Genomic DNA, 230686 nt, shown 5'->3' with positions numbered 1-230686 from the left:
TTTAGATATAATTTCACAAGGATATGAAGGAGAAGGAATTGCAAAAGTAGATGGATACCCAATTTTCATAGAAGGAGCAATAACTGGAGAAAAAGTTAGGGCTTTAATTGTTAAAGTTAAAAAGAACTTTGCATATGGTAAATTATTAGAGGTTTTAGAAACTTCTAATGACAGAGTTAAACCAAAATGCAATTATTATAAAAGGTGTGGTGGTTGCTCTGTTCAACATATGGATTATACAAGACAATTAGACTTTAAATGGGATAGAGTTAAAGATTGTGTACATAAAATAGGGGGATTATCTAAGGAATTAGTTAAATATCCATTAGGAATGGAAAATCCTATAAGATATAGAAATAAAGTTCAACTGCCAATTGGCTTAGTTAATGGAAAACTTTCTATAGGATTTTATGCTCCAAGAAGCCATAATATAATAGATTTAGAAACTTGTCTAATTCAAGATGAAATAGCAGATAAAGTTGTAGATTTAACTAGAAAATGGATAGAAGATTATGAAATATCTCCTGCTACTATAGATGGTAAATTTAATCCAAAAGGATTACTTAGACATATAATGATTCGAAGAGGTTTTAAAACCAATGAAGTAATGGTTGTTTTAGTCACTTTAAAAGATAAGGTTCCATATATTAATGAATTTGTAAAATTAATAAGTGAAAATATAAATGGAATAAAGAGTATAGTTCAAAACGTTAATCCAAAAGAAACTAATGTTATACTAGGGGAAAAGTGTGTAACATTATGGGGAAATGATGTAATTACAGATTATATAGGAGATTTTAAGTTTAATATATCACCATTATCATTCTTTCAAGTTAACCCTGTTCAAACAGAAGTACTATATGGAAAAGCTTTAGAATATGCAGGTTTAACAGGTGATGAAATAGTATTTGATGCATATTGTGGTACAGGTACAATAACATTATTTTTATCTCAAAAGGCTAAAAAAGTATATGGAGTTGAAATTGTAGAACCAGCAATAGTAAATGCTAGAGAAAATGCTAAGCTTAACTCAGTAGGAAATGCTGAATTCTTTGTAGGTAAGTCAGAAGAAGTAATTCCAGAACTTATATCAAAAGGAATAAAACCAGAAGTAATAGTAGTAGATCCCCCAAGAAAAGGTTGCGATATAAAATTACTAGAAGCTATAGGGAAAGCAAAACCACAAAGAATGGTATACGTATCATGTGATCCAAGTACATTAGCAAGGGATTTAAAAATACTAGAAGAACAAGGTTTTAAAACAGAATTTGTTCAGCCAGTAGATATGTTCCCACATACAAGTCATGTGGAATGTGTGTGCGTACTAACTAGATAAATGATATATTTACTTAATGTTAATTAAATATAGATTAATTATTGTAGTATAACAAAAAGTCTACGCTCATCTATTAATTATATGACTCCAAATAAATGTGAATTATTAGCTGAAAATACAACATAAAAAGTTTGATTTTTTATGTCCAAGATATTGATATAAGACTAAAATCGTAGTTTAGCAATAGAAATATTATGTTAAAAACATAAGTATTATAGATACAATAAAATAAAAAATATATAAAAATAGACATTAAATTTATAATTTTAATGTCTATTTTTTCAGTTTGTTGAAAAACCTCTGTTAAAAAACAGAGGGTTTTTCTATTATTAATTATGAATAAAACTTATATTTAAAATATCATCCAAAATAATACGAATAAAATCTAAAAGTAGCAAAGATAGTCTTGTTGCTATCTTTTTCATATTCTGCACTGCTGCAGTTAGTAGGCATTGCTCGGATACTTTTTCGCGTCCGCGGAAGCGAGCATAGCGAAGCCCATGCAAATTTTTTGAATCTGCGAAGCTTCGCTCAACTGTTTCTTTTCTTCTATTGTAAATTCCCTTTCCTTTTTCAGTTTTAAGAAAGTTCTTATTATCATCTTTATGATTTTCCCAAACATGTCGTCTAATTGTTTTATATTTAGCTTTTTCTCCAAGACACTTATCTTTATGAGGGCAATACATACAAATTTCTTCAAAACATCTATATTCTCTATAGCCTTCGCGAGTCGTAGTTTTATATATTAACGCAACATTATTGGGGCAAATATAGATATCTTTATCATAGTCATAAATATATTTATTCTTAGTATACATTCCTTTTTTATGAGGAGAACGTCTATATGCAACTACTGGTGTTATATCTCTATCTACAATCCCCTTGAAAATAGGATTACTTGAATATCCTGCATCTAAACCAAGATATTTTGGCTTTATACTAAATACTTCTTTAATTCTATCTATTCTATTTAGTATTGGCTCGCTATCGCTGACATTACCAGGGGTAACATGTACATCCATAATAATATTATTTTTACTATCTACAGTTCTATGATCTAAATAAAAGAATCCTTCTGGTTTATTATCTCTCATCATATATCCACTATCAGGATCTGTAGTACTTTTCTTAATTTGCTTTGTTTCTTCTTTTTCTTTTCTTGGTTTTAAAGGTTTTTTATTATGATTTTCTCTATCTAAATTCACATCAATATCTAGTTGTTCTATATACTCTTTAGGTGTTACTTGTACTTCAATTTTTTCAAACTTACGCTTATTAGCATTAGCTTTTATATGTGTTGAATCAGAGTAAAGAATCTTACCACCAACTAATCCTTTTTCCATAGCTTGAAGAACTATATTATCAAATATTTTTTGTGGAATATCAGTACCTTTAAATCTTCTAATTCTATTTTGACTTATTGTAGATGAATCTGGAATTTTTTCAGTAATTGAATAACCTAAAAACCATCTATATGCTAAGTTTACTTCTATGTCTTTAACTAGTTGCCTTTCGGAGCGGATGCCATAAAGATATCCTATAAATAACATTTTAAATAGTACTACTGGATCAACAGCTGGTCGACCATTTGTATGGCAATACAAATCATTAGTTAACTCTCTAATAAATGAAAAATCTATGTATTTATCAATTTTTCTTAATAAATGGTCTTTCGGAACTAATTGTTCTAGCATAACCACTTCCATTTCATTTTGCGCTTGTCTTCTTTCGTTTATCATCACCAAAACCCCTATGTAATAAATTAATATATTTTAAATTATATTACATATTTGTATAAAATTAAAGACTGCTGACACTTTGTCAGCAGTCTGATAAAAATAGACATTAAATTTATAATTTTAATGTCTATTTTTTTTATTCATAATTTTAAATATTGATATTAAAAATATTTATAAAACCTTAATATGGAAAAACTAAGTTTATGTGAAAAAAATATGAAATTTATATGAAAAAAATTTTGAAATTTAAATCAAAATAATGTATAATTTATTAATAATATTTAAAATATACAAAAAATAGAAAATATTAAATTTTTTAACATGATAAAACTGGGTTAATTTTATTAGTTTAAGAGTTTAGGGGGGCAACTAAATATATCTTAAGTTAATAAATTTATATAATAAAAACTTAAATTAAAGGAATTATATTTTAATTTAAGTGGTGAAAATAAGAAGATGGTAATAAAGGGGGAATTTTTAATGAAAAAAATAGGAAAACAAAGTAGAAGATACTTATCATCCACTTTGAGTGCTTTAGTTATTTTAACAGTTATGATGCCCAATAATTCTTATAATACTGTACTAGCGGATGAGCTTGAAAAAAGCTTAAACAAAGTAACCATTAAAAATTTAGATAAGGTTGCAAGGGATGATCTTTATTTTAAGTATGAGAATCCTTATGAGGTGGTTAGAGTTATAGTAGAACTTGAAGAACCAGCAGCAATAGAGAAAGCTAAAGAACAGGGGGAAAAAAGACCATCAAAAGAGAATGTTCAAGAAGTTAAAGAAAATCAGAAGGATGTTAAAAAAGAAGCAGAGGAAATTACGGGTGAACAAGTTAATGAGAGTTTTGGTACATTAATAAATGGTTTTAGTATTGACACAAAGATGAAAGACATAGAAGAATTAAAGAAACTTGATGGTGTAAAAAGAGTAAAGGTTGTTAAGAAATATTACCCAGCTATGACATCAGCAAAGGAATTAACACAAGCAAAAAATGTTTGGAGTGATTTAGGATTAAAAGGAGAGGGAATGGTTGTTTCAATAATAGACTCTGGAATAGATCCTAATCACAAAGATATGAAAATATCAGATCATTCAAATATTAAACTAAAAGAGGAAAATGTTAAAGAAGGACCAGGCAAATATTATACAGAAAAGATACCCTATGGATATAATTTTGCTGATGATAATGACAATATAATAGATACCCATCCTAAAGTTAGTATGCATGGAATGCATGTTGCTGGAATTGTAGCAGCTAATGGAAATGATGAGGAAGTTGATAAGAATGAAGCAATAAAAGGGGTAGCACCAGAAGCTCAGTTATTAGCTATGAAAGTTTTTTCAAATAATCCAAATAGAAATGGGGCTTCAGAAGACGATATAGTGGCAGCTATTGAAGAGTCTGTCAATCAAGGTGCAGATATTATTAATATGAGCTTAGGCTCTTCAGCAGGATTTCAACAAGAAAATGATCCAGAGCAGATAGCTGTTAAGAAGGCTGTAGATGCAGGGATTGTAGTTGTTGTTGCAGCTGGGAATTCTCAATATTCAACAGCACCATATAAAGTTCCAGATATTAAAGATACTGGATTAGTTGGAGCGCCAGGTACAGCTAAGGATGCACTTACAGTAGCGAATTATCAAAATAATAAAATGCCATTAACATCAATAAAAATTACAAGTAAAGATGAAACTTATAATATTCCTTTTATGATATCAGATGAGAAAAATAACGTTAATACATCAGAAGAATATGAAATAGTTGATTGTGGACTAGGGAATGAAAATGATTTTAGCGGAAAAGATTTAAAAGGAAAGATAGCTTTAATAAAAAGAGGGAGTATTTCTTTTGTAGATAAGACCATAAATGCACAATCAGCAGGGGCATCAGGGGTTATAATATACAATGAAGATGGACAAGAAGGTTTTGTAAGTATGTCTACTAGTCCTATGGTGAAAATACCATCAGTATTTATAAGAAATTCAGATGGTAAAAGATTAATGAAATTAATTAATAAAGATATAAAAGCAAATTTTACAAATAATAAAATTCTAGTTGAAAGTAGTGAGGCTGGTGATTTTGTTGAATCTTCATCATGGGGACCAACTCCTAGTTTAGATTTTAAACCACAAATATCAGCTCCAGGAGGAAATATATATTCAACATTAAATGATAGCAGATATGGAATAAAAACAGGAACATCAATGGCATCACCTCATGTTGCTGGTGGTGAAGCTTTAATAGTTGAAGGACTTAAAAAAGAAAATCCAAATCTTAAGGGAAGAGATTTAGTAGAATTAGCTAAAAATACATCAATAAGTACTTCGCAAATAATAATGGACAAGTACAATGATGAAATACCTTATTCACCAAGAAGACAAGGTGCTGGAGTAATGCAAATAGAGGAAGCTCTAAAAAATAAAGTGGTTGTAACGGATGAACATAATAATCCTACCGTTGCATTAAAGCAAATAGGAAATGAAAAAGAATTTACTTTAAAATTAAGAAATTACGATAATGAGCCAATAGAATACAAGGTTGAAAATTTTGGTGGAGTTTTAACAGAAACAAGTGAGGATTTAAGAACAATGTCTCATGATATAAAGATAGAAGGTGCCAAGGTTACTTTTGATAAAAATAATATTGTGGTACCTGCAAATGGGGAGACAAGTGTTAAGGTTAATTTGACAATACCTAAGTCTGTTTCTGAAGATAGATTTATAGAAGGATTTATAAAATTTACAAGCAAGGATAAACCTTCTTTATCTGTACCTTTCATAGGATACTATGGTGAATGGGGAAAGGAACAAATAATAGAGGCTATGGATTGGGATAAAGATAATCAAAAATTTATAGTACCATCTGGAGTATTAACAAACTTAAATGGTAAGATTGGATATAAGCTTGGATTAAGTGAGAGGGATTCAAATGGAAAACTACAAATTAATCCTGAAAATATAGCAATATCACCTAATGATGATGGAAATGGAGATATTATAGCACCATATTTATACTATCTAAGAAATTCAAGAGTAACAGAGGTTGATTTATTAGATGAAAACAAGAAATCACTTGGAGTAATCGGACGTGAAAATTATACAAGAAAGGAAGAGTATAGTGAACCAAGTGGAAGTGGAAAAACACCAAATTTATTTAATAATTTAAGTTGGGATGGAAAGCTATATAATCCAGCTACAGGCAAAAAAGAGGCTGTTAAAGAGGGACAATATTATTTAAATATAAAGTCAAAAGTTGATTATGATAATGCACAATATCAGAGTTTGATTGTACCAGTAAAGGTAGATGTTACAGCTCCAACAATTAATTTACTTTCAGAAGAGAAGATATTAACAAATGACGATTTAAAGGAAGTAGATTATAAGCTACAGTGGGAAGTTTCTGATAATGTAGCTATTATTCCAGGAATAGTAAATATAAATATTAACGGTAAAGATGTACAAGCTGATGTTGAAGAAAATGATGGAATATATAGTTGTAATGTGAAGTTAAAAGCTAACTTTGTAAACAATATTAAAGTGGCTATGAATGATACAGCTTTTAATGTAGGGGAAGCATCAAAAAATGTAAAAGTAGAATCTTCTAAGGCTAGAATAAATTTTGAAGATAACTTTGAAAAAAGTTCATTAGAAATTAGTAATGTAAAAGAATATGTAGTAAAAGGAACAGTTTTAGGTACAGTAAAGGAATTTAAATTAAATGGAGAAAAAGTACAGATAAATGAAGATGGAACTTTTGCACATAAAATTAATTTAAATGAAGGATATAATAAGATAAATATTTATGCTAAAGATGATAACGGAAATGAGTTATATAATTATGCTACAAAGATATTTTGTGATGTAACATCCCCTAATATTAATTTGTCATCACCAGAAATAGAATCAGATGGTATTGTTATAACTAATCAGGATAGTATTTTAGTAAAAGGTACTGTAGAAGATAATACAATAGGATATAAGTTTTATAAAAATGATGTTATGGAAATAGATGTTATAAATGGCGAAGAGATAGGAAATGATAATACAAGAAGAGAGTTTAATTATGAAATACCAGTAAAAGATGGAGAATTTATATCATTAAAGGCAGTTGATTTATTAGGACATGAAACTATTAAAAAATTTAAGGTTAAGGTAGATAAAGATCTACCTAAAATAGTTGTGGATGGAATAACAGATGATGGATTATATAATAAAGATATACTTCCGAAAGTAACCTCTGATAAGGATGTTAAAGTAACTTACTTATTAGATGGAGAAGAATATAATGGGAAATCACCTATTTCAAGTGAAGGAAAGCATACACTAAAAATAAATATTTTAGATAAAGCAGGAAATAAGTTAGAGAAGGAAGTTAATTTTGAAATAGATAAAACACCATTAAATATAATATTTACTAATTTAGAGAATGATAAATTATATAACAAAGAATTAAAACCAGAAATAAATAGTAGTGAAGAAGTAGCAACAATAAAATATACTTTAAATGGTAAGGATTATGATGGAGAAACTCCTATAAAAGAAGAAGGAACCTATAATTTAAAAGTGTTAGCTACAGATAAGGCTGGTAATATTTCTGAAAGTGAAATTAACTTTGGAATAGATATAACTCCAGTAGAGTTTTTAGTAAGTGGGGTTGAAGATGGAAAAGTCTATAATCAGTCAGTTAATCCAGTAATAGATGTTGATGATAAAGTTGCAATAGTAAACTATATTTTAAATGGAGAAAAATATGATGGAATATCTGCAATAGATAAAGATGGTGAGTATAACTTGATATTAACAGCTGTAGATAAAGCTGGAAACCATTCAGAAAAGAATATAAACTTCACAATTACCAGATTAAGTAAAAATGAATTAGATTCAGAAAATAAAAATAATAATAAATATAATGAGCCAACTGAAATGGTAGTTAATAAGATAAAAACTTTATCAGATACACCAGAAGAAATAAAAGCAAATAATAAAAAAGAAAAACTCAAAGGAGAAAAAATTAAGGCTCAAAAAAATAAGTTATTCTTACCTAATACAGGTAGAGTAATAGGGTCTTCAGTGTTAGGTTTATTAGGTATAATTATAACTAGTGCAGGAGTTAAATTATCGAAAAGAAAAAATAAAGATAATTAACAGATATTAAATAGACTGTTATAATAATTAGCCATATTTTAAGTTAATAAATCTATTGAAAATATCTATTGAGTTTATAAATAAAAAATCACTTACTTTATATTATATAGTAAGTGATTTTTTTATATTTTTATTTATTTGAGTAGGTTCTGATGGCTATTATTTCATAACAAGATTTTTCAATGAAGAAATATAGAAAGGTAATGAAAAAGCTAAAGAAAATATTATTAAGTAATAAAAATGACAGTATTGTAATGTGCTTGTAATTACATTGTAAAATCTTATAAAAAACCTTAGTGTTATAATTTATTTGTGGATAATGTTGTAATTAATTTATAGTTAGAATAAAGGGGATTTTATATATAGACTAAATTTATTATAAAGGTGTGATTAGAAGGCTGGGATTAGAAGATGATTAGAAAATTAAATAGGAATGGAATAAAAATTATATATACGATGATATTTTTAATAAGTATATTTTTAATAATTAAAGGTTACATAAGTTATAAAAATATAGCTAGAGAGGAAAATTTAAAACAAATAGAAGAGGTAGTAAAATTCATTAAAGAGCTTGAATCTAAGGATGTAATAGAAGTTGAAAATAAAATAAATAGCATTGATGAAATTAAGGACGTAAAAGATAAAGATTTTAAAAAAGTATTTGAAAATTATGTGATAATGGGAGATTTAAGGGCAGAGGTTTTAGTAGAGTATGGCATATTAAATAAATCTTCAGTTATAGCATATAAAGGTAGAAATACAGATATTGCAATTAATGATATAGATATATTAGAGAACCTACACCCAAGAAAAATATTTATGACTTATGGAATGAATGATATGGAGTACTTTGGAGGTAACGTTTATAGTTTTATACAAAACTATGAAAAATTAATAGAAAATTTAAAAGTGAAATCTCCTAAAAGTAAAATATATGTAAGTGATATTTTGCCGGTTCAGCAGAAGGTTATATAGAAAAAGAGTGTATATAGTAAAGTAGAGGAATTTAATGATGCATTAAAAGAAATGTGTAATAGATTAGGGCTAACTTTTATAGAAACTAGGGACATAGTAATTGAAAATTCAAAATTTTATGAGCCAGATGGAATTCATCTAATACAAGATTTTTATCCATTATGGTTAAAAGAACTGTCAGATAAATCAAATTGATAGAATTAGTTGGGGGAAATAATAGAATGAGGAAAAGTAGTAAGAAGACACTTATAGTTGTATTAGTTAATAGTATAGTTTTTACTATAGGATGTGTTAAAAAGGTAGATGTATCTGTAGAGGATATTGAATCTAGTATAATAAATAATTTGAATATAGTGAGTTGCCTATACCATTAGGTATATCATTTTATACATTTCAGACATTATCGTATGTTATAGATGTGTATTTGGGTAAGATTAAGGAGCAGAAAAGTTTAAATTCATTTGCACTATATGTAACTATGTTTCCACAATTAGTTGCAGGACCTATTGTAAGATACAAAGATATAAAAAATCAGATTAATAATAGACATGAATGTGTTTATAAATTTGGTCTGGGAGTGGAAAGGTTTACAAAAGGACTGTGTAAGAAGGTTTTGCTAGCTAATAATATAGGGGGAACATGGGTAGCTATTCAATCTATAAATATAGATAAGTTATCAGTATTGACTTCTTGGATAGGAATAATAGCCTACACATTTCAGATATATTTTGATTTTAGTGGATATTCTGATATGGCTATAGGCCTTGGGAAAATGTTTGGATTTGATTTTATAGAAAATTTTAATTATCCATATATATCATCTAGTGTATCTGAGTTTTGGAGACGTTGGCATATATCTTTAGGTTCATGGTTTAGAGAATATGTCTACATACCATTAGGAGGAAATAGGGTAAGCAAATTAAAATGCATAAGAAATATATTTGTAGTTTGGATGTTAACAGGATTATGGCATGGTGCAAGTTGGAATTTTATAGTTTGGGGTATATATTATGGAGCAATACAGCGATATATATATAATGAATGAAATTGTAGTGGTAAGTTTGGGGTATATATTATGGAGTAATACTACTAATAGAAAAGAATATATTAAAAGAATTTTTGAAAAGGGCTCCAAGAATTGTAAGATATATTTATACCATGGTTTTAGTTATGACTGGTTGGGTTCTTTTTGGAAGTGAAAATTTAAGACAAGCATTAAAATATATAAGTGTAATGTTTGGTATGTCAGGAAATCCAGTAATAGATACAACAGGATTATACTATTTATATACAAATTTAATTTTATTTATAATATTATGTTTATGTTCAACACCTATAATAAGTAGAATTTTTAATAATATAGTAAAAAGAGGACAAACTAAAGGATTAATAACAGCTGTGTTTATTGATTTTGTAGTAATAATAGTATCAGTAGCATATTTAATAAGTCAAAGCTATAATCATTTCTTATACTTTAGATTTTAAAGGAGTTGAAGGAGAGAAATGTATGGCTATTAATAAGAAATATAAAAATAAACTATACTACTACTTAATGCTTATCTTAGTTTTTAATTGTTATAGTAGTTTTAAATATATTAAAGGGAGATGCAAAAATTTCAGAATCTGAAAATAGAGTATTATCTAAAAAACCTAAATTTACAATTGAAAGATTAGTAAATGGAAGTTTTTCTAAAAAATATGAAAGGTATAAGACAGATCAATTTATAAATAGAGATTTATGGATAAGTATAAAAACAAATTCTGATAGAATATTAGGAAGAAACAAATTTAAAGGAGTTTACTTAGGCAAAGATAATTATCTACTTGAGGAGTTTGAAGAACCTAATCATAATAGGGTAGAAAGAACTCTTAACTCTATAAATAAATTTTCTAGAAAATATGAAAGTATTAATCAATATATAACTATAGTACCAAATGCTATAGAGATATTAAATGATAAAATTCCTGTATTTGCGCCTAAAATAAGTGAAAGAAATTATATTGATGATTTTAAAAATAAGTTAAACGAAAAAATGAATTTTATAGATTCCTATAAGACACTAGAAAATCATAAAGATAAGTACATATATTACAAAACAGATCATCATTGGACAACATTAGGAGCTTACTATGCTTTTTTAGAAGTAGCAAAAAACATGGATTTTCAGGAAAGAAACCAAAGAATAATGTTGTCCAACTAAAACCTATTTTACATTCTTTTACAACACCATTATTATGTAAAGTGGAAATAGGTATAATTATGAAAAGTAAGTAATTTTAAACGTTAATTTATATATTTTTTTAAGTAATAAAATTAAAGTGGATTTTATAAATTGATTTAAATTTTACTTATATAAATACAGATTTAAATAATTAGGATTAATATTTGCTATAATATGTATTTATTAAGAAATCTTTATATTAAATAAATATAAAGACTTGTCAATAAATGTTATAATAATTATGCTATAGAAGAAAGGATGATAAATATGGCTTATACTATATTGATTGCAGAAGATGATCCTGATATTGTCGAATTATTGAGACTTTATCTATCAGGTGAAGGATATAATGTTGTATCTGTTGATAACGGTATAGATGCACTTGAGATTACAGAAAATCAAAAAATTGATTTAGCTGTCATTGATGTAATGATGCCTGGTATGAATGGGTATAATGTAACTGAAGAAATTAGAAAGCATAGTAATATTCCTATAATTATTTTATCTGCAAAAAATCAGGAATATGATAAAATTCTTGGGCTTAATATAGGGGCAGATGATTATATGACAAAGCCATTCAGTCCAATAGAAATAATTGCACGAATAAATTCTAATTTACGTCGTTTTTATCAGCTTGGAAGCAATAATTTAGATATAAAGAAAAATTCTAAGGTTTCATTAGGTGAAATCTGCATAGATATTGAGTCATTTAAGGTCGAAAAGAATGGACATCCAGTCAATCTTGCTCCAATGGAATTTAAAATTCTTGTTAAATTAATGAAATCACCAGGGAGAGTTTTTACGAAGACACAAATTTATCAAAGTGTTTGTGGAGAATTTTTTGAAAGTGATGACAATACGATGATGGTGCATATATCAAAGTTACGAGAGAAATTAGAGGATGATCCAAAAAATCCTAGGTATATTAAGACTATAAGAGGCTTGGGATATAAATTTGAGAATCCGTAATAAAAAACGAAAAACTGGTAGTTTTTTTTCGCTACTTGCTAAAAATCAAATTATATTTATAGTAGCATTTTTAGCTGTAGCAGCCTTGCTTTATGGTATGACCACATTGTACACTACGAATTTATATTATGAACCTAAATTTATGAAATTAACAAAGGAAATTAAAAATTTCCAAAAGGAGCATTATAATAATATTCCACTTTACAAATATCTTGGAAAAAACTTTGAAATGACTGTATTTAATGAAAAAGGAAAGAAAATATATTCTACTGCTAAAAATAAGTTTTTTACTTTTTCATTAGATGAATTAGATTGTATTCGAAATATAGAAGATGAACATTTTTATTCTGTATCTCAATATCAAACTGCAGGAGGAATAAAGAGATTAATCATGCGTTTTGATGATGTTGTACCTAGAGATTCCTATTCTAATGCTTATGGAGTGATTGATGAAAATTTATATGTAACAGAGGGGAATTTATTTCCACGTGGAAAAATATTTACAGAAAAAAAATTACAAATTTATATGGGGAAATATAATAATTTTGATGTTAGGAAGATGAAGTTTAGAACTGAGTCAGGAGAGTTACGTTATGCAGTTTTTATGGTGAAATCAATGGATTATAAAAAATATGATCAGCTTATTTTAATTTGGGCAAGCAGTTGGATATCATTTATTCTTGCATATATTTTGATGATAATATTGTCTATGATTTGGTTAAGTAAAAGAACAAAAGGTTTATTAGATCCTCTTAATACAGCAATTCTTGAATATATGAATAAAAAAAACACGTATCTTCAAGATTATTCAGGTCCAAATGAGTTTGTGGAGATAGCAGATAATTTTAGTGCTCTTGCTGAAAGACTTGATGAAAGTGAAACAGAAAGAGAGAGGCTTGATAAATGTAGACAAAAGATGCTTGCAGATATATCTCATGATTTAAAAACACCAATTACTGTTATTCAAGGATACTCAAGAGCTGTTAGAGATGGGCTAGTACCAGAAAATGAACGTGAAAGATATTTAAACACTATATGTAAAAAGGCAGAGACACTTTCAGAGTTAATAGATACTTTTAGCGAATACAGTAAGCTAGAACATCCTGATTTTTCATTAAAGATTCAGGAAGAGGATATCTGTGAATTTTGCAAAGAGCTGTTAGCTGATAAATATCAAGAGCTTGAATTTGCTGGATATATTCTTGAGGTAGATATTCCTGATAATTCAATATATTATAAATTTGACCCATCACATATGAAACGAGTAATAGATAATATTATAGGAAATTCAATAAAATATAATCCACCAGGAACGTCCTTATATTTTTCTCTATGCAATGAGGTAAATAATGTTCAAATTATGTTAGGTGATAATGGATTTGGAATAAGTGAGGAAATTGCTAAAACATTGTTTAATCCATTTGTTATTGGAGATGAATCAAGGTCAAGTAAACAAGGTACTGGATTAGGACTTGCAATTGCAAGAGAAATAGTAGAAAAGCATGGTGGTAAGATTTGTCTTGTTCAGAATCCAATTTTACCATATAAGACACAATTTCTTATTACTCTTCCTAAAATTTAATAAAAAGGTTAAAAGAACTTATTCAGATTAAAGAGAGAGGATGTTTTCTTTACGAATCTTAAGGTTAAATAAAGGATAAAGTCGATTTCTTTACAAATCTTAAGGTTTAATAAAGAATAAGGTAAGTTTATATTGATATTATAAACTATATTAAATTAATAGTTTACTCAATATAAATTAAGTACTTTTAGATGAATTTTACTAATGATGTACAATGAAATTTTTATCTAGTAAACAATATATCCTCTCAGTACATAGCTAGAAAGGAGAACAATAATGAAAAATGTATTAGAATATCTAGAATGTTCAGCTGAAAAGTATCCTGATAAGATTGCCGTAAAGGATGCTGAAAGTAGCTGTTCATATATTAAATTACTTGAGAATGCTAAACATATTGGAAGTGCATTATTAGAATACCAACTTCCAAGAAAACCAGTTATTGTATTTATGCATAAAAGTGTTGAGGCATTAAATGCATTTATGGGTATAATATCTGCTGGATGCTTCTATGTTTTTATTAATCCTGATCAACCAGAACCCCGTATTAAGCAAATTTTAGAAATAACAAAAGCAAAATATATTATAACTCATAATGAATTTATTGATACTATTAAAAAGGTAGAATTTTCTGGTAAGTTACTTGAGTATAATAAAATTATAGAAACTGAAATAAATGAAGAAAAACTTAGAAATATAAGAGAATCAGCATTAGATATAGATCCTCTTTATTGTAATTTTACTTCAGGATCTACTGGAGTTCCAAAGGGAGTTTTAGTAAGCCATAGAAGTGTAATAGATTTTATGGAGTATTTTCCGGATATGTTCCAAATCACACATGATGATATAATCGGAAATCAGGCACCATTTGATTTTGATGTATCAGTAAAGGATATATATTCAACACTAAAGGTTGGAGCTACAATGGTAATAATACCTAAACAATTTTTCTCAGTTATTACTAAATTGCTTGACTATATATGTGATGAAAAAGTTACAACAATGATATGGGCAGTATCTGCATTATGTTTGATAACTCAGTTAAGAGGATTAACATATAAAATTCCAACAAGTGTAAACAAAATATTATTTAGTGGTGAAGTAATGCCAATAAAACATTTAAAACTTTGGCGAGAAGCATTACCAAAAGCAAATTTTGTTAATTTATATGGTCCAACTGAAATAACTTGTAATTGCACATATTATCGTGTTGATAGGGATTTTGAACCTAATGAAATATTGCCAATAGGAAAAGCATTTCCAAATGAAAAAGTATTTTTAATTAGTGAAAACAATGAAGAAATAACTGAAAAGGAAAAAATTGGAGAAATATGTGTGTCTGGTACAGCAGTTGCCTTAGGATATTACAATAATGAAGCGCAAACTAGTAAGGCCTTTGTACAAAATCCGTTGAACACAGAATATATGGAAATTATATATAGAACAGGGGATCTTGCAGTTTATAATAATGATGGAGATCTTTGTTTTGCTGGGCGTAAAGATTTTCAGATAAAATATATGGGACATCGTATTGAGTTAGAGGAAATAGAAGCAACATTAAATGGGTATCCTGATATTGATAGAGCATGTTGTATTTTTGATAGTGATAAAAATAAAATTATTGCCTTTTATGTAGGAAGTATGGAAAAAAAAGAAATACAGAAGAAAATGCGTGAATCTTTACCGATTCACATGATACCAAAAACATTTTATTCAATGGAGGAGCTTCCTATGACTCAAAATGGTAAGATAGATAGAAAAAAACTTAGGGATTATGGGAGGTTAAAGTAAGAGATGTGTAACAATTTTTTAAAGGATGCTATATCTGAATATAAGACACCTTTTTATGTTTTTGATACAGATGTTTTAGTTGATAGAATTAAAAAAATAAAATCTGTATTGGGTTCAGATGTTGAATTATGCTATGCAATGAAAGCAAATCCTTTTTTGATTAAGTCTATGGAAAAGGTAATTGATAGTTTTGAGGTTTGCTCTCCAGGTGAATTTCATATTTGTGAAAGAGCAGATGTACCTATGGATAAGGTAATTATGTCTGGTGTATATAAAAATGCTGAAGATGTTGAATATGCTCTTTTAAACTATGGTAATAAAGTTATTTATACTGTTGAGTCATTACTACAATGGAAAATAATTAAAGAATATGTTCAAAAGCATAATTTATCTGTTCGAGCTTTACTTCGTTTAACTATTGGTAATCAGTTTGGAATGGATGAAGAAGATATTCGTCAAATTATTTCAGATAGAGATTCATATCCGTATATAGAAATTGAAGGAATACAGTTTTTCTCAGGTACACAGAAAAAATCAGCTGCTAAAATGGAGAAAGAGCTTAGTATGCTAGATGATTTTTGTAGTGTTTTAGAAAATTGTTATGGATTTTCAGCTAAAAGATTAGAATATGGTCCTGGTCTTCCAGTTTATTACTTCCAAGAAGAAGAAAACTGTGAGGAAGAAATCCTTAATGCTCTTGCTAATAAAATTAGTAGTATGAATTTTAGTGGAAAAATTGTGTTAGAAGTTGGAAGATTTATTGCAGCTTCTTGTGGTACTTATGTTACAAGTATAGTTGATATGAAATCAAATAAGAAGCAGAACTATTGTATAGTTGATGGAGGAATTCATCACATTAATTATTTTGGTCAAATGTTAGCAATGAAAAAACCTCCTATAATTCATTGGAGTGAGCAAAAAGATGGAGATACAAAAGAATGGACTATTTGTGGTTCTCTTTGCACAATGAATGATGTGCTTGTAAAGAAATATCCATTTGTTAATCTTCAACTGGGGGACAAGCTAATATTCAAAATGGTAGGTGCGTATTCTGTATCTGAAGGTATATCTTTATTTCTAAGCCGTGAGCTTCCACAAGTATTTTTGTACTCTAAAAACAGTGGACTTAGTTTGGCAAGAAATAATTTTCCTACTGATACATTAAATTATATACAATATAAAAATAATTAAGAAAGAGTGGTATGTTATATGAAAGAATTACTTGAAATTTTAGAGAATATTGATCCAGATATTAATTATGAGACAGAAGATAAACTTATTGACAATGGATGTCTTGATTCATTATCTATTTTATCTTTAGTCACAGAGTTAGAGGATGCTTTTGAAATTGAAATAAAACCTGTAGATTTAATTCCTACAAATTTTAATTCAGCAAAAGCAATGTGGAGTATGATTCAAAGATTACAAAAGGAAGATTAAAAAATGAATTACGTTTCGCTTATGTACCTTATTGTTTTTTTGCCACTTGTTTTACTAGCATATAGTATTATGCCAAAGCGTTATAGATGGACAGTTTTATTACTTGCAAGTTATGCTTTTTTCATTTTGATGAGTAGAAAACTTATAGTGTATTTGATAATATCTACACTTTCCATTTATGGTATTGGTCTTTGGCTTTCGTGGTGTAAAAGAAATTATTCCAAAAAAGAAAAGAGTGCAGATAATGTTGCAACATTAAAAAAATCATATAAAAAGAGACAACGTATGATTTTATTGTTTGGTATATTATTTAATATTGGTATATTAGTATTTTTAAAATATTCCAATTTTATGATTAGTAATATAAATCCAATTCTTAAGGCATTATCAGCACCAAGATTATTACCTGAGTGGAAGTTTGCTTTACCACTTGGAATTTCATTTTATACATTACAAGCTGTATCTTATATAGTAGATGTTTATCAAGATAAAATTCAAGCAGATAGAAACTTGCCTAGGTTGGCATTATTTATGTCATTTTTTCCAATAATAATGGAAGGTTCAATTTGTAGATATTCTGATACAGCAGAAGATTTATACCGTGGAGAATCACTTAAATATAAAAATGTAACTTTTGGAATTCAGAGAGTTGTATGGGGAGTATTTAAAAATATTGTTATAGCAGATAGACTGAATATACTTGTAAAAACTGTATTTGATAATTATAACCAATATGGAGGTATTATAGTAATACTTGCAGCAATATGTTATACATTTCAGTTGTACATGAACTTTTCTGGAACTATTGATATGACAATTGGTGTTGGAGAAATGTTTGGAGTAAAAATTCCTGAAAATTTCCGTCAACCATTTTTCTCAAAAACAGCTGCTGAATTTTGGCAGCGTTGGCATATAACTCTTGGAACATGGTTTAAGGATTATATATTTTATCCAATATCACTAACTAAATTTATTAAAAAACTTGGAAAAAAAACAAGGAAGAAATTTGGAAAGCATATTGGACAGATTATTCCTACAATGATTCCATTATTTACAGTATGGCTTTGCAATGGACTATGGCATGGAGATAGATGGAGTTATATTTTCTTTGGTATGTATTATTTTGTACTGATTTTACTTGGTAAAGTAGCAGAACCATTAAATAAGAAAATTATTTCATCTTTAAAAATAAGTAAAGATAATATTTTTTATAGATGTTTGCAATCGGTGAAAATGCTTGCCATTATTTTTACTGGAGAGCTATTTTTTAGAGCTAATGGAATAAAAGCGGGTTTAGTAATGTTTGGATCTATTTTTACTAAATTTTCATTGAATACTTTAGTAGATGGATCAATATTAAATTTAGGAATTTCATATAAAGATTTTATTGTAGTTCTGCTTGCATTTATTGCTGTACTTGCTGTGGGAATTCTTAATGAAAAGGGAATCTCAATTCGTGAAAAAATAGCTAGTTGGAATATTTTCTTCCGTTGGAGTTTTTACTATACTGTTTTATTAATAGTAATTGTTTTTGGAGCTTACGGTGAAGGATATCTTCCAGCAGAATTAATTTATGCAGGATTTTAGGAGGTATAGCATATGCGCTTTAATAAAATCATAAAACCGATTGCATTTATAGGTATATTTCTTATTATATTAAGTGTTTTTTCAGCTTTTTTTGTAAAAAAAACTACTAAAGAAGGTATTGGGATTGAGGAAAAAAACACTATCGATTATTTAGTTATTGGAGATAGTGAAGCTTATACAAGCGTTTCTCCAATAGAAATATGGAATAAACATGGATTTACAGGTTATAACTTGGGAGTACCAGGACAAACTATGCAAGAAGTATACTATTCATTAGAAAAAGCTCTGGAAAATCAGATTCCAAAGGTAGTTTTACTTGAAACTAATGCTGCCTACACAACTTTTGGGATGTATGTAGAGGCAAATAGGATATTTGAAAATATTGTGAAAAATAACTTTGAAATATACAATTATCACAACAGATGGAAGGATATTAGCTTTATTAATCAAGAAAATGATGATAAGAAGCTAAAGAAACCAGATGGAAATATATTGAAAGGATCTAATTATAGTATAAAAGTAAATGCATATGTAAAAGGTCCTTATATAAAAGAAACAGATTCTGTTGAAAAAATTAAAAAAGTACCAATGTACTATTTAAATAAAATCGTTGAACTTTGTAATGAAAAAAATATTCAATTGATTTTATATACTTCTCCTACACCTGTAAATTGGACTTATGAGAAGCATAATAGTATTGAGGCTTTTTCAAAAGAGAATAAATTACCTTTAATAGATTTGAACTTAAAAAATGATAAGCTTGGAATAGATTGGTCAAAAGATACATATGATACTGGAGATCACTTGAATTTCTTTGGAGCTAAAAAGGTAACTAATTATATTGGTGACTATTTATCAAAAAATACTAATTTAATTGATCATCGTAAGGATGAAAAGTATTCATCTTGGCATGAGACATGGGATGAATATTTAAAGTTACAAATCAGAATTTCAAATAAATAGAATTTTTATGTATTTATAGTAATTTTGACAGATATAACAGCTTATAAAAAAGAGGGATTGTTTAATTACAATAATATTGAATTTTATTATAAGATACTATAACCCTAGATATAAAGTAGATTTTGAAAAGTGAGTTTGTTAGCAAACTCATTTTTTTATTATTTAAGAAATTATATATATGGTATGGATTATTTTGTTATTCTTTTTATTCTAAAACTTCAAAAGGGTAAATTATATGATTTATTCATATATGGCTTTATTTTTGTTATGTATTATATTTTACGTATATACAAATATGCTAAAGAAATGAATAAAGGAAAATTGAAATTACGATAATTTGAATTAAGCTTTAAACATAAGTAAAATTAATATTTTCAATTAAAGTAGCTTTACAAATAATATAGATATATATTCTTGGTAAAGCTACTTTTACTTCTATGAGATTACAAAGATTGGCTCATCTTAAAGGTAAGTTGATATATTTAATAGAAACGTTATAGTAAATTGAAAAGTTTACTATAACGTTTTTTATTTTTGAAACATAGAATTTAGATTCAAATAACTACTAGTATAACTAATTAGTCATATAATAATGTGGATATAATTAATAATTTATGAAAAAACTAATTTAGAAATTTAAATACTTTATTATTTCTAATGATTACATGTTGTGTGAATTTAATGTTAAGTAATTGTTAAAAAAATATTAAGGATTATTAAGATTAAAGTAAGTATTATTTAAATTTTTTATTGTAGACTTTAAACAAGATAAGTAGAAGGAGGATAAAAAATGAATATTTTAATTCTTACTGGAAAGTTTGGAATGGGTCATAATTCAGTAGCTAAAGCAATTGCCGAAGAATTTGAAGATATAGATAAAAATAATAAAGTAGTTATTGTAGATTTGTTAGAATATTTATTTCCTATTGCACATCATTTTTTATATAAAGGATTTGAGATGATGATAAACAAGTGCCATGGTATATATAATATGATATATAGATTTTCTGAACAGGTTGAAGTAGATGTTACACCATTAGGAAATAAGATACATGAAGATGTAAATAATCTTATTTTAGAAAATAAACCTAACTTTATAATATGTACTTTACCTTTATGTGCCAAAATTATTTCTGAATACAAGGAAAAAACAAGCTCTTCTATACCATTAATTACTTGTATTACGGATATTAGTACACATAAGGAATGGCAATCTTCTTATGTTGACAATTATTTTGTACCAACAAGTGATATAAAAGAACATTTGTTGAGAAACGGAATAAATAAATCAAATATTTTTGTAACAGGTATCCCAGTTAGAAGAGATTTTAAAAACATAGGAGATAAATTAGTTATAAATAATAATAAAAAAGTATTAATAATGGGAGGAGGACTTGGATTACTACCTGATATAGATAGATTCATTGGTAAATTAAGTAGTATATCTAATGTTGAAATAACAATTATCACAGGAAAGAATAAAAAAGCCTTCAAATATTTAAAAGAAAATTTTAGATCAATAAATGTTGTAGGATACACTGAAAAGGTAAATGAATATATGAAAGAAGCCGATTTAATTATAACTAAAGCTGGAGGAATTACTTTATTTGAAGCTATTCATAGCCAAACCCCACTATTTGTTATTAATCCTTTTTTAGAGCAAGAGAAGAAAAATGCAGCTTTTATTGAAGAAAAAGAAATTGGTAAAATAGCATGGGGAAATTCAGAAGATTATTTGAGAGAGCTTGAAAATTTATTAACTACAGAGGAAACTTTAAATAAAATGTCAATCAATATATCTAAAGCAAAAAAAGAAATTATTGAAGTAGATACTTCAATAATAGTTAAGGAACTATACAAAGGGGTGATGGCTTAATATGCATTTGATACTTATTCTAATAATTATAATTATTAGTTATAGTATTTTACCTACTATGATTTTAAAAATTTATTGGTATATAAAGTCATATAAAATGGGAAAAGAAAAGGTAGTTTTCTTAACTTTTGATGATGGACCTAGTAGTGAATATACGCCGGAATTATTAGATTTATTAAAAGAATTCAATATTAAAGCAAGTTTTTTTGTAGTAACGGATTTTGCAAAAGAAAATATTAATTTAATAAAACGAATGAAACTAGAAGGGCACGATATTGGAGTACATTCTTGTAGTCATGAAAATTCAATTTATAGAGGATGGAAGTACACTTCTAGAGATTTATCTGAATCTGTTAAGGTTATGGAAGAAATGAATGTTAGGATTTTAGGATATAGACCACCTTGGGGGCATTTAAATATTTTTACATTATATATGATTAAAAAATTGAAATTAAAATTAATTTTATGGGGAGCAATGGCACAAGATTGGAAGGCTAATACTACAGTTGAGGAAATAAGCAGAAAAATTATTAATAAAATAGATAAAGGGAATTTAATACTTTGTTTGCATGATGGTAGAGGAGAAAAAAAAGCACCAGAAAGAACTATTGAGGCATTAAGAAAAACAATTCCTATTTTAATTAAGAAAGGTTATAAGTTTAAAAGCTTAGGTGAGTACTATGAGTCAATATATAAATAAAAAGAAGACATCATTATATTTGCTTGTACTCATTGTTATAACTTTTTTTATTTATTTAACTATATTTAAGAATCAGGATTTTAGTAAAATCGCTGAAGTTATAGCTTCGGCAAATCCAATTATTATAATATGTGCAACTTCGCTAATAATTTTATTTATATTTTGTGAAGCATTTAATATTAATTTGCTTTTAAATTCAATGAATTATAATATATCTTTCCTTAATTCTATTAAATATGCTATTACAGGATTTTTTTATAGTTCAATAACACCATCTTCTACAGGTGGTCAACCAATGCAGCTTTATAAGATGAAAAGGGATGGAATAAATTTATCTCATGGTACTCTTGTTTTATTAGTAGAGTTAGCATGTTTTCAAACAGTTACATTAATACTTGGAGGCACTTCTCTCATATGGGCTAGTATGACTAATATACAAATTACTAGTTTTATAAAATTTCTTGCAGTTTTAGGGTTCTTCATTAATATTTTAATAGTTATAAGTATATGGATAAGTATTTTTTCGAAGAGTTTTTCAGAAAAGGTGTACGGTTTTATATGCTTTTTAGTAAATAAACTCTTTTTTATTAGTGAAATTAAAAAAGAAAAAATTATTTATTCTTTAAAATCTAGTTTAAAGAAATATAATGAATGTGCTGAGTTTTTAAAGAAACAGCCAATTTTATTTTTAAAGTGTTTATCTATTACAACTATACAAGTAGTTGGATTATTTAGTATTCCATATGTGGTATATTTAGCATTAAATGAAAAAGGTACATCTTTTATAAGTATGTTTATTATACAAAGTATTGTGTATTTAGCATCCTCTTTTATTCCCATGCCAGGAGCAGCAGGAATAAGTGAAAATAATTATATAAGTCTTTTTTCTAAAATTTATCCTATAGGAGTATTAAATAGTGCAGTATTACTTACTAGAGTTGTTAATTTTTATCTTCCCCTTATAATAACATTTATAGCACTTTTAGGTATAGAAATAGCATCTAAAAAAAGATAAGTTTAAAGAATATATAATAAAAATGGATTAGTGAGTTTACTAATCCATTTTTATTAATTTCAATACTTAAATTAGGTTTATAGTCTAATATTTTATTAAAAATTAAGCCAAACATTATGATAATATTACATTTTTATTAGGATAAAGTCATAATATTTTTTATAAACACATATACAAAATTGAATATAATTATTGGTAATAGCAAGTTGAGTAAATAATTTTATATATATTATTAAATAAAACTATAAAAATAATGTTTTTATAAAAAAGGAAAGAAATTTAATTGCAAGATTTAAGGAAAATATTGACAAAAAGCTAATTCCTTTATAAAATGTGGTTATAAAGACAAGGAAAGGTGTAAATATGCTTAATTTAATTAATAGACGGAAAACTCCTAATAAAATAAGAGGTTTTAATAGTAAAAACAAGGATATTAGAGGATTAATAGTAGTAGTATCATTAGTTATAATACTTAATTTTTGTATAAATTTAGCATATCTTATTGCTAAAGCTAATCATGAATGTAATCATGATAGATGTGATATATGCTTACAAATAAAGCATATTGTAAAAGCAATGGATCAAACTAAAAATCCCATTGATATAGTTTCACCTATAATGTTTTTATGTTTATTAATTTTATTTTTATGTAATCTTAAAGTTAAGCAAATTATAATACAACCAACATTAGTTTCCTTAAAAGTCCGGCTAGATAGGTAAATCGCTTTTAAATTGTATTTTGATATTAATAAAAAACAATTTAAAAGGAGTTAAAGTAATGATAAAAATAAAAGCTGTTTATAAGAATTTTGGAAATGAAATTATAAGTTTTAATGATATAGTATTTGAAGATAATAAATCATATATAATATTAGGGCCTTCAGGTTGCGGTAAATCAACATTACTAAATTTGTTAAGTGGAAATATAAAAGCTGACAATGGAAGTATTCAAGTTAATACTAAAAATTATAGTTATAAATTAGAAGATTTATCTTATGAAAAATTACAAGAGTATAGAAGGAATAATATTAGTTATGTATCTCAAGAATTTAATTTATTTGATAACTTTACAGTCTATGATAACTTAAATATTATTAATGAAATTAAACCTACAAAAATAGCAATAGAAAAAGCTATAAAACTTGTTGGATTAACAAATAAATTAAAACAAAAAGTACGTACTCTATCAGGAGGAGAAAAACAAAGAGTATGTATTGCAAGAGCATTATTGCAAGGGGGAGACATAATTTTATGTGATGAACCAACTGCTTCACTAAATCAAGGATTAGCTAATGATATTATTAAGCTTATTATTGAATTACAAAAGAAAACTAAAAGCAGTTTATTAGTGGTAACTCATGATGAGCGCTTAATAGAAAATTTTGATGAAGTTATTTATTATGAAGACTTTATTAAAGTAGATCTAGGAGGTGCTAAGTAATGATTAGGTATTCTATAAAATCTTTAACTAATAAGAAAACAATAAGTATTTTGTTTAGTATAGCGGTATGTATAGCAGTGTCTATAAGTAAGTTAGCTATTAATATTAGCTCTCAGATAGAAGAGGGATTTTATCAAGCAGATAAAAAATATGACATAATAATAGGGGCTAAGGGTAGTAAAACTCAATTAATAATGTCTAGTTTATTTTTCTCAGATGATCCTCTTGGACAAATAGATAAAGATTATTTAGATGAAATATCTAAAAAATATAAAGTAAATAAAATAGTACCTTTAGCAATGGCTGACTCTTATAAAGGTAATAGAGTAATTGGGACAACAATAGATTTATTAGATAATTATAATTTTGAAAAAGGAAATATATTTTCAAAGGATTTTGATATTGTTATAGGAAGTAATATTGCAGAAAGATATAATCTTTCAATAGGAGATAAGTTAATAACATCACATGGCACAAGTGAAATGGCAGAGGAGCATCATAATTCACCTTATACAGTTACTGGAATACTGAAAAAAACTAATACATCATATGATAATACATGTTTTACAACAGTAGGAAGTGTTTGGAATGCTCATAAAGATCATCATCATGAAGAGGAAGATAAGGATGAGCATCAAGATGAACATGATGACGAACATGAACACATAGATGGAGAGAAACATGAACATCATATGGGATACACAGCTCTCTTAATAAAAACAGGAAATTTAGCCATAGCAAATGATATAGAAATTAGTTTGAAAGAAGATTTGAAGGTACAAGCTATAAATACAACTAAAGTATTAAGGAGTTTAGTTGGTAATATAGATATGAGTAAGCAAGTTGCTTTGTTATTATGTGGCATAATAGTAGTATTAGCTGTAATTTTAACTTGTGTAATGAGTTTTTTCATGCTAGTTAATTCTAAAAAGGATATAGAAATACTTAAATTTCTAGGAATGAAAAAAGGCAAGATATTTACTTATATAATTTCTCAAATAGTTATGTTAATAGTTATAAGTATAGGAATCTCTGTAATAATAAATAGTTGGGTGTTAAGTATTGCAAATAATATATCATCTAAGCTAGGAATTATCCTAGATGTATCTAAAAAGTATCCTCAAGAGTTTTATATAACATTAGTATATATAATTATAATAATAGTTTCCACTTTAATATATACTTATGTTTTAACTAAAGGGGAGGATAATAAATAATGAAAAAACTTATTTTGCTAATAGTAAGTGCACTTATTTTATTAGTTGGATGTTCTAAGATGACATTAAAAGATTTCAGCAATGAAAGTTCAAGTGATATAAAAAGAATAAGATTTAAAGACACAGTTGAAATCAAAGATTTACGTAAGTTAGATGGGAAAAAAATAAAGATAATAGGATTTATGGCAAATAGTTCACCATTAGATAAATCTATGATATATTTAATGAATTTACCTTATCATAATTGCGTTTATTGTGTACCTAATACAAATAAACTGATTAATACAATGGCTGTTTATCCTAAACAAGGAGAGAATATAGAGTTTACAGAAGTACCAATAGAAGTAGTTGGTACATTAAAGTTTGAAAATATAACTGATGAAACTGGTTATTCATATGAATATAGATTAGTTGATTCAGAAATAAAACCGGCAGATATAAAGTCTATGGATGAATCAGTTAAAATATATACTGATTTAGTTAATAAAGGTTTTGTAACGAAGATTAATAAAATAATTTCAGAGGCAAATAGTATTATTTATTATGACAAGCAATGGGGAAGTTTAGCAGATGTTGAGCCTATTCCAGAAGAATATATAAAAGAATTGGAAAATATGTTTGAAGTGGTAGATAAAGCTAAATATCAAGATATTATAAGTGTAGTTGAGAAATTAAAAAAATTAGTTAAAAATATAAATGATATTTTGAAATCTAAAGAATATTATAAAATGGAACAACTTGAAAATAGAGATTATGAGATATTTTATAAAGTAAATGATTGGTTAATGAAAGTAGAGATGTAAAAGCAATTAGTATTTATAGCCCTGAGTTTTATCAGGGCTATTTTTATTCTTTATAAAATTATATAATTATACCTCATTACAATAAAGAATCCAACGATAATAAAAATTTTTAAATGATTTGCCTAATTTAACTCGATATAATGTATTTTCTAAATAAAAGGATATAGGAGTTTTTCTACTTGTAAATTCAAAATATTGGTTTTGCTTATTACAATATTTTGATATATATTCACAAATCTCTTGAGAGTTATTTGGTTTCTCATTTAAATTTATAACAAAGCATTTTTTCATAATAGATACCTCTTTAAATTTATTTCTAAATAAATTTCTTTACTTTAATATACTTTTTAAACAAATTATTTATTACATTATACCATAATTTAACAGAAATAAAAATTATATATAGCCACTAAAGGTAAATATATAATTATGTACTTTGTTGTAATAAAAATATTTCTGTATTAATAAAAAATAAGGTTAATAAAAATTACGAGCTAATAAGTAAAATAATATATAATTTTATAATATTTACAAAAAACAATATTGTTATAAAGTTTAACAATATAGCTAAAGATAGAGAATGAATTTTTAATTATAATTAAAGTTAATACCCATATTTAATTATAAAAAGAATTTGTTAAGTAGTTATGAAAAAATAGCTTGATTTTTCATAGAATTACTTGGTCTTTGAAAATTATATAAGTTTGAATGTTTTATTGTATGGCAAATAAGCCTACAATAGCATTGATTTTTTGCAGGTTAATCAAAGGTATTAAATTTAATTAAGATGCTGAAAACCAAGAGTTTTTAGCAAAGCTATCGCTGGCGAAGCCGGCAACTTCTGCTGGAGTACAGTTATTTAATGATCCATGTGGTCTAATAAAGTTATAGTGAAAGATAAATAAATATATAAGGTTATTAGCTTTCTGAAAAGAGTTGAATCCTTTCTTGGTTTTATACCAGGCTTTAAATGTTTTATTAAATGATTCAATTAAATTATTATTTATATCACTAGACATTGGAGCTACAGGAATATGAGTTGTATTGGGCAATAGCGTAGCCACGGCTTCATTATATGAAGGTAATCTATCAGTTATAAAACTAACTGGTTCACCAAATTTTTTAGCTTCATTTACCAATATGTACGCTGAATCAGAACTTCTGGATTTAGTTAAATGAAATGCTAAAATAAATCTAGTTTCTGAATCAATAGCTAACCAAAGGTAGTATCTTTCACTATTAATAAATACTACTGTTTCATCAGCGTGCCAATCGTCAGATTGTAGGTTTAAACTAGCTTTAAATTTATCAGCCTTTTGTTTAAAGAAAGGTGCAAATTTATTAGTCCAACTCGCTATCGTAACATGAGATACCTTAATTCCAGAGTTAATCATCAATAATTGAGAAATAGCCCTTGTTGATGAATTATTTAAAAAATATAGTGTTAATGCAGTTAATATTACATGTAGTGGAAAACGCATTCCTTTCATAGAAAGGGAGCCCGTAATCAATTCATTAGAGGCTATATCAATATTTGTAGTATGATGTTTAACTATTATGTGATTACATTTCTTATTACCACATTTATAGCGATTGTAGTGCTTATATTCATGATGAAGGAATGTAGCTTTATTACATTTAGGACATCTAGGGTATTTAGATTTTATCGGATTGCTGACGGAGTCAGGAGCAAATTGACGTTTACACTTTTTACATTGATATTTTTGATTAGCCTGCTTATCTAAACCAAATTTATATAGTTTATTAGAATGGCAGCCAGGACATTTTATATTAGCTTTGTTCATTGTTCTTTTCTCCTTTTCTAGGGGAATATTATTTAGTATTGCAAACCTATTGTATTTCCTTGGGTTGAGAAGAGCAATGTTCATATAACTTAACAGATCGATAAAAAGATTCTGATTATAATATATTAGCTAAAAAAGATGAAACAAATAGTGATGAAAATATAGAATTTACTACACCTAAAAATGGAAAGTATATAATTAGAGTTGCTGGTAAAAATGCAAGTGGTAAATTTGACGTAGAAATAGATGCAGCAGATGCTATAGAAGTTATTAACAAAGAGTTTTTTGATTAAATGATAAAAAATCTCCTAGACTTAATAAGGTTTAGGGGATTTTATTTTGAATTTAAGAGAATAATATTATTACATTTCAATTTCAAGGAGTAAGTAAAATGAATATTAAGGAGTTTGTTTTATTTAAGAAAAGGGAATTATTACAGTTTTGCATTTATAGATTAATTTTTGGAATTAGTTATAGCTTTATGATACCTGCAATACCTTTATTTTTTAATTCCATAGGTATAGCGACTACTATGATAGGTGTAGTTATGTCTTTATATGGAGTTAGTAAGGCATTAGCTCAGATTCCTTTTGGATTTGTGTCAGACAAAATAGGAGATAAATTATTACTTATAATAGCTGTAGGATTAATGGCGTTTATACCTATGGGATATGTATTTTTTAATACTCAATTATTAGTTAGTGGGGTATATGTATTACAAGGAGCTATTTTAGGAATGGCAGCACCAGCTACTGTTTCTATATTGGCAAGGTCTTTAGATGAAAGTAAAAGAGGAGAGTGTACTGGATTTGCATCGGCAGTTTTTACTCTTGGTGGAGGAATTGGAGCTGCTATAGCAGGTTTTATCATATCTAAGTTTGGTAATTATAATACAGTCTTTTACATAACATCTATTGGTATATTATTAACATTCCTGTTTATAATTTTTAGAATTAAAAAATCTAATATTTCAGGTAGTAATAAAAAGAGCAATAAAAAAGGAATTAAATTAATAATTAATGATATAAAAAAATATAAACTTGGCTACAAAATTGTATTATTAAGCTTTATTGCTATGCTTGGGGATTTTATATATGGATGTGTAGTTTCCATATTCCCTTTCTATGGAAAAGAGGTGTTGGGAGCATCAGTTGGGTATATTTCAATAATAATTTCTCTTTACTTATTTATTTTTGGCTTTGGGGCACCTTTAGCAGGGTGGGTTAGCGATAAGATAGGAAATAAAAAGCAATTATATTTATCTTTTATAGTTATGAATTTAACTTTATTTACTTTATATTTAATAAGAACTAAGATTTTATTTGCAGCTATTATTATAGTTTATTTTTTAGGAGCAACTTTTTTAAATGCATCTCTTCAAAGTTTACTTTCAGAATTTGGAGAAAATGAAAATATAAAAGGTATAGTATTTGGTGTGGTAGGAGCATCAGAATCTATAGGATATGCTATAGGGCCAATTGCATCCGCATACATATATGAATTAAATAAAAATTGGTTATTTTTAGGACTATTGATTGTTTCAATATTAGTTTTAGGAATATATCACTTCCTACATAAAAAAGCGCAAATAAATTAATTTTTGGAAAATAAATCCTGGATTATCTTTTTAATATGAGAAAATAACATTATAATAAATATTATAATGTTATTTTTTTATATATTAATTTAAAAAAATAATATTATTTAAAATGGGAAAGCTAATGAAAAAGTAAATTTATAAAGAAAATAATAATATACATATTAAAAATAAATAGGATGCAAAAGGAGGTAATTAGTGAATATTATTTTTGAGGTTTTTAATTTATATAAAGAGAGGTTTGACTTTTTTTTAGAACTATTAATTCAACATATAGTTTTGTCTTTTATAGCTATAATTATTATTACCATACTTGGTATGGCTATAGGTATTTATATAACTAAAAGTAAAAAAATAGCGGATATTGTATTAGGTACAGTTAATTTCTTATATACAATACCGTCTATTGCTTTATTTGGTTTTTTAGTTGCAATAAGTGGAATTGGAAATGTAACAGCATTAATTGCTCTTGTTATATACGGATTAATGCCTATTATAAAAAATACTTATGCAGGTATTAATGAAGTAGATGCTCAAATAGTAGAATCAGCAATTGCAATGGGAAGTACTAAAAGTCAGTTATTATGGAAGGTAAAAGTTCCATTGGCTCTTCCGGTAATTATTACAGGATTTAGGACTATGGTAGTAATGACTATAGCTCTTGGAGGAATAGCTTCATTTATAGGGGCAGGAGGACTTGGCGTTGCAATATGGAGAGGGATTACTACTAATAATCCAGCTATGACTATAGCAGGGAGTTTGCTTGTAGCTATACTTTCTGTATTATCAGATTTTCTTATTGGAAAATTAGATATTAAGGTTAGTAATAGAGTCAATGGAATTAGAGATAAGAATAAAGTTAGTAAAAAGAATTTAATAATTGGAACAGCTATATTTGCTAGTATATGCATAATAATTGGAATACTAGAATTTACAACTACAGGTAGTAAGGTTGTTGTTGCATCTAAACCGCAAACAGAAGGTTATATTTTAGCGGAGATGATAAGTCAGTTAATAGAAGAAAATACAGATATTAATGTTGAAAGAAAGTTTGGTATAGGTGGAGGAACATCTAATATTCATCCAGCAATGCTTAAAGGAGAAATAGATATTTATCCAGAATATACGGGAACAGCAAGATTATTTGTTTTAAAGAAAGATATAATTGAAGATAAAGATGAGTTATATAAGTCAGTTAAAGAAGATTATATGAAAGAATATAATATAAATTGGCTTGGAACTTATGGATTTAATAATACATTTACACTTGCTTTGAAGAAGGAGCTAGCAAAAAAGCTTGAAGTAGAGAGTTTTTCAGATTTAGCCAATATAAGTAGCGAGTTAGCTATAGGTTCTGAATATGACTTTTATGAAAGAGAAGACGGATATAAAGGTTTAGAAAAAATTTATGGATTTAAATTTAAAAATAAAAAGGACATTGATATAGGTTTAAAATATGAAGCTATAAGTAAGGATAAAGTTGATGTTATAAATGCATTTTCAACAGATGCTCTTATAAAGGAGTATGATCTTAAATTATTACATGATGATAAAGGATTTTTCCCATCATATTATGGGGCTACTTTAATAAGACAAGAAATTTTAGATAAATATCCTGAATTGGAATCTATTCTTAGAAAACTAGATAATGAAATAAATAATGAAGAAATGATTGATTTAAATTATGAAGTTGATAAAGAAGGAAAAGAACCTAAAGCTGTGGCTAGAGAATTCTTAAAGAGAAAGGGACTATTATAAGTAAAAGGTGGTGCCAGTATGGAAGTCATAAGGTTTAAAAATATAAAGAAGTCATATGAAAAAGGCAGAGTAATAATAGATGATTTAAGTTTTACTATAGAAAGTGGTGAGTTTGTCACTTTAGTAGGAAAATCTGGCTGCGGAAAAACTACTTTGCTTAAACTAATTAATGGAATTATAAAAGCTGATGAAGGAAATGTAATAGTTGAGGGAAAGGAAATAAGTCAATGGGATATTATAGAATTAAGAAGAAACATAGGATATGTAATTCAACAAATAGGACTGTTTCCACATATGAGTATAGGGGATAATATAGCTTATGTATTAAATATAAAGAAGACATCAAAAGAAGAGGTAGACAAGAGGGTTAGAGAATTAATAAATATAGTAGGAATTAGTGAGGATTATTTGAAAAAATATCCAAGAGAGCTAAGTGGTGGGCAAAAGCAAAGAATAGGTGTAGCTAGAGCTCTTGCATCTAATCCTGATATTATTCTTATGGACGAACCTTTTGGTGCTGTAGACGAAATAACAAGAAAAAGCTTACAAGAAGAAATTAAAAAAATTCATAAGGAATTAAAGAAAACAATAATATTTGTAACTCATGATATAGAAGAGGCATTAAAACTTGGAACAAAAGTAGTAGTTTTGGATAAAGGTAAAATAGTTCAATATGGCACAGCAAAGGATATGGTGTTCAATGTTAAAAATGAATTTGTTAAGGATTTGTTTGGAATAAAAAACTTTTCATCATATCTAAGTTTTACAAAGTTATCTGAAGTAGTACAACCGATATCAGATGATAGAAAAGAATATTATGAAAAGATGTATAGGGATAAAGAACTACCGATACTAATAGATGATTATACAGTAATGGAAGCAATAAAGGTGCTTTTTGAAAATAAATATGATAAAGCATTAGTAAAAAATAAGCAAAATGTAGTTGTTGGGCAATTTTCCATAGGTGAAAATTATTTTTAATATATAGGATTTAGTAGATATTAAAAGGGGAATGGTTTATTGATATTTGCACAGAATTTTAAGGAATAAAATAATATACTATATGGAAACTTATTAAGAGCTGACTATATATTAATAAATAATATTAGGAGGATTTAAAATGAGTAAATTAAAAGGAAAAGTTGCAATTGTAACTGGTGGAGGAAAAGGAATTGGATATGGAGTAGCATCTGCTTTTGCAAATGAAGGTGCAAACATAGTTATAACAGGGAGAACTTTATCTACATTAGAAGAGGCAAAGGGAAAATTAGAAAAGCAGTATAATATAAAAGTTTTACCTGTAGTTGGGGATGGATCGGATGAAGAAGCTGTAAAAAATGTTGTAAATGAAACAATAAAAACCTTCGGTAAATTAGATATATTAGTAAATAATGCACAAGTATCAAAATCAGGAGTATTACTAGTAGATCATAGTAAAGAAGATTTTGATCTTGCAATTTATTCGGGGTTATATGCTACATTTAACTATATGAAATATTCATTTCCATATCTAAAAGAAGGTCCAGGGAAAGTAATAAATTTTGCATCAGGCGCAGGAATCTCAGGAAGACCAGGACAATCTTCTTATGCAGCCGCAAAGGAAGGAATTAGAGGTTTATCTAGAGTTGCAGCAACAGAGTGGGGGGAATATGGAATAAATGTAAATGTAGTTTGTCCATTAGCCATGACACCAGGACTAGAAAAATGGAAACAAGAATATCCAGAAATGTATGCTGCAAATGTTAAAAGTATTCCATTAGGAAGGTTTGGAGATGCCACTAAAGATATAGGAAGGGTATGTGTATTTTTAGCAAGTGATGATTCTAGCTATATTACAGGTGAAACTATATCAGTTCAAGGTGGATCAGGAATGAGACCATAAATTATATTATCATTACTTTGTATAAGCATATTATTATATGGATTAGGTATAATTATTTTGTCAAAAAGAGACTTACCTTTATGATAATATAAGTTAGAACTTATTAAAAATATAATTATTAGTTTGGAGTATAAAAAATACCGTAATTTAATAGTTAAATTACGGTATTTTACGTATAGTATATTTTATAATAGAATTTTGAATTGTTTAAAAGATTTAAATACGTATATTGAATTATTTAAATCTCATTGAAAAATAAATTACTAGTATTATATTGAACTGACGGAACAAGTTCGTAATATGAAGAATTTATAAATCTATGAAATTCATTTAAAAAATTTATAAATTCATAATCATAATTAGATTCAAAAGTATTTTCATTTAAAATATTTAATGGTTTAACTTCTGAGTTTATTTCAGGTTCAACAGAAGAATTAACCATAGTATTAAATTCTGAGAGAGTGTAAAATAGTCTGTGTAAACTTCAGAAAATGATATAATAAATTATCAATTATGGAGGGAACACAGACTATGTCATTTTCAAAGAAAGAATTAATAAAAATATTAGCAAAGGATCCAAATATTAAAACAGCTGAAGATATTCAAAATGTTTTAAAAGACTTATTTGGAGGAATGCTTCAGCAAATGCTGGAAGCCGAATTAGATAATCATCTTGGATATGAGAAACATGATTACCAAAATAAAAACACAACTAATAGCCGTAATGGCAAGAGCCGAAAAACTATGAAATCCAATCTTGGCTACTTCGACTTAGATGTTCCAAGAGATAGAGAAGGTTCTTTTGAGCCTGAAATAGTAAAAAAACATCAAACTGATGTTTCACATTTAGAAAGCTCAATAATTGGGATGTATGCTAAGGGAATGACTACAAGAGATATAGCATCACAAGTAAATGAAATATACGGAATGGACATATCACCAACATTAGTTTCTAATATAACAGATAAAGTAATTCCAATGATTAGAGAATGGCAAAGCCGTCCGTTGGAAACAGTATATCCTATAGTATTTATGGATGCTATTCACTTTAAAGTGAGAAAAGATAACACCGTTGTTTCGAAAGCAGCCTACGCTGCGATTGGAGTAAATATTGAAGGAAAAAAAGATGTTCTTGGTATATGGATAGGAGCATCAGAGTCATCAAAATATTGGTTGCTTGTTCTGAATGAGTTAAAAAATAGAGGCGTAAAAGATATACTAATTGCTTCAGTTGATGGGTTAGTAGGGTTTAACGAAGCCATTAGAGCTGTTTATCCGAACACTGAAATTCAAAGATGTATTATTCATCAAATAAGAAATTCAAGTAAATACTTATCTTATAAGGATTTAAAAGCTTTCAATGCAGATTTAAAACTAGTTTACACCGCTTCTACTGAGGAGGTCGCATTAGCGGAATTAGATAGATTAGAAGAAAAATGGGGAGAAAAATACTTAATAGCAGTAAGGTCTTGGAGAAATAACTGGAATGAGTTATCAACATTCTTTAAATATCCACCAGAGATTAGAAAAATAATATATACAACTAATGCAATGGAAAGTTATAATCGTCAACTGAGAAAAGTTACTAAAACTAAATCTATATTTCCGAATGATGAATCATTAATGAAGATTTTATACCTTGCTACCGTTGATATAACAAAGAAATGGACCCAATCAATACGAGGATGGGCTCAAATTTTAGCTCAACTATCAATCTTCTTCGAAGGTCGTTTAGACGACCAGTTGTTCTAAAAAATATTTAGTCTAACTCTTATTAAAGTGCAGATTATTATGTAAAATTTATCAATTAAAGAAAAATAAAGGTTGGATGTTGTATTAACCTTTCCAACCTTTAAAATAAAACTAAATTTTCTAAAGTTTACACAAAAATATTGACAGACTCAATTCTGAAGTGCTTGTATCTATAGTATAGTTATTTTCATTAAAATCCGGATTAATAGTAGTTTCTTCATTATTTTCTGAATTAACTTTTTCAACATAAAAATTATCATTTATACAAGTTAGATACTCGCTAACTTTAGGGTCTTTTATTTGAGGTTTTATTGTGTAAGTAAATTGGTCGTTAGTTTCAAAACCAGATAAAATTTCACCTTGGTAATTATTATAAATGCTTTGAGTCATATTTCTAGCAACAGCTATTCTTCTAGATGTTATTTTATATTGATTTATTCCAAAACGATTATCTAAGGCTTTTTGTGCTAAATATTGTAGTTGTTTTGAGTCAAGTTTTGAATCGGTAGTAAATCCTTCTAAATCCTCTTCATGGAAGAAACTTAACCTTTTATAACCACCATCTTCTAATTTTTCATAGAAAAAAGCTGAATATACCACTTTAATGTCATATTCTAAATCAGATGGAATCTCAAGCTTAGGATATTCAGAAATTATTACATCGCCATTTATTGCATAAACCTCATCATTGTTTAATCCATCAATTTTAGGTAAATGAATATCTTCATTATTTTTTAATTTTATGTACGTTTCACTAAAGCCTTCTCTTAACTCAACATTATCTGAAAATCCTTCAACCTTAAATTTATTATACCCAGCTATTTCATTTACGGATTCTTGAATAATTTCTATAACTCTAGAATATTTTAATGTACCGCCTGGTTGTACACTTAAATCCACAAAAGGTATAAATAGAATTTCCTTATTTGTTTTAGAATCAACCCCATTTACGGAAATTGATAGAAGTGTGGTTTGCTCTTTGTTACCTGAAGAAACTTTAAAATCTTCTGCATTAGTAATGTTTCCTTTAAAAAATAATAAAAATAAGCTAAACATTAATACAAATATTGGTTTTTGTAATTTTAACATTATTATCCCCCTTTTATTATAATAATTAATATAATTATATAATAAAAAATGGTAAAAAATCAATATTTAAATATAAATTTAATTTAACTAAAAAAAACTACAAATTAATTCAAAATTATTACTGAAAAATTGTTTATTTTATAGTAAAAGTTTAATATTAATAAAAAATATTGAAAAATATCCGTGAGTAATAGGACTTAGTGTTATATCTGAATAATAGATTTTTAATATACTGAAAACCCTCTGTTAAAAAACAGAGGGTTTTTATAGAATCTATATATAATATTTAAAAGTTGTAATTAGAACTAAATATAAATGATTTATCAAAATATAGAAAAATCTTTTTGTTTAGATGGAACTGGTATAGTTAATGTAACCATGAATGTATTATTTATAGCATCATAGTCCCAAATCATAGTTCCAAAATATTTTTTTAAAGATTTTTCAATATTTTTAATACCATATCCGTGGTGATCGATTCCTTCTTTTATAGTAGCTAATTTATTATTTATTATAATAGGTTTTTTATCACAACTATTAGTAACTTTCATAACAATAAAGTTTTCATTAAAACAGTGGATCTTTAGAAATATATCTTTATTTTTACTATTTATACAACTTTCTATAGAATTATCTAACAAATTACCTATTATAGTACATATATCTTTGTTTTGGATAAAATCTAAATTAAAAGGTTGAACTTCATATTTAAAATTAATATTGTGTTTTTTTATTAAATAAATTTTTTCATTTAAAATAATATCTATTATTTTATTATTTGTTATTACAATATTAGATAATTTTCCTATATCATTATTAATACTTTCTATGTATTCTACCACTTTTGAAATATTATCAAGTTCAGCTAATGCTTTTATAGAACTCATATGATTTTTCATATCATGAATAATTTCATTAGTTTTATCATACTTACGTTCTAATATATTATAATGCTGATTTGTAATATCATTTTTTTGTTTCATTAGTGCAAACTCATGTATATTTATTAAATTTAATAATAAAAAGCCTATTATTCCAGAGGTAATAAAGCATAGGATACCTACAAGAATTGTTATACTTATTTGTAAAATCATATCTTTTTTAAATTTCACGGTTTCTTTATTTATTAAATCTTCTAAGTCATCTAGATAATCTCCAGAGCATATAATCCAATTATATTTAGGATATAACTTACCATATGATAATTTATGAGAAATACAAGTACAATTTTTTTTCTTAAAATAATAGTCATGAAATACTTCGCCATTAGCTTTTATACCTTCTAATTCTGTTAAATAAGGTAGGTTATTTTTTATATCTGGAGTATTAGTAGATAACATTTCGCCTTCAGTTTCAATAAGGTTAGGATGTACTAATCTTATTGCATAATTGTCTCCACCTTCATAATTAAGTATTTTATTAATCCATATATAAGAATTATTATTTAAATCTATCTTACGAATTCTATCTTTTATTATTTCTTGCACCTTTTCTTCTATAGACTTATCGGAAATACAAAATGCTATGATTTTACTATCATTTATTAATTTATATCTATTTAGCTTATAGGTATTTATATAAGTTAAAAAATCATTTTCTGTTAAAATTGTATCAGTATTTAGTTTAGAGTCAGAAGTATATATTAATTTATTAGAAATGTTGTCCCAAATAAATATATTCATTTCAGGATTAACTTTAAGAATTTTAGAAGTTACTAAAGTTATATTATCAAAATTTAATAAATTTTCATCAATACTTATACTATCTAATATTTTAATACTATCTTTTATAATATAATCTCGTTCAATATCTATTTCTTGAACTGTTTTATTGACTATTTCTTTTAGGCTATTTTTTTTGAATTCAATTGATGTAGAGGCTAATTCTTTTAAATTATTTTTATAAATTGATTTTATTGTAGTTATATATCTAAATGATAGAAATATTATAATTAACATACATATTAAAATGAGAGAAAAGTATTTTATTTTTAACTTTTTTTGTATCATAGTAGTGTTACTTTAAAAGAATATAAATAGTGTAACAATTATTTATAACCTTGATAAGAAGTTCATAAAGTCTTTCTTAAAACTTTTAAATTTTCTTTGAGAAGCATATATAGTATCACCATTACAAAGTACCACATTATTTTTATTTAGTTCCTTAACATAATTTAAATTAACTAAAAAACTATTATGTGGGTTAGAAAAGCCTAATGGAGAAAGCATATCATTCCAATATTTTAATTTATTAGTACTTGTATATATATCAGAGTTAGTATGAATAAGCACTTTTCTATCTAAAATCTCTAAATATAGAATATCAGATATTGATATTTTTTTTATAGTACCATTTGAGTCTATAGGAATGAAAATTTTACTTTTATTTAATTCATTTATTAATTCTTTTATTTCATTATAAAATGAATCAGCATTTAAAGGCTTTAATATATATCTGAAAGCATTTACTGTATATCCATCTGACCAATGACTTTCTAATGCAGTTAAAAATATAATTTTTATTGATTTATTTACTTCTCTAATTATTTTTGCAACTTCTATACCAGTTAAGTTTCCCATTTTAATATCTAAAATTATAATATCATAACTATTAAAACCATGTTCCAATAGGTCTTCACCCGTAGAAAACATATCAATATTAATCTTAATATTTTCATCAATTGAAAATTTTTTTAGTATATTGTTTAAAGAATCTAATTGAATTGAATTATCTTCACAAATAGCTATGCTATACATAGTAGATACTCCTTGTTAATAAATATTAATTATAATTTATTTTATGTTTTTAATTATATTATATATTTAAACATTACTTTTGCAATTACTTTGTATAATATATGCCTAAATATACATTATCGACAAAAAAAAGGAACTTTAATAATCATTTTTGTAGAAAAAAATATCATTTTCGTATAAATTATTGATAATATAAATCAAATGGTGTATTAAATTAGTGTAGGGATAAGGTATCTAAAGCTATTAAAAGTAGTAATATTTATATCTGAAAAAAATAAATATAAAAAACAGATAGCTTAGATAAGATGTTAGAATTTCTAGTTTATTTCTTATGCTAATTTGATTGTATTATTAATTTCATTTTTTGGGGAACAGAGAACTTTATAAAGCTAATGAAAATGCTTTGAAGGATAAAATTAATGTATTGTAATTAAATTGTAGATATCTTAGAACTTTAAATTAAGGGAACTTTACAAAAAAGAAGTTGAAAAATATTTAAAGCAAAATGCTAAATAAAAAGGGGGATAACAATAGATCAAGGGGGCTAAATAAAATTATAAATAACATTGCTATATAAAAAGGATTATTTTTTAATGTGCGGATTTAAAGAAAAAATAATAAAAGTAAGCTGTTGTGGAATACTAAAGTTTATTAGTAGATACAAGAGGTGAGATATTTGGCTTACATAAACTTCAAAGAAGAGAGGGTTGCAACAAAGAAACAGTTGCATAAAAGACTTAAAAATAATAGCAAGTTATTTAAAAAAATGAGGGAAAGTAAAACTATATCTAATACATATACTCCTGACAAGGAATATAGTTATAAAGATTTTGATGATAAAATTTTTGGGGAACATCACATAAAGGGTGAGGAAAATTTTAAGGAAATATCAAATAAGGATATAGTTTGTTCTACTTTTAAAAACTGCATATTTGAGAACATAAAATTTAAAGACTGTAGATTTATAGGTTGTTATTTTATAAAATGTGAATTTAGCAGTGGTGGGGTAGCTTTTGAAAATTGTAGTTTTTTTAAGGAAGAAAGTGATAGTATTCCATCATTAAATAAAAATGATAATTTTTCATGTGATTTTAAGGATTGTAATATATATGGAAAATTTCTTAATTGTATAATGAGTTTTTCAATATTTGAAAATTGTAAAATTACTAATTCAAATTTTAATTTAAGTGATATGACAAGTTCTATAATTATAAATTCTGAATTTAAAATGACTATAATGGCAGATGTTGATTTAACAGGTGCCAAAATAATGAATACTTATATAGAGGATTTAGAGTTTAGAGATAAATATAAAAGTAAAATGGATGAAAAGACATTTATTGATAGTATAAAGCCTAGGAAAAAAGATAGAAGTGAATATGAAGGTCTTTATATGGTTTATGAAACTTTAGCCAACAAGTTTAAGGAGAATCAACTAAAAAATAATTTCGGAGAGTATTATTTTTTAGCACAAAGAATGCAATTTAAAACCTTAAAGCCTATACCTAAAATAATTTCATTTTTATCTTGGGTTACTTGTGGATATGGAGAAAGACCTTTATATGCAGTATACTCATCATTAGTAATAATTTTAATTTTTGCAGTTATTTATTTAATTCTTGGAATTGATATAGATGGACAATTAGTGAATTTTTATACTATAACTAATAATTTTAATTTATCAGAGCTTGTTGAATATTTAAATGAAGCTATTAATTTAAGTGTTGGAATGTTTGCGGGAGTCGGATTTAATAATGCGCAACCTACACCTAGTAATTTTATGACTACTAATATAGAAATGTTAGTAGGGGTTGCAATGATGGGGATTGGAATAGGTGCTATAACTAAAAAATTAATTAGATAATAATAGTAATTATAAGCTTATAAAAGCAATACAATTTATGGAAGAAAATTTACTAAAATGAAAATAATTGAGAAAAAAGAGTATTAAAGGAATTAAAACGTTTAATTAGTAGTTATATATAGCTTTATAGCTATTAATACAAAAATACACCACTTGTATTTCTTAATTTAAAGTCTTAAAATTAGAATGCATTTTAATGGACTAATATGCAAAAAATTAAAGAAAGTGTTAAATTAAAGAAATGGAGTGACACAATGTTAAAAGATTATAAAAATGACCTTGTTAATGAATTTAAAGGCTATAATCTTGTTAGTTTAAAGCGTGATTTAATGGCTGGAATAACTGTTACAGCAGTAGCATTACCTCTAGCATTAGCCTTTGGTGTTAGTTGTGGTGCTACAGCTGCAGCAGGACTTATTACAGCAATAATAGGTGGTTTAGTTATAGGCGCCTTATCAGGGGCATCTTTCCAAATATCTGGACCAACAGGAGCAATGAGTGCTATTTTACTTTTGCTTTTTCAAAAATATGGATTAAATGGTGTATGGATTGCAGGAGCTATAGCAGGAATTATATTGATTATAGCAGGTATATTTAAATTTGGAAAAATAGTTTCGTACATACCATCACCAGTTGTTACTGGATTTACATCAGGTATTGCTTTAATAATAGCAATAGGACAATTGGATAATTTTTTTGGAGTATCTACTAAGGGTGCAGAGTCAGCGGCAGGAAAAGTAATAGGCTTTTTGCAAGGACCTTTAACCCCAAACTGGTATGCAGTTTTACTTGGTGGATTAGTAGTAATAACTATGATAGTATGGCCTAAAAAGTGGAATGCTATAGTGCCTTCGTCATTGGTTGGATTAATAATTGCATTAGGTATAAATCTTATTTTTAAATTTCCAGTAGAAGTTATTGGTAATATTCCAAAGACATTATTTCTTGATGATAGATTAACTATAGGAGCTATAAATTTAGAAACTATAAAGGGATTAATAGTTCCATCAATAAGTATAGCAGCCCTTGCAATGATAGAAAGCTTACTTTGTGGAGAAGTAGGTAAAAAAATGAAGGGAGAAAAATTTGATTCTAATAGAGAATTAATTGCACAAGGTGTAGGAAATCTAATAATTCCTTTCTTTGGTGGAGTGCCTGCAACAGCAGCAATTGCTCGTACAAGCGTTGCAATTAAATCAGGTGGAAAAACTAGATTAGTTAGTGTATTCCATGCTATGTTCCTTTTAGTATCAATGTTTATACTTGCGCCAATAATGTCCCAAATACCATTGGCAGGTTTAGCTGGAGTTTTAATGGTTACCGCTTGGAGAATGAATGAATGGGAAAATATTAAATATATGTTCTCAAAGAAATTTAAAAGTGCTATTTCTAAGTTTTTAATAACAATGATAGCTACAGTAATATTTGACTTAACTCAAGCTATTTTAATAGGCGTAATATTCTCAAGCTTATTATTCATAGTTAAAATTTCAAATATGGATATTTCTATAAATGAAGTTGATGAAGATAGATTAAGTGATGATATAGATTTAAATAAAAATTTAAGTAATATAAAAGTTGCATATTTTACAGGTCCATTATTTTTTGCAACAGTAGAAAAATTTAAAACAGAGCTTTCAGAAATAAAAGATAATACAGTATTAATTTTATCAATGAGAGGGGTTCCATTAATTGATACATCAGGTGTACAAGCTTTAGAGGAACTTCGTTATGATTTAGAAGAAAGAAATTGTACTCTTATGTTATGTGGTCTTCAACCACAAGTTAAGAAGACTATGTCTAGATCTGGAATTTATGATAAAATAGGAAAAAATATGATTTTCTGGAGTGCAGATCAAGCTATAATTGCTGCAGATAAATTTAAAACAGCTTAATAAATTTATTAACAAAAAAAGTCTTTTAGTATATTTACTAAAGGACTTTTTTTATTGAAAAATGGACATGAAAATTTAATTTTCATAATATTGACAATGAAAAAATTCAATGATAAACTAATTATAGTTAGTATATATTAACTTTAAGTTTATATATACTAAACTTTTAAATAAAAAATAGGAGGTTACATGAGTGAGGCATTTTTGTTAGTTAAGTATTTATCTATTGGATGGAATTAGAAATTTATATTTATGGAGGGATTTTTTTATGAAAATTGAACAATTAGGTAGACACATTTTAGTGGAGTATTACAACTGTGATAAGGAGATCTTAAAAGATCATGCAATTATTGAGGAATATATGAAGCAGGCAGCTATTGAAGCAAATGCTACAATAGTAACAAGTTGTTTTCACAAATTTAATCCCTGGGGAGTCAGCGGTGCTGTAATAATCCAGGAATCACATCTTACTATTCATACATGGCCTGAATATGGTTATGCATCAGTAGATTTATTTACTTGTGGAGATTCTGTTAATCCATGGTTTGGATTTAGATATCTTGAGGAAGTTTTAAAAGCAGAAAGAAGCGAATCAACAGAAGTAGCTAGAGGGCTAGTAGATAAAGTAAAGACATTTGCAAATGGTGCTTATGATCATATTGAAATTGACTATAAGATGGAGGTTTAATATATGAATATGGAATTATGGTACACTGAAAACCAAACAGAAAATGTAAATTTTTCAATGAAAGTTAAAAGGCACTTGTATTCAAATCAAAGTCCATTTCAAAAAATAGATGTTTTAGACACTTATGAATTTGGTAGAGTACTTGTAATTGATAACTGGACAATGGTTACTGAAAAAGATGAATTTATTTATCATGAAATGATAACTCACGTAGCAATGGCTACTAATCCAGAAATAAAAAATGTATTAGTTATTGGTGCTGGAGATGGTGGTACAGTAAGAGAATTAACTAGATATGAAACTATAGAAAATATAGATATGGTTGAAATAGATGAAGATGTTGTAAAGGCATCAAAAGAATTTTTACCATTTACAGCTAATAAATTAGATGATAAAAGAGTAAATTTATTATTTAAAGATGGGATAAAATTTATAAAGGATAAAGAAAATTTATATGATTTAATAATAGTAGATTCAACTGATCCAATAGGACCAGGAGAAGGGTTGTTTACAACTGAATTTTATAGTGATTGCTTTAAAGCATTAACTGAAAAGGGGATTTTAATAAATCAATGCGAAAGTCCTTATTATCCTAATAATCAAAGAGAAATGATAAGATCATTTAATAAATTAAAATCTTTATTTAATATATGCGAAGCATACCAATATCACATGCCGACTTACCCATCTGGGCACTGGATGTTCTGTTTTGCATCTAAAGAATTACATCCTATAAAGGACTTTGATGCAGAAAGGTGGACTAGTTTAGGGCTTGAGACAAAGTATTATAATACTGATTTACATGTAGGTTCATTTATGTTACCTAATTATGTTAAAGAGTTATTAAATAAATAATATTAATTAAAATATCAAATACTACTAAGGAAATACTTAGTAGAGGTGATATAGATGAAGAAGTTATTATATATAACTGTAAATTCAAAACCAGAAGAAATTTCAGTAAGTAGAACAGTAGGTAGAGAATTTGTAAATAAATTTTTAGAAAAGTATAGTGATTTTAAGCTTGAAGAGCTAAATCTCTATGATTGTCATATACCAAGACTTGAATATGAATATTTTGAAAAAAGAAATTGCATGATTAAAAAGGAAGATTTTAATAAGCTAAATAAAGAACAACAAGAGGAAGTACATAAAATTGTAAAATTAACAGATCAGTTTAAAGAAGCTGACATGTATGTTATAGCAGCTCCTATGTGGAGTCTATCTTTTCCTGCTCCATTAAAGGAGTATATTGACTGTATAGTTATGGATGGAAAAACAATAAGTATAAAAGAAAATAAAATAGAGGGCTTATTAAATGATAAACCTAGAGGAATGGTATATATTCAATCTTCAGGAGCACATATTCCTTGGATGCTAAGAATCGTAATGAATAAGGGACTAAATTACATCGAAGATATAGCTAAAGCTATGGGAATAAAAAGATTTGAAGAATTATTAGTAGATGGAACTGGTTTTACAGAAGAAGAAAAACTTCAAGCTATAGAAAGAGCAAAAGAAAAGATAGATGGAATAATAGATGAGGTTTGGAGATAATGAGAAATACTGGGCTTATTTTTATAAGCTCAGTATTTTTTTATAAATTTCCACTATTAAAAGTAGTAAATCTTTGTTATTCTATTAATTGTGATTTAACTTTGGATTAGATTAGTATTAATGGAGATACACTTATTAATTATTAGGAGAGTGTTACAAATGAATAAGGAAAGATTTTTAAAAGAATTAAAAGACTATGGAATAATAACTTTTGGAGTTATATTAGTTGCAATAGCACTTGTGTATTTTTATGCTCCAAATAATTTAGCTGCAGGAGGATTATCAGGAATAGCTTTAATAATTAATCACTTCGTTCCAACCATGTCTATAGGTGGTATGTTATTTGTAGGAAATGCTGTTTTGTATATAATAGCTTTTTTAGTAATTGGACCAGAGTTTGGGATAAAAACTATATATGCTAGTTTTGGATTATCAGCAATAATATGGTTTATGGAGAAGTTTGGGAATCCACATCCTATAACAGAGGATTTAATGTTAGCATCAATTTTTGGTACTATTTTAGTAGCAATAGGTATGGCAATAGTATTTAATGCAAATGCCTCTACAGGTGGTACTGATATCATTGCAAAGATATTAAACAAATATACAACTTTTAATATTGGTATTTCATTACTAATGGTAGATTTTTTGGTAACATTAGTTGCAGGTTTAACTTTTGGATCAGATACAGGTTTCTATGCATTATTATGTGTATTAGTTAATGGACCTATGATAGACAAGCTTATAGCTATGTTTAATGCTAAAAAGCAAATAACTATAGTAAGTGATAAGAATGACGAAATATCAAATTACATAATGAATACATTAAAAAGAGGATGTACTCGCTTAAGAGGTGCAGGAGCATTTACAGGAGAAGATAGAGATATTATATATACAGTACTTGAAAAGAAGGATTTAGCAACTTTAAAAGAGTTCATTGATACAGTAGATAATGAAGCTTTTATAACAATTGGGCATATTGAAGAGGTTAAAGGAAAGGGATTTCCACAGCTTGATTATTAAAATTTTGAATTAAAGATTAATTATTGGATAAAATAACACTATAACTTATAGGAGGTGTTATTTATGAATAATCAAAATGATGGAATGATGGGTGGACTACCAATTAACATCAATAAAGAAGTTCCAACACCAAATAGTGATGCTAAATCAATAACAGCTTTAATAAAACATTCAGGAGAAGTTATAGGATATGAACTTTCTAATGGAGAAAGAATTTCTAAAGAAGAAGGTGTACAAATGGCTAAGTCTGGTAATATACAAGGTGTAGCTATTGGAGTATCTAAAAAAGGTGAAGAATATTTAAGAAGTTTACCAGATCAGGATGAATCAAATAATTTAAGTGCTTTACCAACAATAAGTGAATAATATAATTAATAGAAGATCTAATCTTATTTGATTAGGTCTTTTTTATTAAATATTTATAAAAAATTCAAAATTTAAATGAATATTAGTTCTTGAAAAACGTAAGTATTTTATGTAGAATTTAATTAAGCAGAAAAATAACTTTTATAAAAAGTTAAAAAGGAGAATAATATGAATAGTATAGTTTTTATATTAGTAATAGCATCGGCGGTTTTTGTATCATTTAAAATGGCAGAAGAAAAAGGTCAGTCTAAATATATATGGTCATTAGCAACAGCTATGATAGGTCCTTTTGTAATAATAGTTCAATATATAACTCATTATTTTAGAAATAAAAATAAACTTTCAACAAGATAATAAATAGAAATTTAATATTTGAATATACGAAAGGCTATAAATCTTAAAGATTTATAGCCTTTTTTTTAATTATAGATCTTAAAATTTCCACTAACGGTTTTTACATTAATTTTATTAGTACCATTACCAGTAGAGAAATCAGTGCTTCCTTGAACCTTTGTAGGAATATCTAAATAAGATCCATTAGGATTATTTAACTCAGATAAAAATTCACCATTCATTGTTGAATAATTAAAACTAAAATCACCTTCATCAGGAATATTTAAGTTAACATATCCTGATGTAGTATTAATATCAAGATTAGTAAGATAAGAAGTTATAGTTGAATGTATATTTCCATTTACAGTAGTTAACTTAACTTCACCTGATAATGGTGAAAAGTATAAATTTCCATTTACAGTGCTAGCAATAAGGTTTTTACTAGAAAAAGAATCACCATGTATATTTCCATTTGTTAATGAAATATTAGCACTTTCACAAGAAACACTATTTAAATTTATAGTAGAGTTAATTGCTTTTAAATTCATATTGGAAAGTTTTAAATTATCTAATTTCATTTCTCCAGATGAAGAATTTATACTAAGACCCTTATTATATGAATATGGTATTTTTATCATAAATTCATAGTGAGAAGCGAGCTCTGTTAATATATTAGTATTAGGTTTTACTGTTAATTTATTTCCCTCACGAGAAATAGAAAATGGTGATTCAACTGTATTAGAAGAAGTTGCATTACGAGAATTTGAACTTCTATTAAAATTATCATATAGATACAAATCCAGAGTATTACCTTCATAAGTTTCAAAATATACATTGTATCCATTAAAATCTATAGATAAATTTTCTATTTCGTTTAAGTCTTGATTAGTTAAATAGCTTTCATGTCCTTGAAGTCTACTAGAATTTGAAAAGAAATTTAAATTCCAATCATTCACGTCGAAATAATTAGCTAAAGTAAAGTCACTATTGTATAAGAGAACTCCTGCTGCTGAAAAAGAAATAATTGAACCAGCAAAAAGACATAGCATGAAAACTTTCATTTTAGTACTTATTAGTTTTTGCTTAGCCATTAGTTTTCCCCCTTTACTTTTGAAGTTATCAACTCTATAAGTTTAGATAATAATCTAAAGCACCATTTAATTAAATAATAAGCTATTAAAATCAATAATATAAATGATAAGATACAGCCTATAACCATTAAAATTAAAACAGAATTAGGAAAATCTAATATAAAAGAAGGAAATACTATTATTCCTATAGTATTTGAAACAACCTTACCAAATAAAATTCCTATACCAGCAAGACTTAAAGCAAAACTGCCTGCAAGCATTCCTACAAGTGCTCCTAAGCCACCAAGTGTTAATCCTAAAAATAAAGGTCCGAAGAATATTCCACCTAAAAGTAAGATAATTAAAGTTATTATGATATTATTTGAATTTCTACCATTAGATTTACTTTTAGTTTGTGAATTAGATTCATCAGAATAACTAGTTGTATCTTCAGTATTAAAAGTTTGTGTATTTTCATAATTTAAATTATCATAATGAGTATTTTCAGTAGAACTTGAATATTCCGCATCTATAAAATCATGGTTTTCATAATTATTAGAAGAATCTTTAATAGGATTATATTCTTTTAAGTGCCCTTTTCTATATTTGTCAATTATATCGTAAGGACTACCTAGTTCAGAAATTATTTCTTCTTCAGTTTTCCCATCTGCTATTCCAACATCAAAGTAGTCTTTGTATTCATATAAGATATCTCCAAGAACACCTGTTGGAAAATCACTTAAACCTGTTCGTAAGATATCTAAAAACATTTTTTTATTCATTAGTAATATCACCCCCAAAAAAATAAAATATTTTAAATAAATTTATAATGAATCCTCTATGTTATTAGTATATGGAAGTAGTTAAATTATTACAAGAGACTAAATAATTGTTTAAGGAAATAATAAAATACCTTAAGAAAAAATTAAGAAGTCTATTAGTTATCCACAATATATATTGTTTTTATAAAAAAAAGATGAAATATGGAGAAAAATATGTTGAGAATGTTAAAAGTTATCCACAAAATGTGGACAACTTCGAAAAACTGTTGACAACTTTTAAAAAAGGTATTGACACAACATATAAGGGGGGAATGTGTGTTTGTAACTACATAGTGACTTTTGACGAAATATATAGATATATGTAGTGGTATAATTTTGAAAAGAGTACAAGTTGTGTATAACTTATTTAAGTTATACACAAAATACACAATAATGTGGATAAAATCTGTGGATAATGTTAAGATATTAATGGTAATATAGATAAAACAAGGTAGTAATGCATTTTGTCTGTGGATAACTTTATGTAGAAAAAAAGTGGGACATGCAATAATTAATAGATAATGTGGAAAACTAAGAAAAAATGACAAGCTAAAGGAGAGAAGTATGAAATATAATAAAAATATATATGAAGCAATTTTTGTAAAGAGACCTAATAGGTTTAATGCAGAAGTTATCTTAAATGGAGAACATATAACGGTACATGTTCCTAACACAGGTAGATGTAGAGAATTATTAATTGAAGGTGCTACTGTATTTTTAAGAGAAGAATTGAATCCTAATAGAAAAACTAAATATGATTTAGTTGCTGTTATTAAAGGAAATAATTTAATAAGTATAGATTCACAAATACCTAATAAAGTTGTTTTCGAGGCTTTATCTGAAGGGAAAATAGAAAAGCTTAAAAAGTATTGTAATATATTAAAAGAAAAAACTTTTGGCAAAAGTAGATTTGATTTTAAGTTATCTACAGAGGATCAGGAAGAAGAATATTTTTTAGAAGTAAAAGGTGTTACTTTGGAGGAGGATGGATATGCAAGGTTTCCAGATGCACCAACGGAAAGAGGAGCTAGACATATATTAGAATTAATAGAAGCTAAAAGAGAAGGATATAAAGCTGGGATATTGTTTTTAATACAGTTAGAAAATGTAAATAAGTTTTCACCAAATGATATGACGGATCCTGATTTCGGGGAAGCATTAAGGCTAGCAGATAAAAATGGCGTAGATATTTTTGCTTATAATTGTAAAGTTCATAAAGATGGGATAATAATAAACAATATTGTTGAAATTGTATTATAATAGAGTAAAGATTAATATTAAAGATATAAAAATAAGAAACGAAACTTGGGGTGAATAAATGAGATTTAAATTTTGTCCTTTATGTGGAAGAGAATTAGAAGAAAAGTATAGCTTTGATGAAGGTGGAGTACCATATTGTAAATATGATGATATTATGTTTTTTGATACTCCAAAACCTTGCATAATGGTTGCGGTAATAAAGAATGATGAAATATTACTTTTAAAGCAAAGTTATATATTTAAAAATTCAAAGGTATTATTATCTGGATATGTTTCACATAATGAGACAGTAGAAGAAACAGTTTATAGAGAAGTAAAAGAAGAATCAGGTTTAGATATATCTAACATCCAATATTTGGGTTCTGATTTTGTTAAAGATAAAGAAATTCTAATGTTAACTTTTATGGCTAAGTACGAATCAGGAGATATTATTAAATCTACAGAGGTAGAGGCAATGGCTTGGTGTAAATTAGAAACAGCATTAGATGAGATGAAGGAAGATAAGATAGGAAGTAAGGTTGTAAGTAAGGTATTAAATAATATAAATTATTAATAAAAAATAGTAGAAGGAGAGACAGTAGATAGTTTTGTGTAAAAACAAAACTATCTACTGTTTTTTTGTATTAACAGTTGGAAGTTTTGGAATAATATACTATATAAATTAGGAGGAATTATTATGACAAGAAAAATTGATACCAACTTTGATTACAACGAGGAAATTAAAAGATGTAAAACAATCGATGATGTGATGGGTAAAAACGGATTAATACAAAGATTAGTTAAAGATGTTCTTGAAAATATATTAGAAGGTGAAATGGAAGAACATCTAGGAAGAAATAAATATGAACGTGTAGAAGCAGTTGATCAAACTAAGAAGAACTACAGGAATGGTTATAGTCGCAAAAATTTAAGAAGTTCCTTCGGTGACGTCGACCTAGACGTACCCCGTGATAGAAATGCTGAATTTGAGCCACAAATTATAAAAAAATATGAAACTGTGTGTACTGAGTTAGATAAAAAGATTATATCTTTATATGCTAAAGGTATGTCAACATCTGATATTCAGGCTGAAATTGAAGACTTATATGGAATAACTATATCACCATCGATGGTATCTAAAATAACTGATAAAGTGCTTGCTAGCGCCGCCGAATGGCAAAATAGAGCATTAGATAAAATATATCCAATAGTTTATTTAGATGCTATGTACTTTAAAGTTAGAAGTAATGGAAAGATAGTTAACAAGGCTGTCTATATATGCTTAGGATACACTATGGAAGGATATAAAGATATTTTAGGTATATGGGTTGATGAAGCTGAAGGTGCTAAATTCTGGTTAGGAATTTGCAATGATTTAAAAAATAGAGGTGTAAAAGAAATTTTAATTGCTTGTATGGATGGATTAAAAGGGCTTCCACAAGCTATAAAAACAGTATTTCCATCAGTAAATATTCAAACATGTATTGTTCATCAAATAAGAAATTCAATAAAATACATAGCTTCAAAAGATAAAAAAGCATTTATGAAAGATTTGAAGGAGGTTTATAAGGCTACAACAGAGGAACTTGCGTTAGCACAGCTAGATAATTTAAAGGAGAGATGGGGAGATAAATATGGAATAGTAATAGATTCCTGGTATAATAATTGGAGTAACCTTTCAACATTTTTCGACTTCTCTCCAACTATAAGAAAGATGATTTATACTACAAATATCTTAGAAGGTTTTAATCGTCAAATACGTAAATTCACTAAAGTTAGAGTCATATTCCCAACTGATGAATCTTTAAATAAGTGTGTTTACTTAGCAACGATGGAGATACTAGAAAAATGGACTCAGCCTATACATAATTGGGGTGCTACGTTAGCAGAGCTATCAATAATATTTGAAGATCAATTAAAAGATGAATTAGCTTAAAAGCTTGTACTTTTTATAAATTATATGCATACTATTAGATTTTTTTGAAATACTAAAAAAGGTAATAAGAAACATTATTAGTATTTCTTAAATATAAAAAAATATTACTGGAAATGAAAATTTCCAGTAATATTAAAATAATAAAAATGATAATTACACAGAATTATCTATTCTCTCTAGAAGGATTTAAATCTCTCTACTATTTTTTTTGTAATTTTAGTTAACTTTCTTTACGTAAGATTTTTAAAGTTAAAATATTATTCTCATAAGTTATAATAACATCATCAACCATCATTCCAATCAAGGATAATTCACAATCTAATTCGCTTTCGCCACCTAAATTCCAATAATAATGTTCAATTTCATGTTGCCTTTGAGTATTTAAAATTAAATTTAAATTATTGAGTTCTTCTTGGGGAAGATTTAAAACTTCTCCTGATATGTAAAAATAAGATTTATCATCCTCAGATTTTATATCTAAGTGAACATCATCAGTACCTAATTTATGAAAATAGGTTATAAGTTCACTTACTATTCTCAAGTTTTTTTCTAATTTAAACTTCATTCTATTATTTTTCCTCCTTGAATGTTGTAATTAATGGTATTAATATCATTGCTACGAATCCAGCTGCCAATCCATTATTATATAAATTTAAACCACCATGAAGATAGCCTATATTAGTAACTATATTTAAGTGTAAAAATCCTGCAAGTATTCCAAATTTCCAACCGAATTTACCTGATATAGGAGCAAGTGCAGTTGAAAATAATATTGATAATATTAAGTTTGGTGAATTTATAGGTGAAATATGTAATAAAGAAGCAATAGATGCTCCAATTATAATTGGTGTAATATTTCTTAAGTGTTTACCAAAACATCCAAAGCCCATTATAGTAAAAATAGCAGCCATTGTAGGTCCATTTAAATCACCCTTTATTAAAAGAACAAATACTGTAGAAGCTATACCTAAAATTCCCATATTAATATAAGAAGTTTCACCAAAAAGAATATAAAAATCACTAATTAATCTACCAGGTTGTTTACTAATTGAAATTAATTTATTTTTATTATTATTACCATAGATTAATCCTACAATAATTAAATATATAGAAATTATAAATAAAAATATAGAGAAAATTTTATTAGAGCCAGTATGCCATATAAGTCTAGTGTCAAAATTTATTCCAATGCTTCTTAAAATTGACATTAAAAGAGTGGCTAAAAGTCCACCAGCAAAACCTATATTATATAAATTATATCCATTATGAGATTTTATACAGTGAGAAGCAATAGGCGAAAGTATAAATCCTGTAAAAATTCCTAAGCCATAGCCAAGGAGTATTCCACCAAATTGAGAAAAATGTCCTGTAAAGCTTAATTGACTCACTGTTGGAGCTAAAGTAGTTGCAAGTAAAGCAACAAGGGTATAGTTTAAGAAAGGTTCCTTTTGATATTTAGAAAATAAATAAACACCAATCATAATTGGCCAAATATTTAGTATATTTTTCCCGAAGAATGAGAATCCAGTCATAAGATATAAAGCCATAATAGTAGAACCATTAGGTTTTATACCTATGAGAACTAAAATTGCTATAGAAGCTAAGCTTGTAAGCGCTGCATTTACAAATGTTGCCCCTATACCACCGATTTCAATGTAATCTGTTATTAAAATATCTGGTGTAAATAAAATATTTTTTAATCCAGATAAAATTTCTTTTGGAGAGTTAACTGCAAAAGCAAAAATAATAAAGAAAACATACATTATTATTAATACAGTATAGGGGGGATAAAGTTTTTTCTTTATTGACATTACTAAAATCACCTCGAAACTATGTATTATTAATTAAAGTTTACGTAATATAATTATATAGTAGAATTAAGGTAAAAGTCACAAAAATATAGTGTAAACAATAAAAAAATTTTTACTCCTTTAAATTTAAATATAAAAGAGTATAATATAATAAAATAAAAAATTAACGAAAAGATAAATGTGAGAATATATAATAAAAAATTAATAGGAGGAATAAAAAAAGTGGGGGTTAAAAAGGTAAAACTAGTTCCAGAAATAAAAGGTACTTTACGAAGTCATGTTATTGAAGTTCCAACTTGTATTAGAGAATGTAGTGGCATAAAGATATTTGGTAAAAGAATAAAATCTTTATTATTTACTACAGATGTTGCAATAATAAGAAACACAAATGCAGATGCAATAATTGCTGTTTATCCATTTACTCCTCAGCCACTTATAACTCAAGCTTTAGTTATGGCTGCCGATGTACCAATATTTTGTGGAGTTGGTGGAGGAATAACTCAAGGGAAGAGGGTTGTAAACCTTGCATTAGATGCAGAATTTAAAGGTGCAATGGGGGTAGTTGTAAATGCACCTACAGCAAATAGTATAGTTAAGAAAATAAGAGAAACTATAGATATACCTGTTATAGTAACAGTAGTTTCAGAGTGTGAAAATATAAGGGAAAGAATAGAATCAGGGGCTACTATTCTTAATGTATCAGGAGGAAAGAATACAGCTAGGATAGTTAGGGAGATAAGAGCTGAATTTCCGGATTTTCCAATAATAGCTACAGGAGGACCTACAGAAGAAACTATAATGGAAACTATAGAGGCAGGTGCAAATGCAATAACATATACTCCACCAGTTACAGGAGATATAATGAGTAATCTTATGGATAAATATAGAGGATAAATCAAATTAAAAGTAAATTTAAAAAATTCTGAAAAATATATGGCATAATCTCATAAAATGTGTATAATAATATTAATGAACTTTATATATGTTTAATTAATTAATAATTTAATTGAGAATATATAAATTAAGGTTTTTTATAGTTGAATTAAGATTATTAGGTAGAGGAGCTGTTAATAATAGTAATTATGAAGAGTTGGCAAACGAAGAAGCATAATGAAAGGGTTAATAGCCGAAGAAATAAATAAAAGCAAGAATTTATTTCTGGGGATGTATAAAATATATGCATCACTGTCACGTAAGTGGAGAGCTACAAAAGGCATTAGTTTGCAAGATTATGATTAGATTAAAGGAAATTACTACCATAATTTAATAGCTACCATTTATATTATGAAAATCTACCATCACTAAAGAAGTGATGGTTTTTTATTTTATTAAAACATGGAGGTAAAGTATGAAATTATTTGGGGCAATGGAAATTAAAGAAAATGAATTATGTATAGGTGGTATGAAAGCTAGTGAGTTAGTTAAAAATTATGGTACGCCATTGTATGTAATAGATGAAAAACTTATAAGGGATAATTGCAGAGAATATATTAAAAGTTTTAAATGTAAGGAAAATGGAAATAGGGTAGCATATGCTGGAAAAGCTTTTTTAACAGTAGAAATGTGTAAATTAATAAATGAAGAAGGACTTTACTTAGATGTAGTATCAGGTGGAGAACTATATACAGCATATAAAGCAGAGTATCCATTAGATAATATTTATTTTCATGGTAACAATAAAACATTAGAAGAAATAGAAATGGGAGTTAAATTAGGAGCAGGAAGATTTATTATTGATAACTTATGGGAGTTAGAGAAGGTAAATGAAATAGCAGAAAAATATAAAAAAATACAAAAGGTGTATTTAAGATTAACTCCAGGAATTGAAGCACATACACATGATTATATAAAGACGGGTCAGATAGATTCAAAGTTTGGTTTTGCACCTATTGGAGATAATATATTAAATGCTGTAAAGTCAGCTTTAGCCTTTGATAATATAGCATTAGTTGGGTTACATTGTCATATAGGATCTCAGATATTTGATACAGAACCTTTTGGTGATGCAGCAGAAATAATGCTTAAATTTATAGATAATATAAGACAAGAAACAGGACATATAATTTCAGAATTAGATTTAGGTGGAGGCTTTGGAATATATTATTCAGAAGGGGATAAGCCTAAAAAAACAAGTGAATACTGCAAGGTAATATTAGATAGGGTAGATAAAGTATGTAATGAATTAAATTTAGATAAACCTATTTTAACAATAGAACCAGGTAGATCAATAGTTGCTAATGCAGGAACTACATTATATACAATAGGTTCAATAAAAGAAGTTCCTGGGATAAGAAAGTATGTAGCTGTAGACGGAGGTATGACTGATAATATAAGACCTGCCTTATATCAAGCTAAATACGAAGCTGTTTTAGCAAATAAAATAACAGAATCAGATGAAGAAGTAGTAACTATAGCAGGAAAATGCTGTGAGTCAGGAGATATTTTGATAAAGGATATTAAGCTTCCTTTTGTTTATAGTGGAGATATATTAGGAATAATGTCAACAGGAGCTTATGGTTTTTCTATGTCAAATAATTATAATAAAAATTTAAGACCAGCAGTAGTATTTGTAAAAGACGGAGAAGGAAGAATAGTATCAAAAAGACAAAGCTATAAAGATTTAATAGATTCTGAAATTTAACTTTAAAAGATATATTGCTAGATACTATGTGTAAAATAGATACACATAGTATCTATTTTTTTTAGTATAATAATAATTACATTAAACAAGATAGCTATATCTTAAATAAATTTTAATAAATATAGCTATTTATATTGGTCAATAATTAGGGTAATTATGTTATACTATAAGATAAGAAATTAATAGAGAGGTGATAGACAGTTAATGTCAAGAGAGTATGGATAGTTTCATTATAGATAGAATAGAAGAAAATTACGTAGTTTTAGAAACAGAAGCTGAAAATATAATAAATATAAATAAAGACTTAGTTAAAGGAAACTTTAATGAAGGTGACGTATTAATAAAAAAAGGGGATATATATATTGTAGATCCTATTTTAACAAAGAATAGAAGAGATAAAATTAAAAATATGATGAAAGGTATGTGGGACGAATAATGGAAAATAGTAGTGATAAAAATAAAAGTAGAGGTTTTTTCTATGAATGGGGAATACCTATAATTGTAGCAGTTATATTAGCATTAGCTATAAATAAATATGTTGTATTTAAGGCTTATATACCTTCAGAATCAATGGTGCCAACATTAAATGTAGACGATAGACTATTTGTAACAAGAGTGTATAATTTAGATAAGTTAAAAAGAGGAGATATTGTAGTTTTTCACTCTGAAGAATTGCAAGAAGATTTAATAAAAAGACTAATAGGACTTCCAGGAGATGAAGTTAAAATAGTTGAAGGTGAAGTTTTTGTTAATGGGGAAAAATTATCAGAAGATTATATAGGAGCACATGATAAATTTAATGGAGAGTATAAAGTTCCAGAGGGTAAGTATTTCTTTTTAGGAGATAATAGACTTTGGTCAAAAGACTCAAGATACTGGATTAATCCTTATATAGATGGAAGTGAAATAAAAGGTAAAGCTCAATTAAAAGTATATCCATTTGATCAAATAGGTAGAGTTAAATAAGTTTATTTAAGAAAGGAAAAAAAACTTGTAATGCTTGAAAAATTCCAAGAACTTTTAAAATCAAAATCAAAAGAAAAGTCAGAAAAAGGAAAAAAATCAAGTAATTTAACAGATTATTTTAAGATAATTGGGTTATCATTAATAGTAGCACTATTAATAAATAAGTTTTTAATATTTAAAGCTCAAATACCCACCTCATCTATGGTCCCAACATTAAATGTAGGAGATGTTTTATTAGTTAATAAGTTATACAATCTAGATTCTTTAAAGCGGGGAGACATAGTAGTATTTTTTTCAAATGAAAATAATGAGTATATGGTAAAAAGGTTAATAGGATTACCTGGAGATTATGTGTCAATAAACAATGGAAAAGTATATGTAAATGGAGAGTATTTAGAAGAGAACTATGTAAAGTTTGAAGATGAATATATTGGAAGCTATACAGTTCCAGAAGATAAATATTTCTTTTTAGGAGATAATCGACCTATATCATTAGATTCAAGAAGGTGGAAAGAAACTTGTATAGATAAGAAAGATATAGTAGGTTTAGTAAACTTTAGATTATATCCAATTAAAGATATAGGTAATATAAAGTAAATGGAGAATAAGTGTTATGAATAAAAATACAGATGATAATAAAGATAAAAAAAGGCAACAGACTATTTGGTATGTAGTTGCAGCATTCTTATTTATATATGCATTTAGTTCAACTAAGAATATGATGACAACAGAGGAGATAAGTTATAATAAATTTTTAACTATGATTGAAAATAAAGAAGTTCAAGAAGTAGTTTTATCCTCAAGTGAAATTCAAATAATTCCCAAAGAAAATGAAGGCAAAAAATTCGGAAAAAAAATATTATATACAGGAAATGTTAATGATCCAGAGCTTGTTAAGACTCTTAATGATGCAGGAGTGGATTTTAGGTCAAAGCCGGTAGAGAATAATTTTATTGTAGATTTTATTATGATTTATATACTTCCAACCCTTTTTCTATTTTTCCTATTTAAATTTGTAATGGGAAAAATGAGTAAAAAAATGGGTATGGGTGGTCCTATGATGGGACTTGGAAAAAGTAATGCGAAAATTTATAGAGAAAATGATATTAAAATAACTTTTAATGATGTGGCAGGTCAAGATGAGGCAAAAGAATCATTGAAAGAAATTATTGATTACTTAAACCATGCAGAAAAGTATAAGGAAATTGGAGCAAAATTGCCTAAGGGAGCCTTACTTGTTGGTCCTCCAGGAACAGGTAAAACATTACTTGCAAAGGCTGTAGCAGGAGAAGCTCATGTACCTTTCTTCTCAATATCAGGTTCAAACTTTGTAGAAATGTTTGCTGGAATGGGAGCTGCAAAGGTAAGGGATTTATTCCAAGAAGCAGAAAAAAATGCTCCTTGTATAATATTTATAGATGAAATTGATTCTATAGGAAAAAGTAGAGATTCACAACTTCAATCTAATGATGAAAGAGAGCAAACATTAAATCAATTATTAACTCAAATGGATGGATTTGATTCATCTAAAGGTATAGTTATTTTAGCGGCAACTAATAGACCAGAAATATTAGATAAAGCTCTTTTAAGACCAGGTAGATTTGATAGAAGAGTTATAGTTGATAGACCAGATTTAAAGGGGAGAATAGCTATATTAGATGTTCACTCTAAAGATGTAAAGCTTGATGAAAGTGTAAACTTAGAAGAAATAGCAAAGGGAACTCCAGGAGCAGTAGGAGCAGATCTTGCTAATATGGTAAACGAAGCAGCGTTAAGAGCAGTTAAACAAGGTAGAGATACTGTGCTTCAAGAAGATTTACAAGAAGCTGTAGAAGTTATAATTGCAGGTAAAGAAAAGAAGGATAGAATACTTTCACCTCTTGAAAAGAGAATTGTGGCATTCCATGAAGTTGGTCACGCTTTAGTTGCAGCTATGCTAGAAGGAACAGATCCTGTTCATAAAATAACAATAGTTCCAAGAACAATGGGTGCACTAGGATATACTATGCAATTACCAGAAGAGGAGAAATACTTAGTTTCTAGAGATGAACTTATAAATCAAATAACAGTAATGTTAGGTGGTAGAGCTGCTGAGGAAGAGGTATTTAATTTAATTTCAACAGGGGCATCAAATGATATAGAGAGAGCTACTAAAACAGCTAAGAGTATAGTTACTATATACGGTATGAGTGAGAGATTTGATATGATGGCTTTAGAGTCAGTACAAAATAGATACCTAGATGGTAGAGCTGTAAGAGAATGTAGTGATCAAACTTCTACTTTAATAGATGAAGAGATTTTGAGTATAATAAGAAATTGCCATAAAAATGCAAGAAAATTATTAAATGATAATAGAGATTTATTAGATGAGATCTCAGAATATCTACTAGAAAAAGAAACTATATTTGGTGATGAATTTATGGAATTTGTATTTGGAAAATATCCAGAACTTAGAGCTACTAAAGGTAAAAAGGAAGAAGATTCAGATTTAGGAAATGTGATTGATGTAGTTTTAGATATGGATAAGGAATAGAAATTGCAAAAGAGTAATAAAGAGATATAGAATAATAATAGTAAATTAAAGATAAATGGACAATGGAGGTTAAAGACAGCCATTGTCTATTGTTTATTAAAAATTTATTTGTAAAAAGGAGAAATATCTATTGGATAGAATAGAATTTTTAAAAGAAGAACAAAATTTAGAAGAAACTTTAGAAGTTTTAAATGCTGAAATATTAAATTATATTGATAAAAGAAAGGGTATAGTTGATTATATTCTTGATTATAGAAAGAAGTTTGTTGAAGAATATAAAGATGATGAAGATAAGTTAATAGAGTATTTTGATCATGAAAGATATGTTAAAGAAGAAGCATATAGGACTATAGATAGAAAATTATCAGAGTTTACAAAGCTTAAAGAGTCACCTTACTTTGGAAAAATTATATTTACAGATGAAGGTGTAGCAGAGACAGCTTATATAGGAAGATATGGATTAACACCAGAAGGAAGTTACGAACCTAAAATAGTTGACTGGAGAGCTCCAGTGGCATCATTATTCTATAAAGGAATGTTAGGTAAAACAAGTTATAAATCACCTGTAGGAGAAATATCTGTTGATATATTAGGAAGAAGACAACTTATGGTTAAAAAAGCAAAGTTAGAAGGATATTTTGACTCTGATGTAAATGTTCAAGATGAAATTTTGCAAATGGTACTTTCTTCAAACTCAGGGGAAAAGCTTAGAGATATAGTTATGACTATACAAAAGGAGCAAGATGAAATAATAAGAGCTGAAAGAAACAAAATTGTTGTTGTAAATGGTGTAGCAGGTTCAGGTAAAACTACTATAGCATTACATAGAATAGCATATCTTCTATATAATTATAGAGAACAGCTTACAGATAAGGTACTTATATTAGGACCAAATGATATATTTATGGATTATATATCAGAAGTGTTACCAACTCTTGGAGAAACAGCAGTTAGGAATGAAACATTTTTATCATTTGCATATAAAGAAATAGGATTAGAAGAACCAGTTGTAGGATTAACTGCATATTTAGAAGAAGTGCTTAAAAATAATGAAGAAGCTATAGAAGAGATAAAATATAAATCTTCAAAAGAGTTTATAGAATTCTTAGATTTTAATATTGGAATTTTTGAAAATCAATATTTTAAACCAGAAGCAGTTAAATTTTTTGGAGAAGAAATAGTTGGATTAGAAGAAATTGAAGAGTTATTTAATAAACATTATAAATATATGCCTTTATTTAGAAGAGGACAAAAGATAAAGAGGATTTTAATTTCTAAAATAAAAGATAAGAGAGATGAAAAGGTAAGGGAGATAAATAAAGATGCTAAAGAAAAGTTAGCAAGTTTAACTCCAGAACAGTTACTTATAGAAGAAAATAACATAGAGTTCCAAAGAAGAATAGCTATAAGAGAAGTAGTTAGAGAAGTTATGAATGCTAGGCTAAGATTAGATGCATGGATAGAAAATGATAGTATAGTAGACATCTATAAAGAACTTGTAAATAAAAATGTTTTATCATATTTAGATTTACCAGCTATATTATATTTAATGGTTAAGCTTGATGGTAAAAAGGTTAGAAATGAGATAAAACATATAGTTGTGGATGAAGCTCAAGATTATAATTATTTACAGTTCCTAGTGCTTAAAGAGTTAACAGGATGTAAGAGTTATACTATAGTTGGAGATGCTAATCAAAGACTTATAAAGGCAGAAGAAGTTCCAGCAATGCTTAGATTAAAAGATTTATTTGGAGGTTTTGTTAATCTTTTTGAATTAAATAAGAGTTATAGATCAACATTCCAAATAATGGACTATGCTAATAAAATTTTAGATGAAAATGCAATTGTTCCATTTGTTAGAAAAGGTGAATTTGATGTTTTAGAAACTTCAGTACCAGCAGAAGATAAAGAAGGTTTAATAGATGTTCTATTAAATTTATTAGAGGATTATCAAGAAGAGAATTTTGATAATGTTGCTGTAATAACTAAGGATAAAGAAGAATTAAACAAAATAGCAAAGGATTTAAAATCTAAAATAAATATTCTTGCTTTTGATAGCGAAGACGTAGTATATAGAGGGGGAAAGGTAATTGTTCCTTCATATTTTGCTAAAGGTCTTGAATTTGATGGAGTTATAGTAGTAGACTTTGATGAAAACACAAATGATTTAATAAAATATATTATGTGTACAAGAGCTTTACATAGATTATCTGTAGTTAAAGTTAAAAATAAATAAAATTTATTTAATAATTTAAAAAGTATTATTTCATGTTTAGTAATGTGAAATAATACTTTTTTATTCTATTTAATAATATATTTTTATGAATTATAAGGTTTAAGTTTTATTTCTTGTACTCCTGCCAAAGATCCTACTTTATTTGTTATTAAAGCACAATATTTTTCATTATTAACTTGGAAAACAGGAATTGAGGATTTAGAGATAACTTTACAATTAACACTTTGTTTTTTTTAGAAATTTAGAACAGTAGAAATTATATCTTCTGTACTAGTTATTTTAGAGTCAAGTTTAATAGTTATGTTTTTCGTAGTAAACTTCCTTGAAGAAACTGTTAGGAAATTGAAGTGAAATTTAAACAATTATGAAATTATATAATTGTTCAACAGGTTATATGAACTAAAGTTAAATAGTTATAATAGTAGTGGAAATAATGGGAATAATTCATTCTTATCAAATACAGATGGACAAAATCCAGCATTAGCCTTAGTAATAGAATCATTACTATCAATGACTGGAGCAGTAACTATAAAAAGAAAATAAGTTAATATATTAAGGTAATATAGAGTGTATAAATAATTTTATATAAGGTTAAGAAAAGAATTTATGTAGTAAGGTTGGATGGCAATAGCCAATCCAACCTTATTTTTATATGTATTGATAAATATTATGTATAATTATTTACTTAAACAATATGTTCTTTTAAATCATTTATTAAATGTATTATTGTGCTGGAAATACCTGTCATATTATTTAAATGAGTATAACAGCCATCAATATTTTTTTGTCTATAACATTTAACTGCATTACTAGCTTCTTTATGTAATTCTATATGTACACCTTCCAATTTTCTAAAGGAAAAAGTTTTAGTTATGTTAGGATCTGTTTCGTTATAAAACCATTTACCAAGGGCACAGTCTTTATAATTAGATGCATTATTTTCATTTATGTCTTCCAATCCTAAAATCATATTATATATTTTCCATCTCCAAAGAAGATGATCAACTACATAAGTATCTAATTTTTCTGATAAAGTTAAATTATTACTATCAATTTGTTTCATTCTAATATTATTAGAGTAATCACTAGTTTTATTAATTTTATCTGCTACATCTTTACACATATTATCTAAAGTAATTTGGAATTCAGCAATATTAGTTAATTTATCTGCTATCATACTTGTAGTTGCACTTTGTTCTTCAGATATTGCAGATATATTACAAAATTCTTCATCAATTTCTTTTATAGATTCAATTATGTTATTCATATATATAGGTATTGATTCCATTTTGTTAATTCCAGAATTAAGATCTTCTATAGTAACGTTTGTATGTCCTAAAGTTTCGTTGGTGCTATTACTTAACTCTAAAATATCATCTGATATTGTTTCTACTGATTTTTTTGTGTATTCAGCTAAATTTTTAATTTCATTTGCTACAACAGTAAAGCCTTTACCACTTTTTCCAGCTCTAGCAGCTTCAATTGATGCATTTAGAGAAAGTAAAGAAGTTTGATTAGCTATTTGTTTTATTATTCTAACTATTTCATTTATATCATTAACTTTTTTTGCAACTAAATTAATATTTTCTTTTATTTTAAAAACATTTGATGAAGAGTTTATTATATAGTCAATTATATTATTAATTGATTCCATACTATCTATAGCTTCATTTTTAACATCAGTGGAATGTTGTGAGACATTTTCAATAGATAATGCTACATGTTCAGTAGTAGATGCAAGTTCTTCGCTGCTTGCTACAATAGATTGAATTATATCTTTTTGACTAGAGGAATTAGATAACATATTATCTATAGAATCAATTTCCATTATATTTTTTACTATATCATTAATGCACATAACAGAGGTATTATCATAATATGAATTTAATAAAATATTTAATGTTTCAATCAAACTTTTATCATAAAAATCATCACAGGATAAAAGTTTTCTTTCACTAATTTTTTCGAGTAAAATTTTATTTAAATTATAATTAGATGCTGATATTTCTATGTTCTTTTTTCTTTTAAAAATCATTTTTTAATCTCCTTTGTCGAATAAAATTAAAATACTTATACATAATATAATTAAATTAAAAAGAATTCAATAAAAAATAAAAGAATTTTAAAAAAATCTGGTTATAATTAAATAATTTGTAATACTTAATAAGCTTATTATTTCTATTTATAAATAATAAGCTTATTAAGTATGATTAATTATTCATATTTTTCAATTTTTGAAATTACATTATCATAAATAGTATTACAAACGTCGAAATCTATAGCATCAATATAGAATTTTTCTAAATCATCATGAAGAGCATGAGCTTCAGTTAAATAAGATAAACCTTTTTTTATTAAGTCATAGAAAACCTTACTATCGTATTCTATATCTGATTTATTTTTAGCTAAAACATTTGCTTTGCAGAAGTCTTCTATATTATATACTTTACCAGAGAAAGCAGTTTGACTAATTTCATTTTCTGTAAGAATACAAGTTGATAATTCAGGAATAAAAACATGTTCGATTCTATCAGGAATGAATGGATCATGTAGATACTCTACAAAATAACCCTTTTTTTGAGCAGTCTTACCTATTGCCTTAAGAATATGACTCTTACCAAATCCAGGACCACCTTTTAAAACAAACTTATTATTAAATTCAGATGAAAGATCTTTTACAAAAGTAATGATTCCGTTAGGAGTAAAGGAAGTTCCAAATATATGCCTTTCATCACCATACCCAGTTTTTTGATTTATAAAAATCTCTTCTTTTAAACTTTCGGTTATTGTGTCTATTTTATATGAGTCCATAGCTTCAGCATTTAACTTACACCAGTCTTCATGTATAGATTTTGCAGCTGCAAAAAAACTATAAGCTCTTTTAAATTTGCTGCTTATTATTTTACTAAGTTCAATTATTTCTTGTTTATTTTTAGAAATAATATCTTGATTCATTGCATCACCCATGTTTAAAACTTCATCAATAGCTATAGGATAAACAGGATCTACTATATGAGGTGCTGTACCGTCCATTAAAGCTATTTTTAAATCTTTTATAACTACAGCATCTAAAGAAGCATCATCTGAAGAACAATGATGATATTCAATTGTATATCCTTTATTTTGAAAGTATTTACCTATTTCTTTCATTAAGTGGGATTTACCAGTTCCAGGACCACCCTTTATACAAAAAACTCTATTTGCAGTTTCTTTATTTATTATATAGTCGAAACATGAATAAAAGCCTCTAGAGGTATTAGCCCCAGGAAAAAGATGTCTTTCTTTTAAGTTACTCAATATTACCACTCCTAATACATTTTATATTCAATAAACAGTATATGATTAAAGTTAAAAAAAGTAGCCTATGTATGAAAAAATACATTAATTTCAGAAAATATGCAATGTGCATAATTATATGTCAATGCATAATTATAAATATATATACATTTTTAATGAATATTAATTAGTATGGAGTTTTTAAAGGGAATATTAAATGTTTCAATAAAAACTAGCAATATATTATGTTAAATCAGATTATTATAGAGATGTTTATTTAATATAAGTATCAAGAGATTATAATTTAAAAATGAATATTAAGTTGTAAATATAAAAAATAGAAAAAATTTTTTATAAAAAAGTATTGCATAAATATAAAGATATAATGTATAATTATGCTACAGTAATTGAAAGAAGTTAATTTTATATAGAACTATTAAGAGGGGGATATTAAAAATGAAAAAAGGAATATTAAAGAAAATATTAGGAGCTGCAATGGTAAGTGTTATGGCTGTAGGATTAATAGGATGTGGAAATAAAGGAGATTCTAATAAAGCTGAAAAGGACATGCTTGATGTCATAAAGGAAAATGGAAAACTTGTAGTTGGTTTAAGTGCAGATTATGCACCTTATGAATTCCATGCAATGATAGATGGAAAGGATACTGTAGTTGGTTTTGATATTGACTTAGCAAAAGAAATAGCAAAGGATATTGGAGTTAAATTAGAAATAAAGGAAATGGAATTTGATTCTTTAGTTACAGCCCTTCCAGCAGATAAAATAGATATGGTTATTTCAGGAATGAATCCTGATGAAGAAAGAAAAAAGGTTATAGATTTTTCAGATATATACTATACTTCACATCATGGAGTAGTCGTTAGAGGAGAGGACAAGAACAAGTATAAGAAAATAGAAGATTTAGAAGGAAAAAAAATAGGTGCTCAATTGGGTTCTACACAATCTAAATTAGCACAAGACAAAATTAAAAATGTTGATCTTAAACAACTTTCAAATGTAAATAACTTAATATTAGAGCTTAAAACAGGAAAGGTTGATGCGTTAATTGTTGAGGTTCCAGTAGCTGAGATGGCTATAAAATCAAATTCAGACTTAGTTCTTGGAGATATTAAATTTGAAGAAGAAAGTGGTGGAAATGCAGTAGGAATTAAAAAAGGTTCTCCTAAGTTAGTTGAATCAGTAAACAACACTATAAAGAGACTTACAGATAGTGGAGAATTAGATAAATTTATTATAGATGCAAATAATTTATCAGCAGAACAGGCAGAAAAAAATTAACCTATGAGTTAGAATACGTTAGGTATTTTTAAATAAAAAAAGGGGGTTACAATTTTGAATTTAGATTTTAGTTTTGTATCTAAATATTTACCAGTATTTATAGATGGTGCAAAGATAACGTTAGTAATATCATTTATAACAGTTTTATTCGGAGTTTTATTTGGATCAGTTTTATTCTTTATGAAGAGCTCAAATATTCATATTGGAAAATTTAAGCCTTTAAAAATAATAGCATCTATTTATATAGAAATAGTAAGGGGTACTCCTATGCTATTACAAATTCTTATGGTTTATTCAGGATCAAAAATGATTTTTGATATAGATATAAGTGCCTTTGCATCAGCAATAATTGCAATTTCATTAAATTCAGCTGCATATGTTTCAGAAATAGTAAGAGCTGGTATAGAGGCTGTGGATAAGGGACAATTAGAAGCAGCAAGAAGTTTAGGTATGACACAAGCTATGGCTATGAGATTAGTTGTTATCCCTCAAGCAATTAGAAATATTTTACCTGCAATAGGTAATGAGTTTGTTACTATAATTAAGGAATCCTCAATGGCATCTGTTATTGGAGTTGGAGAGCTTATGTTCTCAGCAAAGGTTGTAACAGGAGCTACTTATTTGGGATTTGAGCCACTTATAATAGCAGCAGTATTTTATTTTATTATGACTTTCTCATTAGGAAGATTAATGAGTTATATAGAAAGGAGGTTGAAGGTAAGTGATTCACGTTAATGATTTACACAAGAGTTTTGGAAAAAATGAAGTTTTAAAAGGTGTTAGTGAGCATATTAAAAAAGGTGAAGTTGTTGTTGTAATTGGGCCTTCAGGCTCTGGAAAAAGTACATTTTTAAGATGCTTAAATCTATTAGAACAACCTACTGATGGTGAAATTATATTTGAAGAAAAGAGTATTACAAATAAGAAAGCTAATATAAATAAAATAAGAGAAAAAATGGGCATGGTATTTCAACAATTTAATTTATTTCCTCATAAAACAGTATTAGAAAATTTAACTATGGCTCCACTAAAGGTTAAGAAATCTTCAAAGGTAGATGCAGAAAAAAAAGCATATGATCTTTTGGAAAGAGTTGGACTATCTAGTAAAGCTACTGCTTACCCAGCATCATTATCAGGAGGACAAAAGCAAAGAATAGCAATAGCAAGAGCTTTAGCAATGGAACCAGATGTTATGTTGTTTGATGAACCTACTTCAGCTTTAGATCCTGAAATGGTTGGAGAAGTTTTAAATGTTATGAAGGGTTTAGCTAAAGAGGGAATGACTATGGTAGTTGTAACTCATGAAATGGGATTTGCAAAGGAAGTTGGAGATAGAATTTTATTTATGGATGGAGGAGTTATAGTTGAAGAAGGAACTCCAGAAGAAATATTTAATAATCCTAAAAATTCTAGAACTATAGATTTTTTATCAAAGGTACTTTAGAAATATAAAAGCTATGAATTTATTCTTTAAAATTCATAGCTTTTATATTTTATTTAATATTTTAGAAAGTTATTTAAAAATTTAATAAAATTTACAGAAAATAACAGGTAAATATTTAGTAATAACATGATATAATTTTTTATATATAACAGGAATGTGAGAGGGGTAAAGGATATAATTATATGAGTAAAAAAATATTAGGTTTAATTATAATAGGGTTACTAAGTTTAAATATTGTAGGGTGTGGGATAAAAAAAGAAGTATCAGAAACAGAACAAGGGATAAATTATAATAGCTATATTCCTAAGGCTGGAGAATCTTTAGAAAATAAAATTATTTTACCTAAAGATATAAATATTGATAATAATTATGAAATAGTTGATTTAGAAGGAAGAAATAATGCAATTTCAAAAAACTACTTAGAAGGTTTGAAAGTAGTTAAAGCATTTTCTAGCGAGAATTCTATAGATTTAAAAAATACAAAATTTATAAATGATGTATTAACTGAGAGCTCAGAAAATGAAGAGATAAAAAAATTGTTAAGTAGATTAGATAATGTTGAAGCTATGCAATATTTTAGTGAAAATGAAGGTATTAATGTTGATTTAAGCATTAATATTCAACCAGCACGTTTAAAGGAATATTCATCAGTAGGAGCTTTTACTTTTGCAGATGTTACGTATAAAGCTTCTATTGAAAATATAGATAAAAATTTTAAATTTAAAGGTTCTAAACTAGATGATTTTAGGGGAAAAATACTTAAATCAAGAAGTGAAGCTTATGTAGATAATTTAGATTATGATACTATAGATAAATATGTAAGTGGTTATTTTCATGGTAAATATGATAAATATATAATTTTCTTTAACAGACTAGATGAAAATAGTTATGAAAGGATTAAAATTGACAATAACAATATTTATTATAAATTTATATATGATCCTAAATTTTAAAAATATAATAAAAGAGAATTGTGTTAATTTTATTTGATATGTTAAAATGGAATTAAAATTTTATTAATATATATTAATAATTATTTACAAATTATAAAAAATGAAAATTTTTAGGAACAAAGGGGAATGTTATGAGCTGTATATTTAAGATAAAAGAGGGATTTAATAGTTTTACTAATACTGAAAAAAAATTGGCTGAGTATATATTAAATAATAGTAAAAAAGTAGTAAGTTTATCAGCTCAAGAGTTAGCAAAGAATGCAAATATATCTCCAGCAGCTGTAGTTAGATTTTCTAAGAGTTTAGGGTATAAGGGATTTACAGCTTTAAAGGTAGATTTAGCTAGAAATAGTGGAGAAAATGAAAAAGAAATAGATATTACAATAGAGCCAGATGAATCAACAGAGGCCATAGTAAAAAAAATAGGAAAATCTAATACTAACACTATAAAAGAAACTTTAAATTTAATAAATATAGAAAAAATAAGTAGTGCTATAGATATTTTATGTAATGCAAAAAATATATATTTATTTGGAATAGGTGCATCAGGATTAGTGGCTATAGATTTTCAATACAAACTTTTAAGAATAAATAAACAAGTTGTATATCAAAATGATCCACATATTCAATTAGCATCATCAGTACACATAGGATCAGGTGATGTTGCTTTAGGAATAAGCTATGGTGGGGAGTCTAAAGAAGTTAATTTAGGTATAAAAAAAGCAAAGGAAAATGGGGCTAAAACAATTGCAATAACAAAGTATAATAAAAATACTTTATCTAAGCTTGGAGATATAGTTTTATATTTACCAAATGAAGAAAAAGAATTGAGATTAGGCGCTATATCATCAAGAATAGCTGCTTTAACATTAACAGATATATTATTCTTAGGTATTGCTAGAGAAGATTTCTATACTATGGAAGAACATCTTATAGATACAAGGGAAATGATTCAACAATTGAAATAATATTTTATTTATAAAGGGATATGTATCAAAATTAAGTTGGTACATATCCTATTTTTTATTTTCTATATATATTATTGTGTATGAAACATCTAAGTTAGCCTAAATTTTCATTAAAAAATACCGAAGTTTATAGAACCTGGAGAAAACAATTAGAAAATGCAACACCAGAACAAAGACGTGGGATGTTAAGATTAAGTTTTGCTTATGAGGAGTTTATGAATCCTGAAGAATATGGTTTAAGTGGTAAAGGATATTCTAAAGCAAGTATGCCTAATAGTTTAAGTGGATATTTAGATTTTATGAAAGATATTAAAAGATATATAGAAAAGTATAATATTCCTTCTATGGATGGAGGTTTATATGAAAGTATGAGGAATACAGCAGATGACTTTGAGTCAGAATTAAAAAAATACATATAGAGATATTTATATATAAGAATTAATTTAATATTAGTTAAAAAAGAGGATTCAAAAATTTGAATCCTCTTTTTGTATTATTATCAAAAATTATTTTTATGTAGTCTAATATATTTTAAAAATTAAATATATATTAGATTAATTGTAAATACTTTTATAAGGTAGAAGAAAATCATGTTACTGTTTACAGAAATAAAGTTACAAATAAAATAAAAAAATATTGAAATAAAATTCAAAAAGTGTATAATAAAATTATAAATTGAATCTGTTAAGTTGATATGAAAAAATAGCTTGATTTTTCATAGAATTACTTGCTCTTTGAAAATTATATAAGTTTGAATGTTTTATTGTATGGCAAATAAGCCTACAATAGCATTGATTTTTTGCAGGTTAATCAAAGGTATTAAATTTAATTAAGATGCTGAAAACCAAGAGTTTTTAGCAAAGCTATCGCTGGCGAAGCCGGCAACTTCTGCTGGAGTACAGTTATTTAATGATCCATGTGGTCTAATAAAGTTATAGTGAAAGATAAATAAATATATAAGGTTATTAGCTTTTTGAAAAGAGTTGAATCCTTTCTTGGTTTTATACCAGGCTTTAAATGTTTTATTAAATGATTCAATTAAATTATTATTTGTATCACTAGACATTGGAGCTACAGGAATATGAGTTGTATTGGGCAATAGCGTAGCCACGGCTTCATTATATGAAGGTAATCTATCAGTTATAAAATTAGCTGGTTCACCAAATTTTTTAGCTTCATTTACCAATGCGTATGCTGAATCAGAACTTCTAGATTTAGTTAAATGAAATGCTAAAATAAATCTAGTTTCTGAATCAATAGCTAACCAAAGGTAGTATCTTTCACCATTAATAAATACTACTGTTTCATCAGCGTGCCAATCGTCAGATTGTAAGTTTAAACTAGCTTTAAATTTATCAGCCTTTTGTTTAAAGAAAGGTGCAAATTTATTAGTCCAACTGGCTATCGTGACATGAGATACTTTAATTCCAGAGTTAATCATCAAGAATTGAGAAATGGCTCTTGTTGATGAATTATTTAAAAAATATAGTGTTAATGCAGTTAGTATTACATGTAGCGGAAAACGCATTCCTTTCATTGAAAGGGAACCACTAACTAATTCACTAGAAGCTGTATCAATATTGGTGGTGTGATGTTTTACTATTATGTGATTACACTTCTTGTTATTGCACTTATAGCGATTGTAATGTTTATATGCATGATGTAAGTAAGTTCCCTTACCGCATCTAGGACATTTAGGATTATTTAGTTTAGGACGTCCGTCACCGTCGCCTAGGACGAATTGGCGCTTACACTGCTTACATTGATACTTTTGTTTAGCCTGCTTATTCATACCAAACTTATATAGTTTATCAGAATTACAGCGTGGGCATTTTATATTAGTTTTGCTCATTGTTCTTCTCTCCTTTTCGAAGGGGGTATTATTTAGTCTTGCAAACCTATTGTATTTCCTTGGGTTGAGAAGAGCAATGTTCATATAACTTAACAGATCGTATAAATTAGGTGGGAGGTACAGCATGAAAATCAATTTAACTAGATTAGATACTGAAAAAATTAATGATAATAGCAAAAATATAGATAAGCTTAGTACAATAGACATGCTGAAAGTTATAAATGAAGAAGATAAGAAGGTAGCTATAGCAGTAGAAAAAGTATTACCTAATATTGCTTTAATTGTAGATGAAACTTATAAGAGAATAAAAAATGGAGGAAGGCTAATTTATATAGGTGCAGGAACTTCAGGAAGACTCGGAGTTTTAGATGCATCTGAATGTCCACCTACTTACGGGGTAGATTTTGAATTAGTTCAAGGAATAATGGCTGGGGGACAAAGTGCTATATTTAAAGCAAAAGAAGGGGCGGAAGATTCAAAGGAACTTGCTGTTGATGATTTAAAAGATATAAATTTAAATGAAAATGATATTGTAATAGGACTAGCTGCTTCAGGTAGAACTCCTTATGTTATAGGTGGCTTGGAATATGCAAATGAAATTGGAGCAGGGACAGGATCTATATGTTGCGTACAAAATGCAGAAATATCAAAGGTTGCTAAATTACCAGTAGAGGTTATTGTAGGAGCTGAAGTTGTAACAGGATCTACCAGAATGAAATCAGGAACAGCACAAAAATTAATATTAAATATGATATCAACTGGAACAATGATAAAACTTGGGAAAGTTTATGGAAATCTTATGATAGATGTAAGACCTACAAATGAAAAATTAGTTGAAAGAAGTAAAAATATAATTATTAATTGTACAGGAGTTAGTAGAGAAATTGCTACAGAAATTTTTGAAAAAAGTGGTAGGGATGTTAGAGTGGCAATATTTATGGCTTTAACAAATTTAAATAGAGAAGAAAGTATAAAATTACTAGAAGAGAATGAAAATAATATATCTAAAGCACTAGAAAAGATAAATTAAATTTTTATTTAAAGAATTTAGGAGGAATTAATCATGAAAGAAAATATGGAAATGATAATATTTGAAATAATAAATCATGGAGGAACAGCAAAGGGATTAGCTTATGAAGCTTTAATGGCAGCCGAAAAGGGAGAATTTGATAAAGCGGAAGAGTTATTAAAGGAAGCAGATGTTTCATTAGCAGAAGCACATAAGGTACAAACTGATATAATACAAGCAGAAGCAAGAGGAGAAAAAACAGAGGTTTCAGTATTATTTGTACATGCACAAGACCATTTAATGACAGCAATAGAAGCTAAAACTTTAATTGAGCATATAATTAAATTACACAAAAAAATAGCTAGTATGTAATAATATTTAAAACACCACTAAAAGTTAATATACTTAGTGGTGTTTTATGTAATATATTAAGAGGAGGGGCTTATGTATAGTGTAGGATTAATGTCTGGAACTTCATTAGATGGAGTAGATGCAGCTTTAGTTGAAATAATAGATTATGGAATAGATACAAAAATAAAATTAATGGAATTTATTACACTTGATATTCCAAGAGATATTAAAGAAGAAATAAAATTATCATGTCACGAAGAAAAATCTAGTGTTGATTTAATATGTAGTTTAAATTTCAAGTTAGGATATTTATTTAGTAATGCAGTTAAGGAAGTATGTAAGAAGGCTAAATTTTCTTTAGAAAACTTAGATTTTATAGCGACTCATGGACAAACTATATATCATATACCCAAAAAAAGAGGAAGTTTAATTCCTTCAACAATGCAAATAGGAGAGCCAGCAATAATAGCTTATGAAACAGGGGTTAAGGTAATTTCTAATTTTAGAGTTATGGATATGGCAGCAGGAGGAGAAGGAGCTCCTTTAGTTCCTTTTAGTGAGTTTGTTTTATATGGAAGTAGAGAAGAAAGCATAGCACTTCAAAATATAGGTGGTATAGGCAATGTAACCGTTATCCCTAACACAGGTAACATTAATGATGTATTTGCATTTGATACAGGTCCTGGAAATATGATTATAGATGATGTATGCCAAAGATTATTTGGGGCAAGCTATGATGAGGATGGGAAATTCGCTTCAAAGGGAATGGTGAATAACACTATGTTAATAGATTTAATGAGTCATCCATATATTTTATCTAAACCTCCCAAAAGTACAGGCAGAGAGGAATTCGGGCAAAAATACGTTGATGAGATTTTAGAAAAATATAAAATGTTAAAATCAGAAGATATTTTAGCTACAGTAACTATGTTTACAGCAAAATCAATAAGCGAAAATTATAAAAAGTTTATATTATCAAAAGTTAATTTAAAAAAAATAGTTATAGGAGGTGGAGGAGCTCATAATAAAACACTTTTAAAATATATAAAGGAAGAATTACCTAATATTAAAATAGTAACACAGGATGAACTGGGTTTTTCCTCAGACGCCAAGGAAGCTATAGCCTTTGTTATCTTAGGTAATGAAACATTAAATGAAAGTTTTTCTAATGTACCATCAGCAACTGGAGCTACAAATAAAGTTATATTAGGAAATATTACACCTAGTCCAATTAGGAGGTAAGTTTATGAGTAAAAAAAATAAAGCTAGAAAAAACAATAATGGATCAAGTATTGCTAACAAAAATGTATATAAGTCACCTGTAAGTGAATTAAGTGCAAGAAAAACAGATTATGACATACCTACTTTTGGATTTAAAAGTGCATTACTTTTAGTTGCAGCAGCTGTTTTAGGATCTATAATAGTGCCATTTATATTATCATTATTTGGAATTAGTAAAGAGTTAGGAGTTGTATTAGGTAATGCAACAATAACAAGTTTTGCAGTTCCATATTCTAGATTTTTTATAGAAACTAAGAGAGGGTTTTGTAAAAAGTTTTGGATGACTTATGGTATATTTGCTTTATCATTTGGAGTTATAAGTTATTTTTGGATGTATCTAGGAACATATATGTAAAAGTGTTTGAAATTTTATTTCAAAAAAATAATGATAAAATTGAAAAAATATATTGATTTTTAGAGCGATAACACTTATAATTAGTATATAAAGTGAAAATGATTACAAAAGGTTGAATTTTTATTAAATAAGTTATTAATTTAGGAGGATTTAAATTATGAAAGTATTATTTGTATGCTCACAAGGAATGTCAAGTGCAATAGCTGTAAATGCTTTAAAAAAAGAAGCAGAAAAAAACGGAATAGACATGGAAGTATTAGCAGTAAGTACTCAAGAGTTTGAAGAAGAAGTTAAAAATGGATATGATGTTGCAATGGTAGCACCTCAAGTTAGACATCGATTTGATTATTTAAAAGAATTCGCAGAAAATGCAAATGTACCATGCGCATTAATTCAACCACAAGCATATAGTCCATTAGGTGGACCAAAATTACTTAAACAAGTTAAAGAACTAGCTGGAATGTAATAAAATTACAAGAAAGCAGTTTGCAATTATACAAATTATTTTATAAATAAGTAAACAAGAGGGGATGAATAAGAATGATGGAAAAATTCGCTAACTTCCTTGATACGAAGTTATCTACTCCAATGGCAAAACTAGCAGAGCAACGTCATTTACGTGCTGTGCGTGATGGAATTATTGCAACATTACCTTTAATTATTGTAGGATCTCTATTTATAATAATAGGAATACCACCACTACCACAAGATTGGGCTTTAACTCAGTTTTTAAAATCTAATGCAGGAACAATAATGCTACCATATCGTATGACAATGTATATAATGACTTTATATGCAACTTGGGGAATTGGGTATAGTTTAGCTAAATCATATAAATTAGATGGAGTTACAGGAGGTATCCTTGCAGCTATATCTTTCTTATTAACAATAGTACCTCAAAGTGTTGAAGGAGCAGGTTGGATGATGCCAATGGCTAACCTTGGCGGAGGAGGTATGTTTGTTGGTATATTAACAGCAATCTTTGCCGTAGAAGTACTAAGGTTTACAACTGTTAAGAATTTTAGAATTAAAATGCCAGAACAAGTTCCAGCTTCAGTTGCAAGATCATTTGAAGCATTAACACCAACAGCAATAGTAGTTATCGTTATGGCATCAATTTCTTACTATGCAAGTTTTGATTGGCATGGATTTATAGGTAAAATAATATCACCATTATTATCAGCTACAGATACATTACCAAGTGTTTGGATATTAATAATATTAGTTACTTTCTTCTGGTCATTTGGTATTCATGGTGTATCAATAGTTGGATCAATAGCAAGACCATTATGGTTACAATTATTAGATCAAAATACAGCAGCTGCAGCATCAGGAGAAACTATATTACCAGCAATAGCAGCAGAACCTTTCTTCCAATGGTTTATATGGGTTGGTGGATCAGGTGCTACTATAGGACTAGTTATATGTTTAGCTTTATTTGCTAAATCAGCTTATGGTAAGCAATTAGGAAGAGCAGCTTTAATTCCAGGAATATTTAATATAAATGAACCAATTATATTTGGTGCTCCAATAGTATTAAATCCAACATTAATAATACCATTTATAATTACTCCATTAGTAACAGGAACTTTAGCTTGGTTTGCAATGAGTATGAACTTGGTATCAAGGGTTGTAGTTACTGCACCTTGGACATTGCCTGGACCAGTAGGAGCATTCCTTGCAACAGGTGGAGATTGGAGAGCATCAGTATTAAACATATTATGCATAGTAATAGCAGTAGTTATATACTATCCATTTGTTAAGATGTATGATAAAAAATTAAAAATAGAAGAAACTGCAGAAGCTTAAAATATTAAATAACAAAGTGGTGAATAATTTCACCACTTTGTTTATAAACAAAACTATTAGTTAGAGGTGAAGGAAATGAGGAAACTAGGAATATCAATTTATCCAGAAAAAACTAGTGAAAAAGAAATATATGATTATATAGATAAAGCAAGCAAATATGGGTTTAGTAGAATTTTCTCATGTTTACTTTCAGTTAATGATACAAAAGAAAATATAATTAAAAAATTTAAAGGAATAAATGAATATGCAAAAACAAAGGGATTTGAAATAATTGTAGATGTAAGTCCAAGAGTTTTTGATGAATTAGGTGTTAGTTATAAGGATTTAACTTTTTTTAAAGAGATTGGTGCAGATGGGCTAAGGTTAGATGCAGGATATACAGGTTCAGAAGAGTCTTTAATGACTTATAATGATGAAGGTTTAAAAATAGAAATTAATATGAGTAATAACACAAACTATATAGATACAATAATGGATTATAAGCCAAATAAGGAAAATTTAATAGCGTGTCATAATTTTTATCCACATAGATATAGTGGATTAAATTTTAATCATTTTATTAAATGTACAGAAAGATTTAAAAAATATGGCTTACGTACAGCTGCATTTGTAACAAGTCAAAATGAAGAAACATTTGGACCTTGGCCAGTAACGGATGGATTACCGACTTTAGAAATTCATAGAAATTTACCAATAGATGTTCAGGCTAAACATTTGATAGCATTAGGAAACATAGATGATATTATAATATCAAATTGTTATCCAACAGAGGCTGAATTAAAAAGTTTAGCATCTATAAGAAGAGATATGGTAACATTTGATATAATTTTAAATGAAAAGACTCCAGAAGTAGAGAAAAAAATTTTATTTGAAGAAAAACACTTTAATAGAGGAGATTTCTCAGATAATCTAATTAGATCAACACAAAGCAGAGTAAAATATAAGGGTCATAAATTTGAATTATTTAATGCTCCTGAAATAATTAAAAAGGGTGATGTAGTTATTGAAAGTAGTGAATATGGTCATTATGCAGGAGAATTACAAATAGCTTTAAAAGATATGGTTAATAGTGGTAAGTCTAATGTGGTTGCCCATATAAAAGAAGATGAATTATTTATTTTAGATTTTATTGAACCATGGCAAAAGTTTAATTTTAAGCTATATGAATAGTATGGAGTATAAAACTATGTATTTTTTAGGTATAGATGGAGGAGGAACAAAAACCTCTTTTACTTTAATTAATGAAAAAGGTAATGTTATACATAAGACTACAATGGGAACTTGCCACTATAACCAAATAGGTTTTGAAAAATTAGAAATTCTTTTAAAAGAAGGGTTAGAGAAAGTTCTAAAAGTAGCTAACATATCTAAAGGTGATATAGCTCAAAGTTTTATAGGATTAGCAGGTTATGGAAGGGTAGAAGAAGTTCGTATAAAAATAGAGGAAGTAGTTAAAAAAGCTTTTGAAGGTGTAAATTATATTTTAGGAAATGATGTACAAGTAGCAATTGCAGGGGCACTTAAAGGACAAGATGGAATAAATATAGTATCAGGAACAGGATCAATAGCATTAGCATTAAAAGATAAAGAGTTAATAAGAGTAGGTGGCTTTGGACCAGCTATTGGAGATGAAGGTTCAGCTTATTGGATAGGAAAAAAAGCATTACAATTATTTAGTAAAGAAGTCGATGGAAGAGCTAAAAAAGGATGTTTGTACAATATATTTATAAAAGAGCTTTCTTTAAAAGATGATTATGAAATAATTTCATATGTAAATGATAGAATTAAATGTGATAGAGGAGAAATAGCAAAGCTTTCCAAACTTTGTTCTCTAGCTGCTTTAGAAGGAGATGAAGAAGCCAGTTTAATATTTAAAGAAGCTGGAAAAGAGCTTGCTGAAATGGTTAAGGTTTTACTAAAAAACTATGGAGATGAAAAAGTTCTTGTATCATATACAGGAGGAGTATTTAAATCTGGAAAACTTATTTTAGAACCAATAAGAGAAAATTTAATGAAATATAATGTTAAATTAATAGATCCTATTTTGTCACCTGATTTGGGAGCATGTCTATTAGCGTATATGGACCTTGGTTATGAAGTTAGTAATGAGTTAATAGAAAATATGAATAAATAATACTTTGAAATAGCTTTATTAATTAGACTTTGGAAATTAAATCTAAAGTTTAATTAATAGAGCATTTTTTTATAATTATAAAGATAATTAAGGTATAGTTTTTATTGTATTAATAATATCAAAATTTTAATAATACAATAGTATTAATCTTAGAAATCCAATTAGTGAGGGGAGAATGAGATATAGATTAGACTATGGCTTTTTAAAACTAGAATTCAGAGAGTTATATACAAAAATTCAAGAAATTGAAGAGGAAGAGGATCTAGAAAAATCATATAAAAAGATAATAAGCTTATTACAAGACATTTTAACTATAATCTGTGTAAAAAATAGTTTGTTTTATCATAGAGATGCTTATATTTCAGATAGCATTAAAGTTCTTGCAAATGATGAGATAATTCCTTATGAGGTTATGTGTACTTTATCAAATTTTATTGATGATATTAGCTACCTTAAAGATATAAATTCAAAGTTGAAAAAATCATCTCAGAATATAAGTTTAGAGGATAAATTCCCTACTTTATATGAAGTATTAGTTTGGTTAGTTATAAATTGTGGAGAAGAAGATTATTCTCTCTTTTATGATAAATTAAATGAAGGAGAGAAAGCAGTTTTTAATAAGTATTTATATAAGAAGATTTTTAGTAAAGAGGAAGAAATAGAAGATGAAATTATATATAGTATGGACAGTGATGAATTTGACCTTAATTTAGATATTGATCTTGATGATGTAGAGTTAGAGGAAACATTTCAAGAAGAATTATCTGAAGAAGATGAGCCAGGAAGTGCTTATTTACTAGAAGGTGAGATTCATTATTTAGGTAAAGGTGTAGAAAAGAATTATTTTAAAGCAAGGGAATTTTTTGAAAAATCTGCTGAAGAGGGAAATGAAGATGCACAAGCTTATTTAGCTTTATTTTATGAAAAAGGATTAGGTGGAGCAAGAGATGTAGATAGAGCAATATATTGGTATAAAAAATCTGCTTTAAAAGGAAATTCCTTTTCTCAATATTCTTTAGGGTATATATATTTTTCAGGTGAAAATGTAGAGAAAAATTTAGAGTATGCATTTCAATGGTATAAAACTGCTGCTGAGAATGGATTTGCACCAGCTCAATATGCTTTATCTTATTTATATAAAAATGGTGAAGGTTGTGGAAAAAATATTTTCAAGGCATATTACTGGTTAGAAGAATCAGCAGAAAATGACTTTGAGGATTCTTATTATGTTTTAGGTCAATCTTATTTAGAAGGAAGTTATGTTGAAACTGATTATAAAAAGGCATTCTTTTATTTATCTAAGGGAGCTAATAAAGGAGATAAAAACTGTATTGAAAGTTTAGGGGATATGTATTACTGGGGTTTTGAAGTAGATGAAGATAAAGAAAAAGCTTTTAAATTATATAATAAAAGTATAGAAAAAGGAAATACAAATCTTTATTATAAGCTTGGAAAAATGATTGAGGATGAAGGTAATAGAGAAAAAGCTATGGAGTATTTCTTAAAGGGACATGACAGTGGTGATCTAAGAGCTACTCAAAAATTAGGTATAGTTTACTATAATGGTGATGGAGTAAAAAAAGATATAGATAAAGCTTTAGAATATATGAAAATTGCAGCTAGTACAGGAGAACATCATGCCCTTTATGTACTTGGAGTTGCAAATTTAGAAAAAGATAGGTTATTAGGGATTGATTATTTAAAAAATGCATATAAAAATGGTTCAGCACTTGCAGCAGAAGCTTTAGCTAGTGAATATTTAGTAGATGTATTTAATGAAAAGGAGATCAATGAAAAGGAACTTTTAGAATATATAGATATAGCTATGGAGAATGATATAGGGGAAGCTTTTTATTATTATGGATTAATCTACAATAATGGTATAGGAGTTAAAAAAAGTAATGAAGAGGCTTTTAAATATTTTAAGATAGCTGCTGAAAGAGGCTGTGAAAAGGCTATGATAAAACTCGGAAATTGGTATAAGCATGGGATATATGTTAATGCCAGTGCTAAAGATGCTATTAAGTGGTATAAGAGGGCTGCAGAGGAATATAATACTGAAGCTATTTTAAATATAATAGAAATATATGAAAAAGGTATTGGAATAAAGAGAGATTTTGATAAAGCTTTTAAAGCTGCAAAGCTTCTTAGAGAAGCAAATGTTGTAGAAGGTAATTTAAAACTTGCTTATTATTATATGGTTGGAATAGGGACAGAAATTGATTTAGAGAAAACAACTATTTATATACAAGATACTATGGAGTTAGATGAAAGAAAAACTTTAAATTTTTTAGGAGAAATAGCAGAAAGACACATGTTAGGATTCTCAGATGAAGATGCAATAGAGTTCTATTTGAGATCAGTTCAGTTAGGTTACGTAAAAGCTTATGCTAATTTAGAGTATATTTTGTATAAGGGTAATAAAGATATAAATATATATTCAGAGTACTTTGAAGCTATAAAGAATAAGAGAAATAATATAGAGCAAGGCAAAAGCATATATGTAAAAGGAAAAAAGCTTGTGGAAAAGGGTAAATTTAGATTGGATAATAATCTTATAGAAATAGGAATAAGAGAAATTGAAAAAAGCATAGCATTAGGATTTTATCCAGGTATAATAGATATTTTAAGTTATTATGAATCTCTAGAGAAAACATCTGATAATTTAATACACCTATATAAAACTAAGCAAAAATTAATATATTATAATTTAATTTAATAGATCCCCAATATCATTAAGTGTAAGCTTATTTTTGATATGGGGATTTTATATTTTAAAATAGTTAATTTAATAACAATAATAAGAAAGAAATTTAGTGGTTTAATAAATAAATACAGTACATAAAGTAGACATAATACTAAAAAAATGTTAAAAAAATATCTTAATTGACATATCTATCCATAGATGTAATAATAAAGTCATGCAACGGGTTAAATGTTTTCATAAGTTGCTATTAATAAATTAAAAAAATCACTAATAATATAAATTTAATATTAATTTCTACAACAGAAAAGAAATATAAGGGAGATATAAAATTTTAATTAATCGATAGCGACTTTAAGATTAATAAATGTATATCTAAGTATTTCGAATATTGACTTTTAATGATTAGCAAATAATTTGAGGGGTGTATGTAGAATGAAAAAATATATTGTAGCCTTAGATCAAGGAACAACAAGTTCAAGAGCAATTATTTTCGATAATGAACAAAATATATTAGGGGTAAGTCAAAAGGAAATAACACAAATCTATCCAAAAGAAGGTTGGGTAGAACATAACCCAATGGAAATTTGGGCAAGCCAATATGGAGTTCTTCAAGAGGTAATGGCAAAAACTAATATAGATCAGGAAGAGATTGCAGCTATTGGTATTACAAATCAAAGAGAAACTACTATTGTGTGGGACAAAAATACAGGTGAACCAATATATAATGCAATTGTTTGGCAATGTAGAAGAACTGCTGAAATTTGTGATAAATTAAAAGAAGAAAATGGGTTAAGTGAATATGTAAATGAAGCTACAGGGCTTATAATAGATGCTTACTTTTCAGGAACTAAAATTAAATGGATTTTAGATAATGTTGAAGGGGCAAGAGAAAAAGCTGAAAGAGGAGATCTTCTTTTTGGTACAGTAGATACATGGCTTGTTTGGAAGCTTACAGGTGGAAAGGTTCATATAACTGACTATACGAATGCTTCGAGAACAATGCTTTATAATATAAATAAACTAGAATGGGATGAAAAAATATTAAAAACTTTAGATATTCCAAAATCAATGCTACCAGAAGTAAGAAATTGTTCAGAAATATATGGATACACTAACCTAGGAGGTAAGGGTGGATATAGAGTACCAATAGCAGGTATTGCTGGAGACCAACAAGCAGCTTTATTTGGACAAGCTTGCTTTGAAAAGGGATCAGCTAAAAATACTTATGGTACAGGCTGCTTCTTGCTTATGAATACAGGAGAAGAAAAGGTTACAAGTAAAAATGGTCTTTTAACAACAATTGCAATAGGTCTTAGTGGAAAAGTTCAATATGCATTAGAAGGATCAGTATTTGTTGGTGGAGCAGTAATTCAATGGGTTAGAGATGAGCTTATGCTAGTTAATGATGCTCAAGATACTGAATATTTTGCAAAGAAAGTTAATAATAATGGTGGTGTATATATAGTTCCTGCTTTTGTTGGATTAGGGGCACCACATTGGGACATGTATGCTAGAGGAGCTATATTTGGATTAACGAGGGGATCTAATAGGAATCATATAATAAGAGCAGCACTTGAATCTATTGCTTATCAATCAAAGGATGTTTTACATGCAATGGAAGAAGATGCTGGATATAGAATTGAAAGTTTAAAGGTTGATGGTGGAGCAAGTAAGAATGAATTCTTAATGCAATTCCAATCAGATATTATAAATACAGAGGTTACAAGACCTATAATTACAGAAACAACTGCACTTGGAGCTGCATATTTAGCTGGCTTAGCAGTTGGATATTGGAAAGATAAAGAAGAAATAGCTAAGTCTTGGTATGTAAGTCAAAAGTTTGAGCCAAATATAGATGCAAAAGAAAGAGAAAGACTTTATACTGGATGGAAAAAAGCAGTTTCAAGAGTTAAGAATTGGGAAAAATAATCAAAATTTCCTGAAAACGATTGACAAGGTTAATTATTTGTGTTAGTATTTATTTATAAAATAAAATATTAAGTGTTAAGAGAAGTAGAGTCAAGCACAAAATTTAAGGGTTTTTAATCCTTAGTTTGAGCTTGGCTTTTTTATTATTTAATTTAGAAAGTCGCTATCGTAAGTTAAAGGCAAAATTCTAGGAGGTTTTAGTATGTATGATGTTGCAATAATAGGAGCAGGGGTAATAGGAGCTTCAATTTTTAGAGAGCTTACTAAATATAATTTAAAGGCAATAGTTCTAGAAAAGGAAAATGATGTTTCAATGGGAACTACAAAGGCAAATTCAGCTATTATTCATGCTGGATATGATCCAAAGATTGGGACCTTAATGGCAAAGTATAATGTAAAAGGAAATGAAATGTTTGAGAGTCTTTGTAAAGAGTTAGATGTGCCATTTAAAAGAAATGGATCATTAGTAGTAGCTTTTTCAGAAGAAGAAATGAAGACAGTTCAAGAGCTTTATGAAAATGGAAATAAAATTGGAGTTAAAGGTTTAAAGATTTTAAACAAAGAAGAGCTTTTAGAAAAAGAGCCTAATCTTAGCCAAGAAGTAGTGGGAGCTTTATATGCACCAACAGGAGGAATTGTTGGACCATTTGAATATACAATAGCTTTAATGGAAAATGCAGTTACAAACGGTGGAGAACTAATGTTAAGAGCAGAAGTTAATAAGATAGAGAAATTAAAGGATATATTTAAGTTAACTACTAAAGATGGAAGAATAGTAGAAGCTAAATATGTTATTAATGCTTCAGGAATTCATGCTGATGATATTCATAACTTAATTTGTAAGGAAGCTTTTAAAATAATACCAAGAAAAGGTGAATACTTTGTGATGGACAAGACTCAAGGTTCTTTAGTAAGTAGTACTATATTCCAATGTCCTTCAAAGCTTGGTAAAGGGATTTTAGTCACTCCAACAATTCATGGAAATCTTTTAGTAGGACCAGATGCTGAAGATATTGATGATAAAGATGATACTAAAACTGAGGGAGACAGATTAGATTATATTAGGGAAACATCCATGAAGACAACGAAGAAAATAAATTTTAGGGAATCAATTAGAAATTTTGCAGGACTTAGAGCAAATCCAAGTACAGGAGATTTTATAATACAAGAGGCAGAAGATGTTAAGAATTTTATTGATGTTGCTGGAATTAAATCACCAGGGCTTTCATCAGCACCAGCTATAGCAGAAGGTGTTGTTGAAATTCTAAAAAATTGTGGATTAACACTTACAAAGAATGAAAAGTTTAATCCAATAAGAAAAGAAATAAGATTCATGGAATTATCAGCAGAAGAGAAAGCTGATGTTATAAAGAAGGATCCTAGATATGGAAAAATAATTTGCAGATGTGAAAGTATAACAGAAGGTGAAATAGTTGCTGCTATTGAGAGATGCTTTGGAGAAAATATGACACTAGATGGTGTAAAGAGAAGATGTAGACCAGGAATGGGAAGATGCCAAGGCGGTTTCTGTGGACCAAAGGTACAAGAAATTATAGCAAGAGAATTAAGTATTAAAATGGAAGATATAAATCTTGAAAAAGATGGTTCATATATATTAGTAGGAAAGACAAAGTAGGAGGGGTAGTTATGTACGATTTAATAGTAGTTGGAGGAGGCCCTGCAGGACTTGCAGCAGCTTATGAAGCTTATAATGAAGGAATAAGAAATATATTAATTATAGAAAGAGATAATGAATTAGGTGGTATATTAAATCAATGCATTCATAATGGTTTTGGACTTCATACTTTTAAAGAAGAACTAACAGGACCTGAATATGCTCAAAGATTTATTGATATGTTAAAAGATACAGAAGTTAAGGTAATGCTTAACACTATGGTATTAGATATAGATAAAGATAAAAATGTACATGCTATTAATCCAGAAGAAGGATATGTAGTTTTAAATTCAAAAGCTATTATTCTTTCAATGGGATGTAGAGAAAGAACTAGAGGAGCTATTAATATTCCAGGAGATAGACCAGCAGGAGTATTTACAGCAGGAGCAGCTCAAAGATATATAAATATGGAAGGATACATGCCTGGTAAAAAAGTTCTTATATTAGGTTCAGGAGATATAGGGCTAATAATGGCAAGAAGAATGACTCTTGAAGGAGCTAAAGTTGAAGGTGTTGTTGAACTTATGCCATATTCAAATGGATTAAATAGAAATATAGTTCAATGTCTTCAAGATTACGATATTCCATTATATCTTTCACATACAGTAATAGATATTGTTGGTAAAGAAAGACTAGAAAAAGTAGTAATATCTGAAGTTGATGAAAAGAGAAAGCCAATAAAAGGTACTGAAAAAGAATTTGATGTAGATACATTACTTCTTTCAGTTGGATTAATTCCTGAAAATGAACTATCAAGTAAAGCTGGTATAGAAAAAGATATGAGAACAAATGGACTTATTGTTTCAGAAAGTATGGAAACATCAGTGGATGGAATATTTGCTTGTGGTAATGTTGTACATGTTCATGATTTAGTGGACTTTGTTACACAAGAATCAAAACATGCTGGGAAATCAGCTGCTAAATATATAAAAGATAAACTTAAAAAAGGTGAATCAATTAGAATAATTAATGGACAAAACGTAAATTACACTGTTCCTCAGAAAGTTACAGTTGACGCAATAGATGGAAACATGACAGTATTCATGAGAGTCAATAATATCTACCATAACAAGGTTTTAGTTGTTAGAGAAGGAGAGAAAGAAATAGCTTCATTTAAGAGAGCGCATCTTGCTCCATCTGAAATGGAAAAGATAATATTACCTAAAAAACTATTAGAAGGAGTTAAGGGTGATATAACAATTTCATTAGAATAGCTGAATTTAAAGTAGTAGATTTATATAAATATTTAGTAGGACGGTGAATAATAAATGATTAAAGAGTTAATTTGTATAAGTTGTCCAATGGGATGTCACTTAAAAGTAGATACAGAAAAGAAAACAGTAGAAGGAAACACTTGTAAAAGGGGAGAAGTATATGGGTTAAATGAGGTAACAAATCCTGTTAGAGTTGTAACTTCAACTGTTAAGGTAGAAGGTGGTGAGCTTCCAGTAATGCCTGTAAAGACTAGTGGAGCAATACCTAAGAATTTAAATTTTGAATGTATGAAGGCTATAAATTCAATTATTGTAAAGGCTCCAGTTAAAATGGGAGATATAATAATAGAAAATGTATTGGGAACAGGAATTGATGTTATTGCTAGTAGGAATATTTCAAGTAAATAATTAAATAGAATGGTTCAGATAGAATATCTGAACCATTCTATTTCAGTTTGTTGAAAAACCTCTGTTAAAAAACAGAGGGTTTTTCTATTATTAATTATGAATAAAACTTATATTTAAAATATCATCCAAAATAATACGAATAAAATCTAAAAGTAGCAAAGATAGTCTTGTTGCTATCTTTTTCATATTCTGCACTGCTGCAGTTAGTAGGCATTGCTCGGATACTTTTTCGCGTCCGCGGAAGCGAGCATAGCGAAGCCCATGCAAATTTTTTGAATCTGCGAAGCTTCGCTCAACTGTTTCTTTTCTTCTATTGTAAATTCCCTTTCCTTTTTCAGTTTTAAGAAAGTTCTTATTATCATCTTTATGATTTTCCCAAACATGTCGTCTAATTGTTTTATATTTAGCTTTTTCTCCAAGACACTTATCTTTATGAGGGCAATACATACAAATTTCTTCAAAACATCTATATTCTCTATAGCCTTCGCGAGTCGTAGTTTTATATATTAACGCAACATTATTGGGGCAAATATAGATATCTTTATCATAGTCATAAATATATTTATTCTTAGTATACATTCCTTTTTTATGAGGAGAACGTCTATATGCAACTACTGGTGTTATATCTCTATCTACAATCCCCTTGAAAATAGGATTACTTGAATATCCTGCATCTAAACCAAGATATTTTGGCTTTATACTAAATACTTCTTTAATTCTATCTATTCTATTTAGTATTGGCTCGCTATCGCTGACATTACCAGGGGTAACATGTACATCCATAATAATATTATTTTTACTATCTACAGTTCTATGATCTAAATAAAAGAATCCTTCTGGTTTATTATCTCTCATCATATATCCACTATCAGGATCTGTAGTACTTTTCTTAATTTGCTTTGTTTCTTCTTTTTCTTTTCTTGGTTTTAAAGGTTTTTTATTATGATTTTCTCTATCTAAATTCACATCAATATCTAGTTGTTCTATATACTCTTTAGGTGTTACTTGTACTTCAATTTTTTCAAACTTACGCTTATTAGCATTAGCTTTTATATGTGTTGAATCAGAGTAAAGAATCTTACCACCAACTAATCCTTTTTCCATAGCTTGAAGAACTATATTATCAAATATTTTTTGTGGAATATCAGTACCTTTAAATCTTCTAATTCTATTTTGACTTATTGTAGATGAATCTGGAATTTTTTCAGTAATTGAATAACCTAAAAACCATCTATATGCTAAGTTTACTTCTATGTCTTTAACTAGTTGCCTTTCGGAGCGGATGCCATAAAGATATCCTATAAATAACATTTTAAATAGTACTACTGGATCAACAGCTGGTCGACCATTTGTATGGCAATACAAATCATTAGTTAACTCTCTAATAAATGAAAAATCTATGTATTTATCAATTTTTCTTAATAAATGGTCTTTCGGAACTAATTGTTCTAGCATAACCACTTCCATTTCATTTTGCGCTTGTCTTCTTTCGTTTATCATCACCAAAACCCCTATGTAATAAATTAATATATTTTAAATTATATTACATATTTGTATAAAATTAAAGACTGCTGACACTTTGTCAGCAGTCTGAAATAGAATGGTTCAGATAGAATATCTGAACCATTCTATTTATAAAATATAAAGTATTAATAAGATAATATATGATTTCCATATTGTTAATGTTTTAACTATATTTATATAATTTTATTAAAAAACAGCTTTAAAACAAACTTAACATAACAGAAAAATATAGGGATAATTGACATATAGAAACTGATATGGTAATATTATACTATAACCTTTGGAAATGATTACATTTAACGTAAGAGGGTATTTTGTGCTATGAAATTTTACAGTTGAGCATAAAAAGAGAAGATTTCTTTTTATGTTTAACTTTTTTTTAGACTTAAATATTCTAAAAATTATGAAAATAAGACGGGATTTGAATTTCGAGGAGGTATTTTATAATGAGTTTTCTAGCTGAATTAATTGGGACAATGATTCTTGTGTACTTAGGAGATGCTGTTGTTGCAAATGTTGTTTTAAAAAAAACAAAAGGTAATAATAGTGGTTGGATAGTAATAACAACAGGTTGGGCTTTTGCAGTAGCTATACCAGCCCTTATATTTGGAGCAACAAGTGGAGCACATTTTAACCCAGCATTAACAATAGCTTTAGCAGCTATAGGCAAATTTGCATGGTGTGAAGTGCCAATGTATTTACTAGCACAAATGCTTGGTGGCTTTATTGGTGCAGTATTGGTATTTATTCAATATTATAATCATTTTGAAGAGACAGAGGATAAAGACGGAAAGCTAGGAGTATTTTGTACAGGCCCTGCAATAAGGAATGGCAAGTTTAATTTTATAAGCGAGTTTATTGCAACTGCACTTTTAGTATTTGGAATATTAGGTTTAGGACAAGTTGATATGGCAAACGGATTAAATACTATTGCAGTAGGTTTATTAATTTGGGCATTAGGTTTAAGTTCAGGGGGAACTACAGGATATGCTATGAACCCAGCTAGAGATTTAGCCCCAAGAATAGCTCATGCTATTTTGCCAGTACCAGGTAAGAGAGATTCTGATTGGAAATATGCATGGATTCCAGTTATAGCTCCTATAGTTGGGGGACTTATTGGAGCATTAGCATTTACATGGGTATTTTAATTTAATAACTATTAAAACTATGGATTAGACATTTTCAAAGGGGAGATATAATTTTATAATTTAAAGGTGGCTGTATCAAAAATTATTTTGATGCAGCTTTTTTATAAAAAATTTTTATATTTAAGAAAGGATTATTTTAAACGATTAATATGTATAATTTGTCAATAAAACAAGTGAGATATAATTTAATATCTCACTTGTAGATAGATTATTTTTTTGTAATAATTCCATTATCAATTAGAAAAATTTCATCACATAAGCTTTCTATATCTTCTTTATTATGACTAGAAATTAAAATAATTGTATTATTTTTTAGTGAATTTAGAAGTTCCCTTGTTTTAATTACGCTTTTTTCATCTAATGCATTCATAGGCTCATCTAATATAAGTATATTAGGTTCTTCCATAAAGGCTTGTATTAGGCCTAACTTTTGTTTCATACCAAGAGAAAAGTTTTTTACCTTTTTCTTAGAGTTAAATTCTAAGTCGTAAAAATCCATCCATTTTTTTATTTCACTATCAGATATAGTACGGTTTATATCAGCTAAAAGTTTTAAGTTTTTATAAGCTGAAAATCTATCTATAAATCCAGGGGATTCTATTAGTATTCCACATTTTTCAGGAAAATCTATATCCTTTCCTATTTGTTTATTATTAATTAATATTTTACCGGAAGATGGGGCAATAAAACCACATATCATTTTAAATAATACAGTTTTTCCTGAACCATTTTTTCCTTCAAAACCATAAATTTTATTTTTCTCTAGATTTATATTAATATTTTTTAATATTTCAGTATCTCCAAATTTTTTGTTTACATTATTTAAAGTTATCATAACCCAGTTCTCCTAACTAATAGTTTTATACACCTAACTAAAGAAATATAAATGATAAATGAAAATAATAAATGAAAAGTTAAGGTGCTAATTGGATTTATATTAAAATTATAATTAATGGTATAGTGTTTAGAAAGCATAAGGGGATTGATAATATCATATTTTCCTAATGCTGTTAGTATTAAAATGGTTACTATTACAACAATAAAACTTTTATTAATATTTTTTAGTACTAAACTTAATAAAAGGTTTATTAATGTTAATAATATAGTTGAAAATATACTTAAAAAATATTGATATATTAGCAACTGAAAGAAATTAGTATTAGTCATGTATCTATTTAAATAATAAAAGGTGTCTGTAAAGCCTGACACATTTTTGGTGTAAATTGAAGAAATTATTATAAGATTAATATAATAATATGTATAAAATAAAATTATTAATAAGGTCATTTTAAATAGATATGTTTTTATCCAAGATGAATAACTTTTATATCTAATAATATTTAAATAAATAGTATTAGATTCAAGTATATCTGATAAATATGAGTTTATAAAACCAATACATAAGATAAAAGGAATAGAAAATCTTATTATATCTATTAAGTTAACTCTAGAAGAAGAAGTCAAACCATATAACATATATATAACTATATCTTGCATTGAGATATTATTAAACTTACTAGATAAAGTACTTAAAAACAAATTAATGTCTATAACATTAATGAAAGATATAAAGGTTAATGTTATAAATAAAAAAATAATACTTATATTTTTTTTCATACTTTTAAATTCCTTTTTAAATAAAATCTTTTTATAAAATATAATAAAATAAAAATAAGAGAAAATATTACTGTAAGTAATATTGGAATGAAAATCCCTTCTTTAATTGTAAAATAGTTATTAGAATTTAAATATAAATAGTAACATCTACAATTTAAATCAGTATATTTATCAAAGGAAAAATATTTTAAATTAACTGTTTTATCTGCCATAAAATAAAGTATAAATAAGAAAATCACAATGAATTTATTTTTTAACTTTGTCATTAAATAACCAACAATTTCAGAAAGAAAAGTTATAAAAAAACTATAAGTAACTATATTAAAAATAACTATTTTAATAGGACTATAAAAAGCTTTATAAGAGGTTGAATTATGTATATTAACTCCTCCCCAGATGTTACCAAATCCCCAAAATAACCATCCAATTAATAAAATTATTATTGTTGCTATTGTTATAGCTATAATATTTAGTAAAAATATACTTATTATTTTAGAAAAAAACCATAGTAATGAATTGCCGCTTCGTATTTTCAAAAAAAGACTATCTTTTTCACTTTGAAAACAATGAAATAAGAGAAATAAGTTGTAAAAGAATAGTAAGGCGGATACTAGTGGTCCACCTGTAAACATAACAGAATAAAAATTCCACATATTAAATTCTTTAATCTGTGTAGAGTCATATGTTAATGCTACATATATAGATGTAGTAGAAAGTAAAAATAAAAAGAACAATGTAATATTCAGCTTCATAGTTTTAAAATTAAATAAGCATAATGATAAAAATTTTTTATTCATAAATTTTACTCCAATAAGTTTTTTTCAAAAAAATTAGTAAGCTTAAAGAAAATAATATCAGTAGTTGCATAACAATATAACTAAACTTACAACTTTGATACCTATAAAAATATGTTATTAAATTAGGTATTAGTGGTGTAATTTCCAAAATTGACATAATATAAGTGCCAGTATAATATAAGAAAAACGGAGATATAAAAGCAACAAATATTTTATCTGAAAAAGTTGATATAGCTAATCCGATAAGAGCATAAGTTCCTCCCATAAATGAAGATATAACTCCATATATAAGTGCAAAAGTATTAAAATTATTTGTACTCAAATCTGATAATAGGGTATTGTAATAAAATATACTTCTAAATTCGTCTCCTGAATTAAATATGTTTATAAATATAAGTGTTATTATAGAAATTATAAATAAAGGAACAAAACCAGATATAAATGTTGTAATTATTTTAGATCTTATATAGGATTTATAATTACTTCTAATTATCAAATATTTATTAAAGCCATTTTTTTTATCTTTTAAATATTCAGTAGTAAAAGGAATACAACATATTAAGGGAATTAAATTTGAATAAAAATAGTTCCCAAAGTTCCATAGTGTTACTTTGTTTAAAGAGTTACCTATTAATTGTTTTTTTATTTCTATATCTAAGTCTTTAGAAGTAGAAAAATAAGTATTAAATGCACTTCTAATAGGCTCAAAAATAATAGCTAATAAGATTAAAAGTAACCCTAAAATTATTGAGAGCAACATTTCTTTACTAATTAAGGCTCTTTTAAGATCAGTTCTTAATATTTTCATGTATAATTCTCCTAAACTTAAAAAATTATAATTTATATGCATATAATGTAATATATTACACTAAATAGTTAATTTAATCAATAAAAATTAATTAAATTAAACAATTAATTAAAAATAATGAGTTAAAAAGGTATAAAAGTATTTATATTTAAATTTATGTAATAATATGAAGCTTTCTGAAGAGGTATTATTAAGAAAATGAAAAGCCCTTACTAGTAAATAAATTTATTTATTAGTAAGGACTTTTTTTAGTTTAGGTATTTTTAAACAAAATCATAATCTGTTGTTATAACACAATTGTATTGAGGATGTTCTTCTTTTATACTTTTTTTAATTTCCTCAACCATAATATCTATTTTAGTTTGACTTGTTTTATCAGAGGGGCTAAGTACTATGTCAAAAATAAGATTTTTAATATTTCCTTCACCTACAACTCTAAAATCATGCATTGATTTTATTTCAGGATATTTTCTAAGTGTTTTTGCAACATAATCCCAAGCTTCTTGAACTTCATCTGTAATAACGCAAATAGGATCCATATGAATTACTAAATGAAGATCTAGTTCTTTAGAAACTTCTCTTTCAGCTTTATCTATTACATTGTGAATTTCCATAATATCTACATCAGATGGAATTTCAGCATGTATAGATGCAATAACTCTTCCAGGTCCATAGTTATGAACTATTAAATCATGTACACCTGTAATATTTTCATAAGATAAAACCATTTCACAAATGCTATTAACAAGTTCAGGATCAGGAGCTTCTCCAAGTAACGGATTAAGAGTTTCTTTAACAAGACTAAATCCAGCATAAAGGATTGCAAGAGCAACTAAAATACCTATATAACCATCTATAGGGAAACTTGTAAATTTAGCTATTAAAAATGATATAGCTACAGTACTTGATGTAAAAACATCTCCAAGGGCATCTGTAGCAGCTGCTTTTAATGCAGATGAATTAATTTTGTTTCCAAGAAATTTATTAAAAGTTGATAACCAAATTTTAAATCCAATTGATACTATAAGCAGTATGAAAGGAATTGATTCAAAGACTATAGGTTGAGGATTTAAAATTCTTTCTATAGAAGATTTTATAAATTGAATACCTACAAGCATAACCATAAAAGCTACTATTAAAGCTGATAAATATTCAATTCTGCCATGCCCAAATGGGTGCTCTGCATCAGCAGGTTTATTTGCCATTTTAAAACCTATTATTGTTATGATAGAAGATGCTGCATCTGATAAGTTATTAAATGCATCAGCAGAAACTGCAATTGATCCAACTAATGTACCAATAGAAAATTTAATTAAAAATAATAGAGAATTTATTATAATACCGATAACTCCTCCTAAAGTTCCATAAGAATTTCTAACTTTAGGATTTCTAGTATTTTCATTATCTTTTACAAAAGTTTTTACTAAAAAATTTGAAATCATTAAATCACTTCCAATCTATAAAAATATTTTTTTCATAAAGATAACTTTATATACAAAGACTAACTTATATAAGTATGTTTGTCTAGAAAATATTGAAAATAATTACCTTAATTAGGACTATATTTTATTATATGGTATAATATGAAGTGAAAAATTTTATTAAGGAAGGACGTTTAAAAATGGAGAGACAATTGGCTTTAGATCTAATAGATTTTTTATATGAAAGTCCATCAGCATTTCATAGTGTGGTTACTGTAAAAAATGTGTTAGATAAAAATGGTTTTAAAGAAGTAAAAGAAAGTGAAAGATGGAACTTACAAAAAGAAGGTAAGTACTATGTAAGAAAGAATGATTCAGCTATTATAGCTTTTGTTATTGGTAATGGCGATTTATGTGATAATGGATTTAGACTTATAGGGGCACATACTGATGCACCAGGATTTAGAATTAAGCCAAATCCAGAAATGACAGCAGAAGGTAAATACTTAAAATTAAACACAGAAGTATATGGAGGTCCAATCCTATATACTTGGTTTGATAGACCGTTAGGTATTGCTGGTAAGGTAACAGTAAAAGGAGAAAATCCGCTTAAACCTGAAATTAAGCTAGTTAAAATAGCTAAACCATTACTTATAATACCAAGTTTAGCAATTCATATGAACAGAGCTGTTAATGAAGGATTTAATATAAATAGACAAAAAGATACTCTTCCTTTATTAGGATTAATAAATGAAAAATTTGAAAAAGATAATTACTTATTAAAATTATTAGCAGAAGAACTAAAAGTAAATATAGAAGATATAATTGGATTTGACTTAGGTTTATTTGAAGTTGAAAAAGGCTGTATAATGGGAATGAATGAAGAACTTATATCAACAGGAAGACTTGATGATATGTGGATGGTTTATGCAGGAGTAAAAGCTTTAGTAGATAGTAAAGTAAATTCAGCAACTAAGGTTATGGTTTGCATAGATAATGAAGAAATAGGTAATTTAACTGCTCAAGGTGCAAGTTCAATATTATTAATTAATGTATTAGAAAGAATTGCATTAGCATTAGGAAAAGATAGAGAAGATTTCCACAGAACTTTATCAAACTCTGTTATGATATCTGCTGATTTAGCTCATGCAGTACATCCAAATTCAGGAGAAAAGCATGATCCAACAAATAGACCAGTATTAGAAGGTGGTCCGGTATTAAAGATAGCAGCAGCAGGAAGTTATAGTACAGATAGTTATAGTGCAGCAGTTTTTGAAGGTGTATGTAAGGCTGCTAATGTACCATACCAAAAATTTGTTAATAGATCAGATGTAAAGGGTGGAACAACAATAGGTCCTGTAACAGCAGCAGGATTAGCAATTCCTGTTATAGATATGGGAGCTCCAGTTCTTTCAATGCATTCAATAAAAGAACTTACAAGTGTTAAGGATAACTATTATACAATTAAAGCATTTACAGAATTCTTTAATTTATAAAAATATATAAAAAATTAGTTTCTAAGAATTTTATTTAAGATATTAATATATTTGTATAAAATAAAATTATATCTTAGATTATGGTAAAAAGGAGCATCAATTATTTGATGCTCCTTTTAAGTTAAATAAAAATGTAATATATTTTCTTCAAAGTTACTTTTGTCGAAGAAAAAAATTATTTACTTGCAAAAAACGACAAGAAAGTTATTAAAATTATGTTAACATAATAAAGCAAAAAAGATAGTAAAAGTAGAACTATGGGGAAAATATTATTGATATAAGTAATATTAATGTACATGTTTAAATGGATTATTACAGTAATAACTCATGTAAGTTAAAGTTATAGCTTGGATAAATATACAATAGTAAAATATTATCATTAAGTTTAAAAGGGGTGTGTTAATTTTTAGCATACCCTTTTATATATTAAATAAACAAGGAGATAAAAAGATTATGAATAGAATTTCCATATTAATAGAAGCAGCGATTTTAGGAATTAATGTGACTTTAGTAAAATTTAAAAATAATTAGGGGGGAAGTAATATGTATTTGGGATATATAAAATCTTCCATAAGAAATAAGAAATTATTTACATTATTATCAATAGTACAAATTACAATCACTATGGTATTAGTAATAGATGTATTGATAAATTTAAGTACTATTAATTATAAAGAAAGAGAATTTAAAAATAATTTAAATGTAGATTTAAATAATACATATGAGTTTATTATATATGGTAATGATGCAGGTAGCTCAGATTTAAAAAAGAAGTTAAGTAGTTATTTTGATATAGGTAGTTATGAGTATTATCATTCTAATATTGAAGAATTTAAGAATAATGAAAAGTTTATAGAAAAGTTTAAGTTAGATAAGGAATCAAATAATAATGAAGTTCAAATTTTAAAAATTGATAAAAACTTATTTAATATATTGGATATTAATATAATAGATGGAAGAAGTTTAAATGAAGAGGATTTTAATTTAGATAATGATAATATACCTATTATCTTTTCAGAAGAGTATAAGGATATAGTAAATATTGGAGATGTAGTTACTTATGAAGGGATATTGACACAAAGGTATAAAGTAGTAGGATTTTATAATAAAAATATAAAATGGTTTCCATCTAATGATATTCAATTTTTTGCCTTAGAAGATCTAGGAAAAATGGGTATAACAATTCCGTCTAAAAAAGAGAAAGAAGTAAATTTTTATGGATTGGCAATAAATAATTCTACATATATTACAAGCGATAAATTAAATAAGAGCGAAATACAAAATATAGTAGATGATGTTAATAAAGATTATGGATTAAATATAGAAATTCTAAGTATTAAAGATATATTAAATAGATTTAAACAGGGAATTTATCCTTTTATACTTCAAAAAGTATTCTTTAGTATATTTATGTTAGTGTCTTCCTGTTTAGGACTAGCAAGTAATATGTCATTTACTATAATAAATAGAAAAAAAGAATTTGGTATAAGATTAGCAAATGGATTTAGAAAAAAGGATATTAAATTATTAGTAATAAGTGAAATGTTACTTTTATCATTAATATCTACAATAATTGCCATGATATTTAAGTTTACGGAGTTTTATAAAAATAGGCAATTTAGTATTGCAGAAAAGATAATAGTACCTCAATTTAGTATTATTGATTTTGTTGTTGCAATAGTATTAGTAGTCATAATAATAGTAATATCATCAATTATTCCTTTAAGAAATATTGATAAATTACAACCAAAAGAAATGATAGGGACAATTGAGTAGTAGAATTAATTAAATAAGGAGACAAAATATGATAAATACACTAGTAAAGTTAATTAAAAAATATAAACGCAATCCTGTGAAAACAATGCTTTTTTTTACAAGTATTTTTGTTGCTATTATTACTGTATCTGTTGGAATTAGTAGTATAGAACAACTTAAAATATTAGCATATGAAAAAAATGATGGGGTACCAGATAATACAAGAGTGGTAGATATAAATTTAAATAAAACTGTAGATCATGAACAAATTAAAGCAATTTTTAAAGAGGTACCAGAATATTGTAACGTTAATATTATAAAAAGATTTACTTATATAGATAAGGCTTCTAAATATATTGGATATCCACTAATTATTCATGTAAGAGGGGATAATACTACAAATCCAATTCCTATACTTAAAGGAAGTTATTTTAAGAATAATAAAAAAGGAAATAAAGATATCTTAATTGGTTATGAACTAGAAGAATTTACTGAGGGAGATAATGAAAATAAGAAAATTAGAATTTATGGTGAAGAATATAATGTTATTGGAACTTTAGGTTATAAAAATAGAGCAACAAATTGGGAAAATAGAATTATATTAGATTTAGAAGATATTACAAAAAATAATTTAGATGAATTAAAAAATGGTAGTTTTATGGTACAGATAGAAAGTGATAAAGGAGATATAGTTAAAGTTTGTGAAAATTTCAAAAAAGATTTAGAGAGTTCAGGAGAAAATGTACTTGTTAATATTTCAGAAATAGGTAATAAAGATCAAGTTTATTCAACTTTATTATCACATAGTAAATCATTTTTTAAGATGATTATTATAGTATATTTAATTAGTATAATAAATTTAATATTTATATCTACTGGATGGGTTAATACAATACATAATGAAATAGGAATAATGAAAGTTTGTGGTATGAGTAATTTCTTTATTATTAGAAGAATATTTATGGAGTTTTTTGTTATATCATTATCAGCAACTATAGGAGCAATTATTTTTCAATATATTTTAAGTAGTATAATAAGTAGGATAGATTTATTATATTTCTATATTTCTCCAAATAATATTTTACTTGGAATTGGAGTTGCTGCTATAACTACAACTATTACATTAATAGTACCAATAATTCAACTGATTAAAATGACTCCAGTAAAATTTTTGAGGAATTAGGAGGAATCACAATATGTATTTAGGATATATAAAATCTTCTATAAGAAATAAAAAGTTATTTACATTATTATCAATAGTACAAATTACAATTACTATGGTATTAGTAATAGATGTATTGATAAATTTAAGTACTATTAATTATAAAGAAAGAGAATTTAAAAATAATTTAAATGTGAATTTAAATAATACATATAAATTCTCTGTATATGGTAATGGTTCAGGTAAAGTAGATTTGAAGAAGAAGTTAAGTAATTATTTTGATATAGGTAGTTATAAATATGAGTCACTTGGAAATATGTATTATACAGAAGTACAAGAACCTACTAATAGAGTTAATATTTTAAAAGCAGATAAAAATATATTTAATTTATTAGATATTAATATAACAGATGGAAGAAATTTAAATGAAGATGATTTTAATTTAGATAAAGATAAGATACCTATTATTTTCTCAGAAGAGTATAAAGGTAGATTAAATATTGGGGATACAATAACTAATAAAGTATTAACAAAAGAAAATTATGAAGTAGTAGGTTTTTATAATAAAGATATAAAATGGTTTCCGCGTAATGATATTCAATTTTTTGCCTTAGAAGATCTAGGGAAAATGGGTATAACAATTCCTTCTAAAAAAGAAAGAGAATTACTTTTTTATGAAATGGAAATAAATAGTGCTACATATATTACAAGCGATAAATTAAATAAGAGCGAAATACAAAATATAATAGATGATGTTAATAAAGAGTATGGTTTAAACGTAGAAATATTAAGTATTAAAGATATATTAAATAGATTTAAACAGGGAATTTATCCCTTTATACTTCAAACTGTATTCTTTAGTATATTTATGTTAGTGTCTTCTTGTTTGGGACTAGCAAGTAATATGTCATTTACTATAATAAATAGAAAAAAAGAATTTGGTATAAGATTAGCAAATGGATTTAGAAAAAAGGATATTAAATTATTAGTAATAAGTGAAATGTTATTTTTATCATTAATATCTACAATAATTGCCATGATATTTAAGTTTACGGAGCTTTATAAAAATAGGCAATTTAGTATTGCAGAGAAGATAATAGTACCTCAATTTAGTATTATTGATTTTGTTGTTGCAATAGTATTAGTAGTCATAATAATAGTAATATCATCAATTATTCCTTTAAGAAACATTGATAAATTACAACCAAAAGAAATGATAGGAGGAATTGAGTAATGGAGTTAATTAAATTGAAGGGGCTAAGCAAAAAATACGGAGAAAATTTTTATGCATTAAAAGATGTTAATTTAGATATAATGGAAAAGGATTTTGTATCTATAATGGGACCATCAGGATCAGGAAAATCAACTTTATTAAATATTATTGGATGTATGGATAGTGTTACAAGTGGTGAATATTATTTAGATGGCAAGTTAGTTAATAAACTAAATGGTAATAAATTAAGTTTAATTAGAAATAAAGATATAAGTTTTGTTTTTCAACACTTTGCAATAATGAAAGATTATAATGTTTATGATAATGTTGAATTACCATTGTTAAGGAGAAAACTTAGTAAAAAAGAAAGAAAAAGCAAGATAAAAGAGATACTTAAAAGGCTAGATATAGAAGATCAAATAAAAAAGATGCCTAATGAATTATCAGGAGGTCAACAGCAAAGGGTTGCTATTGCTAGAGCTTTAGTTAGTGAAGCAAAAATAATTTTAGCAGATGAGCCAACAGGAGCATTAGATAAAAAAACAGGTGAAGATATAATGAATTTACTTAAAGAATTAAATGATGAAGGAAAAACTATAGTGCTTATAACTCATGATGAAAAAGTAGATTCATATGCTAAAAGACATATTAAAATTGAAGATGGAAAATTATATGAAGTAGTATAATAACATAAAAGAGTTTTAAAGCTTAAAATTATAAAAGTAATTTAAAGTTGATAAGATAAATTGCTAATAATAGATTTAATAAAACATTTATTATATTAAATAATACAATAATATCACTTAGTAGAATATTTAATTTTACTAGGTGATTTTTTTGTTTGGAAAATCTCAATAATAATTAGAAAAACACCCTAAGTATAGGAGTAATATATATAAACTTGGGAATAATAACCGTATTACGAGTTTAAATAAGGAGAGGTGTATTTATGAGAGATAAAGATTCGTTAAGCTGCAGAAAGGCTGTAATAACAGAACTAAATCAGGCTTTCAAGGGAATAGTACATAACCATAAATACCTAAATAAGCAGTTTAAGGAGGGGGAAGAGATTATTGGCTCAGGTGAATGGCTATTAGATAATATTTACCTGATAGAAAAAGAATATAAAGCTATAAAATTTAATCTCCCAGCAAGTTATTTTGATAATTTACCTTATGAAGCAAATAGCGGTTCTGGGTGTCCAAGAATATATGAATTAGCTAAAAGCTATGTAAAGATAAACCAAGGAATAATAAAAGAAGATGAGATAATAAAATTTATAAATGAACAAGAAATAGATTTTACAATGGGAGAATTATGGGCATTCCCACTTATGATAAGAATAGCTTTAATAATAAATTTAGCTAAAGTAACTAATGATATGATTATTGTCCAAAAGCAAAGATCAGGTGCTAGAAAATTAGCTAATACAGTATTAGATTCATATAATCAAGGAAAAATTGATTCTCTTTTAACAAAGTTAAATCAAGAATATCCTTTAAATAAAGTTATAGAAAAACAAGAAGATATTGAAGAATATATGGGGGATTCTGAAAATCTGCATGATGGTTTATTTTCAGCTGAATTTATAGAAATTTTCTTTAGGGTATTAAAAGATAATTCAGTAGAAGATGAGAGGATTTTTAAGTTTATAACAGAAAGAAGCGGTGGGAAAAATAATAATTTAAGCCAAGAAATAATCAAAGAAGGTGTTATAGAAACATCTATTGGAAGCATTATAAGTTCATTAAGGCTTATAGATGCAGTTGATTGGAAAAATTATTTTAATAGTACATCAAAAGTAGAAGAAGTACTACGTCTAGATCCAGCTGGAACATACGTAAACATGGACTTTAAGACAAAAGATAATTATAGACATAGAGTAGAAGAATTAGCTAGAGTATTAAATATTTATGAATTAAATTTAGCAAAAAAGGTATTAGAATTATCACAAAAGGCAATAAATGAAAATAGGGAGTTATTTAAAACCCATGTTGGATATTATCTAATAGATGATGGAGTTAAGGAGGTATTAGAATCATTTAATGAAAAGGGTAAAGTAAACTATAAAATGTCTTCTAAAAAGTATTTATTACTAATATTATTAGTAAGTTTACTTGTAAATTTTGGGGTATTAACTCTTACTTATTTAACTGGAGTTAAATTAACTGTCCTAGAGTATATAGTTGCTTTTCTAATAATGATAATACCATCCAGTGAAATAACAATAGCTTTATTTAATTGGAATATAGCAAAGATAGTACCGCCAACATATATACCAAAGATGGACTTTAAAGATGGCATACCAGAGGAAGCTAAAACAGTAGTAGTAATTCCTAGTCTTTTAACATCAAAAAACAGAACTAAGGAGTTATTAGAACAACTAGAAGTTTATTATTTAGCAAATAGAGATAAGAATATTTACTATGCCTTACTTGGAGATTTCAAAGACGCCATTACAGAAGAAGATAACATGGATAAGGAAATAAATAGTATAGGTATAGAAGAAGCAAAGAGATTAAATGATAAATATTTTAAAGATGATGAAAAACACTTTTTCTTTTTAAACAGAAAAAGGGTATTTAATGATAAGGAAAAGGTCTATATGGGCTATGAAAGAAAAAGAGGAAAACTTATGGAATTCATAGCTTTACTAAAAAATGATAAAAAAACAACATATAATGTAATAAGTAGTAATATAGATACTTTAAAAAAAGCTAAGTACATAATAACGCTAGATGCAGATACAATACTTCCAATGGGAGCTGCAAAGAGCTTAATAGAAGCAATGAGCCATGTGTTAAATACTCCATATATAGCAGGAGGAAGAGTTACTAGAGGATATGGAATAATGCAACCTAAAGTTTCAGTAACATTAGAGAGCAAAAATAAAACATATTTCTCTAAGATATTTGCTGGAGAAGCAGGGGTAGATGGATACTCTACAGCTGCTTCCGATACTTATCAAGACATATTTGGAGAAGGGATTTTCACAGGCAAAGGTATTATAAACATAGATGCATTTTATAATACTTTAAAAAATGAGATACCAGAGAATAAAGTTCTATCTCATGATTTATTAGAAGGTTCATATGCTAGATGTGGTTTAGTAACAGATGTAGAAGTTGTAGATGGATATCCAGCTTACTATTTATCTAGTTGCTTGAGACTACATAGATGGGTTAGAGGAGATTGGCAGCTTTTAAGGTGGTTATTTTCATCAAAACTTAACTTACTTTCAAAGTGGAAAATATTCGATAACTTAAGGAGAAGTTTACTTGCACCAAGTCTATTAATAGGTTTAATACTAGCATTAATTTTATTTAATGGAGCAGGACAAATTTCAATATTATTATTCTTAGCAATAATAATACCATTAGTATTTACAGTTACAGATTTTGTAGTAACTCCTAAAAATAAACTTATGGGAACATTTAAAAATTTAAAACAAATAGTTTTGATTTTAAGTTTTATTCCATATCAAACTTATCTAATGTTAGATGCTATAATAAGAACTTTATTTAGATTAACTATATCAAAAAAGAACTTATTACAATGGCAAACAGCAGAAGATGCAGAGGCATCTGTAGTTAATACATTAGGAAATTACTATAAAAAAATGTGGATATCACCAGCAGTTGCAATATTAATTTTAGTTCTATCCTTAAAAACTACACCAGTATTAGGATTAACTAATTTAATATTGGTAATACTTTGGGGGGTATCACCAGCATTAGCATACAATATATCAAAGGTTAGATGTGTAGAGGATGAAGAGTTAGAGATAGAAAATGAGGAATTCTTAAGAGAAGTAAGCAGGAGTATTTGGGCTTATTATGAAGACTTTGTAAATGAAGAAAATAATTATTTAGCTCCTGATAATTATCAAGAAAAGCCTTTTAAAGGTATAGCCCATAGAACATCTCCAACCAATATAGGAATGGGATTAATAACAAATCTTATAGCTTATGATTTAGCTTATTTACCACTTGGTGGAGTAATAAGTAGACTTGAGATGGTTTTAGATGGAATGAGAGGGTTAGAAAAATTCCATGGACATTATTTAAACTGGTATGACACAAAGACAAAAGCTCCCTTATGGCCTAGATATGTATCTACAGTAGATAGTGGGAATCTTTTAGGATATTTATGGATAATAAGTGAAACTTTAAAGGATTTAAAAGATAAACCATTAATAAGAAAAGAAGAAATTTTATCAATAAGAGATACATTTAGGTTAATAAGAGAAGAGGAAAAAATAGAAGTTTTTGATACTTTGCCAGATGAAGTTGAGTTTAAAGACTATAAAGAAACTCTAAAAGAAGAACTAGACTTAATAAATAATACATTAAAAAGTATAGAATTAAGTGAAAAAGATATTAAAGTAGAAAAAGAACATTATTGGATTAAAAAGCTAAAGGGTGAAATTGAATTTAAATTAGATTTTTATGACTATATTTTTGAAGGAATAGAAAAGCTATTTATAGATAAATTTATAGAGGAAAAAGTTCCTTCTTTAATAGAAATAATAGAGTTATTAAAAGATATAAAGAATTCTTCAGGAAAAGAGTATAAAAATATTTTATCTAAAAAGATAGAGGATCTAGAAGAATTTAATGATAGAATAGATAGAGTAATTTCAGAAATCCAAAGCATAATGGAAGATATGGATTTCAAGGTAGTATTTAATAAAGAAAGAGGATTATTTGCAATAGGATATAATTTAGAAGAAAATTCATTAGGAAACTCATACTATGATTTGATGGCATCAGAAGCAAGGGCAGCTTCATTTTTAGCAATAGCTAGAGGGGAAGTGCCAAAAGATCATTGGTATAACCTAAGTAGAAATATGACTAAAGCTTTTGGAAATAAGAGTTTAGTATCTTGGAGTGGAACTATGTTTGAATATTTTATGCCATTCCAAATAATGAAGAATTTTGAAAATACACTTTGGGATTTAACATATTCATCAGTAATAAAAGCACAAAAGATTTATGCTGAAAAAAAGGGTATTCCATTTGGAATTTCAGAGTCAGCATTTTATGAGTTTGATGTAGCACAAAATTATCAATATAAAGCTTTTGGGGTTCCTGGAATAGGTTTAAAGAGAGGTCTAGAAGATGAGTTAGTTGTATCACCTTATTCAACAATAATGACATTACCTTATGAAAAGCATGGAGCCATTGAGAATTTAAAGGCTCTAAAAGAAATAGGTGCTTTAGGTAGATATGGTTATATAGAAGCAATAGATTATACAAAGCAAAGAGTAGGTAATGGAGAAGGAAACAAAGAAGTAAGATGTTATATGGTACATCATTTAGGTATGTCCTTAATGGCCCTAGATAATCTTTTAAATAAAAACATACTGCAAGATAGATTTCATAGGATACCAGAAATAAAAGCAGTTGAATTACTGCTAAAGGAAAAAATACCTCAAAATGTAACATTTGAAAGAGAAGTTGATATACATACTCCAGACATAACTATACAAAAAGAAAATTTCGTTCCAAGAATTATTAAAGGAGCTAAAAAGGAAAATCCAGAAGTACTTATATTGTCCAATGGTAGCTACTCAACTATGGTTACGCAAACTGGTAGTGGATACTCTAAGAAAGATGATATGACAGTATATAGATGGAAAGGCGATAGTACAACAGACTCTAGTGGTATGTTCTTTTATATAAAGAATTTAAATTCAAATGATTATTGGAGCGCAACTTATGAACCATGTAAGGAAGTATCAGAGGATTCTAGTATAGAATTTACAGTAGATAAAGCAAGATTTGAGAGAAAAGATGGAAATATAGAAACTAAATATGAAGTAGCTCTTTCACCAGAGGATGATATAGAAATAAGAAAAATAATTCTTAAAAATACAGGAGAAAAGGGAAGGACTATAGAGATAACAAGTTATCTTGAGGTTACTCTGCAATCTTTTGAGGGAGATGCAGTACATCCAAGTTTTTCAAATCTATTTATAAGTACTGAATACGATGAAGAAACCAATAGCTTAATAGGAAATAGACGTCCTAGGGCTAAAGGTGCAAAGGTACCATATATTATTCATACTATAGCAGGTGATGAAAATACTGAAGGGGCAATAACTTATGAAACATCAAGAATTAATTTCATAGGAAGGAATAGAGATTTAAAGTCACCTAAAGCAATGGATAATGATTCACCACTTCAAAATACTACAGGAATAGTTTTAGACCCAATAATGAGTATAAGGGCTAGATTAAGATTAGAAGGTGGAGAGGAAAAAGAAATTTACTACTTAACAGCTGTAGGAGATTCAAAAGAACAAGTATTATCATTAGTCAATAAGTATAAATCTACTAAGAAGTTAGAAAAAGAAATATCAGCAGCAAATTACTCAAACCAATTAGAATTAAAATATATGGGTATAAAATCAGCACAGGCTAATATATATCAAAGTTTAGCTTCTTATATATTGTTTTTACATAGTGGTAGAAAGAATAGAGAAGAATATATTAAAAATATAAACATGAACCAAGAAAACTTATGGGCATATGGAATATCAGGAGATTTGCCAATAGTTATGCTTTTAGTTAAAGATGAGAATGATATGAGTCTTGTAAGGCAAGTAGTAAATATGCATTATTATTGGAAAACTAAAGGACTAAAAGTAGATTTAGTAATCTATAATGAAGAAGAAATATCTTACGAAGAACCACTGCAAAAAAATATTGCTGATATAATAAGAAACTCTAAAGAAAGAGATAATTTAAATAAGGCGGCAGGTATTTTTATACATAATAAATCAACTATGGGAGAAGATATTAAGAACTTTATAGTTGGAATAGCTAAATTATATATAGATTCAAGTAATGGTAGTTTAATAGAACAAATAAATGATTTAAAAGAAAATACACCTAAGAGTTATATTAGACATAAAGAATTGTATAAGGAAAAGAATAAATTAGATGTTAATGTTATTGAAGAAGACGTAACAAATTATAGAGATTTAAATACAATATCTAAAAGTAAAAATTACTTGAATGAATCTGAAGATTTTAAAACAAATAAAAATGAAAAGTATAATTTTGATGAAAGAAATTTAGATTTCTTTAATGGTTATGGAGGTTTTAATAAGAAGTATAACAGTTATGTAATAAGACTTAAGAACTATGAAAATACTCCAGCGCCATGGATTAATGTTATTTCAAATGAGGATTTTGGCTTTCATATTTCCGAGGTGGGGGCTGCATATACCTGGTGTGGAAACAGTAGGGAAAATAAAATAACACCTTGGAGTAACGATTGGGTAGTAGATCCATTAGGAGAAGCCTTATATATAAGAGATGATAAAACAGGTGCGTATTTTAGCGTAACTCCAAAACCTATAAGGGATGGAGGAGAATACTTTATAGAGCACAGTTTTGGTTACTCTACTTTCAAACATACTGCATATAATATAAGTGGAGAATTAAAAGCATTCTGTCCAAAAGGAGAGAAGTTAAAGCTTTATAAAGTAACTGTTGAAAATCTATCAAATCATGATAAAGAGCTTACTTTATTCTATTACGCACAACTAGTACTTGGAGTATATAATTATGGAAGTGCTAAAAATATAAGTACAGATGTCCAAGGAGATTATATATGGGGTCAAAATCCGTACTCAAAATACTTTGGTAAGCTAAAAGCTTACTTATCAATGCAAGGTGGAGAAAATCAAAGCTTTACTGGAGATAGAAAAGAATTTATAGGAATCGGTGAAGATTTAAGCATGCCATTAGCATTAAGTAAAGAAAATTTATCTAACTCAGCTGGGGCAATTTTCGATCCATGTTTGGCATCAGCTATAAAGGTTAAGCTAAAGTCTGGAGAGAAAAAAGAAATTGTTGTAATGTTAGGTGAAGAAGAAAGTTTAGATTTGATACAAGAAAAAATAGATAAATATAAAAATATAAAGGAAGTTGACAATGCTTTAGACAATGTAAAAGATTATTGGTCAAATTTCCTAGGAAATATACAGGTAAAGACACCAGATCCTTCTATGGATTATCTTTTAAATGGATGGCTTATGTATCAAACTTTAAGTTGTAGATATTTATCAAGAACAGCTTTCTATCAATCAGGAGGAGCATATGGATTTAGAGACCAATTACAGGATTCTATGTCTATAGGAATATTAAATCCTAAAATTACAAGGGATCAAATATTAAGAAGTGCTTCAAGGCAGTATGTAGAAGGAGATGTTCAGCACTGGTGGCATCCAGTAGTTAATTCAGGAATAAGAACAAGATTTTCTGATGACTTATTATGGTTACCATATGTTACCATAGAGTATATAAAAACTACAGGAGATTATGATATCTTATACGAAAAAGCTCCATATTTAGAAGATGAACCACTAAGAGATGGTGAAGATGAAAGATATACTATAGTAAATCAATCTACAAAAGAAGGGACTATTTACGAACATTGTTTAAGAGCTATTGATAGAGGTTTAAATTTTGGGGCACATAATATACCTCTTATGGGTAGTGGTGACTGGAATGATGGAATGAGTACAGTTGGAAATGAAGGTAAAGGGGAAAGTGTATGGCTTGGATGGTTCTTATATAAGATATTGGATGGATTTAAAGATATCTGTGAACATATGAAGGATAATGATAAGAAACAACAATATATAGCTTTCCAAGATTTCATAAGAGAAAATCAAGAAAAGAATGCTTGGGATGGTGGATGGTATAGAAGAGCATACTTTGATGATGGTACACCATTAGGATCTATTCAAAATGATGAATGTAAAATTGATTCTCTTGCTCAAAGCTGGTCTATAATTTCAGGAGCTGGTAAACGAGAAAGAGTTGAGGAAGCAATGGAAGCAGTAGATAGATATTTAGTAAGTAAGGATAAAGGACTAATAATGCTACTAGCACCACCTTTTGATAAGTCAAATTTAGAGCCAGGATATATTAAAGGATATGTTGCTGGAGTTCGTGAAAATGGAGGTCAATATACTCATGCTGCCGTTTGGGTAATTCTAGCATTAACAAAACTAGGATTAGGAGATAAGGCTTGCAAGTATTATAATATGATTAATCCAATTAATCATTCAAATACAGAATTACAAGCAAGAAATTATAAGGTAGAACCTTATGTAATGGCAGCTGATGTTTATATCAAGGAACCTCATGGCGGAAGAGGAGGATGGAGCTGGTACACAGGAGCTTCAGGATGGATGTATAAAGTAGGTTTAGAAGATATACTTGGGGTTAAAAAAGTAGAGGGAAAAGGGTATAAAATTAAACCTTGTATTCCTGATACTTGGAATGAATATGAAGTAAGCATAAAAGACGAAGAGGGGCAATATCATATAACAATAAAACGTGGAAATGAAAAAGGTATAACTATTGATGGAAAAACTTTAAATGAGGATTTAATTCCTAAATTAAAAGGAAATCATAAAATTACAGTAGTTATATAAAATCAAAACAACTAAGAAATAAAGAGTAAATATTTTACTATGTTAAAGTAAAGTATTTACTCTTTTAATTTATAATATTATAAGTTTTTATTTTAATATAAGTAACTAGAATTAGTTTTCATTAAAATACTTTTCCCATTGGTTTCTTTCTAAACTAAAAGAAAATAAATCTACAGTTTTTGCTCCCATATTAATATCTTTTCCATTATAAGTAGTCAGTCTAGCTCGTCCGTTAGAATCTTTAACAACCTTATAGTATCTCATTCCATAAAGAACTCCTTTTGATATTTCATCATCTTTATCATCAGAGTCAGTTGTATAAATTCCAATAATGTTTCCATCTTCATCGAAGCTAGCTCCCCAAAGGGTAATAATATGATCATATACAGCTATAGTCTTATGAGAAATACCTAATGCTACATCTTTTTTTAGCCATTCTAAAAGTCTATTGTTAAGTAAGTCGTATGTTCCTACGTAAGATCTATCAGTTAAACCAGGTTTTTTAAAGATATCTTTAAAAAATCCTCCCCTGTAATCAAAATGTGGTGAATCGTACTGTGGTATTGTTGGAAAATTCATATTAAACCCATTAATATACCATAGAAGAGCTCTATCAGTCCATATTGGACCAGCCCCAAACATTCTCTTAATTATATTAAAAATATCACTATTTGTTTGATTATGGAAAGTTGATGACGTACGAACATCTAAGGTTTTCTTAGAGTTTTTACCATTGTCAGGACTTTGTTGTAAATATTTATCTATGTAATCTTTATTTTGATCTAACCACCAGTGTAACATATTGGCTGCAACAGCTCCGCTACATAAAAGATTATCAGATCCATCTAGTAGCTTATTAATGTCATACCAGCCTTGTCCAGGTTTCCATGGAGCAACATTCATATTACAGTTAAATCCTAAATCAAGATTAGTAAAGTCACTTTCAGCTGGAGGGGTAATTCCTTTTACCCATACATTATATATTGATTTACCAGCTTCATCTTTTGTAATAGTTACATTATTATTTGAAGCTAATAGATTTTGAAGGGCTAAAGCCTTTTCAGATGGCTTTTTCACATATGAAGTACCTTCAAGTTTAGATATTTTAATAATATCAAATATATCAATGATACCATCATTATTAAAATCAAATTTACTATTCCAATTTGGATCATCTTTTTCAGTGTTATAATACTTAGAAATTTCATCTATATCAAGTTCATTGATAATAGAGTCATTATTAAGATCATATTTAGAGTCGTAGTTTAGTGCAGATGAATCTGCGTAAGTAGTTAAAGTTTTTGGAATGATTAGTGACAATATACCTGCAAGTAAAATTGCACTAATTATTTTAGAGTCTTTTAGCATTTATTCACCTCTTTCTAGCACGTGTTTAGGACATATATTTATATATGTGTTTTATTAATTAAATTATATCAGCTTATATAATTTAATTATTTATATAGGCTGATATAAATTCTATGTAAAATTAATATTTAGTTTTCATTAAAATACTTTTTCCATTGGTCTTTTTCTAAACTTAAATAATATAAATCTAATACTCTTGCACCAATATCATTGTTATTTCCATTATAGTTAGTCATTCTAGCTATTCCACTAGAATCTTTAACGATTTTATTATATCTCATTCCGTAAAGAACATCTTTTGATATTTTATGCTTTTCATCATCAGAGTCACATGTATAAATTCCAATAATATTTCCATCTTCATCGAAGCTAGCCCCCCAAAGTGTTATAATATGACTATCAAGAAAAGGGGATTTATGAGAGATTCCTAATGCTCGATCTTCTTTTAAACATCGTATAAGTCCTCTGTTAAAAGCATCGTATGTTCTAGCAAAGAATCTTTCAGTTAATCCATACTCTTTAAAAACATCTCTGAATACTCCACCACGACGGTCAATATGTGAGGAAATATATGGTGATTCTATTGGTGCTGGAAAATTAACATCAAATCCATTTGTATACCATAAAACAGCTCTATCAGCCCATATTGGACCGCGTCCAAGCCTGTTCTTAATAGTATTAAAAATATCACTATTTTGTTGATTATGGAATTCGGGTATTTTATGAATATCTAAAGTTCCATTATAGCTTTTCCCATTATTAGGATTTTGCTTTAAGTATCTATCTATATATTCTTTATTTTGGTCAAACCACCAATGTAACATATTAGTAGCAACAGCTCCACTACATAAAAGATCATCAGATCCATCTTTAAATTTATTGATATCATACCAACCTTGTCCGGATTTCCATGGAGCAACTTTCAGAGCATAATTGTTTCCTAAATCAATATTAGTAAAATCATCTTCGGTTGGAGGAGTAATTCCTTTTACCCATACATTGTAAATTTTTTTACCAGCTGCATCTTTAGTAGTAGTTACATTTTTATTAGCGGCTAATAGATTTTGAAATTCTAAAGCATTTTCAGATGATTTTTTTATAGTTTTTTTTATAGTTCTTTTTATAGTTCTTTTTATACCATTACGTTTTGAAATTTTAATGATATCAAATATATCGATGATCCCATCATTATTAAAATCGAATTCTTCAGTCCAATCAGCAGAATCTTTTTGATTGTTATAATGTTTAGAAATTTTATCAATATCAAGCTCGTTGATAATAGAATCATTGTTAAGATCATATTTGGAATCATAGTTTAATGTAGTTAAATCTGCATAAGTAGTTAAAGTTTTTGAAAAGTTTAGTGACAATATACCTGAAAGTAAAATTGCACTAATTATTTTAGTTTTTTTTAGCATTTATTCACCCCATTTAATTATTATCTTTATTAAAGTATTCTTCCCATTGGTCTTTTCCTAAATTGAAAGAATATAAAACTGAAAGTTTTGCGCCCCTATTATTTTCTTTTCCATTATAAGTAGTTATTCTAGCTCTTCCATTAGGATCTTTAACGGTTCTATAATATTTCATTCCATAAAGAACATCCTTTGATATTTTAGATTTTTCATCATCAGAATCAGTTACATAGATTCCAAGAAGATTTCCAGCTTCATCAAAGTTAGCTCCCCAAAGTGTAATAATGTGATTATAATTGACACCTGCATTTTCATAAGAAATTCCTAACACCTTATCCTCTTGTAACCACTCTAAAAGTCTAATGTTCAATAGGTCGTACGGTCCTATATAACATACATCAATTAAATCTTCTTGTTTAAATATCCCACTAATAAATCCTGCTCTAGTATCAATATATGGAGAAGTTGGCAAGCCTATACTAGATCCATTTATATACCATAATAATGTTTTAACACTAGATAGTACATTGTTACGGAAATACTTCTTTACTAGATTAAAAATATCACTATTTTTTTGATCGTGGAAGGTTGATGATGTACGAATATCAAGGGATTTATCTAAATTTTTACCGTTTTCTGGATTTTGAGCTAGATATCTATCTATATACTCTTTATTTTGGTCTAACCACCAATGTAGCATATTGGTAGCAACAGCTCCACTACAAAAAAGGTTATCTCCTGATTCACCTCTTACTTTATTGATATCATACCAACCTTGTCCAGGTTTCCATGGAGCAACATTTATGCTATAGTTAGCTCCTAAATTAAGAGTAGTAAAGTCACTTTCAGTTGGAGGAGTAATTCCTTTTACCCAGACATTATATATTGTTTTACCAGCTTCATCTTCAGTAGTAGTTACATTTTTATTAGCAGCTAGTAGGTTTTGAAGTTCTAAAGCATTTTTAGATAAATTTTTTTCTGGTTTTTTTATACCATTACGTTTTGAAATTTTAATGATATCAAATATATCGATGATTCCATCATTATTAAAATCGAATTCTTCAGCCCAATCAGCAGAATCTTTTTGATTGTTATAATGTTTAGAAATTTCATCAATATCAAGCTCGTTGATAATAGAATCATTGTTAAGATCATATTTGGAATCATAGTTTAATGTAGTTAAATCTGCATAAGTAGTTAAAGTTTTTGAAAAGTTTAGTGACAATATACTTGAAAGTAAAATCGCACTAATTATTTTATTTTTTTTTATCATTCGGTTACCCCCTTTTTAGCACGTATTTATATATGTGTTTTATTAATTAAATCATATCAGTGTAGATAATTCACTTACTTATATAAGCTGATATAAATTCTATGTAAAATTAATATTTACTTTTCATTAAAGTATTTTTCCCATTGGTCTTTTTCTAAACTTAAAGAATATAAATCTACAAGTTTAGCACCAATATTATTATCTTTCCCAGTATATGTAGTCATTCTAGCTACTCCGTTAGAATCTTTAATAATTCTAAAATATTTCATTCCATAAAGAACATTATTTGATATTTCATAATTTTCATCATCAGAATCTGTTACATAGATTCCAATAATATTTCCATTTTCATCAAAGCTAGCTCCCCAAAGGGTAATAATATGATCATAACTAGCTAGAGTTCTGTGAACAATTCCTAGTGCCTTATCTTCTTGTAGCCACTCTAAAAGTCTAATATTAAACAAATCATATGATCCTATATAAGATACATCAGTTAGTCCTCTTTCTTTAAATATATCTCTAAGAAATCCTACTCTAGCATCAAAATGTGGTGAAGTATATTGTGGGCCTATTGGAAAATCCATACTAAATCCATTTATGTACCATACTAATGTGCTATTAGCCCATAAAGATTTGTTACGGAAACAATTCTTTATTAAATTAAAAATATCACTATTTTTTTGATCGTGGAAGGTTGATGATGTACGAATATCAAGGGTTTTATTTAAATTTTTCCCGTTTTCTGGATTTTGAGCTAAATATCTATCTACATACTCTTTGTTTTGGTCTAACCACCAGTGCAACATATTAGCAGCCACAGCTCCACTACATAAAAAATCATCACCAGATCCATTTTTAGTTTTATTTATATCATACCAACCTTGTCCAGGTTTCCATGGAGCAACTTTCAGAGTATAATTACTTCCTAAATCAAGATTAGTAAAATCATCTTCGGTTGGAGGGGTAATTCCTTTTACCCATACATTGTAAATTTTTTTACCAGCTGCATCTTCAGTAGTAGTTATATTTTTATTAGCAGCTAGTAGATTTTGAAGTTCTAAAGCATTTTTAGATAATTTTTTTTCAGGTTTTTTTATACCATTACATTTTGAAATTTTAATGATATCAAATATATCAATGATTCCATCATTATTAAAATCAAATTTTTCAGTCCAATCAGCAGAATCTTTTTGGTTATTATAATGTTTAGAAATTTCATCAATATCAAGCTCGTTGATAATAGAATCATTGTTAAGATCATATTTAAAGTCGTAGTTTAGTGCAGATGAATCTGCGTAAGTAGTTAAAGTTTTTGGAATGATTAGTGACAAGATACCTGCAAGTAAAATTGCACTAATTATTTTAGTTTTTTTTATCATTCGGTTCCCCCTTTCTAATAATTGTTTATATAATCTTATACAAATAATATTTTAAATTAATATTTATTTATAATTAAAATTTTTTCTTTTAACTATTATAAAATTCTAGCATTAAGCACCTCAAATTTTATTAAAATAGATATACCTATTAAGTTATCTTGGCTAAATAAATTATAGAAAAATTTAGAATAATATTTTAATGAAGTTTAATCTATACCGGTAGTTAAAACTTAGTACTAATATACTAACTAGTAAAATTATACCAATTATTTTATTTTTTTTCAACATTTATCAACCTATTTCGAGTAAATTATTTATAATTTTTAAAATAAATTTATAATATTACTATATTTAATAATAAGTAGAGATGATAAAATATTATATTTTTATATAAGTAGAGTCAATTGAGAAAAAACATATTACTTTTTCTTTTTATAAAAATATTTTCGTGGTAATATATAAAATATATAAGATAATTAATTTGGGTATGGGGGTATTTTAATGTTTAATCAAGTTAAAAATACTAAAGTTTATGAACAAATTGTTGATCAGATAAAAGCAATGGTAGAAGATGGAACTCTTAAAAAGGGAGATAAGTTGCCAACAGAAAGAGTTATGGCAGAAGATCTTGGCGTAAGTAGGGCATCAGTAAGAGAAGCCTTAAGAGCTTTAGAAGTTGTTGGACTTATTGAAAGTAGACAGGGAGCAGGAAATTATATAAAAGAAAACTTTGGAGGATTATTATCAGAACCACTAGCAATAATGTTTATGTTGCAAGAAAGTAATCCCCTTGATATATATGAACTAAGAGAAGTTATAGAGCTAGAAACTGTAATATTAGCAACTAGAAAAAGATCAGATGAACATTTAGAAAAGATAAAAAATATTTTAGATGAATTAAAAGAAAATGTAGATGAAGATAACAATGTAGTTCTAGATAAAGAATTTCACTATACTATTGCAGCAGCATCAGGAAATAAATTGATAATAGATGTTTTAGAAGTTTTATCTCAATTAATAGATAAATTTATAAAGGTTTCAAGAAAAAATATATTATCAGATGCTGAAAACAAATGGGATCTTCTATCATTACATGAAAAGTTATATGAAGCAATAAGAGATAGAAATGAAGTAAGTGCTCATGCAATTATGAAGGATCATTTTGAATTGATTAAAAGATACATAGAATAATTTAAGTATAAATTTAGGTTACATAATAAAAAGTTAAATAAATAACAAAGACTTCAAGAATAAGTAAAAAAATCAAAAAATATAAAAATTTTCAAAATAGGAATATAGGCTATATGTCTATATTTTTTTTATGATTATTTTAATGTTATGAATGTTAAGTAAATAACAATTATAGAAAATATAGGAAATGTGGTATATAATAGTAGTCAGAAATTGGTCATACCATTTTACCAATGTAAAGTATGGTCCAATTTATGAAGTTTTATTCGCAGATTTATTAATAAAACTTAAACTTTATAAATTTTTGTTAATAAATTTTTACTTTCTTTTGGTATTGGTGTGAGCTGAGATTTTAAGCGTATATCCATATTCAAAGAGGGGTGAAGGGAATGAACGAATATTTAATGTTTTTTATTGCTTTGTTACCGATAGTACTACTAATTGTGTCCCTTGGAGTTTTTAAAATACCAGGTCACAAGATTTGTCCTATAGCTTTAGTTCTAACTATAGTTTTATCAATAATAGGTTGGAAAATGCCTTTAGGTGTATCTTTATCAGCTGCATTAGAAGGTATAGTACTTGCTTTATGGCCTATAATGCTTGTAATTATAGCAGCAGTATTTACTTACAACTTATCAGTTCATACTAAGGGTATGGAAACTATAAAGAAAATACTAACAAGTGTAACAACAGACAAGCGTATTTTAGTATTAATATTAGCCTGGGGCTTTGGTGGCTTTCTTGAATCAGTTGCTGGTTTTGGTACAGCAGTTGCTATACCAGCTAGTATATTAATTGTATTAGGATTTGATCCTATATTTGCAGCAATTATTTGCTTAGTTGCAAATACAACTCCAACAGCTTTTGGAGCAATAGGTTTACCTATAAATACATTATCTGAGCTTGCTAATTTAACACCAACACAACTTAGTAATGATGTTTCAATACAGTTATTTTTATTTGTTGTATTCATACCTATGGCATTAGTTATGATAACAGGTAAAAGCTTTAAATCAGTAAAGGGAGTGCTTGGAATAACTTTAGTTTCAGGAATAGCCTTTGCAATTCCGCAAGCTATATTTGCTAAATATTTAGGTGCAGAACTTCCAGCAGTTTTAGGATCGGTAGCATCATTAGCTGTAACTATATGGATGGCTAAAACTTTCCATAAAGATAAGCAAGCTAAAAACATTGATGAAAGGGTTTCTTTTAAAAGTGGAGTTATTGCATGGTCACCATTTATATTGATATTAGTTTTAATACTTTTATCAAGTCCTTTATTCCCAAGTATAAACGCAGCTTTATCTTCAATTAAAACTTCAGTGCACATTTACCAAGGACAAGATTCTATACCTTATACATTTACATGGATTGGAACACCAGGAGTTTTGATTTTAATATCAGGTTTTATAGGTGGAGCAATTCAAGGTGCTAACTTTAAAGAAATGTTAGGTGTATTGGGAAGAACAGTAAAACAAATGAGTAAATCAGGTATAACAATCTTATCAATAATAGCCTTAGCAAAGGTGATGGGATATAGTGGAATGATTAAATCTATAGCTGTAATTTTAGTTATGATTACAGGTAGGTTTTATCCTGTAATTGCTCCATTAATAGGTGCTTTGGGAACATTTATAACAGGTAGTGCAACTTCATCTAATGTTCTATTTGGGGGACTTCAAGTTGAAGCGGCAAAATCTTTAGCAATTGATCCATGTTGGTTAGCAGCAGCTAATACAGCAGGTGCAACAGCTGGGAAAATAATATCACCACAAAGTATAGCAGTAGCTACAGCAGCTACAGGAATTGCAGGAGAAGAAGGGAAAATTTTAAACTCAACACTTAAATTTTTCTTAGCTTATGTAATCATACAAGGAATAATTACATTCTTTGGTGCAGTAATATTTTAAAAAAATGGGTAGAATGGAGGAGAACTGTAATGAATATAGTAGTTTGTATTAAACAAGTTCCAGGGACTTCAAAAGTAGAAGTAGATGAAAAAACAGGAGTATTAAAAAGAGATGGTATAGATTCAAAAATGAATCCATATGATTTATATGCTCTAGAAACAGCTCTACAAATAAAGAATAAAGTTGGGGGGACTATAAAAGTAATTAGTATGGGACCACCACAAGCTATGGATGTTATAAAAGAGGCTTTCGCAATGGGAGCAGATGAGGGAACTTTAGTATCAGATAGAAAATTTGCAGGAGCAGATGTTCTTGCAACTTCATATACATTATCACAAGGTGTAAGAAAAGTAGGAGATATGGATCTTATAATTTGTGGAAAACAAACAACAGATGGAGATACAGCACAAGTTGGACCAGAAATGGCAGAGTATCTAGGTATTCCACATGTAGCAAATGTTAGACAAATTTTAGGACTTAATGAAAAGTCAATTACAGTAGAAATGGATATGCCAGATACTGTAGAGGTTTCAGAAGTTAAATTTCCTTGTTTAATAACAGTTGAAAAAGATATTTTTCAACCAAGACTTCCTTCTTATAAGAGAATGTTAGAAACTAAGGGAAGAAAGATAGATATGATTGCATTGAAAGATTTCGAAGATAAGGATGAGAAGAAATATGGTCTAAATGGATCACCTACTCAAGTTGAAAGAATATTCCCACCAGCATCAAATGATGCACATGAAATGTGGAATGGTCAATCAGAAGAATTAACTGAAAAAATGTCATCTAAGTTAAAAGAGTTAAAATTCATTTAGGGGGGATACGTAATGGCAAAGCTTGTTATAAATCAAGATAAGGTAGGAGATATAAACGAATTAATAAAAATATGTCCATTTGGGGCATTAGAAAATAATAATGGTAAATTAGAAATAAATGCAAGTTGTAAAATGTGTAAGTTATGTGTAAGAAAAGGTCCTAAAGGAGCTGTAGAATACGTAGAAGAAGAAGTTAAGAAAATAGATAAGAGTAAATGGAATGGTATTGCAGTTTATGTAGATCATGTAGATGGAGAAATTCATCCAGTTACTTTTGAACTTATAGGAAAGGCTAGAGAATTAGCTAAAAAAATAAATCATAAGGTTTATTGTGTATTTATTGGTACAAATATAAAACATAAGGCAGAAGAATTACTTCATTATGGAGTAGATGAAGTTTTTGTTTATGATAAGCCGCAATTGAAGTATTTTACAATTGAACCATATACTGTAGCGTTTGCAGAATTTATAAATAGTGTTAAGCCATCATCTATTCTTGTAGGTGCTACAACAGTTGGTAGATCACTTGCTCCAAGAGTAGCAGCAAGATTTAGGACAGGTTTAACAGCTGACTGTACAATTTTAGATATTAAAGAAAACACAGACTTAGTTCAAATAAGACCAGCATTTGGTGGTAATATAATGGCTCAAATAGTTACTCCAAATTCAAGACCTCAAATGGCGACAGTAAGATACAAAGTTATGTCTGCACCAGAAAGAGAAGATGAAATTAGAGGAAAAGTAACTATTTGCAATGTAGATGATTCAAAATTAAATTCTAATATAGAAGTTAAAAAGGTTACAAAGAAAGAAAAAGAACACAGTATTTCAGAAGCAGAAGTAATTGTTGTTGCAGGAAGAGGAGTTAAGAGTGAAAAAGACCTTAAGATGATAGAAGAATTAGCAGATCTTTTAGGTGGGGAAGTAGCTTGTACAAGACCTTTAATAGAATCTGGATGGTTTGATGCGAAGAAACAAGTTGGCTTAAGTGGTAGAACAGTAAGACCTAAGTTAATAATAGCCTGTGGTGTATCAGGTGCTGTACAATTTACAGCAGGTATGAATAATTCAGATTATATTTTTGCAATAAATAAGGATGAAAAGGCACCTATATTTGAAGCTGCTCACTATGGCGTAATTGGAGATATATATGAAGTAGTGCCACAATTGATTGAAAAAATCAAAATGGAGAGGGGAGAATAGTTATGAGTTACAAAAAGGTTGATAAACATGATATAGAATACATTAATTCAATTATAAATGATAGTGAAAGAGTTTTAGTTGGTGAAGATATAAGTGAAGATTATAGCCATGATGAACTTGGAGCTATAAAACAAATGCCTGAAATAGTAGTTCAAGTTTTAGAAACAGAAGAAGTTTCTAGAATTATGAAGTATGCTTATGAAAAAAATATCCCAGTAACTCCAAGAGGATCAGGAACAGGATTAGTTGGTTCAGCAGTACCACTACATGGTGGAATAATTATAGACTTAAGTAAGATGAATAAAATTTTAGAATTAGACGAAGAAAATCTTACTTTAACTTTAGAGCCAGGTGTTCTACTTATGGAAATTGCTAAATATGTAGAGGAGCATGACTTATTCTACCCACCAGATCCAGGTGAAAAAACAGCTACTATTGGTGGGAATATAAGTACTAATGCAGGTGGTATGAGAGCTGTTAAATATGGTGTTACAAGGGATTATGTAAGAGGGCTTGAAGTCGTACTTCCAAATGGAGATGTAGTGAACTTTGGTGGAAAAGTAGTTAAAAATAGTTCAGGATATAGTTTAAAAGATTTAATGGTTGGAGCAGAAGGAACTTTAGGAATAGTTACTAAAGCTATATTAAAACTATTACCATTACCTAAAAAAGCTATTAGTTTATTAGTACCTTTTAAAGATTTAGATACTGCAATTGAAACAGTTCCTAAAATTATAAAATCAAAGGCTATTCCAACAGCTATAGAATTTATGGAAAGAGATGCAATTGTATCAGCAGAAGAATTCTTAGGAAAGAAATTCCCAGATAATTCTTCAGATGCATATCTATTATTAACTTTTGATGGAAATTCAAAAGAAGATGTAGAAAAAGATTATGAAAAGGTAGCTGACATTTGCTTAAAAGAAGGTGCATTAGATGTATTTATTTCAGATACAGATGAAAGACAAGAATCAATTTGGTCAGCTAGAGGTGCATTCCTAGAAGCAATTAAGGCATCAACTACTGAAATGGATGAAGTTGACGTTGTTGTACCAAGAAATAAGGTTGCAGAATTTGTTAAGTTTACTAAGGAAGTTGAAAAACAATTTAGTATTAGAATTAGAAGTTTCGGACATGCTGGAGATGGTAACCTTCACGTCTATATTTTAAAAGATAACTTAAAGGAAAAAGAATGGCATGATAAATTAAATGATGTTATGGAAGCTATGTACCATAGATCAAAAGAGTTAAATGGAAAAGTGTCAGGAGAACATGGTATAGGATTTGCTAAAAAAGGATATTTACATGAAGCGATAGGTGATGAAATGATAAATATAATGGACGGGATAAAGAAAGCATTTGATCCTAAAAACTTATTAAACCCAGGAAAAGTATGTCAATAGTGTTAAAAAATAAATAACCTCCGAAAATAGTTTTCAATAGAGTCTTGTAAGCTAATTGTAATAATATTACAGTTAGACATTTACAAGGCTCTTTTAATTTAAGGTTTATTAAATTAAATTAAAAAAAATTAAGGGATAGTAGTAAACTTTAGTAAAAATTTGATAATATATATATATAACATTATAGTATGATACCTTTACTAATCTTTAGATTAATCATATGGAAGAAGATTTAATTGTGAAAAAAATTTTCAATGCTAAAAAACTAATAGAAAAAATAAATATGCTTTAGTTAAATTAATTTTAAGGACACTATATAAAGAATTATAGCAATTTTTTGAAATAAAGCATTTAGATATAAGTACAAATGGTATTATAAAAAGTTGAAAGGAAAAGAGGTTGATAAAATAGTTAAATTTAATATTTCATTTATATTATAAGTAAGCTTTTAATATAGTAGAAGTTAGATTAAACAACAAAGTATAGATTGAGATTCATCTATTAAAGAAGAAAATATACAATACGATAGTTTAAAAGTGTAGAAAGAAAAGAACAATAGAAGAATATTGGGGATTTAAGGTAGAATACTACTTACGCCATAGAAGTAGTATTTAATGAGTTTTTATAATTAGTAAAATAAAATTTATGAGAGAATTTAATTATAATGTACTGAGTTATAAAATTAACTAAGATACTGAAAATATAGAAACTCACATTAGAAAATTAAAGAAGAATGTGTTATTTTTAAAAATTTAAAATGGTATGGAGGGTAGGCTTATAGCCTTAAAATAGAGAAATGAAAAAGATTACTAAAAAAATGATAAAATGTATGTTTCTAATAAATTTAGTATCAATTTTGTTAGGAATTATACTTATTTGGGAACTGTTACCTTTGGTATATAATAATAATGAATTTAAAGAGCTTGAAAAAGTAAGTAAATATGTAGAAGAAGCTATAAAAAATAATGAAAATGTAGTTTTAGATAATACAATAGTAGCTTTATTAAGAGATGGACAAGTAATAAATATAGGAAAAAATGTTGATAGCCAAATGAAAAGTGATGATTTCGAAAGTTTAGGTGGAAGAAAGATTTATACTACAAAGAGTGGAAATAAATATGTTACATATAAAAGATCAATAGCTTATGGAGATTTAATAGTATATAAAAGCTATGAAGTTACAGAACAATTAATAAAAAGTGTTAATGTAATAATGATAGGTATATGTTGTTTATCACTTATATTTTCAACTTTATTAGCTATATATATAGGTAATAGATTCACAAAGCCTATAATAATTATACAAAATAGAGCTAAAGATATATCAAAAGGAATATATACTGGTAATTACCAAATAGATTCTAATGATGAAATTTCAGATTTATCTGATAGTATCGAGGAAATGGCTCTTGAACTTAAAGCAAAAGATAATATTCAAAGAAACTTTATTGCTAATGTAAGTTATGATTTTAAAACTCCATTAAGTATAATTAGAGCCAATAGCCAAGAAATAAAAAATGATTCTATAACAGGAGAAAATTTAGTAGAATGTAGCGATAAAATAATTCATGAAGTAGATATGTTAAATAGTTTAGTAGAAGAAATATTATTACTTACAAAACTAAAAGAAAATAATAAATTTTTAAAGTTAAAGGAGCAATCTTTAAAGATTTTTTTGTATGAATCTTTTAGAAGGATTTTAACATCTAAATCAGAATATAAATGTGGTTTTAAAAATGTAAAGTATAAAATAGATACTAGAGTAGAACACTTAGAAAAGTTTAATGTAAAAATAGATGAAAAGTATTTGTTTATGGTAATATCTAATATATTTAATAACGCTTTAGATTATTCAGAGTGTAGTGAAATAGCTTTGATTGTAGAAAACACAATTTATGGAATAAAAGTTGGAATTAGAGATAATGGATTAGGAATCAAAGAGGAAAACTTAAAATATATTTGGGATAAATACTCTACAGGAGATAAAAATAATGGAATGAGATTAGGACTAGCTATTTCTAAGGAGATAATTTTGGCTCATGAATTTAATTACGGTGTAAAGAGCAAAATAAATAAAGGGACAGAATTTTATTTTGTAATTCCACATAATTTAATAAAAATAAATTAACTTTTATATATTTTAGAAATTTTAAAATTAAATATTAAAAGTTTATTTTAAATATAAAAAACAAGGTACAAAAATTGTGCCTTGTTTTTTATATAATAAAATTTAATTTTAATATTTTCTTGATTTAAGAAAACTATGATTTTCTTTTCCATCATTAAAATAAGAAGAACCAACATAATTTAAATTAGTTCTATCAGGATACAATTCATTAGAAGAATATCCAAAAGATTTAAATTTAGTTTTATCTTTTTTAGAAAAACTTAACATTAAGATAGCACCTCCTAAAATTTAAAAACATTTAATTAAAATATCTTTAAATTTAAAATTAAAGTGTACTAATAAAGTTGATTAGTTTTACTTTTTCTTGCTATCTGGCTTTTAGATGGATATTTATAAAATGAAGTAGCTATATTGGTAGAATTAACAGGATCAGCAAACTCTTGTCCTACTGAAGGCGTAGTTCCTTTAGTTCTACTTTTTTTATTGTTAGACATATAAATCACTCCTTAGAATTTAAATATAAGGGGTTGAATTTAGTAAAAATAATTTAAGCAACTTTTTATAAATGTTTTATGTTTTAGAGTTAAAGTAGTTATCAATAATTAAGGATTTACATTTAGATCTTTATCTACATCTACATGTTCAGTGTAATCAAATTCCATATTAGCTATATTATTAACTACTATAGGATCTTCAACATTACTTGGAAGTTTTGTGACACCGCTAGTTTTTCCATGACTTTCTAAAGCGTGTTTAGGTGGTTTATAATTAGTTCTTTCTGTAGGTAAATAAGTAGTATATTTCTTATCCATATTAAATCACTCCTTTCAATACTTATTATTTGATTTGTAACGTTTTTAATGCCTAGTATTATCTTCTAAAAATAGAATTAAAACTTTAAATTACATAAATAAAAGTTAAAATGTAGATATAACATATAATTTGTCTCATATAAAATTAATTAATGATAATTTTATAAATGATATTAAATTTCCTCTAAAAGAGGAAATAATATAACTATGAATAGGTTTTCAAACTATTTATAATGAAGTCAAGGTGATATAAATGATAAATAATTTAAGACTCGAAAAAATTTTAAAAATATTACTAGATAGCAATAAAGTAGTTACAGGAGATCAACTTTGTAACACTGTTGGTGTATCATCTAGAACTATAAGGAGTGATGTAAAAGAGTTAAATAATATATTAGAAAGCGAAGGAGCTGTTATTTTATCAGAAAAAGGAAAAGGTTATATATTAAATATTTTAATAGAAGATAAATTTAAAAGTTTCTTGAAAAAGATTCAAGATGAAAATAGTTATATTAACTTAACAGCTGAAGGTAGAGCAGAATATATAATAATGAAACTCTTATTAAATGACCTTAAAGGAATTGAAGGAATTACACAAATAGATTTAGCCGATGAATTATTCATAAGTTTATCATCTTTAAAAAACGATATAAAGCTTGCAAAAACTAATTTAGATTTATTCTCTTTAGATATAGAGAAGTGTGGAAATAAAGGAATTAAAATTAGTGGAAACGAAGAATCTATAAGAGATTGTATAAATAGAAACTTAGCAAGTAACAATAAGTTCTTAAGAAAAAATTTTGAAAAAATTTTAAAAAAATCTTTTAAGGAAAAAAGCTTTATAGTTAGAGAAATCTTAAAAGACAATATAGAAAAATTTAATTTAAGATTAACAGATATAGCTTTTACTCATTTACTTACTTATTTATCAATAATGCTTGTTAGAAATGACATTGGAAAAAATGTTAGTTATGAAAGAAAAGAAATAGATAATCTAAATAAAGAACCTAAAATAGCAATAGCTAAAAGTATAGAAAATAGCATTAAAGATAAGTTAGATATAAAGCTTAATGAAAATGAAGTTTATTACATTACTAAGCACATAATTGCAAGTAGTTTAATAACAACAGATAAAGAGGTTAAAGTATCAAGTATTTATGATTCAGATAAAAATAATAATATTTTAACTGAAACTATACTAAAGTCTATAAAAGATACTTTTAATGTAGATTTTACTTTAGATAATATTTTAAAAGAATTTTTATCAGCACATTTAAAGGCGGCTATAAATAGAGCAAAGTATGGAATTAAAATGGAAAATAATATGCTTGGAATTATAAAAAATAATTATCCATTTGCTTTTGAACTTGGAGTATTAGCAAATAATATAATCAAAAAAGAACAAGGTGTTCACTTAAGTGAAGATGATATTGGATTTTTATCATTACACTTTGCAGCATCTCTCGAAAGATTAAAAGTACATAAAATAGAAAATGTAAAAAAGGTAATTATAGTATGTACAACAGGTGTTGGAACTTCACTACTTCTAAAAGTAAAGCTTGAACAATATTTCAAAGGAAGACTAAGTATAGTTGATACAATGCCTTGGTATGAGTTTAAGGAAGGGCAGTTAGAAGATATAGATTTTATAATAACAACAGTTCCATTAGAAATAAAATCTAAAAAGGTTGTATATATAAAAAATCTTTTAGATAAAGATGAAATAAAAAAAATAGAAGATAATTTAGAAAATATAGAGTATAAGGAAAATGCACTTATAAATAAATTTAAAGAGGAAATTTTCTTTAAAGATTTAGAAGCTAACACAAAAGAAGAAGTATTAGAGATGATTACAAATAATTTAATAGCTAATGGATATATAACGGAAGCTGTTAAAAGGGAAATTTTCTCAAGGGAAGAGTTAGCTAGTACTGAAATAGGTAATTTAGTAGCTATACCACATACAATGCATGATGATATAAAGAAATCAGTTATATCAGTAGCAATATTAAAAAAAGGTATAACCTGGGATAAAGAAAATGTACAAGTGGTTTTACTTATATGTATGGCTAAGGAAGATAAATATGAATGGAAATCAAACTTAGAACAATTATATAAAAGTATTATAGATATAGAGATAGTACTAGAAATTATTAAAAGTAATGATTTCAATGATTTTAAAAAAGTTATATATAAATTCTAAAAAAATAAGGGGGAAAAACAAATGAAATTATTAGCAATAACATCATGTCCAGTAGGAATTGCACATACTTACATAGCAGCTGAAAAGTTGAATAAGATGGCAAAGAAAATGGGCGTAGAGATAAAAGTAGAAACTCAAGGATCAACAGGGGCTGAAAATGTTATAACAGAGCAAGATATAAAAGAAGCTGATGGAATAATAATTGCAGCAGATAAAGCAGTAAGTTTAGAAAGATTTGAAGGTATGGCAATGATTGAATGTCCAATCAGTAGAGCTATAAAAGAACCAGATGTATTAATTCAAATGTTTTTAGACGGAAAAGTAGAAAAGAAAAAGACAAGTAAAATTAAATCAGTAAATGAAGCTAAAAAAGAAATGAAGTCAAAGCAACCAGCATTCTACAAACACTTAATGGGTGGAGTTTCATATATGATTCCAGTTGTAGTTGTTGCAGGGTTATTAATAGCAATTGCTTTAGCATTTGGAGGTCAACCAACTGAAGCAGGACTTGTAATACCAGATGGTTCATTCTGGAAAAAGATAGAACAAATAGGTGGAGCAGGATTTACATTCATGGTACCAGTTCTTTCAGGATTTATAGCTTATTCAATAGCCGATAGACCAGGTTTAGTACCAGGATTAATTGGTGGATATATAGCATCTAATGGTTACTTCTATGGATCACAAGCAAATGCTGGATTCCTAGGTGGTATAGTAACTGGATTCTTAGCTGGTTATGTAGCTAAGGGATTAAAATCAATAAAAGTTCCAGATATTATTAGACCAATAATGCCAATAATAATAATACCAATAATATCAACACTAGTAACAGGATTAGCATTTATATTTATATTAGGTGGACCAATAACATCAGTATTTGAAGGATTAACTAATTTCCTAGCAGGATTGTCAGGAACAAGTTCAGTTGTATTAGCTACTATTTTAGGTGCAATGGTTGCATTTGATATGGGTGGTCCAGTAAATAAAGTTGCATTTTTATTCGGTGTTTCAATGATAACAGCAGGTCATCCAGAAGTAATGGGACCAATAGCTGCATCAGTAGCAATTCCTCCAATTGGAATGGGGATTGCAACATTCCTAAGAAAGAAATTCTATAGCAAAGAAGAATTAGATGCAGGTAAAGCAGCATTTGCAATGGGACTTTGTGGAATAACAGAAGGAGCAATACCATTTGCATCAGTTGATCCACTAAGAGTTATACCATCATTAATGGTAGGTTCAATAGTTGGAGCTAATATTGCAATGTTAGGTAAAGTTACAGATATAGTTCCTCATGGTGGACCAATAGTTGCTTTAATGGGAGGAATTGAAGGTGTACTAATGTTCTTAGTAGCAATAATAGCAGGTTCAATGGTATCAGCTTTAATGGTAAATTATTTAAAAGGAATGAAATTTAGAAAAGAAGCTAAATAATATTAATAATTATTAATTTGAAATAATAAAAGATTGATTTGAAAAGAGGTAATTGGAATGAACAACAAATTATTTGACGTAAAATATATGGATTTAAACTTAGAAACAAAAGAGAAGTTCGCTACAATAAAACACTTAGCAAGCTTAATTGAAGATAGACTTGTAGATGTTGATAATTATGTAGAAGATGTAAAAAAGAGAGAAGCAATATCAACAACAGGTATAGGTGATGGCGTTGCTATACCTCATGCAAAATCATCTTGGGTAAAAGTACCAACAGTTGTAGTTGGAAAAAGCTCAAAGGGAATAGAATGGGAAAGCTTAGATGATGAACCAGTAAATATGGTATTTTTAATAGCAGTTCCAGAAGGTGAAGGAAATGAACATCTAAAGATTCTTCAAGTTTTAGCAGTAAGCTTAATGGATGATGATTTTAAAGCAGAAATTGAAAATGCAACTGATAAGAAAGTAATTGAAGAATTATTATTAGAAAAGACAAAATAATTCAATATAATTTAAAAGCTAGAAAATCTTATGGTTTTCTAGCTTTTTAAAGTTAATGAATATTCATTATTTATATGTAAAATATATTATATAATAATTCAAATTGTATTGAGAGGAGTTTTAAGGTGAAAAAATTATTAGCAACTGATTTAGATGGAACTTTAATAAACAATAATAGAATAAGTGATAATAATAAACAGGCTATAAATAATCTTAAAAATAATAATCATATTTTAGTTGTTTCAACTGGAAGACCTTATAATGGAATAACTTTTTTAAAGGAAGAAGATAATGTAGTTGCGGATTACTATGTGCTATTAAACGGAGCATTAATAATAGATAAGGAAGGTAAAACTGTTAAACATGAAGTAATAAAATATAATGATATAGTAAGTATATTAAAAAACTTTCAAAAAGAAAATATGGCTATCTCAGTAGAGACAGGATATACTACTTATGTATTAACAAAATGGGACAACCTCCCTTATGCAGACAAGACTAATTTAAATAGCATAGAAGAATTAAAAGATAAAGAAATAAGTTTAATATCAATGTATTGTAAAGATATAGATAAAGTAGTAATAGAAGAAATGAAAAATGAAATAAATAAAAAGTATGGAGACAAGATAATTGCATATAGAAATGATGTTTATATAGATATAGTTCCAGTAGGATGTTCAAAGGGACACGGTGTAGAATATGTGGCAAAAGTAGAAAATCTAGATAAGAAGTCAATATATACAATAGGTGATTCTTGGAATGATTTAACTATGTTTAATATAACAGATAACTCTTTTACATTTAATAATGTAGAGGAAGAACTAAAAAAGTATGTTAACAATTTAGTAGATTCAGTAGCTGAATGTATAATTGAATACATATTATAAAATTAAAATCTAAATGAAAATAAAAAGCAACTAATAAGATTAAAAGTTCTTATTAGTTGTTTTTAGATATAATTAACTTTTAATATAGTAAAATCTAGATTTTCATGGACTATATATTTAGATATAATACATTTAATTAATACAGTTAGAAAGCTAACTATAAATATTTACTTAAAACATCCTTTATATATTGAGGAAAAAACAAAGTTAAATCTGAATGATTTTTATAATTATGAATGTCAAATGAGTGATCTAAATTTAGCTCTTTAATTTTATTTATTAAAGGCTCTATTTCAGGCTCAAATGTTTCCTCTTCTGTAGAATAATGAAGATAAATTTTATTTTTGTTATTACAAGTAGAGTTTAATTTATCTTCTAATAATTTATTAAGATAATCTATTGAATACTCTTTAGTATCTCCCATAATATATTGAAGAATTTCTTCATGACCAGGTAAACTAAGATAATTACCTAATCTATATTGAGGAGCTCCGGATATAATTATACTATTGGTTCTATTTAACCCAAAGTATAATGCAGCATAGCCTCCTTTACTAGAGCCTATAAAAACTTCTTTTTTTATATTTAAATCATTAGATACTGAGTCTATTAAAGAAGATACATCTAATTGAATTTTAAAGTCTTTATCTTTGCCTAAATAATAAGCACCTCTACCATCAAAGCCAAAATCATCTAGTATAAATAGTTTATTAACTTTGAAGTTTTCAAGAGTTCTTATATAGTTATATCTAGCCTTTTGACCTTTTTTAGTACATGAGGTAAATACAACTAATAAAATATCCGAAGATTTATTTTTATCTAATAAATAATTTATAGTGTATTTTTTTCCTTTAAAAGATTTTTGCTTAAATTTCATATAATATTTAGTTTTCATTAAGTCTAAAAGTTTATAAAATTTATTAATACTCATTTGTCACCTCAAGCCGTAATGTTATGTTTATTATGTAAATGTTTTATTTCTATTTTTTATATAGAAATAAATATAATTTAATTATTAATATGAGTTAAATTTAAAATATCATTTTTAATAGAAATTTTAAATTTAATGTCTTCATCATATGAAATAACTCCAACCCCATCTTTATAAAAAGAGGAATCAAAAGATATGTAATAACCGATTTCATCTGGATAACCATATAAGTAAGAAACTACTTCTCCATTTTTTAAAAAGACCAAATGATTCATACCTTCACTTATAGATTCATTTATTGAATTACATTGAGATCCAATAGTTTCATAAATAGTTTCCTTAGTTGTATATGGGGAAAAAGAATATGCTTTGTCCCATTTAAATGAAGTTATATCAGATAATTTTATTATATCAGACTTTTCAGCTAAAGATAATAACTGTTTTTCTAATATTAAAGAGTTTGCGCTACAAGGATTAGCTTCAAAATAATTAAGAAAAAAAGAAAATATTAAAATGAATAATACTAAGATTATATAAAGAGAAATTGTTCTAAATATTAATGATGGTTTTATGAATAACATAAAAAACTCCTTTGATTGAAAATTTAACCAATTAAAATAATTATACTGATAAATTAATAATATATCAATTAATTTATTTATAATTTATTATTAATAAGTAGTAAACAATGGGGATTTATATGGAAAAATAGTAATTTTATGATATATTTAATTTAAAGTATATAGTAAAATATGAATTAGATAAAATTGATGATTTAAATAATTATAGTTATTCTTAAAATTTTATTAATTCTTAAAATTTTAAATTTCATTTATAGAAAGTAATATAATAATGTGTTATTATAATAAAAAATTAAAAAAAACCTTATATTATTAAATTTGGGGATTTAAAATGATATATTGGGATATTAAATATATTAGATGTTTATATACTAAAAATATAAGAGATTGTTAATATAACCGACTAAAATATTTTAGTTTATTTTAGTCGGGTTTTTTAAATCTTATTTTAAAAGAGGTGACTTTTTTATGATTAGTAGAATAGAAAAGCATGGATCTAAAAAAAATAAACAATCAACTAGTATTAGACAACATAGAATGAAAAGGTTAGAAAGAAATAAACTAAAAAAAGAAAAAAGAAGTAATAAAATTAGAAATATGTTACTAATACTATCTATAATAATAATAGGGGTACTAATTTATTACATAACAAATAGATAAATTTATGAAAATGACTATTTTACAAAATAAGAGAAGGTCTTATTGCCATTATAAGCAATAAGACCTATATATAATAAAAAAAAGAAGACTATAGAATTTTTTCATATATGAAGTAAGCAAATAAAGAATTTGACCAAGCAAACCAATCTCTTGTAAATTCCTTTGGATTATTACAATAAAAGCCTTCATGCATGAATCTAGTATCACCATCTGTATTTATTAATGTATTTAATAAAGATAAAATTTCGTCTTTATTATTAGTAGTAAGTCCAGCCATTGATAATGCTATATGCCATATATATTCAGGGGGAGTGTGAGGACTTCCTATCCCACTAGCTGCAGTTCCTTCATAATAAAATGGATTATTTTTGCTTAATATAAATTTTCTAGTATTTTGATAAATTTCATCATCAATATTTCTAAACTCAATATAAGGTATTGATAATAAGCTTGGTACATTAGCGTCATCCATGAAATTATAATTTCCTAATCCATCTGTTTCATAAGCATATATTTTACCAAACTCTTCATTTTCTATAATTCCATATTTTTCAATTCCATTTTCAATTTCATTTCTTAAATTTAATGCTTTTTCTTTAAGAGAATAATCATTATATATAGTTTCAGCAATTTCTTCTATATATTTTAATACAACTGATGCAAACATATTAGCAGGTATTAAATAACCATATTTACAAGCATCATCACTAGGTCTAAATCCTGACCATGTCATTCCAGTATATGAAACAGGGTTACCAAGTCCTTTATTGCATAAAGTATCTGTTTCAGAACAATTTAATCTTTGAAATGAATAATCAGATTTACCAAAGTGGTCTTGTTCAGTTGTCCATAAATCAATGATTATATTAAATACATTTTTAATTTCATCATTAAAAAATGATGTATCTCCTGATCCTTTCCAATATTTATAAATTAATCTTACAGGATAGCAAAGAGAATCTATTTCATATTTTCTTTCCCAAACCCAAGGACTATCCTTAGTTATATCGTTATCCCACTTTTGACCATTTGCTTCTTTATTAAAAGCATTGGCATATGGATCTATAAGAATACATTTCATTTGTCTATTTATTAATCCTGTAAAAAGGTCTTTTAAATTTTCATTTTCCTTTACAAAAGGTAGATAATGTTCAACTTGCGAAGTGGAGTCTCTAAGCCACATTGCAGGAATATCACCAGTTATTACAAAAGTATCCTTATCTTCAACGGTAACAGTAGTTTCTATAGTATTTATAAAACAGTTATAAAATAATGATTTTAATTTTTCATCTTTTATAGAATTAGACAGATCTTGTCCAATTTTAATTAATGTTTCTTTAATATTTTCTAGTTTTGTAGTAGTTGTCGAATTCATAGTATCCTCCTAAAGTTATATTTAAAATCTTATTTTGAATAACCTATCTCAAGTTCTTTTAATAAGGCCTTATTAGAGAATGCAAGTAAAAATGTAAATATACTAGAAATAAACAAAACAGTTGTACCTGGAGTTATTTCAAAGAATATAAGTGTAATAGCCGCAATTAAAACATTACAAATAGTAAGTATAGGTCTAGTAAATGTAAGAATAAGTGAGGCTTTAATAAGATCAAGATTTTTCATAGAAAATCTACTAAGTAATATATATATATAGGGAGTTGCTAAAAGCATAAATATTAACAATCCAGAAAATATACAAGTAAGTAGTAAATTATATTTTATAGTTGAGAAAAATCTAATATTAAAATGCAAAATAAATATTAAAACTAACTCACAGCACCATAATATAGTACTTTGTTTAAAATTCATCTTAAATCCACGAATAAAGTCTTTTACGATACTTAAATCTTTATCTCTCACTATTTTCCCCATACAAAATAATAATGTAGTAAAAGCTGCACCTGTAGGAATTAAAGTTACTAAAAATAGAGGAAAGTATGTGAAAATATTACTTATCCCTACAAATAAAAAGAATAGTATAAAAGGAATATTTAATATCATGAAAAAGATATTAAGTAAGAAAAACCAAAAAACGTAATTAAAAAAGTCAAATATTTTTTGCATATTAAAAGCATCATGCATAAAATTAACCACTCCTTTTGTAATTGTTTACTCAAGATGATTATAGTATAATTTATACAATGTCAGAATTCAAAGTTTTATATGACAATTCAGAATAATTCTATAAAAATTTCATTAAATCAATAAAATGACATCTATTAAAAATTAGATAAAAGTATTAGTATAAACTGATTTCAAAAAAGGTATAGAAGGATGAGGATAGAATGAGTATTAAACATTCATTAATATATAGAAGATTATTTATTATTTATACAATAGTAATAATTTTTTTGTTAGGTAGTTTAGATTTTTATTTTATAAAAAAATCTGCTAGGGATGTTAAAGAAAATAATCTTTATATAAATGAAAAAATTGTATATGGAGTAAATGAAGAAATACATAAAATAAGTAACTCTGCGAATATAATAATAAATAACATGTATAAAGATCAATATATAATAAATGATGTATTGAAATTTTTATCTACAGACATGTTATCCTATCTAAAATGGAAGTTAGATAGATTTGCAGAAAGTAAGGAATATTATTATAAGGGTGTAGAATATTTTACAGAATCAACTTTTAATGCAAACGAATACTTAGAAAGTATTACTTTTATTAGTTATGATGTAGAAACAATAACTAAATTTAATAGAATGAACCAAACAAGTATTCAAGATATTAAAGACTTAAATTTAAAACATGAGGAATCTTATAGTCATTCAGATATTATTTGCAATGAAAAGTCAATAAGCTATCTTAGAGAAATAAGAGAACCAGTAACTCTTAAACCTAAAGGAGCAATAGTACTTACATATGATTTATCATATATTAAAAAAATACTAAGTAATTATGAAGATAAATATGAGCTTATGTTAATAGATAGCAAAGGGTTTGTTACTTATGATTCAACTGAAAAGTATAAATATGAGTATTATCCATATTTTGAAAAACTGGTAGCTGGAAAAACACAAGCATATTTAGATGAATCTTATGAAGTTAATATGTTGTTAGATACAGATTCTGGAATACTGACTTTAGGTAAAATAAAAAGTAATAAAATAAATAAGCTACCAAGTAGTTTTTATAATTCTTTAATTTTTATAGATATATTACTTTTCATTATAGTTGAATGTTTACTTTATATTAAATTTGAGAAGCTAACAGAGAGAATGGATAATATCTTAGTTGTTATGGAAAAAGTAAAAGAAGGGAAAACTGATGTTTCAATACCAATAAGTAATGAAAAGGATGAATTAAATTTTATTTCTCAAAGTTTTAATGATATGTGTGAGAAATTAGATCAGCATATTAAAAAGAGTTATTTAGCAGAAATAAACCAAAAGGAAGCAGAGCTAAATCAAAAAAAGGCTGAAATGGTAGCTCTTCAAAATCAAATAGATCCTCATTTTTTATATAATACTTTAGAGTCCATAAGAATGAAAGCTATATGTAATGGGGATAAAGAAGTAGGGAAGATGCTTTATATATTAGCATTTTTATTTAGGAACCAACTCAAAGAAAAAAATATTATAACAATTAAAAGTGAACTTGATTATTGTGAAAAATATATAGAAATATTTAAATTTAGATATGAAGATAAGTTTAAGTTCAATATAGAATGTGATGATGAATTACTAGATAAACAAATAATAAAATTTACATTGCAGCCATTAATAGAAAACTATTTTGTTCATGGTATAAGGCTAGAAGATAATGATAATAAGCTTAATATAAAAATATCAAAAGAAGGAGAAGATATAATAATAGTTATTAAAGAAAATGGTAGAGGAATACCTGAAGAAAAGCTAGAAGTTTTAACTAGAATGATAAACAATAGAGAAGAGCTTGGTAAATCTATTGGAATTTTAAATGCACATAAAAGAATTGTAATGAACTATGGAGAAGGTTATGGAATAAAAATAGAAAATGACATATGCAAGGGAACTATTATTTCAGTAAAATTACCATGCAGAGAGGTGGATGAATAAAATGTATAAGGTTATGTTGGTTGATGATGAAAAATTAATATTACAAGGATTATTAAATATAATTGAGTGGGACAAGTTGGATTTAGAAGTTATACATTTAGCAGAAGATGGTATGGAGGCTTTGGAAAAATTCAAAGATAATCCTGTGGATATTATTGTTACAGATATCAATATGCCTAGATTAACAGGGCTTGAGCTTCTAAAAGAAATTAAAGCATTAGATAGTAATGTTAAGTTTATTATTTTAAGTGGATATGATGAATTTAGTTATGCTAGAACAGCTATAAAATTAGGAGTAGAAAATTATATATTAAAACCTATAGATGAGGAAGAATTAGAATCTTCTTTAAAAAAGCTTAAGAAAAAAATTGAAGAAGAAAAGTCAAAGGATATAAAGGTTTTAGAAAAAAATAGGCTATTAATAGAATTTATAAATGGAAAAATAAATAAAGATGATCTAGATTATATAAGAGATGTAATAAATTTAGATTTTAAAGAAAAAAGCTATACTGTAAGTAGTATAAAAATTAGTAATAAGGATGTTAATGAGAATAATAATATATGTGAAATTATTAAAGGTATAACAAATGAAAAATTTGAAGTTTTGTATAAGTTTGATGGTCATATAGTACTTATTAATTCATGGAATGAAAATATTAGCAAAGAAGAGATTTTAAATTATTATAACAATGTAAATAAAAAACTTGCTAAAGATTTTAATGCCGATGTATTTATTGCTATAGGAGATAGAGTAGATTCTATAGAAAATCTAAAAGAAAGTTATAGGGTTTCAAATCATTTAAAGAAATATATATTAACAGAAGGATCTAATATATGTTTGTGTAAGGATGATGTTGAAAAGTTAGAAAAAGATAATAGAAGTTTCAATATGGAAATAGAAAATATAAATAAGCTTATTATAGAAAAAAATAAGAGTGAATTAGAAAAATATATTTTAAACATATTTGAAGAACATTTAACACCAAGAAATATATATGATTTATCTATAAAAACAATATTACTTATAGATAAGGTTTCAGATGAATTTAAACTAGAACTAAAATATCGTAGAGATAGCTTAAGAGATACATTGGTAGAACTTTGTAATGAAAGTGCGATAGATAATATAAAATCATTTATTTTAGGTGAAATAGATGAACTAATGGAGCTTATGACTTCCAATACTATAAAATACAGTCCTGTAGTACAGCAAGTTGTAAATAATGTTAACGAAAAGTATTATGAGGAGCTAAGCTTAAAAACCTTAGCACAACAGTACAATATAAATAGCTCATATTTAGGTCAAATATTTACTAAAGAGGTTGGAGCATCATTTTCAGATTACTTAAATAAAGTAAAAAATATGAAAGCAAAAGAACTTATATTAAATACAAATATGAAAATAAATGATATTGCAAAAGCTGTAGGATATTTTGATACAAGCTATTTCTATAGAAAATTTAAGAAGTATTATGGTGTTTGCCCATCAACATTAAGGGAAATGAAAAATTACTAGCCGAAATTAAATAGTAATATAAATAAGATAGAACCTGTAAATAATTTATTGTAAAAATAATTATTTATAGGTTTCTTTTTATTTGAAACATTAATTAAGTTATCGTTTTTTTTAGAGTTTATTTTGAGTTTAATTATTAATAAATAGACAAAAATATACTAATAATGGTAGAATTGAAATGTTGAAATTTAATATATAATTTTATATAAATAAAATTTAGTGTATTAAATAGGGAATTATATCAGACTGAGTATAAAAAGATAAAGTTTATCTTAAAGGAGTGAGATTTTAGGCGTGAGAAAATTAAGAAATTTTTTAATAATAATGCTATGTTTAGTAATATTATTACCAAGTTTAGAAGCTTTGGCTGAAGATAAAAGTGAAAAAAACTTAGAAGTAGCTTTAGATTATGGTGATGGGAATTATAAATCTGTATATAAAATAATAGACCCAGAAGAAGCTATTAAAGAGGCTATTAAATTAGAAGAAGATACTAAAAAAAAGGGATCAATAATACCTGTTGTAATAATTGAAGATGGAAAGGTTATTTATTCTACGAACTTTATGGCAAAAATATGGAAACATATTAAAGGAAAACCTCAGGGGATATTAACATGCAAAGTTAATATTTATTCTGACTCAGCATTAACTAAAAAGTTTGCAAATATGAATCAAGGTTATATAGAAGATGTACCTATTATAGAAGATATAGGCACAGCAGCTAAGGTACAAATAAATGGATATAACGGATGGATTAATAAAAACAAGAACTCAGATGACTATGATTTGGTTAAAATACCCATAACAGAAGCAACTAATCCTAGCTATTATTTTAGTAGAAATGGTATATTGTATCATTTTATTTCGTATGATCTTTCAGATAAAGAGGAAGCAGGCTATTCTATAAAAATAGGAAAAGCGCCATCTTATTTTGAAGAAGGGATACACTATTATAGCTATGATGGAATTTATTTCTATAAGGGTAATACTGTATTGCAAGGACTTAGTAAACTTATAACTGATTTAAGAAATAATACTAAAAACCATTCAATAAATGCAAAAACACCATACTATTCATATTTTCAGTATTTGCCATTTAGAACTAAGACAAGCTATACTGCAGAAGAATTGAATTTATATATAACTAATAATACTATAGAAAAAAGTAAATTAAGAGGAATAGGAAAAGTATTAATAGAGTGTCAAAATAAGTATGGTGTAAACCCATTGTTAATTTTAGGAATTGCAATGAATGAGTCGTACCTAGGAACTTCATATATGGCAATAAATAAAAATAACCTATTTAATATACAATCAAATGAATTTGGAGTAACAGGAGATAAGGATTCATTTAGTAATATTGAAGAGTGTGTAAGAGAGTTTGCTAAAAACTATATTTCAAGAGGATATATAGATCCTGCTGATAAAAGGTATTTTGGTGGATATTTAGGGAATAAAGCTTTGGGAATGAATGCAAAATACTCTCTAGATCCATTCTTTGGAGAAAAGGTAGCCGAAAATATATTTAATATAGATAGAACACTTTCAAATGGAAAATTTAGAGACTATGATGGATATCAATTAGCATTATATAAAGGAAGTAATAATATGTTAAACTCCAAAGGAGAACTTTTATATAAAATAAATTCATCAGTTAATGAATTAGGAGGAAAAGTTGGAAATATAGTTGCTTTAACATATAGAGAATTAAACGAAAAATCTAAATATGAAGTTTTTCCAGAGCGAACAACACCAATATATTATGCTGGAAAAAGCAAACAATATAGTGGTAATTATAATTGGAAGGATAGAGGATTTTTAAATGCTCAAAATATTGAGTTTATAAATACACCTAGTACACCATTTATACCAGGATATAAAAAAACTGATGTTAATAAAGATGGGGAAGTTGATATAGAGGATTTAGCTAGAGTTTCATTACAATATAATAAGTCCAGCTCTGATAAAGCATTTAAAAAATACTTAGATTTAAATAGAGATGGAATTATAGACATTTTCGACTTAATTCAAGTATCAAAAAATATGTAAAATAGAATTAAAATATACTGAACTATGTGAAGCTTTTTGTGAAATATTTAATAAAATAGACACCTTATAATCTTTAATTTATAAGGTGTCTTATTATTTGATAGTAGATATTTAAAATACAGACTTTTTTATAGTATAAATAAATAAATTATATAAAATTAACAAAATATTTACAAGAATTTCATTTAAATATATAATTTAATTGAAAAGGGGATGAAAAGATGCGGTTTGAAGGAAAAAAGTGTAAGATAATAGCGATTATAATAACAATTATTATGATAGTTATTATAAGTGATAATTCGTTATTTAATTTGGCTAAAAGATTACAAGTAAAAAACATTTATATTGAAACTAATAGGGATAAGTTACCTGTAAATACAGAAATAAATCTATCAACGATAGTTGAATATAAAGATGGAAGTACAGAAATTGCTAAAAATGTACAATATTTATCTAGTGATAATAATGTAATATCTGTAAAAGACGGAGTAATAAAATCAGAGAATGAAGGAGAAGTAATTCTAAGTACTAATTATTTGGGAAAAGAAGCAAGTAGAACTTTAAAAGTTACTTCAACTGAAGATTTAAAAAAAGATTTAAATAGAAATTATAATGTAACTTTTGAGTGGATTAAAGAAGATAATAAAGTTAGATTTTGGTGGAGTGGAGCTCCAGAACTTAAAAGATATACAGTTCTAAAAAAATCAGGAGATGAAGATTTTAAAGAGGTAGTAAGCAAAAGAGAAGGAACAGAGTATATAGATGAAATTAAAGATTCATCTATAAATTATACTTATAAAATATTTTTAACAAGTGAATTTGGATTATCATATCAACTTAAAGAGGTAACAGTAACTTCAGAAGATGACAGTAATTTATCAGGGCCTAGTGAATATAAGCCAATAGATATAGAAAATAATGATTCACAATATGAAGATTATTCAATAAAAAAAGAAGGAGAAGTTAAAAAAAGAAAAGACTTTTCAAATGGTATGGTAGTTAACTTAAATGAGGAGTTTTCTATAAAAAATAATCAAATAAATATACCATTAAAATTAAAGTATTCTTATGAAGAAGAGAATAATGTAAATGAAGATAATATAAGAATATTTATGAAGGATGAAGAAGGAAAATTAATAATATCAAATAGCAAAGTAAATATAGATAAAGAAAATAAAACTATTGAGTTTCAAGTAGAAAGTCAAGGGATATATGTAATAAAAGATATAAAAGATGATAATAAAAAAATTAGAGAAATAAAGGCAGAAAAGTCAGAAGAGGAAACTGCAAAAGAATATTTGGCTAAAAGAGATACTAGCTTTATTTATTGCATTGTTGATGGTGTATTTGAAGTAAAAGAAGATTATATAAAAAATACTAATGGACAAGCTAAAATAGAGTACACTATAGAAGATAAAAATACTAATGAAAAAGATTTAGAAGTTTTTAGAGTATTAGAAGATAAAAAGCTTTTATTACAAGAAAAAACTAATGTAGATATTAATAAAAAAGAAATAGATTTAGAAATTAAAAGTGCTGGATTATATGTAATAAGAGAGAAATCTAAAGTAAAAGATCAAATATTTAAAATTAATAATAATAATAATAAAGAGAAGAAGAAAGTTGAAATTAGCAATTATGATATAGCTTTAAGTGGAATTTTTGGATATGATGATACAGAAATAACAGAAGAAGATGTTGAGAAATATAAAAAGAATATACCTGATGGACAAGGAATATTTATATTAGAAAAAGATAGAGATAATTTATTAAAGCTTATAAATGAATCAACAAATTGTAAATATGATGTAGATGAAAAAGGATTTTTAAAAAAGATAGACAAAGAAAATTTAAATAAAGATAAATCTGAAACATATTCAAAAATTATAGATGATCTAATAAATAGTAATAAAAAAATTATTGTTTCTTTAGATAATTCATGGTTATTCTATAATAAGGAAAGTGAAAAATTACAAAAATCCAATGTAATACAAAATAAAGGATTAAATATAAGAAAAAATAATGAAGAACAACTTATAATATTAGGTAAAGAGTCAAACAATGAAGAAGATAATAAAGCTATAGTTTTATTTCATGAACTTTTTCATGCAACTAGAACTATAAGTGAGGAAAGTAGAGATTCAGAAGAAAAGTTAGCTATAGATAATGAAAATATAGTAAGGAAAGAGTTAAAACTAAAAGAAAGAAATAATAACTATGAAGATTCTGAAGATATTGTAAATTTATATAATATAATTTTTACCTATGATCAAGATATTGAAGTTGGGGCAAGTGGTCCTGAAGTTGTAGAATTACAAAGAAATCTAATCAAATTAGGATTTACATTAGGTGGATATGGTGCAACTGGAGTTTACGGACCATATACTGTAGCTGCTATAAATGCGATTCAAGAATCCATGGGATATGATGTCGTTGGAAGATATGGGCCTAAAACTAGAAAGCTTGTAAATTATATGATAGTTAACATGAGTTATGATGGTAATTACTTTCAAAAAGCAAAGTTTTTAGTAACATATAAAAAATATATTTTACAATCTAACAGCATAACATCAATAGAAGATCTTGATGAAGGAAATACAGGGGATAGAGTAATAAAGCTTCAAGAAAAATTATTAACTTTAGGTTTTGATTTAGGTGGATATGGAGCAACAGGATATTTTGGGACATGTACTAAAAATGCATTAGAAGCTATACAAAAATATAAAGGGTATGATATAGTTGGAAGATATGGGCCTAAAACTAGAGCAACTATAGAAGAATTATTAAAAGAAGTCAATAAATATGGTTATTATTATGGAAAATCAGAAATAATGAATAGCTATATGGAAATCATAACAAATAAAGAGTTGGATCCAGGTGACTCTGGTGAACCTGTAAGACAATTACAGTTAAAATTAATTAGTTTAGGTTTCGATTTAGGTGGATATGGAGCAACAGGATATTTTGGAACTTACACAGTAGTGGCACTTAAAGCAATACAAAAGCATTCCGGTCTTGATACAGTAGGCAGATTCGGTCCAGGTACTAGAGAGGCATTAAAAAAATTAATAGCTTCTAAAAGTATGAGGCAGTGTTTAGAATTGCAAAGATTAAATAAAGAGATGTTTTTAGAAGTAGAATTAGATCCAGGAGAAGAGGGGCCTTGTGTTATAGCATTACAAGAAGCTTTGGTGAAATTAGGATTTGACCTTGGTGGATGGGGAGCTACAGGATATTTTGGCGAATATACATCAGCAGCATTAAATGCTATTCAAGAACATTATGGTTTAGGAGTAGTTGGAAGATATGGACCTAAAACTAGAGTGAAATTAAAAGAACTTTTAAATAAATTAGATTCACATAATAATTATTCAGATAAAGGAAAATTATTAGAAAGATATAATAAATATAAAAAGATAGTTGATGGATATGATGAAACTATTAATGTTAATGGAAAATATAATGGAAGAATATCATATTATGATCAAGAAGATAGCAGATGGAGATATATTCCTTACGGTAGTGATGGTGATAATATAGGAAATGCCGGTTGTGGAGTTACTGCAATGGCAATAGTAGAATCAACTATGAAAAGAAATGGTGTAAACCCTATTGAATTAGCAAATTATTCATTAAATAATGGGTTCTGTTATAATGGCACTTCAAGAAATTTCTTTGTAAATGTAAGTACAGAAGATAAGTACTCATTAAATTGTATGAGGTTACAACCTTCTGAGATTCAAACAGTAAAAAGCCTATTAAGTGATGGAAGACATATGGCTATTGCTATAATGGGACCAGGACATTTCACAAAATGTGGACATTATATAGTATTATCAGGAATTGAAACTATTGATGGGAAAAATTATTTTGATGTAGTAGATCCTCATAGAGTAAACTCAAATTATTCAAATGATAAAAATATGATTGATTCAAATAAGAACGATGGTTTTGTTAAAGCAGCAGCAAATATTTTTACAAGAGAATGTCAAGAATATTGGGTGTTTAGTTTAGATGGAGCAGCTACTCATAAGAATTCAATTACTAATGAAAAAGACCAATTAATAGAAAATAAAATAAATTTAGAAAGATTAGGATACGGAAGACTTAGAAACTCTAAGGGAGAAATAACATCAGAGTGGGATAAACAATTTAATGATGCAGTAAATCAATTTATAGCTGATTTTGGATTGAAAGAGAAGTATGATGAATTAGGTGGAAATAAAAAGACACAAATTTATGTTTGGATAAGTCAAGCAGTAAATGGACAAATAAGTAAAATACAAGCAGATACAGGTTCACAAGGAACAAACAATAAAACACATAAAGAAGTAATAACATTAGAGAGTATTAGAAAAAACTATTATTTAGGAATAGGAGATGCACTTGTAGGAGCAACAAAAGATATTTTTGAATTTGTAAGCCATCCAATAGATGGTGTAGTAGGAGCAGCAAAAGGAATTTTATTTCTAAATAAAGTAAGAAGCAATCCAAGTTGTGAGGAAGCTCTAATATTAGATAAAATTATTGTAGATGCAGTAGAGAACTTTATAGATTCAAATTTAAATGAAAAAGCTAGATTATTAGGAAGAGTAGTAGGGGAGATAGTAATAATAGTAGCAACAGATGGAGTAGCAAAATCTATAATGGGGTATCTTCCAGAAATAGCAAATAAAATAAAAAATGGAGAAAGAGTTGAAAAAATAGTAGATTCTATTAGAGGAGCTAAGGGAGCGGCAGAAGCTGTTTCTAAAATAAGAACTTGCATTAAAACTAAAATGGAGTCAATATTTGAGTATGTAAGAGAAACGTCCGATTTAGGTGATGTTATACGTTGTAAAACTGTAGATGGTTTTGAAGTAAATCTAGCTAAAAGTGAATTGACAGACGTGGAGAGAAAATGTCTTACAGATGGTTGCTTTACTGGTGATACACTTGTAATGACCAAAGCAGGTCTAAAAAGAATTGACTCAATACAGGACGGCGAATTAGTTTTATCAAAAGATACTAAAACTGGACAAGTTGATTATAAGTCAGTACTTTATGTATATAGAAAGAGTACAACGAATTTTATAAACTTAACAGTAGCAGGAAAGCTAATAGAAACAACACCAACACATCTATTTATGTTAGAAGATGGCAACTGGAGGTCTGCTGAAAATCTTAAGGCTGGAGATAGAATTGTAACAGCTAATGGAGAGATTAAAACAGTAGATTCAGTTGAAGAAAAACACTACAATGAAGCTAGACGTATATTCAATTTAAATGTAGATAAGTTCCATACTTATTTTGTTGGTAGTGATAAGCTTTTAGTGCATAATGATTGTAGTGAGGAAATATCCAGTGTAGTTAATGGAACATTAAAATTCACAAATAATTCATGGCAATCGACGGCAGGATTAATATATGAACTTGGCTCTAGAGAAGGAAATAGAGTATTACATGTGTTAGAACATATAAAGGTAAACCCCAATAAACCACTGCATACTGTATTTAATGTAGGCAAAGATAAGGTACTAGGAATTATTGATGAAGCTTGGTCAATGAGAGCAAAAGTAACACCTGTGTTACAAAACAATGGAAATCAAGTGTTTGACATTCCAATGGGAAAAGTAATAGGAACTGATGGAGAAACAACAATTAGAATTGTAGTAGAAAATGGTACTTCAAAAATAGTAACATCATTTCCTGTTAAATAATAAAGGAGGAAAAAAGTATGGTATATTGTCCATTTTGTGATGGTCAAGGAGTAATATATAAAGCAAAAATTAAAGAAACACAAATAGAAATATATATTTGTGATGAGTGTGATACAGTATGGAGAGATAGAAATATAAAAGAGGATAATTGTGAGCGATTTAAGGATATTATGAATAAAATAGGCTATAAAGGGTTATGGTCAGAACTAACAGATGAGGAAATGATATGATGTGTATCTTTTGCAATGTAGCTGCATAATATTATAAAAATTGAATGCAAAATTATATAATCAATAAATAAGGGGGTATAAAGGATATATAATTTAATGATTGTAAAGAATTTAATATAGGTAAACCTTACCGCGTAATATTAATAATGCAGTTAATCAAGTAAAAAGCCCATAAAGCCCTAAAAATAAAAGTACAAGATAGATTAAACTTTAAATAGTTGAATAAATAATCTAATACATTTTAAAACATGGGATTTAAGGGCAATAAGAAAATTTAAAAAGGTTAATGTTTCAGTAATTGAAGCATTAATCTTTTTTCATGTAGTAAAATAGATTTAAAAAGTAAAGATAACAAGTCTTGTAAAGATATCATATATGATGCTAATGATGTTAGTATAAAGTAGTGGACACAGCAAGTCGAACTAACTAAAATTATATTTAGTTAAGAAAGGATTATTTGAATTTGTAAGTCATCCAATAGATGGAGTAATAGGAGTTGCAATAGGACGAATAGTAGGAGAGATACTAATAATAGTAGCGACAGATGGAATAGCAGAATCTATAATGGAGCATTTACCCCAAATAGCAAACCAAGTAAAAAATGGTGGGAAAGTTGAGAAAATAGTAGAGTCCATTAAGGCATCTAAGGGAGCGGCAGAAGCTGTTTCTAAACTTAAGTACACTTTAAAATATTCAATTGATGAATTAGCATTCCAAATAAAGAAAGTTGTTTCACTAGGAGATAATCCTGTAGTTGTATTAGATGGAGGATTCCAGTATGCTATAAATACAGCTGAGGATGTGCCTGCACATTTTAGACCTCAATTTAAAGAAGTAGTAGAGAATATATGGAAATATTCGGGTAAAACAGCAGATGAAATAATAGCAACAGGAAAGAAGATTGTACCTAATAAAGGATATAATACATTTAAAGAGTTAAAAGAAGCTTTAGGTTTACCAGGAGATGATAGTCAATGGCATCATATTGTTGAGCAATCTCAAATAAAACCTACTAGAGCAGGATTTGCACCAGCAGATATTAATAACTTAGATAATATAATATCTATGCCATCTGGTTCAGATAGTATTCATTCTAAGATTAGTGGCTATTATTCATCTAAACCACCATTTACAAATGGATTAACGGTACGTGATTGGCTTTCAACAAAAAGTTTTGATGAGCAATTTAAGTATGGTATAGAAATGCTACAACAATACGGGAATGTTATTCCAACATCAAAAGGTTGGGTATTCAACCCATTTTAAAGGAGGAAGAGTATGGAACAAGTTCAAAGGCTAATTGAAGAGTTTATAACCGCTTGTATGAGATTACAAGAAAGTGAAGAAGCTGGAGACTATAAAACAACTAACTTACAATATGACAAGTTGAAAAAGATTAGAGCCAATCTTAGAACTATAGGAAAACATGCATTTGAAGAAATTATTCCACTAATAAGTAATGAAAATATATATGTAAGATATAATGCTGCTTTCAGTATAATACCAATTGAACCTGAAAAGGCAAGGAATACATTAAATGAAATAGCTAATTCAAGAGGTATAATAGCATTTACTAGTAAAATGACTTTGCAAGAGTGGGATAATGGTAACTTAAAATTTGATTGACTAACTACAGTTTTTTAAAATAACTTACTTCATAATTTAGAAGAATAATATATTAAATTTTAACTTAGATAGTTAATATACTTGATTAAGTTAATACTAAAAAAGTTAACTGCATAATCTAAATAATGCAGTGACCTAGGGGGCAAAGGGGGATGGGTGGCAGATAATTTTAAAAAGTTAATTTTAATTTATGAAACTAAAAATACTTTCTAAAATCTTTACCACCTTATCCCCCTTTCAACCTAAAGTAAAAGAAAATACAGTTAAAAGTGAAATATCGATACTTCAATAGTGTCGATATTTTTTTACATTGAATTAGTGTGATAGTAGGTGATGTAGAAAATACTACTGAAATAATGCCAATACGTTTAAAACCAATAGAACTAGGAGTAAATAATACTACAAGCTGATAAGCTAGGAAAACCTAGGCTCAATAATTACACTTAAAAGTTAATGGAATTGTTAACATAATATATGTAGTAGAAATATATATAGGAAACACACTACTCATATGCATTCGTAGCTGTAAGTTCGACTAGCTAAATGTAAAATTTAGAGTCTCACTTAAAAATAAAAAGAATTGAAAAGATAAAATAAATAAGAATAAAGAATTAATAACAATAAAAAGTGTTACAATTAAATTTTTATTAGGAATAGGAGATACACTTGTAGGAGTAGCAAAAGATATTTTTGAATTTGTAAGCCATCCAATAGATGGTGTAGTAGGAGCAGCAAAAGGAATTTTATTTCTAAATAAAGTAAGAAGCAATCCAAGTTGTGAGGAAGCTCTAATATTAGATAAAATTATTGTAGATGCAGTAGAGAACTTTATAGATTCAAATTTAAATGAAAAAGCTAGAGTATTAGGAAGAGTAGTAGGAGAGATAGTAATAATAATAGCAACAGATGGAGTAGCAAAATCTATAATGGGGTATCTTCCAGAAATAGCAAATAAAATAAAAAATGGAGAAAGAGTTGAAAGGATAGTAGATTCTATTAGAGGAACTAAGGGGGTAAGTAAAGCTAAAATTGAAATTGGAGATATTACTCATTCAACTAAAGGAGACTTTACTTATAATCCTAAGACTGGAAAAGTATCAAGAATGAAAGGTGGCGGACACGGACAAGATAATATAGATTTTTTAATCGAAAATAACATTGAATTCAATATAGAAAAAACTTATTCGAATGGGGTAAGAGTAGGAAATGTGCCAAAACATAAGACTCCGTCCAAAAGAATTGGGACTGGGCAAGCATGGTTTCCTGAAAATTGGAGTAATGATAAGATAAAAGATGCCGGCGAATATGTTGCTAATTTACCTGAAAATATAAATGCTGTTGATGGAAATATTATATTTGGAGAGTATGATGGAGTAAGAGTTGGTGTAATAAAAACTGATGGTAAGATAGGAACAATATTTCCAGATGCAGATATGCAACCATAGATAAATGGAGGAAAAGTATGATTAATAAAGTAAAATTGATTATTTCTGACAGAAGTAAATTACATGATGAAGATGATTATAATATAGAAATATGTCGAGAAAGATTGATAGAAATTTTAAGTAAAGATGAGGAAAGTACTATTTTAATTCTAAATGAATTAAATGAAAAGGAGATATTACTTGCTAGTGAAGTTTTTGAGGAAGTAGCATACAATCTTCAAAGTAATAGATATATAGAGTGTTTAAAAAGTATTTCTCTTAAGTATCCTAATTTAAATTTAGAGGAAAGTATTGAAGTTGCAGAGGAATATATGGACTAATATTAGCTGCATAATAAAGAGTTAAGTAACTGCATAAAAAGTAATAATATTAGGATACAGTCAAATCAATTAAGATAAGAAAAATAAATAATGCATAATATTAATAATGAAGTAAGATACTTAAATGAACTAGCTGAAAATAAGCAAGCTAGTTCATTTTTTAGCACTTTACAGATTCAAAGCTCTAAGAAAGGAACTCCTAGGAATCCAGTTTTCCGACAATAATATAAGAGAAAGATTTCAGAAAGAAAAACTAAGATATAAGTATTATTGTGTGTAATGAGAAGGCTTAATAGCATCATCTATGGAATGATGAGGAATAAAACCAAATATGTAATGCCTAATATAGAAATAAAAGAAGTAGAATGATAAAATAAGGTTAAAAAAGTAGCTACATAACACTAAAAATAAAAAGACAGACTATGCCCCAAGGGGGTAAGTAAAGCTGATAGTATAATAGATGGATTAAAAGTTGTTGATGGTAAGGTGAATGGAAAAATACCAGTAGATGATTTTAAGAAGATAAGAGCAGAGTCCATACAAAACATTAATTCAGACACAATAACTTTAGGTAAATATAAGCCAACAGTAAAGCCTGATGGAACATTAGACTGGACAATTCCAGGAAATGATTCATATACAGTAATGGCAGGAGATACAACGTATTTTAGCCTAGGAAATGATTGGGATGTAATAAAAGCTAAGTATAATATAACTGATGATGATATGTTTGATTTATTTAATGTACCAGCATTAGATGATGCTGTAAAGTCGGGAAAGGAAATTAGATATTCACATCATCCAGAACAGTATGGAGATTGTGCCCTATTAAAAGAATGGGAATATTTAAAGAGTGAATATGGGTTTAAAAGATTAATTAAAGAAGGAGAGTTTTGGTATGCAATTAAATGATACGCAAAAAATGGCAATTAATGTTTCAGATTATTTAGAAAAGAATTTAGCAGGTAAAATTGGAAGTTGTGATATTTTTAATGTAATAGATGATAGAAATTATAGAGCATTTAGCATTAGATTTAAAGCATATGATTATTTTATTGTACTGTTTAACTATGATAAAGGCGTAATTGGATGTAGTATTCAATATGGAGAAAATTCTTTTATTAGTCTTGAAAATAGTCAAAAATGGTATGAAAAAGCTGATTTTGATGTTTTCTGCAAAGAGCTTAAAAAGCAATTAGAATTAAGAATACCAGATAAGTTTTTAGAGGCTAATGGTTGGAAATAGAATGCATAATTTAGAGGTAGATAACTTCATAAAAAGAATTAACATTAGAATATAGTTAAATCAGTAAGAGTAGGCAAATTTAATACTGCATAATATTAATAATGCAGTGAAAGAAGTTGAGAAGGTTAATGTTTTAGTAATGGGGCATTAATCTTTTTTCATGCACTGAAATATTTATAAAAGCCAAGATATCTAGGATTGAAAACTACCACAAGCTGAAAGGCAAGGAAAACCTAGGTTCAATAATTCCACTTGAAAGTTAATGAAATTGATAACAATAATATATACAGGAAAGAAGCTTTAGTACTTGAACAGATAACTGTATCTGATAAAGGACTTCCTAGCTAATTAAGTCTAGCGACTTCAGAAAACAGTAAAACGAGGATAGAAGAGATGAATAGATTGAAAGATAAGGAAATCCTAGGCTCAATAATTCCACTTAAAAGTTAATGGAATTGTGAACATAATATATGTAGTAGAAAATCACTAAAAAATAAAAAGAATTGATAGAATAGAACATATAAATAAGATAGCTGAGTAGAATAACTAGAGACTTGGAACTCGGGACTAGGAAATTGTAACGGGGGGTAGGGGGGAATAAGGACTTGAAAGAATTGAAATAGACAAATAAAAATCTATTTCAATTAAAAATAATAATAAAGATAAATAGGATAAAAGAAATTGAAGAAATGATAAATAATAACTAATCAGAATAAAGAATAATTAAGTAATTAATAGGTAAAAGATAATTAATCAAGAGATATAATAGATACAATTGATTAAGAAGAAGTAATAAATGCATCAATTAAAGAAAATCTAATCAGATAAGAACTAAAGTAATAATCAATGAAGAAACTATAATAAATAACCAATCAATAGATAATAAAATCATTCAATGGAATAAATATCTGAGAATATATACATCAACTAATAAAAATATAGTAAAAACCAACGATAAGGCATCAGAAAAGAGAGATTCAGGAGAATGTGAATAAGAATACTATTCAGAGTGAAAAGCTATAAATAATGGCTAAATCAACTGAATTTAAAATAAATGATAAATATATATTATAAATCTGATAACAGAGTTAATGTTTCTAATCAAGAAGCATTAACTCTTTTCTATTTAAGAAAATTGAGAGGAGTAATAATAATGTGTCAATTAATTGAGGATTTCAAGATAAGTCTTATTGAAGATGGTAAGAGTGCTAAAACAATTGAAAGTTATGTTGGAGATATTAAAGCATTCATAGAATTTCTAGGAGATAAAGGAGTTGAATTTAATGGTACGTTACAACGATTCTACGTAGTAAGCTATAAGAACTTTCTAGTAGAAAGTAACTATGAGGTAGCAACAATCAATAAAAAGATAAATAGCATTCATGCACTAAATAGATACTTAGTAGCAATTGGAGCAATGAAAGAAATAGTTGTAGAAAATTCTAAAGATAGAGTAAAGATAGCCTATGGTTCAGAAAAACAAGTTGAAGTTTACAGTGATAAGGAGGTTGAGAGAATATTGTTCTACATTCAGAATGAGGAGAAGGTAAGTAAAAGAAATAAGGTAATTGTAATGTTACTACTTTATACAGGAGTTAGAGTAAGTGAACTATGTAGTATCAAGATAAAGGATATTGATTTTCTGAACTATTCAATAAAGATATACGGTAAGGGAGGAAAGTTTAGAGAAGTACCAATGAAATTCGATTTAGCTGATGTAATTAAGGAATACATTAAAGACAGAGATTATAGTGTAAAAGATTCAGAATATCTAGTAATAGGTCAAAGAGGAGCATTGAAAAGAGATGCTATAAATACAATGCTAGAAAGATTAACTAAGGACATTGGAATGGTAAATAAATTAAAACCTCATACCTTCAGGCATACATTCTGTACAAGGTTAATTAATAGAGGAGTACCTATTTCAACAGTAAGTAAACTGGCAGGTCATAGCAGTGTAGATACTACTGCAACGTTTTACGTTAACAGTAGCAGAGAAGAAAAATTAAAAGCAGTAAATTTACTGTAGGAGGATTGAAGAAATGATAATAATAAATACATTAGATGACATAGAGAAAGCCGAGATAACTCCAAAGGAGTTGAAGGAAGAAATACTACAACATTTTCAAGAAATAGCTGAGAGTGTTGTAGATAAATACTGGAGGATGTACAACCTAAAAGAAGTTGGAGATATAGTAGTTCTTGAAGATGATGATTCAATAGAAGTACTAAGTAGGTACAATCTACTAGATAAGAAATCAAAGAAGATAACATCAATACCAGAGTTCACAGAAGTAATTGTAATAAGTGATGTTGAAATAATAAAAACAACATTCATTCTAGGAGATTCCTTCGGTATAACTCTATACCATAAAATCGGTAAACTAGGCACAGAAAACGAAAATTTTTTAAAGGAATATGAAATATGAAAGGGGATGAAAAAATGGAAATAGCAATACTAATTGCAAGAATAATACTACTAATACTAAGTGGGATGTCATCAGTTGGAGCAGTTGAGGAAGTAGCGAAAGGGAGTGGAGTAGCATCAGCTACATTATGGAATAATCTACCTAATAGGTTCAAGTAGGGCATAATTGGGCAAAGAGTGGGCAGATACAATTTCAATAGAACATAGATAAATCAATGAATTGGGCATAAGGGCAGATTTATTCAATAAAAATATAATAAAAAGTAATTAAATATTAAGTGAAAAATAAAAGAAAATCTACTAAGTAATACGCCCATACGCCCAAAGTAAGTAAAATCAAGGGTTACAAGGAAATAAAACCGCCCTGTAAGAGTCCATAAATAGCCCAACAGTAAAAGGTAAATATCGTTGTAACAGTAATATCGTCATGTCAATAATGACGATATTTTCAGTTGAAATAGATGTGATTGAAAAATTGGAAATAGGATAATCAATCATAAAATGAAATTCTAAGAATAAAGGAGGAATTGAGAGATAGATACTAAAAATCAATGAAAAATCTAATAAATAGAGAGTTTTCACTAAAGGAAGTCCTTAACTGGAAATTGCAGAAGGTGGACTAGTCTAGGAAATCTAGGGCTAGTGCTAATTTCCTTAAATGAAGATTTTCAGAGAATGAGATTTCAGAAGATACAAGCTATACTAAATCTAAAAGAAATAGTAATTAATGCGGGAGTGGGATATCTTAAAGTAGAAGATTCAATAATGATTTCATTGAAAGCTACAAGGTCATAAGTGATTCTTACCTTTAGCATATAAAGAATATTTTAATAAGTATAACTATAATTGCTAAAGGTTTAGAAGAACTTATCCAGGAGCGTGCAGAAGTTGGCGAAGAATTGAGCCTTACATATGCTAGCTATCGGATTACTTCTAGCAGAACAAGAACGGATTGGCTTTCGCCCCCATGCACAATAATTCTTAAAGAAGAATTGATTGAATGCTTCAAACTGAGGTTGCCTGCGTTCCTGCATGAATAATGAATAGGAGTGAGTAGATATGCATAAAAAGCAAAATCATATATATGTTGGATTAGACCTACATAAAGATACCCATACCGCTGTAATAATAGATTGCTGGGATGAGAAGATAGATTCAATAACAATTGAAAATAAGCCTTCTGATTTCACAAAACTAATGAATAAGGTAAAAAAACATGCTGGTAAGTTAACACCAGTATATGGACTTGAAGATGTTCATGGCTATGGTAGAAGTCTAGCAGTATTTCTAATTGAAAGAGGAATGATAGTAAAGGAAGTTAATTCAGCACTTTCATTCATGGAAAGAATGAGTTATCCAACTACTAAGAAGAGTGATGATTGGGATGCTAAATGCATTGCATCAGTTCTCCTAAGAAAGCTAGACACACTGCCAGATGCTAATCCACAAGATTTATACTGGACTATAAAGATGATGGTTAATAGAAGAGATGCTATTGTAAAATCAGTAACAACTCTAACTAATCAACTTCATGAAAGCCTAAATTACAATTACCCTAGCTACAAGAAATTTTTTTCTGATGTGAATAGTAAAACTGCATTAGCATTCTATGAGAAGTACCCATCACCGAAACACCTGCAAGGTGTAACTGATGAAACTTTAGGCGAATTTCTAAGAAAGCCTAGTCATAACAGTTGTTCTACAAGAAAGGCTAAAGAAATTTTAGACATTGTAGAAAGTGATGGAGATACAACAAGAGAATACCAAGAGTCTAGAGATTTCATAATTCAGAGCATTGTAAGAGATATTACATTCAAGAGTGAGGAAATCAAGAAAGTTGAGGTAGAAATGAAAAAGCTACTAAAACTACTAGACTTAAAGCTAGAAACAATTCCAGGAGTAGATACTATAACTGCAATAGCACTAGTTGCTCATATAGGAGATATTAAAAGATTTCGTAATGCTGATAAGCTAGCTAAATTTTCAGGAATAGCACCAGTAAATTTCAGTTCAGCAGGTAAAGGAAAAGATAAAAAGAGTAAACAAGGTAATAGAGGACTATATGGAGTGTTCTACTTCCTAGCAGTGCAACAGATACAAGTCTCTAAAAAAGGAACTCCTAGAAATCCAGTTTTCCTAGAATACTACAAGAGAAAAGTTTCAGAAGGTAAAACCAAGATACAAGCATTAGTGTGTGTAATGAGAAGGCTTAACAATATCATCTACGGAATGATGAAAAATAAAACTGAATATGTGATGCCTAATGTAGAAATAAAAGAGGTTGCATGATAAAATTAAGTTAACAGATTAAGGAAAAGCAAAACTAAAAAAGTAACTACATAACAGAAAAAATGATAAGTAGTTGGAAGTGGTCTTAAAACTATGGAAAGGGTTCAAAACACTAAATCCTACCACTAAAAATAAAAAGACAGACTCTGCCCCAAGGGGGTAAGTAACCCTAAATCTAAATGGTGGCATCCAAATTATGTTGATAATTTAAGTGAAACACAAACTATATTAGGAGTAAAGAATGTGGACAAAGGACTGGCTACTATAGGAAGTGCTACAGAGAATGTTGCAACTAATGCAGGTAAAGCATGGGTTGGTGAAGGCTATAAATCAATAACTGATAATGCAGGTAATGTAATTGGATATTCAAGTAATGATGGAATGAGAGCTTTTAGAATGCAGTATAAACCTAGAGAAGGAATGTGGAGAGCTAATTTTACAGAAAACTACAAGTATATTAATGAATTTGGAGACATAACAAATAAGCAATTGAAGAATGTCCATATTGATATTTTAGGTAAATAGGAGGTTGGAAATGAAATTAGAGATAAAAGCTTATAATGTAATTAATGAAATTTGGGATGATATAGATGATTTTTTCTTATCATGTCAAATAGATATTGGATTCAAAGATGAAATAGGAGCAGAAATATATTCATTTGATATTGTAAGTCCTAAAAAACTTCAAAAAATGTTAGTAAGAGATGGGGTTGAGATAGGAAAAGGATATTTCATTATGAATGATTATAATAAGAATTCAGTATGTGATAAAATAGGGAAATTAATTGACAGAGAGATTTCAGAAGAGAATAAGTATGATGTTTTTGATGAAATTAGTGTTTACTTCAGAGAGCAAATTTAACTGCAAAATAAAGAATTAAGTAACTGCATAAAATATAACAGGATGATAATCTAGTTAAATCAATAAGAGGAAGAAAATTTAACACCTCATAATTTTAATAATGCAGTGAATAGGGGGCAAAGGGGGGAAGAGTGGCAGATAAAATTGAAAAGTAATTTCTAGTTGATGAAACTAAAAATATTTTCTAAAATCTTTACCACTTATGCCCCCTTTTCAACCTAAAATAAAAAGAAAATATCGTTGCAACTGAAATGTCGATACTACAATAGTGTCGATATTTTTTTACATTTAATTGCCTTGGTAATAGTAGTGTAGATAATAATACCAATATTTTCAATAGTCAAGATAACAAGAATTACACTAACGCTATAAGCTGAAAGCTAAGAATTGAAGAAGAGATAAGTAATGACTAATAAGAAATAATAATTGAGTATCAAAGAATAAAGAATAAATAATTAAGTAATTGGTAAAGTAATAAGTAATGAAGAAAGATAATAAATAATAAAATCATCAATTGGAACAGAGAACTGAAAAATACAATGTATCAATTGAGACAGATACGTCAAAAAGCAATGATAGCACATCATAAAGCAGAGATTTCAGAAAGTGTGAATAAGAGTGGCAGTAAGACTAAAAAGCTGTAAATAAAGGTTGAATCAACTGTATTTCAATAAGTTGATGAATAAGTAATCTAAATAGTAGATTGAATAATCTTACAGTCTAGGATAAAAAGGCGTGAAAGTATACCGAAAGCTGAAAGCAAAGGAAATCCTAGCTCTTATAATTCCACTTGAAATCGAGGAAAATTGGGAACATAAAATATGTAGGGGAAAAGCTATAAAAGGAAACACACTACTCATATGCATTCGTAGGTGTAAGTTCGACTAGCTAAATGTAAAATTTAGAGTCTCACTTAAAAATAAAAAGAATTGAAATGATGAAACATATAAATAATGGAATTTGGAACTAGGATATAAGAACTGGGAACTAGGAGCTCAGAAAGAGCGACGGGGGGATAGGGGGGTATAAGAACTTAGAGAAAGATAAGAATTGAAATAGACCTAAAGTCTATTTCAATAAAAATAAATAAGGATAAAGAAATTGAAGAAAAGATAAATTGATAAATAAAAAATAATCAGAATAAATAATAATAAAATCTAATCAGATAAGAACTAAAGTAATACTCAATGAAGAAATTGTAATAGATAACCAATCAATAAATAATAAAATCACTCAATGGAATAGATAACTAAAAAATACAATACATCAATCAAGGTAAATATATCAAAAAACAATGATAAGGTAGATAAAAACAGAGATTTCATAAAATGTGAATAATAATACTATTCAGAGTGAAAAGCTGTAAATAAAGGCTAAATCAACTGAATTTAGGATAGATGATAAATATATATTATAAATCTGATAACAGAGTTAATGTTTCTAATTTAGGAAGCATTAACTCTTTTTATATTTCAATAAGGAGGGATTGAGTATAGATAAATCAGATTTCAATGGAATATATGAAGAACTAATAGAATTACTAGGTTTAGAAGTAACTATAAAGATACATGAATACTTCAAAGGACAACAAGTAAATTTTCCTATAAAGTTACATTCCAAAGCCTATGTAATGAAGGAACTTCAAGGTAAATCCGTAGGCGATAGCAAAGAACTAGCTAAGAAATTAGGCTATACAGAGAATTGGATAAGAAAACTATTAAAGAAGATTGAAAGGGGTAATGATAATGAAGGAGATAGTAGAAAATTTCAAAGTAAGTCTAATTGAAGATGGTAAGAGTCCTAAAACTATTGAAAGTTATATTGGTGACATTAAAGCATTTATAGAATTTCTAGGAAGTAAAGGAGTTGAATTCAATGGTACATTACAACGATTCTACGTAGTAAGCTACAAGAATTTTCTAGTAGAGAGTAACTATGAGGTAGCAACAATCAATAAAAAGATAAATAGTATTCATGCACTAAATAGATACCTTGTAGCAACTGGAGCAATGAAGGAAATAGTTGTAGAAAATTCTAAAGACAGAGTAAAGATAGCCTACGGGTCGGAGAAACAAGTGGAAGTTTATTCAGATAAGGAGGTTGATAGAATACTATTCTACATTCAGAACGAGTCAAAGGTAAGTAAAAGAAATAAAGTAATTGTAATGTTACTACTTTACACAGGAGTTAGAGTAAGTGAATTATGTAGTATTAAGATAAAGGATATTGATTTCCTAAACTACTCAATAAAGATATACGGTAAAGGAGGAAAGTTTAGAGAAGTACCACTTAAATTTGAGTTAGCTGATGCAATTAAGGAATACATCAAAGACAGAGATTACAATGTAAAAGATTCAGAATATCTAATAATAGGTCAAAGAGGAGCATTAAGAAGAGATGCTATAAATACAATGCTTGAAAAATTAACTAATGAGATAGGAATGGTAAATAAGTTAAAACCTCATACCTTTAGGCATACATTCTGTACAAGGCTAATAAATAGAGGAGTGCCAATTTCAACAGTGAGTAAGCTAGCAGGTCATAGTAGTGTAGATACTACTGCAACATTTTACATTAACAGTAGTAGAGAAGAAAAACTAAAAGCAGTAAATCTGCTGTAGAGAGGAGTGAAGAAATGATAATAATAAATACATTAGAAGATATAGAGAAAGCCGAGATAACTCCAAAGGAGTTGAAGAAAGAAATACTACAACAATTTCAAGAAATAGCTGAAAGTGTTGTAGATAAATACTGGAAGATGTACAACCTAAAAGAAGTTGGAGACATAGTAGTACTTGAAGATGATGATTCAATAGAAGTTCTAAATAAATATAACATAATAGACAAGCAATCAAAGAAAATTACATCAATACCAGAGTTCACAGAAGTAATTGTAATAGATGATGTTGAGATAATGAAATCAACATTTATTCTAGGAGATTCCTTTGGAATAACCTTATACCATAAAATCGGTAAACTAGGCACAGAAAATGAAGTTTTTCTAAAGGAATATAAAATATGAAAGGGGATGAAAAGATGGAAATAGCCATACTAATTGCAAGAATAATACTACTTGTACTAAGTGGAATGTCATCACTTGGAGCAGTTGAAGAAATAGCAAAAGCTAGCGGTGTAGCGTCAGCAACATTGTGGAGAAATCTACCTAATATGTTCAAGTAGGGGAGATGTGGATTGAAGTTGGGTGGATTGTGGGAAGGAGAAAACTAGATAAATCAATAGGTTGAGTAGGTGGATACATTCATTCAATAAAAAAAGACTAAAAAATAATTGAATAATAAAAGAAATATAAAATAAAATTTTCTAAGTAAAGCACCCACTATCCCAAGTCTAGTAAAATCAATGGTTGTAGCAGAAATAGCTACGCCCCGATTCAGTCCACAATGTACCCAAGATAAAAAGAAAGTATCTTTGTGACTGTAATGTCGTCATAACGATAATGTCGATATTTTCAGATGAAATAGATGTCATTGAAGAATTGGAAATTGAAAAAAGAGACTACTAAGAAAAATAAAATGAAAATAGGAGGTAGAGAGAGCAAAAAAGAGAAAATTGAAGATGTGAAAAATAAAGTTAATAAAAAGTAGTGAAATTGAAGATTTTTACCCTAGGAAGTCCTTAACTGGAAATTGTAGAACAAGGACAAGCTAAGGAAGCCTAGGGACACTATGAACATAGATAAAATCAAGGTTCAAGCATGAGAAATATAATTCAATAGCAGATATAATGAACTTAAAAGAAATAGTAATTAATGCGGGAGTGGGATATCTCAAAGTAGAAGATTCAATAATGATTTCATTGAAAACTACATCATTACTTCTAGCAGAACAAGAACGGATTGGCTTTCGCCCCCATGCACAATAGTTCTCATAGAGAATTGATTGAATGCTTCAAACTGAGGTTGCCTGCGTTCCTGCATAGAATAATGAATAGGAGTGAGTAGATATGCATAAAAAGCAAAATCATGTATATGTTGGATTAGACCTACATAAAGATACCCATACCGCTGTAATAATTGATTGTTGGGATGAGAAGCTAGATTCAATAACAATTGAAAATAAGCCTTCTGATTTCACAAGACTAATGAATAAGGTAAAGAAGATAGCTGGGAAGTTAATACCAGTATATGGACTTGAAGATGTTCATGGCTATGGTAGAAGTCTAGCAGTATTTCTAATTGAAAGAGGAATGATAGTAAAGGAAGTTAATTCCGCACTTTCCTTTATGGAAAGGATGAGTTATCCAACTACTAAAAAGAGTGATGATTGGGATGCTAAGTGCATAGCATCAGTACTTTTAAGAAAGCTAGATACACTACCAAATGCTAATCCACAAGACCTATATTGGACTATAAAAATGATGGTTAATAGAAGAGATTCTATGGTAAAAACAGTAACAATGTTGACTAATCAACTTCATGAGAACCTAAACTATAATTACCCAAGCTATAAGAAATTTTTTTCTGATGTGAATAGTAAAACTGCATTAGCTTTCTATGAGAAGTACCCATCACCGAAACACCTAATAGGTGTAACCGATGAAGAACTAGCAGAGTTTCTAAGGAAACCTAGTCATAACAGTTGCTCCACAAGAAAGGCTAAAGAGATACTAGATATTGTGGAAAGTGATGGAGATACAACAAGAGAATACCAAGAGTCTAGAGATTTCATCATTCAGAGCATTGTAAGAGACATTGCATTCAAGAATGAGGAAATAAAGAAGGTTGAAGTAGAGATGAAGAAGCTACTAAAATTACTAGACCTAAAGCTAGAAACAATTCCAGGAGTAGATACTGTAACTGCAATAGCACTTGTTGCTCACATAGGAGATATAAAAAGATTCCGTAACGCTGATAAGCTAGCTAAATTTTCAGGAATAGCACCAGTAAATTTCAGTTCAGCAGGTAAAGGAAAAGATAAAAAGAGTAAACAAGGTAATAGAGAGCTTTACGGAGTATTCTACTTCCTAGCAGTACAACAGATACAAGTCTCTAAGAAAGGAACTCCTAGAAATCCAATTTTTCTAGAATACTACAAGAGAAAGATTTCCGAAGGTAAAACCAAGATACAAGCATTAGTGTGTGTAATGAGAAGGCTTAATAACATTATCTATGGAATGATGAAGAATAAAACCGAATATGTAATGCCTAATGTAGAAATAAAAGAAGTAGCATGATAAAATAGGATTAACAGATTAAGACTGGAAAAGTAGCTACATAAAACTAAAAATGGTAAGTGATTAGAAGTAGTGAAAAAGTAATGCTAAGCATTGAAAACACTAGGTTCATAGAAAAGACAGACTCTGCCCCAGGGGGGCGGCTAAACCTATTGGTAACTTATTGAGAGATGAATCTAAAGTCGTAAGAACAAAACTATATGATTCGATAACAACATTCAAAAATTCTGATGAATATATTAATTTATCTAATACACAGCGGAAAAAAATAGATAGAAGAATTGATAAGTTAGAGCTGGGGAATGTTGCAACAGCAGATGTTAATATACCAGGTATAAAAAAAGAATTTAGTGCTCATAGTCAAATTCATTCCATAGATAGTTTAGGAGCTGATGTTATGGATTTTTCATATACACCAGCAGAAAGTGAGCGTATCTTTAAAAATTATGTGGTAGATGAGTTTCCAAGATATAATGATACAGAAGCCAAGATTCTTGAAGACATAGCTTCTAAAATAAAAGATAAAAATATTAAAGGGGAAGTTAATCTTTTCACAGAGTTAGATACATGCCAAAGTTGTACAAATATTATATTAGAATTTAGAGCAACGTATCCTAATATAAAGTTAAATATCTTTACCAATAATACTGTAACTCCATAAAAGGAGAAGTTTAAGGAGGTTTATTAAATGAATTTTAGTGTTGAATATGAAAGTATTAAAGATTCTATTGTGTATAGTTTTGAAGAATATGTAGAAGAGGATGGGTTTACAGCACCTCAAGCGGCAGCTAAAACATTTGAAGAAGAATGGAGAAGATTAAACTACAATATGTTTACTAAAACTACATATTATATTTGTACTGCGATTGAGTGTTTTAAATTAAAAGAGATACCAGATTTTATATATGATAAGCTAGACATGTATATCAATTGTACTGATTTTGAAGATGATATTAAGAAACAGGATATAGAACAATTATTACAAGATATACGTGAATGTAAAGAGTTAATGGAACTTAAAAATTATAAAATTATAGAATCAAGTTATGGTGCAAAATCAAGAATTGAATATATCCTTAGTTTAAAGCCATAATTAAAAAAGTGAAATATAGAAGGGATTTTAACTGCATAATCTAAATAATGTAGTGAAAGAAGTTAAAAAGGTTAATGTTTCAGTAATGGAGCATTAATCTTTTTTTCATGCACTGAAATAATTATAAAAGCCAATATAACTAGGATTGAAAACTACCGTAAGCTGAAAGGCAAGGAAATCCTAGACTCAATAATTCCACTTGAAATCGAGGGGAATTCAGAACATATAATATGTAGGGGAAAAGCTATAAAAGGAAACACACTACTCATATGCATTCGTAGGTGTAAGTTCGACTAGCTAAATGTAAAATTTAGAGTCTCACTTAAAAATAAAAAGAATTGAAAAGATAAAACATATAAATAATGGAACTTGGAAATAGGAACTCGGGACTGGGAAAGAACAACGGGGTGATAGGGGGGAACAAGAACCTAAAGGAAAGTAATAATTGAAATAGACATAAAGTCTATTTCAATAAAAATAAATAAAGATAGAAGAAATTGAAGAAAAGATAAATAGGTAAAGAAAAAGATAAAAAGAGTAAACAAGGTAATAGAGAACTCTACGGGATTATGAAAAATAAAAGTAAATATGTAATGCCTACTGTAGAAATAAAAGAGGTAGCATGATAAAATAAGGTTAACAGATTAAGGAAAATTAAGGCTGAAAAAGTAACTACATAACAGAAAAATGATAAGTAGTTGAAAGTAGTCTTAAAACTGTTGGAAGGGTTGAAAATACTTAACTCTACCACTAAAAATAATAAGACAGACTCTGCCCCAAGGGGGCGGGTAATGCTAGTAAGACAGTATGGGATAATATAAAGATTACTCAGCCTATGTATGATGGTACTAAAATACCTAAATCATTCGAATTAACAGCTAGTGGAGAAAAGTTCTGGGTACATCCAAATGGTACGAAGCATATGGTTGAATATATAACAAGAGACCCTATGTCACACGGAATGCCTATAAATAGCCAAACTCTACTATCAAGCTTTCAAAACTCAGTTTCAGGTGCAGTTAAGCAAGGTGTTAAGTATGATGAAATTATGAATTCAGGAAATTGGGAATTGATTTTTAGTAAACCAAGAGGGGATGGGTTATTGCCAGTAATAAAACATGCTGTGTATAGACCATAGCTAAATGAAAGGTAGTGGTATAAGATGTTAAAAGTATTTAAACATGAAGAAACTAAAAAAGAAAATATTGAATTCGATATATATACACCAATAAATATAGAATTTGGAGTGTGGAATATTTCAAAAGAACCAACTATATACTGGAGAACAGGAGATTTTAGTGGCTCATTAATAGAAATAGGAATAGGGCAGTATAAGAAAGATGTACGTTCTATAACATTAACTATATGTAAAAATGTATATGAAGTAGATAATTATTATGAAGACAACTTTAATATAGTTAAAGGAAGTCCTATATTAGAATTAGAAAATATTAACAATGAAATTTATACAGATGAAAATGGGATATTAAAAGTATATATAGAAAGTAAAAGTGTAAGTATAATATTTTCAGAAAATGAAATTAGTAATTGCTTACAAAATCATAATGTTAATTTCTATCTAGATGCCAATAAATCACTTGTAGGATTAAGAGTTAATAATATTAGTGAGGAAAATAAAGCTATACTTAAGGACGCATTAGCGTAGTTTACAAGTTACTGCAAAACCAATAAAATTCTCACTTCATAATAAGGAGTATTTTAGAATATTATTAAATGAATAAAAGATGAATAATAATCTTAATTCATAATATTAATAATGAAGTGAATAGGGGCAAAGGGGGAAGCGTGGAAGATAAAATTGAAAAGTAATTTCTAGTTGATGAAACTAAAAATACTTTATAAAATCTTTACCACCTTATCTCCCTTTCAACCTAAATTAAAAGAAAATATCGTTGTAACTGAAATGTCGATACTACAATAGTGTCGATATTTTTTTATGTAATTATATTGAGATGGTAGGAGATACAGAAAATGCTACTGAAATAGTATTAATACTTTATAATCTAAGATATCTAGGAATGAAATCTACCGTAAGCTGATAAGCTAGGAAATCCCAGTGTAAATAATATATACAATTGATGGAGGTAAACAATGAAAATAACTAATAAAGAAGATATTAACAAGTATATTAAATATTATTATGAGCATATTGGTGAGAAGAATTTATTAAAGGCATTAACTAATTATTCTGATTCAAGAGGATTTGGAATAGAAGATATTTGGTGTTGTTTTGCAAATGAATATGAAGAATGGGAAGAAGATTATTTTGGAGAAAGTGGAGTAGCGTATTACTTTGATTATCCAGCAGTGGATAAAGATTGTATAGTGATATTAACTTACGAGGAGTTTTACAAGTGTTTAAGTGATGTTTGTAAAAAATATGTTGAAAATAATGAAGAACAAAAAGTAGTTATATATGAATATTTAAATAAAATAAAAATAAATTTAGGTTTATAATTTAAGAAAAGAGGTTATCGGATAAAAACTGATATCCTATTTTTCTTGAATTTGTATGTAATGATTAGTTAAAGTATAGATAAGATATTTGGTATTAATTTATTATTAAGGAGGCACTTAGAATATGGAATTTGTATTATTTTAATAAGGTATTTTAAAAGTAATTTAATTATTAAAAACAGAGGATGTCAGACGAGAGGTCAGCAATATTTTGCTAAGACATTACTGCTACAGAAAGTATGATTTCACCTTAAATTTAGGTAGGTAGCATCATTGCTAAACAACTTAGAATTGAATATTATATTTTTAAGAATTGGAAAGCAAAAAGCATCATTTAGAAATAATAATCCATTTGGAGCAGATACTATGGAAAGGATAGGTAACTAATTGTGAATATAGAAATTTTAGAAAAAAAATTAGGATTTGACGGATTTCAATATCCAGATTCATTTATTAAAGCAATAGAATTAAATTTATTAGATTTTGATTTGTGGTATATAATGGATGAAGAAAGGGTGTTAAATAGATTAAAAGGAGTTACAGAAAGATATCCTAATAGAAAGCTAATACCTTTTGCAAGACGAGATGATAATGACGATATAGCATGCTTTGAAGTAGGTAAAGATGAGAAAGTGCAGATAATACATGATTTTGCATCAGAAGGTTATGAGCAAAGAAAAGAATATAATGATTTTTGGGATTGGTTAAAAGATGCAATTGACGAAATGATTGAGTTTAATAGAGAATAAAAAGGAGATGAATCATATAAATTATTTAGGATTAAGTAAGGAAATATCATACGCTCTTAGGCATGCTCCTTGGGAATATGAATTGGAATTAGATGAAAATGGATGGGTTAGTGCTGAACAGTTATTGACTGCACTTAATGAAAGTGATAAGTGGGAGAATGTAACTTTAGAAGATTTAGAGCATATGATAGAAAACTCAGATAAGAAGAGACATGAATTAGTTGAAGGTAGAATTAGAGCTATATATGGACATTCTATACCTAAGAAAATAGTAAAGGAAAGCACTGAACCACCAGCAATATTATATCATGGTACTGTAAGACGTTTTATAAAATCAATAGAGGATAAGGGATTATTACCAAAGGGAAGACAGTATGTTCATTTGTCTAATGATATTAAAACTGCACTTCAAGTTGGTAAAAGACATGATAATAAACCTATTATTCTTGAAATTAGTAAAAAGTATATAAATAATTTACTGAATAATATTAATAATGCAGTAAAAAGACGAAATGAACCAGCTGAAATTAAGTAGGTTGGTTCATTATTTTTTTAGTAGTTAACATACGCTATAAATATATTTTTCAAAAGAACTATATTAAAATTTTTTAGCAATAAATATACTTAAGATGAGGTTGTAAATATGATTATGGAGGCACATATGAATAAAAAGTTAGTGCCAAATACAAAAGGGTGTTATAGAGGGGTAGCTAATAATGGAATGACAATAGAAATGTATTTATATAGAAATGTTGATGGAAGTAACATAGCTGATATAATAACTGCATATCCAGTTCATAGTAGCACTTTATAGTAATGAAAATATTTAATAATAATTGGAGGATTAAATGAAACAAATAAATTTTGAAAAAATATCATTAATTAATGATATTAACAAGTATAATAATGAATATTTTAAATGCATAGATGAGAAAAATTCCACAAGCTCACTAAACTTTAAGTCATTAATTTTCAAAGTTATGTACTATGAACATAACTTTGAAATAAGGATGTTCATACAAGAAAATGATAATGATATAAATATTGAAGTTTTATTTGAAAATATTTGCAAAAATGTAGATGTTGAAGATTCCATTATGGATTCTATTATACTTGAAATAAGTAAATGTGCTAAAGTGGTAGAAAACAAGTTAAAAACATACGATGATATAAAAGATAAGTTGAATAATTTTAATGGCAAAATTAATTTAGATAGTATGTTTATTTATAAAAATAAACATAACTTAATAACTGAATTAGATAGTTTTCAAGATGAAATTAAACAATTATATTTGACTTTAAAACCTAATAATATGGAGTATAATAATTATATAAATGAGTTATTTGTATTTGGTGAAAATGGTATAAAAACAGCATTAGTATTAAAAGAATTGGGTATAGCAGATTTTAGAAAAACTAGAAGTGGATATCTGATTAATTTTTTAGATGACACATCAAACTATTCAAATAGTTTTATTTATAATTTTTCAAAAGAGATTTCCAATATTGGTATTCCATCAATGGCTATACCAATTGAAATATTAGAGCGTTCATGGTAAAGAAAATTTGAAATTTAATTAACTTACTACATTTTATAAAATAACTTACTTCATAATGATGATATTAAAAAGCATGAAAGATTAAAGTGAGGTAGTTAATATAATTAAGTTAATTAATATTAACAAGAGTTTACTGCATAATTGTAATAATGCAGTTAATCAAGTAAAAAGCCCATAAAGCCCTAAAAATAAAAGTACAAGATATATTAAACTTTAAATAGTTGAATAAATAATCTAATACATTTTAAAACATGGGCTTTAAGGGCAATAAGAAAATTTAAAAAGGTTAATGTTTCAGTAATGGAGCATTAATCTTTTTTTCATGTAGTGAAATAGATTTAAAAGTAAAGATAACAAGTCTTGTAAAGATACCGTAAGCTGAAAGCAGAGGAAATCCTAGGCTCAATAATTCCACTTGAAAGTTAGTGGAATTGTTAACATAATATATGTAGTAGAAATATATATAGGAAACACACTACTCATATGCATTCGTAGGTATAAGTTCGACTAGCTAAATGTAAAATTTAGAGTCTCACTTAAAAATAAAAAGAATTAAAAATATGAAACAAATAAATAATGGAACTTGGAAAGAGGAACGGGGGGATAGGGGAACGAGAACCTAAATGAAAATAACAATTGAAATAAGAATAAAGAATTAATAACAATAAAAAGTGTTACAATTAAATTTTTATTAGGAATAGAAGATGCACTTGTAGGAGTAGCAAAAGATATTTTTGAATTTGCAAGTCATCCAATAGATGGTGTAGTAGGAGTAGAAAAATCTATAATGGGGTATCTTCCAGAAATAGCAAATAAAATAAAAAATGGAGAAAGAGTTGAAAGGATAGTAGATTCTATTAGAGGATCTAAGGGGGTAAGTGAAGCTGATAAATTAAAATTAAGTTCTTGGAAATACGCTCCAGATGAAGAACTATATTTAAAGTATAAAGATGTATTTGATAACCCTAAGTATTACAATCAAACAACAGGTGAAATAAATTGGCCAGGTCAACATGGAGATAAAAATATAGATGGATTTCTTAATGGTAAATTTTATGAAGTAACTTTAAAACCAGGAGAAAAAATTGATAGATATGGAACTGATTATGGTTCTTTCGCTTCGCCAGAAGGAATATCTTATGGTCAGAGAGCATTAGCACCAGGAACAGATTTAAAACCATATAGTGTATTTGAAGTTATTAAGCCAATGAAGGTAAAGGCTGGTGAGATTGCACCGTGGTTTAATGAAACTGGTGGAGGTATACAATATGTGTTACCAGATATAATAGATGAGTTATTAGATGCGGGAATAATAAGGAGAGTAAAATAAAATGACAATAGTTGAGTTGGAAAAAGAATTAAATAAAATAGGAGTTCCAAAAGAGCTATACTCTTTAATGATAGGTGGATTTCCTAATGAAAAATTATGTATTGTTAAGGAAGAATCATGGCAAGTTTACTATAGTGAGAGAGGTCATAAATCTGGATTAAATGTATTTGATACAGAAGCAGATGCTTGTGAGTTTTTTTTAAGAAAAATGAAACGTTACTCAACCATATAATATTTATCATTATAAAAAGTATAAATGCCTATAGGATGAATTTGGATTCTTGGAAGGTTAAATAATTAGCGTTAAATGTGTAACAAAAAATAACAAGTATTATTTAGAAGTAACTGCAAAACTCAAAGTAAAGTAACTGCATAAATGGATTAAACTTAAAAGTATAGTAAGACTAACAATAGCAACAAAATAATTAAATTCATAATTTTAATAATGAAGTGAGTAAGGGGCAAAGGGGGAAGAGTGGCAGATAAAGTTAAAAAGTAAATTCTAGTTGATAAAACTAAAAATACTTTCTGAAATCTTTATCACCTTAGCCCCTTTTAACCTAAAGTAAAAGAAAACATCGTTGTAATAGAAGTATCGATACTACAGTAGTGTCGATATTTTTTTATGCAATTATGTTGTAATAGTAGGAGATACAGAAAATACTACTGAAATAGTACCAATACTTTTAAAAGCCAAGATAACTAGGGGTGAAAGATACTCTAAGTTATAAGCAAGGAAATCATAGGTTCAACAATTCCACTTGAAATCGAGGGGAATTCAGAACATATAATATGTAGGGGAAAAGCTATAAGAGGAAACACACTACTCATATGCATTCGTAGGTGTAAGTTCGACTAGCTAAATGTAAAATTTAGAGTCTCACTTAAAAATAAAAAGAATTGAAAAGATGAAACATATAAATAATGGAACTTGGAAATAGGAACGGGGGGATAGGGGGACGAGAACCTAAATGAAAATAACAATTGAAATAAGAATAAAGAATTAATAACAATAAAAAGTGTTACAATTAAATTTTTATTAGGAATAGAAGATGCACTTACAGGAGCAGCAAAAGATATTTTTGAATTTGCAAGCCATCCAATAGATGGTGTAGTAGGAGTAGAAAAATCTATAATGGGGTATCTTCCAGAAATAGCAAATAAAATAAAAAATGGAGAAAGAGTTGAAAGGATAGTAGATTCTATTAGAGGATCTAAGGGGGTAGGTAATCGTAATAAGTTTAATTTCAGTAATGAGAAAAAATTTGATAAACATTTTGATAAGCATGTTATTAAACAAGGTGAGTTCGGAAATATTACAAAAGATGATTATTTAAAGTTAGCAAATGAATTTATAGATTCAAGTGGTAAAAATGTTTTATCTAGAACTGCGTCAAATGGAGATATATTGAAGTTTAATAATAAAACAAATGAATTTAGTATAGTAACTAAGGAGGGCGTTATTAGAACATACCATAAATTGAATCCACAAATTCATGGTAAAGGTACTAATTTAGATTATTGGAATGGTCCAGATTGTAATTATTAATTAAGCATAGATGTTTAGGAGGAGTAAAATGGAGAAATATACATGTCCAGTATGTGGATACCCTAATTTAGAGGAGCCACCAAGAGATGAAAATGGAAGACCATCATTTGATATTTGTGATTGTTGTGGAATTGAGTTTGGATATGAAGACTGCACAGAAGAAAATATAATAAGATATAGGAATAAATGGATAGAATCGGATGGCGAATGGTTTAGCAAAGATTCGAAACCTAATAATTGGAGTATGGAGCAACAATTAAAAAATATTGATATAAAGTTAAATAAGTAGGATCAAAAGCACTTCTAAATTAATTCGGAAGTGTTTTTTTCTTCAAAATTATAATAATCTTTAAATAAAATATATCAAGATAAATGGAATTAATAAATTATATATGGAGGGATTTTATAATATGGGATTTTAAATAATTTTACTAAGGAATTAATAACAAAAATAATTAAAGAACATAAGAATGTCAGACATTAGGTCAGCAAGGGTTTGCTAAGACATTACTGCTACAGAAATTATGATTTCACCTTATTTTTAGGTATGTAGCATCATTGCTAAACAACTTAGAATTTAATAGGTATTTCTATCGTCTCAATTGTTAATTGAGACGATAGAAGGAATGTGTACGAAAGTATTGATATTACTAATGTGAATAGGTTTTGTCAAAAGAAAAATTACTGAAACAGTAGTAATTGGCACTAGGATAATTATGTCTAAAAATATATTTGAAATTCATTAGAAAGAATTTATACAATATCAATAAATCCTTTAAGGGAGGTGGTATTTATGAATGATAAATGGAATTTTGAAATGGATGAAAAAACTTTAAATATATATAGGAATTTAAGTAATCAGATTGATAAGGTATTTATACATACAAGACAAGGTAGCATAAAAACTAGGCATAGATATGAGGATGGAATGAATCATTTTGCTAAGTTTTTAGCAGAAACATTTAAAAAACAAAACTTAAATAAGATAGAGAATAAACACTTGCAATCTTATGTGGAGCAAATGCAAGAAAGTGGTTATTCAAAATCTTATATTACAACTAATTTATCTGCCATAAGGTATTTTATTGATGTAAAAGGTGGAGATAGTAAAAGGCTATCTACTAATAAGGAACTTGGTATAGAGCATAGAACAAAGGAAGATAGAATTGGATGCAACAAGGCTTAGAGTGAAAATGAAGTTCAAAAATTTATTGAATATGCAGAGAAAAACAAAGAAGTTAGATATGCTAATATGGTGAAACTTGCATATTCACAAGGACTTCGAATTCACGAAGTAGCAAGGCTTGATAAAAGCCAATTAGTTAATGCATTGAAAGAAGGAATTTTAACTGTAAAAGGTAAAGGTGGATTAGTTAGAAATATACCAATTCATAATAAGGAACTAGTACAAAGCCTTTGTGGTAATACAAAGAATGGTGATAAGGTATTTATAAATAAAGAGGAACAGACACATAAGGTTATAAATAATTTACAAGTGTTTATTTATAATTATAATAAGGAATTTAATAATAGCGATAAGAATTTAACATTCCACGGTTTGAGACATGCCTATGCGCAAAATAGGTATAGAGAATTAAGAAATAAAGGTATTGATGATTATAATGCAAGGCTTAAAGTCTCTAAGGAACTTGGATATTTTAGGGTGGAAATAACAGAGATTTACCTTAATTAAAAATAAAAATTAGAAATGTCGACTCATTTCTTGAAAAAAGAAAAAAGATTCATATAATCTGTGAATGAATTAGTTAATAACTTTTCAAGAAATTGATAGACTGTCGCCCCCTTGCGAACTATAAATAGTTAACGCTGTGATTGAGGTTGTCACTTTTTCTTGAAAAGATGTTATATATAGATAATTCCCTTTGAGATATTCCCGGGAGTATTAAAGAGGTTAAGATAATAAATTTGAAAGAGGAGTGATGGCTATGAGAGATAGGCAAAAATATGTTTTTATAGGAGCAGATGTTCATAAGGAACAACATACAATAGTTATAATTAATTGTTGGTCAGAGGTTTTAGGAGATTTTACATTTGAAAGTAAAATCTCTGAATACCCAAAGGTTATAGAAAAATAAATGAAGTTATTCCATATGGGTTAGTACCTATTTGGGGATTAGAAGATGTTTGTGGAAATGGTAGATCACTAGCCGTTTTCTTAAAAGAAAATGGTTATACTGTAAAAGAAGTGAACCCTTCTTTTTCAAGTAGTGAAAGAAAAAATCATGCTACAACTAAGAAGAATGATTATTGGGATGCAAAATGCATTGCAGATGTTTTAATAAGAAAATTAAATGAGTTACCAGAGGTTACGCCAAATGATTTATATTGGACATTAAAGCAATTTGTTTATAGAAGAGATTCTTTAGTAAAATCAGCAACTACTGCTAAGATACAACTACATGAGCAACTAGTTAAGAATTATACAAGTTATAAAAAGTTCTTTTCTAATATTGATGGTAGTACTGCATTAGAGTTTTGGGAAAAGTATCCTTCTCCGACAACATTAAAAGGAGTAACTGTAATTGAATTAAGAAATTTCTTGCGAAAAGTAAGTAAGAATTCTTGCTCAACTAAAAAAGCAACAACTATTTTAGAATTAATAGAAGGAGATGGAGATACCTTTAGAGAATATCAAAGTAGTAGAGATGAACTCGTAAAAAGTTATGTAAGAAGTCTAAAATACTATAAAGAAGAAATAGAAAAATTAAATAAACAAATTAAAGATATAATAAGTAATTTAGATTATAAATTAGAAACTTTAACGGGAGTTGGAACAGTAACGGCTGCTCAACTTATATTAGAAATAGGTGATATAAACAGATTTAAAAGTGCTGAAAAGTTAGCACAATATGCTGGAGTTGCTCCAGTAAGATTTAGTTCTGCTGGTAAAGGTAAAGATAAGAAGAGTAAACAAGGAAATAGAAATTTAAATGGAGTATTATATTTTCTTGCAATTCAACAAATTCAAATCTCAAAGCAGTCTAAAATTCCTAGAAATGAAATTCTTTATGAGTATTATCAAAGAAAATTAACAGAAGGTAAAACTAAAGTGCAAGCATTGATATGTATAATGAGAAGATTAGTAAATATAATCTTTGGGATGATGAAAAATAAGACAGAGTATGTTATGAAATATAGACATGAGAGAATAGCAAGTTAAAGGTGGTAGTTAGGCTATCACCTTAGCCTTTAATCAATTTTCATTTGATTGAGGGGGTAAGTAAAACTAATTGGAATTCTAAAGAATTTTTAGACGAATTGGCCAATAGTGGTGTAAAATACAATGCAGATGATTTAGTTGCTGTTACAAAAACACCAGATGGGAAATTGGTGTGGTTAGAAAATGGTAATTCACAGGCAGGATTAAATCATGTTATGAATCATGCAGATGATTTTGCAAAGAAAGGGATTGCAAAAGACGAAATTACAGATTTAGTTATGACAGCATTAAATAAAGGGGAAATTGTTGGTTACCAAGGAAAGGGAACTGGAAGACCAATATATAAGGTCACATTTAATGGTGAAACACAAGGCGTTGCGATTACTGTAGGAAGTAATGGATTTATAGTAGGTGCAAATCCAAAATCATTACCTTAGGAGGAGAAAAATGAAAAAGATAAAGATATTTTTAGATTACCAATGTTGCCCTTTATGGGCATATGATGAAGAAGGAGAATTAATATGTAATGAATTAATTGACGAATTGAAAAATGAAACAGAAATAGAAGAAATACTTGATGATATTCAGAATACATATGATAGCCTTTTTGTTGACAATGATATATATTTTGAATATCAAGGGTTTGAAAATGAAGAGGAAAAGGATGCATTTTTAAGAAAAATATCAAGGGTAATAGATTTAATCCAATTAAAAGTTGGAGGAATATATATAGTAGAAAACAAAGTAAATGTATAAGTATTTTACACAGAGTTTTAAAAATTTATTTTTAAAATTCAAATAATTAATATTAAAACCACTTCTAATTGAATTTTAGAAGTGGTTTTTAGTTAAAAAAAATTATTTTTACTTGAAATTAAAACAATTAATAATATAGTCTATTAATACTGATGGCATTTATTAGTTTTAATGAAGAATTTTAATAATAAAAGGCATTTAGTTAAAACTAAAGGAATTTAGACGTAGTATAATAATAGTATAAGATAAATCAAAAAAATATTTAGTTAAAACTAAAGGAATTTAGACTAAAAGGCAAATTAAATATATGCTTTCTCTCTAGCATGTAAACTACAAATACAAAGGAATTAATGAATAAATTAAGGTATTTTATGACTTATTAAAGAGAGTAATGAGATGTTAGACTTTAATGTCGGCTGTAAGGCTATGATGTTTCCGCTACAGCAGTAATAAATGCACCTATTAGTATAGGAATGTAGCCAGATTACATACCACCCCGTCTCAATTAGAAGTAATTGAGACGGGGTTTATACTAATATGGAAAGTATTGATTTTACTTGTTTCAATGCTTTACTTTAAGTGAATTTATCTGAAAAAATACTGAAACAAGATATTTAAAATCTTTCTTTAAAATAATCTTGACTTTAAAGGGAATCTTTTCATAAAATTTTGTTACACTCGAATCTGTTAAGTTGATATGAAAAAATAGCTTGATTTTTCATAGAATTGCTGGCTCTTTGAAAATTATATAAGTTTGAATGTTTTATTGTATGGCAAATAAGCCTACAATAGCATTGATTTTTTGCAGGTTAATCAAAGGTATTAAATTTAATTAAGATGCTGAAAACCAAGAGTTTTTAGCAAAGCTATCGCTGGCGAAGCCGGCAACTTCTGCTGGAGTACAGTTATTTAATGATCCATGTGGTCTAATAAAGTTATAGTGAAAGATAAATAAATATATAAGGTTATTAGCTTTCTGAAAAGAGTTGAATCCTTTCTTGCTTTTATACCAGGCTTTAAATGTTTTATTAAATGATTCAATTAAATTATTATTTATATCACTAGACATTGGAGCTACAGGAATATGAGTTGTATTGGGCAATAGCGTAGCCACGGCTTCATTATATGAAGGTAATCTATCAGTTATAAAACTAACTGGTTCACCAAATTTTTTATCTTCATTTACCAATGTGTACGCTGAATCAGAACTTCTAGATTTAGTTAAATGAAATGCTAAAATAAATCTAGTTTCTGAATCAATAGCTAACCAAAAGTAGTATCTTTCACCATTAATAAATACTACTGTTTCATCAGCGTGCCAATCGTCAGATTGTAGGTTTAAACTAGCTTTAAATTTATCAGCCTTTTGTTTAAAGAAAGGTGCAAATTTATTAGTCCAACTGGCTATCGTAACATGAGATACCTTAATTCCAGAGTTAATCATCAAGAATTGAGAAATAGCCCTTGTTGATGAATTATTTAAAAAATAGAGTGTGAGTGTAGTTAATATAACATGAAGTGGAAAACGCATTCCTTTCATAGAAAGGGAGCTGGTAATAGCTTCGCTAGAAGCATTATCTATATTAAGAGAATGATGATTAACTATAATATGGTTACATTTTTTATTATTACATTTATAGCGATTATAATGTTTGTAGGAATGATGTAAGTAAGTGCCTTTACCGCACTCAGGGCATCTAGGATAGTTTTTTAAAACTCGGCTACTGACTTTGTCAGGAGCGAATTGTCGCTTGCAATTTTGGCATTGATATTTTTGATTAGCCTGCTTGTCTAAACCAAACTTATATAGTTTATTTGAATGACAGCGAGGACATTTAATATTTGTTTTGTTCATTGTTCTTCTCTCCTTTTCTAGGGGGAAATTAGTTCTTGTCAAACTTATTGTATTTCCTAGAGTTGAGAAGAGCAATGTTCATATAACTTAACAGATCGAAATTCCCTATAAGGAGGTTTAGATATGAAAATATGGGATTTGCAAGAAGATGTTAATGTATATGAGCATATCACACTTGTAAATGGTAGTAATGAAGATTGGATTAAGTTTGGAGATATGTTCCAAGGAAAGCAATTAAGAGAAGAATGGCAACCACTTAAATTAAAGTTGATTCAACATGGAGGGACATTGAAGAAAGGCGATATGCCATATCTTTCTCCAGGAGTTCCTGTTTTTAGTGATAAAGCTATACATGTTTTAAAGAGTCAGTTTAGTAGTTGTGTTGAGGTTTTGGATACGGATTGTGACATTGGAGACTACAAAATTATAAATGTCATAAAAGTAATCAACTGTCTTGACTATGAAAAATCTGAGATATTAAGATATAGAGACTCTGATAGGATAAAAGCTATTAGTAAATATGTTTTCAAACTAGATTTGATTGAAAAGCTAAATATATTTAAAATAGTAGAGCAACCACGAGGTAAGGTTTTTGTATCTGATGAATTTAGAAACAAGGTTATTCAAAGTGGTCTTGAAGGTTTTAAGTTCATTGAAGTATGGGATTCAGAAGAGTAATTTCTGGTAGCAAAATTTTAACGAATTTAACTGCAAAATACTTGATACTATCAGATGGGAAAGTAAAATGGCTAAATTCAATGATATTATGTATAGATGAAGTATAAGAACATGCTTCATAATTGTAATAATGCAGTGAGAAGATGAAATGAACTAGCTGAAAGTTGAGTAGGCTAGTTCATTATTTTTTTAGCAGTTCTACAGACATAAGTATCTGATAAAGAACTTACTAGCTAATTAAGGCTAGTGACTTTAGATGCCAGTAAAACGAGGATGGAAGATATGTGTAGGTTGAAAGATAAGGAAATCCTAGGCTCAATAATTCTACTTAAAAGTTAATGGAATTAAGAACATATAATATGTAAGGGAAAAGATAGAAAAGGAAACACACTACTAATATGAATTCGTAGGTATAAGTTCGACTAGCTAAATGTAAAATTTAGAGTCTCACTTAAAAATAAAAAGAATTAAAAATATGAAACAAATAAATAATGGAACTTGGAAAGAGGAACGGGGGGATAGGGGGACGAGAACCTAAATGAAAATAACAATTGAAATAAGAATAAAGAATTAATAACAATAAAAAGTGTTACAATTAAATTTTTATTAGGAATAGAAGATGCACTTGTAGGAGTAGCAAAAGATATTTTTGAATTTGTAAGTCATCCAATAGATGGTGTAGTAGGAGTAGAAAAATCTATAATGGTATATATTCCAGAAATAGCAAATAAAAAATGGAGAAAGAGTTGAAAGTATAGTAGATTCTATTAGCGGAACTAAGGGGGTAAGTGAAGCTAATATAAGAATTATTGATGAGTTAACTGATTCTGAATTTTTAGATAAAATGAAAGAAGTTAAAAAAATATACCTAAAAAAATCAGAGGAAAATATAATTTTGGTTATGCAGATGTTAATATTGAAGGAATAGATAAAAAGGAATTTTTTGCACACAGTGGGATAAAGGATATTGACAGTATTGAAAATCCATTGCAAAGAGAAAAGTTAAGTAACATATCTATTGAACCATCACAAGATAAAAGAGTATTTGATACCTTAGAGGTTAATGAAAGAAATGAAATTAATGGAGCTGGAGCATGGGATAGAAGTAGAGATACAGAATTTAAAATACTAAATGAATTAGCTAATAAATTAGGGGATAATACTAAAGCTTATGGAAAAATAAAATTATATACAGATTTAGATTGTTGTCCTAGTTGTAAAAGTGTAATTAAGCAATTTCAAGAAAGGTATCCTAATATAAATATTGAAGTAATTTATAAAACTAAAGGTGGAGGAAAATAATGAATATTGATTTTTTTGAACTTAAATATTTAATTACAGATAGTTTTTATAGTGAAATATTAAAAAATAAATATTCTTTTGAGCAATCGGCTGGAATATGTTATGAAGCATTTGATGAATATATAAATAGTGAGGCTATAGAATCTATAATATCAATATCAGAAATAATTAGATTAAAAATAAGGCATCAAGTTGAATTAACACAATACGACATTGATAATATAAAAAAGGTACTTATCTTATTTAAAGCAATGAATGTAGAAAAAATATTAAATACTTCTGAGTACGAATACTTAGAAGAAGATATTCAAACTATAGAATATCAGTATAATAAATTAGAAAAATGATATTAAAAATCTGAAAATAATATACAAATAGTTAAAGATGAGTTAGAAAGAATAAAATAAACTAACTTATAGCTAGATTCAAAAATAATAGTAATCTAAATACATAATAGTTAGAATTTATTAAATGTAGTAAAATAAATATTTTTATAGAAATATAATACTGCATAATTCTAATAATGCAGTGAATAGGGGGCAAAGGGGGAAGAGTGGTAGATAAAATTGAAAAGTAATTTTTAGTTGCTAAAACTAAAAATACTTTCTAAAATCTTTACAACCTTATCCCCATTTCAACCTGAAGTAAAAGAAAATATCGTTGTAATAGAAGTATCGATACTACAATAGTGTCGATATTTTTTTACATTGAATTACGATGATAGTAGGTAATGTAGAAAATACTACTGAAATAATACTAATACTTTTAAAAGCCAAGATAAGTAGGATTAAATGATACTGTAAGCTGATAATCTAGGAAATCCTAGGCTCAATAATTCCACTTAAAAGTTAATGGAATTGAGAACATATAATATGTAAGGGAAAATATATAAAAGGAAACACACTACTAATATGAATTCGTAGGTATAAGTTCGACTAGCTAAATGTAAAATTTAGAGTCTCACTTAAAAATAAAAAGAATTGAAAAGATAAAATAAATAAGAATAAAGAATTAATAACAATAAAAAGTGTTACAATTAATTTTTTATTAGGAATAGGAGATACACTTGTAGGAGTAGCAAAAGATATTTTTGAATTTGTAAGCCATCCAATAGATGGTGTAGTAGGAGCAGCAAAAGGAATTTTATTTCTAAATAAAGTAAGAAGCAATCCAAGTTGTGAGGAAGCTCTAATATTAGATAAAATTATTGTAGATGCAGTAGAGAACTTTATAGATTCAAATTTAAATGAAAAAGCTAGAGTATTAGGAAGAGTAGTAGGAGAGATAGTAATAATAATAGCAACAGATGGAGTAGCAGAATCTATAATGGGGTATCTTCCAGAAATAGCAAATAAAATAAAAAATGGAGAAAGAGTTGAAAAAATAGTAGATTCTATTAGAGGAGCTAAGGGAGCGGCAGAAGCTGTTTCTAAGATAAGAACTGTTTCAAGTGATTTCCTAAACTATGTAAAAGATAGTATAATAGATTTAGGAGATAGAATAGCATATAAACCTGCTTTAGCTGGAGCTAGTGATGATGCATTTTATTATATGAGCAAGTCAGAGATAAGTGATATTAATAAGCTAGAAAGTACAGCAAGGTCTGCAGGTAGACTAGAGGAGTCTGCTTGTGAAATTGCAAAAGATACAAGTAGAGTTATATCAATGACTGAAAGAATAGCTGAGTATGATAAGGTTATGCATAATACTACTTTGAAAGTCTCACATACTGCTAGTGAATCTCATGCTGATATACTAAGAAAAGAATTATATGCTGAAGGTATTACCCCGCCACCTTATGGAAATGCATGTCATCATATTGTTGCATGGGATGCTGAGAAAGCTAGTGTTTCAAGAGGAATACTTTCAAAATATGGAATAGATGTTGATTCGGCATCTAATGGAGTTCTATTACCTTATGAGAAGAATGCATATGTTACTACTGAAGCTATGCATAATGGAGGACATTCGGCTGAATATTATTTACAAGTTGAAAATCGATTGAAAGAAGCAGATAAATTTATAGTTAGCAAGAATTTAAGTGTTAATGATGCTAAAATGATTATGTCTGAAACATTGAATAATATTAGAAAAGACCTTTTAAATGGAATTCTAAAGGTTCATAATTAGAAACTAAGAGAATGGGTGATTTTATGAAAATATGGAGAGTTGATAAAAATGTAGATGACTATTCAGGCTTTTACTTAAAAAATGAAGATGACAAGAATATATTAGAGGAAAAGCTTGATAAAGGTGATTTAGTTAGTAATTGGAATGAATTAGAAGTAGAAGTACATGAAGCGGATAAACCTATAGGAGATTGTCCTCATCTTTGGTCAGGTGGATATTCTTTAATTGTGAGTGAAAGAGGGAAAGAAATAATAAGCAACAATTATAAGAATTACATTCAATTTTTATCGTTAAATTACAGCCAAGAAAATCAGAAATTTTATGTATTAAATAATCTTAATATAATTGACTGTGTTGATTATAATAAATCTGAATTAGAAATATTGATGAATAAGTATATTGTTGATGTAAAGAAGTATGTTTTTAATGAAAATGCTAAAAAAGCACCTATATTTAAAATATATTTAGATGGAGTTATTAAAATAAGTACTTTTGTTAATAATGACTTTAAAAATCTAATAGAAGATAGTGGATTAGAAGGATTTAAGTTTACAGAAGTATTTGATTTCGAAGCTTAATGCATTAAAAATTAAAAAGTTACTGCATAAGATTATAAATATGAATAAGTGTTATAAGATGCAGGGAATATATGTATTTATAATAATAGGTTTAATTATAATGTGAATGCAGAATTGTAATAATGCAGTTAATCAAGTAAAAAGCCCATAAAGCCCTAAAAAATAAAAGTACAAGATAAATTAAACTTTAGATAGTTGAATAAATAACCTAATGCAGTTTAAAACATGGGCTTTAAGGGCAATAAGAAAATTTAAAAAGGTTAATGTTTCAGTAATTGAAGCATTAATCTTTTTTTCTACTGAAGTATATTTAAAAGCCAAGATAACAAGGATTACAAAACCACCGTAAGCTGATAAGCTAGGAAATACTAAGGTCAATAATCCCACTTAAAAGTTAATGAAATTAAGAACATATAATATGTAGGGGAAAAGCTATAAAAGGAAACACACTACTCATATGCATTCGTAGGTGTAAGTTCGACTAGCTAAATGTAAAATTTAGAGTCTCACTTAAAAATAAAAAGAATTGAAAAGATGAAACATATAAATAATGGAACTTGGAAATAGGAACTCGGGACTCGGAAAGAGGAACGGGGGGATAGGGGGGAACAAGAACCTAAAGGAAAATAATAATTGAAATAGATCTAAAGTCTACTTCAATAAAATAAATAAGAATAAAGAATTAATAACAATAAAAAGTGTTACAATTAATTTTTTATTAGAAATAGAAGATGCACTTGTAGGAGTAGCAAAAGATATTTTTGAATTTGTAAGCCATCCAATAGATGGTGTAGTAGGAGCAGCAAAAGGAATTTTATTTCTAAATAAAGTAAGAAGCAATCCAAGTTGTGAGGAAGCTCTAATATTAGATAAAATTATTGTAGATGCAGTAGAGAACTTTATAGATTCAAATTTAAATGAAAAAGCTAGATTATTAGGAAGAGTAGTAGGGGAGATAGTAATAATAGTAGCAACAGATGGAGTAGCAAAATCTATAATGGGGTATCTTCCAGAAATAGCAAATAAAATAAAAAATGGAGAAAGAGTTGAAAAAATAGTAGATTCTATTAGAGGAGCTAAGGGGGCGGCAGAAGCTGTTTCTAAGTTAAAGTATACTTTGAAGTACTCTATTGATGAATTAGCATTTCAAATAAAGAAGGTTGTTTCACTAGGCGATGTAACTGTTGTTGAACTAGGTAATGGAATAACATATGCTATAAGAGAGACTGATGATGTTGCGGAAGCAGCTAGACCAGCATATAGAGAAGTTATTCAAGGGATATGGAAGTATTCTGGTAAAACTGCGGATGAGATTGCAGATTTCTATTTTAGTAAGGTTGCAAACAAAACGAAGGTGTCTGGCAAATTCTCAGGTTCAGCATCTGACATACTAAGAGCCGAATTAAAGGATGCTGGAGTGATAACACCACCATATAAACATCAAGCACATCACATTATCCCAGAAGGAATGGATGTACCTGAATTAAACGAAGTAAGAGCAATAATGCAGAGATATGGGGTTGATTTGAATTCAGCAAGTAATGGTGTATTCTTACCCGATGCACCTGATTTACCATATGCAGGAAGTGAAACGGTGCATAGAGGTTCACATACTGCGGATTATGCTAGATATGTGGCTAAGGCAATAATAGATGTTAAGCCACAATCTGCGGATGATATCGTTGATGTACTTAATAATCTAAGAAAAAAATTATTAAATGGTACTCTTAAACTTAATTCGTTATAACAAGGAGGGCACGTAATGAAAATATGGTCATTAGAAGAAGACGTTAATCATTATGAACATATAACACTAGATGATAGAAATAATCTTAATTGGATTGATTTTGGTGATATGTTTAATGGAAAGAGCCTAAAAGATAATTGGACACCTATTCGAGTATGTCTTATTGAACATGGAGGTAAATTGAAAAAAGGAGATATGCCGTATCTATCACCTGGTAAACCTATTTTCTCCAAAAGTGCAGTAACAATTTTAAAAGATTTACTAGAAGGATATGCTGAAATTCTTCCAATAGAATATGATTTACAGGAATTATTTATAATAAATGTTACTAATCATATTGAGGCTATTAACTATGAAAAATCAGATGTAGAATATATGCGAGATGGAAAAAGAATATTAAGTGTTAATAAGTACTATTTTAAAATTGAAGTAGTTAAAAAACAACATATTTTTAAAATAGTTAATCAACTTAATGGAACTGTATTTGTATCTGATGACTTTAGAAATAGAGTTATTGAAGGTGGACTACAGGGGTTCAAATTTGTAGAAGTGTGGGATTCAGAAGAGTAGTTTCTGCTGGTAGCAAAATTTTTATAATTTTGACTGCAAAATATTTGATGCTATCAGATAGGAAAGTAAATTCGACAATTTCAATTATATATTGTACTGATTAAGAATAAGAACATACTACATTATTGTAATAATGCAGTTAATCAAGTAAAAAGCCCATAAAGCCCTAAAAATAAAAGTACAAGATAGATTAAACTTTAAATAGTTGAATAAATAATCTAATACATTTTAAAACATGGGCTTTAAGGGCAATAAGAAAATTTAAAAAGGTTAATGTTTCAGTAATTGAAGCATTAATATTTTTTTCATGTAGTGAAATAGATTTAAAAGTAAAGATAACAAGTCTTGTAAAGATACCGTAAGCTGAAAGCAGAGGAAATCCTAGGCTCAATAATTCCACTTGAAAGTTAGTGGAATTCAGAACAATAATATATACAGGATAAAAGCACTAAAAAATAAAAAGAATTGATAGAATAAAACATATAAATAAGATAGATGAGTAGAATAACTAGAGACTTGGAACTAGGGACTAGGAAATTGCAACGGGGGTAGGGGGCGTAAGGACTTAAAAGAATTGAAATAGATAAAAAAATCTATTTCAATTAAAAATAATAATAAATATAAATAGTGATAAAAGATAATTAATCAAGTGATAGAATAAAAGAAATTGATTAAAGAGATTTAATAACTATATCAATTAAAGAAAATCTAATCAATGAAGAAGTAGAATAATAAAATCATTCAATGAAATAAATGATTAAAAATTACGATACATCAATAGAGATAAATACATCAAAAAGCAATGATAAGGCATCAGAAAACAGAGATTTCATAAAATGTGAATAACAGTAGCATTCAGATTGAAAAGCTGTAAATAAAGGCTAAATCAACTGAATTTAAAATAGATTATAAATATATATTATAAATCTGATAACAGAGTTAATGTTTCTAATCAAGGAAGCATTAACTCTTTTTCTATTTAAAGAAGTTGAAGGGAGTAAAGATGATGTGTCAATTAATTGAGGATTTTAAGATAAGTCTAATTGAGGATGGTAAGAGTGCTAAAACAATTGAAAGTTATGTTGGAGATATTAAAGCTTTTAAAGAATTTCTAGGAACTAAAGGAGTTGAATTCAATGGTACGCTACAACGATTCTACGTAGTAAGCTATAAGAACTTTCTGGTAGAGAATAGTTACGAGGTAGCAACAATCAATAAAAAGATTAATAGCATTAATGCACTAAATAGATACCTTGTAGCTACTGGAGATATGAAAGAAATAGTTGTAGAAAATTCTAAGGATAGAGTGAAGATAGCCTATGGTTCAGAGAAACAAGTGGAAGTTTACTCAGATAAGGAGGTTGATAGAATACTCTTCTACATTCAGAATGAGTCAAAGGTAACTAAAAGAAATAAGGTAATTGTAATGTTACTACTTTATACAGGAGTTAGATAAAAGAAATAAGATAATTGTAATGTTAATTCTATACACAGGTGTTAGAGTAAGTCCACTTTAAATTTAGAGTCTCACTTAAAAATAAAAACTGTATCTAAATATCACTTGAACTATATAAAATAAGTTATTAATACATTTAATAATATTGATATTAAGTCTAAATTAAGCGAAGATGAATATGAAATTCTTTGCGAAGAGATAAAAGATTTAAAAATTGAGTTAAATATTTCAATTTTTAAAAATATATTCTAACATAGATATTAAAGTAATATATAAGATAAAAAAATAGAAAGAAGGTTATATTTAATGAACAAATACAATTTTTATGAAAGTAAGTTTAGAACTCTGGAGTCTTTTTACATGTGGATAGAACAAGGAAGCGCTTATGATGTTGCAGCATCGCAATGTATGTATTATGATCAACCACAGAATGAACTTGATGAAATAGTTATTCTTATAACAATTGCTACTAGATTTGCTAGATGTGGAAAACCATTAGGTGATGATTTTAAACAAGTTTTAAAAAAGAAGATTGAAAGTTTTAATATATTAGATTTATCAAAGTATAATTTAAACGAAGATGAATTAAAAGCTTTAAAAGAAGAGATAAGTGAAGTTTCTGGATATATTTCAAACTAGATACATTAAAATATAAATATAACTACCAAAATAAAATAGTATTAAACTTAATTTGTTTACATTTAGTATATTAATAGCAAACAACTTAACTGCATAATATTAATAATGCAGCTAATCAAGTAAAAAGCCCATAAAGCCCTAAAAATAAAAGTACAAGATAAATTAAACTTTAAATAGTTGAATAAATAATCTAATACATTTTAAAACATGGGCTTTAGGGGCAACAAAAAAATTAAAAAAGATTAATGTTTCAGTGGCTGGAGCATTAATCTCTTTTCATGTATTAAAATAGATTTAAAAGTAAAGATAACAAGTATTGTAAAGATATAATATATGATGCTAATGATTAGTATAAAGTAGTGGACACAGCAAGTCGAACTAACTAAAATTATATTTAGTTAAGAAATAATTGTTTGAATTTGTAAGTCATCCAATAGATGGAGTAATAGGAGTTGCAATAGGACGAATAGTAGGAGAGATACTAATAATAGTAGCGACAGATGGAATAGCAGAATCTATAATGGGATATCTTCCAGAAATAGCAAATAAAATAAAAAATGGAGAAAGAGTTGAAAGGATAGTAGATTCTATTAGAGGATCTAAGGGGGCGGCTAAAGCTGATTTAGATGGTATAAGAATAATAAATAAAAAGTATGCGGGTAAAACGTACGAGTTAACTGGAGACTTAGCTAAAAAATACCCAAATGGAGTTAAATTTAGCGAGGAGGGTTTCCCCAATTTTGAACCTTATAGTATCAAGAAAGTTACAGTTAATAATCTTGAAGGTGATGCTTATTATGATTTCATTAAAGCTAATGAAGCAGCAGGATTTACGAGTACACCTAAAGGCTACACATGGCATCATGTAGAAGATGGTAGAACTCTAATACTTGTTCCAAGTGATTTACATGGTACAGTAAGACATACAGGAGGAGCTTCACTTATAAAAAAAGGAATAAGACCATAAAACGAGGAGGAATATAAATGTTAATACCAAATGTTGAATTTATAAATGGAATCTGGAGAGGAAAAATTCAATTAAATTCATGGAGTAATTTTTTTGAGGATGTTAAATATATTGATTTAAATTTAGGTGGTGATTCAAAAGTAGAAAAAATTGAAGATAGACATAAATTAGCATATGAATATATTATATCTAACCAAGAAAAATTACTTAGTTTAATTTTAAATGAACTTATGGAAAGATATCCGATTATGCAAGAAGAATATGGATATGATGAAGATGAATTAGAGGAATACATGCCTAATGTTAATAACATTATAGATTTTAAGAATATATTGAATCCTAAAAGAATTTATATTTTAAATATTGAAAATGAAGGTGTAGCATATGTAGGATTTCATTTTATGTGTTTATGGGATGAAGAACATGATTTTGGTGTTATGATGCATAAAGAAAAAATTGTTAAAATGGGTGGTTCAGATAGTGCATTTTTATCATGGATAGCAGAAGAAGATAAAAGTAATTCTGAACTAGATAAATAAAAAGTAATATTTACTGACTACAGAATTAAGGTTGCTATGACTGCATAAAAAACAGAAATAGTAGAATAGAGTAAAATCAATAAAAACAAGGAAAAGTTAATACAGCATAATTTTAATAATGCAGTGAATAGGGGCAAAGGGGGAAGAGTGGCAGATAAAATTGAAAAGTAATTTCTAGTTGATGAAATTAAAAATACTTTCTAAATCTTTATCACCTATCTCCCTTTTCAACCTAAAGCACAAGAAAATATCGTTGTAACTGAAATGTCGATACTACAAAAGTGTCGATATTTTTTTACATTCAATTACCTTGGTAATAGTAATATAGATAATAATATTAATATTTTCAATAGTAAAGATAACAAGCATTACACTAACGCCATAAGCTGAAAGATAAGGAATTGATAAGAGAGAATTGATTAATAAAAAATGATAAGTGAGTATCAAAGAATAAAGAATAGATAATTAAGTAATAAATAATTGGTAAAGTAATAAGTAATGAAGAAAGATAATAAATAATAAAATCATCTACTGGAACAGAGAGCTGAAAAATACAATATATCAATTGAGACAGATACGTCAAAAAGCAACGATAGCACATCAGAAAAGAGAGATTTCAGAAAGTGTGAATAAGAGTGGCAGTAAGACTAAAAAGCTGTAAATAAAGGCTAAATCAACTGTTTTTCAATGAGTTGATGAATAAGTAATCTAAATAGAGCAAATAGTAGATTGAATAACCTTACAATCTAGGATAACAAGGAATGAAAGTATACCGAAGGCTGAAAGCAAAGGAATTCCTAGGCTCAACAATTCCACTTAAAATCGAGGGGAATTCTGAACAAGTAATATGTAGGGGAAAAGCTATAAAAGGAAACACACTACTCATATGCATTCGTAGGTGTAAGTTCGACTAGCTAAATGTAAAATTTAGAGTCTCACTTAAAAATAAAAAGAATTAAAAATATGAAACAAATAAATAATGGAACTTGGAAAGAGGAACGGGGGGATAGGGGAACGAGAACCTAAATGAAAATAACAATTGAAATAAGAATAAAGAATTAATAACAATAAAAAGTGTTACAATTAAATTTTTATTAGGAATAGAAGATGCACTTGTAGGAGTAGCAAAAGATATTTTTGAATTTGCAAGTCATCCAATAGATGGTGTAGTAGGAGTAGAAAAATCTATAATGGGGTATCTTCCAGAAATAGCAAATAAAATAAAAAATGGAGAAAGAGTTGAAAGGATAGTAGATTCTATTAGAGGATCTAAGGGGGCGGGTAACCCTAAATTATTTAAAGTAAGTGAGTCAGCTTTAAAACATTCAAGTGTAGGAGACTTTACATACAATCCTAAAACTGGGAAAGTATCTAAAATGAAAGGTGGAGGACATGGTCAAGCTAATATTGATTTTTTAGATGCAAATGGATTGGAGTATGAAATTGTCGATACTTATCCTAATGGTGTAAGGGTTGGTAACGTAGCAGACCATAAAGTTAAAGCAAAAAGAACTGGTAGTAATCAATCGTGATTTCCAGAAAGCTGGACAGATAGTGATATAGTAAATGCAGGGGAATATGTAGGTAACTTAAAAGAAAATATAAATGCAGTAGATGGAGTTATATCTTATGGAGAAGTAAATGGCGTAAGAGTAGGTGTTATTAGAACTGATGGTGAAATAAGTACTATATTCCCAGATGCTACAATGCAACCTTAAATGAGGAGGAGATATTAAATGAAAGAAAGAATAAAAAAAGTAATAGAGCAAAGAAAAAAGTTAAATATGAATGATGATATGGGAATACAAAAATGTTGGGAAGATATAACTGATATTTTGAGTGAGAATGAGGAAGATACAATAGCATACCTGAATAATTGTGATAAAGATGAATTATATTGGATAAGTGAAGTTTTCGAAGATATTTCTGAGAATTTACAAAGCCAAGAGTTTATAGAGTGCTTGAGAAGATTAGATGTAAAATTTCCAGAGTTAGATATGACTAAGGATATTGATTTAGCAGAAGAATATATTATGTAAGTAGATGCATAATTATTGAATAAATAACTGCATAAAAAATAATACTAGCAAGGTATAGTTAAATCAATAATGTAATAAAAAATAAATACCTCATAAGTTAAATAATGCAGTAAGGTAAGATAAGAGATTAATGTTTCAGTAATGGAGCATTAATCTTTTTTTCATGTACTTAAATATTTATAAAAGCCAAGATAACTAGGAATAAAATCTACCGTAAGCTGATAAGCTAGGAAATCCCAGTGTAAATAATATATACAAGATAGAAGCTTTAGTAATTGAACAGATAACAGTATCTGATTAAGGACTTACTAACTAATTAAGGTTAGTGATTTTAGATACCAGTAAAACGAGGATGGAAGATATGTGTAGGTTGATAAGTCAGGAAATCCTAGGCTCAGTAATTCCACTTAAAAGTTAATGGAATTGAGAACATATAATATGTAAGGGAAAATATATAAAAGGAAACACACTATTCATATGCATTCGTAGCTGTAAGTTCGACTAGCTAAATGTAAAATTTAGAGTCTCACTTAAAAATAAAAAGAATTGAAAAGATAAAATAAATAAGAATAAAGAATTAATAACAATAAAAAGTGTTACAATTAATTTTTTATTAGGAATAGGAGATGCACTTGTAGGAGTAGCAAAATCTATAATGGGGTATCTTCCAGAAATAGCAAATAAAATAGAAAATGGAGAAAGATTTGAAAGGATAGTAGATTCTATTAGAGGAACCAAGGGGGTTAGTAAAGCTGATAATTTTACTACGATAAGAAAAGTTACAGCTGAAGAAACTAATTCTTGGTGGAAAAATGTAATGGGCTATGATAACCCACCATATAAACCAGGGACAATGGTTGAAGAGATTAAATTAACAAAGGATACAACATTTGTTAGAGTATATGATGGAGAAGTATCAGGTATTTATGGTGGTTGGGTTATGAAAGCAGAAGATATTGCAGGTCTAACACCTAAGCAAATACAAGATAAATTTGCATTACCTTCTCTACCTAAGTATATGGCAGATGTAAAACTTACAGAAGGAACAACTATTAGAAAAGGAATAGTTAATCCACTTGAAGGATGGGGAAATGGTGGAGGAATACAATATGACTTAATGGGTCAAAGAGTAGGTGAATTTTTAAACCCACGAGAATTACCGTAATAGGAGAGAAAAAATGAATAATATAATTAAAGTTAATGGAAATGAACTAAGTATTGATAGCAAAATAATTAAATTTAACTATGATATTAGAGATACTAAGTTGGTTAATAATCAAGTTATTGTATTATTATCAATACCATTTAATGTTAATGAAATAGATAATATATATGCAGTATCTTTAGATGGTAAAATTAATTGGAAGGTAGAAAGTTTAAGTGTAATAAATCCTAACGGAAATAATTTGCCATATGAGAATATGTTTCTTAATAATGAAGAGTTAACAGCAACAGATTTTTATGGTAGAAGATATTTTATAAATACTACAAATGGAGCAATAGTAAAAAAAGATATAGTTAAGTAAAGTAGATGCATAATTTCATTATAAGTAACTGCATAAAATTCAAAGTTTAGATGATATATCTGATGAGGTGGCTACAAGGCTTAATGGAATATCTTTCAAGCCTGAAAATCAACAGTTTAAAACTTTAAATATTAATAAAGATAATGTAGTAGATGGAATAAATTCATGGAATAGAAATGTTGATACAGAATTCAAAATAATTGAAGATACTAGTGGGAAGCTTGGAGATAATGTGAATGCTAAAGGTAATATTACTTTATATACAGATTTATATCCTTGTCCTAGTTGCCAATATGTTATTGAACAATTTATGAAGAAATATTCTAACATTAAAGTTGATATTATATATAAATTAGATTAAGGAGTGTCTATGATGATTAATTATTATGAATTAAAATACTTAGTTACAGAAACATTTTATGAGAATATTTTGCAAGAAAAATATACAATTGGACAATCAGCAGGAAGATGTTTTGTTGAGTTTTATAACGAAATAACATTAAATAATATTGAGTCTTTAATAGTATACAGTACAGTGCTTGCAAGAATAGCTAAACATGAAAAAAATGTATTAGACTCATTTAAAAAAGAAGTGAAGAGTATGAATGATTTAGCTAATGAAAAAGATATATTTAATGTTGTGAAAACTGATGAAGTTGAAGCGTTAAAGGAAGATGTTGATTATATAAATTCAAAAATCAATAAATAAACTGATACAGATAATATGAAGAAGATTTGAATGTATAATAAATAATTAATTAACTGCATAAAAAATATTAATATTAGAAGAGTGTAAAATCAATGGAGTTAAGAAAATTTAATAATGCATAACTTAAATAATGCAGTGAAAGAAGTTGAGAAGGTTAATGTTTCAGTAATGGAGCATTAATCTTTTTTTCATGTACTGAAATATTTATAAAAGCCAAGATAACTAGGAATGAAATCTACCGTAAGCTGATAAGCTAGGAAATCCCAGTGTAAATAATATATACAAGATAGAAGCTTTAGTAATTGAACAGATAACAGTATCTGATTAAGGACTTACTAACTAATTAAGGTTAGTGATTTTAGATACCAGTGAAACGAGGATGGAAGATATGTGTAGGTTGATAAGTCAGGAAATCCTAGGCTCAGTAATTCCACTTAAAAGTTAATGGAATTGAGAACATATAATATGTAAGGGAAAATATATAAAAGGAAACACACTATTCATATGCATTCGTAGCTGTAAGTTCGACTAGCTAAATGTAAAATTTAGAGTCTCACTTAAAAATAAAAAGAATTGAAAAGATAAAATAAATAAGAATAAAGAATTAATAACAATAAAAAGTGTTACAATTAATTTTTTATTAGGAATAGGAGATGCACTTGTAGGAGCAGCAAAAGATATTTTTGAATTTGTAAGCCATCCAATAGATGGTGTAGTAGGAGCAGCAAAAGGAATTTTATTTCTAAATAAAGTAAGAAGCAATCCAAGTTGTGAGGAAGCTCTAATATTAGATAAAATTATTGTAGATGCAGTAGAGAACTTTATAGATTCAAATTTAAATGAAAAAGCTAGATTATTAGGAAGAATAGTAGGGGAGATAGTAATAATAGTAGCGACAGATGGAATAGCAGAATCTATAATGGAGCATCTACCCCAAATAGCAAACCAAGTAAAAAATGGTGGGAAAGTTGAGAAAATAGTAGAGTCTATTAAGGCCTCTAAGGGAGCGGCAGAAGCTATTGCTAATGCGAAATACACTAGAACTTTGCTACAATCAATGCGTGGCTTTATGGACGATGTAGCATCAGTTGTTGCTAAACAAGGTATTACAATTGAAAAATTTACTGAACTAAGATTAAAACCATTAGAAAAATTAACTGAAAGTGAAAAAAGTATAATGAAGGTAATAAGAGAATCAATATCTATGCCTGATAATACTACCATAATGCAAAAAGTAATTCCCAAAGGAGATATTGCTAAATATATTGATGGAACATATACTCAAGTTGGAGGTTATGTTACTAAGGCTCAAGATGTTAAGCAACTTAAAAATTATAATAATATATATCAATCATTGAGATTAGATTACCCAGGTACTGTGTATAATCAAGCAACGGATGATGTGCTTGGAGTAATAAGGTTTAAAACACCACAAGCATCGAATATTAAGATACCTTATGGGAAAGAAATGGGAGGAAGTGTTACTGATTCATTCCCGTTCACTGGTAATGGATTTACATCAGCAACTAATGGACAAACGATTCCAGAATTCACATGTAATAGTCGTTTAAATCTATATGATGGAGCAGAATTATATGAAGTGGGTAAAGATGGAAGAGAAGTATTGCGAGCGATATTCGATGACGAAATTGGTAAATTTGTAAGCATAATTAAGTAAGGGAGGTAAACTTATTGAAAAATGGATTATATGCTATCTATAATGGAAGAGAATATGAAGCTGGAGTTAAAGAGGATGGTAGTATTACATTGCGTTCAAATGACAGTAATGATTTAAAAAATGGATTTACTTTATATAAAAATATTATTTATATCAAAAGAGTTAAATCAAATGAAGTAGAATCTATATATTCTACCATAACATATGCTGATTATAATGGATGTAAGTGTCAAGTGATAAAAGAAATTGATGATAAATTATTATTAAATGCAATACTAGGTGATTATAAAATTTTTGTAAGTCTAGGATTTGATATGGTTGATAGAGGTGTATATAATAAATGGGTTAACGCGAAGGATGTTGAAAGAGTTTATGAGATAAGGGAAGCAGTATCTATATAAAGCACAAGTGATTTACTAAGAAATATTAATCAGTTGACTACAAAACTAGTGAGCAAATAACCGCATAAAAAAGGATGAATAAATTATCTAATAAAATGAATAAGATATATATAATAACTTATTGCATAATTGTAATAATGCAGTTAATCAAGTAAAAAGCCCATAAAGCTATAAAAATAAAAGTACAAGATAGATTAAACTTTAAATAATTGAATAAATAATTTAATACATTTTAAAACATGGGCTTTAGGGGCAACAAAAAAATTTAAAAAGATTAATGTTTCAGTAATTGAAGCATTAATCTTTTTTCATGTATTAAAATAGATTTAAAAGTAAAGATAACAAGTCTTGTAAAGATATAATATATGATGCTAATGATTAGTATAAAGTAGTGGACACAGCAAGTCGAACTAACTAAAATTATATTTAGTTAAGAAATAATTGTTTGAATTTGTAAGTCATCCAATAGATGGAGTAATAGGAGTTGCAATAGGACGAATAGTAGGAGATATACTAATAATAATAGCAACAGATGGAATAGCAGAATCTATAATGGGATATCTTCCAGAAATAGCAAATAAAATAAAAAATGGAGAAAGATTTGAAAGGATAGTAGATTCTATTAGAGGAGCTAAGGGGGGAGGTAATCCTGAAGCACATAATGTAGTTAACTATATGAAACTAAAAGAACAATATAAAGTAACAGAACTAGGCAATGATGTTGTTGAAAGTCTAAGAACAACTGGTAAGTTACCTAGTGAGTATATAACTGAACAAGAGGCACTTAATGCAGGATGGAAAAGAGGTAAAGCGTTAAATAATTATGCACCAGGTAAAAAATATGGTGGTGATATTTTTAAAAATGATACTAAAGTGCTACCTGATGCACAGGGTAGAGTATGGTATGAGGCTGATGTAGGATTAGATTATACTAGGGGAAGAAATAATAACCCAGGTTATAGAATATTATATTCAAATGATGGTTTAATATATGGAACCTATGATCATTATGAGTCAGTATTTAAGATTGGCACATACAAATAATAAAATGCAAGATACAGATTAGTTCTGTATCTTGTACTAAATACTCAGGAGGTATTATGACGATAATAGAAGTTTTAAGCATGTATACAAAAGATTATTTATCTAGTAATGAATTTGAACAATGGGTATATCAAAATGAAGAGAAATTAAATAAATCATTTGATGATAGCCTATACTATGAAATTATCGCAACTGATTACAATAATAAGAAAGAGGTAATTAATTTAAAAAACAAATTAGAGGAATATTTAAATTGCAATTATACTAATGAATTTAATAATATTAATGATTGTTACATTGATAAAGTTATTGATACTAGTGAAATAGAAAATCCAATTATAAAATCATTAAAGGAAAGATATAGACGAAAACAAAATGTTGAATTTGACTGTATTAATATAAATTCTTTAAAAGAATTACATCAAAATATAAAAGATAAATTTGGTTTTTCACAATATTATGGAATGAATTGGGATGCATTAAGAGACTTTTTAAGAGAAACTGAATTACCTAAACAAATAATTTTTAATGGGTGGAGTCATTTGCTTGAGATAATGCCTAAGGACTCAAATGTTTTAAAAGAGATATTAGTAGAATATGGTTCTAATGACTGTGAAGTAATATATAATGACTAGTTAAATATATTTTGGATACAGATAAATAAAGTAAGAATTTATTGAAAACCTCTGGAGTTAATCTAGAGGTTTTCTTGAAAATATAAAGAATCATTAGTGAATTTATATAATATCACTAAATCTTTTAAGGCAGGTGGTATTTATGAATAATAAATGGAATTTTGAAATGAATGAAAAAACTTTAAATATATATAGGAATTTAAGTAGTCAGATTGATAAGGTATTTAGACATACAAGACAAGGTAGCATAAAAACTAGGTATAGATATCAAGATGGTATGAACCATTTTGCTAAGTTTTTAGCAGAAATATTTAAAAAACAAAATTTAAATAAGATAGAGGATAAACACTTGCAAATAAAGTAGATGAATTTCTTGATTCAGGAATGTCCTTTCAAGAAGCTAAGAAACAAGCGAAGAAATGGTTGGATTCACAAGCTGCATTACACAATCCTGACCAAATTGCAGGTGGTAATCCATTAAATATAGGAGGTATGGGATATAAAAAAATAAATTCATCAATAAGCTCACAATGGCAATATAGAATAGACGAGGTTGATGAACAAATAAGAAAATTAGCTAAAAAAATCACGGATAAAGAAAAAAATCAATATACTTAAATGTAAAGTTAAAATACTAGGAGGGTAATAGATGAAGGATGATTTATTTAAAGAATATAAAATCAATAGTAAAGTTGATACCACTTTAATTGACAAATATAAAGAAATAATACCAATAGAGTTACTATCTATATGGGAAGTGTACGGATTTGGCTCTATATTAAATGGAGATTTAAAGATAGTTAACCTAGAGGAGTATCAATCAGTTGTAGATATGTCATATTTTAGAGCAAATATAGCTATTCCAATAATGGTTACTGGTTTTGGTGATATAATAACATGGGAAAAAATGAATATGTAAGTATTATAAAATATAAAAATGGAACATTTGATATTATCTTAAAAAGATTCAAACATTTTTTCAATTGCTTACAAGATGATTATTTCGTGGAAAAATATCTGGAATTAAATAAATATAATGAAGCTGTAAAAAAATATGGAGAATTAGATTATTACGAATGCTTTACTAGGGCTACGAGGCAGTGAAAAAGTAGAAAATTTAAAAAAGGTAAAAATAAAAGAGCATATAGAATTAATTACACAAATGGTAGGTAAAATTGAATAATAAAAATTAGTTAATTAAATACATAAAAATTTCATTAAAAAAAATAACAATCTCTAATTTATACACTAAATCTAAAGTATTTCAACTTTAAGGATAAATATTAAGTATGATATATTTTATACATAAAGAAACGTTTACAAAGGAAGGGGAGGGTTAATATGATAAAAAAATCAAAAAAAGAGAGAGTAAGTAAGAAGCAAAGATTTAAAAGATTTAAAAATAATAAGGAATTATTGTTATTAACAGTACCAGGTACAATTTGGTTTTTAATATTTGCATACTTACCGATGTTTGGAGTTATTATAGCGTTTAAAGATTGGAAAATTCATGGTGGATTTTTAGAAAGTTTAGTTAAAAGTGAATGGGTAGGATTAAAAAACTTCAAATTTTTATTTCAAAGTAGTGATGCATGGCTTATAACAAAAAATACAGTGGCTTATAACCTTGTATTTATAATATTAGGAATAGTAATTCCAGTAACTCTTGCAATACTATTGAAAGAACTATTAAACAAAAGGGGATCAAAGTTTTATCAAAGTTCAATGTTTTTACCATACTTTTTATCTTGGGTTGTAGTAAGTTATTGTTTATATGCATTCTTAAGCCCAGAAAAAGGATATATAAATGGCGTTTTAAGTTCTTTTGGAGTTGATACGGTATCTTGGTACACAGAACCTAAATTTTGGCCTTTTATAATAATCTTTATGAGTCAATGGAAGGGAATTGGATATGGAACAGTTGTTTATTTAGCAGCAATATGCGGTATAGATAAGACTTACTATGAAGCAGCTATAATTGATGGTGCTAATAAATGGCAACAAATCAAGCATATAACAATTCCACTACTAAAGCCGGTATTAATAATAATGTTTATAACTGCAATTGGAGGAATGTTTAGGTCAGACTTTGGATTATTCTATCAATTACCTAAGAATTCAGGAGCCTTATATCCAGTAACAAATGTTATAGATACTTATGTATATAGAGGACTTATGAATTTAGGTAATATAGGAATGAGTTCAGCAGCAGGTTTATATCAATCATTCGTAGGACTTGTATTAATATTAGTAACAAATGGAATAGTTAGAAAAGTAGATAGTGAAAACGCATTCTTCTAAGATAAAGGTGGTGTATTGAAATGTTAGAAACAGGAAATAGAGTAACTAGATTTAAAAGAAAAAAAGCTAAAGAGCCAGCTGAAGAAACTAGTAAGTTTAATTCTATATCAAAGGGAACTAATGTTGTATTAAATATATTATTTATTATACTAGCAGCCTTATGTATAATCCCATTCGTATTTGTCTTAATTATATCACTTACAAGCGAACAAGCTCTTCAAGCAAATGGTTATAGATTTTGGCCACAAGAGTGGAGTCTTGGAGCATATAAATATATATTTTCATCAGGAAGTCAAATAATGAGAGCATATGGAATAACAATAATAGTAACTGTATCAGGTACATTGTTGGGACTAGCTATAATGTCAATGTATGGATATGCTTTATCAAGAAAGAGCTTTGCATATAGAAAGTTTTTTACAAAGTTAATATTTATACCAATGTTATTTTCAGGCGGTATGGTTTCATCATACTTAGTTGTTACAAGATTTTTAGGATTAAAGAATAATATATTAGCACTTATACTTCCAATGTGTGTAAGCTCATTTAATATAATAATTCTTAGAACATTCTTCAAAACTACTGTACCAGATGCAATTGTAGAATCAGCTAAAATTGATGGTGCATCAGAATGGAAATTATTCTTAAAGATAGTATTACCTATATCTCTTCCAGGAATAGCAACTATAGCCTTATTCCTAACTTTAGGATACTGGAATGATTGGTTTAACGCCATGTTATATATTGATGATAATAGTTTAATGCCATTACAATATTTGCTTATTAGAATAGAAAGTTCAATAGAATTTTTAGCTAATAATGCTGCATTAATGGGAGCAAATGCATTAGAAGCTAGTGCAAATATGCCAAAGGATACAGCTAAGATGGCAATAGTAGTAATAACAACTTTACCAATTATATTTGCATATCCTTTCTTCCAAAGATACTTTGTAAATGGATTAACAATTGGGGCAGTAAAAGAATAGTAAGTAATAAATTATTTAATATTTTGGGGTGGCTAAATGCCATCTCAAAACATAATTTAAGATTAAAATATAGATTTGAAACATAAGATTATATAATGAGCAATAAAGATTAAAAGAGGTGTTTATATGTATTATTTATTAGAAAGAATAGAGAAAACTTGTGGAGAAATAGCTAAATATGTGTACAGAGATGAAATTAATCTTGAAAACTATAAGTACATAGATGGAAACTATCATAATATAGATTTAATAAAAGAAGCACCAGAAGATGGATGGAGAGAGTTTAAAAGTGGGGACCTTTGGGGAGGAAAAGACTGTCATGGATGGTTTAAGTGTTCAGTAGAAGTTCCTGAAAGTTTTAAAGGAAAAACAATAGCATTAAATTTTCATACCTTTGAGGAAGGATGGGATGCAACAAATCCACAATTTATTTTATATGTTAATGGTGAACAAATTCAGGGTTTAGATATAAATCATAGAGAGGTAATATTAACTCATGATGCAGTTCCGGGAACTAAGTATGAAATAGACTTACATGCATATGCTGGTATGCTTGCAGATAAGTTAGCCACATTACATGGAAAATTAGTTGTAATAGATATGCCTACTAGAGAATTATATTTTAACTTAAAAGTTCCAGTAGATGTTTGTAAAGAGTTAGAAAAAGAAGATAAAAACAGAATAGATATGATAACTGTTTTAAATGATGCTATAAATTTAATTGATTTAAGAAGACCAAAATCAAAGGAATTTGATGATAGTATAGCTAAAGTAAATGAATTTTTAAATGAAAAATTCTATGGAGAATTATGTGGACATGAAGATGTAGTTGCTACATGTGTTGGACATACTCATATAGATGTTGCTTGGTTATGGACAGTTGCTCAAACTAGAGAAAAAGTTGCAAGAAGTTTTTCAACAGTATTAAAGCTAATGGAAGAATATCCAGAGTATGTATTTATGTCATCACAACCTCAGCTTTATAAGTTCTTGAAAGAAGATCATCCTAAAATATATAAAAAAGTTAAAGAAAAGATTAAAGAAGGTGTTTGGGAAGCTGAAGGGGCTATGTGGCTTGAAGCTGATTGTAACGTAACATCAGGTGAATCATTAGTAAGACAAATTTTACATGGAAAGAGATTTTTTAAAGAAGAATTTAATGTTGATAATAAAGTTCTTTGGTTACCAGATGTATTTGGATATTCAGCAGCAATTCCTCAGATATTAAAGAAATCAGATGTAGACTACTTTATGACTACAAAAATTGCGTGGAATCAATTTAATAAAATTCCAAATGATACATTTATGTGGCAAGGAATTGATGGAACAGAAGTATTAACACACTTTATAACTACAACTTGTCCAGGACAAGACAGAGCATCACATTTTACAACTTATAATGGACATATTCAACCAGATGCTGTAATGGGTTCTTGGAGAAGATACCAAAATAAAAATATAAATAATGATGTATTGGTTTCCTTTGGATGGGGAGATGGTGGTGGTGGAGCCACTTTAGAAATGCTTGAAAATGGAAGAAGACTAGCAAAGGGAATTCCAGGAGCTCCAAAAGTAAAAATGGGTACAGCATTAGATTATTTCAAGAGATTAGATGAAAAAACTAAGGGAAATAATAAATTACCAAAGTGGGTTGGAGAATTATATCTTGAATACCATAGAGGAACGTATACTTCAATGGCTAGAAATAAGAGAGATAATAGATTTTGCGAAAACTTATATACTTCAGCAGAAAAGGTTAATTCATTATCAATGCTTTACGGAAAAAATTATCCATATAGAAGTATAGCTGATTCATGGGAAACAGTATTATTAAATCAATTCCATGATATAATTCCAGGATCTTCTATTAAGGAGGTTTATGACGTAACAGAAGTTGAATATAAAGAGTTAATTGAAAATGGTAATAAGTTAGTTAATGAAGCATTAGATTATATAGCTTCAAAGATTAATATAAAAGATAGAAGTGTTGTTGTATCAAATACATTAGGTTTTAAAAGAAGTGATATAGCCACATTCCAAGTACCAGAAGATATTAAAAATCCAGCTGTTATAGATAATAATGGAGAAGAATTAGTATGTCAAAGAATAGAAGATAATAAAGCAATATTCTTTGCTACAAATATTCCTGCCAATGGACATAAGACATTTAGGATAGTTGAAAGTACTAAGGAAGTAGCTTTAGATACAGTTTTAACTAATAAAGAAGCTGAAAATAAATTTATTAAAATTAAGTTTGATGATAAAGGACAAATAGTTTCATTTATAGATAAAGCATCAGATAGAGAAATATTAAAAGAAGGTGCTATAGGAAATGAAATTCAAGCCTTTGAAGATAAACCAATGTGTTTTGATAACTGGGATATAGATATATACTATAAAGAAAAAATGTGGAAAGTAGATGACGTAAGAAGTATTGAAGTAGTAGAAAAAGGACCAGTAAGAAGTACATTAAGAATTGAAAGAAAGTTTTTAGAATCAACAATAGTTCAAAAGATTTATATATATAATGATATTCAAAGAGTAGACTTTGACTCATATGTAGATTGGAAGGAGTTTGATATATTATTAAAGGCTGCATTCCCAGTTGATATTAATGCAAGTGAAGCTACTTATGAAATCCAATACGGAAATGTTACTAGATCAACTCATAACAATACCTCATGGGATGTTGCAAAATTTGAAGTATGTGGACACAAGTGGGCAGATCTTTCAGAAGGTGATTTTGGAGTATCTATGTTAAACAACTGTAAGTATGGACATGATATTAAGGATGGAAATATGAGATTAACTTTACTTAAATCCTCAACTGATCCAAATCCAGATGCAGATAAAGAAGAACATTACTTCACTTATTCAATTTATCCACACTTAGGAAATTGGAAGGATGCTAATACAGCTCAAATGGCATATGAAATAAATACACCTTTATATACAAAGGTTGAAGAGGTTCATGAAGGCGAATTATCTAATGAGTTAAGCTTAGTTAAGGTAGATAAAAATAATGTAATGATTGAAGTAATAAAGAAAGCTGAAGATACAGAGCATTTAGTTTTAAGAATGTATGAATTCCATAACAAGAGAACTAAAGCAACTTTAGAGTTTTTAAAAGACATTGAAGAAATTTGTGAATGTAACTTAATGGAAAGAGATTTAGAAGCTATTAAAGCTAATGGAAATAAAGTTGAATTTACAATTAAACCATATGAAATTAAGACATTTAAGTTTAAACTAAAATAATTTAACCCAAAAAGAAACACAGTTAATTATTGTGTTTCTTTTTTGTAATTTAATATATTTATATAAAATTAAAAAGTTTTAAATATGCATATAGAAAATATATTTAAAATACAGTTTAAATCATAAAATATAGTAAATAAATTACAAAAGGTAATATATAGAATTTATATATTAAGTCCAAAGAATATAGAATTTTTTCACTGTAAAGGTTTTATATAGGGGTGTATAATTTGAGGTGTAAAGGATAAAGGAAAAAAATAGGAGGGGTTAATTATGAAAAGGGTTAAAAAGTTATTAGCTTTAGTAACCTGTGGAGTTTTAGCAACATCATTAGCGTTAACTGGTTGTGGAAACTCATCGACATCTGATAAAAAAGATGGTGAAACTGTTAATTTAACTTGGTACACAATTGGTCAAGAGCCAAAGGATCTTAGTTTAGTAGAAGACGAAATAAACAAGTATCTAAAGGACAAAATAAATGCAACTATAGATATGAAGTTTGCAGACTTTGGTGATTATGATCAAAAATTATCTGTAGTTATAAATTCAGGAGAAGCTTTCGACTTAGCATTTACTTGCTCTTGGGCAGGAAATTATGTTGGAAACGCTAGAAAAGGTGCCTTCCTTGAATTAGATTCATATCTAGATACAACAGGTAAGGATATGAAAAATGAAATAGATGAGAGATTTTGGAATGGAGCAAAAGTTGAAGGAAAAACTTATGCAGTACCTAACCAAAAAGAACTTGGTGTACAACCTATGTGGGTGTTTACTAAAGAGCTTGTAGATAAATATAACATACCTTATCAAGATATTAAAGATTTAGAAGATTTAGAGCCTTGGCTTAAACTTATAAAGGAAAAAGAACCAGATGTAGTTCCACTATATATAGATAAGAATTTATCACCACCACAATATTTTGATATGTTCTCAGAACCATTTGGAATTGAATATGCAGACGAAAGTTTAACAGTTAAAAATATCTTTGATACAGATAAATTCAAGAGTACTTTAAAAACTCTAAGAAAATATTATGAGTTAGGATATATAAATACTGATGGAGCTATAGCTAAATATGATAAGACAGTTAAGAGATTTGTAACTAAAGCAGACGGACAACCATATGCAGAAGGACTTTGGGCTAAAGATGTTGGATATCCATTAGTTGCAACACCAATTATGGATACTTATATAACAAGTGCTTCAACAACTGGATCAATGATAGCAGTTTCAAAAAATTCTAAGAATCCAGAAAAAGCAGTTGAATTCTTAAATCTTTTAAACACTGATGAAAAGTTAAGAAATTTAGTTAACTATGGTGTTGAAGGAACTCACTATGAAAAAGTTGGTGATAAACAAGTTAAATTATTACCAAGAAGTATTGATTATAGTGTTGCATATTTCTCAGTAGGAAACTTATTTAAGACTGATGTTTTAGATACAGAACCTACAAGTAAGTGGGAAGAATTTGAAGAATTTAATAAGAATTCAAAGGTTTCACCTGCTTTAGGATTTAAGTTTAATCCAGAACCAGTAAGTACTCAAATAGCTGGTATAAGTAATGCTTACCAAGAATTTAGAGCATTAATTTTCAGTGGATCAGTTGATATTGATGAATATATTGACAAACTAAATACTAAGCTAAAAGAACAAGGTATGGATGACGTTATTAAAGAAATGCAAAAGCAAGTTGATGAATGGAAAAAGGAAAATAATAAGTAATATAACAATATAAAAATATCAAGGATTTTATAGTCCTTGATATTTTTTATTACATATATAAAGGAATTAAAATTAAGGAGGTATTAATATGTTATCTATTGTAAATATATATAATTTTATACGAAAAACAGTTTATCCAAGTGGTGAATTTATTTTAGATGATTATGAAACTGTTGTAAGGCAAATAGAAATTTTAAAGCAATATGGTTTACCATCTACTTATGCATTAAAATATGATGCATTAATGGATAAAAGATATAGTAATTTAATTAAAAATAGTATAGATGAATATGATGAAGTTGGTGTTTGGTGGGAAATTGATGAAAGCCTTGCTAGAAAAGCTGGAGTTAGGTGGAAGGGGGAAACTCCAGTAGATGATCATGTTAATATAGGGTATTCCTTAGGATATTCACCAGAAGATAGAATTAAAATGATAGATATTTATATGGAGGACTTTAAAAATATATTTGGATATTATCCAAAGTCAGTAGGTTCATGGGTAATTGATATAGTTACTTTAAATTATTTTAAAGAAAAGTACGGTATAGTGGCAGCAGCTATATGTCGCGATCAAATAGGAACAGATGGATTTACTTTATGGGGTGGATATTTTAATCAAGGATATTATCCAAGCAAATTAAATGAATATATGCCAGCTCAAAGAAAGGAAAATCAATTAGACTTACCTATATTTAGACTTTTAGGGCCTGATCCAATATATTCCTTTGAAGATGGATTAAGAAAGGGAATTAATGATGTATTTACTTTAGAGCCAGCAGGAAGAATAGGTTCAACTAAAGAATGGATAGAATGGATTTTTGATAGAATGACAAATGAAGATGGGTTAGGATTTTCTTATGCTCAAGTAGGTCAAGAAAACACATTCTTATGGAATACTATGGTAAAGGGATATGAAATACAAATACCATATGTAGCAAAACTTGCAAAAGAAGAGAAAGTTAGAGTAGAAACTTTGGAAGAAACAGGTAAATGGTTTAATAAAAGATATAAATTAACTCCACCAACAACATTTGTTGCATCAGAAGATTGGAATAAGGAAGAAGATTTAAAAACTGTTTGGTATAATAGTCGTTTTTATAGAGTTAGCTTTCTTTTTGATAATAATAAGCTTTCTATAAGAGATTTACACATGTTTAATGAAAACTATAAGTCTAGATATTATAATAATTCTTTAAATAATGATGAAAGTATTTTTGATGCATTACCTATCTTAAATGCACATTATTGGAGTAATGAAAATTTTAGAGCGTCTATAGATTTAATTTTAGTAAATAGTAAAGGGGAAAAAATCCCTTTAGAAGGAGATAAGGCTGAGTTTATAGCAGAGAGTGATTCAAGATATAAAATTAAATGGAATTCTAACTACTGTATAATAAATATTATATGTAATGAGGATAGCATAATACTTGAGGTAAATGAAAGTTTAAAAAATAATAAAATAGCTTTATGTATAAATACTATTCCTGTTTTAAAGAGGATAAATAAAGGGATTTTAGAGTGTTGTCATAACGGCTTTAATTATAAAATGAAAGCTAGCAAGGGTAAATTTATAGCTGAAGAAGGAAATAAGATTTTAGTATTATCAGAAAATAATAGAATCGTACTTTGTTTTTCAGATTTAAATAATAATAAAATTAATTTCTTTAATAGTGAGTATATTAAGAATAAAGAAAAGGTAGATAGTTATATTCCTAAATATAAAAGATTAACTAGCACTTCCAAAGTTAGACATAGAGCATTTTCACCAATAGTAATTCCAAAGGTTATGTTAAAAAATGCTCCTTATAAGGGAGAATTTAAAATAGAAAATCCTAATGATTCTGGTGAAATTTATTATACTACAGATGGAAGTGATCCAGATAAATTTTCTAATATATATACTTCACCAATAAAGGTTAAAGGTGAAACTATTATAAAAGCTATTGCATATAAAGATGGTTTTAATAAAAGCAGTATTGAAGAAGGAAGGTTTTATACAACACTTCCTATAAAAGATATAAAAACCTTCACTAATCCTACAGATAATAAGAAATATAATAGTAATGGAGTATATGATCTTATTGATGGTAAAAAGGGAACTATATCATATAGAGATGGTGGCTGGCTTGGATATACTGAAGATATGGATGTTGTTATTGATTTAGGGGAAGTTTTAGATGTAAAAACTATAACAGTAGGGTTCCTTCAAGACACTAGAGCATGGATATATTATCCTAGATATGTTGAATTTTTTACTTCAATAGAGGGTGAAAGTTTTGAGAAGCTAGGAAGAATAAATTATAAGAATAAGATTCCAAGGCAAGAAGTTGGAATAGAAAATATATCCATAAAAAATAATACTAAAGTTAGATATATAAGAGTATTTGCAAAGAATGAAGAGATTTGCCCAGAATGGAGCATAATGAAGGGAGAAGCACCGGCATTTATGTTTGTAGATCAAATAACTTGTATGTAGTTATAATTTATATAGTTAAAGAGATTGTATTTAAATTATAATTTTTCAAGTATAACTAATAAACTGAAAATAAATAATAGCCAGTAGAAATTTTGAATTCTACTGGCTTTATTATTAGTTAAATATTTTATTCTAAATTCGTAAAGGACAAACCAATCCTACAAAGAAAAAGTTATTTTGATAAATATAATTTTATAATAATATTTTAGCAAATGAATTTTATAGTAAGAGTTTTTTTAGTTAATATATAGTTTGTCCACTATATCAGGTATTATATAAATTTTATAATAGTAGTATAGAAATTATTTTAATAATAAGGTTTACGAATGGAGGAGACAAAATGCATTATGAACAATTTATAGAAGGTGACAATTCAAAAAGATTAGATTTATTAAATAAAATAAAGATATTAATATTAGCTGTAGCTGCTTTAGTTTATATTTTTTTAGGTATTACTTTAGCTATTATTACTTTATTAATGTATGTTGCTTTTAATTTTTTAACTTTAAATTTGTTTGTTGAGTATGAGTATGAATTAACAGAAGATGAGCTTGATTTATCAAAAATAATGAGTAAAAAAAAGAGAAAATTAATTAAAACTATAAATCTTAGAAATGCAGAATACTTTAAAGATGCATCAGAGTTTAATCCAGCAAGATATAGTGATATAAAGGTATCTAAACTTTATAGTAAGAAATATGAAAATAAAGAAAAGCAAGTAGTTCTTATTAATGAAGAAGGAGCTATAAGTGCATATGAATTAGTTCTAAAAGATGAAATAAGAAAAGAAGTAGAAAGAATTAAAAGAAGGGGGTAGCTTTAAATGTATTTAATACCAAGTCCTAAAAAGTTAGTAAATAAAAGTGGAAGTTTCAGAATTAAAAGAGATACAAAAATAATTTTAAATTATAATTGTGATTTTAATAATTTTGAAGCAGCTTTAATTCTTAAAAATGAAATTAAAGATAAGTTAGGTTTTAATATAAAGATAAATAAGGGTTATATAAATGATAGATATAAAAACTCTATAAACCTTATAAAATCAGGTGCTATAGGTAATGAAGAAGGTTATAAATTAGAGATAAATGAAGATTCTATAAATGTAATTAGTTATGGAAATTCTGGGTTGTTTTATGGTATTCAAACATTAATGCAAATAATAAGACAACGTGGTGCAATTTTACCTAATTTAGAAATAGAAGATGAACCTTATTTTAAAAATCGTGGATTTTATCATGATGTTACTCGAGGAAGGGTACCTAAGTTAGAAACACTAAAAAAATTAGTAGATAAGGCTGCCTTTTATAAAGTAAATCAAATTCAGTTATATATTGAACATACTTTTGCTTTTAAGGATATGAGTGAGGTTTGGGTAGATAAAGATCCATTAACGGCAGAGGAAATATTAATTCTTGATGAATATTGTAAAGTGCGTCATATAGAGTTAATACCTTCATTAGCTACATTTGGACATCTATATGAAGTTTTACGTACAAAGTCTTACAGTAATTTATGTGAATTAGAAAATATGGAGAATGATGAATACTCTTTTGTAGATAGAATGGCACATCATACATTAGATGTAAGTAATGATGAAAGTTTAAAGCTTGTTAAAAATATGCTAAATGAGTTTATTCCACTTTTCACTTCAAATAAGTTTAATATATGTGGTGATGAAACTTTTGATTTAGGAAAGGGAAAAAGTAAGAGCCTTGGAGAGGAGATAGGACAAGGAAAACTATATACAATATTTTTAAATAAAATAATAGATATTGTAAAGGGATATGATAAGGAAGTTATGTTCTGGGGAGATGTTATATTAAATCATACAGAGGTAATAAATGAAATACCAAAGGATGTAATATGTTTAAATTGGAATTATGGCTCAGAGGCAACAGAAGAAGGCACAAGAAAAATATATGAAGCAGGAAGAGAACAATATGTATGTCCAGGGGTTGCAGGTTGGAGTCATCTTATGAATCTTATGGATAATGGATTTGAAAATATAAGAAGAATGGTAAGTTATGGAGTAAAATATAAAGCTTCTGGTGTTTTAAATACAAACTGGGGTGATTATGGACATATAAATATTCTTAATTCATCAATACCAGGAATGGCTTATGGAGGAGCATTATCTTGGAATCCAAATGGAGAAAAGGATTTTGAAACTATATACAAAGCTTTATCAATTATTGAATATGGAGATAATTCATTAACTATTGTTTCATTATTAAGAGATTTAGGTAATACTCAAGTTGTTAGTTGGTCTGATTTAGTAAGATGGAAAGAGCTATTTAATAAGAATTCAGAAGTAAGAGAAAATACTAAAAGCTTAAATCCAAATAAAATTAAGGAAGCACGTGATAAGGCGTGTGAAATAGAAGAAAAGTTAACATCTTTATTAGTCAGTGTAAGAGATAAAAAAGAGATACAAGAATTTATTGTTTGTGCAAGAGGTATAATTCTTATTAATGAATTCTTCTTGTTATTATTAAAATATAAGTTTAAAACTAAAAATAATTTTAGTGATTTTGATAATAATAAATTAGCCAAAGATTTTGAAGAATGGTTTTATGATTATTCTTATATATGGAGAAATACTTCAAAAGAAAGTGAATTAAATAGAATAGGGGAAGTTATAAAATATACATCTAAAGCATTACGAGAATTTTAGTGAAAAAGGTTAGAAATTTATAATTTATATAAAATAATGTAGATTTAAGCAATTAAATATAAAAAAAGTTCACTATAAAAAAAGAAATATATATTTTATAATCATATTGTAAACGTTATTAGAAACAAGAGATAAAAAGGGAGGGCTAGTTTATGAAGATTAAAAAATTATTAGCATTAGCAGCATGTGCTACATTAACAACTACAACATTGTTAACAGGATGCGGTAATTCAGGGTCTGAATCAGGAAAGAAAGGTAATGAACCGGTTACATTAACTTGGTATACAATTGGACAAGAACCAAAAGACTTGCAAATGGTAGAGGATGAAGTTAATAAATATTTAGAAGAAAAAATAAACGCTAAAGTTGATATGAAGTTTATAGATTACGGTGATTACAATCAAAAGATGTCGGTAATTGTAAATTCAGGAGAAAATTTTGATTTAGCATTTACTTGTTCATGGGCAGGAGATTATTTAGGAAATTCAAGAAAAGGGGCATTCTTAGAACTAAATGACTACTTAGAAACTATAGGTAAGGACATGAAGGAAGCAATAGATGAGAGGTTTTGGGATGGAGCTACAATAGATGGAAAAATTTATGCTGTACCAAATCAAAAGGAAATATCAACAGCACCGATGTGGGCATTTACTAAGGAGTATGTAGATAAATACAATATACCTTATCAAGACATACACACAATTCAAGATTTAGAACCATGGCTTAAAATTATAAAAGAAAATGAACCAGGTGTAACACCTCTCTATATAACAAAGGGTTTTTCAGCACCTCAATATTTTGATCAGTTAGTTGATCCAGTTGGAGTTGAACATGGCGATGATAGCTTAAAAATCAAAAATATGTTTGAAACAGATAAAATGAAAGAACAACTAGAATGTTTAAGAAAATATTATGAAGCAGGATATATAAATGCTGATGCATCTACAGCTGTAGATGATAAATCAGTTAAGAGATTTGTAACTAAAGGTGATGGACAACCATATGCAGAAAAGCTTTGGTCAAAAGATTTAAAATATGAAGTAGTATCGTCTCAAATAATGGATACTTATATAACAAATGCTTCAACAACAGGTTCTATGATAGCAGTTTCAAAGAATTCTAAGAATCCAGAAAAAGCAGTTGAATTCTTAAACCTTTTAAATACTGATGAATATTTAAGAAACTTAATTAACTACGGTATTGAAGGAACTCACTATGAAAAGGTTGGAGAAAAGCAAATTAAGTTATTACCAAAAGAAGAAGATTATAGAGTTGGATATTACACAATGGGTAATCTATTCCTTACTTATATTTTAGATAATGAACCATTAACTAAGTGGGATGAATTTCAAGATTTCAATAATAAAGCTAAAAATTCACCAGCTTTAGGATTTAAGTTTGATCCATCTTCAGTAAGTACTGAAATAGCAGCTGTAAACAATGTTCTTGAAGAGTTTAAGGCAACAATATACAGTGGATCAGTAGATATTAATGAATATCTAACTAAGTTAAATAACAAATTAAAAGAACAAGGTATAGATAAAATAATAGAAGAAATGCAAAAACAAATAGATGAATGGGCAAAAACAAATAAATAATAATATAAGCTAATGATATAGGTGATATGATGGTAAAATTAATAAATTTAACATCATTATCACCTATAGTTTTAGTCAATAGAAAAATATTAAGTAATGAAAGTTTACTTCATTATGTAGTTTTTAATTAAAAGGATGTGTTATTAATAATGAGTAAAAAATATATATTTCCAAAGAGCTTTTGGTGGGGAGCTGCAACTTCAGGACCACAATCAGAAGGTAGATTTAACAAAATTCATAAAAGTGTATTTGATTATTGGTTTGATATAGCTCCAGAGGTGTTTTTTAATGAAGTTGGACCTAATGTAGCATCTAATTTTTATAATAGCTACAAGGAAGATTTAGCTATGTTTAAAGAAATTGGATTTAATAGTTTTAGAACTTCAATACAATGGACAAGACTTATAAAAGATTTTGAGACAGGAGAACCAGATGAAGATGGAGTTAGATTTTATAATGATGTGATAGATGAAAGTTTAAAAAATGGGATAATACCTGTTATGAATTTACATCATTTTGATTTACCAGTTGAGTTATATGATAAATATGGTGGTTGGGAATCAAAGCATGTAGTTGATTTATTTGTTAAGTTTGCAGAAACAGCATTTAAACTATTTAGTGATAGGGTAAAATATTGGGCAACATTTAATGAACCAATAGTAGTTGTTGAGGGGCAATATCTTTATAAATTCCATTATCCTCAGATTGTAGATGGAAAGAAGGCTGTACAATGTTTATATAACTTAAACTTAGCTTCAGCAAAAGTTATTAAAGCATTTAGAGAACTTGGATGTGAAAAAGAAGGAGGAAAAATAGGTATTATTTTAAATTTAACTCCAGCTTATCCAAGAAGTAATAATGAAGAGGATGTTAAGGCTGCTAAATTTGCAGATAGTTTCTTTAATAATTCTTTTTTAGATCCTGCAGTTAAAGGTGAATTCCCTAGAGTTCTTACAGCGGTTTTAGAAAAAGATGAAGTTATGTTCCAATTCACAGAAGAAGAAATGAAAATCATAAAAGAAAATACCGTAGATTTCTTGGGTGTGAATTACTATCAACCAAGAAGAGTTAAGGCTAAAGAAAGTGAGTATAAGGAAAATACTTGGATGCCTGACAAGTACTTTGATAATTATGAAATGCCAGGTAGAAGGATGAATCCTTATAGGGGATGGGAGATATATCCTCAGTGTATGTATGACATTGCCAAAAATATAAGAGAAAATTATAACAATATTCCATGGTATATTTCAGAAAATGGGATGGGTGTTGAAGGTGAAAGTAGATATATAAATAAAGATGGAGTAATAGAAGATGATTATAGAATAGATTTCTATAAAGAGCATTTAGAATATCTTCATAAAGGAATTATGGAGGGTTCAAATTGCTTTGGTTATCACGCATGGACACCTATAGATTGCTGGTCATGGTGTAATTCATATAAAAATAGATATGGGTTCATATCAGTAGATTTAGAAACTCAAAAGAAAACAATAAAGAAATCAGGAAGATGGATAAAAGAAGTATCTGACAATAATGGATTTTAGTTTAAAGGAGTAGCTTTTATGAGAAATTATATAGTGTATGACATAGGTGGTTCAGCTGTAAAATGGTCAGTTATTAATGAAAATGGAGAATTTTTAAAAAGTGGTAGTGTTGGTATTGCTGAAACTGTAGAAGAATTTTTTAATACTCTTTCAGATATTACAAATAAAAATAGAGATGAATTTAAATTAGAAGGAATAGCTATAAGTTCACCAGGAGCAGTAGATAGCGAAAGTGGAATAGTTTATGGAGCAAGTGCAATACCATATATTCACGGTCCAAACTTTAAAGAAATATTATTTAATAAAACAGGTTTAAAGGTAGAAATAGAAAATGATGCAAATTGTGCAGCTTTAGGTGAATGTTGGCTAGGCGCTGGAAAGAAAGAAGCGGATTTGGCTTTTGTAGTTTGTGGAACTGGAATTGGTGGTGCATTAGTTAAGGATAAAAGAATCCACAAAGGTGTGAATAAACATGGTGGAGAATTTGGATATTGTATTATAGATGTGGATAAAAATTCAGAAAATAAATACTTAACTTGGAGTAAAGTTGGATCTACAGCTGCACTTGCAAGAAAAATTGCTAAAAGAAAAGGCATTGATATAAAAGATTTTAATGGATTAAAGGCATTTGAGCTTTATGAGAATAATGATGAAATTGCTATAGAGGAAGTAAATAATTATTTTACTTATATGGCTGTTGGAATTTATAACATTCAATATACTTATGATCCAGAAGTAATTATTTTAGGTGGAGGAATTTCTGAAAGAGAAGGTTTTATTGAAGAAATAGATAAAAGGCTAAATGAAATAATGTTAATAAATAAAGATGGCAAGATAAAACCAGTTGTAAGAAAGTGTGAGTATGGAAATAATGCCAATAAGTTAGGAGCACTTTATAATTTTATACAAAGACAAGGATAATTTATTTAGAAAGTCATTTAAAGAGTGGAGGAATTTATTATGGATAAAAATTTTGTTGTTGCAGTTGATTTAGGTGGAACTAAAATTTATACAGCTTTAGTTGATTTAGAAGGTAATATAGTTAAGGAAAAGGTAGTTAAAACAGAAGCTGAAAAAGGAGATCTTGCAATAGTTTCTAATATAAAATCTACTATTGATTTTGTTTTAGATGGAATAGATATGAAAAATGTTAAAGCAATAGGAATTGGTTCACCAGGACCTTTAGATGTTAAAAAGGGACTTATAGTTGCACCTCCAAATTTACCTTTTAAGAATTTTAATATAGTAGAAAATTTAAATGATAAATATGGAATACCAGTATTTTTAGATAATGATGCAAATGCTGCTACTTTAGCTGAATTTATGTTTGGTGTAGGAAAAGGTACTGAAAATATGGTTTATGTAACTGTAAGTACAGGCATTGGTGGCGGAGCTATATTAAATGGAAAAATATATAGAGGTAGTACTTCAAATGCTGTAGAAGTTGGACACACAACAGTTAAAGGGGATGGCCCAAGATGTGGATGTGGAAATAAGGGTTGTGGAGAAAGAATGGCATCAGGAACAGCTATAATGAAAAGAGCTGAAGAAGCAGTAAATAGTAATGTAGAAACTTCATTAAAGAAATATGAAAAAGTAACAGCTAAGGAAGTTTTTGAAGAAGCTAAAAATGGTGATATTGTATCTCAAGATATTTTAGATGAAGCATTATCATATTTAGGAATAATAGTTGCAAATGTAGCTAATACTTTTGATCCAGATATGATAGTTTTAGGTGGCGGAGTTATATCAGCTGGTGAGGTTGTTATGGAGGCAGTCAAAAAGGTTGTTAAAGCTAGATGTTTAGGTATTGTAGCAGAAAACTGTAAAATAGAAAGATCTAATTTAGAAGGTAAATCAGGAGTTTTAGGAGCAGCAGCTTTAGCAATAAGTGAAGTAAATAAGATAAAAGAGTAAACAATTTCAACTAGTAACGGAAATTATTAAGCTATGAAATAACTTTATAATTGTATATACTGTAAATAATAGAATTTTAGTTTGCTTATTTTATTATAAATAAGATCATGGCTATAAAGAGTACAGGAGGAAAATAGATGTATCCAATTAGATTTGAAAATTTATATTATGAAAAAATATGGGGAGGTAGAGACTTAGAAAGTTTTAGAGATAACCTTCCAGATGGAAACATAGGAGAAAGCTGGGATATAGCTTGCCACCCTAATGGTACTGGAATAGTTGAAAATGGAGAATTTAAAGGAATAAAGTTTGATACTTTAATAAAGGAACAAGGACATAATTTAGTAGGAACAAAAGTAAGTTTAGAAAAATTACCGTTACTTATTAAATTAATAAATTCAGGAGAAAAGCTTTCAGTACAAGTTCATCCTGGAGATGAATATGCTGCTAAATATGAAGGAGATTACGGAAAGACAGAAGCATGGTATGTTATAGATGCAAAGCCAGGTGCAAGTTTAATAGTAGGTACAAAAGATTGTACAAAAGAAGAATTTAAGGCAGCAATAGAAAATGATGAAGTAGAAAAGTATTTAAATAAAATAGAAGTTAAAAAAGGGGATTGTTTCTTAATAAATAGTGGACTTGTTCATGCTATATGTGAAGGAACTATAATAGCAGAGATACAACAAAATAGTGATGTAACATATAGAGTTTATGACTATGGAAGACCAAGAGAAATTCACGTAAAGAAAGCTTTAGACGTAATTAATTTTGATCTTCAATGTGAAAATCTTCAAGGAGAACTAAAGTCATTTGATGGGTATAAAAAAGCTCTTTTATGTGAAAATGAATACTTTGGTATTGAAAAAATGGTAATTGAATCTTCACTAAAAGAAGAAAGTGATAAGGAAAGATTCTTCATGTTTACTTGCGTGGAAGGTGAAGGAACAATAGAAGGTGAAGGCTTCAATGAAAAAATTAAAATGGGTGACAGCTATTTAATACCAGCAACTCTTGGTAATTATGAAATAAAAGGAAAGCTTACAGTATTAAAAAGCTATCCTGTAATAAAATAAGGTATTTAAAATGTTAGGGTAGATACTTTAAATAAGAAGCACCTAGTAAGATTTAAAATTCTTACTAGGTGCTTCTTTATTATATCTGATTTTATTATTTAATTTTCATTAAGTATAAGTTATATTTTTAGAAATAGATATTTGGAATAGTTTCTTTATTTATTAATATTAGTATTTTATGTTATAAGCAATGAATTATTTAAAAGCATTGTTTTTATAATTTATAGAATATATTCAGTAAGTGTTATAACGGCTATTTTATGAATAATTATACTTATTATTTTATTAAAACCTGTACAAGCAGGAAGTATGTCTGTTGGAATATTTATTTCTATAAGCAATGCAATTTTAGGACTTATAGAAGATATGTCATGGAATTTAAATTTCCTTATGGAGGAATTAGCTAAAAATAAGGAATACGTAAGTGAATTAGAAGACTTCTTTAAACTTAAAGAATGTGAAGGTGCTATAGATAAACCTTCTGAAGAAAAAATAAATTTAAAGAGGTTAGAATTTAAAAATGTATGTTTAATTATCCAGGAACAGATAATTATATACTTTGTATGCTTTTAAAGATATTATAGTTTTAGATGAACCAACAGCAGCTATAGATCCATTAGAGGAAAGTAGGGTATTTAATAAGTTTAAAGAATTAGCTAATGGTAGAACTGCTATAATAGTAACGCATAGAATGGGAACAGTAAAAATTGCAGATAGAATTATAGTAATGGAAGATGGATGTATAAAGGAATGTGGAAGTCATGATGAATTAATGAATTATGATAGAAGTTATAAGAACATGTATTTAAGTCAGGAAAAATGGTATAAGTAAAAAAATATAATTAAAAACTTTGGTAGTAATTTTGTACCAAAGTTTTTTATTTTAATAAATATAAATTATTAGTTAAAGATATAATATAAAAAGTTTTATTTTTATACCTAAGATATTGATATAAGATTAATTGAAAGAAGATATTTTTATATTAATTAATAACGACAATATATAAATTAATATGGATAACGGGAATAAAATTACAAAAGTACAATTATACAATAAATAGTATAAGACAATTGCCAAAGTTATAGAAAGAAAAGTGGTTTTTAACATTGGAATAATAGATTCAATTAATTTATCTTTAGTTTTATTTGATATATTTAAAGTTATTTTATTGTGATTAGTAGCAAGTAACAAGTTTCCAAGAGCTAAGCTGAAAATTATTAAGGTTAATAATTTTATTGTTAAATTTAAATTATAAGTATAATCAAAAAGATAAATATTTATAAATAACCAAATTAAAACATATGATGATATATTTAATGTACAAACGATATTACTAGAAATTATTTTTGTATAAAAAGTTTTTTTTTCGAATTTTAAATTATTAGCATTAATAAATAATTTATTATTTATACTATCGCAAGCAAACATTATTATAAGAATTGAAAATGATATAAGTATAATATCATTAGTTATTAAATTATTTCTAATTTGAATATAGAATAGTATTCCAATAAGTACTGTACAAAAGAAATTTCTAATTGTTAGTATTCCATAACTATTTGATTTATATATTTTTAAATATTCTTTTATCATAATTAAAATATTTTCCCTCCATTATAATTGATAGTTCCTTAAAGAATTACATTTTTTTATATAACACAGATTATTGTAAAAATATTCAATTGGTGTATAATTATTGATAATACATTATTAAATGTTAATTGTAAATAGTTTAATGGGGGTAATTGATAAATGAAAAATGAATTAAAGGCTTTACAAAATGAAGAAAATAAAATTATCATTAAGTGTTATAGAGAAGTGAAAAATACAGAAGTTGTATTAAGTTTTTTAACTAGTTTTGTAATGGCAAGTGAGATTTTTTCACCTTCTGGAGAAGTAATAAGTGATTATGTTTTAACAGCAACAAATAAAAATCTTTATATTGAAGAAATATATCATGCACCTTATGGGGGAGTAGCTGATGTTGCAAATTCTTATAAAATTCCATTTGAATCTATAGAGGAATTCAAAGTAGAGAAAAAAGATGAATTAGAATATATTACAATAGTTGCAGAGAAAAAGCCTGCTTTTTTATCAAGAAAAAAGCGTATGCTAAGTTTAATTCATAAAGATCCATTAAATGAAAATAAAGCAATGAAAATGAAAGAATTAATAGGGAAAATTTAAATAAATTAATAAGCATTTATAGAAATTTATATTATGGAATTGTTTCTTAGTATATTAAGATTTCGTTTATATTATAAATGAAATCTTTGCGTGTTTTTAATTAAAGTGATAATATTTTAAGTGGACCCTAAAAATCAAATGAAGTTACATTAAGGGTTAAATCAGTGAAGATGGGTTTATAAATAATGTTTATAATAACTTAATTTAAAAATTATTAGCAAAAGATAAGGAGATTTTAATATGTATGTATTTCATATCTTAGTAGGAGTTTTTTTAATATATCTTGGATACCAAGTTAAGATTAAAAAAGACTTAAACCTAATTACTAATTACAGAAAGAAAAACATAAAAAATGAAAAAGGATATGCTAATTGGATAGGAAATAGTGAAATGATTGCAGGAGTAGTTTTAATAATATCAGCAATTGCCACTTATTTCACTAAAGAAATAATGATTATATCAGCAACTGATTGGGTATTAGTAGTTGGTCTTATTGTTAGTTTATTGGTAGCAGATAAGAAATATAAAAAATAAATAAAAATAGATTATATTCAATTTTGGGATATAATCTATTTTTTTATTCAAAAAGTATAATTTTAATATAACATAATTATGGATAAAAATTAAGAAAAAATATAAAATGCAAAATTGATATTTAAAATTATGTTATTTTTTAAATTATTGGAAAAATTTTATGCAGAACTTAAATAATTAATAAAAATATAAATTTTATATAAATAATTAATACAGAAAATTTGTTATAATAAATTAAGTCAAAAAAAATAGAAGAATCTGAATTTTAATATATAAATAATTTTAATATTTAGGACTTAAAAGGTAGGTATAAAGGTGGAATATTTTCAAGAGGTTAAAAAAAGCAAATTATTTTTTAAGACTCCAAGTGAAGTTGATAAATATACTGATAGAGAAATATTGAAGTATGCACTTGGGGCTAATTTATATATGAATGGATTAAAGGATTTTTATAATAGCATAATTTCAGGAAGATTTAATGATATTTCTTGTATTTCTATTTGTTTTGAGGATGCAACTAAGGATAGTGAACTTGGAATTTGTGAGGATAATGTTTTAGAGATGTTATTAAAACTTGATGATACTTTATTAGGTGAAGAAAATATTAGAGATTACAAAGTTCCATTAATTTTTATAAGGGTTAGAAATTATATTCAGTTTATTAATTTTACTGAGAGATTGAATAAGAATCAGATTAGACATATTGCTGGATTTATTTTTCCTAAGTTTGATTTGGAAAATGGTGAGCTTTATTTTGAACATGTAATTGAATTAAGAAAGAAATTTGATGAAGTTTTATATGCAATGCCAATTTTAGAATCACAAGATATTATCTATAAAGAAACTAGAATAAATGAGTTAGTAAATATTAAGAGGTTAATAGATAGGTATAAAGATATAGTTTTAAATATTAGAGTTGGAGGAACGGATTTTTCTTCAAAATTTGGATTAAGAAGAACTTTGAATTATACAATTTATGATATTAAAGTAGTATCGGATTGTTTAATTGATATTATAAATATGTTTTTAAGAGAAGACTCTGAATATGTTGTATCAGCTCCTGTTTGGGAGTATTTTTCAACAAGGGAGGATTCTAAAGAAATTCAAGGATTAATTAGAGAAATAAAATACGATAAGGAAAATGGCTTTTTAGGAAAGACAATAATCCATCCAAGTCAAGCTAAGTATGTTAATGCAGTTTATGCTGTTACTTATGAGGAATATATTGATGCATTAGAAATTCTTAATGGACAAGAAGAAGGTGGAGTTTTTAAAGGGTATGGTAGTAACAAGATGAATGAAGTTAAGCCACATCTTAATTGGGCAAAGAAAATCTTGCGTAGAGCTAAGTCATTTGGTGTTTTAAATGAAGGGGTTAATTATGAAGCTGTTTATAGAGAGGATAATATGAGTATTGATATAAAGATTAAAAGTAATATTTATAATTTAAATTTAAATAATCTAATTTCTTTAGGAAATAGAGTTAATAATAGTAAGAGAAACTTTCTATTTATTAGTAAGGTTTTAGGAAAACATATTGAAGTAAAACCTAATGTTTGTAAAGAAGCAGGGGAAATGCTTGCATCTCTATTATATAAGTCAAAGAATAGTAAAATTGATAATTTGAAAATATGTGTTTTAGGATTTGCAGAAACTGCTACAGGACTTGGAATGGCGGTAGCCTCTGCTATTAAAGATAGTTACTATTTAACAACTACAAGGGAAGATATTGCAGAGATGGAATCTATATTAAAGTTTGAAGAGGAACATTCACATGCAACAACACATAAATGTTTTCCAATAGAAAAAGATTATTTAGTTAATGCAGATAAAATTATTTTAGTTGATGATGAAATAACTACAGGAAAATCAATGATAAATATAATAAAGGAATTAAAGAGAGTTACAAATGCAAAAGACTTTTCAATTTTAAGTATATTAGATTGGAGAAGTGATGAACATAAAAGGCAGTTTGACAAATTAGCAAGTGATGAAAATATAAATGTAGAGGTTTTAGCTACTATTACAGGAGATATAACTGTAAATGATACAAGAGTATTTATTGATAATAATGATAATGTTTTAGATGAAAAGATAGATGTAATTAAGTCTAATAAATTAGAAAGAAAAGTATTTAAGACAATTACAAAGCCAGATGGAGAAGATTATTTATTACATACTGGAAGATTTGGTGTTCATCATAAGGAAATAGAAAGTTTAGAGGATAAATGTAAGGAAACAGCAGATTTTATTCATAGTAAGATAGGATATCCTAAGAAAATTCTTGTTTTAGGACATGGTGAAAATATATATATTCCATCAAGGGTAGCTAGTTATTTAGAAGGAGATGTATATTACAAAAGTACAACAAGAAGTCCTATTTACTGTAGCAATAAAGAAAAGTATCCAATAAAGCAAAAGGATGTATTTTATCATAAAGGAGTAAAGTATTACTTTTATAATAGGGATGAAATAGAAAATAAATATGATAAGGTAGTGCTTTTAACAGAGGATGACTTAGATATTAAGTTAACTAATAATATGATATTGATGAAAATATAAAATTAAATTTCTAGAACTTATATTTTTAGGTGGTGAATTAAATGGACAAGCTTGTAAAACATAGCTATAAAGATGATTGTATATTTCTATTAAAAGATTTATCAAGTGATATAAAAGAAATAACTATAGAAGAAAAAGAAAGTTTAATTAGAGCTGGTGTAAATTATTCAGAAATGATATCAAAAGAAAGTGTTCCAAGTGAAGAAATAAAAAATATATTTTTAAATATTCTTGATAGAGATAAAGAAAAAATAGCTTATTATGTAGCAAAGCTTTCAGAACTTATATATGAGGAAAAGGGGGATAACTTAGTTATTGTATCTTTAGCAAGGGCTGGAACACCTTATGGAGTATTAATTAAAAAATATTTGAAATATAAATATAAAGTAGATATTCCACATTATAGTATTTCTATAATTAGGGGGAAGGGAATAGATGCAAATGCATTAAAGTTTATATTAAAAGAACATCCACAAGGAAAAATTCAGTTTGTAGATGGTTGGACTGGTAAAGGTTCTATAACAAAAGAACTAAATAAATCAGTTGGAATATTTAACAAGAAAAATAATTTTAATGTAGATGATTCATTAGCAGTAATATCAGATCCAGCAAAACTATGTAAGGTTTGTGGAACGAGGGAAGATTTTGGAATTGCAACATGTTGCTTAAATTCAACAGTTAGTGGACTTATAAGTAGAACTATTCATAATGCTAATTACATAGGTAAAGATGATTTTCATGGAGCAAAGTATCTTGAATATTTAAAAATAGAAGATTACTCTCAAAAGTTTATAGATATTATAAAAAACGAGTTTGAAAAAATAAGTATAGATAAGAAAGATTTAATTAGAGAAGAAGTTGATACTAGTTATTCAGTTAGAATTACAAAAGATATTCAAGATATGTTTAAAATAAATAATGTAAATAATATAAAGCTAAGTGTTGGTGAATCTGCAAGAGTTCTTTTAAGAAGAGATCCTCAAGTAGTTTTGGTTAGGGATATAAATAATAAAAATATAGAACATATTGTTCAATTAGCTAAAGAGAAAAATGTAAAAATTATAGAATATAGTAAAAGTCACTATAATTGTATTGCAATTATAAAAGAAAAATAAATCTTAAGGAATAATAGTTATGGAAAATATATATTTTATTACGGATTTAGATAGAACAATAATTCATTCAAAACATAAGGGTTACAAATGTGTTGAGATGATGGGAGAAAAAGAAATAACTTATATGACAGATTCAGCATATGAAAAGTTAATGGAACTTTTAGAACACAAAAACTTAAAGTTTATTCCTTGTACAATGAGAAATATTAATCAAACACTAAGGGTTAATTTTATTAAGGAATATAATCCAGAAATAATTATTTGTACAAATGGAGCTGAAATTTATATAAATGGAAGTTTAGATTTACATTGGGATAAAAAAATGAAAAGCATAGTAAATCATAATGAACTTTTAAATAATATTAAGTACTTAAATAATATGAAGGAAAAATTAAAGGGAAAAATCAATATTATAGAAGTTAGAAACATAGAAAACTTTTATATAACAGTTAAATGTGCAAGTAGTGAGGATGCAACTAAATTTTATAAGGAAATAAAAGATAGTTTTTCAAGTGAAGTAAAAGTTATAAAAATTAAAGCTAAGATTTTTATAATTAATAAGAAAATAAATAAATTAAAGGCACTTGATTATATAGTTGATAAATATGGTATTAAACATTTGATAACTTCTGGAGATAGTGAAGTAGATAAAGGTTTTACAACTAGAGGAATATCTATTTTACCTAAACATAGTAGTTTTAAAAATGAAAATTCAATAATAACAAATGATAGTAATATTAAAGCTACTGAAGAAATACTAAGTGAAGTAGAAAAAATTATATTTAATGTTACAGAAAATGTTAAAATTTCTTAATATTCTTTAAAATATTTGATTATATGATAAAAAGTAAGGTAAAATTAAATTATATTTTACGAATATGAGAGGAAAGTATTGAAAATGGCTATAAGTTTAAAAAATATAACTAGTTATATGTTTAGAAGTAGGTTCGAGAGAGAAGATACCCATATAGAATGTAAGCCATATTTCTATAGATTTATAGGTGTTGATGATAGTGCAGAGTATGACAACATCATAAAAACTATACAAAGCAAATGTAATGAAGAGCAAGATAAATGTATTATTTTTGATGGATGCATTCCTTTAAGTGGAGAAATGGAGTTAATTCAATATATATTTAATGAGCTTTCATCAATGAATATACACAATATGGTGGGAGAAGATATTACAATCTTTGATGATAGTAGTATAAACCTGAAATTTCTTAAAGCTTTAGATTATGTCATTCCAATATCTATAGCAAAAGAAAATTTCTTTAATGATAGTGTTAGAAATAATTTTATAACAAAGCTTATTGTGTGGGTTTATAGCTATGCAAGAAGTATAGTTTATGATGATAATATAACGCCAAAGTGTATTTACTATGGAAATATTTCAAGACATGAAATTTACTTCTTAATTATTCTTTTTAAAATGGGATTTGATGTAGTTTATATTAATCCTTTAAAGGAAGAATTATGGGAGGAAATAGAAACAGATGGTATTTCTGAATGTATAAAAAGCATGGGGATACTTGGAATAGAAACATTTGAAGATAGGGCAAACAGAGGAAAAACTATAGATAATTTCGAAACTATTACTAAACAAATTCAAAGAGATGTTGAGGAGCAACTATTTTCTAATACTGGAATGTTTAAACCTTGGCAGTTTAGAAAAGGATATACAGAAAGTGTGCTTTTAGATACTATACTTGAAGATATTTATATTTATTGGAATGAACCATGTAAATTAAGAAGTGGATTTAAGGTAGAGGGAACAACTGTAAGAGTTCCATGCTTTTTTTATAAGATAGATGGTGAGTATTTAGATAAATTTGAATACCAAAAGTTAGTTAAGTATTGTTGTTCATCCTTAAATACTAAAGTATTTAATACAGGAAATATATCAATAGATCCAAATATAACAGATAGTATGTATCAGTTAATGTTTTGTGAATTAAGTGATGGAACATTTAATATTGAGGAAATAAAAAAAGTACCTATATATAGATTTTCAAAATATAGTGAAGATATTCAGAATTTTCTGCTTAAAAAGTTTAATGAAACCATAATAAGTAAAGATATATTTGTTAATAGTTTTAACAAAGAAGAGATTTTAAGGTTTTTACTTCTTGTTTTAAACCTTAATGAAGAGATAGTAAGGTTAGTTGATAATTTTGATTTTACAGGTAATATTCCTAAAATAGTAATTTATCTTAATGATGAAGAAGTAATTACTGAATCAATGCAATTGCTATTAGGATATTTACACAAGATAGGATTAGATATTATAATTTTTAATCCTTCAGGATTATTTAATATAAATAATGTAATAAAAGAAACAGCTATAAATACTGTTAGACTTGAGGCTATGAATTATAATGCAAAATTTAATAAGTTAATGAGTCTAAAACAAAGTGTTTTTTCTAGAATATTAAAAAAATGAGAATGATAGGAGAGGAATATAATTATGAATGAGAATAATATGATGGGACAACCTTTTAATGAAAATAATGCAAATACAGTAGATTATCAACCAGTAAATAATGCAAATGGATTTGGTGGTTTTAATGAAAATCAACAACAGAATTTATATAATCAACAACAAGGATATGGACAGCAACCACAAGGAGGATATACTCAACAGGGATATGGACAGCAACCGCAAGGTAGCTATGCCCAACAGGGGTATGGACAACAACATCAAGGAATAATGACACAATATAATCAAGAAATGCCTATGCAAACAGAAGAGTTTAACTTTAATGAAATATCTGAGTATAAGCAAAGATTAAGAAGTTTAAAAGAAGTTCAAAACTTAACTAACGAAATAGAAATTCAAAATCCAAATTCTATTATAATGTTTGGTCAAGTAGCTAGTGAAAATATTTCTAAGGTTTCAGATCAATTATTAAGTTCAATGAAATCAGTAAAGGCTGAAGAAGCTAGTGAAATGTTAGTTAACTTAACAAAAATAATGGATAAGTTTGATATAAAAGAAATTGAAGGTTCACAAAAACCATCAATGCTTTCTAAGTTTGTTAAAGGTATTGGTAATTCAGTAGCAAAATTGTTCCAAAAGTATGACACAATGGGGTATGAAGTTGAAAAGGTATATGTTCTTTTAAGGAAATATGAAACAGATATTAAAGAATCAAATGCTAATTTAAAAAAGATTTATGATGCTAATATACATTTCTATCAATTATTAGAAAAATATATTGTAGCAGGAGAACTTGCTTTAGAAGAAATAGATGGATTAATTTCACAATTTGCGTTAAACACTTCAATGAATGAAGAAGAAAAACGCATGTTAACTCAAAAACTTGAAATAAGTAAAGAAATGTTATCACAACGTATTTACGATTTACAAATTGCAGAGAATGTTGCTATTCAAGCGGCACCAATGATTCAAACAATACAAATGTCAAACTTTAATTTAATGAGAAAAATTAATTCTTCATTTATAGTTACATTACCAATATTTAAGCAATGTTTAGCACAAGCAGTTATTTTAAAGAGACAAGAAATTCAAGCTAAATCAATTAAACAATTAGATGAAAAGACTAATGAACTTATTATGAGAAATGCTGCTAATACTGCAAGACAATCAGTAGAAATCGCTAAAATGGCTTCAGGAAGCTCAGTTGCTATTTCAACATTAGAGAAATCATATGAAACAATTATGAAGGGGATAGAAGAAACAAAAGCAATTCAAGAAGCTAATAGAGTTGAAAGAGCGGAAAACTCAGTTAAGCTTGAAACAATTAAACATAAAATGAAAAAAAATATTGCAAATATTTAACAGGACATTGTTAAAATACAGAAAATAAAATTATAAAAACATTAAATAGAAATAAAAACTGCGAAAAGAGTTGAAAGTGAATTTCTTATATGGTATAATTTATCACATAAAGAGATTACAAAAATAATATTAACAAAAGTTTAGGAGGGTATAAGATGGGAATTAATTTAGGTTCTCTAATGGGATCATCAAATTCAGAGGTATTATCTAATAATGGGGTTAATGCATTAAATCTAAAAAAGAATGATGTATTAAATTTAACTAAAAGAAATCCAGGACTTCAAAAAGTAATTTTAGGAGCGGGATGGGATGTTGCCAATAATGGACAAGATTTTGATTTAGATATTGCAGCATTTTTAGTAAATTCAAATAACAAAGTTCAAAACATTCCAGAAGATGTTATTTTCTTTAATAACATGAAAGGTCAAGGCATTGCATTAGAAGGAGATAATAGAACAGGAGCAGGTGAAGGTGATGATGAAAGAATAAGAATTGATTTATCACAAATACCGTCATATGTTCAAAAAATTGTTTTTGTGGTTACAATTCATGAGGCGCAAGTGAAGAGACAAACATTTGGAATGGTTGAAAATTCATTTGTTAGACTTTTAGATGAAAAGAATAATGAAAGAGAAATATGTAGATTTAATTTAAAAGAAAATGGATCAACATCAACTTCAGTAATATTTGCTGAAATTAATAAAGTTCAAGGAGAATGGGAATTTAGGGCAATTGGAGAAGGTAAGATAGCTGATTTAAATGGTATCTTAGGTCTTTATATGTAATAAAAAGAGAATTATGGAGGTAAGTAAAATGGCAGGAGTATTGAATCTTCAAAAAAACGATATTTTAGATTTAACTAAAGCAGAACCAGGTTTAAGTAAAGTTATGTTAGGAGCAGGGTGGGATGTTGTAAAAAAATCAGGATTTTTCAGCTTTGCTAAAAATTACGACTTAGATTTAGTGGCATTACAAATTGATAACAGTGGACATTTATTAAATAATGGCTTAATATACTTCGGTCACCAATCAGGAGTAGGAATTAAACTTCATGGTGACAATTTAACAGGGGAAGGTGATGGTGATGATGAAAAAATCTCTGTAGATTTAACTAGATTACCATCAGGTTGTGCTAAAGTAGTTTTTGCAGTAACAATTTATGATGCAAAAGTAAGAAAGCAGTCTTTCTCAGGAGTAAAAAACGCCTATGTTAGATTATTAAATGAAGATAAAGGTGGAAGTGAAATTTGTAGATATAATTTATCAGAAGATGGTGGAGATAATACAGCTATTATATTTGCAGAGCTAGAAAGAATTAATGGAAACTGGCAATTTAAAGCCAAAGGTGAATTATTAAAAGCATCAATAAGTACATTGGCAGATATGTATAGATAAATAGGGGCAAATAGAATATGGCAATTAATTTAGGATCAGGATTTGAAAATTTATTAAATAACCAAACACAAAATACACAGCAATCAGGTGGAATAACTTTAGATTTAAAAAAGAATGATATTCTTGATTTAACTAAAAGAAATCCAGGATTAAAACATGTAATGCTTGGAGCAGGTTGGGATATTTCAACTAATGGTTCAGACTTTGATTTAGATATTGCAGCATTTTTATTAGATGCTAATAATAAATTTAATACGGTTTCTAATATAATATTCTTTAATAATAAAGTAGGGCAAGGAATTACTTTAGGAGAAGATAATAGAACTGGTGCTGGTGATGGTGATGATGAAACAATCCAAATAGATTTAGGAAATATTAATCCAAGCATTATGAAGATAGTATTTGTTGTTACTATACACAATGCAATGGAAAAGAGACAAACCTTTGGAATGATAAACAATTCATACATAAGATTAGTGGATAAAGATCAAAATGGAAAAGAATTGTGCAGATTTAATTTAAAGGAAAATGGCTCTACAGCTACATCAGTAATTTTTGCAGAACTTAATAGAGATGGATCAGAATGGCAGTTTAAAGCTGTTGGAGAAGGTAAAATTGCAGATTTAAATGGAATCTTAGCATTATATCAATAGGAAATTTAATATACATGTGGAAGAGTAAATTAATTCTTTTACATGTATATTTTTTAAAATATTAGTGAGTAATTTTATATATTAAGGAGAGGCGAAAATGATAAAAGCGCTTAGCAAGGAGCAAGTAGAAAAAAACCGAAAGCTTTATGGTGATAATGTAATTCATGAAGCAGAACCAGAAACATTTTGGGATAAATTTAAGGGAGCATTTGATGATCCTATGATTAAATTACTTTTAGCAATTGCAGCTATAATGGGTATCATGGCGTTTATGGGACATGCAGAGTGGAGTGAAATTATAGGAATTGCAATTTCTGTATTATTAGTTACTTTAATTTCAGCAAAAACTGAAGTGGCTTCAGATAATGAATATAGAAAACTAAAGGAAAATGCAAACAAAGATTGTTGTAAGGTTTATAGAGATAATGAAATACTAGAAGTAGAAATTGATGATATAGTTGTTGGAGATTATGTAATTCTTCAGACAGGAGATAAGATTCCAGCAGATGGTATGCTAATTGATGGTAATTTAAGAGTAGATAATTCATCTTTAAATGGTGAATCAGAAGAATGTAAAAAATTTGCAAGAGAAGATTTTGATATAGAAGGTGAAGTTGCATTAGAGTCAGAAGCTACTATTACAGGAGATGTATTTGTTGATGCTTCATCATTATTTAGAGGAGCTGTTGTTGTTAATGGTTCTGGAGTAATGAGGATTTTAAAAACAGGTATGAAAACTGTTATGGGTAGTATGGCTAAAGATATGGCAGAAGATGATGTTGAAAGCCCATTAAAGGTTAAATTAACAGATTTAGCTGGGAAGATTTCAAAGTTTGGTTATATTGGTGCAGTAATTATTGGATTTGCTTTAATTACTCAAGATATTATTCAGGTAGGTGGAGTTAATGGATTCGTAGCACTTGGTGGAGTTGAAATATTTAAACAGGTATTAGAAGCTTTAATGCTTGCAGTTGTTATTGTTGTTATGGCAGTTCCAGAAGGATTACCTTTAATGATTGCAATAGTTTTAATGAAAAACACTTCAAAAATGCTTCAAAAGAATGTATTAGTTAGAAAACCAATAGGTATTGAAACAGCAGGTTCATTAAATATATTATTTAGCGATAAAACAGGTACTATTACAAAAGGAAAACTTGAAGTAGTTGAATTTTTCGATGGGAATGTAGAAAGCACATATAAAACCAGTAAATGTATAAAAAAATATATGGGGTACTGTATAGGGAAAAATACAGCTGCTATGTTTGATTCAACAGGAAATATAATAGGTGGTAATGCTACAGATAGAGCACTTCTTCAATTTTTAAATAAAGAAGAAATGGATAAGCTTACAAATATAGAAGTTATTAAAATGCAACAATTTGATTCAGCTAATAAGTATTCAGCAGCTGAGTTAAAAGGAAAAACTGTTTATAAGGGAGCACCAGAAAGATTACTTACAAAAGCAACTAAATATTTAGATGCAAATGGAAATATAGTAGATATAGATCATAGTAAGGTTAATGAGAAAATTGATATGCTAGCTAATAAAGCAATGAGAGTTTTAGCTTTCGCATATAGTCAATCAGAATTAGTTGAAGGAACACTTCCAGAAGATTTAATAATTGTTGGATTTGTTGGAATAAGAGATGATGTTAGACCAGAAGCTAAAGTAGCTATAAAAGAGGTTAAAAATGCGGGTGTTCAAGTTGTTATGATAACTGGAGACAGAAAAGAAACAGCTTATGCAATAGCAAGAGATTGTGGATTAATAGAAAATGAAACAGATATTGCATTAACATCAGAAGAATTAAACAAACTTTCAGATGAAGAAGTTAAGAAGATTTTACCTAAGTTAAGAGTAATAGCAAGAGCACTTCCAACTGATAAATCAAGAATGGTTAAAATTGCACAAGAATTAAACTTAGTTTGTGGAATGACAGGTGATGGTGTTAATGATGCTCCAGCACTTAAGAGAGCAGATGTTGGTTTTGCAATGGGTTCAGGAACAGATTTAGCAAAAGAAGTTGGAGATATAGTAATTTTAGACGATAACTTTAAATCAATTGAAAATGCTATTTTGTATGGTAGAACAATTTATAATAATATTTTAAAATTTATAAAATTCCAATTAACTATTAATGTTGCAGCAGTGGCAGTTTGTGCAATAGCACCATTCTTTGGAATTCCACAACCTTTAAGTATTGCACATATTTTATGGATTAACCTAGTAATGGATGGTCTTGGTGCATTAGCACTAGGTTCAGAACCAGCATTAAAACAATATATGTTGGAAAAACCAAAGTCAAGAACTCAAAGCATAGTTTCAAGGGAAATGATGAATCAAGTTTTAACAGCTGGTGCATGGGTAACAGTAGTAAGTTTTGCGTTTTTAAAGTTACCGATATTTATGGAACTATTTGGTTCAACAGCAAATAAAATATCAGGTGAACATTTAACAGCTTATTTTTCAATGTTTGTTTTAGCAGCTGTGTTCAATGGATTTAACGTAAGAAGCACAGGATTAAATTTATTTGAACATATTAATGAAAATAGAGGATTTATAAAAGTAATGGGCATAATAATAGTAGTGCAAATAGCATTAACATTTGTAGGTGGAGATTTCTTTAAATGTACACCAATAAGTTTATCACATTGGATTATAGTAATGGGAATAGCATTAACTATTATTCCAATTGATATGCTTAGAAAACTAGTTGTTAAAATTGTTAAAGGTGATGGAAAAGCGGAATTTAGCAGCGAAGCAGCATAAAATAAAAATATTTTACCTAGTTAAGACTTGTTTAATATAGAGTATTAGTTATAACTAAGTAAATTTAAAAAATATAATTAAGAAATTAGTAAAAAGAAAAGGATGTGATTTGTTATGGGGATTATGGATAAAGTTAGAGAGCTTGGAGAAGAAATTGCAAAAACTGTTGATGAAAGTGCTATAAAAGAAAATGTGAAATGTGCTACTATGATTATTAAAGATACTGTAGAAAAAGGCAAGAAGGAAATAGAATCTAAAATTGAAGAAAATAGACAAAGAATTGATGAAGAGAAAAAGCTTCTAAAAGATTTAGAGGAAAATACAGAAAATAATGTTGCAGATAATTTCCAACTTGGAGTAGTTACTATAAATACGGAGAAAATGCTTGAATTTGCTAATTTGTATTCAGATAAAATATGTTCTATAAGAAATTCAATTAAAGAACCTAAATTAACATTTGGTAAAGATTCTTCAGAAAAAAGTGTAAGTAAAATACTTTCAAGTTGGGATAAGTTTGATGAATTAGAAGGTATAGACGAGGCAAATAATGAAGAAGTCATTATTGAAGTAATAGAATTAAATAAGGAAGAAGATACTATTTTCTGTTATAACGGTGGTAGAAAATGCTCAGTATTATTAACTACTAAAAATATATATTTAAAGGTTAAGCACCCCGTACACAATTTAATTTATTCTTCTAAAATATCTACAGGTAAACTACAAAAGATTAAAATAATAAATAATGAAACAGGTAATATATTAACTTTAAATGATGTTGAAGTTGGTTTAGTTGATGATGATTTCGCTGAGGGATTAATTAAATATTTAGATAAAGTGAATTTAGGAATTTATGAAATTACTATTGATGATGTAATTGAAGAATTAAAAAAAGTAAAATTTGTTGAGAGTAAAGTTGTTTTAGATATTATAAATGAAATAAGAAAAGAAGATTAAATAAAAAACCTCTACCAAACTAAGTTTGGTAGAGGTTTTTTACCACTCATAACTCCAATAAAATACTCTATTAGTATCTTCATTAACAGCTAAACCGGAAGAGTATCCATGCTCTGAATCCTTAAGTTTAAGAACATATATAATGTAATTTTTTTCTTTAACAGTTTCATCATAATTGTTCAAGTTATTTAAACCTAAATTTTCTAGTATATAATATGGTAAGTGTAAATTTTCTTTACATTTATTTAAGTCCTCTCTATTATGAATGACATATTTTGAACTTTGTTGGTATTCAGTTAGATTGATTTTATCCTCACTAGTGTAGGTCAAATCACATTCATAACCACCACCACTAAATCCATATGCATCTCCAAATTTAATATCTTTTGAGTTTTTAGGAATAGATTTAGGAAAATGATACATTAACTCATAATTATAATTATTACGGACTCTTAAGACTCTATGATAGTAATTTATATCATCTATTGGGGTAAACAATTCTGTAAAGCACCCAAACATAAAATTAGTAAGTAACAATATTATAGAAATTATTACTAAAGTAACATTGATACTAACAATTAGATATTTATATTTAATTCTTTTTCTTACTTTATAAAAAACATAGAAAATTATAGCTGGTACAAAGTTTATTAAAATATTATTTATTAAATAAAGTCTAGAGAAAAAGAAATCAAATAAAGAATTTAATATTGCTATAATTAGAAAAATTATAACGTACCAAATTCCTGGATTTTTAAAGTTTAATTTTTTCATAAAAATCTCCTTAAAAAGAAAATAAGATAATATTATTGTGCTTTATGTAATTTTTAACTATTAAAAAATTTATATTATTAATTTAAAAGTTAAAATTTATATTTATTTGGAAATATAAAAACAAAATTTTTATATTTTTTTCCAAAGCTGAGATTATTATATCAATTAATGTGGAGGTTTTAAAGATAATTTTAAATAAAATTAAATAATATTTAAAAATTAATCTTAAATAAAATATATTAATATTAATTTAGCATTGAAAGAATGTCGTAAAAAAATAATATTTTTGAATAAATTATAATTATTTTAAAAAATGTATTAAAATTAAATAAAATAATTCTTTAACAAAGGTTAATTTGTGGTAAAATGTAACAATAGGGTTCTTAAAAGCTTTACAAGAAATCTAATTAGTTTGAGAAGGAGGTAGTTTTTATGAAAAGAAAATCTATAGCTGTTTTAATAGCTGCAACTATTGCTACTGAGATGATATTTTCACAGTTTGCGCCAGTATATGCTATCAATAATAAAATAGATGACGTAAGTGTTGCATCCAGTGAAAATAAATCTAGGGGAACTGTAGAAATTAATTTTAAGTTTGATATTCCTATTAAAAGTAATTCAGTAGATATAACAAAGCTAGTATTAAAATTAAAAAGAGGTAATGAG

Annotated in this window: 209 protein-coding genes, 7 pseudogenes and 1 riboswitch (2 of these 217 cut by a window edge); of the genes and pseudogenes, 180 read left to right on the top strand and 36 right to left on the bottom strand. The window is 27.4% G+C overall.

All coding sequences use genetic code 11. The features are described from left to right. Positions 1-1336, top strand: partial view of a 23S rRNA (uracil(1939)-C(5))-methyltransferase RlmD gene (gene rlmD, locus CP523_RS06345; RefSeq protein ID WP_066677798.1) — the 3' portion only. Its footprint begins 26 nt before the window's first position; the window shows 1336 of its 1362 coding nt (coding positions 27-1362); the start codon falls outside the window, past its left edge; its stop codon occupies positions 1334-1336. Positions 1337-1734: 398 nt separating this feature from the next. On the opposite strand, the pseudogene CP523_RS06340 reads toward rlmD, so the two are convergent. Next, positions 1735-3075: pseudogene (locus CP523_RS06340) on the bottom strand (IS1182 family transposase); the annotation flags it as partial. Positions 3076-3555: 480 nt separating this feature from the next. Here CP523_RS06340 and CP523_RS16470 point away from each other — a divergent pair. The 21 genes from CP523_RS16470 (at position 3556) to CP523_RS06250 (ending at position 26804) form a co-directional block, all read left to right on the top strand. Continuing rightward, positions 3556-8226 carry a S8 family serine peptidase gene (locus tag CP523_RS16470; RefSeq protein WP_120140708.1) on the top strand — a complete coding sequence of 1557 codons (4671 nt, stop codon included), beginning with the start codon at positions 3556-3558 and terminating at the stop codon, positions 8224-8226. A gap of 411 nt (positions 8227-8637) precedes the next feature. Further along, on the top strand, positions 8638-9201 hold the full coding sequence (locus tag CP523_RS06330) for an SGNH/GDSL hydrolase family protein (protein WP_120140707.1): 564 nt from the start codon (positions 8638-8640) through the stop codon (positions 9199-9201). A gap of 51 nt (positions 9202-9252) precedes the next feature. Beyond that, positions 9253-9396, top strand: a complete 144-nt coding sequence (locus CP523_RS15960; protein WP_162925963.1) for an SGNH/GDSL hydrolase family protein — start codon at positions 9253-9255, stop codon at positions 9394-9396. Positions 9397-9422: 26 nt separating this feature from the next. Then, positions 9423-9575 carry a hypothetical protein gene (locus CP523_RS16355; protein ID WP_162925962.1) on the top strand — a complete coding sequence of 51 codons (153 nt, stop codon included), beginning with the start codon at positions 9423-9425 and terminating at the stop codon, positions 9573-9575. A gap of 50 nt (positions 9576-9625) precedes the next feature. After that, positions 9626-10246, top strand: a complete 621-nt coding sequence (locus CP523_RS16350; RefSeq protein ID WP_243106784.1) for an MBOAT family O-acyltransferase — start codon at positions 9626-9628, stop codon at positions 10244-10246. A 74-nt stretch (positions 10247-10320) separates the two neighbouring features. Next, on the top strand, positions 10321-10686 hold the full coding sequence (locus tag CP523_RS16345) for an MBOAT family O-acyltransferase (RefSeq protein ID WP_227909554.1): 366 nt from the start codon (positions 10321-10323) through the stop codon (positions 10684-10686). 86 nt (positions 10687-10772) lie between these two features. Further along, positions 10773-11402, top strand: a complete 630-nt coding sequence (locus tag CP523_RS16620; protein WP_120140706.1) for a DHHW family protein — start codon at positions 10773-10775, stop codon at positions 11400-11402. Positions 11403-11681: 279 nt separating this feature from the next. Then, on the top strand, positions 11682-12392 hold the full coding sequence (locus CP523_RS06315) for a response regulator transcription factor (protein WP_341404062.1): 711 nt from the start codon (positions 11682-11684) through the stop codon (positions 12390-12392). Then, positions 12379-13974, top strand: coding sequence for a sensor histidine kinase (locus tag CP523_RS06310; protein ID WP_066677758.1), 1596 nt, complete (start codon positions 12379-12381; stop codon positions 13972-13974). The genes CP523_RS06315 and CP523_RS06310 overlap by 14 nt, the downstream gene beginning before the upstream one ends. A 276-nt stretch (positions 13975-14250) precedes the next feature. After that, on the top strand, positions 14251-15762 hold the full coding sequence (locus tag CP523_RS06305) for an amino acid adenylation domain-containing protein (RefSeq protein WP_176712694.1): 1512 nt from the start codon (positions 14251-14253) through the stop codon (positions 15760-15762). A gap of 3 nt (positions 15763-15765) precedes the next feature. Next, positions 15766-16953, top strand: a complete 1188-nt coding sequence (locus CP523_RS06300; RefSeq protein ID WP_120140705.1) for a diaminopimelate decarboxylase family protein — start codon at positions 15766-15768, stop codon at positions 16951-16953. An 18-nt stretch (positions 16954-16971) separates the two neighbouring features. Beyond that, on the top strand, positions 16972-17202 hold the full coding sequence (locus tag CP523_RS06295; RefSeq protein WP_066677753.1) for a phosphopantetheine-binding protein: 231 nt from the start codon (positions 16972-16974) through the stop codon (positions 17200-17202). 69 nt (positions 17203-17271) lie between these two features. Beyond that, positions 17272-18789 (top strand): MBOAT family O-acyltransferase, encoded by a 1518-nt coding sequence (locus tag CP523_RS06290; protein WP_243106782.1) that lies wholly within the window; start codon positions 17272-17274, stop codon positions 18787-18789. Positions 18790-18801: 12 nt separating this feature from the next. After that, positions 18802-19752, top strand: coding sequence for a hypothetical protein (locus CP523_RS06285; RefSeq protein ID WP_120140703.1), 951 nt, complete (start codon positions 18802-18804; stop codon positions 19750-19752). A gap of 790 nt (positions 19753-20542) precedes the next feature. Beyond that, a complete protein-coding gene (locus CP523_RS06280; protein ID WP_120140702.1) occupies positions 20543-21628 on the top strand; it encodes an MGDG synthase family glycosyltransferase in 1086 nt (361 codons plus the stop codon). A gap of 97 nt (positions 21629-21725) precedes the next feature. After that, entirely contained in the window at positions 21726-22328 is a 603-nt protein-coding gene (locus CP523_RS06275) for a polysaccharide deacetylase family protein (RefSeq protein WP_227909555.1), read from the top strand. After that, complete coding sequence (locus tag CP523_RS06270; RefSeq protein ID WP_120140700.1) at positions 22309-23343, top strand: lysylphosphatidylglycerol synthase transmembrane domain-containing protein; 1035 nt, start codon at positions 22309-22311, stop codon at positions 23341-23343. The genes CP523_RS06275 and CP523_RS06270 overlap by 20 nt, the downstream gene beginning before the upstream one ends. Positions 23344-23706: 363 nt before the next feature. After that, on the top strand, positions 23707-24063 hold the full coding sequence (locus CP523_RS06265) for a hypothetical protein (RefSeq protein WP_120140699.1): 357 nt from the start codon (positions 23707-23709) through the stop codon (positions 24061-24063). A gap of 58 nt (positions 24064-24121) precedes the next feature. Next, a complete protein-coding gene (locus CP523_RS06260; RefSeq protein WP_120140698.1) occupies positions 24122-24784 on the top strand; it encodes an ATP-binding cassette domain-containing protein in 663 nt (220 codons plus the stop codon). After that, positions 24784-26001: an ABC transporter permease gene (locus CP523_RS06255; protein WP_120140697.1), complete on the top strand. Its 1218-nt coding sequence runs from the start codon at positions 24784-24786 to the stop codon at positions 25999-26001. The genes CP523_RS06260 and CP523_RS06255 overlap by 1 nt, the downstream gene beginning before the upstream one ends. Next, positions 26001-26804, top strand: a complete 804-nt coding sequence (locus CP523_RS06250; protein ID WP_120140696.1) for a hypothetical protein — start codon at positions 26001-26003, stop codon at positions 26802-26804. The genes CP523_RS06255 and CP523_RS06250 overlap by 1 nt, the downstream gene beginning before the upstream one ends. Before the next feature lie 66 nt (positions 26805-26870). On the opposite strand, the gene CP523_RS06245 is transcribed toward CP523_RS06250, so the two are convergent. The 3 genes from CP523_RS06245 to CP523_RS15950 form a co-directional block, all read right to left on the bottom strand. Continuing rightward, positions 26871-27095, bottom strand: a complete 225-nt coding sequence (locus tag CP523_RS06245) for a DUF4318 domain-containing protein (protein ID WP_066679192.1) — start codon at positions 27093-27095, stop codon at positions 26871-26873. A 491-nt stretch (positions 27096-27586) separates the two neighbouring features. Then, positions 27587-28609 carry an IS6 family transposase gene (locus tag CP523_RS06240; protein ID WP_120140695.1) on the bottom strand — a complete coding sequence of 341 codons (1023 nt, stop codon included), beginning with the start codon at positions 28607-28609 and terminating at the stop codon, positions 27587-27589. Between the two features lie 115 nt (positions 28610-28724). Then, positions 28725-28886: a hypothetical protein gene (locus CP523_RS15950; RefSeq protein WP_162925961.1), complete on the bottom strand. Its 162-nt coding sequence runs from the start codon at positions 28884-28886 to the stop codon at positions 28725-28727. A gap of 114 nt (positions 28887-29000) precedes the next feature. Between CP523_RS15950 and CP523_RS06235 the strand changes: the two genes are divergently transcribed. The 4 genes from CP523_RS06235 (at position 29001) to CP523_RS06220 (ending at position 33846) form a co-directional block, all read left to right on the top strand. Continuing rightward, complete coding sequence (locus tag CP523_RS06235) at positions 29001-30206, top strand: MFS transporter (RefSeq protein WP_120140694.1); 1206 nt, start codon at positions 29001-29003, stop codon at positions 30204-30206. A gap of 198 nt (positions 30207-30404) precedes the next feature. Beyond that, positions 30405-31964, top strand: a complete 1560-nt coding sequence (locus CP523_RS06230; RefSeq protein WP_227909556.1) for an ABC transporter permease/substrate-binding protein — start codon at positions 30405-30407, stop codon at positions 31962-31964. An 18-nt stretch (positions 31965-31982) separates the two neighbouring features. Next, the gene (locus CP523_RS06225; RefSeq protein ID WP_066679291.1) at positions 31983-32945 is read left to right on the top strand and encodes an ABC transporter ATP-binding protein; all 963 of its coding nucleotides are present in this window, start codon (positions 31983-31985) and stop codon (positions 32943-32945) included. 139 nt (positions 32946-33084) lie between these two features. Beyond that, entirely contained in the window at positions 33085-33846 is a 762-nt protein-coding gene (locus CP523_RS06220; RefSeq protein ID WP_066679293.1) for an SDR family NAD(P)-dependent oxidoreductase, read from the top strand. Between the two features lie 238 nt (positions 33847-34084). Here CP523_RS06220 and CP523_RS06215 read toward each other — a convergent pair whose 3' ends face one another. Next, positions 34085-34288, bottom strand: coding sequence for a hypothetical protein (locus tag CP523_RS06215; RefSeq protein WP_120140693.1), 204 nt, complete (start codon positions 34286-34288; stop codon positions 34085-34087). Between the two features lie 89 nt (positions 34289-34377). On the opposite strand from CP523_RS06215, the gene CP523_RS06210 reads away from it, so the two are divergent. Next, on the top strand, positions 34378-35598 hold the full coding sequence (locus CP523_RS06210) for an IS256 family transposase (protein WP_120140435.1): 1221 nt from the start codon (positions 34378-34380) through the stop codon (positions 35596-35598). Between the two features lie 120 nt (positions 35599-35718). Here CP523_RS06210 and CP523_RS06205 read toward each other — a convergent pair whose 3' ends face one another. The 3 genes from CP523_RS06205 to CP523_RS06195 all read right to left on the bottom strand — a co-directional run bounded on the left by CP523_RS06205 (position 35719) and on the right by CP523_RS06195 (position 39443). After that, on the bottom strand, positions 35719-36687 hold the full coding sequence (locus CP523_RS06205) for a hypothetical protein (RefSeq protein WP_120140692.1): 969 nt from the start codon (positions 36685-36687) through the stop codon (positions 35719-35721). Positions 36688-37010: 323 nt separating this feature from the next. Beyond that, positions 37011-38645 carry a cache domain-containing protein gene (locus CP523_RS06200; protein WP_227909557.1) on the bottom strand — a complete coding sequence of 545 codons (1635 nt, stop codon included), beginning with the start codon at positions 38643-38645 and terminating at the stop codon, positions 37011-37013. A gap of 93 nt (positions 38646-38738) precedes the next feature. Then, positions 38739-39443 (bottom strand): LytR/AlgR family response regulator transcription factor, encoded by a 705-nt coding sequence (locus tag CP523_RS06195; protein ID WP_066675153.1) that lies wholly within the window; start codon positions 39441-39443, stop codon positions 38739-38741. A 676-nt stretch (positions 39444-40119) separates the two neighbouring features. Between CP523_RS06195 and CP523_RS06190 the strand changes: the two genes are divergently transcribed. From CP523_RS06190 to CP523_RS06155, 8 genes are all read left to right on the top strand, one after another. Next, complete coding sequence (locus tag CP523_RS06190) at positions 40120-41307, top strand: pentapeptide repeat-containing protein (protein WP_120140691.1); 1188 nt, start codon at positions 40120-40122, stop codon at positions 41305-41307. A 254-nt stretch (positions 41308-41561) separates the two neighbouring features. Beyond that, positions 41562-43202, top strand: coding sequence for a SulP family inorganic anion transporter (locus CP523_RS06185; RefSeq protein WP_120140690.1), 1641 nt, complete (start codon positions 41562-41564; stop codon positions 43200-43202). 274 nt (positions 43203-43476) lie between these two features. Continuing rightward, a complete protein-coding gene (speD, locus tag CP523_RS06180; RefSeq protein ID WP_278280334.1) occupies positions 43477-43890 on the top strand; it encodes an adenosylmethionine decarboxylase in 414 nt (137 codons plus the stop codon). Between the two features lie 9 nt (positions 43891-43899). After that, the gene (speE, locus tag CP523_RS06175; protein ID WP_066675167.1) at positions 43900-44745 is read left to right on the top strand and encodes a polyamine aminopropyltransferase; all 846 of its coding nucleotides are present in this window, start codon (positions 43900-43902) and stop codon (positions 44743-44745) included. A 54-nt stretch (positions 44746-44799) separates the two neighbouring features. After that, a complete protein-coding gene (locus tag CP523_RS06170) occupies positions 44800-45447 on the top strand; it encodes an FMN-dependent NADH-azoreductase (protein WP_120140689.1) in 648 nt (215 codons plus the stop codon). Between the two features lie 159 nt (positions 45448-45606). Further along, complete coding sequence (locus CP523_RS06165) at positions 45607-46470, top strand: YitT family protein (RefSeq protein ID WP_120140688.1); 864 nt, start codon at positions 45607-45609, stop codon at positions 46468-46470. Positions 46471-46533: 63 nt separating this feature from the next. After that, positions 46534-46836, top strand: a complete 303-nt coding sequence (locus tag CP523_RS06160; protein ID WP_066675137.1) for a DUF3892 domain-containing protein — start codon at positions 46534-46536, stop codon at positions 46834-46836. Positions 46837-47004: 168 nt separating this feature from the next. Beyond that, positions 47005-47190, top strand: coding sequence for a hypothetical protein (locus tag CP523_RS06155; protein WP_120140687.1), 186 nt, complete (start codon positions 47005-47007; stop codon positions 47188-47190). Between the two features lie 65 nt (positions 47191-47255). Here the strand turns inward: CP523_RS06155 and CP523_RS06150 are convergent, their stop codons facing one another. Together CP523_RS06150 and CP523_RS06145 are read right to left on the bottom strand one after the other, a co-directional pair. Next, the gene (locus CP523_RS06150) at positions 47256-48260 is read right to left on the bottom strand and encodes a DUF4097 family beta strand repeat-containing protein (protein WP_120140686.1); all 1005 of its coding nucleotides are present in this window, start codon (positions 48258-48260) and stop codon (positions 47256-47258) included. After that, the gene (locus CP523_RS06145) at positions 48260-49021 is read right to left on the bottom strand and encodes a DUF1700 domain-containing protein (protein WP_120140685.1); all 762 of its coding nucleotides are present in this window, start codon (positions 49019-49021) and stop codon (positions 48260-48262) included. Before CP523_RS06145 ends, CP523_RS06150 begins: the two co-directional genes overlap by 1 nt. Positions 49022-49624: 603 nt before the next feature. Between CP523_RS06145 and sfsA the strand changes: the two genes are divergently transcribed. The 3 genes from sfsA to CP523_RS06125 all read left to right on the top strand — a co-directional run bounded on the left by sfsA (position 49625) and on the right by CP523_RS06125 (position 52235). Beyond that, the gene (gene sfsA, locus CP523_RS06135) at positions 49625-50320 is read left to right on the top strand and encodes a DNA/RNA nuclease SfsA (RefSeq protein ID WP_066675125.1); all 696 of its coding nucleotides are present in this window, start codon (positions 49625-49627) and stop codon (positions 50318-50320) included. 58 nt (positions 50321-50378) lie between these two features. Next, complete coding sequence (locus CP523_RS06130) at positions 50379-50873, top strand: NAD(+) diphosphatase (RefSeq protein WP_066675122.1); 495 nt, start codon at positions 50379-50381, stop codon at positions 50871-50873. 123 nt (positions 50874-50996) lie between these two features. After that, positions 50997-52235 (top strand): IS256 family transposase, encoded by a 1239-nt coding sequence (locus CP523_RS06125; protein ID WP_120140384.1) that lies wholly within the window; start codon positions 50997-50999, stop codon positions 52233-52235. A gap of 220 nt (positions 52236-52455) precedes the next feature. On the opposite strand, the gene CP523_RS06120 is transcribed toward CP523_RS06125, so the two are convergent. Both CP523_RS06120 and CP523_RS06115 read right to left on the bottom strand, forming a co-directional pair. Then, the gene (locus CP523_RS06120) at positions 52456-52800 is read right to left on the bottom strand and encodes a hypothetical protein (RefSeq protein ID WP_066675120.1); all 345 of its coding nucleotides are present in this window, start codon (positions 52798-52800) and stop codon (positions 52456-52458) included. A 4-nt stretch (positions 52801-52804) separates the two neighbouring features. Continuing rightward, entirely contained in the window at positions 52805-54046 is a 1242-nt protein-coding gene (locus tag CP523_RS06115; protein ID WP_120140684.1) for a DUF1576 domain-containing protein, read from the bottom strand. A 222-nt stretch (positions 54047-54268) separates the two neighbouring features. Between CP523_RS06115 and CP523_RS06110 the strand changes: the two genes are divergently transcribed. The 8 genes from CP523_RS06110 to CP523_RS15945 all read left to right on the top strand — a co-directional run bounded on the left by CP523_RS06110 (position 54269) and on the right by CP523_RS15945 (position 62965). After that, on the top strand, positions 54269-54940 hold the full coding sequence (locus tag CP523_RS06110) for a beta/alpha barrel domain-containing protein (RefSeq protein ID WP_066675116.1): 672 nt from the start codon (positions 54269-54271) through the stop codon (positions 54938-54940). A 154-nt stretch (positions 54941-55094) separates the two neighbouring features. After that, a riboswitch (Lysine riboswitch) is annotated at positions 55095-55261 on the top strand. Positions 55262-55394: 133 nt separating this feature from the next. After that, complete coding sequence (gene lysA, locus CP523_RS06105) at positions 55395-56687, top strand: diaminopimelate decarboxylase (protein ID WP_066675114.1); 1293 nt, start codon at positions 55395-55397, stop codon at positions 56685-56687. A 217-nt stretch (positions 56688-56904) separates the two neighbouring features. Then, positions 56905-57123 carry a DUF3006 domain-containing protein gene (locus tag CP523_RS06100; RefSeq protein WP_066675111.1) on the top strand — a complete coding sequence of 73 codons (219 nt, stop codon included), beginning with the start codon at positions 56905-56907 and terminating at the stop codon, positions 57121-57123. Continuing rightward, positions 57123-57653: a signal peptidase I gene (lepB, locus tag CP523_RS06095; RefSeq protein WP_066675108.1), complete on the top strand. Its 531-nt coding sequence runs from the start codon at positions 57123-57125 to the stop codon at positions 57651-57653. The genes CP523_RS06100 and lepB (CP523_RS06095) overlap by 1 nt, the downstream gene beginning before the upstream one ends. Positions 57654-57683: 30 nt before the next feature. Further along, entirely contained in the window at positions 57684-58250 is a 567-nt protein-coding gene (gene lepB / locus CP523_RS06090; protein WP_066675105.1) for a signal peptidase I, read from the top strand. A 16-nt stretch (positions 58251-58266) separates the two neighbouring features. After that, complete coding sequence (ftsH, locus tag CP523_RS06085) at positions 58267-60186, top strand: ATP-dependent zinc metalloprotease FtsH (protein ID WP_066675101.1); 1920 nt, start codon at positions 58267-58269, stop codon at positions 60184-60186. A gap of 130 nt (positions 60187-60316) precedes the next feature. Beyond that, a complete protein-coding gene (locus CP523_RS06080; RefSeq protein WP_120140683.1) occupies positions 60317-62422 on the top strand; it encodes a HelD family protein in 2106 nt (701 codons plus the stop codon). A 378-nt stretch (positions 62423-62800) separates the two neighbouring features. Then, a complete protein-coding gene (locus tag CP523_RS15945) occupies positions 62801-62965 on the top strand; it encodes a hypothetical protein (protein WP_162925960.1) in 165 nt (54 codons plus the stop codon). A gap of 142 nt (positions 62966-63107) precedes the next feature. Here CP523_RS15945 and CP523_RS06075 read toward each other — a convergent pair whose 3' ends face one another. Further along, the gene (locus CP523_RS06075) at positions 63108-64457 is read right to left on the bottom strand and encodes a methyl-accepting chemotaxis protein (protein ID WP_066675096.1); all 1350 of its coding nucleotides are present in this window, start codon (positions 64455-64457) and stop codon (positions 63108-63110) included. Between the two features lie 179 nt (positions 64458-64636). Then, positions 64637-65719 carry a PRK06851 family protein gene (locus tag CP523_RS06070; protein WP_066675093.1) on the bottom strand — a complete coding sequence of 361 codons (1083 nt, stop codon included), beginning with the start codon at positions 65717-65719 and terminating at the stop codon, positions 64637-64639. Between the two features lie 435 nt (positions 65720-66154). On the opposite strand from CP523_RS06070, the gene CP523_RS06065 reads away from it, so the two are divergent. From CP523_RS06065 to CP523_RS06040, 6 genes are all read left to right on the top strand, one after another. Continuing rightward, entirely contained in the window at positions 66155-66994 is an 840-nt protein-coding gene (locus CP523_RS06065) for an ABC transporter substrate-binding protein (protein ID WP_120140682.1), read from the top strand. A gap of 51 nt (positions 66995-67045) precedes the next feature. After that, complete coding sequence (locus tag CP523_RS06060) at positions 67046-67729, top strand: amino acid ABC transporter permease (RefSeq protein WP_120140681.1); 684 nt, start codon at positions 67046-67048, stop codon at positions 67727-67729. Then, a complete protein-coding gene (locus tag CP523_RS06055) occupies positions 67716-68438 on the top strand; it encodes an amino acid ABC transporter ATP-binding protein (protein ID WP_120140680.1) in 723 nt (240 codons plus the stop codon). Before CP523_RS06060 ends, CP523_RS06055 begins: the two co-directional genes overlap by 14 nt. A gap of 182 nt (positions 68439-68620) precedes the next feature. Continuing rightward, complete coding sequence (locus tag CP523_RS06050; RefSeq protein WP_120140679.1) at positions 68621-69391, top strand: hypothetical protein; 771 nt, start codon at positions 68621-68623, stop codon at positions 69389-69391. A 131-nt stretch (positions 69392-69522) separates the two neighbouring features. Then, positions 69523-70359 (top strand): MurR/RpiR family transcriptional regulator, encoded by an 837-nt coding sequence (locus CP523_RS06045; RefSeq protein ID WP_066675078.1) that lies wholly within the window; start codon positions 69523-69525, stop codon positions 70357-70359. A 182-nt stretch (positions 70360-70541) separates the two neighbouring features. Then, positions 70542-70778, top strand: coding sequence for a hypothetical protein (locus CP523_RS06040; RefSeq protein WP_162925959.1), 237 nt, complete (start codon positions 70542-70544; stop codon positions 70776-70778). A gap of 410 nt (positions 70779-71188) precedes the next feature. On the opposite strand, the gene CP523_RS06035 is transcribed toward CP523_RS06040, so the two are convergent. Further along, on the bottom strand, positions 71189-72211 hold the full coding sequence (locus CP523_RS06035; protein ID WP_120140473.1) for an IS6 family transposase: 1023 nt from the start codon (positions 72209-72211) through the stop codon (positions 71189-71191). 124 nt (positions 72212-72335) lie between these two features. On the opposite strand from CP523_RS06035, the gene murQ reads away from it, so the two are divergent. The 13 genes from murQ (at position 72336) to CP523_RS05970 (ending at position 87083) form a co-directional block, all read left to right on the top strand. Continuing rightward, the gene (murQ, locus tag CP523_RS06030; RefSeq protein ID WP_120140677.1) at positions 72336-73241 is read left to right on the top strand and encodes an N-acetylmuramic acid 6-phosphate etherase; all 906 of its coding nucleotides are present in this window, start codon (positions 72336-72338) and stop codon (positions 73239-73241) included. A gap of 33 nt (positions 73242-73274) precedes the next feature. Further along, positions 73275-73592: a PTS lactose/cellobiose transporter subunit IIA gene (locus CP523_RS06025; protein ID WP_066675071.1), complete on the top strand. Its 318-nt coding sequence runs from the start codon at positions 73275-73277 to the stop codon at positions 73590-73592. Between the two features lie 72 nt (positions 73593-73664). Beyond that, the gene (gene anmK / locus CP523_RS06020) at positions 73665-74813 is read left to right on the top strand and encodes an anhydro-N-acetylmuramic acid kinase AnmK (protein WP_120140676.1); all 1149 of its coding nucleotides are present in this window, start codon (positions 73665-73667) and stop codon (positions 74811-74813) included. Positions 74814-74817: 4 nt separating this feature from the next. Beyond that, a complete protein-coding gene (locus CP523_RS06015) occupies positions 74818-75207 on the top strand; it encodes a hypothetical protein (RefSeq protein WP_120140675.1) in 390 nt (129 codons plus the stop codon). A gap of 157 nt (positions 75208-75364) precedes the next feature. Next, positions 75365-75673: a PTS sugar transporter subunit IIB gene (locus CP523_RS06010; RefSeq protein ID WP_066675068.1), complete on the top strand. Its 309-nt coding sequence runs from the start codon at positions 75365-75367 to the stop codon at positions 75671-75673. Between the two features lie 77 nt (positions 75674-75750). After that, entirely contained in the window at positions 75751-77016 is a 1266-nt protein-coding gene (locus CP523_RS06005) for a PTS sugar transporter subunit IIC (RefSeq protein WP_341466919.1), read from the top strand. 75 nt (positions 77017-77091) lie between these two features. Then, complete coding sequence (locus CP523_RS06000; protein ID WP_066675065.1) at positions 77092-78186, top strand: DUF871 domain-containing protein; 1095 nt, start codon at positions 77092-77094, stop codon at positions 78184-78186. Between the two features lie 16 nt (positions 78187-78202). Further along, entirely contained in the window at positions 78203-79150 is a 948-nt protein-coding gene (locus CP523_RS05995) for an N-acetylglucosamine kinase (RefSeq protein ID WP_120140673.1), read from the top strand. A 175-nt stretch (positions 79151-79325) separates the two neighbouring features. Continuing rightward, the gene (locus CP523_RS05990; protein ID WP_120140672.1) at positions 79326-81869 is read left to right on the top strand and encodes a tetratricopeptide repeat protein; all 2544 of its coding nucleotides are present in this window, start codon (positions 79326-79328) and stop codon (positions 81867-81869) included. 420 nt (positions 81870-82289) lie between these two features. Next, complete coding sequence (gene glpK, locus CP523_RS05985; RefSeq protein ID WP_066675056.1) at positions 82290-83786, top strand: glycerol kinase GlpK; 1497 nt, start codon at positions 82290-82292, stop codon at positions 83784-83786. A 202-nt stretch (positions 83787-83988) separates the two neighbouring features. Further along, positions 83989-85422 (top strand): NAD(P)/FAD-dependent oxidoreductase, encoded by a 1434-nt coding sequence (locus CP523_RS05980; protein WP_120140671.1) that lies wholly within the window; start codon positions 83989-83991, stop codon positions 85420-85422. An 11-nt stretch (positions 85423-85433) separates the two neighbouring features. Next, positions 85434-86675: an NAD(P)/FAD-dependent oxidoreductase gene (locus CP523_RS05975; protein WP_120140670.1), complete on the top strand. Its 1242-nt coding sequence runs from the start codon at positions 85434-85436 to the stop codon at positions 86673-86675. Positions 86676-86729: 54 nt separating this feature from the next. Next, positions 86730-87083 carry a DUF1667 domain-containing protein gene (locus tag CP523_RS05970; protein ID WP_066675049.1) on the top strand — a complete coding sequence of 118 codons (354 nt, stop codon included), beginning with the start codon at positions 86730-86732 and terminating at the stop codon, positions 87081-87083. A gap of 14 nt (positions 87084-87097) precedes the next feature. Here CP523_RS05970 and CP523_RS05965 read toward each other — a convergent pair. Further along, positions 87098-88583 (bottom strand): annotated as a pseudogene (locus CP523_RS05965) (IS1182 family transposase). Positions 88584-89050: 467 nt separating this feature from the next. On the opposite strand from CP523_RS05965, the gene CP523_RS05960 reads away from it, so the two are divergent. Continuing rightward, positions 89051-89755: an MIP/aquaporin family protein gene (locus tag CP523_RS05960; protein ID WP_120140669.1), complete on the top strand. Its 705-nt coding sequence runs from the start codon at positions 89051-89053 to the stop codon at positions 89753-89755. 208 nt (positions 89756-89963) lie between these two features. Here the strand turns inward: CP523_RS05960 and CP523_RS05955 are convergent, their stop codons facing one another. The 4 genes from CP523_RS05955 to CP523_RS05935 form a co-directional block, all read right to left on the bottom strand. Further along, positions 89964-90590, bottom strand: a complete 627-nt coding sequence (locus tag CP523_RS05955; RefSeq protein WP_120140668.1) for an ABC transporter ATP-binding protein — start codon at positions 90588-90590, stop codon at positions 89964-89966. Positions 90591-91368: 778 nt separating this feature from the next. Then, positions 91369-92169 carry a hypothetical protein gene (locus CP523_RS05945; protein WP_066675040.1) on the bottom strand — a complete coding sequence of 267 codons (801 nt, stop codon included), beginning with the start codon at positions 92167-92169 and terminating at the stop codon, positions 91369-91371. Beyond that, the gene (locus tag CP523_RS05940) at positions 92162-92977 is read right to left on the bottom strand and encodes a hypothetical protein (protein WP_066675036.1); all 816 of its coding nucleotides are present in this window, start codon (positions 92975-92977) and stop codon (positions 92162-92164) included. The genes CP523_RS05945 and CP523_RS05940 overlap by 8 nt, the downstream gene beginning before the upstream one ends. Positions 92978-93240: 263 nt before the next feature. Beyond that, the gene (locus CP523_RS05935) at positions 93241-94419 is read right to left on the bottom strand and encodes a cation diffusion facilitator family transporter (protein WP_066675033.1); all 1179 of its coding nucleotides are present in this window, start codon (positions 94417-94419) and stop codon (positions 93241-93243) included. A gap of 179 nt (positions 94420-94598) precedes the next feature. Between CP523_RS05935 and CP523_RS05930 the strand changes: the two genes are divergently transcribed. The 6 genes from CP523_RS05930 (at position 94599) to CP523_RS05905 (ending at position 109481) form a co-directional block, all read left to right on the top strand. Further along, positions 94599-95894: a M18 family aminopeptidase gene (locus CP523_RS05930; protein WP_066675030.1), complete on the top strand. Its 1296-nt coding sequence runs from the start codon at positions 94599-94601 to the stop codon at positions 95892-95894. A 543-nt stretch (positions 95895-96437) separates the two neighbouring features. After that, on the top strand, positions 96438-97670 hold the full coding sequence (locus tag CP523_RS05925) for an ABC transporter permease (RefSeq protein WP_066675027.1): 1233 nt from the start codon (positions 96438-96440) through the stop codon (positions 97668-97670). A gap of 28 nt (positions 97671-97698) precedes the next feature. Further along, positions 97699-98832: an ABC transporter permease gene (locus CP523_RS05920; protein WP_066675024.1), complete on the top strand. Its 1134-nt coding sequence runs from the start codon at positions 97699-97701 to the stop codon at positions 98830-98832. Between the two features lie 13 nt (positions 98833-98845). Then, positions 98846-100045, top strand: a complete 1200-nt coding sequence (locus CP523_RS05915; protein WP_066675022.1) for an ABC transporter permease — start codon at positions 98846-98848, stop codon at positions 100043-100045. Beyond that, a complete protein-coding gene (locus CP523_RS05910) occupies positions 100045-100710 on the top strand; it encodes an ABC transporter ATP-binding protein (RefSeq protein ID WP_120140667.1) in 666 nt (221 codons plus the stop codon). Before CP523_RS05915 ends, CP523_RS05910 begins: the two co-directional genes overlap by 1 nt. Positions 100711-100973: 263 nt before the next feature. Then, positions 100974-109481 (top strand): GH36-type glycosyl hydrolase domain-containing protein, encoded by an 8508-nt coding sequence (locus tag CP523_RS05905; RefSeq protein ID WP_120140666.1) that lies wholly within the window; start codon positions 100974-100976, stop codon positions 109479-109481. A gap of 111 nt (positions 109482-109592) precedes the next feature. On the opposite strand, the gene CP523_RS05900 is transcribed toward CP523_RS05905, so the two are convergent. The 4 genes from CP523_RS05900 to CP523_RS05885 form a co-directional block, all read right to left on the bottom strand. Next, positions 109593-110849: an IdeS/Mac family cysteine endopeptidase gene (locus tag CP523_RS05900; protein WP_120140665.1), complete on the bottom strand. Its 1257-nt coding sequence runs from the start codon at positions 110847-110849 to the stop codon at positions 109593-109595. Positions 110850-110977: 128 nt separating this feature from the next. Beyond that, entirely contained in the window at positions 110978-112267 is a 1290-nt protein-coding gene (locus tag CP523_RS05895; protein WP_066675015.1) for an IdeS/Mac family cysteine endopeptidase, read from the bottom strand. A 13-nt stretch (positions 112268-112280) separates the two neighbouring features. Continuing rightward, on the bottom strand, positions 112281-113537 hold the full coding sequence (locus CP523_RS05890; RefSeq protein WP_066675013.1) for an IdeS/Mac family cysteine endopeptidase: 1257 nt from the start codon (positions 113535-113537) through the stop codon (positions 112281-112283). A 116-nt stretch (positions 113538-113653) separates the two neighbouring features. Beyond that, positions 113654-114916 carry an IdeS/Mac family cysteine endopeptidase gene (locus CP523_RS05885; RefSeq protein WP_066675011.1) on the bottom strand — a complete coding sequence of 421 codons (1263 nt, stop codon included), beginning with the start codon at positions 114914-114916 and terminating at the stop codon, positions 113654-113656. Between the two features lie 501 nt (positions 114917-115417). Here CP523_RS05885 and CP523_RS05880 point away from each other — a divergent pair. The 6 genes from CP523_RS05880 (at position 115418) to CP523_RS05855 (ending at position 123569) form a co-directional block, all read left to right on the top strand. Further along, complete coding sequence (locus tag CP523_RS05880) at positions 115418-116107, top strand: FadR/GntR family transcriptional regulator (RefSeq protein WP_120140664.1); 690 nt, start codon at positions 115418-115420, stop codon at positions 116105-116107. Between the two features lie 389 nt (positions 116108-116496). After that, positions 116497-118017 carry an L-lactate permease gene (locus CP523_RS05875; RefSeq protein WP_120140663.1) on the top strand — a complete coding sequence of 507 codons (1521 nt, stop codon included), beginning with the start codon at positions 116497-116499 and terminating at the stop codon, positions 118015-118017. A 29-nt stretch (positions 118018-118046) separates the two neighbouring features. Further along, positions 118047-118835, top strand: coding sequence for an electron transfer flavoprotein subunit beta/FixA family protein (locus CP523_RS05870; RefSeq protein WP_066675008.1), 789 nt, complete (start codon positions 118047-118049; stop codon positions 118833-118835). A gap of 12 nt (positions 118836-118847) precedes the next feature. Then, entirely contained in the window at positions 118848-120038 is a 1191-nt protein-coding gene (locus tag CP523_RS05865) for an electron transfer flavoprotein subunit alpha (protein ID WP_066675005.1), read from the top strand. A 2-nt stretch (positions 120039-120040) separates the two neighbouring features. Next, positions 120041-121441, top strand: a complete 1401-nt coding sequence (locus CP523_RS05860; RefSeq protein ID WP_066675003.1) for an FAD-binding oxidoreductase — start codon at positions 120041-120043, stop codon at positions 121439-121441. Positions 121442-122258: 817 nt separating this feature from the next. Continuing rightward, on the top strand, positions 122259-123569 hold the full coding sequence (locus CP523_RS05855; protein WP_207666566.1) for a HAMP domain-containing sensor histidine kinase: 1311 nt from the start codon (positions 122259-122261) through the stop codon (positions 123567-123569). A gap of 108 nt (positions 123570-123677) precedes the next feature. Here the strand turns inward: CP523_RS05855 and CP523_RS15940 are convergent, their stop codons facing one another. The 3 genes from CP523_RS15940 to CP523_RS05850 all read right to left on the bottom strand — a co-directional run bounded on the left by CP523_RS15940 (position 123678) and on the right by CP523_RS05850 (position 124381). Beyond that, the gene (locus CP523_RS15940) at positions 123678-123836 is read right to left on the bottom strand and encodes a hypothetical protein (protein ID WP_162925958.1); all 159 of its coding nucleotides are present in this window, start codon (positions 123834-123836) and stop codon (positions 123678-123680) included. Between the two features lie 68 nt (positions 123837-123904). After that, positions 123905-124063 (bottom strand): hypothetical protein, encoded by a 159-nt coding sequence (locus CP523_RS15935; protein WP_162925957.1) that lies wholly within the window; start codon positions 124061-124063, stop codon positions 123905-123907. A 108-nt stretch (positions 124064-124171) separates the two neighbouring features. Continuing rightward, on the bottom strand, positions 124172-124381 hold the full coding sequence (locus tag CP523_RS05850; protein ID WP_120140662.1) for a hypothetical protein: 210 nt from the start codon (positions 124379-124381) through the stop codon (positions 124172-124174). Positions 124382-124634: 253 nt separating this feature from the next. On the opposite strand from CP523_RS05850, the gene CP523_RS05845 reads away from it, so the two are divergent. The 4 genes from CP523_RS05845 to CP523_RS05835 all read left to right on the top strand — a co-directional run bounded on the left by CP523_RS05845 (position 124635) and on the right by CP523_RS05835 (position 129409). Then, positions 124635-126584 carry a BglG family transcription antiterminator gene (locus tag CP523_RS05845; protein ID WP_066674996.1) on the top strand — a complete coding sequence of 650 codons (1950 nt, stop codon included), beginning with the start codon at positions 124635-124637 and terminating at the stop codon, positions 126582-126584. A gap of 21 nt (positions 126585-126605) precedes the next feature. After that, positions 126606-128018 carry a PTS fructose transporter subunit IIC gene (locus CP523_RS05840; RefSeq protein WP_066674994.1) on the top strand — a complete coding sequence of 471 codons (1413 nt, stop codon included), beginning with the start codon at positions 126606-126608 and terminating at the stop codon, positions 128016-128018. Between the two features lie 57 nt (positions 128019-128075). Then, entirely contained in the window at positions 128076-128522 is a 447-nt protein-coding gene (locus tag CP523_RS16340) for a PTS sugar transporter subunit IIA (RefSeq protein ID WP_066674987.1), read from the top strand. A 125-nt stretch (positions 128523-128647) separates the two neighbouring features. Continuing rightward, on the top strand, positions 128648-129409 hold the full coding sequence (locus CP523_RS05835; RefSeq protein ID WP_120140661.1) for an HAD-IIB family hydrolase: 762 nt from the start codon (positions 128648-128650) through the stop codon (positions 129407-129409). A 157-nt stretch (positions 129410-129566) separates the two neighbouring features. Here CP523_RS05835 and CP523_RS05830 read toward each other — a convergent pair whose 3' ends face one another. Together CP523_RS05830 and CP523_RS05825 are read right to left on the bottom strand one after the other, a co-directional pair. Next, on the bottom strand, positions 129567-130340 hold the full coding sequence (locus CP523_RS05830; RefSeq protein WP_066674975.1) for a hypothetical protein: 774 nt from the start codon (positions 130338-130340) through the stop codon (positions 129567-129569). A 77-nt stretch (positions 130341-130417) separates the two neighbouring features. Then, positions 130418-130921, bottom strand: a complete 504-nt coding sequence (locus CP523_RS05825) for a hypothetical protein (protein WP_066674973.1) — start codon at positions 130919-130921, stop codon at positions 130418-130420. 468 nt (positions 130922-131389) lie between these two features. Here CP523_RS05825 and CP523_RS05820 point away from each other — a divergent pair, with 468 nt between their 5' ends. Then, on the top strand, positions 131390-131581 hold the full coding sequence (locus CP523_RS05820) for a hypothetical protein (protein WP_066674970.1): 192 nt from the start codon (positions 131390-131392) through the stop codon (positions 131579-131581). Positions 131582-131669: 88 nt separating this feature from the next. On the opposite strand, the gene CP523_RS05815 is transcribed toward CP523_RS05820, so the two are convergent. Then, positions 131670-132956 carry a glycoside hydrolase family 125 protein gene (locus tag CP523_RS05815; RefSeq protein ID WP_066674966.1) on the bottom strand — a complete coding sequence of 429 codons (1287 nt, stop codon included), beginning with the start codon at positions 132954-132956 and terminating at the stop codon, positions 131670-131672. A 29-nt stretch (positions 132957-132985) separates the two neighbouring features. Next, the gene (locus CP523_RS05810; protein ID WP_243106791.1) at positions 132986-133579 is read right to left on the bottom strand and encodes a DUF624 domain-containing protein; all 594 of its coding nucleotides are present in this window, start codon (positions 133577-133579) and stop codon (positions 132986-132988) included. A 284-nt stretch (positions 133580-133863) separates the two neighbouring features. Between CP523_RS05810 and CP523_RS05805 the strand changes: the two genes are divergently transcribed. The 42 genes and pseudogenes from CP523_RS05805 (at position 133864) to CP523_RS05615 (ending at position 173228) form a co-directional block, all read left to right on the top strand. Continuing rightward, positions 133864-135630 carry a sensor histidine kinase gene (locus CP523_RS05805; protein WP_066674962.1) on the top strand — a complete coding sequence of 589 codons (1767 nt, stop codon included), beginning with the start codon at positions 133864-133866 and terminating at the stop codon, positions 135628-135630. 1 nt (position 135631) lies between these two features. Next, positions 135632-137146, top strand: coding sequence for a response regulator (locus CP523_RS05800; RefSeq protein ID WP_066674960.1), 1515 nt, complete (start codon positions 135632-135634; stop codon positions 137144-137146). Positions 137147-137440: 294 nt separating this feature from the next. Continuing rightward, the gene (locus CP523_RS05795; RefSeq protein WP_066674950.1) at positions 137441-139195 is read left to right on the top strand and encodes a glucosaminidase domain-containing protein; all 1755 of its coding nucleotides are present in this window, start codon (positions 137441-137443) and stop codon (positions 139193-139195) included. A gap of 221 nt (positions 139196-139416) precedes the next feature. After that, the gene (locus tag CP523_RS05790) at positions 139417-144894 is read left to right on the top strand and encodes a peptidoglycan-binding protein (protein ID WP_120140659.1); all 5478 of its coding nucleotides are present in this window, start codon (positions 139417-139419) and stop codon (positions 144892-144894) included. A gap of 17 nt (positions 144895-144911) precedes the next feature. Beyond that, the gene (locus CP523_RS05785) at positions 144912-145124 is read left to right on the top strand and encodes a hypothetical protein (protein ID WP_120140658.1); all 213 of its coding nucleotides are present in this window, start codon (positions 144912-144914) and stop codon (positions 145122-145124) included. A 564-nt stretch (positions 145125-145688) separates the two neighbouring features. Next, positions 145689-146390, top strand: coding sequence for a hypothetical protein (locus CP523_RS05780; protein WP_120140657.1), 702 nt, complete (start codon positions 145689-145691; stop codon positions 146388-146390). Between the two features lie 12 nt (positions 146391-146402). Next, complete coding sequence (locus CP523_RS05775; RefSeq protein ID WP_120140656.1) at positions 146403-146750, top strand: DUF2019 domain-containing protein; 348 nt, start codon at positions 146403-146405, stop codon at positions 146748-146750. A 926-nt stretch (positions 146751-147676) separates the two neighbouring features. After that, complete coding sequence (locus CP523_RS05765) at positions 147677-148195, top strand: EndoU domain-containing protein (protein ID WP_207666565.1); 519 nt, start codon at positions 147677-147679, stop codon at positions 148193-148195. A 17-nt stretch (positions 148196-148212) separates the two neighbouring features. Further along, positions 148213-148515: a hypothetical protein gene (locus CP523_RS05760; RefSeq protein ID WP_066679065.1), complete on the top strand. Its 303-nt coding sequence runs from the start codon at positions 148213-148215 to the stop codon at positions 148513-148515. A gap of 486 nt (positions 148516-149001) precedes the next feature. Further along, positions 149002-149427, top strand: coding sequence for a hypothetical protein (locus tag CP523_RS16215; protein ID WP_227909561.1), 426 nt, complete (start codon positions 149002-149004; stop codon positions 149425-149427). After that, positions 149414-149761 carry a hypothetical protein gene (locus CP523_RS05745; RefSeq protein WP_066679067.1) on the top strand — a complete coding sequence of 116 codons (348 nt, stop codon included), beginning with the start codon at positions 149414-149416 and terminating at the stop codon, positions 149759-149761. The genes CP523_RS16215 and CP523_RS05745 overlap by 14 nt, the downstream gene beginning before the upstream one ends. Before the next feature lie 1153 nt (positions 149762-150914). Beyond that, entirely contained in the window at positions 150915-151790 is an 876-nt protein-coding gene (locus CP523_RS05740) for a tyrosine-type recombinase/integrase (protein ID WP_066679069.1), read from the top strand. A 70-nt stretch (positions 151791-151860) separates the two neighbouring features. Further along, complete coding sequence (locus CP523_RS05735; RefSeq protein WP_227909562.1) at positions 151861-152190, top strand: hypothetical protein; 330 nt, start codon at positions 151861-151863, stop codon at positions 152188-152190. Positions 152191-152204: 14 nt separating this feature from the next. Continuing rightward, on the top strand, positions 152205-152348 hold the full coding sequence (locus CP523_RS15930) for a hypothetical protein (protein WP_162925956.1): 144 nt from the start codon (positions 152205-152207) through the stop codon (positions 152346-152348). 483 nt (positions 152349-152831) lie between these two features. Further along, positions 152832-152984 (top strand): hypothetical protein, encoded by a 153-nt coding sequence (locus CP523_RS16210; RefSeq protein WP_207666564.1) that lies wholly within the window; start codon positions 152832-152834, stop codon positions 152982-152984. A 264-nt stretch (positions 152985-153248) separates the two neighbouring features. Further along, a complete protein-coding gene (locus CP523_RS05730; protein WP_066679076.1) occupies positions 153249-154478 on the top strand; it encodes an IS110 family RNA-guided transposase in 1230 nt (409 codons plus the stop codon). Positions 154479-154721: 243 nt separating this feature from the next. Next, positions 154722-155003: a hypothetical protein gene (locus CP523_RS05725; protein ID WP_066679078.1), complete on the top strand. Its 282-nt coding sequence runs from the start codon at positions 154722-154724 to the stop codon at positions 155001-155003. A 10-nt stretch (positions 155004-155013) separates the two neighbouring features. After that, complete coding sequence (locus tag CP523_RS05720; protein WP_066679080.1) at positions 155014-155340, top strand: Imm8 family immunity protein; 327 nt, start codon at positions 155014-155016, stop codon at positions 155338-155340. A 1486-nt stretch (positions 155341-156826) separates the two neighbouring features. Continuing rightward, positions 156827-157126, top strand: coding sequence for a Mor transcription activator family protein (locus CP523_RS05715; RefSeq protein WP_120140654.1), 300 nt, complete (start codon positions 156827-156829; stop codon positions 157124-157126). Next, on the top strand, positions 157086-157961 hold the full coding sequence (locus CP523_RS05710; protein ID WP_120140653.1) for a tyrosine-type recombinase/integrase: 876 nt from the start codon (positions 157086-157088) through the stop codon (positions 157959-157961). The genes CP523_RS05715 and CP523_RS05710 overlap by 41 nt, the downstream gene beginning before the upstream one ends. 14 nt (positions 157962-157975) lie before the next feature. Continuing rightward, positions 157976-158362: a hypothetical protein gene (locus CP523_RS05705; protein ID WP_120140652.1), complete on the top strand. Its 387-nt coding sequence runs from the start codon at positions 157976-157978 to the stop codon at positions 158360-158362. Then, positions 158359-158520, top strand: coding sequence for a hypothetical protein (locus tag CP523_RS15925; RefSeq protein WP_162925919.1), 162 nt, complete (start codon positions 158359-158361; stop codon positions 158518-158520). Before CP523_RS05705 ends, CP523_RS15925 begins: the two co-directional genes overlap by 4 nt. Before the next feature lie 564 nt (positions 158521-159084). After that, on the top strand, positions 159085-159222 hold the full coding sequence (locus CP523_RS16205) for a hypothetical protein (protein WP_207666563.1): 138 nt from the start codon (positions 159085-159087) through the stop codon (positions 159220-159222). Positions 159223-159303: 81 nt separating this feature from the next. After that, complete coding sequence (locus CP523_RS05700) at positions 159304-160533, top strand: IS110 family RNA-guided transposase (RefSeq protein WP_120140651.1); 1230 nt, start codon at positions 159304-159306, stop codon at positions 160531-160533. 163 nt (positions 160534-160696) lie between these two features. Further along, positions 160697-161194, top strand: a complete 498-nt coding sequence (locus CP523_RS05695) for a deaminase domain-containing protein (RefSeq protein WP_207666562.1) — start codon at positions 160697-160699, stop codon at positions 161192-161194. 27 nt (positions 161195-161221) lie between these two features. Continuing rightward, positions 161222-161626 (top strand): hypothetical protein, encoded by a 405-nt coding sequence (locus CP523_RS05690; RefSeq protein WP_120140649.1) that lies wholly within the window; start codon positions 161222-161224, stop codon positions 161624-161626. A gap of 835 nt (positions 161627-162461) precedes the next feature. Continuing rightward, the gene (locus CP523_RS05685) at positions 162462-162764 is read left to right on the top strand and encodes a hypothetical protein (protein WP_205687133.1); all 303 of its coding nucleotides are present in this window, start codon (positions 162462-162464) and stop codon (positions 162762-162764) included. A gap of 24 nt (positions 162765-162788) precedes the next feature. Beyond that, a complete protein-coding gene (locus tag CP523_RS05680) occupies positions 162789-163292 on the top strand; it encodes a hypothetical protein (RefSeq protein WP_120140648.1) in 504 nt (167 codons plus the stop codon). 446 nt (positions 163293-163738) lie between these two features. Beyond that, entirely contained in the window at positions 163739-164104 is a 366-nt protein-coding gene (gene cdiI / locus CP523_RS05675; protein ID WP_162925955.1) for a ribonuclease toxin immunity protein CdiI, read from the top strand. A 389-nt stretch (positions 164105-164493) separates the two neighbouring features. Beyond that, positions 164494-164853: an SMI1/KNR4 family protein gene (locus tag CP523_RS05670; RefSeq protein ID WP_120140647.1), complete on the top strand. Its 360-nt coding sequence runs from the start codon at positions 164494-164496 to the stop codon at positions 164851-164853. Between the two features lie 7 nt (positions 164854-164860). Next, complete coding sequence (locus tag CP523_RS05665; protein WP_341466915.1) at positions 164861-165388, top strand: RNA 2'-phosphotransferase; 528 nt, start codon at positions 164861-164863, stop codon at positions 165386-165388. A 105-nt stretch (positions 165389-165493) separates the two neighbouring features. Beyond that, positions 165494-165667 (top strand): annotated as a pseudogene (locus CP523_RS05660) (hypothetical protein); the annotation flags it as partial. A gap of 34 nt (positions 165668-165701) precedes the next feature. After that, on the top strand, positions 165702-166412 hold the full coding sequence (locus CP523_RS05655) for a hypothetical protein (RefSeq protein WP_120140645.1): 711 nt from the start codon (positions 165702-165704) through the stop codon (positions 166410-166412). 787 nt (positions 166413-167199) lie between these two features. Next, entirely contained in the window at positions 167200-167742 is a 543-nt protein-coding gene (locus CP523_RS05650) for a TNT domain-containing protein (protein WP_120140644.1), read from the top strand. A 1-nt stretch (position 167743) separates the two neighbouring features. After that, positions 167744-167974, top strand: coding sequence for a hypothetical protein (locus tag CP523_RS05645; RefSeq protein ID WP_120140643.1), 231 nt, complete (start codon positions 167744-167746; stop codon positions 167972-167974). A 903-nt stretch (positions 167975-168877) separates the two neighbouring features. Next, on the top strand, positions 168878-169291 hold the full coding sequence (locus tag CP523_RS05640) for a hypothetical protein (RefSeq protein ID WP_120140642.1): 414 nt from the start codon (positions 168878-168880) through the stop codon (positions 169289-169291). Between the two features lie 28 nt (positions 169292-169319). Beyond that, entirely contained in the window at positions 169320-169580 is a 261-nt protein-coding gene (locus CP523_RS05635; protein WP_120140641.1) for a hypothetical protein, read from the top strand. A 504-nt stretch (positions 169581-170084) separates the two neighbouring features. Next, complete coding sequence (locus CP523_RS16335) at positions 170085-170477, top strand: site-specific integrase (RefSeq protein WP_227909563.1); 393 nt, start codon at positions 170085-170087, stop codon at positions 170475-170477. Between the two features lie 15 nt (positions 170478-170492). Further along, a pseudogene (locus CP523_RS16330) lies at positions 170493-170984 on the top strand (tyrosine-type recombinase/integrase); the annotation flags it as partial. Positions 170985-171237: 253 nt separating this feature from the next. After that, positions 171238-172472, top strand: a pseudogene (locus CP523_RS05625) (IS110 family RNA-guided transposase). Between the two features lie 44 nt (positions 172473-172516). Then, complete coding sequence (locus CP523_RS05620) at positions 172517-172909, top strand: hypothetical protein (RefSeq protein WP_205687131.1); 393 nt, start codon at positions 172517-172519, stop codon at positions 172907-172909. A 10-nt stretch (positions 172910-172919) separates the two neighbouring features. Next, complete coding sequence (locus tag CP523_RS05615) at positions 172920-173228, top strand: hypothetical protein (protein ID WP_120140640.1); 309 nt, start codon at positions 172920-172922, stop codon at positions 173226-173228. An 832-nt stretch (positions 173229-174060) separates the two neighbouring features. Here the strand turns inward: CP523_RS05615 and CP523_RS05610 are convergent. Then, a complete protein-coding gene (locus CP523_RS05610) occupies positions 174061-175083 on the bottom strand; it encodes an IS6 family transposase (protein ID WP_120140639.1) in 1023 nt (340 codons plus the stop codon). A 123-nt stretch (positions 175084-175206) separates the two neighbouring features. Between CP523_RS05610 and CP523_RS05605 the strand changes: the two genes are divergently transcribed. The 7 genes from CP523_RS05605 to CP523_RS16200 all read left to right on the top strand — a co-directional run bounded on the left by CP523_RS05605 (position 175207) and on the right by CP523_RS16200 (position 180120). After that, positions 175207-175761, top strand: coding sequence for an imm11 family protein (locus CP523_RS05605; RefSeq protein WP_120140638.1), 555 nt, complete (start codon positions 175207-175209; stop codon positions 175759-175761). Next, the gene (locus CP523_RS16465; protein WP_265586020.1) at positions 175743-175868 is read left to right on the top strand and encodes a hypothetical protein; all 126 of its coding nucleotides are present in this window, start codon (positions 175743-175745) and stop codon (positions 175866-175868) included. The genes CP523_RS05605 and CP523_RS16465 overlap by 19 nt, the downstream gene beginning before the upstream one ends. A 757-nt stretch (positions 175869-176625) precedes the next feature. Next, a complete protein-coding gene (locus CP523_RS05600; RefSeq protein WP_120140637.1) occupies positions 176626-177063 on the top strand; it encodes a deaminase domain-containing protein in 438 nt (145 codons plus the stop codon). Beyond that, positions 177063-177410: a hypothetical protein gene (locus CP523_RS05595; protein WP_120140636.1), complete on the top strand. Its 348-nt coding sequence runs from the start codon at positions 177063-177065 to the stop codon at positions 177408-177410. Before CP523_RS05600 ends, CP523_RS05595 begins: the two co-directional genes overlap by 1 nt. Before the next feature lie 979 nt (positions 177411-178389). Then, a complete protein-coding gene (locus tag CP523_RS05585; RefSeq protein ID WP_120140634.1) occupies positions 178390-179193 on the top strand; it encodes an AHH domain-containing protein in 804 nt (267 codons plus the stop codon). Positions 179194-179216: 23 nt separating this feature from the next. Then, positions 179217-179771 carry an imm11 family protein gene (locus CP523_RS05580; RefSeq protein WP_120140633.1) on the top strand — a complete coding sequence of 185 codons (555 nt, stop codon included), beginning with the start codon at positions 179217-179219 and terminating at the stop codon, positions 179769-179771. A 211-nt stretch (positions 179772-179982) separates the two neighbouring features. After that, positions 179983-180120, top strand: a complete 138-nt coding sequence (locus CP523_RS16200) for a hypothetical protein (RefSeq protein WP_207666561.1) — start codon at positions 179983-179985, stop codon at positions 180118-180120. A 302-nt stretch (positions 180121-180422) separates the two neighbouring features. Here the strand turns inward: CP523_RS16200 and CP523_RS05575 are convergent, their stop codons facing one another. Beyond that, positions 180423-180611: a hypothetical protein gene (locus tag CP523_RS05575; RefSeq protein ID WP_120140632.1), complete on the bottom strand. Its 189-nt coding sequence runs from the start codon at positions 180609-180611 to the stop codon at positions 180423-180425. A gap of 157 nt (positions 180612-180768) precedes the next feature. Between CP523_RS05575 and CP523_RS05570 the strand changes: the two genes are divergently transcribed. From CP523_RS05570 to CP523_RS05515, 13 genes and pseudogenes are all read left to right on the top strand, one after another. Then, complete coding sequence (locus CP523_RS05570) at positions 180769-181518, top strand: AHH domain-containing protein (protein WP_120140631.1); 750 nt, start codon at positions 180769-180771, stop codon at positions 181516-181518. A 15-nt stretch (positions 181519-181533) separates the two neighbouring features. Next, the gene (locus CP523_RS05565) at positions 181534-182088 is read left to right on the top strand and encodes an imm11 family protein (protein ID WP_120140630.1); all 555 of its coding nucleotides are present in this window, start codon (positions 181534-181536) and stop codon (positions 182086-182088) included. 1006 nt (positions 182089-183094) lie between these two features. After that, positions 183095-183544: a tyrosine-type recombinase/integrase gene (locus CP523_RS05560; RefSeq protein WP_227909564.1), complete on the top strand. Its 450-nt coding sequence runs from the start codon at positions 183095-183097 to the stop codon at positions 183542-183544. A 306-nt stretch (positions 183545-183850) separates the two neighbouring features. Beyond that, positions 183851-184183 (top strand): hypothetical protein, encoded by a 333-nt coding sequence (locus tag CP523_RS05555; protein WP_162925953.1) that lies wholly within the window; start codon positions 183851-183853, stop codon positions 184181-184183. A 409-nt stretch (positions 184184-184592) separates the two neighbouring features. Beyond that, positions 184593-185150 (top strand): HNH endonuclease signature motif containing protein, encoded by a 558-nt coding sequence (locus CP523_RS05550; RefSeq protein ID WP_227909565.1) that lies wholly within the window; start codon positions 184593-184595, stop codon positions 185148-185150. A 17-nt stretch (positions 185151-185167) separates the two neighbouring features. Further along, positions 185168-185689 carry a DUF6985 domain-containing protein gene (locus CP523_RS16195; protein ID WP_205687135.1) on the top strand — a complete coding sequence of 174 codons (522 nt, stop codon included), beginning with the start codon at positions 185168-185170 and terminating at the stop codon, positions 185687-185689. Between the two features lie 1190 nt (positions 185690-186879). After that, complete coding sequence (locus CP523_RS16325) at positions 186880-187221, top strand: hypothetical protein (RefSeq protein ID WP_227909566.1); 342 nt, start codon at positions 186880-186882, stop codon at positions 187219-187221. A 12-nt stretch (positions 187222-187233) separates the two neighbouring features. Then, positions 187234-187407: pseudogene (locus tag CP523_RS16320) on the top strand (EndoU domain-containing protein); the annotation flags it as partial. A gap of 18 nt (positions 187408-187425) precedes the next feature. After that, positions 187426-187728, top strand: a complete 303-nt coding sequence (locus tag CP523_RS05535) for a hypothetical protein (protein WP_066679082.1) — start codon at positions 187426-187428, stop codon at positions 187726-187728. Between the two features lie 655 nt (positions 187729-188383). Beyond that, positions 188384-188893, top strand: a complete 510-nt coding sequence (locus CP523_RS05530) for a hypothetical protein (RefSeq protein ID WP_120140628.1) — start codon at positions 188384-188386, stop codon at positions 188891-188893. Between the two features lie 13 nt (positions 188894-188906). After that, positions 188907-189254, top strand: a complete 348-nt coding sequence (locus CP523_RS05525) for a DUF7957 family protein (RefSeq protein WP_120140627.1) — start codon at positions 188907-188909, stop codon at positions 189252-189254. Positions 189255-189321: 67 nt separating this feature from the next. Next, the gene (locus CP523_RS05520; RefSeq protein WP_162925952.1) at positions 189322-189615 is read left to right on the top strand and encodes a deaminase domain-containing protein; all 294 of its coding nucleotides are present in this window, start codon (positions 189322-189324) and stop codon (positions 189613-189615) included. Between the two features lie 12 nt (positions 189616-189627). Continuing rightward, positions 189628-189963 carry a hypothetical protein gene (locus tag CP523_RS05515; protein ID WP_120140625.1) on the top strand — a complete coding sequence of 112 codons (336 nt, stop codon included), beginning with the start codon at positions 189628-189630 and terminating at the stop codon, positions 189961-189963. A 528-nt stretch (positions 189964-190491) separates the two neighbouring features. Here CP523_RS05515 and CP523_RS16190 read toward each other — a convergent pair. Next, entirely contained in the window at positions 190492-191001 is a 510-nt protein-coding gene (locus CP523_RS16190; protein WP_207666560.1) for a hypothetical protein, read from the bottom strand. 7 nt (positions 191002-191008) lie between these two features. Here CP523_RS16190 and CP523_RS05505 point away from each other — a divergent pair, with 7 nt between their 5' ends. The 22 genes and pseudogenes from CP523_RS05505 (at position 191009) to CP523_RS05410 (ending at position 214105) form a co-directional block, all read left to right on the top strand. Continuing rightward, positions 191009-191641 (top strand): hypothetical protein, encoded by a 633-nt coding sequence (locus CP523_RS05505; RefSeq protein WP_207666559.1) that lies wholly within the window; start codon positions 191009-191011, stop codon positions 191639-191641. Positions 191642-191655: 14 nt separating this feature from the next. Then, positions 191656-192042 (top strand): hypothetical protein, encoded by a 387-nt coding sequence (locus CP523_RS05500; protein ID WP_120140622.1) that lies wholly within the window; start codon positions 191656-191658, stop codon positions 192040-192042. Positions 192043-192483: 441 nt separating this feature from the next. Then, entirely contained in the window at positions 192484-193086 is a 603-nt protein-coding gene (locus tag CP523_RS05495) for a ribonuclease domain-containing protein (RefSeq protein ID WP_207666558.1), read from the top strand. Positions 193087-193142: 56 nt separating this feature from the next. Continuing rightward, positions 193143-193721, top strand: a complete 579-nt coding sequence (locus CP523_RS05490; RefSeq protein ID WP_120140621.1) for a barstar family protein — start codon at positions 193143-193145, stop codon at positions 193719-193721. Between the two features lie 142 nt (positions 193722-193863). Next, positions 193864-194085 (top strand): hypothetical protein, encoded by a 222-nt coding sequence (locus tag CP523_RS16185; RefSeq protein ID WP_227909568.1) that lies wholly within the window; start codon positions 193864-193866, stop codon positions 194083-194085. A 20-nt stretch (positions 194086-194105) separates the two neighbouring features. Then, positions 194106-194339 (top strand): polymorphic toxin type 15 domain-containing protein, encoded by a 234-nt coding sequence (locus CP523_RS16180; protein WP_227909569.1) that lies wholly within the window; start codon positions 194106-194108, stop codon positions 194337-194339. Between the two features lie 31 nt (positions 194340-194370). Next, positions 194371-194640, top strand: coding sequence for a GAD-like domain-containing protein (locus CP523_RS16315; protein WP_227909570.1), 270 nt, complete (start codon positions 194371-194373; stop codon positions 194638-194640). Beyond that, positions 194619-194904: pseudogene (locus CP523_RS16310) on the top strand (T6SS immunity protein Tdi1 domain-containing protein). Before CP523_RS16315 ends, CP523_RS16310 begins: the two are co-directional and overlap by 22 nt. A 158-nt stretch (positions 194905-195062) precedes the next feature. Then, the gene (locus tag CP523_RS05475; RefSeq protein WP_066677954.1) at positions 195063-196022 is read left to right on the top strand and encodes an ABC transporter permease; all 960 of its coding nucleotides are present in this window, start codon (positions 195063-195065) and stop codon (positions 196020-196022) included. Positions 196023-196042: 20 nt separating this feature from the next. After that, positions 196043-197008 carry a carbohydrate ABC transporter permease gene (locus CP523_RS05470; protein ID WP_066677956.1) on the top strand — a complete coding sequence of 322 codons (966 nt, stop codon included), beginning with the start codon at positions 196043-196045 and terminating at the stop codon, positions 197006-197008. 126 nt (positions 197009-197134) lie between these two features. Next, positions 197135-200266: an alpha-mannosidase gene (locus CP523_RS05465; RefSeq protein WP_120140620.1), complete on the top strand. Its 3132-nt coding sequence runs from the start codon at positions 197135-197137 to the stop codon at positions 200264-200266. 273 nt (positions 200267-200539) lie between these two features. Next, entirely contained in the window at positions 200540-201988 is a 1449-nt protein-coding gene (locus CP523_RS05460; protein WP_066677960.1) for an ABC transporter substrate-binding protein, read from the top strand. Between the two features lie 88 nt (positions 201989-202076). Beyond that, positions 202077-204464: an FN3 associated domain-containing protein gene (locus tag CP523_RS05455; RefSeq protein ID WP_120140619.1), complete on the top strand. Its 2388-nt coding sequence runs from the start codon at positions 202077-202079 to the stop codon at positions 204462-204464. 340 nt (positions 204465-204804) lie between these two features. Beyond that, positions 204805-205281: a hypothetical protein gene (locus tag CP523_RS05450; RefSeq protein ID WP_066677964.1), complete on the top strand. Its 477-nt coding sequence runs from the start codon at positions 204805-204807 to the stop codon at positions 205279-205281. Positions 205282-205287: 6 nt separating this feature from the next. Continuing rightward, on the top strand, positions 205288-207138 hold the full coding sequence (locus tag CP523_RS05445) for a beta-N-acetylhexosaminidase (protein ID WP_120140618.1): 1851 nt from the start codon (positions 205288-205290) through the stop codon (positions 207136-207138). A 152-nt stretch (positions 207139-207290) separates the two neighbouring features. Further along, a complete protein-coding gene (locus tag CP523_RS05440) occupies positions 207291-208736 on the top strand; it encodes an ABC transporter substrate-binding protein (protein WP_066677968.1) in 1446 nt (481 codons plus the stop codon). Positions 208737-208885: 149 nt separating this feature from the next. Further along, the gene (locus tag CP523_RS05435) at positions 208886-210280 is read left to right on the top strand and encodes a glycoside hydrolase family 1 protein (protein WP_066677970.1); all 1395 of its coding nucleotides are present in this window, start codon (positions 208886-208888) and stop codon (positions 210278-210280) included. Positions 210281-210298: 18 nt separating this feature from the next. Beyond that, complete coding sequence (locus CP523_RS05430; protein ID WP_120140617.1) at positions 210299-211201, top strand: ROK family protein; 903 nt, start codon at positions 210299-210301, stop codon at positions 211199-211201. 39 nt (positions 211202-211240) lie between these two features. After that, entirely contained in the window at positions 211241-212197 is a 957-nt protein-coding gene (locus CP523_RS05425) for an ROK family protein (RefSeq protein WP_120140616.1), read from the top strand. Between the two features lie 137 nt (positions 212198-212334). Continuing rightward, positions 212335-213273 (top strand): type I phosphomannose isomerase catalytic subunit, encoded by a 939-nt coding sequence (locus CP523_RS05420; RefSeq protein WP_066677977.1) that lies wholly within the window; start codon positions 212335-212337, stop codon positions 213271-213273. 309 nt (positions 213274-213582) lie between these two features. Continuing rightward, positions 213583-213846 (top strand): hypothetical protein, encoded by a 264-nt coding sequence (locus CP523_RS05415; protein ID WP_066677978.1) that lies wholly within the window; start codon positions 213583-213585, stop codon positions 213844-213846. Next, positions 213833-214105, top strand: a complete 273-nt coding sequence (locus tag CP523_RS05410) for a hypothetical protein (protein ID WP_066677980.1) — start codon at positions 213833-213835, stop codon at positions 214103-214105. Before CP523_RS05415 ends, CP523_RS05410 begins: the two co-directional genes overlap by 14 nt. A gap of 126 nt (positions 214106-214231) precedes the next feature. On the opposite strand, the gene CP523_RS05405 is transcribed toward CP523_RS05410, so the two are convergent. Then, positions 214232-214867 (bottom strand): hypothetical protein, encoded by a 636-nt coding sequence (locus CP523_RS05405; RefSeq protein ID WP_066677982.1) that lies wholly within the window; start codon positions 214865-214867, stop codon positions 214232-214234. 159 nt (positions 214868-215026) lie between these two features. Between CP523_RS05405 and CP523_RS05400 the strand changes: the two genes are divergently transcribed. The 12 genes from CP523_RS05400 to CP523_RS05340 all read left to right on the top strand — a co-directional run bounded on the left by CP523_RS05400 (position 215027) and on the right by CP523_RS05340 (position 229246). Next, positions 215027-215461 carry a hypothetical protein gene (locus CP523_RS05400; protein WP_066677983.1) on the top strand — a complete coding sequence of 145 codons (435 nt, stop codon included), beginning with the start codon at positions 215027-215029 and terminating at the stop codon, positions 215459-215461. 240 nt (positions 215462-215701) lie between these two features. Then, positions 215702-215995 (top strand): DUF3784 domain-containing protein, encoded by a 294-nt coding sequence (locus tag CP523_RS05395; protein WP_066677986.1) that lies wholly within the window; start codon positions 215702-215704, stop codon positions 215993-215995. Between the two features lie 315 nt (positions 215996-216310). Continuing rightward, on the top strand, positions 216311-218557 hold the full coding sequence (locus CP523_RS16305) for a phosphoribosyltransferase domain-containing protein (RefSeq protein WP_227909571.1): 2247 nt from the start codon (positions 216311-216313) through the stop codon (positions 218555-218557). A gap of 41 nt (positions 218558-218598) precedes the next feature. Beyond that, positions 218599-219672 (top strand): cysteine protease StiP domain-containing protein, encoded by a 1074-nt coding sequence (locus CP523_RS05380; protein ID WP_066677988.1) that lies wholly within the window; start codon positions 218599-218601, stop codon positions 219670-219672. Between the two features lie 19 nt (positions 219673-219691). After that, positions 219692-220486 (top strand): HAD family hydrolase, encoded by a 795-nt coding sequence (locus tag CP523_RS05375; RefSeq protein ID WP_120140615.1) that lies wholly within the window; start codon positions 219692-219694, stop codon positions 220484-220486. Positions 220487-220570: 84 nt separating this feature from the next. Then, the gene (locus CP523_RS05370) at positions 220571-222115 is read left to right on the top strand and encodes a YceG family protein (protein WP_120141048.1); all 1545 of its coding nucleotides are present in this window, start codon (positions 220571-220573) and stop codon (positions 222113-222115) included. Between the two features lie 24 nt (positions 222116-222139). Continuing rightward, positions 222140-223474 carry a toxic anion resistance protein gene (locus tag CP523_RS05365; protein ID WP_205687127.1) on the top strand — a complete coding sequence of 445 codons (1335 nt, stop codon included), beginning with the start codon at positions 222140-222142 and terminating at the stop codon, positions 223472-223474. 155 nt (positions 223475-223629) lie between these two features. Further along, positions 223630-224259, top strand: coding sequence for a TerD family protein (locus tag CP523_RS05360; RefSeq protein ID WP_066677992.1), 630 nt, complete (start codon positions 223630-223632; stop codon positions 224257-224259). A 28-nt stretch (positions 224260-224287) separates the two neighbouring features. Then, positions 224288-224869 carry a TerD family protein gene (locus CP523_RS05355; RefSeq protein ID WP_066677993.1) on the top strand — a complete coding sequence of 194 codons (582 nt, stop codon included), beginning with the start codon at positions 224288-224290 and terminating at the stop codon, positions 224867-224869. Between the two features lie 17 nt (positions 224870-224886). Next, the gene (locus CP523_RS05350) at positions 224887-225522 is read left to right on the top strand and encodes a TerD family protein (RefSeq protein ID WP_120140614.1); all 636 of its coding nucleotides are present in this window, start codon (positions 224887-224889) and stop codon (positions 225520-225522) included. 97 nt (positions 225523-225619) lie between these two features. Continuing rightward, positions 225620-228292: a cation-translocating P-type ATPase gene (locus CP523_RS05345; protein WP_120140613.1), complete on the top strand. Its 2673-nt coding sequence runs from the start codon at positions 225620-225622 to the stop codon at positions 228290-228292. Positions 228293-228406: 114 nt separating this feature from the next. Next, positions 228407-229246 (top strand): hypothetical protein, encoded by an 840-nt coding sequence (locus CP523_RS05340; protein ID WP_066677996.1) that lies wholly within the window; start codon positions 228407-228409, stop codon positions 229244-229246. A 39-nt stretch (positions 229247-229285) separates the two neighbouring features. Here CP523_RS05340 and CP523_RS05335 read toward each other — a convergent pair whose 3' ends face one another. After that, a complete protein-coding gene (locus tag CP523_RS05335; protein WP_066676282.1) occupies positions 229286-230020 on the bottom strand; it encodes a hypothetical protein in 735 nt (244 codons plus the stop codon). Between the two features lie 432 nt (positions 230021-230452). Here CP523_RS05335 and CP523_RS05330 point away from each other — a divergent pair, with 432 nt between their 5' ends. Further along, positions 230453-230686, top strand: the start of a protein-coding gene (locus CP523_RS05330) for a M60 family metallopeptidase (RefSeq protein WP_120140612.1). It continues 4851 nt past the right edge of the window; only the first 234 of its 5085 coding nucleotides appear in the window; it begins with the start codon at positions 230453-230455; its stop codon lies off the right edge, out of view.

Source organism: Clostridium septicum, from assembly GCF_003606265.1.
Lineage (GTDB): Bacteria > Bacillota > Clostridia > Clostridiales > Clostridiaceae > Clostridium > Clostridium septicum.
The sequence above is the reverse complement of the archived record's forward strand: the minus strand, read 5'-3'. Positions and strand labels throughout refer to the sequence as shown.

What these genes read in the sequence shown, in the direction of transcription:
- CP523_RS16470 (WP_120140708.1), top strand. Translation starts at nt 3,556, where the DNA reads ATGAAAAAAATAGGAAAACAAAGTAGAAGATACTTATCATCCACTTTG.
- CP523_RS06330 (WP_120140707.1), top strand. Translation starts at nt 8,638, where the DNA reads ATGATTAGAAAATTAAATAGGAATGGAATAAAAATTATATATACGATG.
- CP523_RS15960 (WP_162925963.1), top strand. Translation starts at nt 9,253, where the DNA reads ATGTGTAATAGATTAGGGCTAACTTTTATAGAAACTAGGGACATAGTA.
- CP523_RS16355 (WP_162925962.1), top strand. Translation starts at nt 9,423, where the DNA reads ATGAGGAAAAGTAGTAAGAAGACACTTATAGTTGTATTAGTTAATAGT.
- CP523_RS06315 (WP_341404062.1), top strand. Translation starts at nt 11,682, where the DNA reads ATGATAAATATGGCTTATACTATATTGATTGCAGAAGATGATCCTGAT.
- CP523_RS06305 (WP_176712694.1), top strand. Translation starts at nt 14,251, where the DNA reads ATGAAAAATGTATTAGAATATCTAGAATGTTCAGCTGAAAAGTATCCT.
- CP523_RS06300 (WP_120140705.1), top strand. Translation starts at nt 15,766, where the DNA reads ATGTGTAACAATTTTTTAAAGGATGCTATATCTGAATATAAGACACCT.
- CP523_RS06295 (WP_066677753.1), top strand. Translation starts at nt 16,972, where the DNA reads ATGAAAGAATTACTTGAAATTTTAGAGAATATTGATCCAGATATTAAT.
- CP523_RS06290 (WP_243106782.1), top strand. Translation starts at nt 17,272, where the DNA reads ATGCCAAAGCGTTATAGATGGACAGTTTTATTACTTGCAAGTTATGCT.
- CP523_RS06285 (WP_120140703.1), top strand. Translation starts at nt 18,802, where the DNA reads ATGCGCTTTAATAAAATCATAAAACCGATTGCATTTATAGGTATATTT.
- CP523_RS06280 (WP_120140702.1), top strand. Translation starts at nt 20,543, where the DNA reads ATGAATATTTTAATTCTTACTGGAAAGTTTGGAATGGGTCATAATTCA.
- CP523_RS06275 (WP_227909555.1), top strand. Translation starts at nt 21,726, where the DNA reads ATGGGAAAAGAAAAGGTAGTTTTCTTAACTTTTGATGATGGACCTAGT.
- CP523_RS06270 (WP_120140700.1), top strand. Translation starts at nt 22,309, where the DNA reads ATGAGTCAATATATAAATAAAAAGAAGACATCATTATATTTGCTTGTA.
- CP523_RS06265 (WP_120140699.1), top strand. Translation starts at nt 23,707, where the DNA reads ATGCTTAATTTAATTAATAGACGGAAAACTCCTAATAAAATAAGAGGT.
- CP523_RS06260 (WP_120140698.1), top strand. Translation starts at nt 24,122, where the DNA reads ATGATAAAAATAAAAGCTGTTTATAAGAATTTTGGAAATGAAATTATA.
- CP523_RS06255 (WP_120140697.1), top strand. Translation starts at nt 24,784, where the DNA reads ATGATTAGGTATTCTATAAAATCTTTAACTAATAAGAAAACAATAAGT.
- CP523_RS06250 (WP_120140696.1), top strand. Translation starts at nt 26,001, where the DNA reads ATGAAAAAACTTATTTTGCTAATAGTAAGTGCACTTATTTTATTAGTT.
- CP523_RS06245 (WP_066679192.1), bottom strand. Translation starts at nt 27,095, where the DNA reads ATGAAAAAATGCTTTGTTATAAATTTAAATGAGAAACCAAATAACTCT.
- CP523_RS06240 (WP_120140695.1), bottom strand. Translation starts at nt 28,609, where the DNA reads ATGAACAAAGCTAATATAAAATGTCCTGGCTGCCATTCTAATAAACTA.
- CP523_RS06235 (WP_120140694.1), top strand. Translation starts at nt 29,001, where the DNA reads ATGAATATTAAGGAGTTTGTTTTATTTAAGAAAAGGGAATTATTACAG.
- CP523_RS06225 (WP_066679291.1), top strand. Translation starts at nt 31,983, where the DNA reads ATGGAAGTCATAAGGTTTAAAAATATAAAGAAGTCATATGAAAAAGGC.
- CP523_RS06220 (WP_066679293.1), top strand. Translation starts at nt 33,085, where the DNA reads ATGAGTAAATTAAAAGGAAAAGTTGCAATTGTAACTGGTGGAGGAAAA.
- CP523_RS06215 (WP_120140693.1), bottom strand. Translation starts at nt 34,288, where the DNA reads ATGGTTAATTCTTCTGTTGAACCTGAAATAAACTCAGAAGTTAAACCA.
- CP523_RS06210 (WP_120140435.1), top strand. Translation starts at nt 34,378, where the DNA reads ATGTCATTTTCAAAGAAAGAATTAATAAAAATATTAGCAAAGGATCCA.
- CP523_RS06205 (WP_120140692.1), bottom strand. Translation starts at nt 36,687, where the DNA reads ATGTTAAAATTACAAAAACCAATATTTGTATTAATGTTTAGCTTATTT.
- CP523_RS06200 (WP_227909557.1), bottom strand. Translation starts at nt 38,645, where the DNA reads ATGTTAATTATAATATTTCTATCATTTAGATATATAACTACAATAAAA.
- CP523_RS06195 (WP_066675153.1), bottom strand. Translation starts at nt 39,443, where the DNA reads ATGTATAGCATAGCTATTTGTGAAGATAATTCAATTCAATTAGATTCT.
- CP523_RS06185 (WP_120140690.1), top strand. Translation starts at nt 41,562, where the DNA reads ATGTTAAAAGATTATAAAAATGACCTTGTTAATGAATTTAAAGGCTAT.
- speE (WP_066675167.1), top strand. Translation starts at nt 43,900, where the DNA reads ATGGAATTATGGTACACTGAAAACCAAACAGAAAATGTAAATTTTTCA.
- CP523_RS06170 (WP_120140689.1), top strand. Translation starts at nt 44,800, where the DNA reads ATGAAGAAGTTATTATATATAACTGTAAATTCAAAACCAGAAGAAATT.
- CP523_RS06165 (WP_120140688.1), top strand. Translation starts at nt 45,607, where the DNA reads ATGAATAAGGAAAGATTTTTAAAAGAATTAAAAGACTATGGAATAATA.
- CP523_RS06160 (WP_066675137.1), top strand. Translation starts at nt 46,534, where the DNA reads ATGAATAATCAAAATGATGGAATGATGGGTGGACTACCAATTAACATC.
- CP523_RS06155 (WP_120140687.1), top strand. Translation starts at nt 47,005, where the DNA reads ATGAATAGTATAGTTTTTATATTAGTAATAGCATCGGCGGTTTTTGTA.
- CP523_RS06150 (WP_120140686.1), bottom strand. Translation starts at nt 48,260, where the DNA reads ATGGCTAAGCAAAAACTAATAAGTACTAAAATGAAAGTTTTCATGCTA.
- CP523_RS06145 (WP_120140685.1), bottom strand. Translation starts at nt 49,021, where the DNA reads ATGAATAAAAAAATGTTTTTAGATATCTTACGAACAGGTTTAAGTGAT.
- sfsA (WP_066675125.1), top strand. Translation starts at nt 49,625, where the DNA reads ATGAAATATAATAAAAATATATATGAAGCAATTTTTGTAAAGAGACCT.
- CP523_RS06130 (WP_066675122.1), top strand. Translation starts at nt 50,379, where the DNA reads ATGAGATTTAAATTTTGTCCTTTATGTGGAAGAGAATTAGAAGAAAAG.
- CP523_RS06125 (WP_120140384.1), top strand. Translation starts at nt 50,997, where the DNA reads ATGACAAGAAAAATTGATACCAACTTTGATTACAACGAGGAAATTAAA.
- CP523_RS06120 (WP_066675120.1), bottom strand. Translation starts at nt 52,800, where the DNA reads ATGAAGTTTAAATTAGAAAAAAACTTGAGAATAGTAAGTGAACTTATA.
- CP523_RS06115 (WP_120140684.1), bottom strand. Translation starts at nt 54,046, where the DNA reads ATGTCAATAAAGAAAAAACTTTATCCCCCCTATACTGTATTAATAATA.
- lysA (WP_066675114.1), top strand. Translation starts at nt 55,395, where the DNA reads ATGAAATTATTTGGGGCAATGGAAATTAAAGAAAATGAATTATGTATA.
- CP523_RS06100 (WP_066675111.1), top strand. Translation starts at nt 56,905, where the DNA reads ATGGATAGTTTCATTATAGATAGAATAGAAGAAAATTACGTAGTTTTA.
- lepB (WP_066675108.1), top strand. Translation starts at nt 57,123, where the DNA reads ATGGAAAATAGTAGTGATAAAAATAAAAGTAGAGGTTTTTTCTATGAA.
- lepB (WP_066675105.1), top strand. Translation starts at nt 57,684, where the DNA reads ATGCTTGAAAAATTCCAAGAACTTTTAAAATCAAAATCAAAAGAAAAG.
- ftsH (WP_066675101.1), top strand. Translation starts at nt 58,267, where the DNA reads ATGAATAAAAATACAGATGATAATAAAGATAAAAAAAGGCAACAGACT.
- CP523_RS06075 (WP_066675096.1), bottom strand. Translation starts at nt 64,457, where the DNA reads ATGATTTTTAAAAGAAAAAAGAACATAGAAATATCAGCATCTAATTAT.
- CP523_RS06065 (WP_120140682.1), top strand. Translation starts at nt 66,155, where the DNA reads ATGAAAAAAGGAATATTAAAGAAAATATTAGGAGCTGCAATGGTAAGT.
- CP523_RS06050 (WP_120140679.1), top strand. Translation starts at nt 68,621, where the DNA reads ATGAGTAAAAAAATATTAGGTTTAATTATAATAGGGTTACTAAGTTTA.
- CP523_RS06045 (WP_066675078.1), top strand. Translation starts at nt 69,523, where the DNA reads ATGAGCTGTATATTTAAGATAAAAGAGGGATTTAATAGTTTTACTAAT.
- CP523_RS06040 (WP_162925959.1), top strand. Translation starts at nt 70,542, where the DNA reads ATGTTAAGATTAAGTTTTGCTTATGAGGAGTTTATGAATCCTGAAGAA.
- CP523_RS06035 (WP_120140473.1), bottom strand. Translation starts at nt 72,211, where the DNA reads ATGAGCAAAACTAATATAAAATGCCCACGCTGTAATTCTGATAAACTA.
- murQ (WP_120140677.1), top strand. Translation starts at nt 72,336, where the DNA reads ATGAAAATCAATTTAACTAGATTAGATACTGAAAAAATTAATGATAAT.
- CP523_RS06025 (WP_066675071.1), top strand. Translation starts at nt 73,275, where the DNA reads ATGAAAGAAAATATGGAAATGATAATATTTGAAATAATAAATCATGGA.
- anmK (WP_120140676.1), top strand. Translation starts at nt 73,665, where the DNA reads ATGTATAGTGTAGGATTAATGTCTGGAACTTCATTAGATGGAGTAGAT.
- CP523_RS06015 (WP_120140675.1), top strand. Translation starts at nt 74,818, where the DNA reads ATGAGTAAAAAAAATAAAGCTAGAAAAAACAATAATGGATCAAGTATT.
- CP523_RS06010 (WP_066675068.1), top strand. Translation starts at nt 75,365, where the DNA reads ATGAAAGTATTATTTGTATGCTCACAAGGAATGTCAAGTGCAATAGCT.
- CP523_RS06005 (WP_341466919.1), top strand. Translation starts at nt 75,751, where the DNA reads ATGGAAAAATTCGCTAACTTCCTTGATACGAAGTTATCTACTCCAATG.
- CP523_RS06000 (WP_066675065.1), top strand. Translation starts at nt 77,092, where the DNA reads ATGAGGAAACTAGGAATATCAATTTATCCAGAAAAAACTAGTGAAAAA.
- CP523_RS05995 (WP_120140673.1), top strand. Translation starts at nt 78,203, where the DNA reads ATGTATTTTTTAGGTATAGATGGAGGAGGAACAAAAACCTCTTTTACT.
- CP523_RS05990 (WP_120140672.1), top strand. Translation starts at nt 79,326, where the DNA reads ATGAGATATAGATTAGACTATGGCTTTTTAAAACTAGAATTCAGAGAG.
- glpK (WP_066675056.1), top strand. Translation starts at nt 82,290, where the DNA reads ATGAAAAAATATATTGTAGCCTTAGATCAAGGAACAACAAGTTCAAGA.
- CP523_RS05980 (WP_120140671.1), top strand. Translation starts at nt 83,989, where the DNA reads ATGTATGATGTTGCAATAATAGGAGCAGGGGTAATAGGAGCTTCAATT.
- CP523_RS05975 (WP_120140670.1), top strand. Translation starts at nt 85,434, where the DNA reads ATGTACGATTTAATAGTAGTTGGAGGAGGCCCTGCAGGACTTGCAGCA.
- CP523_RS05970 (WP_066675049.1), top strand. Translation starts at nt 86,730, where the DNA reads ATGATTAAAGAGTTAATTTGTATAAGTTGTCCAATGGGATGTCACTTA.
- CP523_RS05955 (WP_120140668.1), bottom strand. Translation starts at nt 90,590, where the DNA reads ATGATAACTTTAAATAATGTAAACAAAAAATTTGGAGATACTGAAATA.
- CP523_RS05945 (WP_066675040.1), bottom strand. Translation starts at nt 92,169, where the DNA reads ATGAATAAAAAATTTTTATCATTATGCTTATTTAATTTTAAAACTATG.
- CP523_RS05940 (WP_066675036.1), bottom strand. Translation starts at nt 92,977, where the DNA reads ATGAAAATATTAAGAACTGATCTTAAAAGAGCCTTAATTAGTAAAGAA.
- CP523_RS05935 (WP_066675033.1), bottom strand. Translation starts at nt 94,419, where the DNA reads ATGATTTCAAATTTTTTAGTAAAAACTTTTGTAAAAGATAATGAAAAT.
- CP523_RS05930 (WP_066675030.1), top strand. Translation starts at nt 94,599, where the DNA reads ATGGAGAGACAATTGGCTTTAGATCTAATAGATTTTTTATATGAAAGT.
- CP523_RS05925 (WP_066675027.1), top strand. Translation starts at nt 96,438, where the DNA reads ATGTATTTGGGATATATAAAATCTTCCATAAGAAATAAGAAATTATTT.
- CP523_RS05920 (WP_066675024.1), top strand. Translation starts at nt 97,699, where the DNA reads ATGATAAATACACTAGTAAAGTTAATTAAAAAATATAAACGCAATCCT.
- CP523_RS05915 (WP_066675022.1), top strand. Translation starts at nt 98,846, where the DNA reads ATGTATTTAGGATATATAAAATCTTCTATAAGAAATAAAAAGTTATTT.
- CP523_RS05910 (WP_120140667.1), top strand. Translation starts at nt 100,045, where the DNA reads ATGGAGTTAATTAAATTGAAGGGGCTAAGCAAAAAATACGGAGAAAAT.
- CP523_RS05905 (WP_120140666.1), top strand. Translation starts at nt 100,974, where the DNA reads ATGAGAGATAAAGATTCGTTAAGCTGCAGAAAGGCTGTAATAACAGAA.
- CP523_RS05900 (WP_120140665.1), bottom strand. Translation starts at nt 110,849, where the DNA reads ATGCTAAAAGACTCTAAAATAATTAGTGCAATTTTACTTGCAGGTATA.
- CP523_RS05895 (WP_066675015.1), bottom strand. Translation starts at nt 112,267, where the DNA reads ATGCTAAAAAAAACTAAAATAATTAGTGCAATTTTACTTTCAGGTATA.
- CP523_RS05890 (WP_066675013.1), bottom strand. Translation starts at nt 113,537, where the DNA reads ATGATAAAAAAAAATAAAATAATTAGTGCGATTTTACTTTCAAGTATA.
- CP523_RS05885 (WP_066675011.1), bottom strand. Translation starts at nt 114,916, where the DNA reads ATGATAAAAAAAACTAAAATAATTAGTGCAATTTTACTTGCAGGTATC.
- CP523_RS05880 (WP_120140664.1), top strand. Translation starts at nt 115,418, where the DNA reads ATGTTTAATCAAGTTAAAAATACTAAAGTTTATGAACAAATTGTTGAT.
- CP523_RS05875 (WP_120140663.1), top strand. Translation starts at nt 116,497, where the DNA reads ATGAACGAATATTTAATGTTTTTTATTGCTTTGTTACCGATAGTACTA.
- CP523_RS05870 (WP_066675008.1), top strand. Translation starts at nt 118,047, where the DNA reads ATGAATATAGTAGTTTGTATTAAACAAGTTCCAGGGACTTCAAAAGTA.
- CP523_RS05865 (WP_066675005.1), top strand. Translation starts at nt 118,848, where the DNA reads ATGGCAAAGCTTGTTATAAATCAAGATAAGGTAGGAGATATAAACGAA.
- CP523_RS05860 (WP_066675003.1), top strand. Translation starts at nt 120,041, where the DNA reads ATGAGTTACAAAAAGGTTGATAAACATGATATAGAATACATTAATTCA.
- CP523_RS05855 (WP_207666566.1), top strand. Translation starts at nt 122,259, where the DNA reads ATGATAAAATGTATGTTTCTAATAAATTTAGTATCAATTTTGTTAGGA.
- CP523_RS15940 (WP_162925958.1), bottom strand. Translation starts at nt 123,836, where the DNA reads ATGTTAAGTTTTTCTAAAAAAGATAAAACTAAATTTAAATCTTTTGGA.
- CP523_RS15935 (WP_162925957.1), bottom strand. Translation starts at nt 124,063, where the DNA reads ATGTCTAACAATAAAAAAAGTAGAACTAAAGGAACTACGCCTTCAGTA.
- CP523_RS05850 (WP_120140662.1), bottom strand. Translation starts at nt 124,381, where the DNA reads ATGGATAAGAAATATACTACTTATTTACCTACAGAAAGAACTAATTAT.
- CP523_RS05845 (WP_066674996.1), top strand. Translation starts at nt 124,635, where the DNA reads ATGATAAATAATTTAAGACTCGAAAAAATTTTAAAAATATTACTAGAT.
- CP523_RS05840 (WP_066674994.1), top strand. Translation starts at nt 126,606, where the DNA reads ATGAAATTATTAGCAATAACATCATGTCCAGTAGGAATTGCACATACT.
- CP523_RS16340 (WP_066674987.1), top strand. Translation starts at nt 128,076, where the DNA reads ATGAACAACAAATTATTTGACGTAAAATATATGGATTTAAACTTAGAA.
- CP523_RS05830 (WP_066674975.1), bottom strand. Translation starts at nt 130,340, where the DNA reads ATGAGTATTAATAAATTTTATAAACTTTTAGACTTAATGAAAACTAAA.
- CP523_RS05825 (WP_066674973.1), bottom strand. Translation starts at nt 130,921, where the DNA reads ATGTTATTCATAAAACCATCATTAATATTTAGAACAATTTCTCTTTAT.
- CP523_RS05820 (WP_066674970.1), top strand. Translation starts at nt 131,390, where the DNA reads ATGATTAGTAGAATAGAAAAGCATGGATCTAAAAAAAATAAACAATCA.
- CP523_RS05815 (WP_066674966.1), bottom strand. Translation starts at nt 132,956, where the DNA reads ATGAATTCGACAACTACTACAAAACTAGAAAATATTAAAGAAACATTA.
- CP523_RS05810 (WP_243106791.1), bottom strand. Translation starts at nt 133,579, where the DNA reads ATGATATTAAATATTCCTTTTATACTATTCTTTTTATTTGTAGGGATA.
- CP523_RS05805 (WP_066674962.1), top strand. Translation starts at nt 133,864, where the DNA reads ATGAGTATTAAACATTCATTAATATATAGAAGATTATTTATTATTTAT.
- CP523_RS05800 (WP_066674960.1), top strand. Translation starts at nt 135,632, where the DNA reads ATGTATAAGGTTATGTTGGTTGATGATGAAAAATTAATATTACAAGGA.
- CP523_RS05790 (WP_120140659.1), top strand. Translation starts at nt 139,417, where the DNA reads ATGCGGTTTGAAGGAAAAAAGTGTAAGATAATAGCGATTATAATAACA.
- CP523_RS05785 (WP_120140658.1), top strand. Translation starts at nt 144,912, where the DNA reads ATGGTATATTGTCCATTTTGTGATGGTCAAGGAGTAATATATAAAGCA.
- CP523_RS05780 (WP_120140657.1), top strand. Translation starts at nt 145,689, where the DNA reads ATGGAGCATTTACCCCAAATAGCAAACCAAGTAAAAAATGGTGGGAAA.
- CP523_RS05775 (WP_120140656.1), top strand. Translation starts at nt 146,403, where the DNA reads ATGGAACAAGTTCAAAGGCTAATTGAAGAGTTTATAACCGCTTGTATG.
- CP523_RS05765 (WP_207666565.1), top strand. Translation starts at nt 147,677, where the DNA reads ATGGGGTATCTTCCAGAAATAGCAAATAAAATAAAAAATGGAGAAAGA.
- CP523_RS05760 (WP_066679065.1), top strand. Translation starts at nt 148,213, where the DNA reads ATGATTAATAAAGTAAAATTGATTATTTCTGACAGAAGTAAATTACAT.
- CP523_RS05745 (WP_066679067.1), top strand. Translation starts at nt 149,414, where the DNA reads ATGCAATTAAATGATACGCAAAAAATGGCAATTAATGTTTCAGATTAT.
- CP523_RS05740 (WP_066679069.1), top strand. Translation starts at nt 150,915, where the DNA reads ATGTGTCAATTAATTGAGGATTTCAAGATAAGTCTTATTGAAGATGGT.
- CP523_RS15930 (WP_162925956.1), top strand. Translation starts at nt 152,205, where the DNA reads ATGGAAATAGCAATACTAATTGCAAGAATAATACTACTAATACTAAGT.
- CP523_RS05730 (WP_066679076.1), top strand. Translation starts at nt 153,249, where the DNA reads ATGCATAAAAAGCAAAATCATATATATGTTGGATTAGACCTACATAAA.
- CP523_RS05720 (WP_066679080.1), top strand. Translation starts at nt 155,014, where the DNA reads ATGAAATTAGAGATAAAAGCTTATAATGTAATTAATGAAATTTGGGAT.
- CP523_RS05710 (WP_120140653.1), top strand. Translation starts at nt 157,086, where the DNA reads ATGAAGGAGATAGTAGAAAATTTCAAAGTAAGTCTAATTGAAGATGGT.
- CP523_RS05705 (WP_120140652.1), top strand. Translation starts at nt 157,976, where the DNA reads ATGATAATAATAAATACATTAGAAGATATAGAGAAAGCCGAGATAACT.
- CP523_RS15925 (WP_162925919.1), top strand. Translation starts at nt 158,359, where the DNA reads ATGAAAGGGGATGAAAAGATGGAAATAGCCATACTAATTGCAAGAATA.
- CP523_RS16205 (WP_207666563.1), top strand. Translation starts at nt 159,085, where the DNA reads ATGAACTTAAAAGAAATAGTAATTAATGCGGGAGTGGGATATCTCAAA.
- CP523_RS05700 (WP_120140651.1), top strand. Translation starts at nt 159,304, where the DNA reads ATGCATAAAAAGCAAAATCATGTATATGTTGGATTAGACCTACATAAA.
- CP523_RS05690 (WP_120140649.1), top strand. Translation starts at nt 161,222, where the DNA reads ATGAATTTTAGTGTTGAATATGAAAGTATTAAAGATTCTATTGTGTAT.
- CP523_RS05685 (WP_205687133.1), top strand. Translation starts at nt 162,462, where the DNA reads ATGTATGATGGTACTAAAATACCTAAATCATTCGAATTAACAGCTAGT.
- CP523_RS05680 (WP_120140648.1), top strand. Translation starts at nt 162,789, where the DNA reads ATGTTAAAAGTATTTAAACATGAAGAAACTAAAAAAGAAAATATTGAA.
- cdiI (WP_162925955.1), top strand. Translation starts at nt 163,739, where the DNA reads ATGAAAATAACTAATAAAGAAGATATTAACAAGTATATTAAATATTAT.
- CP523_RS05665 (WP_341466915.1), top strand. Translation starts at nt 164,861, where the DNA reads ATGAATCATATAAATTATTTAGGATTAAGTAAGGAAATATCATACGCT.
- CP523_RS05655 (WP_120140645.1), top strand. Translation starts at nt 165,702, where the DNA reads ATGAAACAAATAAATTTTGAAAAAATATCATTAATTAATGATATTAAC.
- CP523_RS05650 (WP_120140644.1), top strand. Translation starts at nt 167,200, where the DNA reads ATGGGGTATCTTCCAGAAATAGCAAATAAAATAAAAAATGGAGAAAGA.
- CP523_RS05645 (WP_120140643.1), top strand. Translation starts at nt 167,744, where the DNA reads ATGACAATAGTTGAGTTGGAAAAAGAATTAAATAAAATAGGAGTTCCA.
- CP523_RS05640 (WP_120140642.1), top strand. Translation starts at nt 168,878, where the DNA reads ATGGGGTATCTTCCAGAAATAGCAAATAAAATAAAAAATGGAGAAAGA.
- CP523_RS05635 (WP_120140641.1), top strand. Translation starts at nt 169,320, where the DNA reads ATGGAGAAATATACATGTCCAGTATGTGGATACCCTAATTTAGAGGAG.
- CP523_RS16335 (WP_227909563.1), top strand. Translation starts at nt 170,085, where the DNA reads ATGAATGATAAATGGAATTTTGAAATGGATGAAAAAACTTTAAATATA.
- CP523_RS05615 (WP_120140640.1), top strand. Translation starts at nt 172,920, where the DNA reads ATGAAAAAGATAAAGATATTTTTAGATTACCAATGTTGCCCTTTATGG.
- CP523_RS05610 (WP_120140639.1), bottom strand. Translation starts at nt 175,083, where the DNA reads ATGAACAAAACAAATATTAAATGTCCTCGCTGTCATTCAAATAAACTA.
- CP523_RS05605 (WP_120140638.1), top strand. Translation starts at nt 175,207, where the DNA reads ATGAAAATATGGGATTTGCAAGAAGATGTTAATGTATATGAGCATATC.
- CP523_RS16465 (WP_265586020.1), top strand. Translation starts at nt 175,743, where the DNA reads ATGGGATTCAGAAGAGTAATTTCTGGTAGCAAAATTTTAACGAATTTA.
- CP523_RS05595 (WP_120140636.1), top strand. Translation starts at nt 177,063, where the DNA reads ATGAATATTGATTTTTTTGAACTTAAATATTTAATTACAGATAGTTTT.
- CP523_RS05585 (WP_120140634.1), top strand. Translation starts at nt 178,390, where the DNA reads ATGGGGTATCTTCCAGAAATAGCAAATAAAATAAAAAATGGAGAAAGA.
- CP523_RS05580 (WP_120140633.1), top strand. Translation starts at nt 179,217, where the DNA reads ATGAAAATATGGAGAGTTGATAAAAATGTAGATGACTATTCAGGCTTT.
- CP523_RS16200 (WP_207666561.1), top strand. Translation starts at nt 179,983, where the DNA reads ATGCAGTTTAAAACATGGGCTTTAAGGGCAATAAGAAAATTTAAAAAG.
- CP523_RS05570 (WP_120140631.1), top strand. Translation starts at nt 180,769, where the DNA reads ATGGGGTATCTTCCAGAAATAGCAAATAAAATAAAAAATGGAGAAAGA.
- CP523_RS05565 (WP_120140630.1), top strand. Translation starts at nt 181,534, where the DNA reads ATGAAAATATGGTCATTAGAAGAAGACGTTAATCATTATGAACATATA.
- CP523_RS05560 (WP_227909564.1), top strand. Translation starts at nt 183,095, where the DNA reads ATGTGTCAATTAATTGAGGATTTTAAGATAAGTCTAATTGAGGATGGT.
- CP523_RS05555 (WP_162925953.1), top strand. Translation starts at nt 183,851, where the DNA reads ATGAACAAATACAATTTTTATGAAAGTAAGTTTAGAACTCTGGAGTCT.
- CP523_RS16195 (WP_205687135.1), top strand. Translation starts at nt 185,168, where the DNA reads ATGTTAATACCAAATGTTGAATTTATAAATGGAATCTGGAGAGGAAAA.
- CP523_RS16325 (WP_227909566.1), top strand. Translation starts at nt 186,880, where the DNA reads ATGGGGTATCTTCCAGAAATAGCAAATAAAATAAAAAATGGAGAAAGA.
- CP523_RS05535 (WP_066679082.1), top strand. Translation starts at nt 187,426, where the DNA reads ATGAAAGAAAGAATAAAAAAAGTAATAGAGCAAAGAAAAAAGTTAAAT.
- CP523_RS05530 (WP_120140628.1), top strand. Translation starts at nt 188,384, where the DNA reads ATGGGGTATCTTCCAGAAATAGCAAATAAAATAGAAAATGGAGAAAGA.
- CP523_RS05525 (WP_120140627.1), top strand. Translation starts at nt 188,907, where the DNA reads ATGAATAATATAATTAAAGTTAATGGAAATGAACTAAGTATTGATAGC.
- CP523_RS05515 (WP_120140625.1), top strand. Translation starts at nt 189,628, where the DNA reads ATGATTAATTATTATGAATTAAAATACTTAGTTACAGAAACATTTTAT.
- CP523_RS05490 (WP_120140621.1), top strand. Translation starts at nt 193,143, where the DNA reads ATGACGATAATAGAAGTTTTAAGCATGTATACAAAAGATTATTTATCT.
- CP523_RS16185 (WP_227909568.1), top strand. Translation starts at nt 193,864, where the DNA reads ATGAATAATAAATGGAATTTTGAAATGAATGAAAAAACTTTAAATATA.
- CP523_RS16180 (WP_227909569.1), top strand. Translation starts at nt 194,106, where the DNA reads ATGTCCTTTCAAGAAGCTAAGAAACAAGCGAAGAAATGGTTGGATTCA.
- CP523_RS16315 (WP_227909570.1), top strand. Translation starts at nt 194,371, where the DNA reads ATGAAGGATGATTTATTTAAAGAATATAAAATCAATAGTAAAGTTGAT.
- CP523_RS05475 (WP_066677954.1), top strand. Translation starts at nt 195,063, where the DNA reads ATGATAAAAAAATCAAAAAAAGAGAGAGTAAGTAAGAAGCAAAGATTT.
- CP523_RS05470 (WP_066677956.1), top strand. Translation starts at nt 196,043, where the DNA reads ATGTTAGAAACAGGAAATAGAGTAACTAGATTTAAAAGAAAAAAAGCT.
- CP523_RS05465 (WP_120140620.1), top strand. Translation starts at nt 197,135, where the DNA reads ATGTATTATTTATTAGAAAGAATAGAGAAAACTTGTGGAGAAATAGCT.
- CP523_RS05460 (WP_066677960.1), top strand. Translation starts at nt 200,540, where the DNA reads ATGAAAAGGGTTAAAAAGTTATTAGCTTTAGTAACCTGTGGAGTTTTA.
- CP523_RS05455 (WP_120140619.1), top strand. Translation starts at nt 202,077, where the DNA reads ATGTTATCTATTGTAAATATATATAATTTTATACGAAAAACAGTTTAT.
- CP523_RS05450 (WP_066677964.1), top strand. Translation starts at nt 204,805, where the DNA reads ATGCATTATGAACAATTTATAGAAGGTGACAATTCAAAAAGATTAGAT.
- CP523_RS05445 (WP_120140618.1), top strand. Translation starts at nt 205,288, where the DNA reads ATGTATTTAATACCAAGTCCTAAAAAGTTAGTAAATAAAAGTGGAAGT.
- CP523_RS05440 (WP_066677968.1), top strand. Translation starts at nt 207,291, where the DNA reads ATGAAGATTAAAAAATTATTAGCATTAGCAGCATGTGCTACATTAACA.
- CP523_RS05435 (WP_066677970.1), top strand. Translation starts at nt 208,886, where the DNA reads ATGAGTAAAAAATATATATTTCCAAAGAGCTTTTGGTGGGGAGCTGCA.
- CP523_RS05430 (WP_120140617.1), top strand. Translation starts at nt 210,299, where the DNA reads ATGAGAAATTATATAGTGTATGACATAGGTGGTTCAGCTGTAAAATGG.
- CP523_RS05425 (WP_120140616.1), top strand. Translation starts at nt 211,241, where the DNA reads ATGGATAAAAATTTTGTTGTTGCAGTTGATTTAGGTGGAACTAAAATT.
- CP523_RS05420 (WP_066677977.1), top strand. Translation starts at nt 212,335, where the DNA reads ATGTATCCAATTAGATTTGAAAATTTATATTATGAAAAAATATGGGGA.
- CP523_RS05415 (WP_066677978.1), top strand. Translation starts at nt 213,583, where the DNA reads ATGTCTGTTGGAATATTTATTTCTATAAGCAATGCAATTTTAGGACTT.
- CP523_RS05405 (WP_066677982.1), bottom strand. Translation starts at nt 214,867, where the DNA reads ATGATAAAAGAATATTTAAAAATATATAAATCAAATAGTTATGGAATA.
- CP523_RS05400 (WP_066677983.1), top strand. Translation starts at nt 215,027, where the DNA reads ATGAAAAATGAATTAAAGGCTTTACAAAATGAAGAAAATAAAATTATC.
- CP523_RS05395 (WP_066677986.1), top strand. Translation starts at nt 215,702, where the DNA reads ATGTATGTATTTCATATCTTAGTAGGAGTTTTTTTAATATATCTTGGA.
- CP523_RS05380 (WP_066677988.1), top strand. Translation starts at nt 218,599, where the DNA reads ATGGACAAGCTTGTAAAACATAGCTATAAAGATGATTGTATATTTCTA.
- CP523_RS05375 (WP_120140615.1), top strand. Translation starts at nt 219,692, where the DNA reads ATGGAAAATATATATTTTATTACGGATTTAGATAGAACAATAATTCAT.
- CP523_RS05370 (WP_120141048.1), top strand. Translation starts at nt 220,571, where the DNA reads ATGGCTATAAGTTTAAAAAATATAACTAGTTATATGTTTAGAAGTAGG.
- CP523_RS05365 (WP_205687127.1), top strand. Translation starts at nt 222,140, where the DNA reads ATGAATGAGAATAATATGATGGGACAACCTTTTAATGAAAATAATGCA.
- CP523_RS05360 (WP_066677992.1), top strand. Translation starts at nt 223,630, where the DNA reads ATGGGAATTAATTTAGGTTCTCTAATGGGATCATCAAATTCAGAGGTA.
- CP523_RS05355 (WP_066677993.1), top strand. Translation starts at nt 224,288, where the DNA reads ATGGCAGGAGTATTGAATCTTCAAAAAAACGATATTTTAGATTTAACT.
- CP523_RS05350 (WP_120140614.1), top strand. Translation starts at nt 224,887, where the DNA reads ATGGCAATTAATTTAGGATCAGGATTTGAAAATTTATTAAATAACCAA.
- CP523_RS05345 (WP_120140613.1), top strand. Translation starts at nt 225,620, where the DNA reads ATGATAAAAGCGCTTAGCAAGGAGCAAGTAGAAAAAAACCGAAAGCTT.
- CP523_RS05340 (WP_066677996.1), top strand. Translation starts at nt 228,407, where the DNA reads ATGGGGATTATGGATAAAGTTAGAGAGCTTGGAGAAGAAATTGCAAAA.
- CP523_RS05335 (WP_066676282.1), bottom strand. Translation starts at nt 230,020, where the DNA reads ATGAAAAAATTAAACTTTAAAAATCCAGGAATTTGGTACGTTATAATT.